A 230,686-nucleotide genomic window follows, 5' to 3' on the forward strand; every position below is an offset into this window, starting at 1 on the left:
CAAGTGCAGATTCTGCCCCGCTCCTGTTGCATTACTACATGGACATTCCTTGGATTCACACGCTCAACGCCCACTATTCTGTTGGCGCCGACGGCTTGAACATGTTCCTCTTGTTCTTGACGGCAGTCATCGTTTGGGCAGGCATTTTGGTAAGCTGGAATATCAAGGGCAATCAAAAGGTATTCTTTGCACTCATCCAGTTGCTTGCCACAAGCGTTTACGGCGTGTTCATGAGCATGGACCTGGTGCTGTTCTTCGTGTTCTACGAAATGGAAGCACTCTGCATGTACTTGATGATTGCAGGCTACGGTTCTGGCCGCAAGGACTACGGCGGTAAAAAGCTGACGTTGACGCTTGCCTTCGGTTCTTCGATGATTTTGGCAACGCTTTTCGGTCTCTATTTCGAAAGCGGAATCAACAGCTGGAGCATCGTAGAACTTTCCAAGATTACGCTCCCGATGGATTACCAGATGTGGGCATTCCCGCTCATGTTCATGGGATTTGCCGTTTCAAGTTCCCTATTCCCGTTCCACTTCTGGAGCCCGGATGGTCACTCGGCCGCTCCGACAGCGGTATCGATGCTTGCCGCCGGCGTGATGATGAAGATGGGCGCCTACGGTTGCTTGCGCGTTGCCATGTTCCTGATGCCGGAAGCCGCCAAGATTTGGCTCCCGTACGTAGTTGCCCTCTTGATCTTTAACGTGGTGCTTGGCCCCTTCATTGCGCTTCGCCACAAAGACCTCAAGTACATTACAGCTTACAGTTCCATTAGCCACTTGGGCCTAATATTCCTCGGTCTTGCGGCCATGACTCCGGTGGGTCTTCGCGGAGCGAGCCTCCAGATGATTTCTCACGGATTCTTGACGGGACTTTTCTTCGCAACTATCGGTATGATTTATGAACGCACGCATACCCGCGACATTACCGAAATGGGCGGCATTATGCGCAAGCTTCCGTTCCTCGGCGTTGGATTTGTAATTGCAGGCTTTGCAGGCCTTGGCCTGCCAGGCTTTAGCGGATTCATTGCCGAAAGCAATATCTTTATCGGAGCTTTCCAGCAAGATTCTACGATAACCCGTATCGTAACCGTACTTGCAATCCTGTCTATTACGACGACCGCCGTTTACATTCTGCAGACGGCAAACCGCATGTTGCACGGCAATATGCCCGCCAAGTACGCCACTCTTACCGACGCATGTTTCCGCGAAAAACTCGTGGTAGTTGTCCTTGTAGCATGTTTACTTTTGATTGGCGTTTTCCCCGGATGGATTGCAGACATGCTTGACCAAAGCATTGCCCCCATCTTTAGCAAGATAGGTTTATAATGTTCAGCATTCCCAATTTTGTCATTCCCGATTTACTGCTTCTGCTTTTCCCGTTTATCGTGATTGGAAGCAGGCTATTCTGTACAGACCGTTCCAAGGCTCCTTGGAGAATCGGAAACATCGGATTCATTCTGATTTTCATTCTGCTGAATCTGATTCCGCTTGCTAGCGGCGCCGGCAGGTTCTTCATTACCAACTGGCACATTGATGACTTTGGCGTTTTAATGCGCGAAGTATTGATGGTTTCGGCCATTCTTGGTATCTGGCTTGCCAAAGACTATTTTGACCACAGCGGTGACGGCAAACCCGCCATGCACCAGATTGCAGAATTCATCGGTACCGTCGCATTCGCCACCTTCGGCGGATTCACGGTGGTTTCGGCCTGCGACATGCTCACGTTCTTCTTGGGCCTCGAAATCGCAACCATTCCGATGTACGCTCTTGCCGCCTGGAACAAGCGCGACCAATACGGCTCTGAAGCCGCGACCAAGTACATTCTGATGGGCTCTGTCGCAACCGCCTTCGAACTGTTCGGATTCAGCTACCTTTATGGTTTTGCCGGTTCCATTCACTTTGAAGCGATTCAGCAAGCCGTTGCCGCAGGCACCTCTCCCCTGCTGTGGATTGCAGTGTTGTTCCTGTTCGCAGGCATTGGCTTTAAGCTCACGCTGTTCCCGTTCTACACTTGGGCCCCCGATGTTTACGAAGGCGCTCCAACTCCGGTAACCGCCATTCTCTCGGTGACCTCGAAGGCAACCGCTATCGCATTCCTCGTGGTTCTCGTTTACGGCCCGCTCGCTCCGATTCAGGAACAGGTCGCCCCGTTCATTGCATTGCTTGCAGGCACCACACTCTTTGTCGGTAACCTGGGCGCTTTAAAGCAGTTCAGACTCCGCCGCTTTATGGCTTACAGCTCGATTGCTCAAGCAGGCTACATCATGGTAGCACTCCTTGGCCCGGCAGCTACAGCAAAGACCGCTATCATTTACTACTTGTTCGTGTATGCGGTTTCGAACTACCTCGCCTTCTTTATCTTCGGCATTATCGGGCATCACCGCGAAGAAACGTTCAATTCTCTGCGCGGGCTTTCCAAGCAAAAGCCGATGCTTGCAATCGCTCTTGCCGTTGCAATGTTCAGCTTGGCTGGTATCCCGCCGCTTGCAGGTTTCTTCGGTAAGTTCCACCTGTTCTTCAGCGGAGCTTCTACCGGACATTACGGCATCGTGGCGTTTGCAGTCCTCAACAACGTGCTCGCACTGTATTACTACTTGCAGCTGATCAAGAGCGCTTGGATTGACGAGACTGACGACCACCTGAATCCGCTCCGCATGACCAAGCGTCAGCGCGGTGTGATTGGGCTCTTGACAGTCGCCGTGATTGTGCTGGGGGCGTTACCATTCTTAAGTGATAATATCTTCGCCGGCTTTACTTTTTAAGACCGCTCGGCTCTATCACATTCATTAAAATGTGACTTCGCCTCGCTCTCGCAACCACGCCTCGTTAATACGAGGCGTTTGTTGCTCACGGTAAGACCGCCCGGCTCCATCACATTCATTAAAATGTGACTTCGCCTCGCTCTCGCAACCACGCCTCGTTAAATAATCCCAAGCCGAGCGCAGCAGAAACAAGTTTACTTGTTTCTATTGTCGAGGCGCCGGATTATGCGATACATCGCAATACGAGGCGTTTGTTGCTTACGGTAAGACCGCCCGACTCATTACATTCATTAAAATGTGACAATAGCTTTCAAAACAGAAACAGGTCCGCTTGGCGGACCTGTTTCTGTTTTGTGAAAGGTTTTAGGTTATTCTTTCATGCAGCGCACGGCGTATGCATAATTCTTACCGTTATCCACAACAGAGAAGGATGATTCGGAATAACGCAAGCCAACGGCAACTGTATCACCGGTTTCCTGAGATTCTTTCGACATATCAAGCCATAGATAAGCTGTATAGCCAATATCAAAGAAAGATTCACTGCCAATGTCGTATCCACCAGAAGGTTTCAAGTTGAATCCCGACAGATTATTTCCGGGTTGCTTAGCCCATCCTTCTGTGGATTTCGTTTCTTCGGCGGTATAGCCCAACAGCGCGCGAGACGACCCCATAGACTTTACCACTTCTGCGAAAGCTTCCGGGTAATCATCTTCATCATCAAGAATTCCATTTTTCATCAGTCGCCAACCTTCAGGGCAAACCTTCGCTGCGGTTTCCTTGTCATACAAGCGGCCATATTTTTTACAGGAATCTGCGCTATTATTGTAGCACCAGCTGTTTCCTGTCTCATAATTCATATTTTCGGCCATATAGGTTTTACCCCATAGTTCAATGGTCTTATATGTTTGGCCCTGATACTTCAATTCACCAAAGTGGAAAGGTATTTCCTCAAGATAGGTGGAATCAAAATCACCTTCAACATGAAGATCGCTATCCTCCATAAATTTCACGCAACGCACCGACATTCCGTGATCTTTGTAGTATTTTCCATAGTTAAAGACATCTGTTTCATAAGTCAGCTGCCAACCATAAGCAAGATCTTTATCCGTAGAAATTTCGGTACTTGACCAGAAATAAGCAAACTTACCCACCGGGAGCCAGCCGCCCTCTACATTTTTTCGACCTGCCGGAAGGCCATAAAAGCCCTGGCGATTTGTACCCTGCAAAACACCTTCGGCATTCTGCCACTGGTCAACCGATTTCAGCTTTGTGCCCACAGGTTCTATTCTGTCGCCAACGACATTATAAAGTTCCTGCCACATATCATGAGTCGGCAGTTGCCAACCCTCAGGACAAGCCTCCCTAGCAGCCTTCCAATTATAAAGTCGACCGTATTTTTTACAGTTGTCCTTATTGTCTTCATAGCACCAAGAATCATCTTCTAACGTAGAATCCACGTAGTCCAAGTTTTCGGCAAACCACAAATAATAACCTTGCAAATCATAAGAAGAATAATACGAGTAATAATTCGAACTTTCCTTCTTAATTTTCATAATCCGGTATTCGTGATTATTTCGCGCATCCTTATAATAGCCATCCTTGATGACAACACCATTCAGCTCATAATCTGAATAGCTCTTAACAACTTTCTCATCTGTTTCGGAGCATGCCGAAAAGAAAAAAGGTGCTAAAACAGCACCTATGAGAAATCTATTTAAAGATTTCATGTATCCTCTCTCTCTAGAATCCGTAGCCAATGCCTACGTTAAAGACAAAACCCTGAACAGCGTGGTCCTTGGAAGTAATCTGCACGCGGCCATCATCCATCTTTTCGTAATCAAAGACATCGTTCTTATAGAAGTTGATCATGTACTTAGCCTGTGCAATGAACATCACGCGGCTAGAACGGTTGAACATCACACCACCGCCAATGAAGCCAGTAAGGCCCGAGCTACCATCTTCAAATTCTTCATCGTTATCGTAGAAGCTGTAGTTGTAGTTGGTGCTACGATATTCCAGCGGAATGTCACTCTGATATTCAGTATGGCTATAGGCAAGACCGCCACCCAAGAACGGGGTAATAGCCTTGGTACCGAACGGATAGTATGCAGAAATTGCAATGTCCATGTAGCCGAGCTTCGAATCGTCACCCAAGCCATAGATATCCCAGTCGATACCGAACAAGATTACCTGAGCATCGTACATCAAGTAGAAATCGAGACCAGCGTAAACATCGAATTCCGGCTGGAAGGCCATCAGACCACCCACAGACATACCGATGTAGGAATTAACACCCTTGCGCTTCGGAGTCTTGGTTTCCTGTTCAGTCACGCTGTAAATATCGGTATCGTCAACAGCCTTGTTCTTAGTACCAATATTGCGGGCAACGCGCTGGATAATCGGGTCGAAGTCATCCGGGTTACGGGCCTTGAGGCGGTCATCCCAAATCGGGGCGTCCTTGTCGACGCTATAAAGCTTGAACGACATGATGACGTTTTCACCAAGGCGGGTAAATTCCGCAATAATATACTTGGAGCAGCCCTTTTCAGTAGCTTTCTGACGAACGGCAGCCTGATTGTCAGCCGTAACGCCATCTTCTGCAGAACCAACCACCAAGATATAGCGGCCATCATCTTCGATATAAGCCTTCATGAGTTTGGACGATGCAACAGCATAGTCCCCATGCATACCAGTAAGACCCACCGGAGCAAGGTAAACCTTTTCGGCGGCAAACAAAGCAACAGCAAGAACGAGTACACTTAACAGAAACTTTTTCATAAGTTCTCCTTTTTTAAATCAATCTAAATATACGTTATTTTAAATACAAATGCAAACATTTTGAAACCCATTTTTTCGCATTTCATCGCTTTTTTTCGCCATTTTCACGAAAATATGCTTTGTATGCAAATTTGTGTGAGGAAAAACACGTTTTAGAAAACGTTCATTTTGTGTACACATTTGGAAAAGCCCCTCCTTTTTACAGCCTTTATAATTTTTAACTTTTAACCCGTAAAAATTTAACCCCAATTCATGGAATTGACTATGAGCATTAAAGATTACCTCGCCGGCGCCAAACAGGCCGGTTCCGTCCAGAAGCTGATGACCCCGGGCCTCGCCGTGGAATTTATCCAGCCCTGGTACACCCCGCTTTCTACGACCCCTTCTACCACGGGTATTGCTGTCGGCGGTATCGGCTCGACATTCACCGCAACGCCTGCTGGCACCACTCCCGTGATGAACGTGATGCCGGGCGTGCAGGTTCGCACCGAAAAGCCCTCTGACCTCCGCTTCAACAACTTCTTCTTCCGTGAATCCGTTGTTGACGCAAAGGCCACTCTCGAAATCGGCGACTTCGCAGGCTTTACGCAGATGCTCGCCAAGTACCCGCTGGTGGACGCCAAGGGCGAAGCACTCTTCAGCGCCGCTGATCTCGCCAACCAGAAGAAGGCCGAAGCCAAGCTCAACAAGGCTATTGCCGAAAAGGATTTCTTCAAGAACAACTCTGCCGACTTTGAACGCTGGCACATTGAATGGAGCGACCGCACCGCAGCTCTCTTGAACAAGGCCGGTGCCGAACTCAACCGCAGCGCCGTCATCGACTTCTTCAACGGCGTCGTGGGCGAAAAGGTTGTGCGTCAGGGCGCCCTCACCGCCGCTTGGGCAAACGACAGCGAATTCTTGGGCCAGGCCGGTTACGATGCCGCCAAGATGCAGTACGCCGCCCTTTATCCGGTGAGCGAAACCAAGTATGAAGGCAAGGGCGTGCAGATTACCAAGACCCAGTCCAGCTATGTGACTCCAGGTGACGAACGCCTTTCTAGCCTCCCGGTGAACGCTACCGTGTTCACGCTCGAAAATACCACCAAGGAAACCCGCGAAATCACCATCGTGCAGGTGCAGGACTGCATCGCCGGTTACATGGCCAAGAAGGACCGCCAGGGCGTTCAGGACTCCAGCTTTGTGCTCGTTCCGTCTGCTCGTTTCCCGAAGGGCGTGAAGTTCAGCAAGCAGGCCAAGGACGGCCGCGAAGTCCGCGGTCTCGAATTCTACAACGAAAAGCCGCTCGCCGAAAGCGATTTCAACGGTTGCATGGGCGTGTCTGTCGCTTGGAACAAGAAGGATAACCTGAACGTTTCCGTGAAGCCGATGTTCTACCAGGATGACGCTGCCAGCGTGCTGAAGGGCGCTCTCCGCAGCGGTCGCGTTTGCGAAGCCTGGGTCAAGAACGTTTACAGCGGCCGCGAAACCATGGCCGGTGCCGTTGCCGTTACCGCCGTTTTGAAGCCGAAGCAGAAAGTCAGTTTCCAGTTCAACCTGGTGCTCGACTTCCCCGAAATCAAACTGAACAAGCTTACTTCCGCCAAAAAGTACACCGCGTTCTTCCCCGAAGCCTATGGCCGCGTGGGCGCGATCCTCGAAGAAGCCCTCGCCGCCGACAAGAACATGGACGCTCGCCTCAAGGCATTCGAAGCCCTCGTGCCGAAGAAGGCCGTAGCCAAGCTCTACAAGACTGCCGCCAAGCAGGACGAATTCAAGAGCCTCGCTATCAACACACTCAGCTTCCTCGCCGAAGCCACCGTGTGGGACAAGGATGACCGCTTCTTGGTCCGTGAATGCGCCGACTATCCGTTCTTCAACTCTCTCGACGTTTACTTCTACGGCAGCTTCAGCCTGATGGCACTGATGCCGCGCCTCGACGGTGTAGTCATGAAGCGCTTCGGTGACGCTATTCTCGCCGTAAACGACAACCGTCGCCGTCACCACGAATATGTGAACCACCCGTTCGCAGACCTTCCGGATCCGAAGCTTGAAGGCCCGCGCGCCGTGCGTGGCGCCGTGATTCACGACCTCGGAAGCCCCTTCGATGCAGAACCCGATGCCTACGACTGGCACAACGTGAAGGAATGGAAGGATCTCGCTCCGAAGTATGTGCTGATGGTTCTCCGTCATTACGTGAAGACGCAGGACAAGCAGAACTTGCAGGATTGCAAGGAAGCCGTCTATGCCGCCATGCAGTACCTTGAAAAGATGGTGAACGAAGGCGAAAACTTCCCGCTCACCCACGGTACCGACGATACGTTCGACAACCTCTCCAGCCACGGCATTTCCGTGTACTGCGGTAGCCTCTGGATTGCAGGCCTCCGCGCTGCAGCAAAGATTGCCGAAATCCTCGGCGACAAGGTTCAGGCCGACACTTGGAACGCCAAGGCCGACGCTGCCAATAAGGAATTCGACGAAGCCCTTTGGGACGAAGCCGAAGGCTACTACCACTTCTTCGTGACTCCGATGGAAGCAAAGGACGTTGTTGCAGACAAGCTCCCGCAACTCGCCGACGCTATCAAGGAAACGCTCGTCATTGACGGCAACGATGTGAAGGCAGCCCTCAAGACCATCAACGAATGGCTGAACTCTGGCGCAATCCCGAGCGACGTGGAACTTTCCAAGAATGAACTCCGCGGTCTCAAGAAGGCATGGCTCACCGCCCAATGCAAGGACGCATTCACCGCCAGCTGGAACGCAAAGATTGCTAACGACTGCGACGATGTCTTTGCCGACACGATGCTCGCCGACACCTACCTCCGCCTGCTCGGTCTCAAGCCGATTAGCGACGAGAAGAAGGCCAAGGCTAACCTGCTCCGCGTTTTCAACACGAACTACAAGGCAAACAGCCCGCTCATCGGTGCCGCAAACCTTGTTCGTAAGGACGGCTCTCCGCTCGACGAATTCAACTTCCAGGCTCACGACGTGTGGATCGGCATTCAGTACAGCATTATGTGCGCCATGATGCACCACGGCCTCGAAAAGCAGGCTGCCGACATGGGCGATTCCATGATTCGCAACCTCTACGAAGAAGCCCGCATCCCGTTCGCCGCACCGGAAGGATTCAACGGTTCCTGCCGCCTGCACCCGGAAGCCCTGGTGAAGGCCTTCGGCCTCAGCGCCACCGCCGCCGACAAGATGCACAAGGAACTCCTGAAGAAGGGCGCCCTCCTTGCCGACAGCCGCATCAGCCCGAAGCTCCCGCGCAACCTGCCCGCCTTCACCAAGGCATTCGGCAGCATCGCGAAGGCCAATAAGGTTGAAGCAAGCGCACTGTTCATGCTGCTCCACAGCACGGCACTCAAATACACCGCCGGCAAGTACTTCCGCCCCGGCATGGTGTTCGCATTGTTGTACTAATGAGACCGCTCGGCTCTATCGCAGATTAAAAATGTGATATTGCCTCGCTCTCGCAACCACGCCCGGTTAATACCGGGCGTTTGTTGCTCACGGACATGCTTCAGCTTCAGAGGTGAGCTCGTCTCGCTCACATGGCCTTGGCCTTCGGCCAACGAATGTTCGCTCAACGACTTACCTCTTTCGCCTACGCTATACTAATAAGCCCCGTTTTTCCGGGAATAAAAGAAATTAAAACAGGCGCTCCAAAAGGGGCGCCTGTTTTTCGTGAGTAGCAAGGAGTAATTATCCTTTCCAATTAGGATCAACCACATACCGGATCTCATTGACCCAGTACAGAACATCCTTGAACTTGACGTATCGGGCAGTTGCATTTTCCGGTTCAATCAGGAATTCGATTTTATCAAAGTTGCAAATGCACTTGGTTACACTGGTTGCATCGTAATAGTCAAGCATCAATGTATCGCCGACCATCTTCTGAGAAACCTTCGCGTCAATTCCGCAATAGTCCGTCACGTTTTCCAAAGTCAAGACAGTTTCGCCGTTCATGTAAGTAATCTGCCTTGCTTCGGGGAGTTCGGTAGCGGCAGACTTTGCAACTGGCTTGGCAGCAAGATCATCATTCATGCATTTACCTCTTTCAAACCCCTTCAATTCCAAATCCGTCGGGGTCGATTTGGGAACACTATCCTGTGCGGCAGGAATAGAATCCCGCGGTTCCTGTTCATCAGGTGGAAACGCCTTAATAATTTCCATTCTGTTGCCATAATCACCGTCTCTAACGGCAACCAAGAGCGAGACATTGATAAATGCGGGGTCAGCCTTCACCTTAAAAATCAGTCGGGAATCACACATGCAATCCGGTTCGACATTGACGGTATCAAGCGCCGCTTGCTGCATATAAAGAGTATCACCGGAAGCCGAAAGGTAAATATTTCCGACAATCGGTTGACGAATTATACTTTTCGTTCCACTGATAGACCTACAATTCATCGAAACATTCTCGACAACGACCGTCGCCGAATCGTCTCCGTCTTCATAACCCAAATAGGCTACAGGAGGCAAAGTCGCATCCAGCATGGGGTCCACCTTTTTATCGAGACACGTTCCAAAGATATCGTTAATCTGCTGTACGGTTTCTTCTTGCGAAGAAGACGACACCGAAGACGAGCTCAGTTCTTCACTAGAAGAAGAACTCGTCACCTTGCAGCAGGTCGTATCAGGAGGAAGTTCGCTAGAGGAAGACTCTTCCACCATGGAACTGTTTCCGCCAGCAACAGGCTCGGGCGCCGTCGAAGACGAATCATCGCCGCAAGCGAGCAACGTAAGCGAAAGTGCTACACCGCAAATGAATAACTTTTTCATGATTTCCTCCTTTAGTTAATATCCTTATTGTGAATCTCTTTCATCTGGAGCGGTTTCTGTTGGTCAAACACCGCATATTCAATTCCAGGATAGTACTGGGGCAACTTGAATCCAGCATCCGCCACGCAGAAACAGCCATAATCCAAGCCCTTGCTCCGGCTAAACGTTGCATACAGCGTACTCCCATCAAGGCCCACAATGGCGCCAGATTCGTTGACACTATTCAAGAATGATGTCCGTTGTTCTTCGTCGCAGGGAACATCGAATTGGACATTTTCAAACTGAATCACTTCTGAACTCCCTTCCATGTAGAAGCGAGCCGAAGGAGGTTCGATTTCGGGGTCGACAACGGGAATATCGTTTTTATTATAGAGTGAATAATCCTTGCACTGCAAACTGAAATCCTCTGTATGGACACGAAGATTATGGTATTCCGACGAAGAGCTACGATCTTCATCCACCGCCGACGAAGACGACTCGGGGAGCGGATCCGGCACAAAGCCTTTATCGTCATTTGAACTGCTACTGCTCACGTTCTTCGGCCCCACCTGTGAGGAACTAGAACTTAACACGACATCTTTTTCAGACGAGCTGGATACAGCAACAGTATCGACAACGATAGAAGAACTCGTTTCTATCGGTTTCACATCCGCATCTTTTCCGCCTTCGGACGAGCTGCTTGTTTCGGCAATGGAATTCGGGTCGATTGTCCCACCGGCCACGTTATCGCTAGAGCAGGCCACCATGAAAATGGAGGATATGAAACTGACGGCTAGTGTGCATTTCTTAAGCATGGTGCACCCCTTTAACTTTGTCCGTTACCGGGAAAAACTGGAAATTGATTCTACAAACCTGGTCCTGGTCGTTGTATTCGTTCGCAATCGCAAGCACTTTTCTGCAACAGGCGTCGAGTTCCTTTGCAATTCGTTCGCTAGCCTCTTGATTCACGCCGAGCGTGACGCCCGTAAAAAAGCGTTCGCTTGCGGAATAGCGGTCTACGGCGCGGGCGGCCATATTCGCCATTTCTTTATGCATGGCCCGAATGGCTATAGGGAGCGCCTCATTCGAACCGATTACGGTCTGTTCGGTCTGCGTATAAACCTTTTCGCCGTCCTTTTTCAGGAACCCGGCCTTCACCAAGAAATTCAATACATCGCGAACTTCTTCGGCAGACACATGTTCCTTGCATGCATCGGCCAAGTCGCGGGGGCATGCGCCAGACATCATCGGGGCCAGTTCCCTGAGCACCGGGTACTTCCAAGATTCATAATACTGGAAAGCATCGCCATCGACCACACGCACCTTGTGTTCCAGCGCTATCTTCTGCATTTCAAGGAGGGCTGCCTTCTTGGCATCATCTTTGTCCGCATTGCAGAACGCAACCATTGCGCGGAAGTAATCCGCCTCGTAGCCGACAAGGCCCATGGCCTTCGCTACATCGTCTACCTTGACCTTGCTGAGCTTGCTTTGGCCCATGCACACCAGTTTCAAGAAGTTCGGTGAAGTAAAGCCAGCACTCTTGCAGAATTCGCGCCACGAAAACGCACCGAGACGCTTGCGTTCGTCGTAGTAATCCTGCATAAAGAAGTGATAGTCTTTGTATTCAAGTACCGATTTCATATTAAAGAATATATCTTTTTTCTAAGTCACAGTCAATACGTTTATTATACAAAAATAAAGATTTTAAGTAAAATTCAGCAATTTTTAATCTTAGTTCATCAATATTTTTTCTTTAATTATACAAAATGTATAATAAAGCCCCCAAACATGTATAATCAGATTTTTTTATTCAATTTGGCAAAACGAATCTTTAAAAAACACTACAAAATTTGTATATTGTTTGTTACAAATTAAAATGCTTTTTGGGAATTAAAAAGGAGAGAACTGAATGAAAAAAGCTTTTCTAAGCGCCTCCATGATATCTGTCGCCATTTTGGGCGGTTGCGGTGATTCCGATTCCGGATCTTCTGCGTCGGCTCCCATGCCCGACGGCGTCGTAAAGACTCTGGCTGAATTAGAAAAATGCGGTTCTTCTAACAAGGGCGATGTCCAACAGGTTCTCGCCGACGGCAGTTTCTACCGCTGCGAAAACAATGAATGGGTCGACCTCGGCTGGGAAAAGGAACTCACACGTTCTTCTAGCAGCGAATCTGACAAAGATGTCAGCTCCAGTTCGAAAAAGCCCGTCTTTAATGAAGAAGACGCCATCGAAACGCGTCCGAGTTCTTCTTCCAAGGTTGTCGAATCTAGCTCTAGCGAAGACATCGAAGAAAGTTCCTCTTCTGAAATCGACGACGAATCCAGTTCTAGCGAAGCACCGGTCGAAAGCAGTTCTTCTTCGAAGATCGTAGAATCCAGCTCTTCTTCCAAGATTGTGGAATCTAGCTCCAGCGATACTCCGGTTTCAAGCTCATCTTCGAAGATCGTGGAATCCAGTTCTTCTGAAGAATCTAGCTCTAGCAGCGCTCCGGCTGAAAGTTCTTCTTCTGAAGAAGAATCCAGTTCCAGCAGCGCTCCGGCCGAAAGTTCCTCTTCTGAAGAAGAATCTAGCTCTAGCAGCACTCCAGCCGAAAGTTCCTCCTCTGAAGAAGAATCTAGCTCCAGCAGCGCTCCGGCTGAAAGTTCCTCTTCTTCGGCAGAAGAATCGAGCTCCAGCGAAGAAGTTGATGACTAACATTTAATTTCACCAAACATTTTAAAGCGATAAGCATCCTGGCTACACCAGGATGTTTTTTTGTATATGAGCACCCCAAAGCATAACCTGAGCATAAAAAAAAGCCACCGGATTTTCACCGGCGGCAATTTCTTATCAAAGATTCTGTTAACGCTTTCAAACTTTAAGCATTACAGATCGTCCTCGTCTTCATCTTCTTCATCGTCAGAATCCATGTTATACTTCACCGTCTTGGCACCTTCGATGTCGGCTTCGACGCCATCGGAGTTGACCGGAAGCACGATGAAGTAGAGCGTCTTGACCTTGGAGCCGTAGCTGTCAAGATCGACTCTGTAGTAGGTCGAGCTCGTGTAAGTCAGGTAGGCGAAGTCGTTGTCGAGGTTCGTCTTGGTGTAGATGTTATAGCGAGTGGCATCATCGGATTCATCCCAAGAGAGACGTGCATAGTAAGTGTAGTCCGGATCCTGAGCGATCATGAGGCCTTCGACATTTTCGGGCTTGCCAGCGCTAGAAGAACCGCCGCCCACCACGAAGGTCGAGCTCACAGTGGTATAAGCACCATCGGTAGAGTAAACCGTACCGCGAACGGTATAGCTTGCATCCTTGGTCCACTTGCCAGAATACGGGGAAACTTCAACCGTACGCTTGTCCTTGCTCAGAGACACAGAAACCAGCACATTGCTGCTACCCTTAGAAACGGTCCACTTGGAGGTATTCACAGAGTCGCGTTCGAGTTCAGCGGCGAAGGTGAACTTCACATCGGACGTGGTATCAATTTCAGTGGTGTTATCCGAAATCTTCACGATCTGAGAAGCGCTCTTCACGAGGCTGATGGAGGAAACGTTGATAACGTCGCCAGAACGGTAAGAGGTGCCGCCAACAAGCTTATTTTCGCTACCCACATAGGTCTTGGAGTTGATCTGTTCCTGACCCACGGAAATGGAAACTTCGACACCTTCCGGAAGCTTGTCGAAAGAGTATTCACCGCTTTCGCTCGTTTTCACGGAGAGTTCGCACGGAACAAACTGCTTGGGGAGGTTTGCATAAACGGTCACGCCAGATGCGCCATTGAGCTTGCCCTTTTCATCGGTAAAGAGGACAATACCCTTAGCCTGAACGCCGACCTTGTACATCGGAACGGTCTGGATAACGTCACCAACGCGAGGAACGTCACCAGCACCCTTTTCTTCGAGCTTCACGAGGGCATGGACCGTAGCGTAGCCTTCCTTGGAAATCTGGTAGCTGTGGTCACCCAGAGCCTGGTCTTTCCAAACAGAAAGGCCGAGAGAGTCAGCAATGACAGCTTCGTCGTCAACCACGGAATAAACGGACACGCCAGAAAGGGCTGCGCCAGAATGGTTGTCTACAACCTTGATGGTAATGGTACCTTCGGCCTTGGCATCGTCGTTGATGTTAGTGACAGTGCTATCGCAAGCCGCAAAGAAAGCCGTAATGGCAGCAAAAGAAAATGCATATTTGAACTGCATTTGTCCTCCTTGTAATTAATGCAAACAAAATATAACAAACACGTTATATAATGTCAACGCTTTTTGTATGACAATTTTAACAAAAGAAACCGCTCTCAAAAGAGAGCGGCTTCCAGTTTTCAATCAAAGAAATTCAGTTTTATGCCATCACCAAGTCCGGCCGAACCTTCATTTCGTCGAGCTGAATTTGGTGCAAAACCACATGACCTTCGACCAGACTCTGCTGCACATCGATAATGCGCTGATTCGTGGAACCCCTGAACTTGATTTCAAGCGATTTTTTCGCCATAATGAAGGGGCCGTCGATCAAAATATCGGCAAAAGTCAACAGTTCGAACATGTCCGGGCGTTCGGGCGCAAGATCCATAAGGCGTTCGTAGGTATAACCGGTGAAAATCACCAAGTTGAGCCCACGTTCCTTGATTTCTCGCGCAAGCGGAATCAAGGCTGCCGCCTGGTCCATCGGGTCTCCACCACTGAAGGTAATACCGTCGAGCAGCGGATTTTCCTCGATCATTTCGAGGATTTCGTCAATATCGATAAAATGACCCCCGTTGAAATCGTGGGTCTGCGGATTCTGACACCCTGGACAATTATGATGACAACCTTGGGTAAAGATTGTCATACGGATTCCGGGACCGTCCACGAAGGATTCGGGTTCGATTCCGGCAATCCGCAAGCGAGGGTATTCGTCCATATTATACGCCGTGCTTCACGCGATCGTTCACTTCGGCACGCTTAGCGTTGTTGAAGCGATCGACGGTACCGACCAGGTAACCCGTGATGCGGCGGATACGTTCGAATCCGATACCTTCACCATACTTGTTCAGTTCTTTTTCAGACATTTGATTCTCCTTACTAGAAATTTTTAACGGATGCCCTTGAAGGCGGGCATACCCGGATAAAGTTTACGCAGTTCCTTGAGTTTTTCTTCGGAAATGGCATGGCCTTCGCTACGTCCGCAACGCGGGCAGCAGTCACCGATAACGCCCACAAATCCGCAAACCGGATCGCGGTCCACCGGGTGGTTGATAGAACCATAACCGATACCCACCTTGGCCATGTGCTGCACAATCTTTTCGAATGCGTCCAGATTCTGCGTCGGGTCGCCATCGAGTTCGACGTAGCTGATGTGACCAGCGTTGGTGAGTGCGTGGTACGGGGCTTCCAGAGAAAGCTTCTTGAAAGCCGAAATCTTGTAGTACACCGGAACGTGGAAAGAGTTGGTGTAGTAATCGCGGTCGGTAACGCCCGGGATAATACCAAACCTTTTCTTGTCCATGCGCACGAAACGGCCGGAAAGGCCTTCGGCAGGTGTTGCAAGCAAGCTGAAGTTGAGGCCCAGACGTTCGGATTCCTTGTCGCAGAATTCGCGCATGTGGCCAATAATCTTGAGGCCGAGTTCCTGAGAAGCTTCGGATTCGCCGTGGTGCTTGCCCGTGAGCATCACCAAGGTTTCGGCAAGGCCGATAAAGCCAATGGAAAGCGTACCGTGCTTAATGACTTCGTCAACGGTATCTTCCCAGCCGAGCTTTTCGGAATCGATCCAAACGCCCTGTCCCATAAGGAACGGGAAGTTCTTGACCTTGCGCTTGCTCTGCACGGCAAAGCGTTCCATGAGCTGGTCGCTCACCAACTGCATCATGCGATCGAGTTCCTTGAAGAACAGGTCGACAGACTTCATCTTGATGGCGATACGCGGAAGGTTGATAGACGTAAAGCTCAAGTTGCCACGTCCAAAGCTGATTTCGCGGCTCGGGTCGTAATGGTTGCCGATCACGCGGGTACGGCAGCCCATGTAGGCAATTTCGGTTTCGGGGTGACCCGGCTTGTAGTACTGCAAGTTGTACGGGGCATCCTGGAAGCTGAAGTTCGGGAACAGGCGCTTGGCGCTCACGCGGCAAGCGAGCTTGAACAGGTCATAGTTCGGATCGCCCGGCTTGAGGCTGATACCGTCCTTGACGCGGAAAATCTGAATCGGGAAGATAGCCGTTTCGCCGCCACCCAAGCCTTCTTCGGTGGTGAGGAGCAAGTTGCGCATCGCCATACGGGCTTCAGGCTCGGTGCACATACCATAGTTGATGCTGGAGAACGGAGTCTGAGCACCGGCGCGGCTGTGCATGGAGTTCAGGTTATGAACGAAAGCTTCCATAGCCTGGAAGGTAGCCTTGTCGGTTTCTTCGTAGGCCATCTTTTCGGCAAACTTCTGGGCGTTCTTTGTCACTTCTTCGCCGTAGGTCTTGGACAGTTCGCGGGCTTCGGCTTCCTGGAACTTTTCGTTCGGAACAAGCGTTGCCACCATGTCCATTTCGGCCATTTCGGTATGAAGCTTCTTTACCACCGGCTGGATTTCTTCTTCGGCCTTGCCGGTGAGAAGAATGAGAGCCTTGACCATGTTAGAAAGGTAGGCCTTGCGGTAAGTGATACGCACACCGTCAGCCATGGCGTAGTCAAAGTTCGGAATAGACTGACCGCCGTGCTGGTCGTTCTGGTTAGACTGAATAGCGATAGCGGCCAAAGCTGCGTAGCTACGGATATCCTTGGGTTCACGCAGATGACCGTGACCAGTGTTGAAGCCATTCTTGAAGAGCTTCTTGAGGTCGATCTGGCAGCAGGTCATGGTAAGGGAATAGAAATCCAAATCGTGGATATGGATATCGCCTTCCATGTGGGCGCGGCTGTGCTCAGGCTTGAGCATCATCATGGTGTAGAAATGCTTTGCAGATTCGGAACCATACTTAAGCATGGTACCCATGGCGGTATCGCCATCGATGTTTGCGTTTTCACGCTTCAGGTCGGATTCCTTGGCAGAGCTGAAGGTAATGTCGCGGAGCGTGTGCATAAGGCGAGTATTGACTTCGCGCACGCGGGTACGTTCGGCACGGTACAAGATATAGCTCTTGGCCGTATCTGCATAACCACCTTCCGTAAGAGCCTTTTCTACAGCATCCTGGATTTCTTCGATGTCAGGGACGTTCTTGCCTTCGGCTTCGAGCTTGCCCACCACATCGGCAGACACCTTAAGAGCCGTGCTCGTGAGCACGTCATCGCTTCCCAACAAATTCAGCTGGCTCTGGGCTGCCTTGATCTGTTCATCGAGTTCACCCGATGCGCGAAAAGCCTTAACAATAGCGTCGGCAATCTTTTCAATGTTGAACGGCATCTCACGGCCGTCGCGCTTCCTTACAGAAACAATCATCTACCAATCCTTGTCCTGTCCGACCGTCTTGCTTCCTAACCCCAGCGAGCAAAACCCACGTCGAACATACTTTTTTCTTTCAATTCCGGTATTTACTATATCTTGTGCCTCTAAAGAACCCCGAAACACAAGATATGGAAAACAATATAACAAAAGTACGTGTCCTTGGAAGGCATTTTTCAAAAAAATAACGCTTTTTCTGTAAATTTAAGCTTACAAAAGCAAACTTATCAACATTCCAGAAAAGGGTCATTCGACCCGATTTTCAACAAAGTAAGCAAAATAAAAGCTAAGGCCTTTATTTATAAGCATTTAGCGATTTTCGCCCTTTCGGACACTTATCAACAGAAAAATAAAAGTTTTTTATAAACTGTGTCTTGACAAAGAAAGAGCTTGTGACTACCCCGGATTATTGGAGCAGTTCTACGACCAAATGAACCGATGCAGAAAGGCTCACCGAGTCCGCAATCGAAGAAAGCAGAGCTTCTTCACTATAATCATTGAACTTGGCAGCCGCCAGAACCGTTCTACCGAACGCAACACCGTCATTGCCACCATTTTCATTGACCGAAATGACCCTGCCGACCTTGCCGCCTACGCTTTCAGCATAGCTTTCGGCTTTGCTCATGGCTTTTTTGCCCACGGCAAGAATGATTTCTTTGCGCAGGGAATCTTCGCCTTGAAGGCGTGCCGAAGTGCGGTTGATTTCGACATCGAGTTCTGCCGAAAGGACTGCGACAGCGGCTGCAGCCACCGAGCGCGAAGAGCAGCGGATTGCAAATGACTGGCTGACCACATAGCCCGTAAGGCTGCGGGTGCCCTTGTCGTAAGACCATTCCTTACGCATGTCGACACTGTTCTGTTCGATATCAGAATTCTGGATATCGAGCTTGTTCATTTGTTCAAAAATCGACTGACGGCGAGTTTCGAGCTGCTTGAAAAGCAGTTCCTTGTCGCGGCCACGCAATTCAAGCATAGCCACCGTCACGAATTCGTTGGCCTCGTACTTACGGGATTCCGAAGCAGACACCTTTACCGTAGACATCTGCGCATCGCTTACCATAGACGGAACCTTCAAGGATTTCGGCATTGCGTTCTGCATGGCGTTATCTTTATTGGTCGTGAGCAGCAAGAAGCCAAGCAGAGCGACCAACAGAACCAAACCCAGCGTTACTTTGTTCATAACTTACCCCTAGTTATTTTATTATTTCCGAGCCTTTAACAAATTGGCAACCGCATTCACAAGCAGGGCAACCACAATCGTTGTCGTCATGCTAATAAAGGGCATCCAAGGCCAGCTAAAGACATCGCCCAAGACCGCAGGCACTCCAAAAGCAGGAATGCCCTGAACAAGAATCAAACTACCCATACCGCAAATTACCGCGGTCACAACCACCCAACTGCGGAGTTTATTTTCGCCCGTTCCAAAGACCTTGTCGGCAAAGAAAGCGAGCAAGAACATACCGAGAAGCGGGCCAGTAAAGAGTCCTGTAAAGAAGAGCGCATTCTTAAGAAGGCTCCCCTGCTGCGTTGCCGCAAACAAGGCAAAGAAAACACCCAGCACGCCCCAGACAACCGTCCAAATCTTGGCACGCTTGAGTCCACCGATTCCGGCGTTTTCGTCCCAATTCAAGAAGTCACGTTCCGACGTATTGCCCAGGGAATTGATGGCACCCGAAAGGCTACTCATGGCAGCCGCACAAATGGCAGCCACAATCAGGCCAGTTACACCTACCGGAAGCCCATTCACAATAAAATACGGGAACACATCGTTCTGGTTCAAGCCTTCAGGGAGCACTGCCACATGAGCCTTCTGATAATAAACATAGAGGGCGGCGCCCACCCAGTAGAACAAGATGGAAACAGCACAGCCAAGCACCATCGAAAGAATGCTCGAACGGTTCGCGGCCTTAACATCTTTACAGCTCAAGTAGCGTTGCACAAACTGCTGGTCGCAACCGCGAATGGCAATTTCAAGGATAGCGTATGCAAAGCCTGCCGACACAAGCGTACGCGCATTCGAAACATCCATCGAAGCATCCCACCACTTGGTCTTGCCCGCTTCGCTTGCAAGGGTCGCCATTTCGCCAAAGCCACCGACCGCATTCGAAATAAGAATCAGCACCAGCACGCCACCGCCAAAGAACACCACGAACTGCATCACGTCGGTCCAAATGACCGCCTTGATACCGCCAAACCAGGTGTAGAAAATGGCAACAGCCGCCGACACGATAATCGCAAGCTTTAGGTCGATATGCAAAATCTGTGCAAGCACAAGCGACGGTGCAAACAAAAGGATACCCGTACGCAACAACAAGTGCAAGCAATAAAATACAGCGGCAAGCCTGCGCACCGGGCGCGAAAAGCGGACTTCGAAAAGTTCGTAAGCGCTGTTAATTCCGGAACTGCGGAACTTAGGAATAAAGACAAGCCCCACCACCACAATACTAATGAAGGCGCCAATCTGGAACATGAGGAACGTCATGTTGTCGCCGTACACATCGGCAGGCGCACCCAAGAACGTTGTGGCACTCACAGACGTTGCAATAAGGCTAATGCCCACGGCCACCCAAGGAATGGAGCCGCCGCCCAGCATATATTCTTTAAGATTCTTGTTACCGCGCGAGACAAATAAGCCGATCGCGATTGAAAGTAACAAGTATGCGACTAAGACAATCCAATCGAGCGCAGTAAACATAAGCTAGACACTCACGGGTTCGGAATCTTGTTTTTCAAACTGTACAACCTGGTTACGGCCGCCTTCTTTAGCGCGGTACAATGCCTGGTCGGCATTGTTGATTGCCTTCTGCAAGTCGCCGTTAAAACTCTGCGTAAGCAGGAATGCACCGATACTCACGGTGACGCGGAGCGGTTCAGAACGATGCACATCGAACACGAGCTTTTCGACCGACTTACGAATGCGTTCAGCCGTTTCGACCATGCCTTCGGCTGTGGTATCGATAAGGGCGACCACGAATTCTTCGCCACCGAAGCGGGCCACGACATCGATATCGCCGCGAATTTCTTTACTGATGGTGTCGGCGATACCCTTGATGACCACGTCACCAATCGGGTGGCCATAAGTATCGTTCACATGCTTGAAGTGGTCAATATCCATCATCAAAAGCCCGATGTGGTACTTGCCGCGGTCGGCGCGAACCTTTTCGCTGCGGAGTTTTTCGAACATCGTCTTCTTGTTAATGAGGCCCGTGTGACCATCGCGCATGGCCTGATCGCAACCCTTTTCGTACTTGCGGGCGCGATTGTAAGCAAAGCCTGCAACGCCGGCAAAGGCCTTGAGCAGTTCCTTTTCGTGATCGTTATACGGCATAGAACTGCTGCTTTCAAGACAGATTGCAATTTCAGCCATGTCAGAATCGTGTTCAGCCGAAATCGGCATCACCAGAATCTGGCGCAGGTTCAAATTCTTGCGTTCGGTATCGTTCAAGCGCGGCAGGTAATCTTTAAAGCCCGGCAAGAAAGAACGTTCCATGGGGCGGTTGCGCATGAGGGCAAGCACGAACACGCCCTTGTCCGAAAGCGTAAAGGTCTTGTTTGCAAACTGCTCGGAATCAACGCCATCGCAGAACACCACGCGGCCCGTCATGTCGTCGCCCTGGTCCATAGCCAAAATGGTAAGGCGGTCGTAAGCCATGTTTGCCTTAACGTAGTTGATAATCTGCTTGTAAATGTCCTTGACCGTCATGGTCTGGAAGAACTTGCGCAGGTAGCTGTAAAGGCCGCTGTACTGCTGCAAGGCAATATGCTTTTGCGCAGAATAGAAGCCCTTGTAGTCGAGCATCGAAATAGAGCTTGCCACAAACGAAAGCGCACGGGCAGTCATATCGTTAAACGCATTCGGGCGAACAGAATCCATAACCAAGGCACCCACGCGAAGGCCCGAGGCATGATCGATCAACGGAACAGCTACCACAGACTTGATCGCCGGATTGTCAACATAGTACATGACGCTCTTGGCACCCGGCAAATCGCCTTCCAGAAGGCGGTTCACGTTACTGCGGAACAGCTGGCCCAAAAGGCCCGAAGTTTCGGAAATGCGCACGCAAGTATTGACAGAAATTTCCTTGTCGTTTGCAAAATTGCGAATACCCCATTCCTTCTGGTTTTCCATTTGCGTAAACACAATCACGGAATTCACGTTCGGCACCACAATCTTTAATGCCAGCAACATGTCGGTCATGGAGCGGTTAATATCGGCGTTAGCACGGGCCCAAACCTGGCTCACCTTGAGGGCGGCTTCGGGTTCGTTTGCAAGGCCCTTGATGCCAATAAATTCAGAACGCAGGTCCGGGGCGATAATCGGGTTACCGGCGGTAGCGCGCTTGGACAACGAAATCACGGGGAGGCCCGCCGTTGCAGACTGGGAATTCGGACCAGCAAGGCGCGGACGGTTCATGCAGGCAAGCACAAACGCAACAACGGCGAAGGGAATGAGAAACAGGAACATTCCCCCCTGGAATGCAAGGCCAAGCAAAAGGCCCGCGACCACGAACAAAATTTCTGCAACAGACATACTTATCCCACTATAAACGGAAGGAACGGTACAGCATTACCACGGAAACGCCGCCATAAACAAAGTGGCTGATCCACGCCGCCCAAAAAGGCGAAAGTGCACCATTTTCTCCCATCTTTAAGCCAATTCTTTCAAGGATATAATAGCTAAAAACAATCAACAGGCCAACCCCGAATTTCTGGGAAAGGCCCCCAGAGCGACTATAACGATGGCAGAGCGCTGCACCAATGAGTAGCACAATCAAATTCATCCAATGAGCGGAACGCTTAAAATGGAGTGCGGTTTCCATGGCTCGCGTGTCTTCGCCCGAACGGCGCAGCACGTTGATTCTTGCCATGACCATCTTGGAATCCATTTCGTCAGCGGTTTGGCGCTCGTTAATCAAATCGCCCGGATGAGTCGTAATCTTGTCGCAGACTTTTTCGCGCTGAATCTGGAACACTTTCACCGTGCCGTCTTTATGGAATTCGCGGCGATGCCCGCGTTCAAACTGCCAGCAACCCGGCGGCGGGTCAATGCTTGAAAGCCTGGCGATAGAATCGAGCGAATCCTTGGCAGGTTCTTCGATCCAGCGGACCACTTTTGCATCGTAGCGTTCGACCAAGCGCCCGTCTTCGCGAAGGAGCAGTACTACGTCGCGGCCAAAGCGGCCCTTGCCCGAATAATGCCTAAAGAACCAGCTCGCGCGTTCGCTGTCGATAAAGGTAAAGTCTCGCTTTTCCTTAATGCGCGGGTTTTTCTTTTTCTGGGCGTTCGTTTCCATGGTTTCCAAGCGCTTGTGGTTAGCGTCAGGGAGCCAGAGTTCGCTCATTTCGTACGAACCGATAGATACCAGCACGCCGAACACAAAAATCGGAATCAAGGTCTTGAACGGAGCCTGGCCGGAACTCTGCATGGCGCTCATTTCGAGATGGCGCGTCATGTTACCGATTGAGGCAAGCACAGCGATAAACAGGGCCACCGGCGAAATCAAGTAAATCATGTAAGGCAGGTAGCTTACATAGTAATCGATAGCATCTTTGGTGTCGCGGGCAAGCCAAGTCTTGATGTTACCCACAAAGTCAATGACCGCAAACATGAGGATTGCGCCCAAGAGCACTAGCAGGAACATCTTCATGAAATTCCACATCATGTACCGGGAGAACTTCATCCGAGCCTCCTGGTAAAGAATCCGAAAATTTTCTTGAAGAAACCGCCCACTGCGCGAACCGCCCTAAAGAACTTGGAATCGCCCGAGAATCGGTCACGTACCATGGCAATCGTAATGAATATGCCAAAAGTTCCAATGATAATGTTCGAGGCCCACATGGCAAGAATCGGGTCAATCAAAAGCCTGTCGGCCATGTTTTCGCCACCAATCAAGCAAATCCAATAAATTACGAAGAACGCAAGGCTATAAAGAATACCTGTACCGATACCGCCCTTGCGAGCCATAATTCCAAGGGGAGCGCCAATCAAGATAAAGATAAAGCAAGCAAAACCGGTGCTATACTTCTTGTGGATTTCGACCGTATACTGCGCTTTGCGCTTGAGTTCGGCTTCCATGCGCCCATACAGCCTTTCAGTCGTTCGTAGAGCAGCAATTTCTTGCACGCGGAGCCGCTGCAAGGACCGCCTGCGCTGGACAGAATCCACCTTCGTGCCACTTTCCAGCGATTCCGGAACAATGGAGTCGCCCAAGACTTGCGAGCGCAAATCGGTTAGCGTGTTCAAGCGTTTTTCAAGAGCCTGATCCTTATATTCCAGATAATGCTTTTCAGCTTCTTCGACCACTTCGGTCATCATTTCAATCGGCATTTCGCGGTCGCTGCGGTAACTGCGGCTACGGCGTTCCAAGCGGTCATCCACGTTCTTCATGGCGAGGTCTTGCGAGAAGTAGCGAATGCGGAAATAGTTTTCGGGGTTGTCGGCATCGGTCATGTGCGTTTCGCCACTGCGCAGGCGAAGCATGAGTGTTGCACCGTTGTCTTCGTATTCCATGGTGGCGCTGTCGGCATACACAATACGGGGTGCACCCTTCTTTTCCATTTCGAAAATCTGAATTCCGTACAAAGTACCCGACACCGGATCAATGCGGTTCACCCACAGTTGCACGTCGGGGAACTGCGTAATAAGCCTGCCCGCATCGATAAACACGTGCGGCTTTTTGCGCGAAACGGCATTCATGAGTTCCACCGAGCGGTGGTTTGCTTCGGGCAGCACCCAGTTGTTAAACACCACCATGAGCACCGAAATAAGCATCGAAACCAAAAGCACCGGGCGCATGAGCGAAAGCGGTGAAATACCAGCCGCCTTGCAGGCCGTGATTTCTTGGTCGCCCGAAAGCCTACCGAAAGCCATAAGGCTTGCCACAAGGACCGCCATCGGAATCGAAAGCGAAAGCATCCAGGCAAGGTTCAACGCAAAGATTTCAAGAACCGTCGAGGCCGGAAGCCCCTTTGAAAGCACATTGTCAAGGATTTTGACTAGAAAGTCTACCACGAACAGGAACGTGATTCCAAAAAGAGCCGCCAAAAAGGGGCCTATGAGCTCTTTCAACACGTAGCGGACTAAAATCATTTTTCTGAACTTACAAAATTTTCTACTTTACGGGGGTAAAATTAGAATTAACCAAAGAAAAAAAATGAACCTGTTCAAAAAGATTCCCTTATTCTTTTGCATTTTAGCCGGAACCGCTTTTTTGGTAGGTTGCGCAACAACCAACCAGCCCAAGATGAAGCACACCGAATGGTGCAAGATTCGTTTTGATAAAGCACAGGAACTTTATAAGAAAGAAAAATACAGCCGCGCTATTGAAAAACTCGAAGACATTCTTTCGACATGCGCCGGTACAGGCTATATGGAACAAGCTCAGTTCTTGATGGCAGAAAGTTTCTTTAACACCGAAGACTGGATCGAAGCCCGTGGCGAATACGGCAGCTTTATTCTGAACTTCCCGGGTTCTCCGTTTATCGAAACCGCCGAATTCCGCAAGGCTATTTCGTCTTTCAACATGGAATTCCGCGTAAGCCGCGACGAAGCGAACACGACGGTCGCCATGAAGGATTTCGAACGCTACCTGTCGAACTACCCGAGTTCTCCGCTGCGCGACTCGGTGAACTACTACTATAACCTGCTCATTGAACGCAGGGCCGAAAAGGAATACCAGACCGCAAGACTTTACCTGCGCATGGACAAGTACCAGGCCGCCGTGATTTATTTCAAGGAATTCCTGGAAACCTACCCCAAGAGCAAGCGCCGCACCGAAGCCCTGTTCCAAATTGCACAGGCTTACAACGAACTCGACCAGTTCGAAACGGCTAAGCTTTACCTGAACATTGCTCGCAACGAGGCCTCGCCCGACGACAAGGACATTCAAAAGCAAATCGAAAAGACCGAAAAGAGCATCGACAAGGCCGAAATTGCTTTTGCCAAGCGCATGAAAAAGGATTCCCAGAAGAAGAGATTCTTCAAGGAAGACCGAGAAATGCAGAACTAATTGTCAGAACTTAGTCGGTAGAGCTTAGAACTTAGAGAGAAGAAAGACGAAAGGTTTGTTGAGCATACTCCTTGTGGCGATTTTTGCCGCATCTGCGATGGCCGCCGAAGAGACTTCGACCCGCGACCGTTCCAGACTTTCAATCTTTCTGCAGCCTGCCGTTTCTTTTTTGGATTTTCCTGAACGCGAATACTTTCAGAACGCCATCGACACGCTCTACCGCAGCTTTAGGGAAGATGCCGTAAACGAAAGCGAATCGCTGAGTGTGGCTAAGCAGGACTTTCAGAAAGTGAACTTCTGTTTCCCGATTACGGCAGGGCTCCAATACCAGCTTTTCAAAGACAACTTTATTAGCGCGGGCGTTAGCTTTATTTACGACAACGAATCGGTGGTGCTAACCGACCGCAAAAACCGCACGCACAACTACAGCTACACCATTCAAGGCGTGCCGCTCTTTTTGGAATACAGACTCGGCATTCCGCGCAACTTTATGAGCCTTTCGGGCGCAAGCCTGTTCAGCATTGCCGTGCGCTGGTACTGGGTACTGCCCGGCACCGAAATTTACACCACCTGGGGCGGGCTCGAAGCAAAGACGCCTCTCCTTGGCGCAGGCTTTGGCGTAAGCCTTGGCTACCTGATTGCCAACTGGAAAAACTTCAACATTTACGGCGACATTGGATTCAGCAGCATTAAGGTTGAATCAGAAAAGAAATTTTCGCACATTGTCCCCGACGGCCCCGATGAAAAAGCCAAGTGGAACATTGGTGGACTCACCATGCAAGTGCGCATTGGTTTTGGGCTCTGGAACGAGCCGGAACCTAAAGAAGATAAAGACGATGATGACGACAAGCCGGAGGAATAATGAGCTTTATTCCGGGCGAAAAGTTGCATTACGCCGAGACGCATTTCAAGTTTAAACTCCCGTGGTCGCTGCTGTACAAGCCGTGGCCCGAAATTTTGGTGGACGCGCCGTTCCAGTTTGTGCCAGGCGTAGAACCTACTTTATGGGTGGTGGTCCGCGACGCGCATCGGTTCCCGACGCTTATTGAGAAGGCGGAAATCAACGGCAAGACCTTTGATTTACAGATACAAGCGAAGGAGCAATTTGGCTTTTACCCGATTAAACTCGGACACTTAGAGCCTGGCGTTCATGAACTGGACTGCAAGATTTACGCACAGCGAATCAGCGAAGACGGTGAACGCACCGCAACTAAAGTTTTCACCCGCTGGAATTACCCAGGATTAAAGCCCAAGCCGCTCAAGATTCACGTGCTTGCCGAAGAACCGCCTAAGGCTCCGGGATTTGTCGCGGGCGAAATGCATTGTCATACACACTACTCGGCAGACCACGTAGAACACGGCGCCTCGCCCGAAGTAATGCAACAGGCGGCCAAAGCCGTCGGGCTCGATTTTGTAAGTTGCACCGACCACGCCTACGACTTTGCCTACACCACAGAAGACTATACCAAAGAAGCCGACACACCGCTCACCCGCTTTGATGCTCTGCGCGAAGAAGTCCGAAAACTGAACGAAGCCGACGACATGCCGCTCATGATTGCGGGCGAAGAAGTTTCGGCTGGCAATTCCAAGGGCGAAAACGTGCACATGACCGCCCTCGGCCCCGAAGGCTATTTGCCCGGGCTCGGCGACTGCGGGCGCAATTGGCTCGACAACAAGCCGACTTTCAAGATTCCCAAGCTCTTGGAAATGACGAAGGCGCATTGCTTTGCCGCACACCCGATGCAGCCCATGGGCTACCTCGAGAAATTTTTTTTCCGCCGCGGCTACTGGAGTCATAAAGACTTGAATCTGGACGCCGCCCACAAGATTCGCGGAATCCAGTTCTGGAACGGCATTCGCGATGAGGGCTTTAAGCTCGGGCGTGAATGGTGGATCGAAGAACTTGGCAAAGGCAATTACTTGCTGCCCATTGGCGGAAACGATGCGCATGGCGACTTGAACGAAACGACCTTCGTGAGCATGCCGCTGATTTCGCTCGGGAATAGCAAAGAGCATGTTTTCGGGAAAGTCCGCACAGTTGTAAAGTTAGACGAGAGAGACGCTCTTTCGCTGAAATCGCTCAACGAGGCGTTCGCGGGCGATAACTGCTACATTACCGATGGCCCGGCTCTCTGGTGGGAACGCGGCGAAAAGACCGTGACATTCCATGCCCGCAATACGCAAGATTTTGGCGGAGCCTTCCGCTACATTCGCATTTTCGGCCGCAAGCGCTCTGCAAATGGCAAGCTCGCCAAAGAAGAATCCTTGTGCATCGAAAGCGTCGTAGCCGCCCGCGCAAATACTGACCTTACCGTCAACAACGACAACTTTGCCTACCTGCGCGCCGAATGCGAAACCGCGACAGGCAAGTTTGCCATGACCTCGGCCGCCGTACTTTAGGAGGAACCATGCCACGCTTTATGTCGCCCATGCGCCCCCGCTACATGCGTTCTCCTTCTGATATACCTAAAGAAGGCTTGCAAGTACAATCCATAACGCCGACGCCAAACGCAAGCGAAGAATCTTCAAACGGACAAGAGCCCGAGAATCAGGAACCGGAGTATCCTGAAATCGTCTGCGTGTCCGAAGGCACGTTCCGCCAGATTCGCGATGACAGCTTGGTGCTTTTGTCGCAGGGAATTTCTCACCGGCTTTTGCGCAGCATTGAAGGCCCCTTTTTGATTTTTGTTCTGCCCGAGCACGAGGCGCGAGCACAAGAACAACTGGCTCTTTACCGCAAAGAGAATCCGCCCAAAGAAGAAAACCCGCCGATTCCCTTGAGCTTTAGCCTGCAGCCGCTCTGGGTTTTGCTTGCGCCCTTGATTGTCACGCTGATTGATTTTACAGACGCCATGAACCTGCATACGCCAGGCATTTCGGACGCGGCAAAAGTTCTTAAGGGCGAATGGTGGCGTTCGCTGACTGCGCAAACATTGCATGGCGATGTAAGGCACTTGGCCTCGAATTTAATATGCGGCTACATCGTGATGAACATGATTACCTTCCGCATACCGCTTTTGCGGCTCGCGCCGTTTATCGCGATTGCGTCAGCAATCGCGAACCTGTGCGTTTCCTTGACCGTACAGACAAGTTTCCGTTCGCTCGGGTTTTCGACCTTTGTATTTGCCGCAATCGGTTGTCTTTCTGTGATTGAATTTAGGCTCATGCCCAAGGAAACGCACGGCCTGCTTCGCAGGTTCGCGCCGCTCTGCGGCGCGACATCGCTCGCCGTGTTCCTTGGACTCGGCGAGAACGCCGACATTCTAGGACATGCCTACGGATTTATTGCCGGACTGTTCTGCGGATTCATCCCCAGCAAAAAAGCGCTCCGTTGGGGAACGCCGCTTGCTACCGCCGACGGAGTCGGCCTGCTCGTTTACTACGCGCTATACCTAATCAGCTGGAAATTAGCCTTATAGGAGATTCCCGATCGAGTCGGGAAAGACAAATGGGTTAAACGCCGCCGTCGCTAAAGCCCAAAGAATCTTCGAGCCAAGTGTCGGTGCGTTGCACCGACAGGCGGCTTTTGTAAGCCTTGCGCCCCGCGCGCTGCTGCGCCCACTTTACCGAAAGCGCAGAAAGCGGGCCCATGTGCTTGAATAAAGTCGCCATGGAATTCGGCAAATTACGACGCAAAACATCGTCTTCGAAAGACGCATAATGGCTAACGCTACCCGGGTCACCCTGGCGAGCCGAACGTCCAAACAGCTGGCGGTCAATTCTAGAAGACGGATTGCATTCGGTTGCAATCACATGCAGGCCACCCAGCTTTTTCACGCTATCCGGAATCTTGATGTCGGTACCGCGCCCCGCCATATTGGTCGCCACCGTAATGGCTCCAAACTTTCCAGCGTCGGCAATAATGGCCGCCTCTTCGTCACTGCGCACGGCATTGATAATGCGACAGTGCAGACCTTCGTTTTCGATACTCTTGCCCAAGATTTCGCTTTCGTCGATATCCTTGGTGCCTATCAGAATCGGCCGCCCTTTTGCATGCAGGCGAACCACCTCTTTCACGATGGCGCGGCGCTTGGATTCTTTAGAAGTAAACGTCTTGAGGTGCGAAATCTTGCGCTTGCTCTTGCGATGATTCGGAATGCACACCACCGCGGCCCCGTAAATCGTCCAGAATTCGGCGGCAGCCTCTTTGCCAGTACCTGTCATGCCCGAGAAATTCTTGTACAATCTAAAGAAGCGCTGGAAACTCATGCGGGCCTGCGTTTCCTTAAGGCCCGAAAGTTCCAGATTTTCCTTGATTTCAATCATCTGGTGGAGCCCACCGTTCCAAGAACGCATAGGCATTTTACGACCCGTCGATTCGTCGACAATCACCACCTTGCCTTCTTCGACAACGTAATGGCGGCCCTGTTCAAAAAGTTCGCGTGCCACAAGAGCCTGGCGCACCAAATCTTTGAGGAACCCGGCGCGAGAAAACACCGTTGCCTCTTGCATATCTTCGAGGCGTTCTTCAAGGTCTACAATAAATCGAACCGTGCGGTTTCTAAAATCTACCGTGTAGTCGACATCGCGCTTCAGCTTTGTCGAAATGGAGTAGGCGATTTTGCACGATTCATTGAAATTCGCGTTTTCTTTTTCGCTCGAAATAATGAGCGGAGTCACCGCCTCGTCAATCAGCACGTTGTCGGCTTCGTCGACAATCGCCGTACAAAGCCCGCGCTGCACCAAGTTCTGCGCCATCTGTTCAAAATTCAGCAAAGACCCATTCGCCAAACGCTTGGCAAAACTCTGGTAGCGCCCCATGGCAATGCGATCGCGCAAAAAGTCGGCCAACACCTCTTTCGCCGTAGAATACGTGACATCGGCTTCGTAGCCTGCGCGGCGTTCCTTGGGTTTCATGGCACCAGTAACAGCACCCACCGTCACACCGCAAAAAGAATAAAGCGGTTCCATGATTTCGGCATCGCGTGCTGCCAGGTAATCGTTTGCCGTAATCACGTGGCAAGGGCGTTCGCTCCAGCCGCGCACTGTGGCGCACATGGCTGCCGTCACCGTCTTGCCCTCGCCCGTCGACATTTCAGCAATGTAGCCCCGGTACAAGGCAAGCGCACCGGCAAGTTGTTCAATATACGGCCTATAGCCTAGCGTACGCTTGACCGATTCCTGAACCAAGGCGAAAGCGGTCAGCAAGGTTTCTTTTTTAAAGCGGCACCGTAACTGCTGACGGATTTCCTTCATGCGACTTTTGAGCTGAGAATCGCTAAGTTTGCTGTATTCCAGACTTTCCTTATCGATTTTGGCAGCATCTTTCAGCTGGCGAACCAGAACACCATGGCGGCCCTTAAAGCGCCCTACCATACGGTAAACCAGCGCATCGAGCCCCGTGGGGATCTTTTTCACTTGCTTACAAGTCGTCAGACGATAGTTGTCCGTCAGGTTCACGATTTACATCCTGTAATACTTTTGCAAAGCCTGACGCACTTTGCGAATTCCTTGTATGGCAAGCGGCGTTTCGCCCAAGTCAAACCTGATTTTACCCGTACGGCCGTGGTATTTGAACCCGGCAGGCAAATTGTTGCTCATCTGTGCGCGCACAATATAGACCGGTTCCACCGTCTGTTCGCCATTTTGCGCATTGCTCATGCGAGTTTCGACTTCGCCACCAGCAAGCCAGCCGAGTGCCGCCGAGGGCAAGTGGTCACTTGCCGCAGGAATTGCCATAATATTTTCAACCTGAATTTCGACAAAGGCATCGCCATTCAAGCGAATCGACACCGTGCGCGGCTTGTCAGCAAAAAGCCTAGAACCTTCTTCTTGGCTAACTACCGCCACAAAATCAAACGCACTTGTATCGAGCAAAAGCCCGATTGAATCGCCCTGGTGCATGAATCTGCCCTTGTAGCTATCCAAGTCCTTGATATCCCAAATTCCATCGATAGAGGCGATTACCGTGAGATTGATGCGATCCTCTTCGAGTTTTTCCAACTCTTGCTTGAGCGCACCTATTCGTTTTTCAAGCGGCATCATGTTTTCGGGAGCATCTTCAAGTGCCTGATAATACGACATGGTTGTCTCGCGCAGCTGGGCCCGCTTTTCTTCGAGCTGGTTTTCCAGTTCTTGATTTTTAAGTTGCATAAGCGTATCACCCTTGTGCACAGCGCCAGCATAATGGTAAATACCTTCGACAACACCACTCTCACCCACGATTACATTCTCGTAAGTGCGCGCCTCTATTACACCCGGAGCCTTAAACGTATCGGGCACAGGCACGTTAAACAAGAACAAAAGTACACTGGCAAAGAACAGGATCGTCAAAATCACTGCGCGAGAACGCACCAAGGCAAGTCCCGGGCTTGCAAAGATATACTTGAGAAAGCGCCCCACCGGCATAATCACCATGGTCAAGCACAGCAGTATACCCATAAAGAACGAAAGCAACAGGTAATGCTGAGAAATCGCCACAATGAATCCCGTAAACAAGAAGATTCTGTAAACGGAACTGCAAATGCCGTAAAAGAAATAGACAACCCTTTCGCTCCAAGTTTCGGCGACAGGTTCGGCATCGCGCTTAAAGAAGATATAGCGTTCCAACAAATACTTTAAATGCTGAACGGATCGTTGCTGCAAATTGGGCATATCCAGCAAGTCCGTGAGCATGTAATAACCGTCAAAGCGCATCAGGGGGTTAATGTTAAAGAGCACCGTCGACACAGACGCCATGATAATGACGTTGTACGCCAGGTTCTTTAAAATGCCACCACCCAGATTCGCCCAAATAATCAAAGCAATAGATGCAATAAAGAATTCCGTGAGCATACCCGCGGCACCCACCAGCATACGTTTCGATTTATCTCGGAACGACCAGCTTGCCGTGGCATCTACATACGGGAGCGGAACAAGCAGCATGAACATAACGCCTAGCGTATGCACCTCGCCGCCGTAACGCTTGACTACACTCGCGTGCCCGAATTCGTGCAAAAGCTTGACGAACACCGTACACACGTAAACCCAGCCAATGTTCGATGGAGACAAAAAGCCTTGCGTACTGTCTTTGAGGGCGTCAAAATTTTCGACACCATACTTGGCAGCCACAATCACCGTCAAAAGCCACACCAAGGCAAACGGCTTGCTGATAAGGCAAGAAATTAGCCAGCGCAACTTGTTCAAAAGGGCATCGGGGTCGACCAAGGGCACCTTCAAAAAGAAGATGTTCAAGAGCGACGCCTTTACCTTTTTGCGGTTTTGCTTTTGGTTACGTTCAAACAGCTTTGCGCCATCTTCGATTCCATCGTACATAAGCATATTCGACTGATACAACTGCGCAAGCATCTCTATGACTTCGCCCTGCCCCGGGATTTCGCCCGTAGCAGAGTTGAGCATACCGTTCCACACCTCGCCTACCGTCTTGTTTACGCTCAGGCGCGAAACAAATTCGTACGCCCCTTGCGGCAAACGGTAAAACTTGTTTGTAAACGGTTCATAAAGAACATACCACACCACCCCCCGGTAAACCTGGCGGTGGACCTGGACACTCGCCCGGAGAGCAATCTTGCTCTCCGCAAGGCGGTACCAAGATTCGTGGAAAATTTTGCGCTGTTGATCGAGAACCATGGGTTAGATTTTGTTATTCGCCGATAGATAGCGTGAAGGCCGTTTCTTTTTCACTGACGATATACAAGACGCAATTGCCATCACCGTAGGCGGAATCGCCATCAATGCGATCTTGCACATCGACGCCGACCCAATAATTGCCACCGACATCGTAGCGGTACAACCTTCCATGAGAGTAAAGCTCAACGGTTACATCGTCGAACATCTTGCCATTCTTACCCGTGAAATACAAGTGCAAATTGGCAATATGGTCATTGAATTGAGGATAAGTCTCAAATACAAGCTTTACTTTTTTGTTTGCATCAAGCTTCAAATCGGCAAATGCAACCGGACTGATAATCGTTTCAGAATAATCGACTTCATTCTGCGGATCTTCGTTGCCAGTTATCGGATCTTCATTGCCCGTTACCGGATCGTCCCCGCCACTGATTGGCTGGTCCGTACCAGTCGGTTCTTCATTGCCACTCACCGGATCAACTTCAGCAGGTGCGGGCGGAGTCGGCAAAGCATGGACATCGTCCTTTTGGACACCAAAGAAGGAATCCGAGGTCATTTCTTTTGCAAGATTACCCCACTCGGTATGGCCATTGATGAATACGAGGTCCTTGTTATTGTTGCCTCCGTAAACAGTGTCATAACCCGTATTCTGGTTATCAAGCTTAATGCCCTCAATCTGACCGCCCTGAACCATCGAACGAATCTGATCCTTGTTGCCACCTTGTCCGTCGAGATACGGTCTGGGTTCAGCCACATTGTAATCATTGTCTTCCAAAACAATATTCACATTCGGGCGGAACACGCCAACCGGGTTATTATGTTCAACGTACACGTTTTTCACCGTGTTACCAATGACAACATCGTCACCAGCGCCTGCATCAATCTGGTCGTTACCTTCACCGCCAATCACAACGTCACGATCCTTGCCCGTCCAAATCTTATCGGAATTAGCAGAACCGCTCACAGATGTAGACTTAGCAGAAACCAAACGGTTCTGGTAGTCACCAATTGATTCGTCGCCCGCAAACGGGATATCCAAATCAAAGTGGAGCGTAGCGTCATCACCCACAACAAAGTCCTTGTCATGGTCGCCACCAACAGCAATGTCGGCCTTACGGTTTGCACCAGCAACAAGCTGCACCGCAGAAATCACAGGCAGGTCATTGCGTCTCTGAGTACCATAAGTCGTTTCGAAGCACTCAAGCGTTACCGTAAATTCCTTCGAATCGACATCACGGAATACCACATAGTTGCCGATCATTTCCACACTGGGCGTAACGCCATCCTTGAACATATCCCTGTTGTATTCGGTGCAAGTCACTTCCTTGAATTCACCGTCGAATCTGTTGCCACTCCAGTCGTTCAAGTAATAGGTCTTTCCTTTAGGCCCAGTAATCTTGAACACATAGCCGTGTGCATCACTATCGTTGTTAATGCCATCGATATAGACATAAACATCGTACTTGTTCGCAGTGAACTTTTCAGGAATGTTATTCAGGCGCACCGTCAGAGAATCCTGATTATGTCCACCGACATAATTCATCATCATCTTATTGTTACCAGTGTCGGCATCCATCGAAGCATTCGTCACTTCAGTCGGAGCACTGGTATTGCCATAACAATCGTACTGGAAGGTAATCTTCTGCAAAGCCTTTTCGGTGTCTTCATCATTGTTACGATCCACTTCATGGACACGGGACTGGCCGTTATAGAGATATGCATTATGCCAATCGTTATCGGCCACAACGCCAGCAGCCTCGCCCTTCGAAATGAGAGTAGATTGATTCGACGAGACATCCGTAAAGTTCAAGGAGAACACTTCGAGTCCATCGAGCTTTTCATCGGCCTGAGCCGTTGCACCCGAATCAATCTTATCGGTGCCGGAACCACCCACGACAACATCGTTACCGTCGCCAGTCATAATCGAGTCATTATAATTGGCAGACAGATTCTTCGATGCAATCGATTCTGCATACGATATAGTAGATGCAGTATCAAGGTTACTATCGCGATCGGTGAACACCATCTTCGCGTTGTCACCATACACCACATCGTTATCATAAATTCCGTAACGATCGTCGCCGAAGGTTCTAATCTTGTCAGCTCCGGTACCGCCAACAACAACGTCATCACCACCCTGCGTGTTAATGTTATCGTTGCCACCATGGACAATATCGGTAGAGGCGGCTACGTCTTGCTTGTGCAAGCGGCCCTTGACCTGGATACCCGCGATACCTGCACGGTCCTTACCGTTGTTGTAGCCATTTTCGCCATCACCATCGGTAATTTCCACATGGAATCGGTCACCTGAAATGTTCTTAAAGATAACGCAATTGGCCTGTTCAACAAGATGACCATTCTTATCTCTCTTCTTGGCATCCTTAGCAGATGTAGCCGTAGCAACAACCCATTTTCCATTGAAGGAATTGTCTTCAGGATCGTTGACATAGTAAGACTCAACCCATTCGCTGCGAGCTACACCATTTTCAACGTAATCCCTATAGAGGGTCACTACGCGAACGCTGTCATGAGCCCAAGAATTTTCTCGAACCATATCCAGATAGACCACTACGTCGTAATCCGTGAAGTACTGGTTCAAGCCATCTACCTGGGTGAGGAGCACATTGCGAGCGTTGTTTCCGCTAGTGTCGAGGCCACTCTTCATCAAGTTGTAGTCACCCGAATTAGAAGCGTAGAATCTACCTTCCTGGGTGTAGCCATGCAAGCGAATCTGATCACCATCAGTCGTATTAACGCGATGATCTTCGCTTGCACCGTAAGTCACGCTTACAGCACTTGCGCGAGAACCATTGTCGAACAGCACGATTTCATCGTCGTTATCACCATAAGTACCTGCTTCATGGCCCTTAATGTTGTTCCAGTTTCCAACATGCAAACCAGCATGTTCGGTAGTCTCTTCTACACGATTAGTTTCTTTATTTAGAGTTCTAATTGCATAATCATCAGTACCGGCCTTTTCGTTAGCACCGATACCATTCTGTGCAGGGCCCTGGAAATTGAAACTGAGAGTTGCTTCGCTGTAGATGGTGGGCATATTTTCCATGCCATTAGCCATCGAAGAATTACCCTTGAATGTTGCGTAAGCATTATCGCCGAATACAACATCCTTACCAGAACCAGACACAATCAGGTCTTCGTTATTCTTGGCAACAGAAGTTGTTTCCCACTTTCCAGATTCCTCATTTTTGACAAAATCAAAATCTCTAGACTGAGAATTTAAGCCACCAAAGATAACGTTGTCGCCACCGCTAGTCTTAATGACATCGGAACCAGCGCTATTACCATCAAGATTACGGCCCTGGTTGCTCACCAAGAGAGCTTCACGATTGCGGTCCACATAAGCTTCGCCACCATCACCGATGATAATATCATTACCATCGCCAGTAGCAATCTTGTCAGAAGCGGTACCGCCAATTACAACATTCTTTCCGTCCTTTGTTGTAATCGTGTCCTTATCACCTTCTGTATCAAATGTCGACTGCACATAGTTCAGGTAAGTCTTGGTCGAATCACCATAAACATGGTTAACCACATCGCCAGAAGCATTCTTGACCACATCACTATTAGCAAACTTGACTTCGCCATTATCGCCAACAGCAACGTTATCAGAACCATTCAGGGTAATAGTATCGGCACCGGCACCGCCAAGAACCACATTCCTATCGCCATTGGCGATAATTACATCAGTTCCGCCAACCTTTTCACTTACAGAATGGATATACTTGGGGTCACGTACCACACCATCCGTCTGGAAGTAGTTGGTAACAGCAACGTCTTGTCCATTGACTTTTTGAGTCTTTGCCGAAGGAGTCGTGTAATCGTACTGGTCCAAGACATCATCTTTGGTAATAGACGAATCCACATCCAGCGAGCCTAGGCGAGTAACAACCTCACCCTTTTCATTCTCGTAAATCACTTGACCACGATCACCAAAGGCAATTACATTCGTATTGACCTTGAGTGTATCGTTACCTGTTCCGCCAATCACAACCATGCCTTCGCGAGTCACCTTGGACTTGCCATCGGCATCATTGTCACCCATAGCGTTAATGGTATCATCACCACTTTGGGCGTTCACGACAAGCAAACCATCCCCCTGATAACCATTAGCCAAATATATCGATACGATAGAAACTCCATCTGCCACAGGCGTCAATCCACGCTTGAGCAAAAGCATCTTCGTAACATCGTACTCATCCAGCACAACTTCACGACGTTGAAGCGTACCATCAGAAAATTCGACATTCAAGAAGACCCTATTTCTATCAATCAGGTCATTGTTTTCAGCCGTAGCATTGGCATTCTTGATACTAGTCAATGTAGCCGCAGACTTGCCTTCACAGAAAGTTAAGCCAGACACATTGTACGCAACAACGTTCTTTATAGAGCCATTATAGTTCGTCGCAGACAGATTTTTCAATGTCGCAATCTTATCGGACTTTTCTTCGGCATAGCTATGCACATTGACTGTATCGCCACCCTTACCGCTATTCACCACAGTAAAGGTCTGGAAGTCATCTTCACGATAAATCGTTTTGTGGACATCAACGTTGTCTATGCCCTGTCCCAGATTAATTTCGGCGTATTCCATGTTGCCGATATTAAACTGATTCGTGACTGAAGCACCCGCATCCTTATGATCCAAGCGCAGAGAATGCTTATCGGAATCAAGCCATTCTGCATTAGCTTCTAAGACAACTTCATCCGTTGTTGCAGAATTTTTAACCTTGATGGACATCGCGTCCAAATCATTTTTTACACCGGCCTTAGTATTATTACGATTGTTTACAAAGATACGATCCTTACTATTGCCTTCATCGAACTTGGCAGCCTCTTCTTCAGCAGCTTTGCGAGCCTTCTGATCAGCATTGTTAATACCATTCTGTTCATCTTCACTACCTTCCGTATAATCAGGTATTTCACCATAATGAATCATCAGAAGATCATGATCGCCGAGGGAAGCCTCCTTTCCAGCACCATCTTCATACATGGGCCCCTTGATATCAGCAATGGTATCATCTGTGAGACGATCCTTGATCTCTTGAATTGAAGATTCCTTATAAGAATCTAATTCATCTTTAATTGTAACAGATGTGGGATTTTCATGTTCTGTCCATGCCAAGTACAAATTACCATTTATCTGTATCGGTTTACCTGTACTCACGCTACAGATAATTATTTGAGTACCAGCGGTTTCATAATAATAGCTATAGTTACCAACATTATTGCGTTGCATTTTTGGAATAATCACGCACGCATTTTCTTCATCATATTGTCCTATGGATTTATCAAACGGAACATATATCAGATGAGCTGTCATGCCATCTGTACTATTTGCCATTTGAACAACACTCGATTCTTCAACATAAACCACATCTGATTTGTAATTGAAATAGAATTTCGTTCCAACAGGCCAACAAGCTGTAGATACCGTAGGATTTCCACTTTCATCAACATCATTGATCGGCATTGTTTCACAATTTACAACCAACCCATTGTTGGCTTTGATTCTCTTCAATTCACTTACGGGAATCGAAACAGGCGAGCCATCATGCATGAGCCATGCCACAATGTCTTTTTCTTCAGGCAGAGCCTTCAAATAACAAGTCAACGACTTATTCGCAACATCAGTGCTCGTCAGCAAATATTCATCTGTTACAGAGAACTGGTTCGTAAAGTCATTTGAATTATCCAACTCATTAAAGAAGATCAAGGCATTTTTACAATCTTTCAAATTAGAAAGCGTATTATCCCCTGCGGCATCTGTTGATGTTGATTCAATCGTCACATTATGCAACAGCGAGAAGTAATCATCACCTTCACGAGCACTGTCGCCAAAAGCAACTAATTTTACATCGGCAAGGGAATTCCATGCTAGCACATTATTAGAGTTATCAGCACTAGCCGCAAATTTATAAGTTATAGACTTGCAATAGCATTCCACACCATCTGCATTGTTATAAGCAAGCCAAATTCCACGATCACCACGTTCTAAGGCTTCAGAGGTCTCACCAGGAGCAAAAATCGTTACAGAAACAATTTCACCAGCCTTCGGCGCCTTATCCAGTTTAATCTTATAAACAGTCTTGCTTACACCATCTTCATCAAGAGTACTCTTGGCAAGTTCTAGTTTATTTTTTCCATCGGCACTGTAAAAATCAACACCAATTGCATTCGGATCAGAATTTTTGCTGTTTGCAGTAATATCAGGAACTTCAGCCGTTCCAGCACCACCATTGTAGAAACTATCATTTCCCTTATTTCCGTACAGCTTGGTCACTTCATTTTCTACAGAATCAAGCACATAGAAAGAATCATCACCATCGCCACCATAAACATTCTTATTCTCAATGCTTACGGACAAGATGTCAATTCCATTACCGAGAACTTTTCCCTGAGAAAGCACGAAAGTATCATCACCATCACTGCCAATAATGCTCATCTTATCAGTATCTGCTCCACCAATCAAAGTAACTGGACCATTTTCAATAATTGATTTGGTTCCATCATCATATACTTCTTGGAACAGCGCCACATTGAACGTATCTTTACCAGCACCACCAGCAAGCGAAATGGCGGCCGTATTATGGAGCAGGTTGAAGGTATCATTACCCTCACCACCAACAATCGACGTGGAATGTTCAACACCATTGCTTAAATATCCCTTAGTGGTTTTCGTGGTTTCAAAAGAATCCTTCGGCAATACATTACTATTCACATCGCCACTTTCACGGACGGAATTGAACATTTGACCAACTGTAATGTAATCATTGCCTGCACCAGCATCAATAGAAATCGTAGACAACGTTCCATCAATAGCAATATTATCGTTACCGGCACCAGCATTCAACGAAATATTTTCAATTCCATAATAAGCATCGTCTTTTTTCCAGAAATTGACTCGTTGAATTTGAGCATCCTTTTGCGATGGTAATTTCGCTACAAAGCCAAGATTTTCCGTTGACGCACGAATCAAGAAATCATCCGCATTGACTGTACCATCAATAATCATGGAATCTTGTTTATCATTTTCACCAGAATCCATCACATTGGTGTAAGCCAAGTTTCCATTATCCATCATCTTGACTTTGTATGTGTCTTCACCACTCTGTCCGTCAACAATATCACTGCCGTTTCCGGCCATAATGATATCGTTTCCACCCTTGTCCACAGCTTTTGTAAACGCAGTATATCCGAACTCTCTGGCAAATTTGCTTATACTTTGCCCAAATGTTTTGTTCTGATTATCATCGGTGGGCCGACCTACGAAAAGATCCGAATTTCCGTTACCATTTTTTCCATTGAAGCCATCATCGCCGAAAACAATATCGTTATCGGCGCCGCCATCAAGAGTATCGTCGCCTTGGCCACCATAAATCACATCTTCGCCAATGCCACCATCAACATAGTCGTTTCCGGCATCACCATCAATCAAATCATTTCCTGAGCCACCGTAAATTCTATCATTTCCACCATTATCACCATTATTTTGTCCATTATCACCAAAGATAACATCTGAGCCGTCGCCGCCATAAATCACATCGTTACCAAACTGCGAAACAGCAGCTTCTGTATAAGAGAAAGAACTTATATTTTGGGGCGCTATAGAAACACTATTAAACGACAAACCCGTCCTCAATGTTTCTGGAATGTATCCTGTCCGGAAGGTCTTTTTGATAAGGTCATTGATGCCCTGCGGAAGCGCGTCGCCAAAGACAACATCTACACCATCCCCAGCATCAATTTCATCATCACCAGCCCCTCCCGAAATCAAATCCTTCCCGAGGCCTCCGAAAATGTAATCTCTATCGTTGCCACCACAAATGGTATCATCTCCGGCACCACCCATGATATAATCTTCACCCGAACGACCATATATTATATCATCGCCGCCATTTTCAAATATATCATATCTATCCGCAATGCCATTGATATACCGGCCACCATCGCCAAAGATAACGTCTGCCCCCAAACCACCAACAATTATATCGCTGCCAGCACCACCGAAAATCACATTTTTCTTGGTTCCATTTGCAACAATCTTGTTGATTTCTGCAGAGCCATCGTCAGGGTAAGACTCAGCGCAAAGAACATCTCCTATTTTCTCCTGATCATCCTTTTTATATTGCAACGGAAGCACCGTTTCTCCAAACAAGAAATTACGTCCACTTGCACCATAAATAATATCAGCACCTAAGCCACCAATTACAACAGCAATACAAGAATCATTTAAAGTAACCTTGCTTAAATCGATTTCATCATCGCCAGTTCCACCATCGATAATGATATTAAACTTAGCAACGGCACTATTTTCCGTTTCAAATTTTATAACATCATTATGTTCACCGGCATAAATATAAAGACTACAGTTTTCCCCAATTGTAACAGATTGTGTTTTGCCATTATAGGTAACATCAAATGACGTTGCCGATTTAACTTTAATCGTTACCGAATCAGCATTATCACTTAAATCACCCTTATTTCTTTTTGCCGCATAATCACCGATATTGATATATATATCACCATTCTGTTCCGTTGTCAAAACCGGTTCATCTGCATCTCCGCGGTCCGTATTGAACAGCTCTATAGCACCACTCTTCCACAAATCAAATTTTTTACTGCCAATAAAGTAATTAATGTAAGCAAAAGCCTCAATTTCCATCGTTACAGAGGCATCAAAAATTGTCAACGGGTTCAGTGAAAGATTGCGAGCCAATTCCTGCAAACGAATCTTGCCATCATTATTGGGATCATCAAAATTCAAATTCAGATCCAAATCAACACCGACATTGATCCCTGCAATACCACCAACACTTGCGCCAGCCGTAATTCCAGAATGGAATATAACTTCAGCAATATCAACGCCATTTTCATCATAATCATTTATATAGAAGCCATCCATCAAGGCCCAGAAATCCTTGAAGTGACTATCTTTCCAATTTTCAAATCCTAAGGTATCATAACCAAAGGCAAGCTGGATATCAGCACCGAAATTAAAGCCAATATCGGCACAGAGCGGTCCGACAATGGGGAAATTCTTACCCCATTGCGTTTCAAAGACAAGCGGTTGCATTCTATAGGTCACAAGGTCTGCATGTTGACCAAGCAGCAACTTAATAACTTGTTCTGCTGGACTCTGAATAATTGGGAACGCCCAGCCATATGTACCATTATTTTTTCCGAAAAACTTTTCAGCTTTTTCTTGCTCTTGTTTCAGCTGATTATCATAACCAGCGTCTTTTGTAAAGATCTTTGAATTATTTAACAATGACGAGACATCAAAACCCGTCACACCACTAATCGCATTAATATCGCCCGAATTGCCCGCTGACGCAAGCATTAATTGTCCAATTTGAATTTTATCCAGTTTCAGACTCGAATAATTAGATATCAAATTACTAATTTGGACGACATCATCTAGGAAGCCCAAATCAACTTTACCCTTGGCAAACGACTTTACAATATCCAGCATTTTTATATGCTTTGCCCCAATAGGCAATTTATTGATAACTGGAATTTCCATCTGTAAAAAATCAATAAGCGGTTGCAAGGGTTCTACAACCTTCTTAATTTTTCCCAGCATCGGTTCAAGAACCCTTTTGGCAAAACTGCCCGTATCTAAGTAAATGTTCTTAAAGCCAAGCGATTCTAACTCACCAGCAATATCACCATATTTAGCGCTCCACTTCATTTCGAAATCAGCACCAAGTTCAGGGAAACCTATCGAGACATTAGCAGCCGTTGTATCTAGTCCCAACGTCAAATGAGCAACAAATTCTACTTTTCCAGTAAGATTCGCTTCAACAGAAAGAGCCTTGCCCAAATCGGAAATCTTAATTTTGGGATCCTTACCTTTGTCGGTAAGTTTATCATTCACCAAACTATCAGAACCATTCTTACCATCATTTAAATCAACACCCAAGCGCAAAGTTTGCGCATTTGACGATACATTAACACCCGCCTTCAAAAAACCAAGCGAGGCATTAGCTATAGCAGTTGGCGTAATTGTCAACGTAAGCTCAATATCGTCACCGGTCATAATGTCAGGATCGCCATCTTTCTCAGCCTTTACCTTAAATCCATCCGCTTTTATCTTTTTTGCAGAATCATCGACATCGGTTCCATTTGAAAGAAGAATATAAGCGCCTTCGGTTTTCGAAATACCAAAGCCAATATTCCATTTCCATTCAAATTTTGTTTCTACACCGCCTTCACCTCTTAAACCCAACCCAGAAAAGCCTATATCAAAATCACCATTTGCATTTAATGTATATTCGCCCCCAATACAAACGCGCCATTCAGCACATTCTTTTTGAGCATCATAATTGTACTGAACAACACCATTATTTTCATCTCGCGTGAAATATTTATCAAATACAGTGCCCGCCCAAGCAATCTTACTAGATTCACTACATTTATCTAAATTCTTCAGCAAACCTGCATTAGACAACATATCGTATAGGTATTCAGCAACTATACCCGCATCTAATTCGTGATCTCCATAAACATACTTTCGGAATGGTTCAATAAACTTCGAATCTAATTCTGTCAAGCAATCCGCACCAGCAACAATTGCATCTCCAACCATCGGAATTTTGCGAATCGAATCAGAAACAAATGTGTTACTCACACCAAGTTGAGCCTTGCGCAAAACAGAACCTAAACCATCTGCGACAAGTCTCAATTTTTGGAAAAACGAGAACTTTTCAAAATCAATATTCGCCGTATCAAGGTTTAAAACAAGATTACCTTTTTTTTCTTTAGATTGGTCACTTGCCAAACCAAGTCTATTACATACAACATTGATATCCGTTAAACGCGAGATTTCAAAAGACCCAGATTGATTTCCCTCATTTCCATCCCAACATTCAATAGTCGACGCATCGTCGCCATACACGCCAAGTTTAACCGAGCCTATATTCAGCCCAGCACATTCAACATGTAATTCGCCACCAACTCTAAAATCAGTCGTATTATCTAAGACAAATTTATCGTCTTTCAAATTAAAATCGAGTTTCATGTGAGCCATCATATTCAAATAACTCGGCTTATCATTTGTGCTCACGACCTTCAACAGCGATGCACTTAGTCCACCACCAGACACCGACAAATCAAACTTAAGCGGGTTTCCCTTCATGTAAACTTTAAAATCAACCGAAGAAGTATCCTTGATTTCAACATCAAAAAGAGATCCACCAACATTTCTTGACGGTTTAACAATCATATCCAATATAACATGAACATTACCATTTAAATATGCTTCAGCATTACCCCCCACATAAACCTTATCGGATCCCAAAGCCAAGCTGCCTATGGCAACTTTATTACCACCAACATCTTTCGTCCAATCAAAAGAGACTTTTATACCCGTTTGTTCTATGGAGAATGCCAGTTTTGCACCAAGCGCATTTTCTAAGCGAGCACTCAATTCTTGTAACGTGGCCGGAGTGTTACGTTGCAATTCACTGATCAGTTCAGAAACCTTTGCATAAATTCCCAAAACGTCCGTCGCAGATTTACCTAACAGCGGGATATTCTTTTTCAGGAATTCATTATCAACAATTTTACTGGAAAGAAATTTAGTCAATTTATCCGATACCGACAAAACGACATCAGACATCTGCATCGTCTGTCCATAACCTTCCAAAACGGAAACTAAGTTGCTCGCAATGAAATTACCATTCCAGCTATTTGTTGCATTCAGAAGTCGAATTTCACCTAAAGAAAGATTTCCACCCCCCATTCCCTGCGACAAAGACACTTTAATCTTATTTAATTGAGACTTGTCCGTAAAATGATTAAATGGATCAACACCATAAGTCCATGTTTCATGTTTTCCATTCAAGAAATCATTCCAATCAGTGGCAACATTTGTATAAAAAGATACATAGTTGATATCACCAGAACAATCTACTCCAAACAAGCCCATATTAGCATGAACATCAACATTACCATGAATCACATGAGCCATACCCAACGAAACTTTTGATAAACTAGTTTCAGGCTTTACATATTTTCGGTTTTCCGTAAGTCCCAGGGCTGTCGCCAGCATAAAACCATTTAAGTCTTCAACCGATTCCAAATCCTTAAATGAATCATTCTCAATTATTACATCGTTCCCATATTTCTTTTTAATATTTGCCTGAATAATTTTGAGCAAATCGTCAACAGTCAAATCTTTATTCGAATTATCTACCAGTTTTTCATTCAAATCATAATACAAATCTACATCATATATTTCTCCTGTCGTAAACTTAAGTCGAATGCAATCAGATGACGAATTAACAATCACATTTTTCTTAAAGCCAACAACATCTTCAGATAGAGCAACATTAATTGACTGATCAGCACATCTAAAAGCCAGTTTTTTTATCAACGTGACTCCATTTACCCCATCAACAATCTCGGCATAAATGGATTGTTCATCACCAGTCTTAGAACCAACACGATATTCAGACAATTTCTTATTGATAACTCGCGCAACATCTTCACTTGAAGAACACGTTGAAAAATCAGAGGTCTTAAACGAAACGGAGATTACATTAACATTTGTTTTTGTATTGACATCATAAACGGCTTTTGTCAAATTTATCTTTAATGTAAAATCTTTTGACAAAAGTGTTTTATCCAAAAGTTCATTCGTTTCGCTACGATACAAAATCATCGTTTTCAGGTTTGCACCACCACCAAACCGAGTCAAGTGACCACTGCAATTCGTAATTACAACATAATTCACTGGAGTTGCAGCATCATCACGCCTAATATACACCGCTTGGCAACCCAATTCTCTCATTTTCATATTAAAATCATTTGAGCCAACCACATAGGATTTGCCATCTATTGTAAACCCAGTCGAAGTATTTAAATTAATGCAATAAGCATTTTCAAAAGATCGCTGTCCAACAACACCAATTTCTCTACTAACACCATGCAAAATGTTCATTTGCACCATATTTGCAGGATCAATCATTATGGCAACATGGTTTTCATCAGAAACGCCACTTGCAACAATCCCCAATGACGTTAGTTTCGCAACAATATCATTATTCAGAATTTCATTTTCGACAAATGATCCTTTTGAATAGGAAATCGTTTTCTCTGTTCCGTCAGGAGCTTTCAACAATATATCAACATTTTCAGAAAAGCACGATGCAACTTCAGATGACAATTCATCTTCAGCAAGAACAGCGAAAGATTTACTTAAGCGATTAATATTTTCTTCTGCATTAAAATACAAAACATCCTTTAACTTTGAACTAGAATCAAAAACTGTTTTCGAAGTATTCGTTAAGGCAACATTCACATCAAATTCTAATACGGTGGTATTATCAAATGCCAACGAATTCTTTTTTACTGCATCCAGCTGAGAAATTCCAGCATAATATCCATTTTTATTAGAATCTATTATTTTATTCAAAAAATCAGTAGACAAACTCACTTCCGAAGATTTTCCCGAAAAAAGCAAGAACGGTATTTTCAAACTCAAGCTACCATCTGCAGCTTTCAAAATAGAGGCTTCTACAGAAACCACCGGTAGATTATTTGCAGTATACCATAAATCCGAGATTGACTTTAAACGGATTAATAATTCCTGTAGCGTGGCAGGAGGATTTTTTATAATGGGGTCAAACATCGCCGATATATCGATTAAAGTCGACGATTTTTGATCCAACAAACCTTTTGCACCACTTAACCCATCAAGCTCTTTTTGTTTTAAGAGATCTTCATTATTAATTGCCTTTTGTATCAAAGTATAAGACATATCATTTAATAAATTAAGCACATTTCCCATTTGAATATGCTTTATCTTCGACATCAAATCATCATTTGCCCCCCATGAAGCATTGGATAACGACGAAATTCCTACGCCGTTCAAGCACAAGTCCGACGGGCTATTGAGTGTCAGATTATTATCCAGCAAGCCATTCGTATTATCTAAAGCGAAATTCAAATCAACATTATAAGCCTTCTCGTATTTCGGTGTTATATTTTGTCCACCAACAAACGAGCCTACAACAGAAAAATCAGGTAAAGTTTCATCTGTATCCGCTTTAGACAACAAGCCCAATGTTCCTAATTTCGCATCATTTTTACCAGAACCTTGATCCTGCTTAAAATGCAACGCTGTTGCAGCGGTAAATTGTTGTTCAATACCATTATTTACATCACCATCAATCTTAAACGACCACTTATAACGATTTTCCTGAACATAGCTATCTTCAAACTTTACATCCAAAAGGGTTTCTTCACTTACTTCTGGAACAATCTTACTATTCAGACTTTGTTCAACAGAGGTTTTGTTTCCTGAAAATTCAACAACAATAGCCCCATTACCATCCTTGGCAAACGAAGTGTTTACCGGTTTGGTTCTTGCATCAGTCAGTTTTGTATACAAATCATCCGTCGTAACCACGGCTGTTTTTAGTTTATTCTGATAAATTTGCCAGGAAGCATCCTTAGCGTCTTTGGCAGCCTTAATTTCTTCTGGCGTTGATTTCGAAGACTTCAAGAGAGCTTCATAAATGATTTCCGCATTTTGATAAGCTAGGCATTCTGTAGCACATGCATCTTTACGACATTCTTCAACACAATTTTCAATATAATTATGTATATTTTTAAAATCATTTCCAAACTTCAAACTAGATGCCATACTTTGGGCACCAATCAAATCCTTAATTTTTACAGATTCAATCTTATCTCCATCAATTTTCTTTACACCTTCGAAAACATCATTTTCTCCTGCCGCAGAACTAGCACAAATATTATCAACAAAAGAATTCATCTGCGTTGATTGAGTTAGGGCATTTTCGGCCAACCAATTATCCGCGGACGCATCCATCATCAAACGCGGCTCAAGAGCTTCGATTTTGTAGTTCTTGCGAGTAGAATTTTTCTTGTTTTTTTTGACGTTCTTCTTGGACATAATAACTCCCAATGGGCTATTTAAACACAGCCCGGTTTTTGTTTAAAATTAACGGATAACACTAAAGGATTAATAATCCTTTACGCAACGAATAGAAAGTGCACCTTTTTTTTCGAATTCTGCATATCTATTAAACGAACTATGCGCAACAAAGGTGCAACTTCCTAAAAATTCAGGTTCATCAGAATATTCTCTTGGAATCCAATAATACCCATATTCCATAATTCTTTCAAACCGGCCATTTGTAAAATCATATGAACCTGCCGGCAAAAGAGAAAAACCTCTCGGATTTTCCATGATTCCATTCCAAACCTCCGAACTAAGATATTGACTACCATTCATCGCCCCATGCCCATTAATAGCAGCCACCCACTCCCCCTGATTCATAATGTGCCAGCCTTCCGGGCAAATTCCCCGGTGGACAACATACTCCGAATTATTTGGTACAAGAGTATTCCTAGACTCATCCGTCGTATTCGGGCATTTTTCACTTCCCAGTTGAGAAGAATCACAAACAGCGGGGAAACCCATAGCGGTAGCCCAGGTATAAAGCCCACCCCACCCATTTTCACAATACCAGGGATCGTCATCGTAACAATATTTGGTCGAATCACCTTGTTGATTTCCACCAGAAATCATCTTACCAAAATTCAGATTTTCCGCAAAAAACGTGAGTGTATCAGTAACATCGTCATATAGACGAATCGTTTTATATACATGATTATCGCGCGGATCAGTAAATTCACCATAGCTGAGTTTGGCATTAAACTGTCTACTCATGTCATAATATTTGCTACTACTGGATTGTTGCACAACAGAGCTAGAAGACATCGGTATCCAAAATCCATTTTGACAGATATATTTCACCTGTTCCTGTGAAATAAACACAGTATACCCTTCTTCATCTTTTTCACATGGTGTTCCTGAAAAAGATTCTTCACTAGAGCTTACAGGATTTGGGACACTCGAGCTACTATTCTTGCCGCTTACGGAACTAGAAGAATTCTTTTCTGCAGCCGAGGAACTAGATTTTTTAGAATCTTTCTGTGAAGACGAAGATGCGTCTTTATCTTTACCCGAAGAACCGTTGTCGTCATTGCTACTCGACGAGATTTCACCGATTGGATCGGGAGCGGAGCTACTAGATTCATCGCCACATGCTGCGAGCAGGGCCAGGAGAATGGACAAAGCCAAAGCGTTAAAAATCTTCACAGAAGACCTCCGGTTATAAAAATCCCACCAAACACTTCTAACCAAACCTAAAAATAGTAAAAAGTTACCAAAAGTGGAAACTTTATATCAAAAAAACGTACTTTGTCTGTACTTTTATATTCCGTTTTAATACAAATTACTTACGTCTCGTTTTTTTGATAAAATTCGGCCACTCAAACTTATTTTTTTGATACCATCGCTAAAGAAAAAAGTTTTTTACCAAAAAAAAGCCAGCCCTGCGGGCTGGACTTTTACTTTTCAAGGGAAAAAATGCTACAAAAAATCGCGGGAATTAGTCTTTCTTCTGGAGACCAATATCAATCTGACCGAACTTGGCTTCGTATGCCTTGAGGGTTGCGGCAAGCATAATGGCAAGGCGCTTTGCGGTGTACGGGGTCATTACCACGCGTTCGGCGATATCGACCTGCACCTTTTCTTGCTTGTTGTTCCAAGCCTGGTTAAGGCCCAAAAGGATCATGAGTTCTTCGCGGCCGCCCAACACGTTGGTCGCATTTACGTAAAGACTCTTCATGTTAGAATCGTTCCAAACCACTTCGGGCTGAGCAACGGATTCAGTCTTTTCGTTCGTATTTTCTGCCATAAGGAAAGCCTCCAAAAAGTTGTAAAAACAGCACTCCCCAAAACACGCCAGTAAATTTAACAAAAAGACATAGAACAAATTATTATAAAAAACTTATACAACGTGTAAAATTAATCATACAAGGTAAGAAATTTTGCATCTTGACATTTTATATAAAGAATTCTAAAATTCGCCTCGTTTTGGGTATGTTGAGTTACCGGAGGTCCAATGATAAAAAAGGATTGGTTTGTTGCTGTTGCCGCTCTCTTGACGGCCTCTTACTTTTCAGCCTGTTCCGTAACAGATTCCGAAAGTTCAGAATACTCCAAATGGACATTTTCTGGCATGGTCATTGACGCCTCTACGGGCCGAGCACTCGAAGGCGCTCAAATCACATACCTCGACACCGATGGTGACATAGACACCACCGAAACCGACGAGAACGGAAACTTTTATATAAACAACCTTCCGTACGGTTCTAGAACATTCACGTTCGATTATTTTAAAGTCAACAAAAAAGACACTCTGTATTACACACCGAAGGTTTTCGACGTTTCTAGCACCAACGAATCGAGCCGCATGGAAGGTGTTGTAGCAAGCGCCTCGGCCATTGTACGCTTGAGCCCGCTCAATGCTGCTGTCACCGGCGAGCTCTACATAAACGACCCTGGTTCCGGCAAAAAGATTCCCGTTTCGGGCCTTTCGCTGAGCCTTTCTCACATTGACACAAGCTACATCAACATTTTCCCGAAGTCGTTCACAACCAAAACAGATTCCCTCGGCAAGTTCACCTTTAAAAATTTGCCTGCCGACACGGGACTTGTATTGAATGTAACCGATTACACGTACAAGAATATTCGCTATCAGTTCTATGGCGTTGCGCTCCCCAGGCTTACCGCAGGCGACACACGCGATATCGGTCGTGCCTACCTTGCACAAGACACGCTGATTCCGCAACAACAAAAGATTGTTGCCTCTAATGTCATGGACAACAACATGATTGGCTACGGCAACGTATCAACCCTTATAAAGCCTTACTACGTATTCGCTCAAAAAGTTCATTCCAGCAATTTGACTGTTGACGTTACCGCCGACACAAGCAAGTTGTATGTAAAGCCTATAATCAAGGACGACACACTGTTCTTGGAACACGATCAAGCATTCCCTTCCGAAACAAAGATTGTGGTCAGCATTACTGCTTACGAAAAGAAATCTAACGAACGAATCCAGATAACGTTTAGCGGCGATTCTGCCTTCACAACAGACCGAGGCCTTTACGCAATCACCAGCAACGCTTGGCCGACAAACAGCAATTTCAAGGCAACTTTCGGAATCGAAGACACTATGTGGGTCAAGTTCTCCGATGAACTCGACAAGAACACCAACCGCATTCAATGGAATTACTGCAGCAATGTAGACAGAACTGTGTACGGCAATGGTTACTATGCCAACGCCAAGGCTTGGGTCCACAAAGATACGATGTTCGTACAGATGGACGAAAAAATTTTACTCGACAGAAATCAAGGCGACAGTGCGGGTTTCAACATTACAATTTATGCCAAAAACGGGCTATACGCCGAAGGTTTTGAACTGAGAACAGAACTCATTGTACCGCCCCAATCTAGCAGTTCTTCGGAATCTAGTTCTTCAAGCAGCTCCGATTCTTCGAGTAGCGCAACCTCTTCTAGCAGCGAACCTACCATTGATTTATCGAGTAGTTCGGCCCTTGAATTGCCGGGCGAAGGTCAAGAATCGTCTTCTAGCAACGCAACAGCAGAATCCTCGAGCAGCACCGCATCCGATTCGAGTAGCGCAACATGAGTCAGTCCAACATGAGCAAGTGCTTTACCGCAACAATCCTTGCGCTTGCCGGCTTTGCATGCGCAACCTTTGACGGCGTAACTGAACCCATCAATCAAGCAAAAATCGGCTTTACCGTTCCGGGTAAAATCGACAGTATTTGGGTTAAAGAAGGCGCATTCGTACACAAGGGCGACACCTTGATGAATCTCGTGAAGACCGAAGAAGAGATTCGCGTACACATGACAAAGATTATTGCCGACGATTATTCGGGACTTGCATCGTCTAAGGCAAAAATGGACACTTACATGAAGGACTATTACGCCATCAAAAAGTTGTTCGAAACCAGTAACTCGGTAAGTCAAGAAGAAGTGTGGGAAAAGCAGATGAATTTCGACATTTCTAGAGCCGACTGGAATGCCGCCAAGATTACAAAGGCCAAGGATTCTTTGGAATACCAAATGGCTCGCGCCCAACTCAGCAAGCAATACTTGATTGCCCCTTTTGACGGTGAAATCGTAAGCATTAGCAAGAATAACAGCGAAAGTGTCGAAGCACTGGAACCAATCCTTGAAATTGCAGACGTGCGTACCTGCCGCATGACCGCCTACATTATTGCCAACAAAGCCCATGCCCTTAAAGTCGGCCAGAAGGTAAAACTTTCTCTCGATGGCGCAAGCAAGAACCGTTCCCGCAACGGCACCGTCGAATTCGTGTCGCCCGTGGTCGACAAGTCAAGTTTGCTCAGAACCATCAAGGTCATTTTCGATAATTCTGACCGTTTTGTGGAACCGGGCGTTACAGGAAGACTTCTCCTCAAATGATTTTGCGTTCTTTTGCGACAGCCCTATTTTGTACGGCAGGCATTGCCTTTGCGCAAGAGCCCGTTGCAGAACCTGTGCTCGCCGAAGATTCGCTGTTTATTGATTTTGAAAAAGCGATTGAAACGGTTGTCAAGAATAACGCAGACATTCAAGAAGCCAAGTTTCTGTGGCGTTCAAATGCAGAACTTGCAATCGGCGCTTACGGCGATTTTGAACCGCATTTGATTGGCCGACTGAACAAGGAACGTGGAGACAGCCCCAGCGCCCTGTTTACCGAGACCAAAGACGAATACAAGCTCGGCGTGCAAGGTAAGCTGCCTACAGGCACCGAATACGATGTCGGTTTTAATCAGGCCACGTACACACATAGCGACTACACCTCGGAACTTTACTTTGGCGCAGAACTCAGACAGCACTTGCTCAAAGACGGCTTGATGTTCTTTACCCCGACCAAGAACATTCGCGAAGCCAAGCTGCAAAAGGAACTCGCCTACCAAAAGTATCGCGAAACCTTGAGCGACATTCTCGAAAAATTCTGCAACGCTTACTGGAATTACCATTTTGCACAGCAGAGCCTGCAATTTGCAACAGAATCGGCCCGCGTGGCAAGCGAAATATCTGGAGACGCGAAAAAGCGTGTGGAATTAGGCCTTGTTTCGATGCTTGATTACCAGAAGACGGTCGCCGAATTTTCGGACCGCGAAAACGCCCGTATCGAAGCGCTTGACCAATTGCGTAACGCAAGGCTCGAACTTTTGCTGATGATTGCATCGCCCGAAGTGTTGCACGACCTGCGCCCGGTTTCCATTAGGCCAGACACCACGCTGGACACCAACATTACGCTAGATTCGGCTTCATTCCTAGATTCTATCAGCTTGATGCACCCGAGTTACCTGGCCCAAAGCACAGAACTCAACTTGCGCGAAGAAGAACTGGATGCCCGTAAGACAAATGCAATGCCGACTCTGGACCTTATCGGAAGTTACGGCATTCGAAGCAGGAATTCAAACGCCAAGCTCGCCGTTTCGAACTTCAAGGAGCCCGAAAGACGCCAAACCGTGATTTCGGGCGGAATCGAGATTGACATACCCTTATTCGCAAACGTTCGCGAGCGTCACCAGATTGCCTCGGAACGCGCCAACGTGCATTCGGCCAAAATCAAGCTTAGTCTGATTCAGAACAGGCTGTATGAAGAATACCGCATTTTGCAGACCCGTTCTCAAGAAATCAGGCGCCAGTGGCAATACGGCGAAGTAGCCGTAGCATACCACAAAAAGGAACTCGAAGAAGAATTTAAAAAGCTCGCTTTGGGCAAGAGTAACTACCACCAGATTTTCGAGATGGAAGAGGACTTGCGCGAAGCAAGACAAAAGCACCTCGAAAACATGAGAATGCTCCGCATTATCGATGTACGACTCGCCCGCGCCAGAGGCAAACTACTGATGCAGACGGGACTTGAAAAGTGGAGTCAGGGAAAACTTTCTCTCCGCGAGGATTTGCTACATGACTAAGTTCGCGCAAAAGATTGAACCCGAACAAATCATTTCAGCCCTGCAGAATTCGCTGCAAGTTGTGAACGCCAAAGCGTACCAGCTCACCCAAGTGATCGAAATTGCGCAGAGCGTAATGAGCTGCGAAAAATTCAAGACCGCAGCACTCGCACTTGTGGGGCAAATTGCCGACAAACACCATGCTGAACGCGTAAGCCTTGGTTGGTTAAAACAAGACTACATTCGGCTCAAGAGCATTAGCCATACCGACCACTTTGAAAAGAAGATGCAGGTGGTCAAGGACCTCGAAGGCCTTATGGAAGAGGCCTACGAACAAGACGCGGCCATTTTGTACCCGCCGGTCAAGGACAACCTGACCGTTCTTGCACACGAAAAGTACAGCAAGGAATACCACTGCGAAAACCTGCTTTCGGTTCCTATTCGCACATCGCCCAAAGACGGCGAAGATGTAATCGGTGTTATTACCTGCGAACGCCAAAGCAAGCCCTTTACCGACCTTGAAACCGAACAGATTTACCTGGCATCGTCTTTGTGCGGCGCAAGGCTTTTGGAACTTTACCAAAAGAGCAATTGGTTTGGAGCAAGGATTGCCCGCAAAACGCGCAGGGCACTCGCCAAACTTTTGGGCTTTGAACATACCTGGGCCAAGTTTTTCGGCATTCTGGGCATTGGGCTTGTGCTGTTTGCAACGCTGTACCCGCTCCCCTACCGAGTGAGTGCGCCAGCAATCCTCAAGACGGACAAGGTTATTTTCGCCACTGCGCCCTACGACGGCTACATCGACAGCGTGTTCGTAAAGCCGGGCGACGTGATTTACAAGGGCCAGACGCTTTTGCGCCTGAACCAAACGGAACTTAAGCTTGAAGAAGCCGACTTGATGGCTCAGGAACAAGACAGCCGCCGCGAAATTCAGAAGGCACAGGCTACCCACCAACTCGCCGACATGCGCATTCACCAGGCAAGGCTCAACCAGACGCTGGCAAAGCTCAAGACTGTGCGTTACAAGCTTTCTATGTCCGAAGTGACGCTCAACGTCGATAGCGCAGTCATTATCGAAGGCGATTTGCAAAAGCGAATCGGCGCTCCGGTGAACCAGGGTAGCGAACTGTTCCAGATTGCCTCTATCGAAAACATTTACGTCGAAATCAATGTACCCGAAGGCGAGCTCAAGAACGTGACTTTAGGCGGCGAAGGCCTTTTGGCAATCAAGAGCCGCCCTGACTACGTTTACCGCTTTAAAACCGAGCGTATAAGCCCTACAGCCGAAGTCAAGGAGCAAGAGAACACCTTCGCTGTTCGCGGCGAATTCGTGCGCAAGACGCCCGCTTGGTTCCGCCCGGGTATGACTGGCATTGCCAAGATTTTCTCTGAGAAGAAAACGCTCTGGTGGATTATTTCTCACGAAGCAATTGATTATTTAAGAATAAAGCTTTGGTGGTAAGACACGACACTTTTTGACAGCGATAGAAAAAAAAGAGGCGGCTTAAAAGCCGCCTTTCTTAATGCCGTAATGACGTTTCCAGAAATTACTTAGCGAGGAACTTCTTGGCCTTGTCAGCGTAAGCCTGGTTGTCACCGTAGACCGTCAGAATGCGTTCAGCAGTCTTCTTAGCCTTGTCAGCAGCACCGAGCTGTTCGTAAACGAGAGTGAGCTTCCACATGGCGTCTGCAACCATCGGGACCTCGTCCACCGGTTCGTCCTTCTGGAAGCGGTCTTCCTGGTCGCCAGTGCGCTTGGCAAATTCAGAGACGTACTTTTCGAGAAGACCGGCAGCGGCAGAGTAGTCACCCTTTTCGATCTTCACAGAGGCAAGACCGTGCATGGCAGCCGAGCGAACCAGAGCAACGGAACCTGCGTTGTCGAGGCTCTTCTGGAAGAACACGGCAGCGGCATCAAAGTCGCCAGCCTGGTACTTGATGTTGCCTGCATAGAGAGCAGCCTTTGCCAGAGACACACCGGAGAGCTTACCGGAGTTGATCTTGGATTCGAATTCCACGAAGGCGGAGTCCTTCTGATCTGCATAAAGGAGAGCCATGCCCGGACCGAGGAGTTCAGCCTGTTCGACTGCAGCTGCCTTGCGGTAGTCACGGAACTGCACCACGCCCACCACAATGACCATGATCACTACGAGGGCTGCAACGACCTTGGAGCCGTGTGCGACAAAAAATTCCTTAATTTCAGAATTGTTGGTATTCGATTCGTTTGCCATATTAAACGTCCATGTTAAATTTCGTGCTCCAATCATAGAAAAATTTTAATGTGTTGTCAGCACACCTTGACAAAAGAAGGCCCTTTTGCTAATTTTGGCCTACCATGCCACTCTAGCTCAGCTGGTAGAGCAGCTGATTCGTAATCAGCAGGTCGGCAGTTCAAATCTGCTGGGTGGCTCGAAAAAATCCCGTTCCGAATGGAATGGGATTTTTCAATTTTAAAGAAATTTGTTCAAAAACCAAAGCCGAAGCTAGAAGCGAGCAGAACAAGGCCGCAGGACCGAAGCCGTATAAGTAATACGGCGAGAGGGTTGAGAACGCCGCTAGACGAAGTTTATAACGAGGCTACTTTCTAGCAGCAAGTTCTTCGGGTGTTCGAGCCAGAATATCCCAATCGCCGCGTTTAATGATCTTGTAAGCATACCCCTGTTCCGTCAAGAACAGCTGGCGGTTCATGGCGAATTCCTGTTCCTTGGAATCCTGCGTCACGATGCTGTAGAAGTGGGCTGCGCCACCGTCGCTCTTGGGGCGAAGCACGCGACCGAGGCGCTGTGCTTCTTCCTGTCGGCTACCGAAGGTACCCGAAATCTGAATCAGCACGTTAGCATCCGGCAAGTCGATAGCAAAGTTACCCACCTTGGAGACCATCAAGTTCTTCTGGCTACCGTTACGGAAGGCGGCATAAAGCTTTTCGCGGTCTTTGTTCGGCGTCTTACCCGTAATCAGCGGAATCTGCAAATCTTCGGAAAGGGCTTCGAGCTGGTCGATGTACTGGCCAATAATTAGCACGCGGTCATCGGGCTTGTCAAAATACTTGAGCAAGCGTTCCACAATGTCCGTTTTTTCGGGGTTGGTGGAAGCAAGCGTAATCTTTTCGCGGACAGGCGCAAGCGCATACTTCATCTTGAGTTCCGGTTCCATCGGAATACGGATTTCGTTACAGTCGGCGGTTGCAATCCAGCCCTGGGCTTCCAGAATACGCCACGGAATGTCGTACTTCTTGGGGCCAATCAAGCTGAACACTTCGGTTTCCTTGTGGTCTTCGCGCACAAGCGTTGCGGTAAGGCCCAGGCGGCGAGTGGCCTGCATTTCGGTACTCAGGCGGAACACCGGAGCCGGCAGCAAGTGCACTTCGTCGTAAATCATCAGGCCCCACTTTTCTTGGCTGAACAGCGGGAAGTTGGCGAGTTCCTTTTTGACTTCTTCTTCGGTCAAATCGTCCAAGTCAGAATCGGTCTTTTCGTTTTCGGCCTTCTTGGCACGCTTGCGCTGAGTCAAAATCTGGTAGGTAGCAACCGTCACGGGGCCGATTTCCTTGACTTCGCCGGAATATTCCTTCACCTGGTCGAGCGTCAAGTCAGTCTTGTCGCAAATTTCGCGAATCCACTGACGGCTAGCCGAAATGTTCGGAGTCAAAATCAAGGTCTTAGTTTGTACCAAAGCCATGGTGGCTAGGCCAATCACGGTCTTACCCGAACCGCAAGGCAGCACGATCACGCCCGAGCCGCCCTTTTCAGAACCACTGGCGTAGAACACCTGGGCAGCTTCTTTCTGGTAGTCACGGAGGGCAAAAGGCTTGCCACCCACCGTCGTTTCGCGCAGGTGAATCGGGAGCGGATCGCCCACGGTATAACCGGCCAAGTCTTCGACCGGGAACCCGGCGTTGGTAAGAGCCATCTTCAAGTGACCGCGGCGTTCCGGGTCTACTTCAGCATGCAAATCATCGATAAAGTGAAGCACGTACGGCTGCACTTCTTTGAGGTTGCAGATTTCGGTGAACATGTACTTGTCATCGGATTCTACAATCAGGCGGTCGTCTTCTTTTTTCAGGCGAAGCAGTCCGTAACGAGACATGTAGTCTTCGATTTCGGTCACAACAGATTCCGGAATCGGGAAACGGCTCTGGCTTTCCAGACGTTCCAAAACTTCCGGTGCACGAAGCCCCGTTGCAGCAGCGTTCCACAAGCTTAGCGGGCTAATCTTGTAGGTGTGCAAATGTTCGGGACTTTTGACCAATTCGGTAAACGGGGCGATAGCATCGCGGGCCGCTTCATAAGTGGGGAGATCAACCTCCACCATGATTTCCATATTACTCTGAACAATAATGGCGCCATTCGGATTCATAGGCGCCAAATTTAGTAAAAGTTACGTAATTAGAGTAGTGTTGTAGGGTTAATTTTATATATCTTTATATTGTAAAAAAAGAGGTTTTTTTGAGCCAGTTAAAATTGAATGGAAAGACCGAGTCTCTTTGCATTTTCGGTCATCCTGTTGGTCATAGCAAGTCGCCTTTGATGCATAATGCCCTTTTTGAAGCATTAGGCATAAATGCGGCCTATTTACCCTACGCCCCGGAGCCCGAAAATTTGGCCGATGCCATCAAGGGTTTTAGGGCCATGAAGTTCCGCGGGGCAAATGTCACTATTCCGTACAAGACCCCGGTCATAGACCTTGTAGACGAACTTTCAGACATTTCGAAGTTTACCGGCAGCGTCAATACGCTATACTGGAAAGACGGCATTGTCGGGGGCACTTTATGTGGTACGACAACCGACCCCTATGGATGCATTCGCAACCTGCAGGAATCGGGAGTAGAGCCATCGAACAAGAAGGTCGCCCTGCTCGGAAACGGCGGTGCTGCCAAGGCCATTGCCTACACGCTCGCCGAAATGCAGAACAGGCTTACCATCGTGTGCCGCAACCGCGAAAAAGGGGCCGCACTCGCCGACAGCCTGAACCAGTTCTTTAACGGCAAGGCTCCCCAGGTCCAAGTCGCCACGTTCGATGAATTCCCGTCCGTATCCAAGAACATCGAAATCATCATCAACGCAACCTCCGTGGGCATGACACCCAACGAAGACCAATCTCCCCTTACCGAAGAATCCTTGCACCAAGGCCAAGCCGTGATGGACATTGTCTATACACCGCCCATGACCAAGCTGTTAAAGACAGCACAGGCAAAAGGCTACAAGGTGGTAACCGGCGAAGGCATGCTGGTGCACCAGGGAATCGAAAGCTTTAGAAAATGGTTCCCCGAAGAAACTAAAAACAAGACGAACGACGAACTCGCAAAGATCATGCGTAAAGGAATGCAGGGCTAACATGAACAAGCACATCTTTTTCACCGGATTCATGGCAAGCGGAAAATCCCGCACCGGACGCGCCCTGGCAGAACGGTTAAACCGCCCCTACGTAGATACCGACGCCGTTATCGTTGAACGCGCAGGCAAGACCATTAGCGAAATTTTTGAACAAGAAGGCGAAGCCAAGTTCCGCGAAATGGAACGCGATGTCGTTGCCGAATTTGCAAAGAAAGAAACGCCGCACATTATTTCATTGGGCGGTGGCGCTCTCACGCAGCCGGATAACCTGAAAGTCATCCGCGAAAACGGCACCATCATTCGCCTGTGGGCAAAGCCCGAAGTGCTTTCGGAACGCATCGGTCGCAAGAACACGCGCCCGTTGCTTGCTAACCTGAGCGACGAAGAACGCCTCGAAAAAATCAAGGTGATGCTCAAGGAACGCGAAAAGAATTACGCAAACGCCGACTTCAGTGTGGAAAGTTCTGACGAATACACCGAAGACCACGTGATTGAACGCATCCTGTACATCCTGAATTTCTGGAACAGCCATGCGCTGGACGTTTGCCCGAGCAGCGGCGGACGCTACCCCATCTTTATCGGCAAGAACATTATTCCCGAAGCAGGCGTATTGCTGGAATGCCTGAAGCTTGCCCCGAGTCACGACTTCTTGGTCTGCACGGACACAAACATTGCCAAAGTGCAGAGCCAGATGCTCGGCGAACTGAGAGGCCAGGCCGGACGTTGCCCGATTTTCAAGTTCCAAGCCGGCGAAAAGAACAAGACCTTGCACAACTTGAACCAGTTGTTCAGCTTTATGCTCCACCGCGGCTACACCCGCAAGAGCTGCTTGTTGCAGTTTAGCGGTGGCGTGGTCGGCGATATGGCAGGCTTTGGTGCAGCCACCTACCAGCGCGGCATTCCGTTTATCCAGTTCCCGACAACGCTTTTGAGCATGGTCGACAGTTCTGTGGGCGGAAAGGTTGCCGTGAACCACCCCGAAGGCAAGAACATGATTGGCGCATTCTACCAGCCCAAGGCTGTGGTCTGCGACCTTGCAGTACTCAGCACCTTGCCCGAAACGGAATACCTGGCAGGCCTTGCCGAAATCGTGAAGTACGGCGTGATTTACGACGAAGAATTCTTCCGTTATATGGAACAGAACGTCGAAAAGATCAAGGCTCACGACCTTGACGTTTTGAAGCACCTGATTTACCGCAGCTGCGCCATTAAGGCCGAAGTCGTCGGCATCGATGAAAAGGAAGCTGGCCTGCGTGCTATTTTGAATTACGGGCATACCTTCGGGCATGCTATCGAAAACTTGACGCATTACAGCATGTTCACGCACGGCATTGCCGTGTCGCTTGGCATGCGCGTGGCCGCCCGCGCGGCAGTTCTCCTCGGCAAAATCAGCGCCGAAGAAGAAGCTCGTCAGAACAAACTCTTGGATGACCTCGGATTCCCGAAGAAATACGATATCGACACGGAAGCCGCATGGGACGCCATGGCTGTAGACAAGAAGGCAGAAAAGGGCAAGCGTGTATACATTTTGCCCACTAAGATTGGAGAAGTGGAGAAAGTAAGCAACATCGATAAAGATATCATTACTCAAAGCTGGGGAGCTATTAAGTAATGCACAATAGGAGTGTATGAATATGAGTATTCTTGTAACCGGCGGAACAGGAGCTCTAGGCTACCACATTTTGTCGAGCCTCGTGGGAACGACGCACGACCTTTACAGCTTTAGCGACGAACAGCCGCAGCCCTGGCAGAAGGTCGATGGCGTTGAATACCTGAACGGCGACTTGCTGAACTTTAAGCACATGCAGGACGTGATTCAGTTTGTGCAGCCCACGCACATTTACCACCTGGCAAGCCAATCGTCGGTGGGACTCAGCTACAAGAAACCATACGAAACGCTGAACATCAACTTGCTCGGCACGCAGAACTTGCTCGAAGCAGTGCGCCAGAATTGCCCCAAGGCAAAGGTGATGCTTTTAAGTTCCAGCGAAATTTACGGCCGCACCGATCATCAGCTTACCTACTTGCACAAAGAATCGGACGCCCCCAATCCGCTCACGCCTTATGCAACCTCTAAAGCTTGCATGGAACTTTTGGGAAACCAGTTCAAGAATGCTTACGGACTGCACGTGGTTTTTGCACGCCCCTTCCACTTTACGGGCCCGCACCACAGCCGTCGTTTCGTCATTCCCTCGATTACCTACCAGCTTGTCAAAATCAAGTATTACGGCGCAGAACCGACCATTTATTCGGGCAGTCTCGACATCAGCCGCGACGTGATTGACGTGCGCGATGTGGCACGCGGCATGATTCAGCTTTTGAACCAGTCTGAACCGGGCGAAGCCTACAACCTTTGCTGCGGCAAGTCTTACACCTTCCGCGAACTCACCGAAATGCTGGTGGACATTGCCGAGGTAAGCGTAGACTTCCGTTTTGATCCGGGTTACGAACGCAGCAACGACATTCCGCTTTTGATTGGCGACCCCACTAAGGCAATGAACATGGGTTGGAAGCCGATGATTAGCGTCGAAGACAGTCTGACCGACTTGTTCAACGAAATGGTATTACGCCGTCGTACAGAACTCAAGCTCGGTATGGGACAGGACTTGAGACTGTAATGTGGGATGTGGAGTGTGAAATGAGACGTGAAAATATGATAGTTCTTTTTGTGGCGTTTTTGTTTAGCACGTCGCTTGCATTTGCAGGCGATGTCGCACAGCCGCAGGGTTCTGTGCGTAGCGTATCGGTCGATGACTTTATGCCGCACAACAACAGCGCCAAAGAATACAATGAAACTTGGAGCTATCAGTTCGTTTTCGATAACGGCACTCGCGCCTTCATCAACTATTCCACGCTTCACATTCCGGGTTCCGGCAGAAAAATCGCTTGCGACATGAGCTTCTGGAATTTCAAGAGCAAAACCTATACCGTAGGCCGACAGTATCCGCCCGAACGCCTTAAGGCCGACAAGGCCTCGGCCACAATCGACATCAAGGGCGAATACAAGATGGAACACAAGCCGGGCAAAGATCACCGCGTGTACTTTACCGCCGACAAGGGTGGCAAATTCCTGCTGGACGTGACCTTTGAATCGGCCGAAGTCGGTAAAGTCCCTGGCAACGGCGTATGGAAAATCGGCAAGGAAAGTTTCGGACAATACGTTCACATTCCTTACGGCCGCGTCGCAGGCAAAATCGCCTACAACGAAGACACCATTGCCGTCAAGGGTTACGCCTACATGGACCAAACCTGGCAAACCGCGCAGGCCATCGATGTAGCAACACGCTCGGTCAACTTTAGCACAAGCGCCCGCAGCCCGCTATTTGCAGGCCGCATTTCGATTTCTAAAGACGGCGAACCGTTCGGATACGCACTCTACAAAGACGAATCTGGAATCAAGGTCGCTCAGCCCAAGGCCATCAAAGATGGCAGCGACAACTACAAAGGCAAGAAATTCGCCAAGAGCGACTTGACCTTTGAATGGCAAGACGCAAGCGTTCCTGCACTCAAGTTCAGCGTAGCTAAAACGCTCCAGAAAGCAAGCCTTTTGGACAAAGTAGACGGTTGGATAGCAAAGAAAGCATTCAAGATTGCCGCCGGTGGCGAAGTTCTATTTTACAGGGGTAGGAGCGACGGAAGCCACGGGAAAAAGATTGATTGGTGTATTACGGGAGTTAAAGACTGATGACTAAGTTTCGCCCATGCATTGACCTGCACGACGGACGTGTTAAGCAGATTGTAGGCAGTTCGCTGAATGACAGCGGCACGGGTCTCAAGACGAATTTTGAAACAGACCGCTCCCCCGCTTGGTTCGCAGAACTGTACAAGAAAGACGGAATCAAGGGCGGTCACGTGATTATGCTCGGCAAGGGCAATACCGAAGCTGCCAAAGCCGCACTCGCCGCCTACCCCGGCGGACTGCAAGTAGGCGGAGGCATTACCGCCGACAACGCCAAGGAATTCCTGGACGCAGGCGCAAGCCATGTGATTGTGACCAGCTGGATTTTCCCCGAAGGCAAACTCGACCGCGAGCGTTTGGAATTGCTCTCGAAAACGGTCGGCAAAGAACACCTGGTTCTCGATTTGAGCTGCAAGCGCGTAAGTGCCCCCGAAGAAGAGCCTCGCTGGAAAATCGCAATTAACCGCTGGCAAACTTTGATTGACATCGAAGTCAGCAAGGAAACGCTCGAAGACCTTTCCCGCTACTGCGACGAATTCTTGATTCACGCCGCCGATGTCGAAGGAAAGCAGCAGGGCATGGACGACGAACTGATTATGTTCCTCGCCGAACACAGCCCAATTCCTTGCACGTATGCGGGTGGCGCCAAGTCGCTTGAAGACCTCAAGCACTGCAAACAAATTTCTAACGGAACGATTGATCTCACCATCGGATCGGCCTTGGACCTGTTCGGTGGCAAAGGAGTGAAATATGCCGACTGCGTCAAATTCAACAAAGCTTAAGGCCACCGACGTTTTAGACTCGCGCCCGGCTATCTTTGGACGCACCGTCACGAGCACCTTCAGAAAGATGTTCTCGTTCAAGCACCAGCCCCCTGGAAACCTGCGCACGGGCATGATTCCGCCCATCGTTTTCGGCTCGCTGATTCTGAACATTCCCAAGCTTTTAAAACTGCGTTCTTACCTGAAAAAGGAACGCAAGCAGCACCCCGCCGACGACGTACGCATTCTTTTTTATTCCGACAACTTGGATGAAACAAACGGAATCGCCAACAACCTGAGAAACGTGATTCCCTACATGCGCGCCCACGGCATGCATGCATTCCTCGCCGGAAACGCCTTCAACACGCGCCCCTGCGGTGTCGTAGAAAACAGCTACTGTCTGCTGCTCCCGCGCTTGTTCAGCATGGAACAGCTCGGATACGCCAACAGTGAACTTGCTATTCCGCGCATTGGCCCGGTACTTCGCTTGCTTAAGCGCTACCCTGTAGACTTGATTGAATTCGAAACACCAAGCCCTGGCGCATGGCTCGTATGCTTCTGCGCAAAGGTCGCAGGCATTAAAGTCTTTAGCCATTACCGCACCGACGTTCCGACTTACACCAAGACGCTTGTGAAAGCCAAGTGGATGTTCCACTTTGTGCTTTGGCTCATGAAAGTCTTCTATGGCATGACCAAGCCTGTCGTCAGCCCCTGCAAGGACTACGCCGACATTCTGACTTCGCAGCTAAAGATTCCTGCAAACCAGGTGCAAATACTCCCCCGCGGGCTCCCGCTTGAAAAATTCTCGCCGGATTTGCGCGGTAAGGGCACTTGGGAAAAGTACAGCGACTCCGCCAACCGTAAAGTGCGATTCTCGTTCATCGGACGCATTTCTAAAGAAAAGAATTTGGAATTCTTGAACGGCGTTTGGAAAAAGTTTGCCGCCAAGCACAACGACGTAGAACTCATGTATGTGGGCTACGGCTGGTATCTCGAAGAAATCAAGAAGTTCTTTGAAGGCGACAACAGCGTGCATTTTGCAGGCGAACAGGGCGGCGAAACGCTCGCAAGCCTTTATGCCGATTCCGACTTCTTCTTGTTCCCGAGCGTTACAGATACCTTCGGAAACGTGGTCGTCGAGGCCATGTCTACAGGCACGCCCGCAATTGTCAGCAATTACGGTGGCCCACACGACATTGTGATGGACGAAGCCGCAGGCAGAATCTTGCCGATTGACGAAGACGCCTGGCTGAACGCTTTGGAAGAATGCCGCCGCATTTACCTTGAAGAACCCGCCACCTACGCCAAGATGCGCGAAACGGCCCACGAACGCAGCCTCAAGTACACCATGGAATCTTCCACCAAGGCTCAGTTCGAATTCTTCAGGAAGCTGAAACGCGACGCGTATGGATTGTAAAAAGCTCCGCGAGTGGTTTAAGAAGAACGCGGCAGAATTGCCGTGGCGATTGTCCGATTTGGACGCCCCGCGCGATCCGTATGCAGTGTGGATTAGCGAAACCATGCTACAGCAAACGCAGGTTTCTACCGTTCGCGACTATTTTACGCGCTGGATGAAGCGTTTTCCCGACGTAGCGACACTTGCCAAAGCCAGCGAAGAAGAAGTCTTTAAATACTGGCAGGGATTGGGCTATTACAGCCGCGCAAGAAACATTCTAAAGACTGCAAAAATCGTTGCAGAATGCAAGGAATTTCCCCGCACCCGTAAGGAGCTTGAAGCCTTGCCGGGCATTGGAGCATACACCGCTGGCGCAATTTTAAGCCTCGCCTACCACGAGCGCGAAGCGATTCTTGACGGCAATCTGGTACGCATTTTTTCGCGACTTTTCACGCTCGACTTTTTGCCAACGGAATCTAAAGACGCCTTAAAAACTTACTGGGATTACGCCCGCGAAATCGCCGACTCGCCTAAGGCCTACATGCATAATGAAGCCTTGATGGAGCTTGGCCGCACCGTTTGCAAAATCAAAAATCCCGATTGCGCAAACTGCCCGCTACAAGGAGCCTGCAAGGCCTTCGCCGAAAACCGCACCGCCGAATTCCCGCCCAGCAAAAAGCACATTCAAAAAGACTGGCACGGCACCGTACTCGTTATCGAAAGTGCCGACCACAAGATTTTAGCAATCCACGGCGGTCAAAAATTCTTCAAGAACCAATTCACGCTCCCGCATTTCGAATCGCCGCGCAACGCAACCGCAGGCCTTCCCGCCCAAGCCGAAGACTACATTAACGCTGACAATGTCTGCGCAGTCAAGAATATCGGCAAATTCAAGCACAACATTACCGTGCATAAAATTGAATGCGACGTTCTACACATCCAGCTAAAAACAAAAGCCCCGCTACATTGCGCGCCGGAGCTTCGGTGGGTCAACATTTCTCAGACCCAAGAATTTTTCGCCAACAGTTTTTGCCTGAAAGCGCTTACCCTGCTACATTAAGCCCTAGAAAGTCTTCTTAGCCTGGCAAATAAAGCGAAGGCGGTCATAGCCACCGTTCACCGTTTCCATGACTTCGTCGGCGAGCACATGCATAAGCGTACCCGTCAGAGTAATGCCGTATTTGGGGAACATCTGCGAGAACGAGGCATCCCAAGTCCAGTCGCCCTTGACGACCATCGGATTCACGCTGCGTAAATTCCACTTGGCATCGCTCCTGTAGCGAATCGAGTGCGAAATCTTGAAAGTCTTATTCAAGAGCCAGTCGCCCATAAAGCCCGTATAAAATTCCGCCGGAGTCACTTCGGCATTGTCAACTGGGCCTGCAATATGTTCATAGCCTGCCATCGCGGTAAACTTGAACATGTCGCGGTACCAAGTGTTCAGCCAGATTTCCGCCGTCACGCCTTTAATCCAATCATCAATACGATCCACATTGCCATAGCGTGTCGTCATGGAATGCTTGTCGCTGTATTTAAATTCATCGACCTCGAAAGTTTCGGCACCATGTTCAGCCCACAAGCTTCCGCGGCCACCAAGAGCCACAACGCCACCCAAGGTATCCACGAACGAGGCGTAGGCCTGAATCAAGTTCATCTGGCCGTTTGCAGTCAAGTCAATTTCATGGCCATCATAAAATTCCTTGGTGTCTGCAAGCGGGTTCAAGCGAGAGCCCGAAATGTTCTTGACACCCACCACGGCACCCATGTTTTCGGGCACCGGAACCGCATACTGAACGCTGTCCTGAACAAGCCAATCGCGTTCGTTCACGCCAAAGGTCACATCGGCCCTCAAGCGTTCCAACGGCTGCACGCGCAATTCCATAAACGGCCATGCCACACGATCTTCTTCGAGTTCCGTATACACCGTACCTTCGTCATCGACCGCGCGGAAAGCGAGTCCTGCCGCCACCTGGAAAATTCCCTTTTCGCAAGCCTTACCGCACTTGTAGTAAACAGAGCCGTTCACTTCTTTGCGAGAACCTTCTTCTTTCTTGTGCTTGTTCTGGTATTCGACATCTTCGTAAGCAACGGTCACCGACAAATCCTTAATGTCGGCACGCGCTTCGATACGCGGCTTATAATGCGATGCAATCCAATTAGATGCCGCCGTATACGTCCAAAGGTATTCTTCGCCCGCCAAGACTGAGGCATTCACAAACGAATTCGTGTAACCGAGGCCACCGTACACCGTACTGAACATAGCCCAGTTTGCGCCCAAATGAGTAAATTCGCCTTCTACCGCATCGCGACGATAAACATAGGAGCCGCTGCAAAAGTGGTCATCTTGGAAAAATCTTGCCGTTGCCCACACACCCTTGAAAGCCGGGCTGCGGAAACCGCCTTCCAAAATCGGCGTTCTGTTTTCAGGTCTGTGTTCTTCGGTAATAAAATCCTGATAAATCAGGTCACCCAGTTCATTGCCCGTTTTGAGCCAAACACCCGGTTCAAGCGGAGTCCAGGTCGGCGTACCCGACATACGGTTAAACAGCAAGCGGTCGCGCAACTTTGCAGGCGTCCAAAGTTCACTTTCCGAATGCACGCCACCGGCGCCCATCACTCTATCAAACGCGAAAGTCGGGCCACCAATCAAAAAGGTTCCGTCGGCACGAGTTTCATATTCCATGCCTTCCATTTCGGCAGGCACTTGCGCCACGGCAACACCCGCAGCCAAAAGAAGCGACAATGCTAAAGATTCGTACTTCATTACCAAAGCTTCCTTTCTACATAAAGTCCTGCATACAACATATTAGAACGCTTCGGCAAGGTCCAGATTTCTTCCCACATCAAGTTAAAACCGACTTGAAAGTCCTTAAAACTCCAAACTTTCAAGTTCAAGCGAGCGTACCAGCCAAATTCCGTTTCGTTATCGCCCAGCGTTCCACCCGGCATGTTATAAATTGCATCTTTGTCCACATCGTCATCCAAATCAGCGCGGGTCCAGTTGCAAGCAAAACCGCCCCCAATCACAATCGGGCTAATAGCAGGCCAGCGCCAATCCATGCCAAGCTTGCCCGAAGCCTGATGTACGCCATCGTAGGGCACCACATCTGGGCGCGGCTTGAAATACGCATAGTGGAACATCACCACGCCATCGACGTTTTCCCAATAAGAATAACGGAAATTGAGACCGCCATACAGCGTATTGTAAGTTGCATCATTCAAGTCGCCAAACGGGTAAACCTCGCCACCTTCAATCGCGAGATACGCTTTCGAAAATGCGATGTCTTCGACTTTGACCGAATCTTCTTGGCCAAAAGCAGCTAGCGCAAAGCCCGCCACCATCAACAAAATATTTTTCAATTTCCCCATAAATACCTTTTACTTTCTACGTAAGGCTTGCGCAAAGAAACCATCATAGCGGGAATCTTCGGCACCCGGGAGCACCGATTCGCCCTTTTCAAATTCCGGATTTTCCTTCACGAACTTGTTCACGACCTTGGTCGTTTCTTCAGGGTCCGGGCTGCAAGTCGCATACACCAGAATTCCGCCCGGCGCAAGCTTTGTCGAAGCAGCCTTCAAAATATTGTACTGCAGTTCTGCCAGTTCCTTAATCGATTCCGGCGTAATGCGGTAAACCGATTCCGGACGGCGAGCAATCACGCCCATGTTGCTGCAAGGCACGTCAAGGAGTATCCTGTCAAAGGGGGAAGCCTCCCCCTCGCTCGCACGATTCCGTTGCTCGCTACCCCTTCTAGCGGGAGAGCCCGCAACGCCCCTAAGCACATCGCGGCATTCCACGCGGACGTTCGTAAGTCCCAAGCGGTCTACAAGATCATGCATCTTGAGCACGCGATTCTCGGATACATCGCTTGCAAGAATATCAAGCGAAGAATCCATCTCGGCCATAAGGGCAGCCTTGCCGCCAGGAGCCGCACATGCGTCCCAAACCTTAAGGCCGGGCTTTAAATCCAGCAGTTTCACGACTTCGTAAGCAGACGGATTCTGCATGCTGAATTCGCCCTTCGCAAAAGATTCCGATTCCAGAATCGGCTTGAGTTTTGCATCGGCAGGCACTTGAATGTAGCGGTCGTAAAGAATGCTTGCGCCCGTGATTCCAAGCTTTTGTGCAAGTACCGGTGCCGATGTCTTTTGCAGATTCACGCGAATCCATTCCACAGGGCGCTCCAGCGTCGCTTTCGCGAGCGCTTCGGCGCGTGTACCGCCATAAATATCAAACCACCTGCGCACCAGCCATTCGGGCACCGAATTCTCGATGGACACGCGCCGCACCTTTTGAGGTGGGAGCGCCGGTAAGCCGGACTTGCGCGCGGCATGCAGCACGGCATTCATAAACCGCGCGGAGCCTTCGCCAAGGCTCGCCGCCTTAACAAGTTCCACCGTAGTCGCAACGGCGGCATGGTCCGGCACCTCGGTAAAGAACATCTGGAACAGTCCCATTTCAAGCACGGTGCAGACTTCAAGCGAAGGCATTTTCTTCACAAGCGTCTTCACAAAGTACTGCAAGAACAAATGCCTGCGGCATACGCCCAAAGCAAGTTCCATCGCAAACGGCGAAAGGCCTGCCTCTTTAATAAAGCTACCGCCTTTCTGCCACTGCAGAAGCACGCGGTACGCTTCCATGCGTTCTTTCAAGGATTCATCAAGCAAAAGCGAGTCCTTCGCGTTTCTGGATTCCGCGCATAAAGTCGGCCACCGGCATCGGCTTCTTACCTTCGGCCTGAATTTCAATCACTTCAAGCACGCCTTCGCCCGTGCCCACGTAGAATCGGTTATCCTTGAATTCCACCGCGCCCGGGGCCAGTTTCGGACCGTTCTCCGGCGTGTCCGTCTTGCGCAAGTAAACCATACGGCCACCCAGCTTTCCATAGCCACCCGGCCACGGATTGAAGGCGCGAATGCGGTTGTGAATCACCTTTGCCGGCAAATTGAAATCAATCAAACCTTCTTCTTTTTTCAGCTTCGGAGCGCCACTGGCCTGGGCATGATCCTGCGTCAAGTCCTTTTCGCGACCTTCGAGTAACTGGTGAATGGCATCGTCTAGCGCTTCGCAGCCAGGAGCCACCATCTTTTCCAAGAGGCTTGCGGTCGTATCCTGATGGTCAATCACCACCGTCTTCTGAGCAAGAATCGGGCCGTGGTCCATCTTTTCGTCCAAGCGGAAAACAGTCACGCCCGTTTCGGGCAGGCCGTCGGCAATCGCACGCTGCACAGGGGCAGCACCGCGGTACTTAGGCAACAAGCTGCCGTGTACATTCACCGCGCCATACTTTGCAACCGCCAAAATATTCTTCGGCAAAATCGAATAGGCAACGACCACGAACAAATCTGCACCGAAAGCGCGCAGGTCGCTCTCGAATTCGGGGGCTTTCAAGTCGGTCGGCTGGAGTACGGGGAGCCCGTATTCGAGCGCCAGTTGCTTGACTGGCGGCGGCGTTAACACGCGCCCGCGCCCTGCAGGCCTGTCGGGCTGAGTCACCACAGCCACCACGTCTGCAAAATCAGAATCCTTGAGATGCTTCAAAAAACAGGCCGCAAATTCCGGCGTTCCCATAAATACGATTTTCATAGCATGAAATATAGAATATACTTTTCTACATTTGCACCCGTCATGAGAATACCGCTCCAACTTGCCGTCATTTTCGCCATTTGTGTGGCCGGGGAATTCCTCCACCGCATCGTAGGCGTGCCCCTCCCGGGGAACATTATCGGCATGGTCCTGCTCCTGATTTTACTTTGTACAAAAGCAATCAAGCCGGAGCAGATTTCGGGCGTTTCCAGTTTTTTCCTGAATCACTTGGCGCTTTTCTTTTTACCGCCGAGCATTGCCATCATGGCTGTCGGCGATGACGTCCTTTCGAAATGGCCTCTGCTCCTGTTTTTGTGCATTGCCTTCACGCTCGTCACCATCGCTGTCGGCGGCCGCGTTACGCAATTGTTCATCCGCAAGCAGGAATACCGCGAAAATTTGGCATTGCGTGCAGAACGCCTCGCCAAGCGAGCACCTCATAATGAAACAAACGGGGGCGAAAAATGAACGCCATCATCAATTCTCCCCTGTTCGGAATTTTGCTTTCGCTTGTCGCCTTCGAAATCGGCGTCACCATCAGCAAAAAATTCAAGTATTCCTTCTTGAACCCGCTCCTGATTGCAAACATCTTGATTGTGGGTTTCTTGCTTACTACAGGAATCAGCCTTGAAAGCTACAACGTGGGCGGAGACTATATCTCGGTCATGCTTTCGCCCGCTACCGTGGTGCTTGCAGTCCCCCTCTATAGGCAAATTTCCAAGCTCAAGCAATTCTGGAAACCGATTCTCGCCGGAATTTTTGCGGGCAGCCTCACCTCGCTTGCCTGTGTCATTGTCGTAAGCAAACTCGTCGGCCTCAGCGATACGCTTATGCTTTCGCTTTTGCCCAAGTCCATCACGATTCCTATGGGTTCTGTGGTGTCGGCACAAATCGGCGGCATTCCGCCTGTCACCATTATCGCCATCACCATCACGGGAATCACGGGCGCCGTGGCCGCTCCTGCCGTATGCAGGTTCTGCAGAATCAAGAATAAAGTGGCTCAAGGTATTGCAATCGGTACCGCAAGCCATGCGCTTGGTACCACTAGGGCTATGGAAATGGGCGAAGTTCAAGGCGCCATGAGCAGCCTTTCTATCGGAGTTGCGGGCTTATTTACCGCCATCGTCGCCCCGATTATCATCAGCCTGATTTAAAAGATTTTAAGCTTTGCCGACCAAGATTTCGGCGATAATGCTTTCGGTTTCAGGAATATCGCACAGCTTTCTCAGTTCGTCGTGATAAAAGAACCGTTCGCTGCGAGTCGTCTTGCGAAGCATTTGTCCCGATATATTCATCGATTCCGCCAAATAGCCCGCGTTCAAATTCATGTAGCGGTAAGCGCGTTCGCCGAGCAAGTTGCAAGATTCATTCAAATCTGCCGTCAACAAGAGTGCAAAAGCCGTATTTTCAGCTTCTTCGGGAACCACGTGGCACTTCGCAAACTTTTTCACATTCAAAATGCCCGACTGCATATAAATGGACTTGCGCACCGGCACATAGCGGTAAACGCCCGGGAACACGAACATAATGTCAAACGAAATCACCCAGATTTTCAAAAGGCCCGCGCCGAACAAATTAATTTGCCCCACTTCAAGCCAGCGAAGCATACTCGAAAAATCATCCAGGTCAATCCCGACTTTTCGATAAGGCGCAAACATTTTAAAAGGCGCCACAAGATCTTCAAGCTTACTCAAATAAGTGGGGGCATCGAACTTAGCAGGCGTCAGCGGAAATTCTTCACCCGGGAGCGCCTGTGCCGCAAGCCGTCTAATGCGAATACACTTCGAAAGGTCGGTAATGTTTTCTACGCGATTCTGGCGCATGAACATGGCCGCATAACGCGAAGCATCGTAGCCTATATCCGGCTCCATTTCGCCGCGGTTCGAATACGCTGTTTCGCCGACACCGCCGTCAACGGAATCAAACGCAAGCTCGCTATATTCCGGGAACACAGCAAGGGCAGCAAGCGGAATCTCTGTCGAAGGCAATCCAAGCGCCACCGCAATTTCGTCGTCCACAAATCCACTCAGCGCAAAAACTTTAGCGCCCTTCGATTTTGAATGCAACATCACACTCGCTACACACGAGCCCGCATCTTGCATCACCTGCGCATACGCCGCTTCTCTATAATGCCAAACGGCGCGTTCCAAAAGGCCCGTAAAAATATAAAGCAGCGGAGCTTCTTCTGCAAAATCCTTATCCGGAAACGCGGCCACAATCTTTTTCATTTCATCGCGGCCACCGATACGCACCAATTGTCCCACGACATCGGGCACCTTGCTACGACCCGCCGCATCGTAGGCATACACGCCATCGGGCACATGCCGCCCACGTACAACGACGTATACTCCAACAGGCTTTAAATTATCGCCCGACACATAACCGAATGCAGGAATTTCGTCTTGGTGCATGTCAATGCGATTGCAACCTTTATAGCGCCTGTCTGGATTTTTCTGCGTTTCCCAACACACTTCCGCAGGCTTTTCCTTGCGAGCAAAACAGATGGATTGGTGGTAATTTTCAGAAAAAAAGCGCATTTATGAGAAAAAATAGCAAAAAAAAGCCAAAACAGGGCACGATACACCCGATACACCTGCACAAAAACAGGCCAATTTATCAAACTCATTACGCCCATTTAATAATAGATTAAGGGTAAAAGGGAATTGGGACAACCCAAGGTTTCAAACAAAATGAGGTTCATATGAATTTCAAGACTAAATCAAGTTTAGCACTCTCTGCAGCGGCACTTCTCTTCTTGAGTGCCTGCGGTGACGATTCCAGCAAGTCGGCAGCACCCGACGAACAACCGGTTATTACTCCGACTGATTCTACAACAACTCCTACCCCGCTTCCGAATGATTCCACAAGGATTCCGGCAGACTCTACCGCAAACCAACCCGACTCTACCGTAACCCCTTCTGACTCAACGATTAAGGATACTCCTACCAATCCCAACGAAGGAACCATCGTCACTCCGCAAGGCAAGGGGCTCCTGGTTGACGACTTCGAAGACGGCGACAACCATTCGGCAACCATCGACGACTATTGGTATACCTACAACGACAACGATAATGACGGTGCTTCTGTCATTACAACTCCCGTAAACGAAGACGGCGATATCGTCGCAGGTTCTGTCGATAACGGATCCAAATACGCCCTGCAAGTCAACTACACGCTCGACAAGGGCGACTACGAATTTGACCCGTATGTGGGCTGGGGAATCCAGGTTGCCCTCGACGACGCCAACGGTCGTTTTGGCGGGCTCACCTACTGGTACAAGGGTGGCGCACACGAAGTCCATATCGAAGTTTCCGACGTCAAGGACTACGACGTTCACCTGGCCAAGGTCAAGGCATCTCGCACCTGGACGCAGGCCGTTATCCGCTTTAAGGACCTGGTCCAAGGCGGTTGGGGCAAAGAAGTTGCCTTCGACGCAATGCACATCAAGGCGATCAGCTTCCAAGCCAAGGGCAGCGGCAGCAAGGTCGTAACCGATTCGCTCTTTATCGATAACGTTTACCTGCAAGACACCAGCGAAGTCGAAGCCGACAAGCCGGATATGGAAATCAAGGACCCGGTGATTCCCACTGTTGAATTCACCGAAGCTGAAATCACGGTCACGAACCCGCTGCAGGCAAAGGCCATGAAGTACCTGAACAAGGGTATCAACTTTACCAACTGGCTTGAAAATGCCGACGGCAAGTTCAAGAAATTCGTCTTCGACGAAACCGACATCAAGCTTTTGGCAGACAACGGAATCAAGAGCTTGCGCCTGCCCATTGACCTCGACTTGTACGCCACCAACCGCGACAAGTTTGTCAAGGACACTACGGGAACCGTCGAGCTCGCCTTTGACGACGACACCTTGTTCATGGTTCTCGATTCCTTCGTGGAATGGACCGGCAAGCATGACATGTCTCTCGTCATCGACTACCACGAATACGACAACAGCTACAATGCAACCAGCGCCAAGGATAACAAGTATATCCAGATGATGGCCGAGACCTGGAAGCATGTGGCCGCCCACTATGCCGAAAACACCCGCGAAGACCTGTTCTTCGAACTTCTGAACGAACCCGACATGAGCGCAGGCAAGGTAACCGCCGCCCAGTGGACGACCGCCGCCCAGGCCATGATTGACTCTATCCGCAGCGTCGACAAGAAACACACAATTCTCTTCGGTGACGCCCAGTGGTACTCTATCAACCTGCTCACCAAGCGTACCCCGTTCACCGACGACAACATCGTCTACGTGATTCACACCTATGAACCGTTCGTATTCACCCACCAGGGTGGTTCCTGGACCGATTACGCCACCATCAAGGGAATCCCGTTCCCCTACGATCCGGCAAAGTGGTCCACAGTCTCGGGCGACTTCGGTGTCACCAAGGGCTCGCAGATTAGCGTAAAGAACGCTGTCAAGAACTACTACAAGAACGGCAGCAAGGAAGCCATCATGGCTGAAATCCTGAAGGCCAAGAAGTGGGCCGCCACCAACAACGTTCCGGTGATTATCAACGAATTCGGCGCCCTGAACCTGCGTTCTTCCGCTGAATCCAGGCTCAACTACTTGACCGCCATGCGCGAAATCTGCGACACGCTCCAGATTCCTTGGACGCACTGGGGTTACACCGGCAACTTCTCGCTGTTCGAAGGTGAACTCAAGGGCACCAAGCTCATCGATGGTATTGCAGAGGCCCTGGACCTCGGCAAATAATTCCTAAAATCATCATCAACTCCTTGGGGTCTCCCTATTCTACTTGAATAGGGAGACTTTTTGCACCCTGGCATTTTTGTATATTGTACTTTACTATGCGCGCGTCTATTTCGAGCTTTTTATCGGTTTTAACGACAACGGTCTTATCGGCAAGTGTTTCAAGCTTCGCCGTAGGTTTTTACGGCAACAACAGCGACATTCGCTGGAAGGCCGCAAGCACCGACCACTTCAACTTTGTTTACCCGGCCGAATACAGCTCGCACGCTGCAAAAGTTTCCGCTTACGCCGAGGCCGTCTACGATTCTGTCGTAAGTCGTTACCATCACGATTTACCCGGTCGCGTCAGCGCAACGCTCAACAACGCCCTTTACAGTAACGGCAACGCCATTCCGAGCGAAAACTCGATTAACCTTTGGCTCACCAACTGGGACTTTAAAATCCGCAGCAGCCATGGTTGGCTTTCCGACGTAGTCACCCACGAATTCAGCCACTTGGTGAGTATCGAAAACGCAAGCAAGTTCTCGCCGAGCATTTACGGTCTGCAAGTCAGCTATACGGACTACTACAACGAACGCACCACGCAAGATTTCGCCTCCCTGATTCCTTTTACCTTGCAGCCGCTCTGGCTTGCCGAAGGTACCGCTCAGTACGAATCGAGCCGCATGGGTTTTGACGCTTGGGACACCCACCGCGATATGTTGCTTCGCGTGGCCGCTCTAAACGACAGCCTACTCACGCTCCCCTACATGCACGACTTTTCGGACAACTCGCTGTTTGCAGAACTCGGCCCCTACACTCAAGGTTTTTCGCTCGTACGCTATATTAGTGCGACCTATGGCGAAGACGCCATGCCCAAAATTTGGCATGAAATGTCCAAGTATCACAAGTTCACGCTCGATGGCGCCATCAAGAATGTACTCGGCATCAGCGAACAGGAACTTTACGACAACTGGAAAAAAGCCATTACCGAACAATACAAAGCCCAGCGCGATTCTTTAGGCACGCTTGTGGAAGGTACCAAGATGACCGAAGGTTCCTTCTGGCAAGACTTCCCGATTGTCGCAGGCAAAAACCTTTACGGCGTTTCGAACTTTGGCGGTCTCTGGTTTGATGGCGGACTTTTCAAGATGCCGCTCGATGCCAAAGACACCGCTAAAAAAGAAGAAGTTGTCGACGGCGTTGAAATCGGTGAAATCACCGTCGAAAACGAAAACGCAGACTCTACCATTGAAATTGGCGACTATGCCAAGCATGGATTCAAACTCAAAAAGGCTTGGCTAGACAAGGGCATTGACGTTTACGAAGACAGCGTTCAAGGTCCTATGCTCGCTTACGTGAACTACCAGAACCGCGACAAAGATGGCCACGCCCACTTTGACATTGCCGTATGCGACACCAACAAGAATTCCGTTTCTGTCACTTACCTTGCCGACGCCGTCTATCCGGCCATCGACAAACAAGGCACCACGATAATCTTTGCCATGCGTGAACCTTACAGCACGCGTTTCAAACTCGCCAAGGTTCCGTTCCCGAAAGACATCAAGGATTACACCTCCGAAGATCCAATCGATATATTCGTTTCTGACGCCAAATTCGACTATTACAACATTTACAGTCCCAAGTTCAGCCCTGACGGCAAGCGCATTGCATTCAGCTATTTTGACGACAAGACTCGCGGCATCGCCATCATCGACAGCGACGGCAAGAATTTCAAGATTGTCTCGACCGAAGGCTTTGACGAACGCGACGTGAACTGGATTGACGACGACAAGATTGTTTTCGCAAGCAACCGAAACGGAATCTTCAACCTTATTGAAAAGACTCTTTCGACAGGTGCCGAACGCCCGCTCACAAATGTGGTCGGCGGCGCATTCACCCCGGCTCTTGCAGGCGACACACTCTACTTTACCGAATACGACAAGGACGGTTTTTCGCTCTATAAAATGGCATACGGCGCGACCCCGATGGTCGACGACACCACCGTCACCGTGACCGAGCGTGACAGCATCATTCAGGTCGCAGACACCACATGGAATTGCGAGGACTCAACCGCCACCGATTCATGCACCAAGGTTCCTGCAGTCGCTCTCCGCGATTCCGTTCTAAAAATCACAGACACCACGCGCACTGTTACGCAAAAGCCTGCAGACGCCCAGATTACTCTTCGCGGCACACTCCCTGCCCGCATCGAAAAACCTCTTGAAATCGCCGACGTCGAATTTGCCGGAGTCGAACGTGATTACAAACCCATCCCGAACATTCCGCTGTTTGTTCCGATGCTTGTATTCAGCGAAAACGCGCCAGACCTCACCGTCTTTGGCGACGGCAAGCTCAAAGTCAAGGCAGGCCTTGCCGCTATCATCAGCGACGCACTCAAGAAGAACACCGTGCAAATCGGATTCCTGCTGGAACTCGGTAACGGCATTGACTACATCAACGGTGACGGCCTCAATCCCAAACAAGAAAAAGAATTCTTCGTTTCTTGGGAAAACAAGAGCACGCCACTTGATCTCTCGCTCAGCTACACCTACGCCAACTATACCAGCAAGGACACGCTCCGCTACGAAGATGTTCGCGCCAACGGTGGCGACAGCATCGGCATTACGCACTACGCCATTCCTATGCAAGCGATTATGGCTGGTGCCGGCTACAGCATCTTCAAGAGCATCGACACCTTGCAAGTCGCAGTCGGTTACGATTGGGCAAACTTCAACCTCTACGAAGACAATTTCGACTGGACTTACCAAAAGCGCTTAAGCCTGCTCGTCGCCCTCGGCCTTTATGGCGACCATGCCGAAGGCTCCGAAATCACAGGCCAAGGCAACGGACTGCGTTTCTACTTGCAGTCTTCCAATTCCGACTTGTACCGCCCGGGCACTTTCGCCGAAAGCTTTACGGTTAACTCTAGCGGCAAAATCACGCCCAAGTACCGCAACTTCCACATCAACGAATTCGGCCTGAATCTTTACGGTAGCATTCAAAGCCCGCTTACCGGCGCCCGCCTTGCGGCCGGCGGTAAAATTGCCGGCGTGTACAAGTGGAGCACCGACGCCAAGCAAGATACTCTCGACTCTTACTACTACGACGCTCTATTCCTTGAAGGCTACCCCTACCTGCGCAACTCCGAAAACTACACCCTCGCCGGTATGCGCACGGCCATCGCCGAACTCCACTACCTATTCCCAGTTTACGACGACTGGCGCAAGAGCGCATGGATTTTCGAAACCCGCAGTTTCTATGTGGACTTGTTCTCACAAATGGGTGCAGCCTGGAACGGCAAATGGTTCGACACAGACAAACTTACCGACCACCGTTTTTGGGACCGCTCTGTGGGCCTCACCTTCCGCATGAGCAACCGAATCTTCTACAGCGTTCCGTTCGACATCTCGCTCACACTCGCCCGCGGCCTAAGCCGCATCGGCGAAGACGAAAACCTGCACGGTGGCGAAAAGCTCACGCCAATCGACCTTCCGGTCATTCCCGAAAGCATCGCCCCCACCCGCATCAAGTTCTCCATCGGAATGGGGTTTGTTAACTCATGGCAGTAAGGCCATGAGTTAACCGCTACATCTGCGGCTCGGTCATGTACAAACCTTCGGTTTGTCCGCGACTCTCGCCTTACGATGTAGTCATAAACAGTTGGCAATAAGTTTAACGCACGTTTAATCTGTGGACTTCGGAACCAATCTTGACTAGATACATTCCCGAGTTAGGAACTTTAACATTCACAATTCCATTTACGGTTCCGCGAGCCATTACTTGCCCCATTGCATTGAATACTGCAAATGGTTGCAATTTAGAACTTGACATTTGAATAGCAGAGCCTATACTTTGAACATGAATCTGCGCAGCCATGCGAACAGGGCGCAATTCCATATTATGATAATATGGTTCAAAATCATCTTTTAAGCAATCATAACGCAACTGACATGCAGAACGGACATCATAAGATTTCCATCTAACTTTTTCATAGGCATTACAATAACACCTTTCATTACCATTTTTACAAAAGCATTCATCATCAGGATTTGCACAATCATATCTTAAATCAGGATAGAAGAAAATATTCAGCGTATTATCAAACTTCAAAGGAACTAAATCCGTTTCTCCATATGCAAATCCTGATTCTCCAACAGGTGCAAGCCTTGTGGAATCAGTCTTTTTATACAAATAAAGTGAATCCGGTGAAATAGAACAATGATTCCATGAATAACTAAACCATCCTTTATTTTGTTCATCCGGTTTCATTTCCCAATATTTCAAGGAATCTTTAGCATCTACAAGAATAGGGATTTCATCAATCCATTCCTTATAATCCGGAACCAATACATACATATTCTTTGAATAATATTCAAAGGAATCATCTTTTGAATAATAACTTTCTTGACGAATATCATTATATGCAAAACCATATTCATCAACACCATCAACGATTCTCCAAGACAAATCCGAAACGAAATAAATCGTGTCAACCAAATCGCTCACCATTTTTAATGGGAACGATTCATTCGTCTTCGAACAAAAACCGTCACTAGTTATAGGATCTTCAAAAGAAGTATCACGAGAAGAATAAATTAACACCGAATCTGGAATAGAATCTTTTTCCCATGTATAATGATACCAGCCATAATATTCCTCGGCATCACGTTCCATAGGTATGACATCACCATTTGCCAAATTTTTAATAATTGGCGGCATTTCAAGCCATTCCCTATATTCGGGCACAAGCAAATAAAACGTAAATGATTCTGCCTGCAGAAAGGCTATTGTACACAATACAAGCAGAATTATTTTTTTCATTATAGCCCTACAGTTCGCCGTATTTTTGTTTGGGCTTGATTTCGCCGGGGAGCAACTGTCCCGGACTTGTGCGCATACCGTCTTTACCGGTAAAGTTCGGGTTATACGGCTTGACTTGTGCCTTCTTCTGTTCGGCCTGCAAGTCCAGCATGTGCCGTTCCCATTCCTGCATGGCCTGATCCAGTTCCGCGCGAGCATTGAGCATCAGTTCTTTCAACTGCATCAGTTCAAGCATCTTGTCGCGCTTCATGATCCAGAGCTCTTCTTCTTCGGGCATGCGCTCGATATTAAAGAGCAAGTTCAGGTAATCTTCTTCGGCTTCACGATAAGCCTTCTCCATATCCTTGTAGACCATATAACGGTCATCGACCATCGTCTGTTGCGGCGACGGATGCGACGCACACCCCACCATGGCGAGAGCCACAAGGAAAAACAATTGTACACAAAAAAAATTACGCATAGGCTTCATTAAAACGAAATACGGATAATGAACAATCACACATTACACATCTCACATTCCACATTACACACTACTCATTCTCTTCCGGTTTCTTGATCGTATACAGTCTTTCGAGCGTAATCTGGCTCTTGAAGGTCGCTGTATCCTTCGTATCGGGATTCACCATGGTGTGCACGCCGACCTTGACTTCACGTTCCTGGCAAGGCACGCCCGTAGTCGGGTCGATCATGACTTCGAACTGGGTCTGGTATTCCGCCTTAAGGCCCTTGTTGTACTTCTTGAAGTGTTCAGGAACAATGTTGCTATTCACGTGCTGTTCCCAAATGTAGTACGGGAAGCTTTCCTTTTCTTGCAGGTACACAATGTAGTCCAGGCAGCGACGATGGTCGCGGTTTTCAAAGCCCTTCACCACCACAGAGTCCACCTGAATCAAGGCAAAGTTCAAGCGGCCCTGGTCCTTGAGCATCTGCGTAATGTTACCCTTGGTCGGTACTTCGCCCAAAAGCATGTGGTCCATTTCCCAGCGGTGCTTTTCAAGGCGCTTCAAGTGCGGTTTGTAATCCGGATTCAAGAGTTGCTTACGCCAAACTTCGGGCATCGGAATACGTGCAAGCAAAGAATCGTAGCCGTCTTCAAGGCCTTCAACAGCCTTCACTTCGCGGTCAACAGCGGCCAAATCCACAGACTTCACGCGCCAGGCAAGTTCAGAGGGCATGTAGTTCTTCAGGTAGCCACGCGACTTGTCCATCACGTAATCACGATGAACCTTCAAGGTATCGCCTGCATTGGAATACGTCAGGTTCGCATAGGCGGCAGTCACCGTTCCCATCTGTTCGTTGCCGTTCAGGTCTATGGTCGAAAAATAACCTTCAGCATAAAGTTCCACCGTAACAGGGGAATCCACCTTATAGCTCACATTCACTTTAGATTCACCGCAACCGCCGAGTACCAGGGCAGCTGTGACTGCGCACAATAATTTTTTCATGAATTACCGATTCTTAATCAATAAAATTTGTTTGGTCATCAAAACCTTGCCGTCACCGCTCACTTCGATTACGACAGGGCCGGGTTCCTTCTTACGGCACAATTCACGCGCCGTCATCAGGCCACCATGGCGAGACTTTCCTTGCAGCGTATAGACACCCTGCTTTTCGGTCACGGCCACTTCGTGGTTCCAAATTTCAGGCCCCCTGTTTGCAAGCGTACCTTCGTAGAAGGCCGTCTTGAGCATTGCAAAGTCAAAATTCGTTCCATAGCGGAACTGCACAATAAGCGGGTCGTTCATTTCGAACTCGCTTGCAGTATCAGCGATGACATCCAGGTTGACATTCCATTCTCTGCCACACAGGATTGCCGTATCTTCTACATTACATCCCACAATCAGGCAGGCCAAGGCCGCCATCATTGCAACGAACCATTTTTTCATACATGCCTCCTTGTATGCACTTTCAAACTAGTAAAATACCCGTTTATCGGCTATCTCGAAAGCACAAACAACATTTCCAAATGGGGCGTTTGGGGGTAAAAAGCGAATCCCTCGGCTTTTTTCAGGGCAAAACCGGCTTCCCGGAACCTGGAAAAGTCCCTTGCAAGCGTCACCGGGTCGCAAGAAACGTAAATTAGGCGGTTCACGGAGCTTTTTGCAATAGCCTCCAGCGCCGTCGGCGGAAGCCCCGTCCGCGGGGGGTCCACAATCAAAGTCGCAGGCACATCAACCACATTCTCGGCAAGCCAATCTTCTGCGGGGGCAGATACATTCTCGATGTTTTTGAGGACGGGGGACACCCCCGTAACGCCCCCGTTTAAATTCACACGGGCATGCGTCAGGCAGCCTTCGTCACGTTCCACGGTCGTAATCTTTTTAAAGCGGTCTTCCAACAAGGCTGCAAAAAATCCAACACCGCTAAACAAATCAATAAGCCAAGCGTCACTCGCCTCGCCGCTTGCAATGCCTTCGTCTACAGCATTCTGCACAGCAGTCACAAGTTCCGGCAAAAGCGAAAGATTGCTCTGGAAAAACACCGAAGCATCCGAGCGGATTTTCTTGCCCGCAATTTCGACGACACTCACGGCATTTTTTTCGAAGTCGGCGGCAGGCATTCCCTTATAAAAGTAACTGACCTTACCCGCTCCGTTATCGAACAAATTCACATCCAGTTCAAAATTTCTAGGCGGGCGCTTAGACGCCTTCATCGATTCTTCAAAAATCTTCGCCGCATTTTCTTTCAGGAATGCATTGAGTGCAGGCGTTAGCACCGGGCAGTTTGCAAACGGAATAATCCCGTTGCTTTTTTGCATGCGAAATCCGTAACTGACCTTGCCGCTCTTGGCGCGGGCAATCACCACGCGGGCACGATTTCTATAACCCCACGCAGGTCCAGTATGAATCTTGAAATCTTCGGGCAGTTCCACGCGGGCAATTCGCCTAAAGTTTTCGCGTTCCACAAACGCCGAGCAAGCGGCCTGTGCAGAACTTTCCAAATGCTGCAAGCTGCACCCGCCGCACTTGCCATAAAGAGGACATCTCGGCTCCGCGCGGTCGGCACTCTTTTCCGTGATTTTAATCACCCGACCCCGCGTAAAATCTTTCTTATTCTGCAAGATTTCGACCTGGCAAAGTTCGCCTGCAAGCGCCCCCTGCACAAAGCACACGCGTCCATCAGGGAGTCTGGCCATGCCTTCGCCCCCCTGCACCATCTTTTCTATGCGGAGTTCATAAATCACGACCCAAATATAGCATTCCACGCCGTTCACATTAGTTTTCAGCCGTAACCACTTTCCACTCTCCGTCCCCTACCTTATCCCTCTTAAAAGGTTTAGATTTATTAAAAAATCAACTAAGGATGTTTTTATGGTGTTCAATAAGATTCTTCCCCCCGTCCTCGCGATTACGGCTCTTAGTGCAAGTAGCCTGTTCGCTGCTACGGCCTACCACAACCAGGTCGGTTTCTTGACTAAGGGTCAAAAGCAAATGGCCGTTGTCGGCGCCGAAGGCAAAGAAATCGTTTTCAAGACCTCTAGCGGTAACGAAGTTCTGAAAGTGACCGCCCCCGAAGCCCAAATCTGGGTTCCCGCTGGCGACACCGCCGCATCCCTGGTCGATTTCTCCGAAATTCAGACCGCCGGCAAATACCAAGCCTATATCGATGACGAACCGATCGGCCACCCCATCACCATTGCTGACAACGCCCTCGAAGAAGCTGGCAAGGCCTCTATCAAGTTCTTCTACTTCCAGCGTGCCTCTACCGCTCTTGAAGAAGAATACGCCGGCATTTATGCCCGTGCCGCAGGCCACCCGGATACAGCAGTAAAGTACCACGCCTCTACGGGCAAGACCGATCTTAACGCCACCTTTAGCAGTCCCAAGGGTTGGTACGATGCTGGCGACTACGGCAAGTACATCGTGAACTCCGGCATTTCTACTTACACCTTGCTGCAGCTTTACCAGCAGAACAAGGCCTACTACGATACTCTGAAGCTGAACATTCCCGAAAGCAAGAACGATGTCCCGGACCTGTTGGATGAAATCCGCTGGAATCTGGACTGGATGCTCACCATGCAAGACGACGACGGTGGCGTGTTCCACAAGCTCACCACCAAGCAATTCGCCGGCACCATCATGCCCGCCAAGGCAAACGCCCAGCGCTACGCCATCGGCAAGGCTGTAGAAGCTACTTGGGACTTCGCTGCAGTCGTTACGCTGGCTTCCGAAATTTACAAGCCCTACGATCCTGAATTTGCCGAAAAGTGCATTATCGCCGCCCAAAAGGCTCACAACTGGGCAATGGCACATCCCTACGAAGTTTACGAACAGCCCAAAGATGTCGGCACCGGTTCTTATACGGGAGCAGCCGACTGGGCATCTAAACTTTGGACTCTCATCGAAATGTACCGCGTCAGCGGTGACACCAATGTTGTAGCCGCCATCAAGAAGCTTCCCATCAACAACAAGAAAGCCAAACTTCAAAGCTGGCAGAACAACTACATGCTGGGAATCTTCTCCATCGCTATGAGCCCCGATGCCTTCGAGCCCGAAATGGTGGATTCTGCAAACGCCATCATCATCAACATGGCCGACAATTTTATGAAGTCTCTCGACAACAACGGCTACGGTATTGCTCTCGATAAAGACGACTTCTACTGGGGTTCCAACGGTGTTGCTGCCAACAAGGGCATGGTCCTGGTTCACGCCTACATTCTGACCAAAGAAGAAAAATACCTGAACGCCGTCCAAGGCATTGTGGACTACATCTTGGGCCGCAACCCCATTGACAAATCTTACCTCACCGGCTACGGTGTCAATCCGGTCATGAATCCGCACCACCGCGTAAGCCAGGCAGACAGCATTGAAGCACCTGTTCCGGGAATGATTGCCGGCGGCGCCAACGCTTCGGCTACGGATTGCGCCAAGCAATACAACAATGCAAATGCGGTTGCCAAATCCTACTACGACAATTCCTGCAGCTACGCAACCAACGAAGTGGCCATCAACTGGAACGCCCCCTTCGCCTACATTATCGGAAGCCTGCAAGCGATCGCAACAACCGGCGTCACTTACGATATCAAGACTCCGGTCAACGCCAAATACGAACTTACTACTATTCCGGCAGCCCGCAACCGCATCAAGTACGCCAAGCCTCAAGAAGGCAAGCGCCTCGTAATCCGCGGTCAAAAGGTCCAGCTCGAATACACCGACAAGAACGGAATCAAGACTTACTTCAGCATTGGCGGCAAGAAGGTCCGCTAACTGAAACAAGAACCTCCCAATCCCACCCAATACAAAACAAAATGCAGCATCGAATGATGCTGCATTTGTTATATCAAGCTCTTGATTGCATTTTGCAATTGCGTTTCATCGCCAGAGTTGTCGATAAAATGAATTTTCTTTCCCGGGAAAAGCCTACGCCATTCATCTTCGCTGTCTTTTGCTGACTGCAATTCAATACGGCGCTCTGCATCCGCTTCGCTAAAGCCACGATTTGCAATCAATCGATTCTTGCGAACTTCGCGAGCGGCGCACACCACCCAGATTTCATCGAGTTTAGCCACCAATTCCGGCACATTCTCGAATAAGGCAGCCTCTACAAACGCCGGATTTGCACGGAGCAGATACTGCGTGAGCACCGGATAAATAAGCGCTTCTAAGCGCACCCTGGCAGAAGCATCTTTAAAAACCAAATCTGCCATGTGGTTCCGGCTAATGCCTTTTTCGGTCAGCATGTCTTCGCCAAATTCCTTGGCAATCGCAGCTCGCAAATTCTTGTCATCACGATACAAGTGATGCACAGCGACATCAGCGTCAATCACGCGAATCTTTTGATCGCGCAAAATGCGGCCGACAAGCGACTTTCCTGCACCAATTGTACCTGTAATACCAATCATTACTTACCGAGAGCGATTAGACAAATACCCAAAATCACGCCAAGCAAGGCGACAAATTTCATCTTGCTCTTGCGTTCCTTGAAAAGTAGTAAACCCGCAAAGAACGAAATCAGCACGCTAGAGCGACGGAACACCGTAATAATCGAAATCAAGGCATCCGGGTCACTTACGGCCACAAAATAGCAACGATCCGCCACAATCAAAAGGATAGCGACCAGCACCATGGACCAACGGAACTGAAACGGAGTCGTCTTGTGGCGCGTTGGGAACCAAGTGATAGCACAAATCACAAACTGCCAAAGCATCATGTAAATGCTGAACCAAACCTGAACGGTTAGCGGGTCAAAGTTCATACGTTGCAAAATGAACTTGTCGTAAACGCCACTGCATGCCGCAAGAATCGTCCCCAGCACCATGCAGATGACCCAACCATTGCTAAAGAAATGTCCCATTTCTTTACGGCCCGCAAGGCTCAAGCCCACATACGAACAAATACAAATGGCAACACCCGCCCACTGGAGCGCAAAAGGACGTTCTCCCATGAACGTGACCGCAATGAAAATCGTAAATACAGGCGCAAGCGCACGAATCGTAGTCGCAATGCTCAACGGCAAATGCGCAAGAGCGTTATAAGTCAGAATCCAGCTACCGCCCACAATGGCCGCCTTACCGAACAAGTAAATATGACTTTGCAAAGGCAGGCTTTCGCAGTGGCCCGTCAAAAGGAGCGGGCTCATGAAAAGGGCGTAAAAAGCACTACAAAAGAACAACGTCACACGGACAGCGTTATCTTGCACTGACTTTTTCTTGGCGAGGTCATAACAGCCTAAAAAGAAGGCCGAAAGTAAAGCTAAAACGAACCATGACATAGCGTGCAAAATTTAGAAAACCCTCTTGCCAAAGCGATATTATAAACATATTTTTATCTTAACTTCAACAAAAGGAACCAATATGGGTATCAAAGGTAAAGCAACATCCCTTCTCGAAGAGTTCAAAGCCTTCGCATTCAAGGGTAACATCGTCGATATGGCTATCGGTGTTATCATCGGTGGCGCATTCGGTAAAATCGTGACTTCCTTCGTGAACGACATCGTGATGCCGTGCGTTACGGCTATTATCGCCATGGCTGGTGGTAAAGATGCTGGCGAAGGCCTCAAGTCTCTTTCCTATACGACTGCCCAGGGTGTAGCAATCCCTTATGGTAGCTTTATCGGTGGCATCGTCGACTTCCTCATTGTCGCCATCGTGGTGTTCATCGTGATGAAGAAGTTCCTCGGCTTCATGCAGAACATGCGCAAGAAAGAAGAAGCCCCGGCTGCTCCTCCGGCACCTCCTGAACCGTCTGCCGAAGAAAAGCTCCTCACCGAAATCCGTGATTTGCTTAAGAAGTAATTTATACGGCAAAGCCGCTTTTACCAGAACTTAGTTGGTAGAGCTTAGAGAGTCGCCTTTGGCGACTCTTTATTTATTTCATTACTAAGCTCTCAGTTCTAAATTCTAAGTTCTATACTAGCTTCTGCGGTAAACGGCAATTCTTCTAGCTGCGGAGTCGCAATAATCACCTGACATGCCTTTTCGCGAATGAGCGATGCCACCGCATCGCGGCGGTTCACGTCGAGTTCTGCAAAAATATCATCCAGCAAAAGAATCGGCTTACTCAAGTAGCGAGTCGCCACATCGACTGCGGCAAAGCGCATGGCGACTGCGGCACAACGACACTGGCCTTGCGAACCCGAAGACCGCATTTCGCTTTCGCCAATACATACGCCCAAATCATCTTTATGCGGGCCCGAAAGCGTGATTCCCTGAATCATTTCGGCATATTCCAAGCCGGCGAGTTTCCGGCGATAAGCTTCACGCAAGGCATTTTCGTCGACAGAACCATCTTCGCATTCGCCCGAATCCGAAGCAATGTATGCGACACTGGAATCGGCCGCCACCTTGTCCAATTCCGAATCATCCAAGAATTCTGCGCCATCAAGCGCATCTAATTCTTTAAGAATCGAGCTCTTGTAAGCGCAAGTGATTTCGTCTACCCCGCCCGAAAGTTTGCGGTAATAACCCGTAATGATTGGCGAGATTTCTTTTGAAAGTTCTATGCGGGCAGCCCAAAGCTTGGCGCCTAAATCCACCAGCTGTTCCGTGAGAACCGCAAACAGGGCATCGCCACCGGTAGCAGCGCCTTCACGCTTGTATTGGCGCAGCCACTGGTTACGCTGTTGCAATACGCGGCGGTAGCGCTTAAGCACCGCAGCATTCGCCTGCGACCTAAAGCAAAGAATTTCATCGAGCCAGCGCCTGCGCACTTCGGGCGCTCCGCGCAAAAGTTCAATGTCCGACGGTTGCATAATCACCGCCGGCAAATTCCCGAACAAAGCTGTCACCGACTTCAAGCTTTCGCCATTTTCGCGAACCTCACAACTGCGCCGACCCACGCGTACCGCGCGCGTCGTTACGCGACCTGCATCTTCAAAAGTTGCCCGGACAATCAGTTCGTCGCCGTTCCAGGCAATCATTTCTTTTAAATCGCGGGCCCTAAACGAAAACCCTTGCGCAAGCAAGTGAATCGATTCTAGTATAGACGTCTTGCCACAACCGTTCGGCCCGTGAACCACGGTGATTCCCGGCCCGAACTCTTGTTCAAAGCCATTCAGGCTGCGCAGTCCGTCTATAAAAATCTTTGAAATCACGGAATATAGCCTCTAAGGCCAAAGCTCAGCGGAGTCCAGAGTCCCGCTTCCGATTCATAAATCAGGGCGTAGTTCACATCGAACGGATACTTTTTCTTGCCAATGCGAATCATGAACTTGTAGCCGGCACCCACCGTCCAATCCAAGTCATCCATACCCACACGGAGCGTGCCGTCAGGAATCACTTCGCATTCAAAGCCCACACGCCCCGTCCACACATGCAAATCGGGGTCAAAGGCCAGGAGCGTGTCGGCCACCTGGTAGTCAATCGCTTCCATCCAAGCATACACCGGTTTGCCAAACACTCTAGAACGGTAACCCAATCCGATCTGCAGCACCTTCGGGCGCACGCCATCGGTACTTTCTACGGAGTTATCGGTACTCGTATTCTTGCTCCACTTGGCCGACAAGTTTTTGCTAAAGCTCAGGTTACGAATCACAACAGAGGTAGACCATTTTTCGTTCCACTGTCTAATCCAACTCAAGTTAACAGTCACCGGACTGCGATAATCGTCAACCACTTCGGCGACCCCTTCATAGTATTCCGCAATATCCATGTTGTCGTAACTCATCGAGAACGACAAGCCGAAAGCATCGCGACGCGTAGCACGGTAAGCCAAGCCCAAATACATCATGGTAAAGTAAGGCGTCGCCGATCCCATGGTTTCATCGTCTTCGTTAATCACATCGAAGTCCAAATCGCCACGATAAAGCATCGCAAAGCCAATACCCATGCGCTTACCCACCGGGCCTTCCAAGCCAAGCGAGCCGCCCATACGGTCCAAATCACGCTTTTCGGCGTTCAGGTTATAACTCAAGTGTTCTCTAAAGCCAAGGATAGCCGGGTTCCAGTAAGCCGCAGGCATCGATGCCGTATCCGCAGAGCCCGTGTTACCACGGCCCAGTTCGCGCGTGCCCGCGCCCATACGTTCCACAAAGCCATCAAAGCTACCCAGCGTTGCTTTTTTACCCGCAAACGCAGAAGACGCAAGCAAAGCAATCACGAGAATGGACAGAATCTTTTTCATTACTTGTGCCCTCCCAAGGTCATCACCTTGCCCCAGCCAATATGGCCGTGGTTATCCTTGACGCGCACATAGTACACGCCCATTGTGCAGGGCCTACCCGCCTTATCCTTGCCATCCCAGAAGTCTTCCTTCGGGTTCGTGCTGCGCGAAGCATCTGCTCCACGCGGAGCGCTCTTTACAATCGTGCGAATCTTACGCATGTCGTAGCTGAACACGTCAATCGTAATCTTGGAATCCTTGCTCACCTTGTACGATACAAGCGACTGGTCGCCAGCCGTAATCACCGACGGCACCATGCGCACAGAACCCAAATCGTTTCCGAGCTTTGCGCGGTTCAAAATCGGAGTCCAAGTCTTGCCCGTATCCGCCGAAACAGAAATACCGTTGCCATAAGTAGCAAGCGCAAGGCCCGTCACATTCTTAGCCAGCGGGAACGAACAAATCGAGGTAATGCGGAAATCGCGGTCAATGGCACCAGTTGCATAACCATAAAGCCACACGCTCTTTCCATCATCATCAGCATCCCAAGCGCGAATTCCAGCAGAATCCAGCTTAAAGTATCCACTCACGTCACCGCCCGAAACAGCAACCGCCACAAAAGCCGTATTGCCGACAAAAGCCACATCGCTTACGGTATAGTCACCTTCATCGTAAATATCCTTCTTCTGTTTCTTGCCAGCCGTATCCAAGAAAACGGCCTTCGCAAAATCTTTGTCCCCTTCGCGGAACACCCACAAGGCGCCCTTCATCGATTCCTTTTCCATGCGCGAAGTTTCAGCAATAATCGTCAGCGGGTCACCACCCATCCAAAGTCCTGTTACACGGGCACTCGTATCCAAAGCCGCAGACGCCTTGGTCACCTTACCGTCAGCGCTACGCTTCCAAAGTCCCTTAGATGTCGCCATCCAAATGTCGCCTGTTTCCGGGTGTTGCTTGACATCAAAGATGCGCGGATTTTTCTTATCTTCCCACTTGTAACTCGACTTAGCCGTATCAAGCGCACTTGTCTTCAAGTTCAGCTGATACAATCCTTTTTTAGGAGAATTCCCCGAGACATCGTAAAGGCCAAGGCCAGCCACACCGCGGGCCATCCAAAGCAGTTTCTTTGAAGAATCGTACGCGAAACCGCTCACGGCATAATACATAGCCGTATCCAAATCCAGAAGCGCGTCGGGTACATCATCAAGCGGCGTTTCATTCATATTGTCGATTCCGCGGACCGAGAAAAAGCCCGTCGGCATAAAGTATTCACCGTCGTCGTTCAAGCCAAACATCGGAAGCACATAACCGAGCTTGCCCGCATAAACCGAAGACGTTCTGCGGTGTTCTGCAAGCACGTCCCTAAAAACGCCATCCTGCGTTGCGGTCATCGAATCCGACATCTGTTCCTGATGTGATTCTACCACCTGCACGCCGTTTGTACCCACCTTAAGATCCAATAGCGTCACGCCGCTATAAAGGTCGCCACGGGAAAACACCCACAGGGTTCCCGTTTTTCCGGTTTCGCTCACGTTCAGCGCACCATTGCTGAACAATGTTTCTGCCGCGAACGTTCCCCCTACGGAGATTCCAAGAACGAGCGTCAAGGCATTCACGTATTTTTCGAACAGTCTATTCATAAATTACCGCATGTCAATTTCGTCAACGCCCTTTATAGGCTTGTACTTAAAGTCTTCTGCCTTCCAGGACTTCACCACCGAAAGGTTCACAATGTTGTACCACGAACCGTTGCCAGCAGGGTCCACCGTATAAAGGCGCTTAGGCGAAAAATCCGTTTTCGAAAGCCAGACTTCCATTTGAGTGAACTGTCCCTTGTACTTGGACGGGTCCAAGGTCAGCACCCACATTTTCTGCTTGTTGAATTCACCTTCCGAAATTGCTTTGGCCTTGCAATTCAAATACTTGAACAAGAGTTCCGAGGGGTGTAGCGAGCTAGACAAGTCTTCGACCGACTTGATCAGCACCTGGTTTTGTTCCACATTGTACTGCCACAGGCTTTCACCGTCGCTATAGAACTTGATTCCTGCCATATCCAAAACAAAACGGTCCCCTTCGGCAACCAAAAGCTTGCCACCCTGAGACGCGATATCCGGAGAATCAGAATAAAAAACCTGTACCCTAAATTCAAGATTCCAAGCTTTGCCCGACTTGAACCAAGCCTTGGATTTTTCCATGGCCTCGTCGGCTGATAAAGCGAAAGCGCAATTAACAGCAAGCGCCATTAAAATTACAAACAGCCTAATAAACCCAATGCGTTTGAACATCTAGGGAACCTCGTTAATAAGAATATGGGCAAATTTACAAAATTCACGCACGCTATATTTGGCTTTTTCACATAGATATTTCTATCTTTGCACAAGAAATTTCAAATCATATTGGAAACAGATATGCGCAAATTGATCATGCCACTGGCAATTTCCTCCGCCGCCACCCTGGCGCTCGCTGCAGACTTCGAAGTCCACGGCGACGTAAATATGGACTATGCCAGCTATTTTGACCGCGATTTTGACCCGACAAATGCAGGTAACCAGGACATTGACCTTGCCTTGCATGTTCACCTCGACGAAAACATCTCTGTCGTCGTCATGGGAACCACCCACAGCACTTTTGTTAACGAAAACGGGGAACTGCAGGAATCCGAAGTCCGTCACGGGCTCGCCCGTTCTACCGCCATGGGTTCGGAAGGCCGCTACAATTCCTTCGACTTTGACGGTGTCCAGTTCCGCTGGAACGTAAGCCACGACGTCACTCTTATCTTCGGCGACATGACTTACAGCGCAGGCGCATTCAACTACTACTTCTGGCGCGATCCTTCCCGCTACGCCGTCATCACCCGCGAAGAAAGCCTCCGCGGTTTCGGTGCTGAAGTCGGTAACGAAAAGTACGGTAAGGGCGCCTTCTACATGGGTGCTTCCGACGACACGGACCACACTCTGTCCATGTTCGCCACCTATGCATTCCCGCTCTTGAACCACCCCGACGAACACTTGATCATCAAGCCGAGCCTCGACTGGGTGTTCGGTCAGGACATCGGTCGTCCCTACACCTATGTGCTCGGTACCGAAATCGACTACTCCAAGAGCTACGACAAGTTCAACTACGGCATCTATGCTGTGTGGGGCCTCCACCCCTACAAGGGCAAGGGTACACACTCCTTCTTGTTCGAACCCAGCATGAACTACGCCATCTTTAACCTGTCCGCTACGTTCTTCTATGCGATTCTCGACAAGGACTATGCAGCAGAAGACCAGCTCATGACCGACGACCAGATGCTCTTCGCTATCGAACCGAGCTTCAACATTCATAAGAAGTACACCATGGGCGTCAGCTACGAATATCACGATCCGGACCGCGAAGTTCACAAAGACGACTTCCACTTCTTGGGCATGAACCACTACATCTACCCCACCATGAACACCGAAATCGTTGCCTGGTATGGTTATAACTTCACCGGCAAGGACAACAACGACACCCCGTTCGGCAAGGGCAGGTTCTCCCTCGGTTTGAGCGGTAAGGCTAGTTTTTAAGTAGATCTTACAACGATTAAGAACCGGGCGACAAGCTCGGTTCTTTTTTTATGAAGGGGAAAGATTTCCCCTCGCTTCAGCCCTAGCATTTAACACGGCCGTCGCGATGTTTTCACTCACTCGCTAGCCGGGCCACTGAACTTTGTTCAGTGAACCGGGGCTCGTTCGCCAAAAACATCCCTTCCTGCCTAAAACATTAGGCACCGGGCTTACGCTACCCTTTCTAACGGGCTTCATACGCCAGCCCGTAACACCCGGCTATCGCAGAGCCCTTCAAACCCACTGCAGGAACACCTAAACCAGTCCTAGACTTAATCTAGGATAACGCCCCGGTTGCTATTCTAGACTTGTATATCCAACACAAAACTAGCCTTCATTTATTTTCCCACAAACAAGAATCTTTGGATGCAAAAAAAAGAAAGGCGAGAGTAATCTCACCTTTCCAATTACGCTATAGAGCCGAGCGGTCTCTTACTGACCGAGGTACTTACGGCCGATACCGAATTCATCCTTGTATTCGATGTAGTCCGGCACGAAGGACTTGGCGTAAGAGAAGCTCACGTTCACAGAGCACTGGAATTCGTTCATCAGCTTGCCCTTGCCCTTGAAGCTCTGCTTCTTCTTTTCGATCTTTTCCTGACCCTTCTTGCCTACGAGCACTTCAGCTTCGCACCAGCCGCTGTTGCCCTTGGCAAAGACTTCTTCGCCAGTGGTAGAAACGAGCTTGATCTTGGAGGGGTCGAGTTCAGTGTTGTTACCCGTAGAAGCCCAGAACTGGAGTTCTGCAGAGAGAGAACCCGGAGCAATCTTGAGGGTCGGCATAGCCATTACGTAGCCCCACTTGTCCACGCGGCGGCTCACCGGTTCGCCAATCTGTTCACCGAAGATCAGGAAGTAACCGCGAGTGCCCTTACGGCTCTTGTTCAAAGCGGCCTTCACGTCAGCATTTTCCGGTGCCATTTCGGCAATCTTCATAATCTGGTATTCGCTCACAACCGGGTCAGATTCGCCCACGGCTTCGGAGAGGTTCTTGGCAACGTAAGCATTTTCAGCTTCGGTACGGATAGCCTTCACGGCAGCTTCGCCAGCACCCTTAGCCTTGGCAGTTGCGAGAGCGGTATCAATCTTTGCGAAAGCGTTCACGATGGTACCGTAGTCCATACCTTCCTGAGCGGCCTGCATCTTACCGATATTGGCAAGCGTCGTCACGTATTCCTGAATGACTTCTGCATTCTGGACTTCAGCCATGTTCACGGAAACCTTGTCGAAATATCCATTGATAAGGTCGCTGTTCAAATCCTTCTTGGCTTCAGTTTCGGCAGCACGGACCAGGGCGAGCGTGAAGTTATCATAGAATTCATCGGACATGCTACCCTTCTTCTTAGCCTCGAGGTAAGAATTGATAGCGTTGCGATAACGGCCTTCCTTGAGGTGTTCGTCACCGCGCTTTTCGTTAGTACCCTTACAGCCCACCATCGTGAATGCGACGGCGGCAGCCAGAGAGGCAATAAAGAGTTTTTTCATTTGATTTTCCTTCAGCTGAATGATTTTGTTTCGTAATAATACCTTTTTTCCAAAGAAAACTCTCTTTGGAATTATACTTCATAAAAATAATTAAATAAATTTATGTTATACTTTATCTATAGGTAAATTTTTATTTGGAGTATTGAGCAGGAATGAACATCCTTGTCGTAAGCCCTGAAGCCGGGAATTGGCGAAAAACCAGTCCTCTGGCGACCGCGGTCAACCGCATGACCGATGCTTTTGCAAGCGCCGGCACGAAGGTCCTTACCTGCTCCCCGTTCTTCAAGAATTTGATGGTCAATGTCGGTTGCTACCGCTGTGTATACACCGGTGTCGAAAAGCTGCAGAACAAGCCCTACGAAATTTGGGTTTCCGACAAAGACCCCCTGCACACCTACATTTACAACGACGAATACTTCGGTAGGCCCTATGTTTATAGCCCGCCGCAGAGCGCCCCGTATTCGGACAACCATATCCGGTTCGCGTTCCTCGCCTCGGCCGCCCTCGCCTACGCCGAAGAAACCAAGTTCGAATGTGACGCCATTCTTGGGCACGAATGGGGTGGAGCCCTTGCAGGGGCTCTCGCCAAGACGACTTACAAGGAATACGCCGGCAAAATCCCGTTCTTCTTTACCGTCCATAACATCACTTACGACTTCCATATTCCGTCAAGTGAAATCGAAAAGATTGGCCTTCCGCGCAAAGACTACAATATGGACGGCTACGAGTTCTGGGGTAAGGTTAGCCTTTTGAAGGTCGGCATTCTGTATGCCACCAAGGTGCTGTTCCCGTCGCCCGGTTACCGCGACGCCATGCTCAACACCAACCTTCCCGGCGGCATCAGCGGATTCTTGAACCGTAACGCCGACAAGCTTATCGGTGTGCAGTTCGGCGTTAGCTACCAGGTTTGGGACTTCAACAAAGACTGCCTTCCTATCAAAGAAGCCAAGGCCAAGGCCCGCGCCCGTTTGCAACAGAATTTGGGCGCAGACTTCGATGGCAAGATGGTTCTCTACGTGCACCTCGACGAAGAAGCCGGAAACACTTCCGAAACTCTGGCCACAATCCTTTCGGACATCGCACGTCTCGACATATTCATTATCGTAGGCATTTCGTCGTTGGACAACGAATGGAATTATTACAGGGACTTCGCCCAGCAGTATCCAGATACCATGTGCGTGCAAGACCTTGAATGCGACGACGACAACACGCAGATTCTCCGCGACACACTCGCCGGTTCCGACGCCCTGTTTGCCGCCAATCTCCGCGAGCCGTCTTCGTCTATCATCCTCAAGGCTATGGCCGCAGGCACACTCCCCGTCACTGGTCGTAACGTAGGCGTTTCGACAATGCTTACCAACTATTCGCTCGAAACCGCCGGCGAAGCAAACGCATTCCTGGTAGACGACGCCAACGCGCCGCACCAAATGTTACGTTGTGCAAAAGACGCCGTGCATGTCTACAAGACCGAAGTACAAGACTGGGACAAGTGCGTGGTAAACGCATACAGCGGATTCCACTACGAGTGGTGCAAGACCATTTCCAAATATCTGCTCATATTTGGCGAACTCGGTCTTTAGTACAACATTTTTCCCGAAAAAAGACTATATTTGGCGCAACATCGGGACTTTAGCTCAATTGGTTAGAGCAGCGGACTCATAACCCGCGGGTTCCGGGTTCAAGTCCCGGAGGTCCCACGAAAGACGGTTTCTCTTTAAGGAACCGTCTTTCTTTTTTCTGCAACCTCAAGTGGTAGTTCGCCTTTTTCTAAATTTTAATCAGTCAACATACTCTACCGGGATCGCCATCCCGATGGATTAACTCTCAACAAATGAGGAACAAACAAAAAATGGCAAGAGCATTGATTATCGGTTGTGGCGCCGTTGCCACAGTTGCTATCAAGAAGTGCTGCACCTGCAGCGAAGTTTTTAGCGAAATCTGTATCGCAAGCCGCCACCGCGAAAACTGCGAAAAGCTGGCCCAGGAACTCCGCCCGAACACAAAGACAGTCATTACGACTGCAGCCGTTGACGCCGACAAGGCCGAAAATGTCTCTGCTCTGATTAAGGAATATAAGCCGGACCTGGTGATGAACATCGCTCTCCCCTACCAGGATCTCGCCATCATGGACGCCTGCCTGGAATGCGGCGTGAACTACATGGATACGGCTAACTACGAACCCGAAAACATCGACGATCCGGAATGGCGCAAGGTCTATGACAAGCGCTGCAAGGAACAGGGTTTCAGCGCCTACTTCGACTATAGCTGGCAGTGGGCATACAAAGAAAAGTTTGAAAAGGCCGGTCTCACGGCTTTGCTCGGTTCGGGCTTTGACCCGGGTGTTTCCCAGGCATACTGCGCCTATGCCCTCAAGCACCAGTTCGACACCATCGAAGAAATCGACATTCTCGACTGCAACGGTGGCGATCATGGTTACAAGTTCGCAACCAACTTCAACCCCGAAATCAACCTCCGCGAAGTGTCTGCCCCGGGTAGCTACTGGGACACCGATGCCAACGGCAAGGGCCACTGGGTTGAAATTCCGGCCATGAGCATCAAGCGTGAATACAACTTTGACGAAGTCGGCATGAAGGACATGTACCTGTTGCACCACGAAGAAATCGAATCGCTCGCCCAGAACATCCCAGGCGTGAAGCGCATCCGCTTCTTCATGACTTTCGGCCAGAGCTACCTCGACCACATGCGTTGCCTCGAAGACGTGGGCATGCTCTCTACTCAGCCCATCAAGTTCCAGGGTCAGGACATCGTGCCGATCCAGTTCTTGAAGGCTCTCCTTCCGGACCCGGCAAGCCTCGGCCCCCGCACCAAGGGTAAGACCAACATCGGTTGCATTTTCAAGGGCAAGAAAGACGGCAAGGACAAGACGTACTATTTGTACAACGTATGCGACCACCAGGAATGCTACAAGGAACTCGGCAGCCAGGCTATCGCCTACACGACTGGCGTTCCGGCCATGTGCGGTGCCATGATGGTGCTTACGGGCAAGTGGAACAAGCCGGGTGTGCATACCGTCGAAGAATTCGACCCGGATCCGTTCATGGATGCCCTCACTAAGTACGGCCTCCCCTGGAAGGAAAACTTCAATCCCGTCCTCGTTGACTAGAGAAACCTGAAATGAAAAAATGGCGCATTGACGATTCCCGCGACTTGTACAACGTCAAGGGTTGGGGCGTAAACTTTTTCGACATCAACGAAAAAGGTCACGCAACCGTTCACCCGCTCAAAGATGGCGGTCCGGATATCGACCTGTACGAACTCGTGCAGGAACTTTCACTTCGTGACGTTTCTACTCCGATGCTGCTTCGTTTCCCAGATATTCTAGACAGCCGTATCGAAAAGATCAACGAATGCTTTAACAAGTCCCGCAAGGAATACGGCTTTAACGGTAGCTACTACAGCATTTTCCCGATTAAGGTGAACCAGCAGCGTGCCGTGCTCGAAGAAGTCGTGAGTCACGGTAAAAAGTTCAACATCGGTCTCGAAGCCGGCTCCAAGCCGGAACTGCATGCAGTACTTGCGAACATGGACAATCCGGATTCGCTGATTATCTGCAACGGCTACAAAGACGAAGACTTTATTGAACTCGCTCTCCTTGCTCAAAAGATGGGCAAGAAGATTTTCATCGTCGTCGAAAAGATGAACGAGCTCCACTTGGTCGTGGAACTTTCCCGTCGTATCGGCGTACGTCCGAATATCGGCATTCGCATCAAGCTTGCAAGCTCCGGTAGCGGCAAGTGGGAAGAATCTGGTGGATACCACAGCAAGTTCGGTCTGAACAGTTCTGAATTGTTGGAAGCCCTTGACTACATCAAGGAAGAGAAGATGGAAGACTGCATGAAGCTCATCCACTTCCATTTGGGTAGCCAGATTACCAACATTCGCCATATCAAGAGCGGCCTGCGCGAAGTTTCGCAGTTCTACGTGCAAATTAAGAAGATGGGCATGGGCCTTGAATTCGTGGACGTAGGTGGCGGTCTCGGCGTCGATTACGACGGCACCCGCAGTTCCAACGCAAGCTCGGTGAACTACTCCATTCAGGAATACGCAAACGACGTGGTTTACGCCATGTTCGAAGCCTGCGAAAACGGCGGCGTCGCTCACCCGAACATCATCGCAGAATCTGGCCGTGCACTCGCTGCGCACCATTCCATCTTGGTGTTCAACGTGCTTGAAACTGCTGGTCAGGCTTTCTTCGACGAAAACATTCACGAAATTGACGAAAACGCTCCTGATGCACTGAAGGATCTTTACGGCATTTACAAGGGACTCACCCCGAAGAACTTGCTGGAAAGTTGGCATGATGCCATTCAGTTAAACGACGACGTGCTCAATGGTTTCAAGGTTGGCGATTACGATTTGCCGACCCGCGCCATGTGCGAACGCCTGTTCTGGAGCATCGTGCGCAAGGTGGACCTGCTCGCAAAAGACCTGCGTCATCCGCCTTACGAACTTAGCGAACTTCCGCGTCTTTTGGCCCAGAAGTATTTCTGCAACTTCAGTTTGTTCCAGAGCCTGCCGGACAGCTGGGGCGTGGACCAAGTTTTCCCGCTCATGCCGATTCAGCGTCTGAACGAAGAACCGACTGTCGAAACCACCATTCAAGATGTCACTTGCGACTCTGACGGTAAAATCGACATGTTCGTGCGCGGAGGCGATGTAAGTCGCACTCTCCCGCTGCATGAACTCAAGAAGGGCGAACCGTATTACATTGCGGTTTATCTCGTGGGTGCTTACCAGGAAATCCTCGGTGACCTGCACAACCTCTTTGGCGATACCAACGCAGTCCATATCGTTTGCAACGACAAGGGCGGCTACGAAATCGACAAGGTGATTGACGGTGAATCCGTGGAAGACGTGCTCGACTACGTGAACTTCAGCGACAAGGCTCTCGTACGCACCATGGAAAACTGGGTATCTCGCTCCGTGAAGGAAGGAAAGATCAGCCTGCAAGAAGGCAAGGAATTCTTGAACATCTACCGTGGCGGCCTGTACGGTTACACGTACTTGGAATAATTACCCCAAACAAAGGCTATAAAAAACGCTGCCAAATTGGCAGCGTTTTTTTTGAGTACACTAAAAATTATAGCCCTTTCGGATTAGCGCCATACGAATTCGATCCAGGCTGACTATCCGTGCACATAAGAACTAAGAACCAAATTGCACCTGCAATAGGAATCATATTAATAAGAATAAACCAGCCGCTCTTCCCTATGTCATGCAATCTACGGACACTTACAGTCCACATAGGAAGCAAGGTTCCTAAAACGTACAAAACAACCAAAGCCGAACCGGCCGTGATCACAGTATCGTTTTGCATAGAAGCGCCAACAAAAATAATACCATATATCAAAAAGTAGAAGATGGTATAAAAGAGATAGAACATCCAGTATTCTGTTCTTGTCGCTCTACCGCTGAAATTTGCGTAATTTTCAAAACCTTTGACAAAGTATTTCATGTCATTTCTCCTTCTTGTAGTTATGATATTATATGTAATCAATTTTTCCGACTGTAGAACCAAAATAATTGTAAATTCAACTTTACTAGCATTTAGAGCATTCTCTTTATAACATCTATATTTACTTCAATTACTATCTTTTCCGCAAAAATTAAAATCCGCACAGACCATGATTCACGAAATCGCACCGCATAAATTCAACAATGAATTCAAGGTCGCAGACCCCAAGGCCACCGACTTTGCCATTCGCTATAACGGTTCCAAGACGCTCCTCAAAAAAGAGGGCGAAAGCTACGTTATCCCGCAAGTCGGAGAACTTCTTGCGCTTGAAGGCAAAACACTTGCCGACTTCGAAGGCCATTACCTTTTTAGCATCGACGACACAGCCTTCTTCTTAGACGACAGCAAGGCAACCGTCGAAGCAGAAACTCCTGCCGGTTACGAATACATGGGCAACCGAACCTTCCGCGGCATGAATCCTGTGGAACGCATGGGAGGCGCCACTGCCGCTCACATCGCTCATTGGGAATCGCTGAACAAGTTCTGCGGGCGTTGCGGGAACGTGACCATTCGTGGTGACCACGAGCGTTCCATCATTTGTCCCAAGTGCGGCAATGTCGTTTACCCGAGAATCTCGCCTGTCGTGATTGTGGCTGTCCGTAACGGAGACAAACTCCTGATGGCACACAACATCGACAATCCGAACCCAAGACTCTTCTTGATTTCTGGCTTTGTCGAAGTCGGTGAAAGTTTGGAACAGGCTGTCAAGCGCGAAGTCTTAGAAGAAGCGGGTCTCCGCGTGAAAAACATCCGCTACTTCAGTTCGCAGCCGTGGGCTTTCAGCGATTCACTCATCGCAGGCTTTACCGCCGAACTCGATGGCGACGACACCATCCACATGCAAAAGGAAGAACTTTCCGAAGCCCTGTGGGTCAAGCGCGAAGACATTCCCGAATACGAAACCGATGTCAGCATCAGCTGCTGCCTCATCGAGAATTTCCGCCGCGGATTTACAATTAACGACTAACAGGAACTACAATTCCTGAGCTACAGGCGCTTCGGCAATCAAGGTCCGAGGCGTTACTTTGCAGTCGTAGACAAACACCTTGACGCCAGCATCCCGCGCCCTGCGCAATGCTTCACCGAATTCAGGCTGAGCCACATCGTAAGGCGAAAAGCAATGACATCCCTTCATCTGAATCAAGAACAGAATGCCGCATTCATAGGGCGTTCCATCGTCATCGCAGCATTTTTGTCGCAAGATTTCCGTCAATTCCGTCAGGTGTTTCACCCCTCGTTCCGTAGGAGCGTCCGGGAAATAGGCATGACCATCGAATTCCAAGGTACAGCCCTTCACCTCGATAAACATCTTGTGTTTCCCAAATTCAATATAAAAGTCGAACCGAGATTTTCCGAAGGTGTACTCCGGTTTCACAAATGACAACTTCGGGAACAATTCCTCATGGGCCTGAATCCATTCCCCCGCCACCTTGTTGGGAGCCTGACTATCCATATTGACCAGCATAGATTTGATCCGGCCCTTGCGCTTCACTTTCTTTTCAACAGTCACCAAATCGTACGGGGTCTTGCGGGCTGGATTCGTGGATTTTTCCAGATACACAGTGCAGCCTGGCACCAACAATTCCTTACAACGGCCAGTGTTCTTAACATGAACAACCGTATCGACGCCATCAATTTCGACATGGGCAATAAAGCGGTTAGGCCGAGAAAGGAACCGTCCCTTGACGATTTTGGCGTAACGCATGATTACTTCTTTTCTTTAGCCGCACTAGAATCCGCTTTCGGAGCAGGTTCCGGCTTCGGAGCAAGCATCACGTAAAGCGTGTCGTGCACAACGACCGTGTCGCGGACATACACCGTATCCGGCTTGCAAGTAGCTACATCAACAGCAGCTTCTGCACTTGAAGAAGATTGTGCCGCAGAAGAAACAGCCTGCGAAGAAGAACTTGCGACGCTACTTGAAGAAACCTTCTTCGAAGAAGAAGACTTTGCGACAGAAGACGAAGACTTGCCCTTGTTCTTTTCTTCAGCCTCGATTTTCTTCACCAGTTTTTCACGATCTTCGCGCAATTGGCTCAGTTCTTTCTTGTAACGTTCCTTGTTCATCGGGCGACGTTCGCGAGCATACTTGCCCTCGACACGATTGATTTTTCGATCCAGCTCACGCAGTTCATCATAAAGAGGGCCATCGCCTTCCACTTCAGAAGTCGGAGTGAAAAATTCCACAAATCTAGTCCACATGGACTTTTCTTCGGCATATCCAACCGAAATAAGCAGCACAAAGCACAATGCAAAAACTTTCATGCCCTAATGATAGAAAAATCAAGCCTATAAACACGCCCGAAGAACCCTACCCCTTTACAAACACCGCATTTTTTCTAAATTAGCAACACTCGCGGGAGTAGCTCAGTTGGTAGAGCGCGACCTTCCCAAGGTCGATGTCGAGGGTTCGAAACCCTTTTCCCGCTCTAAAAAACAAACGGACCAGACTAAAAGTCTGGTCTTTTGTTTTTGGCGGGAAGGGTTTCTAAGAACCCTCGAAGAGGGTTCGACTAAATTCTTTTGTGGGCGCAAGCCCGTGAAAAGAATTTAGGACTTTGAGCGTAGCGATAAGCCCGAAGGGCGGCAAGCCAGCCGCGTAAGCGGGAACTGGCGAAGCCGTCAACCCCTTTTCTTTAGTTATAGTGAGTTAACAAACCCTTTAAAAATCTATAAGTAATAATCCGGCCTTATGCCAAGAGCGCGTTCATCAACCTCAAGTTCATCAGCTGGCACATTGCGGCCAACAACGAGCGCTGAATCAAAGCCCGCAACTTTTGCGCCGAGCACATCCGTGCCCAAGGTATCGCCCACCATCAGCACGCGAGAGCCCTCAGGCAAACTCCGCTTGACCTTCTCCCAAATCGCCGGAAAAGGCTTTCCCAAATAAAATGTCTCGCAGCCAGCGCCACCATTCGTCTCGCACATGGAATCGCGACGCAACCTTTCACTAAGCGCACCCGAAACAGGTTCGCGCACCGTCACGCCATCGTCACCTGGAATTTTCGGTGCCCACGCATCGGAATTCAGAACCAGGAGCATTGCGCCAGGGCGCTTCAAAATTTTTACCGCCTGTTCATAAGTTTCAGGTGTATCCTTCGCCGACGAAATCGCCACAATCGGCTCCACAGGTTCACCAGCCGGGGCCACCGCCTTAATACCGCAACCTTCGAGCACATGCTTGCCCGTTTCGCGACCGATGTAATACACCTCGCGAACTTCACGGCGAACGCCACGACTAGATTCGACACTGCGACCGCGCAATTCAGCGCACAAATCCTTCAGCAAGCTTCCCGAAGAAATCGTCTCGGCCTCGCTAAACGCGAAGCCTCGCTTTCCCGCATCTGCGGCCAACACCGAATCCACATCAGACGCCGCATTCGTAATCAGACGCATCTGCTTTCCTGCGGCGCGCAGCATTGTATACCAATCCAGCGCCCCGTCGTAAACAAAGCTCCCGCGGTTATAAAGCGTACCGTAACCGTCAAAGCAGAACGCATCGTAACGGTCCAGCAAATCTTCCATGTGCGTGTAACGCGGCGCAGGCGACTCGCTCCCCGCGCACACACTCGTTCCCACACCCTGCGATTCAATGATTTGCTTATACCGCAGGTAGATTTCTGTTTCTAATCTTTCCATACATCCATCGGGGTTTTAGGGGTCCAACCCCTAGGGGAAAGGGTAGCGAAAGACTCGGTGAAAGCCTAACCGCTAAGTGAACATTCCGGAACGGCCATGTGAGCGTGCGGTTTAGGCTAAGCCGAGGCTTAAGCGAGGGGACAACAGCCTAAGGCGAGCATCGCGACAGACCGCTAGCGGGCTGGCATGATCGAGCCGAGCTGTTGGGACTTTAGTCCCATACTTTCCCCTTTAACATCTGCTATTAAGAATTCCGTAGTCGCGGCCTTCCACCGGAATCACCAACTGCAACTTCGAAAGCACATCGATATGCTTGTCGAATTCGGCCTTAAAGTCTTCGCCGAGTTCTTCTTCGTCATCGTGATTCAAATTGTAGGCAATGTAGCTGCCGTCCGGGAAAATCGAAATGCAGCAATCCCACGTAATGTCGCCTTCCTGTTCTTCTTCGTCGTCTTCGCGGTCCTTGCTTTCAAGCATCAGCATCGGGCGCGGTGCCGGAATCGCTTCGGCGTGGCCGTTTTCGAAGATAAAGTAGTTGCGGCTTACCAGTTCGTGTTCCAGCGCCATCGTCGAAGGCGTACGTTCGAACTCGTTGCGGAGTCTGCGGATATTTCCCAAGTCGTCTTCATACGGATCCTGGAAATCCTGCGGCAGCACGATCTGGTAGTAGTCAAATTCCTTACCGCTCCTGGCGTAGGTATCCTGCCATTCCTGCGGCGGTTCCGGACGTAACGTCAAGAAGTCCTCGAATGCATCCAAAATATCCGAAAGGCGGGAATCCCACGGTTCGTTTTTCTGGTTCTGCACCAGTTCCATGAAATTCTTCAGGCGTTCTTCGCCCGAGATTTCCTTCATTTCTTCATTTTCGTCTGCCATACTTACCACTCCTCCACTGTTTTCTTGGTGAGGCTCATCGCGATATCCTTTTCGTAGTACGCAGGCTCGCTAATGAAAATCGGATACACCGGGCTTTCGCCATGGTACAAAATATCTTCGCCATCGAATGTGCGGAACAACTTGTCGCCGTCATTGAGTTCGCGATAATCCTTGCCCAGCAATTCCGGGTGAATCATCGCTTGAATTGCTCCACCGCCCTGCGGCTTGGGGTAACCCAGATCCTTAAACTGCGTATAGACATCTACCTTAATCGGCGGGCGTTTTTGCAATTCGCCGCGGTTCCATTCCTCGGCCAATTCCAGGTAGCGTTTCACCAGGCGTTCCGATTCCTCGAAAATCGCGGCATCCAGCGTTCCATGCTGTTGCGGGCCGATCTCAATACACACATCCGCCTTCGCCACCGTTCCAAAATACGGCGAAGCAGAGCGTTCTTCCGGCTGGTAATAAATCCAGGCATTCTTGAATTCCTGAGTCAACACCGCCGAGGCGCGCATCGTAAACGGGTCTCGCGTCGACAGAATCAAGCAATAGCCCATATTCGAACCCGTGTTGTGCACATCCAGAATCAAATCCGTCTTGGTAGCATCTCCCTTCGGGCCGTACAAAGCATTCAGTTCCTTAGCGCGGCGGAATTCATACAGCCGCGAATAAACCGTCACATCCAAACAAGTCTGCGAAAAGGCGCGATTCAAGTCATGATCGCGATAGCGGCGATTCAAACGCACCGCCTCAGGATTCGAAAGCACCAAATCGACCTTGGCGCTACAAAGCGAACTGTAACATTCGGGGTGTTCCATCCATTTCTGGACCAAGCGCACGCCCGTCCGTTCGTTACCATGGGTTCCCCCGGCAACGACAATGGTATTAATCAAACTCATACTGTAAATATAGCAAAAGCCTCTAATTTCGTTAAATATCTATATTTAAAGTCCCCCAAAGGACTTATTATGCACAAATTTATTCTTCTCGTTTTCGCCATCGCATTGGCCATGATTACAACCGGATGCTCTGCATCGTACCATCACACGTTTCTGAACCCATCGCCCAAAACGCTGTATCCGCAATCGCGAATTCTTTTGGTCACCCCAGCCAACGGAACATACGGCAGCATCGTCTACGAGACTTCGGGTACAGATGTCATCCAAGCTCTTTCCAAGGAACTGCAGCGTTACACCAGCGCCATTTCGATTATTCCGGTTCCCGTAACAATCGATCAAATTCTCGACAAGGATCTTGAGCAATTTGACTATGTGATCATTCCGTACATTATGCATTGGGAAGACCGTGCCACAGGTTGGTCCTTCATTCCGGACCGTATCGAGGTCCGCTTCGAGATTTTCAACAACCAGCGTCAGCTTATAGACACCTATCTCATTAACGGTCAAAGCGCACGCATCGTTTGGGTCAGCAGGCAGCCCGACTCGCTACTTCCCAGACCAATTCGTATCATGCTGCAAGAACTTTTCGGCAACGTCCTGCAATAACCCATTTTCAAGTTGGATTTACACCTCATTTACCTTCCTGAACCCGACTTTCGACTCCTTACTTTTCTAAATTTACCCCCGTATTTTATTGTACAGTAAAAACAAGGGATTTATCCCACAGGAAAACACTATGAAAAAGATCAAGTTCCAGGATACCTCGTTCCGCGATGGTTTCCAGTCTATTTTCGGTGCTCGTGTCTTCGCTAAGGACTTTATGCCCGCTGTCGAAGCAGCCGTCAAGGCCGGCATCACCCACTTTGAAGCTGGTGGCGGCGCCCGTTTCCAGGCCCTGTACCAGAACTGCGGCGAAGACGCTTTCGACATGATGGACGAATTCCGCCGCGTTGTAGGCCCGAACATCCGCCTGCAGACCCTCGCCCGCGGTATTAACGTGGTGGCCCTCGCTCCGCAGCCGCGCGATATGATCAAGCTCCATGCCGACATGTTCAAGAAGCACGGCATGACCCGTATTCGTAACTTCGACGCCTTGAACGACGTCAACAACCTCATTTACTCCGGTAAGTGCATCACCGACGCCGGTCTGGAACACGAAGTCGTCGTGACCATGATGGAACTTCCTCCGGGATGCGACCTCAACGCCGCTCACAACCCGGAATTCTACGAACGCATCCTCCGCAACATTTTGGACGCAGGCGTTCCGTTCGCTTCCGTTTGCTTCAAGGACGCTTCTGGTACCACGAACCCGACTAAGGTTTATGAAACCTTCAAGCGCGCCCGTAAGCTCCTCGGCGACAAGGTCGAACTCCGCATTCATAGCCATGATACCTGCGGTACCGGTGTGGCCCAGTACAAGGCTGCTATCGAAGGTGGCGCTGATGGCGTTGACCTCGGCCGCAAGCCGCTTTCCGGCGGTACGGCTCAGCCCGACCTGTTCTCCATGTTCCACGCCCTCAAGGGTACGGACTACAAGCTCGCCCTCGGTGAAGACAGCATCGTCGACGATCACATTCCGGAACTCATGGAAGCCAACAACGTCGCCGTTGAATGCCTCAAGGACTACAACTTCCCGCCTGAAGCCCGTCAGATTACGACCGACGTGATCTTCAGCCCCATGCCGGGTGGCGCTCTTACCGCCAACACCCTCATGATGCGTGAAACCAAGACCTTCCACCTGTTCCCGAAGGTTATCGAGAACATGAGTGAATGCGTCCGCCGCGGTGGCTTTGCTTCTTCCGTGACGCCGGTTTCTCAGTTCTACTTCCAGCAGGCTTACATGAACACCTTGAACCAGGCTGCAGGCCGCGGTACGTGGTTCAAGATGACCGAAGGCTACGGCAAGATGCTCCTCGGTTACCAGGGTAAGACTCCTTGCGAACCGGATCCGGAACTCGTGAAGATCGCTGCCGACCAGTTCAACATGAAGCCGTTCAAGGAAGCCTATCCGGGCGTCCAGTGCGCAGAAGAAATTCTCGAACCGGGCATTCCGAAGGCCAAGGCTCTCCTCGAAGAAAATGGTCTGCCGGTTACCGACGAAACCATCTTCATCACGGGCTGCCTCCAGACGAAGGCTGGCAACAAGGGTATCGAATTCCTCAAGGGCAACCGCCACATTGGCGTGCCGAAGAAGGACCCGAACGCTGCTCCGGCAGTGGACACCAAGAACATGAAGGCCGGCGCCGCAAGCACCTACCGTATCGCTCTTGGCAACCAGAGCTGGGACGTGCAGGTTCAGACCCTCAAGTAATTTGTTGCGGCAATCGCCGTTCTACAAACAAATTAGAAAGAGCCGTGGTTCAATCCACGGCTTTTTTATTTCGCCCCAGTTTAACAACTGGGGCTTGTTGCTCACGGGAGACCGCTCGGCTCTTATGCTAGACGGGGACTCCGTCTTCGCCTCGCTCTCGCAACCACGCCTAGTTAATACTAGGCGCTTGTTGCTCACAAGCAAAAGTTCCCGGCAAAATGCCGGGAACTTCTGTTTTGCTTTTTTACGGGAGTTTATTACTAGAATACGAACTGTTTGCCGACAAACAGGGTCAACTCCATCAAGTTTCCGTAAGCCGCTCCACCGAAGAATCCACTCGGGTGCGTATAAGTCCACTTGATAGAAGATGTCCAATCATCGATATCGCCTTTATAGAAAATATCCATTTCAGCAACCAAGTTACCATATTGACCTTGACGCCCTAAATACGAGCCAAGCCATACAGAAGAAACAACTCCGACACCATTGTTTTTGTCAACGTTATCGACAAGATTGTCTTCACCTAGTTTTTCTCGCATATCATCGTAGTCAGAACCGCCCTGGAACATCTGAACGCCCGCAGCGGCACCGAAAATGGCATAGCCGACATTGAAATCAGCACCCACAAGGACACGTTCCTGCACATTCCAGAAGCTATAGCTATCCGAGCCTTCATCTGATTTTAGCCAATCAGCATACTTTTGATCGAACGAATTGCTTTTATCGCAGTCGCTGTTTTTGTCGCAACCAAACTGGAGCGAACCTCCAAAAGCGCCCACAGCTACATTCGCAAAAAGTGGAGAAAGCTTTCCACCCAAGCGATAGGTAACACCCACATTTCCACCGCCCGCATTCAAGTCTTCTACATTGTAGGCATTACCCGTATGCCCGTAAAAGCCCGATGCAGCCAGCGAAATCTCTTGCGAGGCACTATCAGGATTCGCCCGATGCGTCAAGGGTGCAGGCATAAGCGTTGCGCCCATGGATCGTGCAGTTGGTTGAAGACACCCAGTAAGCGCAATCGCCATAACAGACAACCCCGCCAGCGGAATCATTTTTTTCATCATCATGGTTTCTCCTAAAAACGCGGCATGAACAACCCCATACCGCAAAGAAAAATAAGATTATCGCCTAAAATTCGGCCCTATTTTGCAAAAATTCTGTACACAGAACAAACCTCATCCGTTTTCACGCTGGCAAAGACCAATCTAGATGCAATTTTGCGATGATTGTGCGTAATTTTGGCATCGACGATGTCCGAAAGCGGGATTTCTTTCACCAAGAAATTTCCATCGACATAAGCGTTGTTACGCAGCAATTCTATTCCATGGGAATAGGAATCGAAATAAACTCCTGTTCCCTGACATGTGCCGGGCCAATAATAGACTAGCAACTTATTATAGGAATCTAGACTCTTTTCTCCGTTTAGATTCAAATAAGCGCCTTGATTGTATTTTTGATAATGCAGTGAAACCCCAGAACCCAGCGCATCACTATACGGCTTTACAGAAACCGCCGAAGTCCACGGAACAAATTGATAGGAGCTCGGATAAAGATTTTCGCTAACAGATTCATATTTCTTGTCAGAATTTTCAATTGTTCGAGTCAAAACAGGGTTAGAAACCGTTACATTGCCACCATCTGAATTCAGGACCAAACGAATCCAGCGATAATTCTTGAGGGAACCCTCACCAGCAGGGAGTTTCCAATATATACGATGTTTTTTCCCATCTATAGCAACACTCTTTTCTTGCAATTGCAACTGAGTATTGCTTGCCAAAGATTTAAGCAACAGAACTTCAGCCTTCACCCAAGAGCCCTTCGAGCTGTTAACCGTAAATTCAACTTCAAAAGAAGCTCCTTCCGGCAAATCACTTCCATTATTAAAAGAGGCCACCTTATGCCATCCGGCGGGCACATCAAATGTCACCTTTTTATCTTGTTCTGTCGCATCTGCATTGTAATCATAACGGCTATAGGCAAAAGATTTCTTTTGAACGTAACCGCTAGTCTTCAAGAATGCAGGCATTTTCGACTGGTCGATGCAATCCGTTCCCGGCGCAAAATACCAAGACAAGTTTTGATTGCGGAATTCCTTGCTCGTTGAATCATAGTCAAAATTTGCAAGTTCACAAAGAACTCGCCACATATCGACTTGCAAGCCCGCAATAACAGACGTATCCGCCTTCATATTCTCGCTAGGCAATTCAATATGCCTGCCGCTAATGGCTTCATTATAGCGCGGGTGCGTTGCATCTACCGCATAAACCGCATCACCCGAGCTTTTTGTTCCAGGCAGCATAAACGGAAAACCGGAATGACTTTGAGTAAAAGCGCAATTATCCTTCATGGCAAGCGTCCCATTGCAATTCAAATCCATGGCACTTGCCGTCGGAATAAAGGTGCTATTCTTTTGTATCAGGGTATCTTCATCCCAACTCGTTTCCAATTCAACAGGGAAAATCGCAATATTTTTAGTCATTCCCGTCGGCATTGCATCAAGCATTCCTTCGCGCAAGCCCTTGTACATGGTTTCAGCAAAGGGATACGTGCTGCCCTGAATAAAATCATACGTAGCAGGCTCTACAGGAGTATCTTCTACGATATCCCCCGGGAACTGATATATTCTATTCTTGGCAATTTCCTTTTTGCCATCGGTATAAGAATAAAGCTTACTTTCTGCACGGCCATACGTACCGCCCAACTTATCCGCATGCCTATTCAGCACAAAATAGGTATCGGAATGCACAGGAATATTTCCTTTTAATTGTCCTTGGGCAACAAGTATTGCAGGGAATCCCTTATATTCGGCAGCCTTGCGATATTCACCAAAAAGGAATCGTTTCGTAGACGTGTCTACTTCATACTTGTAATCTGTACATTTATCATCAATACACTTTTTCTGATGCAGTAATAATCCGCTTGCCCCCGGGCCTTCAATCAAATCCTTGAAAGCTTCCGCCTCGGCAGAGCCTCCTTCTTCAGCCCAGAAATTAATGGTATAATAAAGGGACAGCGGCATAACGGCACCCTGATGCGGCGAATCCAAAGACGCATACAAACGAATGGGTGCATCCGTTTTCTTATTTCGCTTGCTATCGTACAAATACGCCGCATAACGCCCTAAAATACCGCCTTGGCTTACACCAAGCACGACAAATCCATCGGTCAGCTTATTTTCAAAGCCAAAAAGAGTATTCGAATTCATAATACGCAAAACACTCGCAAGCGTTTGCGCATTTTCTTCCAAAGACCTTGTCACCGATTCCTGAAGCTTCACAAGAACAGGCGTATAGCCCAATTCTACAAGCGGATCTACAATACCAAAACGCTCCACTTCGTCTTGCATATCACTTAAAGTCCGCCTTTCGTCTGTACCAAGGTAAATTCCATCAATAATTAAAAAGGGGCGGACTAGATTAAAATTGTACTTTTGCGATTCGTCAACCTGAGGGTTCAAAACTCTCGCGCCCGCCACCATCTGCGAAAGCGTACACGATTCCCCCGCCGCATCTAGATGCGACATCACATGCGAATTCAGTTTTACAATGCATAGGTTATCGGCGCTACGATTTTTGTCCTTAGCGAAGAACAAATCCATGTATTCTCGTGCCGCAGAAAACGATGCGCAAACCAACAAAGCTAAAATAAACGACAAAGATTTCATTACTTTACCTCCACGAATAAAGTTTGGTTAATGGTTACGCCGCCTTCGGAAAGTCGAACTTTTATTGACTGCACACCAGCCGAGCTAAATTCAATCAGCATTTCGGATTTCGGTTCTAGCGTTTGCCATTTATTCTTCGTATAGACTTCTACCGTCGGCAACGAATTTCTATTCGTGCATATAAAATAGGGGTCATAGAAAATCTTGAGCATCGACCCGCGCACACTTGCCGAAGGCAGACCCGTCTGCAAAATCCGGGCATTCATCATTTGTGAGCTATTGCATGCACTGTCAGAACACACGCGGTAAACGTAATCCACATTGCCAATCAGCAAGGGCATCTCGCGATTATCCCTTTCTGCGGCACGTTCATTCGCTTCGTAGAACAGTCCCTTCGGATTAGCAATCACGCTATCGCGCAGACGATTCCGATCAACGAAATACATGTTGCGGAACCAGCCGTTGCGAGACTTTTGCGGAGTCAAATCAGTCCGAGTCAGGAATTCTTCAATCAGTCGATGTTCCTGTTCGCTCAGCACAAAATCTGCCCGAGTAGAATCCGCCAATTTTCGGCGTTTTTCATCGGAATACGCCGCCGAAGTCTTAGGTGCAGGCGTACTCAAGAATTTGCCTTCGCGGTATGGAGTTTTCGGGTCCAAATCGCTATACGGATATACATCTTTTTCAGCATCGCCGGCCAATGTTTCCGACACGGCGCAACTAAGCGACACATCATCAATAAAGAGTGTCGTGTATTGGCGCGCAGGCACATCAAAGAGTCCCACGCCAATATGCGCAATTTTTTTGGCAGAATTGCCGACAAGTTCTGCCACTGGGACCTTCAGCGAATGCGTCTTGTCCGCATCAAGATCAAAGAATTTGATACCGCTATTGCCGAAATCGCCTACCAGCCAAATACCGAACTTGCTTTTCTGCGTAGCACGCACCTTCAAGAGCACGTTCCCGGATTGGACGGTTATGGGTAACTTATTCAGCGTCAAAAGCCCCGTCCAATCCCCCGCCTTGCCTTTCATACCAGACAAGCGGATATAAGGCGGGGTAAGCGCCTCCCTTTCGCCCGGGTTCATTTCGCCCCAATTAGCGCGCCATTCCGGCGCTTCCGGGAACGTCATGTTCGTCGTTTCCATTTTACCTGCTTCGCCATTTTTATACAGCGAAACATCATTACAGACTTGTGCAAAACTTGAAAGAGACAATACAGTCCCAATCAAGGCTGCACACCTTGACATCCTATTTTTCATAGGACCTCCATTTTTAAAAGATGTTTGTTGAACTCCCTAGCATTCGCTAGACAGGATATAAAAAGCCATATAAAAACAAAGCATTAAACAGGATAAAAAAATACACCTGTGGCTAACAGATGTATCTAAAAAACTATTTAATTGCTCCGAACCGAATTATAGATAAACAAATTTTTATTGTAAAGACGTCGTTCGGAATTTTTCAAAAAAAGTGTATACAGCGTTTACACAGAATCTCTTTTCAATTCCACTTTCAATTCTGTTCTATATATATCGCCCTCTACGCCTGCCTTATATTGATAGTGTCCGCTATACATGAGTTCCAAGCGTTTCTTGAATGTCGTAAGCCCAAGGCCGCTCGCATTCGGTTTTGCCTTGCGCGGGAAGTTGCTGTTCTCGCTGACAAAGCTAAGTTCATCTCCCTTCTGCACAATCTTAATATGGGCAAAACTTTTCCCGTCCGGATTCACGCAATGTTTCATCGCGTTTTCCATCAAGGGCATCATCAACAAGGGTTCCACTTGGCAATCCGGATTTTCCAGTTCATATTCAAACTTGAAATCAAAGGAATCGTCATGTCTCAACTTTTCAAGTTCCGCATACTTTTCCAGTATACCAACGTCTTCTTTAAGCGAAATATACTTGTCGCCAGTCTGATAAAGCATTACGCGAATCAGCTGTGAAAGTTTCGTCATACTTGTTTCCGCAAGATCCGGGTCTATGCGAATCAAGCTTGTAATGTTGTTCAAAGTGTTAAACAAAAAATGCGGCGAAAGCTGGTTTTTCAAGAACTTGAGTTCGTATTCCAAAGTCGAACGTTTCTTTTCGCGCAAGACAAACGCCCTGATAATCAATCTCGAAAACATCGAAATCAAAATACACACAAAGCAAATGAGCACAAGCGCAATCATGAACACAAAGACTGTCCAGACAGAAAAATGCCCGCGCCCGGCACCCGCACCAAAACAATAGTTGCTAAAGAATTCAACGACACCTTCATCCGCCTTACGCTGGATCAAGAAATAGAACACTTCACGACCTATCAACGAGATAAAAAGCAACAAGGCATTGCCGGCAAAGAACAAGGCATAGCGTTTTCTAAAGAAACACTTTGGAACAAGGTAACGCTGATTCACCAAAAAGGTCAAGAAAGTTGCCAAGAGCGGCAAATAGTAGGTTGCAAGATTGATAAACGACACCGGCGTCAACGGATAAGTCGGATCTAGCAACAAAATCAGCGGGAACAGCAAAATGAACATCCAAATCAGGATAATCAGCGCAAACATCGGAATCGGATACTGGGCATCGGTCTCATCGCCCATAATTTCGATCAATTCTCGCTCGCTTTTTTCGAATTGAGCCTCTTGAAGCTCCGCAAAACGTTCATAATTGCGGCGTAAAAAAGCCCTTAAGGCGGATTTTGCGTATTTTGTCGTCATTTTTTCCTCTTGCAAACACAAAAATAGCCCTTATTTAGGCAAAAAAAAGGGCGTTATGACAAAAACGTGACAAAAGTGCCGTTTTTTTTGACGAAATTCACAAATAACTTTTGCGAACAAAGACATAATCCGTGACACTTCAAAATGCAAAAGGAGGTAGATTTACGAATGTAAACGAAACAACAAGCAACGAGGTTGATATGACAAAGAATACACACGTTCGTGACGACAGGGATGTTTATTTCCAGTATCTGAACGATATTTCTAAATATCCTCTGCTTACTAAGGAACAAGAAAAGGTTGTTCTCGCAAAAGTCCGCGAAGGCAGCCGCGAAGCCATGGACCTGCTCGTCAAAAGCAACCTCCGCTTCGTCGTAAACATCGCAAACCTTTACAAAGGTCAGGGCATCGATGTGAACGAGCTCATTAATGAAGGCAACATGGGCCTCATTGAAGCCGCTCGCCGCTTTGACCACTCCCAGAAAATCAAGTTCATCAGCTATGCCGTTTGGTGGGTTCGCCAGAACATCACTCGCGCCATCGCAGAACGCGGCCGTTTGGTCCGCATCAGCGCCGAAAAGGAACTCGTGCTCCGTCGCTTCGCCAAGAAGGGCGGCCAGATGCACCAGGTCGTTGGCGGCGGTCTCATGCTTGACCCGAAGAGCCTCGAAGGCGTTAGCAAGTACAAAGCCGACGACATCGAAAAGATCTTGATGATGGGTAACAAGTCTACGTCTCTCGACACCCCCGTTGGCGAAGACGGCGATATGACTCTCGGCGACACCATTGCGGCTCAAGAATTCCGCACCGATGAACTCGCTGAAAAGAACAACCGTTCCAAGCTCTTTAACAAGGCGATGAACAACAGCCTTTCCGCCCAGGAAAAGGAAATCATCAAGCTCTATTTCGGTTTCAAGATGGATTCCGACCTGAACTTGAAGGAAATCGCCCCGATGGTCGGCCTTTCCAAGGAACGCACCCGCCAGCTCAAGGATTCCGCACTCGAAAAGCTCCGGAATGAACAGCTTGCCCGCGTTTTGAACGACGCCGCCTAATTTTGACCTTTTTTCTCTCTCTCCTTATATTAAAAACCGGCCTTTTGGCCGGTTTTTTCCGTTTTTATTAGTCAAGCAAACAAATGAAATTGTATTTTTAAAGCATGAATTTCAATATGCTGAACTTTCGAACCCTTTTTGTAGCCGGTCTTTCGGCTCTGTGCCTCACCACAAGCCCGCTTGCAGCAAGCGACAAAAAAGATCCTCCTGGAGATTTCTATAACGAAGTTTCGCGCCTGAACAAGGTGCTTTCCGAAGTGAACCGCAAGTATGTCGAAGATGTGAACCCGACCGAGCTCACCGATGCGGCATTGAACGGCATTCGCAACATTCTGGACCCGCACACCACCGTGTTCTCGCCCAAGGACTACGAAAGCCTCAAGGTTTCGATGGAAGGTAAATTCGGCGGCGTGGGCATTACTATTAGCCTCCGCGACAATATTTTGACCGTCATTTCGCCGCTTTCCGGCACTCCGGCTTTCCGCCTGGGCATTCGCGCCGGCGACCGCATCCGTAAAATCGACGGCAAGGACACCAAGGGTCTTTCCCTCGACGAAGCCGTGAACAAGCTTCGCGGTAAAATCGGCACCGACGTGACCGTTTCCATTGAACGCGAAGGCGTGCCCGACCTGATGGACTTTACCATTACCCGTGCCGAAATCATTGTGCACGCTGTGCCCTACTATGGCATGGTCACCAAGGATATCGGCTATATCAAGCTCGCCACCTTTAGCGACAAGACCACCAGCGACGTGGAAAACGCCCTCAAGGTCCTGCAGAAGAGGGGCATGAAGAAGATCATTCTCGACATGCGCTACAATCCGGGTGGACTTTTGAACCAGGCTATCGAAATCAGCGAATTGTTCCTGAAGCAGGGCAATTTGATTGTGAGCACCCGTGGCCGCACTCAAAAGACCGAAAGCCACGCCCGCAAAAACGGCATTGTGAAGCCTGAAGTGCCGATGGTCGTTCTTTTGAACCAGGGTTCTGCCAGCGCCGCCGAAATTGTATCGGGCGCCCTTCAGGACTGGGACCGCGCTCTGATTATCGGTAAAACATCCTTCGGTAAGGGTTCTGTGCAGACGATTTTCCCGCTGGACAACCAGGGCAACGCCCTCAAGCTTACGACCGCCTTCTACTACCTGCCCTTCGGACGCTGCATCAACAAACCCGAAAACGGCATCAAGGGCCTCAAGCTCTTGGAAGAAGAATACGCCGAAGAAAGCGAAGGCAAAGCCGATTCCACCAAGAAGGACACCGCCAAGGTCGATACATTCTACACCCATAACGGCCGTATGATGTTCGGTAGCGGTGGTATATCCCCCGACGTAGAAGTGGAACTGTCCCCAATGCCCTGGGTCGTGCAGGTTCAGGAACGCATGGCCATGTACTTCAAGTTCGCCGTCAAGATTCGCCCGGATCTCGAAAAGAACAACGTGAAGATTGACCCCAACTGGGAAGTTCCCGACAGCCTGTTCACACAGTTCCGCGACTTCTGCATGAAGGACACGAACTTCACCAAGATTAAGAGCAATGCACTGGTAGGCGTGGACCAGCTCGAAAAGAGCATTATCCGCGAACAGAACTACATGGGCGATAGCGCCAAGGTAGTGAGCGACACCGCTCTCGCCAAGCGCATTGCAGACATGCGCAAGGCTCTTGAAAACAACCGCAACGCCCAGTTCGACGAAAACAAGCAGTACATCAAGGACGGCATCAAGCGTGAACTCTTGACCGCGTTCATCAACGATTCCGTAAGTACCGCCTTCTCCTTGAAGCAAGACAAGCAGTTGAACGAAGCTATCAAGTACCTGAGCGACATGAACCTTTACAAGAAGGCTATCAGCGCTCCGGCCAAGAAGGGTTCCAAGAAGAAGTAGGCTGACTCTTGATTACCATCATGAACAGAATCGCAGAAAGCCTGGGTAAGTTTATCCGGAAGTTTCTGCATACGGTGGTAAGCTACTTACACTTCGTTTGGCAGCTTTTCAAGAGCGTTCCCGGCGCATTTAGCAACTTCCACACAACCGTGGAACAAATGCAGCACGTAGGCCTCACCAGTATTCCCGTGGTGGTGGCAGCATCGCTTGCCACAGGCGCCATTATGGCATGGCAGCTCGCTTACCAATTTGCAGACATCATTCCATTGATGTTTGTGGGTATGGCTGTCGGTAAGTCGGTGATGGTGGAACTCTGCCCGATTTTGACCGCCATGGTGCTTGCAGGCCGAATTGGAGCTTCCATGTGTTCCGAACTTGGAACGATGGCCGTGACCGAACAGCTTGACGCTTACAAAGTGCTTGGCTTAAGCCCCTACAAGTTCTTGCTTGCACCGCGCCTGATTGCAACGATTATCATGCTTCCGACCCTTACGATTATCAGTATCTTTATCGGTATCGTAGGCGGTTACGAAGTGGCCCACCTTTACAAAGACGTTTCCTTTGCCGTATTCTTTTACGGAGTGCGCATGTTCTATCAGAACTGGGACTTGGTCGTGGGCCTTATCAAGGCAACCCTTTACGGCTACTTTATCGCAAGCTACGCCTGCTTCTTTGGCTTTACGACCCATAGCGGTGCCGAAGGCGTAGGTAAGAGCACCAAGGCTACCGTTGTCGCAGGCATGACGAGTATTTTGATTGGCGGCTTTGTCCTTTCGAAACTGCTGTTGCTCTAATGGAAAATCCTTACCGCATCAAGCGCAAGAAACCGGTCTGCGGGAAAGATCCCGAAGACATTAGCGTGCTGTTGCAAATGGTTCTGGACAAGGCCCACATCACCGATGAAATGGCCCTTGAAAAGCTAACAAACGGCCTCGAAATGATCGTGGGTCCACTCATAAAACCACACGTTCAAATCGTCAAATTCGAGCGCAATATTTTGACGCTAAAGTGCGGTAGTTCCGCGTGGAAACAGGAACTTTTTTTGCAAAAAAAAGCTATTATTGACAAGTGTAATTTATTGCTCGGAAAGCCTTCTGTAAAGAACATTCTTTTCGTTTAAAAGCATGTTAAAAAGGCCCACGAGCATCAAGAATTTAGAAGAAGAAAACAAGGTAAAAAATGGCAGAAGAATCTGAAGAAATGAAAAAGGCCGAAGAAGACTACAGCGGCTCTAGCATTACCGTTTTGGAAGGCCTCGAAGCCGTGCGCGTACGCCCGGCCATGTACATCGGCTCGACAGACATCCGCGGTCTCCACCACCTGGTATGGGAAGTGGTCGACAACTCCGTGGACGAAGCCTTGGCCGGATTCTGCAGCCATATTGAAATTTCCATTTTGCCGGGTAACGGCATTCGCGTGACCGACAACGGTCGTGGCATTCCGACCGACATTCACCCCAAGGAAAAGGTCGGCACCATCCAGGTCGTGATGACCAAGTTGCATGCCGGTGGTAAGTTCAACAATAGCTCTTACAAGGTCTCTGCCGGTTTGCACGGCGTGGGCGTGAGCTGCGTGAACGCACTTTCCAACAAGTTGGTTGTGACCGTGCGCCGCAATGGCCGCGTGGTTCAGCAGGAATTTGCCCGTGGCGTTCCGTGCGGTCCGCAGGTAGATTTGGGTGAAAGCGATGGTACGACCGGTACTTCTGTTGAATTCTACCCGGACGATACGATTTTCAGCGAAACCGTTTACGTGTATGACACGCTCGCTACGCGTTTCCGCGAACTCGCCTTCCTTATGAGCGGGCTCCGCTTGACGCTTACCGACGAACGTACCGAAGAAAAGCACAGCGAAACCTTCTGCTACCCCGGTGGCGTTTCTGAATTCGTGCGCTTTGTTGACGAACACCGTACGCCGCTGTTCCAAGAACCGATTCACTTGGTGCTCCCCGATGGTCAGTATCCGCTGGAAGTGGCCATGTGGTACAACGACGGCTATCAGGAAAACTTCTTTAGCTTTGTGAACAACGTGAACACCTATGATGGTGGTACGCACGTGACGGGCTTTAAGACAGCCCTCACCCGCGTTATCGGCAAGTTCGCACAAGAAATGCCCAAGGGCAAGAAAGACATTACCATTACCGCCGACGATATCCGTGAAGGCCTTACCGCCGTCATCGCTATCAAGGTCTCGCAGCCGCAGTTCGAAGGTCAGACCAAGCGCAAACTCGGCAATTCCGAAATCGCAGGCTACGTTGCATCTGCTTTCGGCGCTAAGCTGGAAGAATACTTCCAGGAAAACCCGGCTGCGGTCAAGATTATCTTGGACAAGGTTTACAACGCCGCCGTGGCCCGCGAAGCAGCCCACAAGGCACGCACCCTCGCCCGCCGCAAGAACGTTCTTGAAAGCGGTGGACTTCCGGGTAAACTCGCGGACTGTTCTAGCCGCGACCCCAAGGAATGCGAACTGTTCATCGTGGAAGGTGACTCTGCAGGTGGTTCTGCAAAGATGGGCCGTAACCGCGAGTTCCAGGCCATTCTCCCGCTCCGTGGTAAGATTTTGAACGTGGAAAAGGCTAGCCTTCACCGCGTGCTCGATACCGAAGAAATCCAGAACCTGGTGAACGCCATCGGTTGCGGCCTCGGTACCGAATGCAAACTCGAAAAGCTCCGCTACAACAAGATTGTGATTATGACCGATGCTGATGTGGACGGATCTCACATTCAGACTTTGCTCCTCACCTTCTTCTTCCGCTACATGCGCCCGCTCATTGACGAAGGCCACGTGTTCCTCGCCATGCCGCCCCTGTTCAAGCTCAAGGTTGGCACCAAGGACACTTACCTGTTCGACGAAACCGCCAAGGACGAAGCCATGGCGAAGCTCGAAGACAAGAAGAACGTGACCATCAGCCGATTCAAAGGTCTTGGCGAAATGTCTCCGGAACAGCTTTCTGAAACGACCATGGACCCCACCAAGCGATTCCTCAAGCAGTGCTATGTGGAAGACGCCGTGGCCGCCGACCAGATTTTCAGCATGCTGATGGGCGAAGACGTGGAACCGCGCCGCAAGTTCATTGAATCTAACGCTTACAAGGTCTTGGACGACCTGGATATTTAAAGGTCCCAATGGCTCCGACTAAGGCAGATTTTCAGACCGTGCTGACTCAAGCACGTTCACTTGTTCAAGAACAATTGAAACTTACCGAAAACGTTATTTTCGGTGTCGCTAAAAACGCTCCTGCAGGAATCGGCGAGCGATTGGATTCTTTGTTCCAGCGCAAAGGTAAGCGCATTCGTTCTACGCTTCTTTGCCTGATTGCTCAGAGCGGCACGCAAAAGCCCGACAGCCTTCGCGTGGCACACGCTTGCGCAGGCATTGAGCTTTTGCACCTTGCAAGCCTTGTGCATGACGACATTATCGATGGCACAGACATTCGCCGCGGGCAAAAGACTGCGCACAAGGAATGGGGCACGCAAGTGGCCGTTCTGATTGGCGACTATGTTCTTTCGCAGGCCATGCAGTGCGTGATTGATGAAGAATCGCACGACATTCCGACAGTGCTTTCCAAGGCCGCAGACAAATTAATTGCCGGCGAAATTCTGGAACTGGACCAGTCCGGAAACATGCGTCTTTCGTTCGAAGAATACGATCGCATTATCGACGGAAAGACCGCCGCCTTGATTGCAGCAGCAGCACGCATCGGAGCAATTCTCGCCGGATTCGACAAGGCTCTTATCGACAACTGCGCCCAAATGGGAAGCCACTTCGGCATTGCATTCCAGATTATCGACGACCTTTTGGACTACGGTTTTGGTAGCAAGAATTTGGACAAAGCCAAGTTCACCGATCTCGGCAACGGACTCATTACGCTCCCGCTGTTGTACTACTTTGAAGGCTGCAATGCGCAGGAACGTTCCGACATGGAAGCCCTTATTGCAAAGGCAGACCAGGCCGGAGTTCCCGAAGAAATCATCGAGAAGTTGAATACAAAGGATGCTTTCAAGAAAGCAAAAGCTTGCGCCCAAGACCATTTGGAAAAGGCGCTTGAAATTGCACAAGGTTTGCCGAACTCGACGTTCACAGACGAAATCATCCAGATGTTTTCGTCGATGGACAACCGCGGCAACTAGCTCTTGACAATGGCGGAGGCTAATTCTATATTTCCGCCAAACCTGGGGATATAGCTCAGTTGGTAGAGCGACAGGTTCGCAATCTGTAGGTCATGGGTTCGACTCCCACTATCTCCATAAAAAAGCAGGACTGAGTCCTGCTTTTTTCGTTTTTAAATTTCCCACTTGAAGCCGACTTTCAGTTCTGTCAATATTGTATTTCTTGGATAAATTCCAACATAATATTTCGGCAGGCTATAATGCTTGTAAAACTGCTCGGCACCCAAATAAAGCGTCAACGCATTCGGTTTCCAATAGAGCATGGTTCCCCAGACGCCGCTAAACTTTCCCATCTTTTCGTAATCGCTATCCGGGCCGTCCAATACAAAGCCATAGAACAGATTGAGTCTCGCTTCGACCGTTATATTGCGTTTGAATTTATAGGAGACTTGCGAACGAAGCGTCGGACCAAACCACTTAGCATAGTACTTGGGAATCGAAACATCAGCAGTCGATTCCGAATTTTGCGGAGCATTCCGTTGCGCCCAATACATGGAATCGATTTTCCCGATATTCCAGTTATAGCATTCCGGTCCGTAGGTTTCCAAACACACCTGCATCGGGTTTTGCCAGTTCCCGTACATAGGATTACTTCCACCCCAATACGAGTTCCATTGTTCCACATTGCCCTCATTTTCTGAGTCTTCAACCGTATTCTTGTACGTCTCAACAAATTTTACGAAGTCGACTGCGGAATCGGCTTCGAAGCGTGCGCCCACATAAGCCGAACCGTTCAAGCCATAAGGAACAGTTCTGTGCCAAGAGCCATACAACGCAAACGAAAGCGGACCGTCAGGATCATAGTAACCCCAGACTGCGGCACCGACACGCTGCTTTTCAAACCGATAAAAATCGCGTTCCACCCATGCATAAAAATTGGGGGAAACGTAGGCGCCTTCGACAACCTTGATGTCGGCGCCCACATCAACCATCAGTGATTTTCCAACCAAGGAATATTCAAGCCCGACCGAGATATTCCAGTCGTTCGTATCGAGCACGGGCATATCGTCGTTCGCCACAAACCAGTCGCCCGAAAAGCCAAGTCCAAAAGAATGAATCCAGTCACCCGAAGAATAGTCTACGAACGGCGTTAGCGAAAAGAAGACATCTCCACCGGTTTCACTGACTTTCTCTACGCCCCCGTATTCGTTATAATGCAAGCCGTAAAAACCGATATCGCCTAAAAAACGAAGCGACCACGGATTCTTTTTTTCCTCAACCGTATCAAGGGCTTTATAGTAGTCATCAATAATTTCGCGAATTTCTTCTGTATAGGGGCCAGGAATCTCAACCGCCTCTTCGAAGGCCGCAAGGGCGGCCGTCACATCACCGGCTTCTTCAGCTTTCATTGCACGAAAGTATACAGATTCTTGCGTCTCAGCAAAAAGCAAAGACGTAAGCAACAAGAGCACTACTGCAACGAAGCGCATCTAAGGATGGGGATGATACATCGGCCCCATTGGATACATGGGATTCATTGGAGCCGGCCCCGGACCATGGGGCATTTCTCGCATCGGGTTCATTTGATGAGACTCAGGTTGCTCATAAAAAGGACGACGTTCGCGAGACTGATTTTTTGGGATTTCCCCCTCAAAGCGAGGCTTTTCGTCCCGTTTTTTCGAGACTTCCTGGCGGATATTTTTCTTTTCGGCAGCGGAACTATTGCGCAAGTCCGTAAGAATTCTCTCTCGGGCAGCACGACGTTCTGCGCGCAATTTTTGCCAATCTGCGCTTTCCTTCGCACCAAGATTGGGCATTTCTCGCGAAATTTCCATATTCTCGGCGGGGGTCGGGACAGAAGACTCCGGACGCGCAGAAGATGGAGCAGCGTAGCTAAGCGCTGCAGCCATCATAATTGTCGTTATGAGAGTAGTCTTTTTCATACTCATTCTCTTGCAAATTCCGTGCCAACCGTCCTTTTGGGCCTATGCCAGCAATTTCTTGCTAGTCAGTACCCTAAATATATATAATTATTTCTTAAAGTCCTCTTTTTTCATTCCAAGGCGTTCCATGATTTCGCGGAGAACCTTGCGATCGATGCCCAAAATCGTCGCTGCAAGCGTCAAATTCGCATTGCTGTCAGAAAGCGCCCGACTAATCACTTCACGTTCCACGATTTCGCGAGCTTCTTTAAGCGTACGCGGCGATTCCTTGGCCTGCGCCTGGACATCGCCCAAACCCAAATCAGCCGGCTGGATTACGCCATGCACCGCCTGAACCAAGGCCTTCTGGACCTTATTTTCGAGTTCACGCACGTTACCCGGCCAATGATAGCTGAGCATGGCCTTTTCGGCATTGCGGCTCAAATGGAACTTGCCTCGGCCATATTCTGCGCCATAGCGGGTCAGAAATTCTTCGGCCAGGAGCACAACATCTTGCCCGCGCTCCCTTAAAGGCGGCATTTCAACCGGCATTACCTGAATGCGGAAGTACAAATCTTCTCTAAAGCGCTTGGTTTTGACAGCATCTTCCAGGTCTACGTGAGTCGCACTAATGATGCGCACGTTCACCGGAATTTCGCGATTGTCGCCCACGCGTGTAATATGCTTTTCCTGCAATACACGCAAAAGCTTTACCTGCATGTTCATGGGCAGTTCCCCGATTTCGTCGAGGAAAATCGTTCCGCCATCAGCTTCTTCAAAGAATCCCTTACGGGTTTCAATAGCGCCCGTAAACGAGCCCTTGGCATGCCCAAACAAGAGCGATTCCATCAAGTGTTCCGGAATGGCACCGCAGTTTACCGCCACAAAAGGCTTGTCTGCGCGGGGACTATGTCTATGAATGTAGCGGGCAACGACTTCTTTACCGGTTCCCGTTTCGCCACGAATAATGACCGGCATCGGGAGTACCGCTAATTTGTCTGCAAGCGCAATCAAATCAGCCATTGCCTTGCTCGAATATACGATCCCGTCTTTGCGGATGACGTTTCTTAAAATATTCAGCGATTCCTTATCACGCAGGCGATCGAATGCGGCAAAGGCGAACTTTTCGCACACCATCACGAACGAATCGAACAGGGCGCTATCATCTTCAGTAAAAGGTTCTTCGCGGGCGGCGCGCTGCAAGTACAAATAACCGGCTTCGCTTTCGGGCGTGCGGAAAGGCGACACCATAATGCTTGTCAGCTGGTTTTGTACAATCGACTTCGAAAGGTCAGCGGAATCGTCATCGAGCTGATTCCACACCACCGCTTTCTTTTCAAGCTTGGCCTGCTTTACTGCAGAAATCGAAATGGAAACTTTTTCAGGATTGCTTAGGTGAATTGCGTTTTCGCCACCCGTATCCAAGACCGCGGCATCGGCATGCAACACGTTCTTTGCAACTTCAAGGATTTTCACAAAAAGTGATTCCGGCTGGACTTCGTCCAACAGGATTTTCACGACATCCAGCATTTTTTCTGTAGCTAGCATCGATTCTGACTTCATGCGAAACCTCTTGAAAAATTATTCCGATACTGGCGTAGGCAAATCCTCCAGCATCTTCAGCGGAACCGAATCAGGGGCAGAATCCAATTGATTTTCTATACCCGACTCCACCGATTCCAAACTTCTCGATTTCTGGAGCAATAAATTTCCTGTTTCGTCGATGTCGGGACTTTTGGTTCCAACACAGACCAGAAACACCATTGCAATTAATATAAGTCCGAAAATGGCCAAAACGGCAATTTTTAAGGTATTTTTTTTGTTTTCACCGCCATTTTTGCGATACGGAAATTCATTTTTCGGGGCTATCGGGAATTTTTGTTCCATTTTTATGGCAAGCACTTCATCTGCATATTTCTGCAAGGCCGTCTGGACAGTCACCTCTCCCACCCCGATGGAATCGAGAGCGATTTCTAAAAGTTCATCTAGTTCGTCAAAATCTTCGGCGCGGTCTTCGGCTTTTGCCCGCAAGAGAGCCTTCCATAACGAATCCAGCGCAGAAAGTTCCTGAGCGCTACAGCAATCCAATTCATAAAGCCGAGACGAGACATCGACAGAATCGATAGTCAGAGCTTGAGCCGCTAGTTTGTTGTAATCGCCGGAATCAAGCAAGTCTACCCCAGCTATCCAGCGGAACAGGAGCATCCCCAAGCTGTAAAGGTCACTTTGTTCGCTCGCAGGCTTTCCTTGAAAGCGCTCCGGCGCCGCATAAGCCAAGGCTCCGGGTCCGACAATGCCGCAATCAATCACAAGCGTCTGCAAGCTTTCGCCCGACTTGCAAAGCAAGATATTCGAAGGATTGATATCGCCGTGATGGATGTCTTCTTTATTCAAGGCGTCCAGCGTATGCACCACCTGGCGCAAGAGATTCAACGCTACAGGCACCGGCATTGCAGGAATGTCGGCAGAACTTGCGCCATCGACAAAATCGTAAACCAAGTACGGCGTATTATCGCGAACGCCCGACTCGCGAATTCGATAAAGTCCCGGAATGTTCAAGTGCTTTAGGCGGCCCACGACAGCGTCTTCAAAACTGCAACCCGAATGATACCACTTTAAGGCGTATAAATCTTCGCCACATACAAGTTCATAAACGTCGGCTTCGCCGCCCTGATGCAACAAGGCCGATTCGCATGCCTTGTCCAGAATGCTTGCCGTAGACACTTCGCTTTTTACGCTCATAGTCTACCCGAAAGCACCATCGACTTCAAAGAATCTTCGGCAACCTGCGTCCAGTAAATCAGGGACCTGTTTGTCGGTGCCTTCTGAAGTCCAGCCGACCAAGTATCCCATGCCGCTTCCACATCGCCCTCATCCCAGTAAATATTTCCGAGGTTAATGTATGCAGACACAAATCCAGGCTCTCGCGTTACAATGTGGATGAATATATTCTTTGCGATATTCAAGTCACCGGGAGCGCTGCTTTGGGCAAGAATCAAGCCCTTCAAGTTATAACTAAAATAGTTCAGGCTATCCAATCCGATAGATTTATCCAATAAGGGCAGTACGTTCGCAGAAGCATCGTGGTTCAACGTTGCTCGGGCCAGGTAGAACAGGCACGTAGAATAATTAGCATCGATTTTTCCGCTGCTATCTAGACCGTATAGAATCTTGAATTCACGGGCCGCACGGCTCCAACGGACAAACGAAGAGTCCTTAAACCGGTCAGTCTGCTCCGCCACGGCGTAATAAGAAAGGGCCAACCCGTAACGGGCGTCGCGGTTTGCAGGTTCGACATCCAAGGCTTTCGAGAAATTTGCAATGGCGCGTTCGTAGTCGCCAATACGCAAGGCGTCGTTACCACGCTTGATGTCGTCTTTGACACAAGACATCAAGAAAAAGGTGAGCGAAAGCACCCCTATGTAACACACACGCCATAGCATAGCCTAAATATATAATAAAATAAATAAAAAGAGACCTTGGCAAAAACCAAGGTCCTTGAATTTCAATCAAGTAAGAAATTACTTGTCGAGTTCGCGCTGAGCAACAACGTTACCTTCGGCGTCGAGGGCGCGGATAACGTTTTCATCGCGCTGGAGGGTCATGGTGGCCTTTTCGCCAGCAGCGGTGGTCATTTCAACGGTCATAGAACCGTCAGCATTCTTGACAGCGGCAATTTCGTTGCCCTGAGCGTCCTTTTCATAGTAGGAGTCGCCAGAAGCGAGCGGGTTGGAGCCAGTCCAGAATTCGACAGTGTTGAGGACGAGGAAGTCCACGAACAGAGCGATACCGTAGACCGGGATCACGTTCATGCCGAAGTGCACGATGGAGTTGAGCCACTTGTTACCAAGGGTGCCGTTCCAAGCGAGCAACTTGTTGAAGCATGCGTACTTGCCATAGCAGCCGGAAAGAACAATCATGCCGGCGCAGAGAAGGGTAATGATACCTTTTTTCATTTTTTTAACTCCTTAAGGGTTGATTATCGTTTTCTTACGACAAGAAAAATATAACTAAAAAATGATGGTTTGGTGAGATGCCCCCTTTTTTTTCAATTTTTTAACTTTCAAAAATCGTTAAAATAGTAAATAAAACTTTACAAATAAAACTATAGGTCCCTATTCCAATTTAGAGTAGCAAAACAGGCCCTTAGAGGGGTGATTTTTATCACTTTTATGATTTTTTTGTTATTTTAATGTTCAAATACCAAGAAGAAGAAAAATCAGAGGAGTTGTTCAAATGGGTATCGGAAAGAATCGTATTATACATTCTATTTTGGCTTTGGCTATTGTATCCACAGCGGCAATGGCTGCCCCCAAAAAACAGCCGCTCACAGTTTGGATTATGCCAAACGGAGCATCTCCGCAAGAAATTCTCGAAAAACGACTTGAACTCTATACCAAGAAGACCAATATTCCGACTAAGGTCGAAGTGCTTGACTGGGGTGAAGCCTGGACCCGTATTTCGCAGGCCCTTGCCGGCCAGACACCCGCACCGGACGTGTTGCAGCTTGGTACCACTTGGATTCCGTATTTCGCTTCTCGCAAAGAAATTAAGCCCTTGAACGAATACCTGTCGTCTATTCAGCCCGAAAGATTTGTACCTGTCAGCTGGAACACGACACATATCGACGAAGATTCGATTATCTACTCGATTCCGTGGTTTATCGACATTCGTCCGGTCCTTGCCAACAAGAGAATCCTTGCTGAACACGGTATCACAAGAGATTCCATCAGGACTTACGAAGGTTTCAAGAACGCTATCCGCAAGGTCAACAGCAAAGATGAAGTCCTTGACGATGGCGCTCACGTAAGAGGTTTCGCCTTCCCCGGCAAGAGCGACTGGAACATTCCGCACAACTTCGCCCCTTGGATCTGGAGTAACGGCGGTTCCTTCATCAAAAAAGATGAAAACGGCAAATGGCATGCAAACATTCTTTCCAAAGAAACCCTTCTTGGTATTTCCAGCTACCTCCACTTTATTATGGATACACTGGTCACTCCCGAAGCCTTGCAGACCAACACCGCCCAAATTGCCCAGCAGTTTAATAACGGCGAACTCGCCTTTATCGTAAGCACTTCTGAAATCGTGATGCAGACCCGTTTCCACGGAAGCATGGGCGGTCTTTCGAATGCCCGTATCGGTAGGGACAGCGTCATGGTTTTCCCCATTCCTAAGGGAAAGGTCGGAAGCGTAAGCTTTATCGGCGGCTCTAACCTTGCCATTCCGACAAACAACAACCGTAAAGAAGCAATCGACCTCTTGCTGTTCTTGTCCAACGATGAAAACCTGGATGCCTACACCAAGCAAATCGGTCTCTTGCCGCCTTCTAGAAAGGTTCTGCAGGAATGGGCTAAAGACGAAGACTACAACATTCTCGTTCGCGCTCTTGAAACCGGTCGCGCCTACGTGGCTATTCCGGAATGGGGCGAACTGGAACAGTTACTTGTCGCCATGTTCAGCGCCATTTGGGAACAGATGGAAATCCCGTCGCTCTACTCCGAAGACAAGCTGTACGAGACATTCCATCAGTACTCCATTGAAATCGACAAGAAGTTGAATTATCCCACAACCAACTTGATGACCGCAGCGGAATTCAAAGCCGCTTGGAACAAGATTAACGAAGAACAAAAGCCTCAGACCGAAGTCGCCAAGGATTCCACAGATGGCGCCATTAACAGCAACATGAAGAAGGCTCCGTTTGTATTCGTGTTCATGCTGGTCTTCGGATTCCTGTTCGCCTTCATCCGCAAGCGCAAGAAATAACAAGTTTTCTAAAGTAACGTCTTATGCCGATTCACACTATATCAGGTTTCTCGCGAAGCATCGTCTTCAAGGTGCTTATCGTTTTGATTGTATCCATGTCCCTTGTGGTCACGGGTAGTAATTTCATCTTTACGTCTAAGCAGACAAACCTGATGCTAGAGTGGAGCTTCAACAACAACGAGTCCATGCTCACTCAGATTGGCAACATGGCCTCTAGCGAAATGAAGCAGTTCGGCGACCGACTGACACTTTTGGCAAAGACTTCGGAAATTCAAAGTCTGGATCCGACGACCGCTACAAGCTACCTTAAAAGCTATAGCGTCTCGTCGCTATTCATTTCGGGCGAAACCGTTACCTTATACGACCGAGCCTTTGAATTCATCTGCGACAATTCCATGGTCGGCATTCCGACAGAAAGTCCATACCCCATTGACTTTTCGCGCATTACTCAGCACCGTCCGTACATGACCCCTTGGTTCAGGGAAGCAAAAGACGCTCCTCCCAAGCGCCTGTTCGGCATTAGCATTATGAACCGCTCCAGTTCTTCCGGTTTCTTGCTCGCTAGTTTTTCGCTTCGCCGTCTTTGGACGAACTTCCCGAACTATAAAATCGGTAAGAACGGATTCCTAGTCGCCATCAATGGTCAGGGCGAAATTCTTTACCACCCCGACTTGAAGCGCTGGCTGACAGACACGCACAAGATTACGGAACTCGGTTTTGCTGACATCGACCCCCGAAACTACGTGATCAAGAAAGCTCATTTCCAGGAACTGAGCGACAAGAAGCAATACCTGGTCAACTATTTCTTTGACACCAATACGGACTTTGGCATTTTTGCTTTCCAACCGAAAAATGAAATCGACGATTTGATTTCTTCGGCTATTCAGGCTAGCATCGCAATTCTGTTTGTGGCAATCCTGATTATATTGATTGTCGCCGCATGGATGTTCTATACACTTGGTCTACCGCTGAACCGCATGACAAGACACATTCGCCAGATTAGCGATGGAAACCTCGACGTCGATGAAATTCATGTGGGCAACCGTAAAGACGAACTGGGCCAGTTGAGCAATGCATTCAATTCTATGCACGATACCATTAAGCGCCAGATTAAAGAACTGAACGCCCATAGGGATATCTTGGAACAGGAAGTCAAGGAACGAACCAAGGATTTAGAAGAAGTCAACAAGAAGCTGGAACTGATTTCGAAGACCGACGAACTGACCGGGCTTCCCAACCGCCGCGAAATGAACGAAACCATCGCAAACGAAATGGGACGTTCCGCTCGCACGCACAAGCCGTTCTGCTTTATCTTTATCGACATCGACCACTTCAAGAATATCAACGACACCTACGGCCATGCTTGCGGTGACATCATCTTGAAATCAGTGGCTCAGACGATTCGCGGCCTGCTGCGCAAGTACGATGTCTTTGCCCGCTACGGCGGCGAAGAATTCTTGACACTGTTGCCGGAAACAGACCTCGAAGGCGCAAGAGTGGTTGCCGAACGCTTCCGCAGACAAATCGAACGAATGACTGTACGTTATGCGGACTTCACCATCAAGATTACAATCACTCTTGGTGTCGCAAAATTCGATGACCGCCTCGGCGCAGACCGCAGTATCCAGATGGCAGACAAGGCCCTTTACCAAGGTAAGGAAGGTGGCCGTAACCGCGTGATCGTGTGGAAGCCTGAATGGGTAACCGAAGCCGACTACGAGGCTGCCGCCATTGAACTTGCCGCTCTGAAAAAGAACGCAGAAGTTCCTAAGGGTCAAAATTTTGAACTAAGCATCGACTACCTCGACGACGAGCCGAAAAAAGGCAACGGCACGATCAACGACGTGGTAGTAGACGAAGGGTCCACCGAAAGCGAAGACAAGCAAGGGTAAGAGTCCCTTAGACACTACAGATTTCTGAGAAACAAAAAACACCGCTTTAAAAAGCGGTGTTTTTTATCGGGATGACTGAATTCGAATCAGCGACCTCTTGAACCCCATTCAAGCGCTCTACCAGGCTGAGCTACATCCCGTTGGTTCATTGGTGGGTCAAAATTAGATAAAAATAGGCTTTTTTGCAAGGCTAACGCCCCAAAAAAGCCAAAAATTTACTTCCAATAACCGACAATCAGCACGTCAGGTGTAGCCTTGGGGTACTTTTTGCTCTTGAACGAAACAATCTTTCGAATGCTCTTCTGCTTGAGTTCCCAGCCTTCGCGAGAAAGGCCTTTAGTCGTAAGCGTGACCTTGAGTCCCGGAACCTTGCCGCCTTCCTTGATTTGTTCCAGTTTGTCGACGTTCAACATAACCGGTTTTGTAGAAATGGAAAACTGCTTGGCCGATTCGGCATCCAAAGCAATATCGGGGCGAGCCTTCTTGTCGGTTTCCCAAATGTAGAACGACCATTCGCGCTTTTCGCCCTTAGCGTAATAGCCAGCATCAAAGAGCTTTTCGCTAAAGACAAACGGTACCTTCACAATGCCGTCCATGTTGGCGAGATAAGGTTTGCCCGTAGTATCGACCAGCACCACCACCGGATTGATTTGGCCTTCCATTTCGGCAGAGCTAAAATCAAACTCAATCGTCACCGTTCCCTTTGCAGGAATCTTGTTCGGGAACTTGAAGTTCGACATGCCATTGCCTTGACCGAACACATTTTCAAGCACGATTTCTTTATTCGTGATATTCGCGCCCTTGAGAATAATGTGCTTGGTATCGCCCTGATTCAGCATACCAATCGGGTAATTTTCAGGAACAAAGCGAATCGCTTCATCTGCCATGGCAGCCGATGCGAAAGCAACAGCCGAAACAAATACAATGCTTTTGAAATTCATGGCTACAATATACAAAAAAACGTATATTTCGGGTATGAAGATCAAATTCGCCATTCTGTTTCTCTTAGCCATATTGCTCTCAAGTTGCGCAAGCGGGTTAAAACCTTCTAACAAGACAGAACCATTTATAACCGAAAGTTCAGTCAACGCTCTCGGCGGCTTAGTTAAAAAAGTCAACCGCACCCTATATTCCCCCATTCCCAAACCGCTTGCTTTCGAATTGGATGGCAAATGGAATATTAAAGTGGAATTTTTCTCCCTCGAAAAGAACCTTGCCGCATACGCCTTGCTCAAAAAGCCCGAATACGTCGAGCTTAGAGGAATGAACAAAGCAGACCTCTACCGCGACCCAGGCTTTACAATCGAAAAAGATGCGAGCGAAGAAGCATTCATTCTCTACTATTTAAAGTGGGATCATGATTATTGGCTGAGCAAATCTGCCGCCTTACGAGCAGGCAAAACCATCGGCCCCGTATACAACAAAGAAAAGCACTACGGAACCGTCAAGGTTGTAAAAGGCGACTTCCAGCGTTGCGTTTTTGCAGCGCTCGTCGACGACGCCATCTACATGATGACAGGCAAAGCAGATGCATCCGAAAAAGACATCTGCGAAACGGAAGCAGAAATCTGGGAAAGCCGAGAATCGTACTAGCTACAAGTTTATCTTAGCCGGTTTTTAAGGGCTTCGATTTCCGAACTTTCCAAACCGAGCGAAAGCAGGTAGGATTCTGTTGCTGCGGCAAGGTCTACGTTTTCGAAATCCGAAATATCGACACCTTCCACCTTGTATGCATTTTGCATCAACCTCACGATAACCGCTTGAATCAGTTCCACTTGCGTTGACGTCAAGGCTACTTGATAGTCTTTGATAACGGTGAAGAAATTCTGGTGCGTTTTCACGTAATCGGCCTTGATTTCTTCGGCAGTCGCCCCCATCAACGCCTCAAGCACGGCAATTGTATAGCCAGTACGGTCCATGCCATAAGTGCAATGCACCAAGTACGGGCCTTCGTGCTCAATCATATAGCGCAGCCCCTTGACGAGCCCTATCTTGAACGGCGAATTTGCAAAAGCGGGTTGCACATCTAGGTACACCACGTTCTGCGATGCATAATAAGATTCCGCATAGCCATTGTACAACTCGGCGTTTGCCTCATTGTCTGTAAGATTCAAGAATGTCTTGACGCCCGCGACCCGAGACAAGGAATCGGCATACTTATTACGGCCAATCGAAGGGTCCAGCGGATTCGACGAACGATACAGAGCACCCTCGCCCATTCCCGTGGTTTTCACCATCCTGAAATTGGCAAAGTCTTCGATGGATAAATCTGGATAAGCCTCTACGTAATACGATATCGAAAGCGATCGCAAATTTTTCAGGTGATCGATATAGCCACCTCTTTTCTGTATTCGAATGGTAACGTCAATCGGGAATGTTATATCACGCCCAAAACCAACGATTTCAGCCATCTGACCATAGCGCGCTTCAAGCTTGATGTAATTTAAGCCCGAAGATACATACAAAAAGAATTCGCCCGGGAATACATCGCTAAAACTTGCAACTACAGGGACCTCTATCGTGTCGTAGCCCGGAATCATCACTGTCACGAAATCACCGTAATCGAACTTAGTCAAGAATGAATCTGCCGCAATATTGAAAATGACACTTCCGAAGGTAAATATTTCAAGCGTATCTTCGACAACGGTCGTTGAAAAATACAAAGAATCTTCTGGAAGTAAATATTTTGAAGAATCTACAGAACTTGACAAAACAAGCGAAGAACTGGAAACATTTTCAGAAGACGAACTTTCTGTTTCCGAAGAATTTTCTTTAGCAACAGAGGAACTAGAAGTCTTTTTCGACGATGTTACCGACGACGAACTGGATTCTTCATCAACAACGGCGCTGCTTTCGCCCTCTGCAGAGGTTGAACTGCTGGCATCATCGCCACAAGCGGCCAGAAAGAAAATCACAGCCGCTTGACACAAGAGACTTATTGAGCGAAATAGAATTTTTTTCATAGTCCCTCCACAGTTCATTCAGAAGATAACTTTTTATGTGCATGCGTTCAGGACGGCACACATTTCAGCATAGCTTTCAACCGTATTTTCGGGCTTTAGCGGGAGTAAATTCACAGGTTTTCCAAAGCCACAAAGGAGCGTAATGCAATCGACCCCGGCATTACGGGCTGCAAGAATGTCCGGCTGGTCATCGCCCACCATTACCGCCTCTTCACGAGAAACGCCCGCCATTTCAAGAATCTTGAGCAAGCCAGCGGGGCTCGGCTTACGTTCGGGCGTGGTATCGCCGCAAAGAATAAATTCAAAACGGTCGCGAAGTCCAAAGTGATTCAGGATTTTTTCGCTAGGGCGAAGCGGCTTGTTCGTGAGCATTGCCACGCGGGCTTTGGAATTGTTCAAAAATTCAACGATTCCCGGATTCGGAAGCGTGCGTTCGGTGCAATGTTCCCAATAAAAATCCGAATAGACCTTGTGAACCATTTCGATGGTCACACCGGAGCGAGCCATATTTTCAGGGAGCGCGGCCTCCCCCATACTACGCTCGATAAGCTTCATGGAACCGTTTCCGATAAAGGTTCGCACGCGCTGTTCTTCGTGTTCCGGGAGCCCAAAATGGCGCAGCGCAAAATTCACCGCCACGGCAAGATCACCAAGCGTATTGAACAGAGTCCCGTCCAAGTCAAAAACAATGAGGGATTTCTTTTGGAGCATAGCGCGCCCAAATGTAGAAATTTACCGAATGAATTCCATCTCGACAAGGAATCGGTAAAAGCAAAGCGCCGACACACCCAGAATAAACACGACGACAATAACAAACTGCACCGGATGCTCATGGAAATCATAATCCGCCTTGCCGTAAGAAAACTTCCCACGGACAATGGCGCTAATGAAAAGCGCTAGAAACAAAAGAGCAAGCAGAAGGGACATGAAACTACGCGCGTTATCGGGATTGCAATAGTAGTTTATTATTTTCCTGAAGGCCGTCGTTGTCGAAACGGACGGTCGGATTTTTGCCACTCTTGAAGGCATCTTCGCTTTCGTTGAGGGATAGCGCCACGGAAACGCCCGGCTGCGTCACGATATTCGCCACACCAGTTGCCTTAAAGGAGAAATCCTTTGATGCGCCGTCCTTGAAAGTCGCCTTGGGAATGCGGACCGTCTCGCCAATTTGCGTAAGAGCCTTACCCGTAGAATCCACGAATTCCGCCACCATGTAGACATCGAAGAAGCAGGGTGCTACGCCAGTATTCTTGACGGTAATGTTCAATGTGCTTGTAGTATCTTTGGCGCTTGCGACGGTCAAAAGTTCCGCCTGTGTCACCGTAAAATTGTAGCCGATGACCTTGCTCATGGAATCGGCAAGAGCTTTGTTGTCCTTGTAGAAATAGTAACCACAATCGTTGTCCTGATCAAGAACATAGTAGGTCAGGTGCGCCGTAGTAATCGCATTCACCCAGCGCTGCGGAGTCCACTTCTGGTTACCCCCGGGAATCAGATCGTCGTAAGTAAGCATCGTCTTGTAACCGGCTATATTTTCGGCAATAGTCGGTAGATTCGCATTGTACGCCCGCAACAAAGTATCCGGCCTACCGGGAATGCCAATGAACCCGTCATCTCGCTTGGTAATGCCGAGTTCAAGCGCATGCGTATAAACATCGCCAAAACCGTTAGATGGCAGAACCAGCTGGGTTTTCTTAAACAGGGATGCATAATAGTCCAGCATGTCAATCAACACCGAATCGGCAGGCATTTCGCTCCCTAAAATGTGAGACGTGTGCCATTCGCCCCATTCGCCAAAAGTGCGGACGTCAATGTATTCTATGCGCGGATCGCCATCGTATTTTTCGGCCAGAGCTTTTGCAAACTCCTTTGCCGCCCAAATATAGACGGAATCATCCCAGACCGGAGCGTACGCATGGTATTCCGTCCCGCGCAAGTCAATCTGGATTTTCTTCGCGCCCATCTCATAGACAAAGGGCGGAGTCCAGTCGTATTCTTCTTGCGGCGGAAAATCGCTCTTGATAAACGAAGGCGTGTACGGCAGCACGCGCAAGGCGTAAGTCATGTTGTGCTCGGCAAGTGCGTTCAGCAGTTTTTCCAGTTCCGTCCAGTCGTAAACGCCCTTAGCCGGGTTCAACTTGTTCCACTGCTGGTAACCGGAACCGTACGAGACCAAGTCCCACGCCCTGTTGTTCAAGGAACCGTAAGGGCCGTATTCAAATTCCGGAACAAACGTCCACGCGCCACCCGTCGGCACCGTGAAACCCTTGTGCGGGTTAGAAAGCGGGCCGTCGAAGGGATTGAGCGCGTAGGTGATTTTGGTGGTGTCGGGGAAACAGCTTTCGCCACCCTCGGGGCCGAAGCTACTCCCGTCATCGCCACAGGCGATAAACAGCGCTGCCGCAGTCATCAGAACAATCTTCCCAAAGCATTTGCTAAAAAGCTTCGCCATATTTTAAGTATAGTATAATTTTTTAGACTCAGGAACATCCCTTTTTCAAGAATGTTTTAAGAAACATAACTGTCGAATTTTAACTAAAATCGCCATTTTTCAATAAACTCCCTTGAAAAAGTGTATTCAAGTACACAAAAGTGGGTCGAAAAAGTGCATCCAAACACTCAAAAGTGGGTTGGAAAAGTGCGCTCAGGGTTTTAGGGGCAGAGCCCTTAGGCGAAGGGGTAGCGGAAGACTCGGCTGTGCCGTGGCTGAAGCGAGGGGGACTCTTCCCCCTTCTATATTTTTTCTAAATTATCGCCCATGAAAAAATACCACTTGGCCACATACGGCTGCCAGATGAACGAGTACGACTCGGCGATGATCGCCCAGGAACTCGACATGTGCGGTTGCGTTGAAACGAGCAACCAAGAAGATGCCGACTTCATCATCGTGAACACCTGCAGCGTACGCGAAAAGGCCGAGGAAACCGCCATCGCGAACATCAGCAAGCTCAAGTACCTGAACAAGAAGAATCCCGACGTGAAGGTTGTCGTGTGCGGCTGCATGGCTAAAAATCGCGGGCCGGAACTTTTGAAGCGCCTTCCGAACGTGAGCTACGTCGTGGGCCCGGACCAGTACAAGAAAATCCCGGAATTGCTGCTCGGCGACGCCCATAGCCCGCTGCACCTGACACACCACAAGATGTTCATCGACGAGGACCTGAGCGAAAACTACTTGGGTGAATACGCGAAGCTCCAGAACGATTTCACGACTTTCGTCGCAATTCAGCGCGGATGCAACAAGCGCTGCAGCTACTGCATCGTACCGTACCTGCGAGGCCCCGAAAAGTACCGCAACATGGAAGACGTGCTCGCCGAAGTCCGCAAGGCCGCCGACAAGGGTATTACCGAAGTGACGCTCTTGGGCCAGACGGTGAACGCCTACAAAACGGAAGGCGGCAACTTTGCCGACCTCCTTACGAAGGTTTCTGAAATCGAAGGCATCCGCCGCATTCGCTTTACGAGCCCGCACCCGAGGCACTACACGAACGAACTCATCGACGTGTTGCTGAACAACCCGAAGGTCTGCCACTACGCGCACATTCCTATCCAGAGCGGCTCCGACGTCATGCTCAAGAAGATGCGCCGCCAGCACAACATGGAGCAGTACCTCTCGATTATCGAGCAGTTGCGCAGCAAAGATCCGTTCTATGGCATTTCGACGGACGTGATTTGCGGATTCGTGGGCGAAACCGAAGCAGATTTCGAAGACACGCTCAAGGCATTTGAACAGTGCCAGTTCGACAGCGCCTTCATGTTCATCTACAGCCCGCGCAAGGGTACAGAATCGTACAAGGAAGCCGAGACGCTCACCGAGCAGGAAAAGCAGGAACGCCACACACGCCTGGTGGAACTGCAGAACGCCATTACGCTCAAGCGCAACCAGATGATGCTCGGCCGTACCGAGGAACTTTTGGTGGAAAAGAATTCCGCACGCGACGAAACGGAACTACGCGGCCGCACCGACAACTTCAAGAAGGTAATTTTTAAGCCCGAAGAAGGCCGCATCGTGAAGCCCGGCGACTACGTGAAGGTGAAGCTCGACGACATTCGCGGATGGACGATTAGAGGAAAGTTAGTTTAGACGAGAGAACGGCGCAAGCGCCTACAGACGAGAGACGAAAGATGGATTCCAAAATCAGCGTACTTTCTATTCTACTTGCACTTTGCTGCATAAACTCATTCGCGCAGACGATGGCTGATGCGCAAAAGGCATACGTTGCCGGCAACTGGAAAGAAGCCGCCGCCGCATACGAAGCCGCCTGCCCCAAGGAACCGGATTCCCTGCGTGCAGAATGCTACTTGTGGAACGTACTCGCTCTTTCGCAAATGGGTAGCGCCCAGTCGTTCAAGATTGCAGGCAATCGCCTCGACAGTCTGATTAAGACTACGAACCCGCAAAGAGCGATTTATTCGGACTTGATGATGACGAGCGCCCAGTTCAGGCTCTACCTTGGCAAGTATGACAAGGCCGCCGAAGACTTGATTCAGGCAATCGAAACTTCGCACCCGCACCAAGCCATTGTACTGCAGAAGGTTTGCAAGGCCGTAAAGGCAAAAGTAAAGTCGGAAGACTTGGATGACCGCTGCAACTTGCTGAACAACCCGGATTCAATCAAGGCTATTCGCACTGCATCGCAGGCCAAAGCAGCTCCGGTTGCACAGCCCGTTACCCCTGAACCGGCACCGAAACCCGCCCAACCGGCTCCGGTGGTTGAACAACCTAAACCCGCTGTCCAGGCTACAGCCCCAGCACCCGCGCCGGCCCCCGCTCCTGCCGCCCAAGCCCCCGCTCAGGAATACTGGACCCTGCAGTTAGGCGCATTTGGAACAAAATCTAATGCTGATTTGTTGGTTTCGAGCCTGAAAAAGCAAAAAATCACCTGCACGATTATTGAGCAGCCACGCGGCGAAAGAACCCTCTATTTAGTCCAAACAGGCAAGTTTGAAACCAAGGATAAGGCGGTCGATTTCGCGGCAAGCAAGCTTGCCCCCCTAAAAATTGAATATCAACCCCTTTTGAAAAGGTAAATTTGCACAAAAAAGAGCTTTTTTCGCGGTTTCCCCTGCAAAAAATGCTAAAATTGTTCTATATTTGAGCAAACCCCGAGCCGGGGTGGTGAAATTGGTAGACGCGCCGGACTCAAAATCCGGTACTCGCGAGAGTGTGAGGGTTCGATTCCCTCCCCCGGCATTACTTTTGAAGGAAGAAACTGATGGCGAATTGGTGCAAGATTCTCACAACGGTGCTTTTGTGCGGCTCCATTGCGTTCGCACAGTTTGACGATGAATCTTCCGAAGATTCCTATTCTTACGGGGCTACTGAGGAAACGGACGACGTTTTTGCCGACAACAGCAACGAAGAAGCTCCTAGCGCAAATGTTGGCGAAGCAAAGGCTACTGCCGATGAATGGCAGGGCTTCAACTACGAAGAAATGGGTCTCACTCAGTGGGAATTCCAGCAAGCCAAGCAAGAAGGCATCTCGAGAGACAAACTCACGAACCTCGTAGAAATGGGCATTCGCCCCTCCGAATATCTCCAGAAACCTTGGGAAAAACTCGGTGTTTCCGAACAGGAATGGATCAGCCAGCGTTCTGGCGGCCTTGAAGACGCCGATATCGACCGTTCTTACCGTAACCGCTCTGGCGACCAGGGCTATGCATACCTTTCCTTGCTGATTCCGTCGCTGTATCAGTGGCACAAAGATGAATCGATGAAAGCCATTTGGATGGATGCCCTTTGGGGTGTCAGCGTCGGCGCAACGGTTTACCTTGCAATCGACGGCAATTCCGCTTGGTGGTATGGTCTGATTTTCGTTGCGGGTGCACACATTTGGTCCTTCGCAGACGCATTCTTTAGCACTCAGTGGGACAGCAACCCGGACGCAAACCGTTTCAGCTACGGAATCCTCCCGACCCCGGATAAGGGCGTTGCCGGATTCTTCAACGTAAAATTCTAAGCGCATCATGCAGCTAGAATTACTCAAAAGCAAAATCCATCGCGCTACTGTAACCGACGCAAACCTCAATTATGAGGGTTCGATTACTATTGCTCGCGATTTGATGGATGCCGCAAATATTCTTCCTTTCGAAAAAGTCGGCGTTTTGGACGTTAATAACGGCAACCGCCTTGATACTTATGTGATTGAAGGCCCTGCCGGTTCTGGCGTGATTTGCTTGAACGGCGCAGCCGCAAGACTTGTTCAGCCGGGCGACCTTGTGATTATCGTTGCTTATGCAACCATGAGCGAAGCCGAAGCCAAGTCGTGGAAACCCACCGTTATCCACGTGAACGCCAAGAACGAAATCGTTTAAACACTCGGTCACAATTTTTTTTCATTCTATCGAAAAATTTGAGGTCTGTCATTCCGTGGCAGATCTTTTGTTATATATTTAGAACAAACAAAAGGAGAATTAATTTATGCAAACAAGCATTCTTTTAACAATTATTTTTGCCGTGGTATTTTTCCTCGCCATCATCTTTGTGATGTCGTATATCAAGGCCGCACCAGACGAAGCCATTATCGTTTCAGGCCTTCGGAAGCTTCCGAAAGTCATTATCGGACGTGCGGGCCTTCGAATTCCCTTCTTTGAACGCGCCGACCACCTTTCTTTGCAGTTGATTCAAATTGACGTAAAGACAGGAAGCCCGGTTCCGACAAAGGATTACATCAACGTTTCTGTCGACGCTGTCGTGACTGCCAAGATTTCGGATAATCCCGACCGTCTCAAGTCTTCGGCTCAGAACTTCTTGAACAAGAAGCCCGAAGATATCCGCGCCATGATTGTAGATATCTTGGAAGGTAACATGCGCGAAATCGTAGGTCGCATGCAGCTGGTAGACCTTGTGGGAGACCGCAAGCAAGTTTCTGAACTCGTGCTCGAAAACGCTATTCCCGACTTGGAAAAATTGGGTATTGTGGTTCAGACTTTCAATATCCAGAATTTTGAAGATGCCAACGGCGTGATTGAAAATCTGGGTGTGGACAAGACCTCTGCCATTCGCAAGGCAGCCGCCATTTCTAAGGCCAATGCCGAAAGAGATATCAGCGTTGCTCAGTCCCAGGCCAAGAAAGACGCCAACGACGCTGCCGTGGCCGCCGAACTGGAAATCGCCCAAAAGCAGAACGACCTCGCCGTGAAAAAGGCCAATCTGCAGAAGATTTCGGATACAGAAAAGGCTATTGCCGACGCCGCTTACGAAATCCAGAAGCAGACCCAGCAAAAGGCAATCAACGTGGCCCAGGCCGAAGCAGAAGTCGCCAAGCAGGAAAAGGAAATTGAAATTCGCGAACGCATGGTGATGGTGACCGAAAAGGAACTGAAGGCTCAAATCGAAAAGAAAGCCGAAGCCGAACGCCAGGCCCAGATCCAGCGTTCTGAAGCGGAACTTTTCCAGCAACAGAAAGACGCAGAAGCCGACCGTTACAAGGAAGAACAGCGTGCCAAGGCTATTAAGCAGATAGCCGATGCAGAAAAGGAAAAAGCCTTCGCCGAAGCCGAAGCCACCAAGGCGAAAGCCATGGCCGAGGCAGAAGCCACGAAGGCAAAGGGTCTCGCCGAAGCAGAAGCTATCAAGGCACAAGGCCTTGCCGAGGCTGAAGCGCTGAACAAGAAGGCAGAAGCCATGAAGCTCTATGGTGATGCCGCTCGCCAAGAAATGCAGCTGAAGACTATCGAAAGATATTTCGAACAGATGCCGCAAATCGCAGCCGCTATTGCTAAGCCCATGGAAAAGATTGGAAACATCACCATGTACGGCGAAGGCAACACGGCAAAGCTCACAGGCGACATTACCAAGACTCTCACGCAGGTCACCAACGGCCTCACGGATTCTCTCGGTATCGACTTGCGCACAGTTCTTGGATCCATGTTTGGAGCAAAGCTTGCTGGCGTTACCAAGCCCGATAACACGCAGGAAAACAACAAATAACAGGCAGAATTCCACTTATGGGGCTGAAAGGGAAATCCTTTCAGTCCCTTTTTCTATATTCTAAGCATGCGGTTAATGCTGTTTTTGATGCTGTTTATGGCAATGACAGCCTTTGCGGAAAGTCCTGCGAAGGCCGATTCCGCTGTTGCAAACACCGCGAAAAAAACCGCTGCCGTCAAAGAAGCCCCGAAAGACACAATTGTCGACACCGTGTATGTGGTCCCAGATGACGGAATTCCCTGGAATCGCGAGCATTTTAACCCCGAACGTTTAGTTAGGCACGAAACCTTTGACCCCGCGCTAAAAGTCGCCTACTCGTATACAATCAGTTTTATGGGCGGTTCTTTTGGAACTTACGCCCAGCAAAGCTACATGGCACACCTCGCCTACGAATTTACGCCGGAACTACATTTATATGCAAATGTCGGACTTTGGATGCCGCTTTATTCCAACTTCCGTTTTGGTTCGCCCGTTGCAAAAGAAGATGTACGCCAAGGGCGCGTAGGCATTGTGATTCCTGATATTTCTTTGGAATATAAACCCAACGACAACATGAGTGTCAGGGTCATGTTCATAAACGAAAACGACGCTTTCAAGGCATACGGACCTTACCGCCATTGGGGATTTTACTAAATTTGTGCTGACGAATGTACCAAAGCATTTCTAAAGCATACCGCATTATTTCAGCCATCTTAACGGTGGTTACGCTGTTGTTTATTGCAACGGCATTTTTAGGTTGCGAAGAAAAGCCGAAAAAAGCCCAAGTTGTAAAGGTCAAACGAACCTACAAGGGCGATGTCGAGGTATTAAACAGTTGCGGAATGCAAGGCGCTGCAGCCAAGATGCGTTCTTACCTGCGCGACAACGGTTTCGATATCGTAAGTTCCAGGAACGACCGCTTGCAGAATTACGACGAGACTGTTCTCGTGCTTAGAAACCCCGAATGGGAAGGGGCCAAAGCTTTAGCTCAAGCGCTCAAGACCGACAACGTGCTTATCGTTCATAGTAGCCGCGCTGTTGTCGACGCCGCCGTCTACATAGGAAAAGACTTTAATCAAATCATTGAACCCGAACAGGGAGAAGAATAATGACAACAAAAATCACAGACCTGCCAGAGTCCGTAAATATCGGAGCCAGCATTCTTTTTGAACTGCGCGCCCAGAACGTCCAGTTGATTGACCTTCGCGGCATCAAGGACGTGACCGACTTTTTCCTTGTCGCCACCTGCGAAAGCGAAGCACAGATGCAGGCTATTCTGAACGAACTGCGTAAGGAATTCAAGGCAAACAAGCTCCCGTCCGTGGGCGTGGAATACAAGGAAGGCGTGCGCTGGGCTGTGTTCGACGCAGGCCTCGACCTGATGGTACACCTGTTCGAAGAAGAAAAGCGTAACGAAATTTCGCTGGACCGTCTGTATGCCGACGGCAAGATCGAAAATCTCGACGAAAATGACTTTGTGAAGAAGACCTCTAAGAAGAAGAGCAGTGAAGATGAACTCGTTTGAGCAAGAAATCGCAGAAGCGCTCGCCGCTACCGGTTCCTTCGAAAAGGAAGCCGCCCTCAAGCTTATCTCTGTGCCGCCTGACACCACGCACGGCAACTTTACCATTCCGTGTTTTTCGCTCGCCAAGGTGATGCGCAAGGCCCCGAAAATGATCGCCGAAGACTTGGCCGCCCAGGTGAAGCTTCCGGCAGGTCTTTCGAAGGTCGAAGCCGTGAACGGTTACCTGAACTTCTTTATCGACCGTAGCTTCTTAGCTAAGTCGACGCTCGAAGAAATCGCCGCCAAGGGCTTGGAATACGGCCATGCCGCATCGAACGGCAAAGTGGTCTGCATTGACTTTAGCTCCCCGAACATCGGTAAGGAACTCGCCTTCCATCACCTGCGTTCAACAATGATTGGAAACTCGCTTTCCCGCATTTACAAGGCCGCCGGTTACAAGGTGGAACGCATTAACCACCTGGGTGACTGGGGAACCGCTTTCGGCAAGCTCATCGTGATGTACCTGCGCGAAAAGCGCCCGACAGACGACGCTACGCTCGATAGCCTGACCGTGAAGGAATTGAACATTCTTTACGCCGCCTTCTCCAAGGCCAGCAAAGAAGAACCCGGCCTCGAAGATGAAGCACGCGCCGCATTCACCAAGCTCGAACAGGGTGATGAATTCTACCGCAAGCTTTGGACCGCCTTCCGCGCCGCCACGCTCAAGGAACTCATGCGCATCTACGACATGATGGGCGTGGGCTTTGACCACTACACCGGCGAATCCTTCTTCGAAGACAAGATTCCGGCCATTCTCGACGAACTCCGCGAAAAGAACTTGATGGTCAAGAGCCAGGATTTGGACGTGGTGATGCTCGACGAATTCGACCTGAACCCTTGCCTGATTCGCAAGAGCGATGGTTCTACTTTGTACGCTACCCGCGACTTGGCCGCCGCTTGCTACCGCAAGAAGGAATACAACTTCGACAAGTGCCTTTATGTGGTGGACCTCGGACAGGCTCTCCATTTCAAGCAGGTGTTCCATGTGCTCAAGAAGATGGGCCGCGAATGGTACAAGGACATGTACCACATTCCGTTCGGCGTGATCCTGCAGCTGGTCGACGGCAAGTGGGAAAAGGGCAAGACCCGTACGGGTACCGCAAGCCTGCTTCGCGACGTGATTGAAGCTGCCCAGAAGAAGATTCTCGAATTCATCGACGCGAAGAATCCGGAGCTCGAAAACAAGGAACTTATCGCTCGCCAGATCGGTATTTCCGCCCTCACCTTCAACGACCTCAAGAACAGCCGCTTGAAGGATGTGCGTTTCGATTGGGATGCAGTGATGAGCTTCGAAGGCGATACCGGTCCGTATGTGCAGAACGCCCACGTGCGTCTTTGCAGCATTATGCGCAAGGCCGGTTACACGGTGAACATTGCCGATGTGGACATGGCCCAGCTCGGCGACGATGCTGCCTACAGCCTCATCAACATCCTGTCGAAGAAGGGCAAGAAGATTCTGGACGCCGTCGCCGGTGATGAACCGAGCGTTCTCGCCCAGTATGCTTTGGAAATCGCAGAAGCCGCACACAAGTTCATCCACGAAGACCGCGTGCTCGGTTCTGCCGAAGAAAAGTCCCGCCTGTTCTTGGTTCAGGCAACACAGATCGTGCTCGAAAACGTGCTCGACCTGCTCGGACTCTTCCCGATTCGCCAGATGTAAAATACGCCGCGCCTTCGGCGCGAGCTTCTCGCTATAAATACAGAAAGGGCTCCCGTTCGGGAGCCTTTCTTTGTTGAATGTCAACTAAAGATTAGTTACCGTTGATGCAACGGACGGAGTAGGCGTTGGTCTTGCTCGGCACGAGCTGGCGGACCATCTGGTCACTCATACGGCCCATGGCCCAAATCCAAATGGTTTCGTTACGACCGTTCTGTGCAGACCAGAAACCAGCGTATTCACCCATATCTTCGTAACGGACGATAGACTTACCCACCATCTTGCGGTAGCCCGAAGAGAAGATAGAGAAGCCGTATTCGTCGGTACCGCCACCGCCCTGCCAGCCAGTGGTAGCCTTCATCTTGTTAGCAAACTTTTCGCACTTGTCCACGCCATCGTAGCAGTGAGTCAGGCCAACGAGCAAGTCCATCCATTCGCGGTCACGCGGCAAGTGCCAGCCTTCGGGGCATGCCTTGCGGGCGCCTTCCAAGTCATACAGACGGCCACCACGAGCGCAGTAGTTTTCCTTGTCTTCGTAGCACCAGGAGTGACCTTCCACATTGTAGTTCACGTTCTGAGCGAACCATTCACGGCCTTCAACCTTGATGGTGCGGTACACTTGGCCATCACGCGGGTCCTTAACCATGCCAGACACGTCGCGGAGAGAAGAGCGGTGTTCCTGTTCGGCGCGGCGGTATTCTACCACCTTTTCACGCTTGTACTTTTCGCGGCCTTCCAAAGTGTTTGCCCAAGCTTCCTGAGCCTTGGGGTTCGTGAACTTGATGCGCAAATCGCCCACAGCAAAAAGTTCATCGCCACAAGCGAGGTCCACGCCAGCAATGTTGATAATCAGGTTTTCACCACCGAAATCGCGCGGAGTATTAAAGAACGAAATCCATGCTTCCATGGTTTCGTTACACTTTTCGTAGAAATGTTCCTTTTCGATCTTGTCGGAAGCAACAGTCATGTTACCGGCCACCGAGAAAGCGAACAAACTATCATTCACCTTGAAAGAAACCGGCTGGACTTCTTTATAGTGAGTGTACTTACCGAAACGGATTTTGCCTTCGATCTTGGCGGCAGAATAATCACCTTCGCCTTCGGCATTGTAGATAGCGTCCCAAGACTTCTGAGGAACAGCAAATGCCTGAACAACCGCCATACCGAATACGACAGCAAACATAGACTTGAAAGAGAATTTACGACTCATTTTTCCTTCTCGTATAAAGTTTCCGGTTTAAAGTTAGAATATTTTAGATTTTCGGAAGGGAAGCAAAGACTTAATGCCTGCGTTTTTATAATTTTGGGCTATGGCTATTACACGTTACATTTTGCAGATTCATTGCCCTGACCAAAAGGGACTTATTGCCGGAACTACCCAGGTACTCGCCAAGGCGGGCGCCAACATTGTTGATTTACAGCAACATACGGCAAAAGATATCGAAACTTTCTTTTTACGTGCCGTTTTTGAAGCGGAATCCGAAAATATCGAAGAAGTCCGCAAACATCTGGAAACCTTGGAAGGTCACCTCCACCTGAACTGGAAGTTGTTCGACACCACCAAAATTGAACGCGTAGCCATCTTCGTTTCGAAGACGGACCACTGCCTTTATGACCTTTTGCTCAAACACCGCGATGGAGACCTCCCCTGCGAGTTCAGTTGCATTGTGGGTAACCACCCCGACCTGGGCCCTGTAGGCGGAACCTTCGGCGTGCCGTTCTACTATGTGCCGTCGAACCCGGACAAGAGCATTCCCGAAAATCGTTTCCGCGAAATTATTGCCGAAACCAAGACCGATACTGTGGTACTCGCTCGTTACATGCAGATCTTGAGCGAAGCCTTTACCGAAGAATTCAAGTACCGCATTATCAACATCCACCACGGATTCTTGCCGGCATTCAAGGGAGCAAAGCCCTACCACCAGGCCTGGCACAAGGGTGTGAAGATTATCGGTGCAACCGCTCACTTTGCCACCGAAGACCTGGACCAAGGCCCGATTATTTGTCAGGATATCCAGCGCGTGCCTGAAACCGCCAGCATCGACGAACTCGTGGAACTGGGCAAGGATATCGAAAAGCGCACGCTGTCTGCCGCCCTCAAGCTTTGGCTCGAACACCGCGTATTCGTTTACGCCGGCCGCACCTTTATTCTCTAGAATTTTACAGGAGACAATATGTCCGAAGAACTGAATCAAAACGAAGTCACAACCGAGGCTCCCGCCGAAGTTGCTCCGGTTGTTGAAAACGAAACCGCACCGGAATCTAGCGCCGAGAGCATTCCGCAGGAAGCTCCCGTAGAAGAATCCTACGCATCGCCGACCCAGCCGCAGGTGATTGTCCAGCGCGAACGCGGTTTCTCTCACTATGTCGGATTCGCCCTGTTGAGCGTCCTGTGCATTTGCTTCTACTTTATGCCGGGTATCGCCCTCACGTTTGCCATCAGCCTGATTCCGGGTATTTCGCTCGGTGCCGTTGCCGCATGGACTTTCAGCGCTATCTTTAGTGTGATTGCTTGGGCCATTTTCAAGATGAAGATCAAGGGCTTCAAGAAGTCGTTCTATTTCTACATCGGTCTGTGCGTACTGATTACAATCCTCTTGGTTGTCATCGAAATTCTGACCGAAGAAACGAACGTGTTCGCCCGAATCTTCAGCCTTCTCTGCGGTGCAAGCGCATAACTAGCTACTAAGGTTCCATCATGAATAATAAAGACCAATTTGTTCATTTTCTCGTAGAAGCCGGCGCACTCAAGTTCGGTGATTTCGTGACCAAGAGCGGCCGCAATACGCCGTACTTCATTAACACCGGAGAGTTCCGTACCGGCCGCACGCTTTCCAAGCTTGCCGAATTCTACGCCGCCGCATTCATGAAGCATTTCGACGGCAAGGCCCAAAACCTTTATGGACCGGCCTACAAGGGCATTCCGCTGTGCGCAGCCACGGCCATGAAGCTTTCTGACGTGTACAGCCAAGACCTCACCTTTACCTACAACCGCAAAGAAGCGAAGGACCACGGTGAAGGCGGCATGCTCGTCGGTTACAAGTACGCCGAAAAGACGAACGTCGTGATTATCGAAGACGTGATTACCGCAGGCACCAGCGTGAACGAAACGATGCAGGCTCTTTCGAAGATTGAGAATGCAAACGTTATCGGTCTCTTGATTTCGGTGGACCGCAAGGAAAAGCTCGATAACGGCAAGTCCGCGCTCCAGACCGTGCAAGACGAATACGGCATCGAAGCTCACTCCATCGTGAACATCAACGACATTATCGCCTTCCTCGAAAGCGAAGAAAATCGCAAGAAGATCAACGCTCCCGAAGGAATCCTCGACAAGGTGTACGCTTACCGCGAAAAGTGGGGCGCACCGTAATCAGCAAGGATTAATGGCACGCCTCTTTGGAACATTGTTTGTAATGGCGGCGCTACTCTTCACGGGTTGCGCCGATTCTTACCATTGGTCCAGCAGCCACCCCGCCTACAAGCAAGCGCCCTATGGCGAACTTACGGTAACGGGGCTCCAGAAGTCGTTTGTTATTACCCGAACCAAGTGGTTTGCAAACCGCCTGGACTTTGGCGACAGCACGCAAATTAAGGCGACTGAGTTTTGCTCCAAAGCCATGGAACACGAATTCCGCGGCGGTTACAGCAAGCTGAACGTTCTGCCCGATTCTGTGCTGGCAAGTTTCCCCGAAGAAAGCCAGAAACTCGACGACCGCATTTTCATGAAGGGGAAACTCCCCGAGCAAGGTGTGACAGTTAAAGCACCTGACGGCAGCGTTCCTCCGCAGATTCTCTTGATTCACGAAGTCATTATCGGCACCGACTTGAAGCGAGAAAACTTCTTTGACTACGCCTTGATTCACAACGAATTGGAAGACAAGCGCGAAGTCAAAAATATCAGCGCCATTGTATCGTATACACTGTGGGACAATGTAAAACAACGCTCGTTGTTTAGCGCCGTCGACGAAATCCAGCACCCAGTTATCAAGCTCACTTTGAACGACCTTGAACAACTGATGCGACAAACCGTCCAACAGATTCGCAAGAACATGTACAAGGGGGCCGGCAAATGAGACGACTTTCCCTAATTGCATTTGCAGTCGTGATTTTTGCGCAAGCCTTTTTGGCAGGGAACGCCTACGCCAAGGACATCTTCTTTGATTCCCACTGGACGCTGTGGCAAAACGCCGACATCTTGATTTGGACTCCCGACAAGGAGCCCGCCATTGACCCCAAGGAATTCTGCCTATCGCTACGCCGCAACAATTCTGGCATTGGCGACCCCAAGTGCAGACTTTTCGGTGAATGGGAACGCGACACCGTCGCCATGCGTTACGCATCTTGGCTTTCCAACAACATTGAACCCGGTCTGGACGCGCATCTTTTGAAAGCCCGCCACCCCTCCATGATGGCCAAAATCCAAGCACTCGAAGACAAAATCGTTTTGTTTATTGCCGATAAAGGCAAAGACCTGCAAATCGCTATTTTCGACGAAACAACGCTTGAACCGAGAAGTGCAGGAACCGTTGCAAAGACATCCGACAAGATAGCCTTGGGTGATGATATTGCCAGCGCCTTTTTTGGTCGCCACACCAAGCGCCGTTTAACAAAAGAAGAACGTCTGAAAAAGGAAACGGAACCCGACGAGCTTTACAAGGAAACGCCGACATTCAGATCTTGGGCAGGTATTTCTGCTGGATACGCCCAGGCCCAAATTCCGCTCACTCCGTACAGCTGGTACAAGCGCAAAATCAGAAACCGCGTTTCAAATTACCGCGCAACACGAGACTCCGTTAGCCTCTGGAACTTTATGGACGATTCCACCCCGCTCTTTACTCTGTATGCGGGCGGAATCTGGTTTGGCTTTATCGGTGGCGAAATATTCTACCGCTATTCGGACCACGCCGTAAAAATAGACGACCGCGACGAAGTTTACGAAGAACTGGACCACTGGAATTTCTCTCAGCACGAAATCGGCCTGAACGTGATGTTTGCAAGGACCTACGAACCATTCAAATGGCTAGACTTGCACCTGTTCGCCTTCCTCGGATTCCAATACAGTTTCTACGCCGAAGACATAGAACTCAAAGATTCCAAGAAAAAGCCCTCTAGGGAATACGAGACCCGATTCAAGACCGAAGACCCCTACAAGGGCGCCCTCTTCGGATTTGGCACGCAATGCGTATTCTTGCAGCACTATGGCCTAAGCGTGCGTACAGGCATTTCGAGCCGCGGTAAAGATGTCTATGTAGAACCCTCGCCCGACGCAGCAGCTGAACCCACAACCATTGGCGCAAGCACTGTTGACTGGTTTATCAGCGTTGGGTTGGAATACCACTGGACACCGTTTAAGTAGGATTTTTCTACATTTGCGCTCACTATGAGTGAAGAAGTAAAAGAAGAAAAGAAAGAAGAAAAAGTAAATCCGTTTCTGACTCCCGTTAAGATTATCGAGCCCGAACACAAGCTCCCCGACTATACTTTTGACATGTTGCCCGAAGAACAGAAGGCTGTTCTCGCTCAGCACGGCTGGACCGACCTGATGCCGGTACAACGCAAGACGATTCCTTACATGCTCGCCGCCCGCGATATGCTGGTGCAGTCCAAGACCGGTTCGGGAAAGACCGGCGCCTACGTTCTCCCGCTTTTGCAGGTGATTGTTCGCGACCATATTTTCCCGCAGGCTTTGATTCTCGTGCCGACACGTGAACTCTGCTTGCAGGTTCAAGACGAAATCGAAAAACTTTCTGCCGGCACGGGCATTCGCTCCGTCGCCATTTTCGGCGGTGTGAGTTATGAACCGCAGCTGAAGGCCCTCAAGAACGGCGTGCATATCATTGTGGCAACTCCGGGTCGCCTGATGGACCATGTGCAGCGCGGCAATGTGGACTTCTTGGACATCCGCGACTTGATTCTGGACGAAGCCGACGAAATGCTTTCGATGGGTTTCTATCCCGACATGCAAAAGATTCGCAAGTACCTGCCCAAGCAGATTGCCTGCACCATGTTCAGCGCCACCATTCCGCAGACCGTGAAGAGCCTCGCCCGCGAATTCCAGCGTCCGAGCGCCGAATTTCTGTCGCTCAGCTACGACAAGGTGATCGCAAACAACCTGGAACACCGCTGGTATCCCTGCGACGTAATGGACAAGGATTCCATGACCATCAAGGTGCTGGAATACTACAATCCTGAAAGCTGCATGATTTTCTGCAACAAAAAGAGCGACGTGAGCTACCTGGAACAGGTGCTTTCGGGCTACGGCTTCAACGTAGGCGCTCTGAGTGGCGATGTCGCCCAGAACATGCGCGAAAAGACCTTGAACGCTTTCCGCGACAAGAAACTCCGCATTCTCATTTGTACGGACGTGGCAGCCCGCGGTATTGACGTGGACCACGTGACACACGTGATTGTGTACGACCACCCCGATGACCACGAAGTGTATGTGCACCGTAGCGGACGTACCGCCCGTGCGGGCCGCAGCGGACTTTGCATTTCGCTGATTACGCCGGTCGAAGAAATCGACATGAAGCAGACCGCCGCCGACTTCGGCATCAACTTCATCAAGATGGAAGTTCCGACAAACGAAGAAATTTCAAAGAAGGTGAGCGAACGCGTGCGCGCCAAGCTCGAACAAGAAAAGAACCACTTTGGCGGACAGAAAGCCCGCGAACGCATCAGCCGCGTAATCCCGCTGGTGAAGGAACTCGCAAACGGCACCGAAGAAGACCAGATGCTTCTCGCCTACCTCGTTGACCGCTACGCATGGAAAAAATAGGTTTGAAAGGGAAGAACAATGGCTAAAATCAAAATCAAATCCGCAAAAGAAATCGAACTGATCCGCGACGCAGGCGCCCTCGCCGCAGAAACTCTCATTCGCGCAGGCGAAATGTGCAAACCGGGCGTATCCACTCTGGAAATCGATGAATTCATCGGCGACTATACCCGCAAGAACAAGGGTATTTCGGCCTGCATGGGTTACCACGGTTATCCGCGCTACGCTTGCATCAGCATTAACGAAGTCGTGTGCCACGGCATTCCGAGTGCAAACACCATCCTGAAAGACGGCGATATCGTGAACATCGATATCACCACGATTCTTTCGGGCTATCATGGTGATACCTCGGCCATGTTCTGCGTGGGCCGCGTGAGCAACCTCGCCCAGGAACTCGTGGACACCGCCAAATTCTGCATGGAAGAAGGCATCCGAGCCGCCGGCGAACAAGGTGCTCGCTACTACGACATCGGTAACGCCATCCAAGACATTGCCGACGAACATGGTTTCAGCGTAGTCGAAGATTATTGCGGTCACGGAATCGGTCGCGGTTTCCACGAAGAACCGACCCTGTACCACTTCCGCAACAATGTGCTCAAGCAGTTCATTGAAGTCGGCAACGTGTTCACCATCGAACCCATGATCAACGTGGGTCGTCCGGGCACCAAGACGCTCTCCGACGGTTGGACGGCGGTAACCCGCGATGGTTCGCTTTCTGCCCAGTGGGAACACACTGTGGCCCGCACCAAGAACGGCATCGAAATCCTGACGCTCCCCCGCTAAGACATGTCGTTACTCGGAAACTTACGCAATAAGGCTGTCGAAGCCTTTGTCAAGAACCACGAACTGGTCAAGCGCTTTGGCGATGTCCAGTCCGTGTCTATTGACTCCGACAACGGCACTGCCGACGTAAGTGTGCTCTTGCACGGTGAAATTTTCCCGATTAAGTTTCGCGGCTACTACTTTTTCGACGATTCCGATACAGGTACCGACATCGTAGTACGTAAAATCACCTGCGAGCGCGAATGGATCGACCAGGCGCTTTCGTACTGGCTCGATGGCAAGACTCTCCGCTACAACATCCCCGGGCTCGCCGGCGGCATCGCGAAGATTATATTCTAGAATCCTCGCCCCCCCCCCTTCATCGCACATTTATCATTTCACATTACACATTTAATAATGTATATTAGTCTCGTAAGGAGACTTTTATGAGCGACTGCACCGACGAAAAGATGGAAAAATTCAAGGAAAAACTAGCTTCCCTGCTGTTTGACCTGATTACCGACATTCCGGAATCCCTGCATTCCCCGAGCGAAAACTCTGACGATAAAATCAAGAAACTGATTCGCCAGGCCGCAGTCAAAGCCTCTTTGGTGAGCGCTACACTTTCGGTTCCGGCCGGAGTTACGGGTGTATTGACCTCGATTCCTGACATTGCCGCCATCTGGCGCATTCAAGCCCAACTGGTGTCCGATATTGCCGCCACCTACGGTAAATTTGCCCAACTGAGTCGCGAAGCCATGGTCTGGTGTCTGTTCCGCCATAGCGCCGCCCAACTTTTGCGCGACATCGCTGTGCGCACCGGCAGCCGCATTGTGGTCCAGAAGGTCTCTTTTGCGGTTCTAGAATCTATCCTGAAGAAAATCGGCCTCAAGGTCTCTACCAAATTCTTAGGCAGGGCCGCTCTCCGTGCCATTCCGGCCATCGGAGCGCTTGGAAACGGAGCCTATTCCTTCTATGACACCACCGAAGTCGGCAAGACCGCAGCTTCCTACTTTAAGGCTTTGGCCGACAATCCCGAAGAAGTCGAAGACGCCGAAATAGCAGATTAATGAAATCCGTTTTTTCAATCCTAGTCCCACTTCTTTTCGCGCTGTTTTTCCTTTCCCTGTTCGGAGAAAAGATTCCTTACAACGATGGGGCTGGATTCGACGGGACTTTCTACAGAGAAGTCTTTCGAAATTTTTCGAACGACTTTTTTTCTATCGGTTACGACGGTTTCCGAATACAAAGAATTTTCCCTTTCTGCGCCATGAATCTAGTCTATGGCGCATTAAACATCCCCCTCGACAATTCGCACATGTTATGGGGAATGGGCGTGCTGCACATATTCAATCTGATTCTTCAAGTTGTCTTCTTCTTTAAGCTTGCCATTCTGCGAAATTGGAAAAAATCGACCACAGCCATTCTCTTCTCGATTTTCTTCTTTAACTACTACGTCCTTAAAAACTGCGGCTACGAACTGTTCCAAACAGACGCTTTCGCCATCACAATAGCCTTAGTCTCTTACTACCTATTGTTACGCGACAAGTTTGCGCTTTCCTTCGCCGTATCCCTTCTTGGACTTTTTACCTGGCCAACCATCACCACCATAAACCTGTTGCTCATTCTGTTCAGGCAAAACCTGCAACCCATTCCAGAAGAAAACCGCTTGGGCAAAATTCTCTATCGAATCACCCCGGCTGCATACGCCGTCGCCGCAACAGGTATCATTACATTATTAATAGTATTGCACAAGCAAGACGCCCTTGTCCAATTCCTACAAGTCGATTTAAGCGCTGGCTTATTAATACTATCTCTTGTAACCGCTATTGGCCTGCTTTGGGTTTTATGCAAAAAAGGCTCCTTCCCCTTTTTCTATAGCCCGGCACAGTTCTATTTCATATTTTCACTTAAAACAGCCGTTTTACTGATCCTACCGATTATCGCCATCAAGGTTTTCCTTGGATTCCATACCAACGAAGAGGTTTTCTTTAACGGGAGGGTCTTCCTTTTTCAAACCCTCATTCGCCCGCTCAAGTACCCCGCCATCACCATCGCTGGGCATGTCGCCTACCTAGGAATCCTTCTTCCGCTCATTTTGCTCCAATTTCGCCGTTTTTCGAAGGATTTCGTATCGATATCACCGGGGCATGCACTCGCCTTTCTCGGATTTTTGTTTCTTGCCATCGATAGTGAAGCCCGACACATCGTCACCTTCTTGCCGATCATCCTGATTCCGTTGGGAAGCGTTCTCGATTCCCTTGACCTAGCCCCCCGCAAAGCGGCTATTCTTGTCATTTTACAGCTCATACTGAGCCACTTCTATATTCCTATCAATGTCGAAGGGTTGGCGCAATCGCTTACGGACCTAAATTTCACCTCCGATGCCGCTCAGAGGTTCTTTATGAGTTTCGGTCCATGGATGACTTTTAAAAGCTATCTCCTTTGGATTTTGACCTCTTTTGCCGTTTTTACCGCCATTTGGGCAGTCCTCAGAAAAACAAGCCCTTGAAACAGGGCTTTTTTTTTCTATCTTTGGGCGCAACTCAAACAAACATCAACTCCATTTGTGGAATAAAATATGAAAAACATTGAAAAGCACAGAAATATTGGTATTTCTGCCCACATCGACTCCGGTAAGACCACCCTTACCGAACGTATCCTCTACTTCACAAAGCGTATCCACGCTATCCACGAAGTTCGTGGTAAAGACGGCGTCGGTGCCACGATGGACTCCATGGAACTTGAACGCGAACGCGGCATCACGATTCAGTCCGCTGCTACGTTTGCAAACTGGACCCACACCAAGTCTGGCGAAGCCGACTCCATCAACATCATCGATACCCCGGGGCACGTGGACTTCACGATCGAAGTGGAACGTTCTCTCCGCGTGCTCGACGGTGCTATCCTCGTGCTCACCGGCGTGGAAGGTGTTCAGTCCCAGTCTATTACCGTTGACCGCCAGATGAAGCGCTACCATGTGCCGCGCGTCGTGTTCGTGAACAAGTGCGACCGCTCCGGTGCAAACCCGCTCCGCGTGGCTGTCATGCTCAAGGAAAAGCTCAACCACAAGCCCTGCGTCATGCAGATTCCTATCGGTCTCGAAGACCAACTGAAGGGCGTGGTCGACCTCGTCGAAATGAAGGCCTACTACTTCGAAGGCGCTAACGGCGACGACATGATCGAAAAGGAAATCCCGGCCGAACTCGTTGACCAGGCTAACGAATACCGTGAAAAGCTGATTGACTGCTGCGCAGACTACAGCGACGAAATCATGGAAAAGGCTATGGAAGGCCAGTATGGCGTCGACGAAATCGACAAGAACCTCATCAAGGCCACCATCCGTAAGGCTACCATCAGCCTCGAAGTGACCCCGGTGTTCATGGGTTCCGCTCACAAGAACGTTGGTGTCCAGAAGCTCCTCGACGGCGTTATCGACTACCTCCCGAACCCGACCGAAGTTGAAAACAAGGCTCTCGACCTCGACAACAACGAAGCTGAAGTTGTCCTGAAGTCCGAAGACAACGCTCCGCTCGTTTGCTACGCGTTCAAGCTCGTGAACGACCGCTATGGCCAGTTGACCTACATCCGTATTTACCAGGGTACCCTCAAGAAGGGCGACATGATCACCAACATGGCCACCGGCAAGAAGGTGTCTGTGGGCCGCTTGGTTCGTATGCACGCTGACGAAATGGTGGATATCACCGAAGCCGGTGCAGGCGACATTGTTGCTCTGTTCGGTATCGACTGCGCCTCCGGTACGACCTTTACCGATGGCAAGAACCACTACAACATGACTTCTATGCACGTGCCGAATCCGGTGATCGAACTCGTGATCGAAGCCAAGAACCGTGACGACCTGGACAACATGTCCAAGGCTCTGAACCGCTTCACCAAGGAAGACCCGACGTTCCAGGTGGAAGTCGACAAGGAATCCGGCCAGACCATCATCAAGGGTATGGGCGAACTTCACCTCGACGTTTACATCGAACGTATGCGCCGCGAATACAAGTGCGACGTGACGACCGGTGCTCCGCAGGTGGCTTACCGCGAAACCATTACCCGTCCGGCCAAGTTCGACTACACCCACAAGAAGCAGACTGGTGGTTCTGGTCAGTACGCTAAGGTTGTCGGCGAAATGCGTCCGATGGCTGTCGAAGGCGACCAGGAAAAGGTTTACAACTTCGTGAACTCCGTCGTGGGTGGCCGTATTCCGAAGGAATACATCCCGTCTTGCGACAAGGGTTTCCAGAGCTGCATGGAAGCAGGTTCCTTGATCGGCTTCCCGGTTGTGGGTATCGAAATGGAAGTCCAGGATGGTGCATACCACCCGGTTGACTCTTCTGATATGGCGTTCCAGGTTGCAGCCCGTATGGCCTTCCGCGAAGCTTTCGAAAAGGCTGGCGCTCAGATCCTCGAACCGATCATGAAGGTCGAAATCCAGACTCCGACCGAATTCCAGGGTTCTGTTGTTGGTAACGTTTCTCAGCGTCGTGGTACCATCACCGGTACGAACGAAGAACTCGGCATGACCACCATCACCGCCGAAGTCCCGCTGTCCGAAATGTTCGGCTACGCCACTGACCTGCGTTCTATGACCCAGGGTAAGGCAGAATTCACCATGGAATTCTGCAAGTACCTCCCGGTTCCGAAGAACATCCAGGAAGAACTCATCAAGAAGTACGGCGACAAGGCCAAGGCTCGCGCCTAACAGACCGCACGGCTCTATCGCATTCATAAAAATGTGATATCGCCTTGCTCTCGCCACCACGACTCGTTTATACAAGTCGCTTGTGGCTCACAAAAAAGCTAAAGCCAAACTTCTTAGAAGTTTAAAGAACTCAGTGCATTGCACTGGGTTCTTTTTTTTGTTTATAGCAACGAAAAAATCCCGCAGGGGGACTACCCTGCGGGAAAGTGGAATTAGAAGAAAACAAGCGTGCTTCCGGTCTATTCTACCCCGTGATTTGCTCCAGCATCCCTTCGCTAAACCAGAATGGACTGGAAGCACATTATTTAATATACCATCGGGATATGGAATGCGAAAATATTTTTTCAATTTTCATATTCCAACATGGAATGCTCCAATTTAGAACGACTTGGATGCAGCCTTCGCTTGTTTCCACATTTCTTGCAAGCCTTCGAGGCCAACGTCTTTCATTTCCTTGCCTTGGTCACGAGCCATCTGTTCTACCACGCGGAAGCGGCGTTCGAACTTGGAATTCGCGCGTTCTAGTGCCAAGGCCGCATTAAAGCCGCAGTGGCGCGCCACATTCACCAAGCTGAACATGATGTCGCCGAATTCATCTTCCATGCGTTCTACGTTGCGATTTTCAGGAGATGCCGCTTGCATTTCGGCGCGGAATTCGCTAAATTCTTCCACAGCCTTGTTAAAGACAGGTTCAGCCTCGGTCCAGTCAAAGCTCACTTTGGCGGCACGGCGCTGAAGCTCTTGAGCACGGGCAAGCGTCGGCAAGCTTTTGCTTACTTTGTCCATAGCGGACTTGCCTTGCATTTTTAGATTGTTTTTTTCTTGCGCCTTGATGCGTTCCCACTGGCGGACTACGCCGTTCGAATCATCAACCTTGGCATCGCCAAATACGTGCGGGTGGCGCCGGATCATTTTTTCGCAGATTCCCTGCACTACGTCGTCGATTGAAAAATCGCCGTTTTCTTTCGCGACTTGCGAATGGAACACCACCTGGAACAAGACATCGCCTAATTCTTCGGCCATGTGAGCCTTGTCGTTTGCCTGGGCGGCATCGATGTATTCATGGGATTCTTCGACTAAATACGGGAGCAGCGACTGATGCGTCTGTTGCTTATCCCAAGGGCAACCCTCGGGGGAACGCAGGGTCGCCATAATTTTCACCAAGTCATCAAAGGAATATTTCATGACAGACAAAGATAGAAAGTACGAAACACTCGAACCAAGCCAATACCCGCTTTCGCTCAAGGAATCTAGACTTGCGCCACCACGCTTGTACTACCGCGGAACATTACCTTCAAGCGACGCCATCGGGATTGCCATGGTGGGCACACGCCGCCCAAGCAGTTCCGCCCGCGAACTATGCAGGCGGCTCGTCAAATCACTGCAAGGCACACGCGCCGTTGTCGTATCAGGGCTTGCACAAGGTATCGACAGCTACTGCCACGAAGCGGCCATTGAATACGGGATACCAACCATTGCCGTCGTTGCTCAAGGCATTAACACCCGCATTCACGGAGACCGTGCAACTTTAGCAAAGCGAATCATCGATGCCGGCGGCGGCATTATGACTGAATACGAAGAAGACTTCCCCGCGTTCAAGGGGAATTTTCCCGCACGCAATCGCATTATCAGCGGACTCAGCCGCGCCACAGTCTTAGTACAAAGTAAAGCTAAAGGCGGAGCTCTCATTACTGCCGACTACTGCCTGCAAGAAAACAAGCTCTTGCTCGCCATTCCCGGAGACTTCGACAGCGAAGCTGCCGGAGGGCCAAATCTTTACCTGGATCAAGGGAAAGCCATGCCCATCTTTTTGCCCGAAAGCTTGCGTACCGTCGCCGGGCTCCCCAAAATACAAAACGAAAGAAACGAGCCCGAAGCAATTTCCTTAAAGCAAATCGAGGCCATCGGTTGCAATCTTTCAAGCGATGCATTAACCCTTTTTAAGCAATTCAACGGATTCAAGAAGACTTTTCAGGAGTTGCAAAACGAATGTAACTTTAAGCCTAGCAATATTTTAGCTATATTAACGGAGCTAGAACTTTCGGGGCTAGTCCACACGCCGGACAACTTCCAGTTCTACTTTAACGGAGCAACCTGACGTGAAAAAGCGTTTTTTCTGGATAATCCTGTTTACGATAGTCGCAACATTCGCGATTGTCATTTCGCAGTTGATGTTCGGAAAAAACAGCTTAAAGCAACAGCAACGAATTATGCAAGACATCGAGATGTATCAAGCACAGATTGATTCTCTGCAGCATGCTATCGATTCTTGCAATATCGAAATCGGACGTCTTAAAAAAGATTCCTTGTACAAAGAAGAATTGCTCCGAACGCGCTACGGCATGAGCCGTAAAGGCGAACGCGTTTTCCAGCTCGTTGAATAACCTACGCCATCTTCGAGGCGTCAGTCGTACTCGACGTTTCAACCTTGCCAGCAAAGAAGCTGTAGGCCGCCGGCACAATAAAGAGCGTCATGAAGGTCGCAAACGTAAGACCGCCTGCGATGGCGATACCCATCGCGATACGGCTCGGAGTGCCCGTGAGAATCAAGGGCACGGCGCCCAATACCGTTGAAAGGCTCGTCATGAGGATTGGGCGGAAGCGGCGTTCCGCCGCCATCCGAGCCGCTTCGAGCTTGTTACAGCCGGTGCTCGCCGCAATCTGGTTTGCAAATTCCACAATCAGAATACCATTCTTTGTCACAAGTGCGATCAAAAGAATTAGAGCAATCTCGCTAAAGATATTGAGCGTCTGGCCCGTAATGAACAAGCAAGCGAGCGCTCCTGCCAAGGCAAGCGGCACCGTAAAGAAGATAACGAACGGAGCGCGGAAACTTTCGAACTGGCCCGCAAGCACCAAGAACACCAGCGCAAGCGCCAAGAGGAACACAATGTAGAGGCCGCTGGAACTTTCTTCGAATTCCTTCGAAGAACCGCTCAAAGCTGTACTCACATTCGGGTAATCCTTCAGCAAGTGCTTTGCAATGCGGCGCATTTCTTCAACGCCGTCGCCAATTGTCTTGCCGGGCACAAGTCCCGCCTGAATAGTCGCGGCGCTAAAGCGGTTGAATCTCGGGAGCGACGGCGATGCCGATTGCTCTGTGAAGGTGATAAAGTTATCGAGGCTTACCAATTCACCCTTCGCATTCTTCACCGAAAGCATCGAGATGTTTTCGGGCATGCTACGGTACTGGTAACCGACCGCACCAATAATATCATACTGGCGGCCATCCTTATAGAATTCGCCGTAGCTCTGGTCGCTAATGGCAAGCTGTACCGCCTGCGCAATATCGTTCACCGACACGCCTTCTTCGTTCGCCTTGTCGCGCAAAATTTCAATATGGAGTTCCGGCTTGGTAAAACGAAGGTTCGTATTCACCACGCTAAACACAGGACTATGGCTCGCTTCTTCTTCAAACTTGGGAACAAGCGTACGCAAGATTTCGATATTCGGAGCCTGCAACACAAACTGCACCGGAAGGCCACCGCGCTGTGTACTGATACTTTGCGGTTCAAACACCATCACGCGCAAGTCAGGATACTCGTTACCCAGCAGCTGGATTTCGCGAGCAATCACGCTCTGCGGGCGACGCGCCTTTTTATCATCATTCAACGTCAAGCGCATTCTCGAATTGCCAGCATTCCATGCACCCGCCTGGAATTCAGTATATTCGTTGCTGTCTAAAAGTCCAATCACTTCTTCGGCAAAAGCATCGGCCATGCGCTTGGTTCGCGTAAGCGTCACGCCTTCGGGCATATTCAAGTTCACCATGACGGCATTCGAGTCTTCGGTCGGAGCCATTTCGCTACTCATATTATCGAAGCAGAAATAAGCCGCAATCAAAAGCCCCGCCACAATCGGGAACAAGAGCAAACGCATTCTAAGGAATCCGCCGAGAAGCACCGAATAGATTCGGTTCATTCCATCGAAAAACGGTTCCGTAACTCGGAAGAACCAGCCCTGCTTTTGCTTTTTCAGGAATTTAGAACAAAGCATCGGCGAAAGAGTCAAGGCGCAAAGCGTCGAAAGAAACACAGTACCAATCATCACCGCCACAAATTCACGGAACAAAAGACCCGTCGTACCGCCCAGCGCAAGCACCGGCACAAACACAGCCATCAACACCACAGAGGTTGCAATCACGGCAAAGAAGATTTCATTCGTGCCCGCAACCGCCGCCTGCTTAGGCGTCATACCGCGTTCAATCTTGTGATAAATGTTTTCCACAATCACAATGGCATCGTCAACCACAAGGCCAATGGCCAGCACCATCGCAAGCAAAGTCAGCACGTTGATTGAGAAACCACACAAGTAAAGCACAAAGAAGCTACCAATCACTGACACCGGCACCACCACCATCGGAATCAGCGTCGTGCGACCTTCGCGGAGGAATGCAAAGATAATCGCAATCACCAACAGGAAAGCAATGAAAATCGTCTCCACCACTTCTTTAATAGAAGCACGAATATTGATAGAAGTATCTCGGCCATAAAGAACATCGACACCTTCAGGAATTTCGCGACGGATATCTTCAACGCGCTTGTAGAATTCGTCAGCGATTTCCACATGATTCGAACCGGGTTGCGCCATCAACGCAAGCGTAATGGAATTCTTGCCGTTGCGTCTAAAGCCTGTACGCGTATCCTTCGGTTCGTAGTGAATGTCAGCCACATCGGAAATGCGAATCACGGTGCCATCGGCAGCCGTCTTGATGGCGATGTTTTCAAAAGCCTTCGGGTCAAGAATTCGACCGAGCGTACGAATCGAAAGCGTGGTTTCGCTACCTTCGATAGAGCCAGAAGGCAGTTCCAAGTTTCCCTTCTTGAGAGCAGCCGACATTTCTGCACCAGAAACGCCTAAAGCCTGCAAGCGCACCGGATCAATCCACAAGCGAACCGTTGGGCGCTTTTCGCCCCAAATAGCAATTTCAGAGACGCCGTTGATGGTCTGCAAGCGTTCCTTGACAAAGTTGTTGGCCAGTTCCGAAACTTCCATCGGATCGAGCTTATCGCTCACAAGGCTCACCATCAAAATCGGGTCATTATCGCTGTCAGATTTATAGACCGTCGGTTCATCGACATCATCTGGCAAGCGACGGCGCACGCGGCTCACGCGGTCGCGAATTTCGTTGGCAGCCGCTTCCAAGTCCATGCCGGTTTCAAATTCAATGTTAATGAAGGAGAATCCATCGCGGCTTGTAGAAGTCAGCGCTTTAATACCAGACGCACTGTTGATGGAGGCTTCCAAGATTTCGGTGACTTCGGCTTCGACCACGGCTGCGTTTGCGCCCGGGTACGAAGTACGCACCTGAATGAGCGGGTAGTCTACGTTCGGGTATTCACGCACGCCCAAGTTAGAGGCTCCAAAGGCGCCGAGCAAAATAATCACTAGCGCCATCACGGTCATAAGGACCGGGCGACGTACGGAAAGGTTCGCGACACTCATCGTTTACCTACTCCACTTCGTAATCGGTATTATGACGGATTTCGCGGATACGGACAGAAGCACCTTCGCGAAGGCTAATCAAGCCAGAGGTAATCACCGTATCGCCTTCATCGAGGCCACCGGTGACATCAACAGCAATCGGTGTGCGAAGCCCCGTTTCAACATGCTTGATTTTAGCCTTGCCGCCAGTCGCCACAAACACGTAGGCGCCATCTTTATCGAGCGTGAATGCTTCTGCCGGAATCGGGATGCTTTTTGCCATTCCCGTCTGCATGGAAACATTCACCTTGGCGTAAGAGCCAGCCAAAAGTTCATTGCCGGCGTTTTCGACTTCGACAAGCACCTGGCGCGTGCGGCTGCTTTCAGAAAGTGCAGCCTCCAAAGCCTTCACCTTGCCGGACTTAGCCACATTGCGTTCTTCGTCCTTTACATCTACGGCATCGCCCACTTTAAGTGTCGAGGCATAGCGCTGCGGGAGAGCAAACTTGGCTTTTAGTTTCTTGACTTCGCTCAAAGAAACAATCGATGTACCCGTCGTAAGCCAGGCGCCCACAGACACATTCACAAAGCCGAGCTTGCCTGCAAACGGGGCGCGAACTTCGGTCTTTGCAATTTGCGCCTTGATAAGTTCTACAGAAGCTTCGGCAGATTTGAGCGAAGCATCAGCAGCTTCCATGTCAGCCTTAGTAGCACCGTCTTTTTCGAAAAGCGTCTTGACGCGGTCAAACTTTTGCTGAGCGAGCTGTTGGTTCGATTCCGCCTGCTTGAGTTGCGCACGGAGTTCGGAATCATCAATTTTAGCGAGGAGCGTACCCTTTTGAACTTGGGCGCCGTCTTTTGCATAAAGATTCGTGAGTCTGCCCGAAGCTGCCGCCGTCAGCTGTACATTGTTCTGCGGTTCAAGCGTTGCCATGGCAGTAAAAGTTTTGCCCGATTCGTGGGCCTCGGCAATATAGCCTTCGACTGCGATTTCGCGAGCAGGTCTGCCGCCTGGGCCACCCTTACCAGCAGGGCCTTTACCAGGAGCACCTGCACCAGGAGTAGAATCACCACCGCAAGCCATCAATAGCAACGCAACAGGCAACAATGCAAATTTTTTCATAAATCAGTTTAAAGTAGACGGTGGTCAGTAATTAATTCTTATTTGTTAGATGATTAAACTCTGCAATTCGATGCATAGAAGTGAAAAGAAACAAAGAATTTTTTCTGCAACTCTGTCTACTAATCACTGTCTACTGCCTACTATCTTAGAATTTCACGTTCATTAAGATGCCGCTTCCATCCTCATAGAATTCCGGAACGAATTCCATGCGGTCCGTAAAGCTCTTGGAAGAAGTCGCCCTGTAAACTCTAATGGTATTGAGCATCGAAACCACGCGGTTCAAAAGAAGCGCGCCGACAGACACCTGAAACACAATTCGGCTTACGCGGTAATGACGCATACGGCTCTTAAATTCATCGATATGTTCGGTTGTTTCAGGATTGTCGCTAGAGCCCCAATCCCACTGAATATCAGAAGACAAATCTTCATCGATTTCTTTGCCAGCGCGAATCATCGCCTGGTTGTAGTCTTCATCCATGTCTGGCGAAGAATTCTGACCAGCGACGCCACTGCGGCTACGGTAATCGCCCACCGAATTGAGCATGGACACGCTCTTGCTGTCGGAATTAAGCCCAGCATGACGTACGGCGTAATTATGAGCAGACGAAATATAGCGTTCACCAATTACATAAGAACCGATTGCCGTAAACCAAAGGGCTATGTCAGTCCAAACAAACGGGCGCACAAACTGTTGTTCACCGAGATAGCGTTCGCCCATACCAGGCAACAAGGCCGAAGACCCCATTGCCAAGAGCCAGCTTTTATCAGAATTCTTGCTCACATTTTGGTCAACCGAAATCACCACCTGCGAAAACGCAGATGCGGCGGCGAGCAACAAGACCAAAAGCAGTTTCATTAAAAGCCCCAGCTTGCCTGCACGTTAAAACCAAAGCCGTTTGCAAACGAAACTCCGCTATCGAAATGCAAGTGGTCGTACCAAGAAAGATCTTCTTCGTACAAGGCCTTGTTGTGCGAATTCGCAGTGAATGCTGCATCGACAGCCGAAATGATATGGTTCAAAATCAAGCCGCCAAAGAACCAAGCCTGCATGTCGGCATAGTCATTTGCCTTGTTACGCATGCTACGGTACTTTTTCTGGTAATCCGATTCGGACTTCACCAACGATTCAGTTGCATGGTTCGGATCATCGAGAGCAAGCGATGTTGCCACGGCCACATCTTCGTCACCAATGTCTTCCCAACCAAGCACATAGGCATCGTCAGAAATCAACTGATAAACTTCGGAAGCATTGTCAAAGTCAACCTTTTCCATTTCGTCACCAAGGCTCTTCGGCGACTTAACAAACGTATTGACGTACTCCACATCACCAGAGTAGAGTTTGTCGCGGTCATAGCAACGATCCGTTGTCGCTACACCAAAAATGCCTTCGCAGAATGTTTCTCGAGAGCCTAAATAACGGCGACGGAATTCCGATTCGTAGTTCACGGCATCGGCATTGTACAAGCTACGCATGCGCTGTTCATAGCGACCGATAGAGTAATGTTCCTTAGCGTACTTCTTATACTTGTCCACCTGCTTATTGTACTTGTTCACCGAGAAGTAATACCAGCTACCCCACAAAGCGGCTTCAAGTGCAAGGTAAACACCACCGCGGACATAGGTAAAGTTGGAGCCACCCACGTACATTTGTCCGGAACCCGGAATAACCAACGACATGAACAAAGCCTTGCGCGGGCTCTTGTAGCGGCCCTTCATTTCGTCGATACCGTTCACCTTGGAGACCTTGACAGGGCCCAGCAGTTCACGGCGGCTCATGCTGCTAGAAGACGGAGCATCAGTCGAAGAAGAAGAGACGGCTGCCATGGCAAGAGAATCGCGAATGCGGTTTTCTTCGTTATGCCTTTTCATTTCGGCGGCGTAGGCTTCTTCAGGAGTCATTTCCCTGACAGAATCGCCAGCGAGAGTGTCCACGAAAGCAGAATCAGCATCGGCCGGAACTTCGGCCACAACCGCGGCGGAATCAACCGGAGCAGGAGCCTCGCTGCTAGAAGATACTTCGACAGAGCTAGAAACCGGAGCGACCGAACTAGAGGAAACCTTCACACTGCTGCTTGATGCAGGAGCGGGTTTCGCTGCAGGGGCGGGTTTTGCCGCCACACTGGAACTAGAAGGAACCGAAGCACTACTCGGAGCCACAGCCGCACTGGACTGGGCAGCCTCGGCTTCAGCCTCGAATTCCGCAAAAAGGTCGCGGGGTTGAGCAAAAGACTGGGCAACAAAAATACTGGCCACACAGGCGATAATTGAATAGGCAAACTTGCGCATATAACGCTAAAATAGCAAAATAAGGGCATTTAAGCGCATTAAAAGCCCTTAGTTTTCAGCTATTATTATTTGTTTTTAGCCTAAAAAGAAAAATTCTCCCGCATTTTCGGAGAACAGGTTCAATATTGCATTTTCACATAAACACAAAGAACCACCTAGCGAGGGATTACCCCGTTAGGCGGCGAATCTTGGCAAACCTTAGAGATCTAGATTAGATGCCGAGTTCCTGAGCAACAGCCTGGATACCAAGCTTGTTGATCGTGCGGAGACCAGCAGCGCTAACGCGGAGGGTCACCCAGCGGTCTTCTTCAGGAATGTAGAAACGCTTCTTCTGAAGGTTCGGCAACTGCTTCATCAACTTCTTGCGGTTAGAGTGGGAAACCATGTTGCCCACGAGGCCGGCCTTGCCGGTAACTTCACAAATGCGGCTCATAATAAACTCCGTTGTTTTATAACGGACGCAATTTTAGAAAAAAATCGCCGTTCCGTCAAGGTTAAATTATCAATCTTGCAATGCCTTTGGCAGGTTAAATTTGGTAGATTCGACCAATTTTACGAAATTTTCGATTTCTACGGGGGCAAATTTTTCTTTAATCCAGTCTACGACCCCCTGAACGAGCACTTCGGGAGCACTTGCACCACTCGAAATACCCACCGATTCGATATTTTCGAACCATTCCGGTTCCAAATCTTCGACCGAGGCAATCAAATGGCTCGGAATGCCCTGTTCAAGCCCGAGTTCCATAAGTCGACTAGAATTAGAAGAATTCTTGGCTCCCACGACCAGGAGCATATCCACCTTGGAGCAGAGATCGAGGACTGCCGCCTGACGATTGCCCGTTGCATAGCAAAGGTCGCCCGCATCGGGCCCGATAATATTCGGGAAACGCTGCTTGAGCGCTTCGATAATCTTGCGGGTTTCCGCCACCGAAAGAGTGGTCTGCGTAATATAGGCGAGTTCCTTGTCGGCAGGGACTTCTACCGTTTGCGCATCGGCTTCGTTCCTGATAAGCGTGATTGCCCCCGGCGGGAGCTGTCCCAAAGTGCCTTCCACTTCGGCATGGCCTGCATGACCAATCAAAATGATGTGGCGGCCAGCGGCATAATGACGCTTGGCGCTAAAATGAACCTTGAGCACCAGCGGGCAACTGGCGTCCAGCACCTGCAGTCCACGTTTTTCTGCATCGGCGTAAATTTCTTCGGCAACCCCATGGGCAGAGAAAATCACCACAGAGCCCGACGGCACCTCGTCCAGTTCATCAACAAAAACCACGCCCTTGGACCTAAGCGTATCGACTACGAACTTGTTGTGCACAATTTCGTGACGCACATAAATAGGGGTCCCGAATTTTCCAATTGCCTTTTCCACCACATGAATGGCGCGATCAACACCAGCACAGAAACCACGGGGAGTCGCAAGAATCACTTTTTTCATAAGATTCCCTTTATAAAATTCAACAACAGCTTATAAGAATTCAAGACCTTCATTCTTTCGCACATCAAATAAGTCCGCACCACATCTGGCGACGGATGCCGACGGCGTAAATAGTCCGAAGGAGAATGGATTTGTCCCACCACATGCGCCGCAACCAGTTTGGTCACGACATCGTCATGCCCTTTGGCATAAGGTCCGACACAGGTAGCAACGCCCATTTGAAGCGGTTCCCAGAAATCATGGATTCCGAGCCGGCGATTGAACGAACCGCCCACTACCGCACTTTTGCTTTTCAAAAGGATTTCACGCGATAGTCCAAAGCGCGTCACCAAAGAAACCATTCCACTTTGAACAGAAGGATAATCTACCACAGGCAGTCCTGCCTCGTACAATCGCCTGCGGAAGTAAACCAGTTCAGAAAGCCTGCGCGGCATGAGCACAACCGATTCACCTTTGTCCACAGAATCTTTCGCCATAGAAATAAACGCATCGGCTTCTTCCTGATGGAACGACAGAAACACCACGTCGATCGTAGTTTTTTCGGGGACACAGACAAGGCCACCATCGCGAGCCCAGTTCAGAAGTTTCCAGTCTCCACCCATGGTGCATGGCACAAAGCCCTTGCTTGCGTAAGTAAAGCGACCGAGGTCTGCAGCCGTCTGCATGCAGGCATAACCCATGCCTGAAAAATCAACGAACGGGAACGACTTGCGGTAACGCCCAGACACAAGTGCAATGTTTCTGCGGGTCGAAAGTTTTGCCACCGTCGAAAGGTAACCAGGCCAAAGTTCGTTTTCGGCTAGAATCAAACCAATCGGCTGCACCGAGCTCACAAACGAATGCAACGCCGACAAAATATCGGCCGGCGCAATGGACACCTCCGCAACCCCCGCACAGGAATCCTTCAGAAACGAGACTACCTCAACCTTTTGCGAAGTAATCAAAATCTTCGGGCAATCAGGCAAATCTTCTTTGAGGGCAACAGCAAGTCCTTGCAGCATGCGGCATTCGCCAAGGCTTGCTCCGTGAAGCCAAAGATAGGGGCCATCGCTGGGCCACGGCCCTAACAGACGTTCTTCAATGTGATATTCTCGTTCAAGATGCGGCCATTTGCTAGCAGTCTTCGCCACCGTCCTAACGGCAGTCCCTACAGCAAGGCGTCCTAAGTTCTTTATGTTTAAGCCCATAGGATAAAGTCAATCTTTCTAAACAGCATAATCCCAATCACCAGCGCAAGCCAAATCCACGTATACTTGTCGGCTATAATAGCCTCTTTACCGCTACGAAGCGGACCCGGCACGTGAATTTCGCGAGGAATGAACGCGGGCGTATGCATGGCCCACAACTTCCATTCGTCACCAAAACGTTTTTCTAGATAACGATCATCCAGCTTGGCAAGGTATATACCAAAAGCCAGTGCGAATACAATAAATGGTATAGTTATCCAGTTGATTCCCAAGTGCAAAACGACAATCGCAATAGCGATGGCAATGTTGGACACGTAAAGCGGATGGCGCAGACGTCCGTATGCACCCCAGGTCACAAGAACCGGAGCGTCTTGTGCACTACCGCGAGTGTGGTCGCCAATGGCTCGGCGAGCCTTAACGCGTAGGTACACGGAAATAAGCAAAATATTGATAAAAATCAGAAACGGCACAATGGTAAGGTCTGCCGGCGGAAAAGCCAAGGCAACAAGCGCCACAATACCAAGAATTATCCCTCGATAACGGTACACAAATGGACGCGACGGGCGCAGATCTTCAGCCGGCAATTTCACTTGAACTTCGGGTTTTGCTGTCTGCCCTTGATTTTCAGCACTTACCGTTGCATTTTCTTGCTGTTTAACCTGATCTTCCATAATCGCCTCCGCTAAAGCTTTGCAACATTAAATATACATTCAACTTCGGGAGATAGCACATCATGACTCACAATAATTGTCCATTTGCCAAGCGATTCAGCCGTTTTTAGGTACGCTTTAAGTAGGGGTTCGCGGTCCACCAACGCCACAGAAGCAAAAGGTTCATCTAAAAGCACGGTACGACAGTCCGAGGCTAGCGCCCAAAGGAGCGCCACTCGGGCACGTTCACCGCCCGAAAGGCCCGATTTTTGAAGGAGGGAGGCGGCTCCCGAAGCCTGCATAAAGGATTTGAGAATCGAAGACTTTTCGGAAACGAAGCGTTTTTCGAGAAGGCGGGAAAGCATCCATCTGGGCGGAAGCTCCAGGTCTTGGGCGACAAAGAATACATCTCGAGGGGTATTCGCTTTGGCAGAATTCCAGCGTTCAAGCCCCGAAAGCAGGCGGAGCAATGTAGACTTTCCCACCCCGTTTTTGCCACGGACAAGAACAGGCTTTTCGCGGGACCAATTGAGTGCGAGGTCCGTAAATACAGGAGCTTCGGAGCCTTCGTAAGTGAATTTACCGCCGCGAATCGAAACCGCGCCGGAGGCAGCTTCGGGCGTTGCATTAGGTGCCGCGGCAAAATCCTTGCCAGCAGATTTTCCGGACAACTCAAGCCGTTCAAATTCTTCGAGGACATTGATTGCTGAAACCGCCGAGCGGAACTGCGGCATGACGCGGGCGCATTCCTTGACCGGCTTGTAGCAAAGAAGTACCGCCGAGGTAAACAGCACCAGGCCAGACGCATCCATATAGCCGCGGTTCATGAGGAGCGCACAGAAGGCCAACACCAAAACCATCGCGAGCACCGAAACCGTTTCAGTCAAAAGCGAAAGGCCTGACTTTTTGATGGCGGCATTCAGCCCGTTATCGCGGAGCCCGCGAACATCCTTTAAGAGACCGTCTGAAATATCCTTGCGTTCGTCGCGACCGCTCCACTGCCTAAAAAGCCTACGGGCCAGCGACAGATTCCCGCGGAAATCGGAACGTGCCCGCAACAGGGATTCTTCGGCTGGGCCAAGCTTATGCAGTTTACGCTGAAGGACTGCCACCAGCGGCACAATCACCACAAAAAGGAATGCGGCAAGCGGCCAAGAGATGTAGAAAAGCACTGGCAAGAAAACCAGCAGCTGAAGCACCGCCTGCACAGCCTGAAAGAAAACGCCCCCGTTATTCTGCAACACGACCGTGGCCTCATAAGCTGATTCGACCATGCGTTCGCCCTTGGGCGTGTGGAAGTTCTTTGGAGCCAAATCGCGGAGCCTGTGCAGGAACCATGCCTGCACCCGAGCCGACACCTTATAAAGCCAACCTTCTGAAACCTTGGACTTGCCGTACAGGAATACAAGACGAAGCATGGCGAGCACCACCATTCCCCCGACCCAGGCTGCAAGCGGAATATCTGCCTTGCCCCCGACGATATCGATAAAGGAGCGAATACCCCAGAGCACCGCCGCATCGGCAGCACTTGCCAAAAGCGCCATCGGCAAAAAGCGGATTACGCCGCCTTTCAAGGATTTTTTCAGCCATTTTCGCAGATTCACGCAGAAAAATTAACTTTTTTCGAGTAGCACCCTTGACTAAAATTAAATAGTTACCTATATTTGGCCCTACTAAACGCCCCTATCGTCTAGTGGCCCAGGACTCGGGATTTTCATTCCCGCAACAGCGGTTCGAAACCGCTTGGGGGTATAAAAGGAACCTTTCGAAAGAAAGGTTCCTTTTTTCAACCCTTCCAAGGTATAAAAAGAGCACTCTCAGCGAAGCTGAGTTTTTTATTTTCAAATAAAAAAACACCCTTGACAAATAAAAATACTTACCTATATTTGGTCGCACAAATCGCCCCTATCGTCTAGTGGCCCAGGACTCGGGATTTTCATTCCCGCAACAGCGGTTCGAAACCGCTTGGGGGTATAAAAAGGATTCATCATTAGATGAGTCCTTTTTTTCAACCCATTCAAAGGTATAAAAGGAACCTTTCGAAAGAAAGGTTCCTTTTTTCAACCGCGACAAAGGGTATAAAAAGAGCTGATCGAAAGATTGGCTCTTTTTGTTTTCACAAAAGAAGGGCATTGAGTTCGTAGACAGCCGAAAAATATTTTACTACATTATGCGAACCTCGGAGAGATGCCAGAGTGGTCGAATGGGCCGGTCTCGAAATCCGGAGTCTGTCACAGGACCGAGGGTTCGAATCCCTCTCTCTCCTTGAAACAAAAGGGAACCCCTATATGGGGTTCCTTTTTGTTTTAACGCAAGTTGGGATGAGAACCCTCGGAGAGGGTTCGATTAACTGCGCGAAAGCGAAGCGAAGCGAACTCAGCGCAGTTAAGGATTACGGCCAAAGGTCGTAACCCGAAGGGCAAAGCTTGAAACGAAGTGAAAGCTTTGTTCCATCCCTCTCTCGTATTGAGAGGGGGATGCCTAGCGAAATAAAATGAGCTTGTAGTCCAAACCCGCTCTTGTTTTGAGAGAAAAAGCGTCGGCCAAGGAAAGGGAGGGTGCAGGGAGGGAACCGTGCGGCCTTCGCAACTCCGAGCTGGGTTCCCTCCCGCAACAATACATTTTTACTAAAAAATTTCACGCCCTTTAAAAAGGGCCATCTTATTTCTACATTTGGCCGCAAATCCAACAAAACGGATCCAAAAAACTTCAGGTTTATAAGCGCGAGTGCGCTTCGGGGCTTTTCAAGGTTCAAGACTGAACCAATCGATAGTGCGGCATGGGCCGTAGATGAAGTTTACGGGTCCCTGAAGGTGCATTATGACGAAGAATACTGAAGAACGTATTCCTGAAGAAGCTATTGACCCCAAATCCAAGATTGCTCGCGAAGCAGACGCGTTTTTGAACGCTATTGCAGGCGGTGCCGACGAAGACGAAGCTGACGAAGCAGCGTTCCTGGAACTGAACCCGAACGGTGTGGTCGTCGACGAAGAAGGCGACGTGCTCAAGAAGGGCAGAAAATCCGCCATCGAAGTCGGCACAAAGGTCGAATTTGAAGAAGGCGAAGTCGAACAGCCCGAGGAAGACGAAAGCGCCGAAGATTACGCCGAATCTAAAAAGAGTTGCGCAGAACCGGTAGTCGCTGAAGAAACTCCGGCCCAAGAAGAAGCGGCAGAAGAGATTGCTGAAGATTCCTCCGACGATTCTGACGAAGAACCGGGCGACGAAGCCCTCGTAACTTTCGAAGACCTCGGACTTGCAGACGAAGTTCTTGAAGCCATCAAGGCACTGAACTACGAGACGCCCTCCCCCATTCAGGCAAAGGCCATTCCGGCCCTTTTGCAGGGAGGAAACTTACTCGGTACGGCTCAAACCGGTACTGGAAAGACCGCCGCATTCTCGCTCCCGCTGCTTTCGAGACTCGACTTTAACGGTCACGAGACCTCGATGCTCGTGCTCACACCGACCCGCGAACTCGCCATTCAGGTGGCCGAAGCCATTCAGCAGTATGCCGCCAAGATGCCGAAGGTGCATGTGGTTCCGGTTTACGGCGGACAGGACATCGCCGTACAGCTCCGCGCCCTCAAGCGCCAGGCAAACATCGTGGTTGCCACTCCGGGCCGCCTGATTGACCATATTAAGCGCGGCTCCATCGTGCTTTCGGGCGTAAAGGCCATCGTTCTCGACGAAGCCGATGAAATGCTCGACATGGGATTCATGGAAGATGTGGAAACAATCCTCAAGGAAATCCCGGCAAGCGCCCAGCGCGCCCTCTTTAGCGCAACCATGCCTAAAGAAGTCAAGAAGATTATCGAACAGCACTTGGGCGAATACGAAGAAGCCTGCATCGAAGGCAAGACGACGACTGTCGAAAACATCCGCCAGCGTTATTTGCTCGTAAAGAACGAGCACAAGATCGAAGCCCTCGCCCGCGTGCTCGAAGGCGAAGACTTTGACGGCGTACTGATTTTCGTGCGCACCAAGCAGAACACCACCGAAGTCGCCGAAAAGCTTGAAAGCCGCGGATTCAATGTGGCCCCGCTCAACGGTGACCTTGCCCAGTCCATGCGCGAACGCACCATCAACCGACTCAAGATGGGCAAGCTCGATATCGTTGTCGCCACCGACGTGGCCGCCCGCGGAATCGACGTGGACCGCATTACGCATGTGGTGAACTACGACATTCCTTACGACACCGAATCTTACGTGCACCGCATCGGCCGTACGGGTCGTGCAGGCCGCAGCGGCAACGCAATCCTCTTTATCACCCCGCGTGAAAAGAAGATGCTCAAGATTATCGAAAAGGCAACCCGCCAGCCCATCGAAACGATGGAATTGCCGACCGCCGAAATCATCAGCGCAAAGCGCGTCGCCGCCTTCAAGGATAAAATCAAAAGCGTTATTACCACTGGCGAACTCGACAAGTTCAAGGAACTTGTGGAAAGCATGGTCGCCGAAAGCGCTACAGAAGGTTCTGAACCGCTGACCGCCGCAGACATCGCTGCCGCCGTTATCAAGATTTGGCAGAAAAAACAGCCGCTGTTCCCGGAACTCAAGCCGCTGGACGCTCCGCGTGAACGCCGCGAACGTAACGATAACTTTGGCCTTGACCGCGAAGAAAAGAGCCGACTCCGCAAAGAACGCAACGAAGGCGCGAACGGCGTCGAAGAAGGCTACCTACGCTACTACTTGGGCGTGGGCCGCCGCGACCACGTGACGCCGCGAGACATCGTAGGCGCCATTGCCGGCGAAGGCAACATCAGCAGTTCCAACATCGGGCGCATCAAGCTGTTCGACAAGTTCAGCACCGTAGAACTCCCCGAAACCATGCCGCAAGAAGTCCTCGACATTTTGGCCGACATGACCATTCGCGGAAACGAATCCAGATTCCGTCTGATGACTGATGAGCCGCCTACCGGCCCCGCACCCGGAACCCGCCCGCGCGCGAGCCGCGAAGACCGCCGCAGTTTCCACCGCGGAGAAGGCCACAAGGAATTCGGCGACCGCCACGGCAAAAAGTTCGGTGACAAGAAGTTCGGCAAAAAGGAAGACCGATTCCACAAAGACCACGACGAGCGAAGCTTTGGCGACAAGCCCTTCCGCAAAACTCGCCGTTTCGGAAGAGTGTAATTCTCTAAATCACTTGAACACGTTCAGCCTCGAAAGAGGCTGGCGGCCTTCAAACGAAATTCCGATACTGAACTGATTCATAAAGGCACGACGTTTGCGGTTCTTTATCGGATCGTCAAATTTGAATGTCTTTACTAGCCATTGCAACTTGGGGACGATATACGCCATATCGCCAAGGGGCAGTCTTCGCAAGGCCTGAACGCCACCCATGAAAGCTAGGCTCATGATGGAATCTTCGCCTACATAAATTTCTTCAAAGCCCAAGCCCGCAAGAACATCAACAGCATATTCGTCATTGAACTCAAATGTCGGCCCAATCATGGCATCCAATCCCGCAGCAGAAATACCATTCGCCACAAGGATATCCGCTTGAATTTGAAAGACAAAACGATAGACTTGAACGCGTCCATTAGGAAGAGAGAAAGTAAAAGTTTCATCGATGGGGTCGAGAGATGAGCTTTTTACAGTCTTCCCCACCGAAAGCCCTACACCAAGGGAAAGCACCCCACTCTTTTTATCGGCGTTGTACAACTCCGAAACGATATTTTCGTTAATCAAAGCATTCAATGCGTTACGGTAACGGCTATTGGGATACCGAGCTAGAAAGTTGTCACGGGCAACTAACAACCAGCTGTAATCAAATTCGTAATAGCTGTCACGCTCATAGGGACTTTCTTTCTGAATCCAGAGCATTGCCCATGATGCAGCCGCATCGGCAGCAATTGTAGAGGGTGCTAAAGCAACTTCTCTTGCCACATCAGCAACAGTACCTGGAGAAACCCGATACCTAAGCATATATTCAAGGAAGCCGCCCGTTGTTAGTCTAGAACTTGTCTGTAAAGAAGTCTTTTTCGCTAATGCATAGAATCCGTCGTACTTTGCAATAATGTAATCCAAAACTAGGTTATAGGCGGCATTGTCTTCTACAGTCAGTTTACGGCCATCGACTTCACGGCCTTCAAAACCAAAATATCTTGTGCTCACCTCAGGAACAGCACCAGAGCCTTCACGGTTGGTAGAATAAAGTTTCCCAGCCTTGTAAGTCAGCCCCTTTTGTTTAGACTTGTCTTTGCACAATTCATTCTTAACTTTAGGAGCATTTTCTACCAAGTAGTCCAACACCGCAGGGACCTTAGACAACTCAGGCTGAACAAAATGGTCCAAAAGGAAAAAGTCAAATTCGCAAACATCCTCAGCCCAAAGAGGGGCAACCCCAATGGTCAAGCCAAGCACAGAAAAAAGAATAATTGATTTGATACCCTGCAACACAATAAATAAAATAAAAAAAATTTTCCCATTTAAAATTACTATACTTGCGGCATGACTTTTTCGACTCTTATCGGCATTGTTCTGTTGCTCGCCCTTGTCTTTTTTAAGATTAAGGGCAAAACGCCGAAGAAGAATCCGAAAATGTACCATGGCGATGGTCGCCGAAAGACTTTCCGCGACTTTGAGCAGGAACGCCGCAAGGGTCTGAGCGATGGAATTCGCGGGCTGGACAAGCCTTTTGAATTGGGCGGTTACGGCATCACGCATGCGCCTACCCGCAGCGAAAACTTCTTTAAGCCGGACCCAAAATTCAACGACGAGCGTATTGCAAACGACCCGCGAGGTATTTTTGGCGAAGCGGCCATGATGGCATTGACCGCACGCGTCTGCGACACCGACAAGCGCCGTTATGTGCTAATGCGAAACCTTTACATTCCGGCCCGAGCAGGCTACACCGAAATCGACGCATTGCTTTTGCACCAATCGGGCATTTACGTTCTTGAAAGCAAAAACCTTTCGGGCGAAATTGCAGGCGACCTTGAAAGCGAACGTTGGAACCAGCATTTGAACGCAAGTACCGAGCATACGTTCCATAACCCGATTCGCCAAAATATCGGACATATTTTAGCACTGGAACATTTCCTCAAAATCCGCCATGAGCAGGCACACTTTATCTCGTTCGTGGTATTCAGCGACCGCTGCACCTTACGAAAAGTGCCCAAGGATAACGAATTCTGGAGTATCGTTCACTGCAGCGAACTGCAAGACGCCCTACTCAAGCGCATCACAAGCCGCAAGACCATTTACACTATGCAACAGCTTGAAGACTTTTATTATAAATTGCAAGGTTGCATGAATGTGAGCGAAGAAGTGAAGGCAAAACATAGGGAGTATGCGAACGCAAGAGGAAATAAGACATAGATCCTTCGACTTCGCTCAGGATGACACTTAAATAACAACTAGCTATGAAACAGATTGTAAAGAAAACTACCCTCGATAACGGAATCACTATTTTAACAGACTACATGCCGCATGCTTATTCGGTTGCGGTTGGCGTCTGGGTGCCGCGCGGATCGCGTCACGAATCGAAAGATGAATTTGGCCTGAGTCATTTTTACGAACACCTGGTATTCAAGGGAACCGAAAAACGCAGCGCCCTTGAAATTGCCCGCGCTATCGAAGACAAAGGCGGAAACCTGGAAGCCTACACCACCCGCCAAGAAACGGGATTCTACGCGCAAATTGAACGCAGCCACTTGCCGCTCGCCATCGACGTGATTGCAGACATGCTCATGCACCCACGCATGGACAAGAAGGAAATGGAAAAAGAACGCCGTGTGATTATCGAAGAAATCCACAGCTACGACGACATTCCCGAAGAAATCGTGGGCGACGTCTTTAACGCCATTCACTTCAAGGGATGCGGCATCGCCCATTCCATTACCGGGAACATCAAGCAAGTCAAGGCGCTCACCCACAAGCAAATGCTCAAATACAAAGAGCAAGTCATCAACGAGATTCCGCTCTTGATTTGTGCCTCAGGCAAGGTGAATCACGAAGAACTAGTCGCCCTCTGTGCCGAAAAATTTGCCGAAAAGAAAGTGAACGGCACCACGCCCACCGACATTTACAAGGCAAGCAATAGCGTCAAAGTCGTACAAAAGCAAGACATTGCACAGTCAAACCTTTTCTGGGGTTTAAGCTTTGACCGCAGCCTGATGGATGAACGCGCCCGCTGCGCCCTTTCGCTCTTTAACGTCGCGATGGGTGCGGGCATGGCTAGCCGCCTATTCCAAAAAATTCGCGAAGACAAAGGCCTCGCCTACTCCGTGTATTCAACCGCAGACGTTTACCTCGACTGCACCGACTGGGGCGTATCTCTTGCCACAGAGCCGCACCAGTTGAACACGGCTCTCGAACTTTCTCTCAACGAAATCAGAAGTTTCTTGAAGCGCGGATTCAACAAGGGTGAATACGAACGCACCAAGACCAATATTCTGGGCGCCATGTACTTGGGTGCCGACAGCCCCGAAAAGCGCGTTGTCCGCATGGCCGAACAGGTGCTGCACTTGGGCGAATTCCATACCATGGAACAATCCGAAAAGCTAATCCAGTCTATGCCCGAAGATGAAGTTGTCGACATCACGAACCGCCTGTTTGCAGCGGCAAAGTTCTCGGCAGCAGTAATCGAGCCTGCAAGCAAGAAAAAGACGCAAATCCCGGTGCATTTTTTCTAAGGCCCACAATTAATTCCTATTATTTAGGAAAATAAGGTATCATTATGAGAATTTCTACCAAAGGCCGCTATGCGCTCCGCGTCATGATTGACCTTGCTCAGCACAGCAAGGACGAATACGTGAAGTTACAGGAACTTGCCGAAAGGCAGCAAATTTCTGAAAAATACCTTGAAGGCATTTTAGGTTCGCTCGTTCGCGGGAAACTGCTTACGGGCGCCCGCGGCAAAGCCGGCGGTTACAGGCTCAACTGCGAACCCGCACAATGTAGCGTGTGGCAAATCCTTTCGGTTGTAGAAACATCCGTTTCTCCCGTCGCCTGCCTTGACGAAAAGGAAAACACCTGCGATCGCGCCGACATCTGCATTACGCTCCCGGTGTGGAAAGAGCTCCATTCCATGATCAGAGATTACCTGGACGGAGTCAAGCTAGACCAATTTTTGCGCAATAGCCCCAAGGCCAGAGGCAAAATTCCAGGCGGGAAAAACTGGAATTGCGGATTATAGCGCATTCTAGCCACATTTCCGACCGCCAGTCATAGTTTAAAACTATTAGTAAGAAGATTGTAACAAAATAATTTCACGCAAGCCTTTGTTTCCCTATTGTTTTGATAGGAATATTATACTATTTTATTTCTAACTTTTCAGTGTTAAATTCAAACAGCGTCCGCGACGCAAAAAAAAGGATTTCTACATGTCAAAGATCTACACCTCTGCCGACCAGCTCATCGGTCACACCCCGCTTCTCGAACTCACCCATATTGAAGAAGGCCTTGGAGCCAAGATTCTCGGAAAGCTCGAATACTTTAACCCCGCCGGTTCCGTGAAGGACCGTATTGCAAAGGCGATGATTGACGAAGCCGAAAAGAGCGGCAAGCTCAAGAAGGGTGCCGTGATTATTGAACCGACTTCGGGTAACACCGGTATCGGTCTTGCATCTGTCGCTGCAGCACGTGGCTACCGCATCATCATCGTGATGCCCGAAACCATGAGCGTGGAACGTCGCCAGATTATGAAGGCTTACGGTGCAGAACTCGTGCTGACCGAAGGCGCCAAGGGTATGAAGGGCGCAATCGAAAAGGCCGACGAACTCGCCAAGGAAATTCCGAACAGCTTTATTCCGGGCCAGTTTGTGAACCCGGCTAACCCGGCCGCCCACAAGGCAACCACCGGTCCCGAAATCTGGGAAGACACCGATGGTAAGGTCGATATCTTTGTAGCCGGTGTCGGTACTGGTGGTACGGTGACTGGCGTAGGCGAATACCTCAAGTCCAAGAACCCGAACGTGAAGGTTGTCGCTGTCGAACCGGCAAGCTCTCCGGTGCTCTCCAAGGGGACTGCAGGCGCCCACAAGATCCAGGGCATTGGCGCAGGCTTTGTTCCTGAAACCCTGAACACCAAAGTTTATGACGAAGTGATTGCTGTCGAAAACGAAGCCGCATTCGAAGCCGGCCGCGAAATCGGCAAGACCGAAGGCGTGCTCGTGGGCATTTCTTCTGGCGCCGCTCTCTGGGCCGCCAAGGAACTCGCGAAGCGCCCGGAAAACAAGGGCAAGACGATTGTCGCGCTCCTCCCGGATACCGGCGACCGTTACCTTTCTACCGCCCTCTTCGCAGAATAAGATTCACAAAGTAACACCTCAACTTTGTTTATAGAGAATGGCTTCTAGCAAAATTCTAGAAGCCATTTTTATATTTTTGCGGCGCACGGTAAGCTATGGCATACAAGAACTTCATCTTTGATTTAGGCGGAGTCATTCTCGACATCAACATGCAGAAAGCCCTTGACGGCTTTGCTGCACTCGGACTCCCCGAAAGCGAACTTCGCTTTGATGTAGGCGAAGCCGCCGACTTGATGCACCGTTACCAACTCGGACATTTTACGACCGATGAATTCTGCAGGCGCCTTGCCACCAGGTGCAATCCGGGCACAACCCCCGAACAAGTTGCTCACGCCTGGAACAGCATTTGCCTTGGCATCCCCAAACGAAAGCTGGACGCCATCAAGGCTCTCAAGCAACGTGCAAACGTCTACCTGCTCAGTAACACCAACGACCTGCACTGGCAATATTGCCTAGACCATTGGTTCAACGCAAACGGGAACCGATGCGAAGATTTTTTCGACAAGGTTTTCTTGAGTCAAGAAATGCACCTAGAAAAACCGCACGCCGAAATTTTCGAACAAGTTATTAAAACCATCGATGCAGGTCGCGGCTCAGAGACATCGGACACAATCTTCCTCGACGATAACATCGATAACGTAAATGCCGCAAAAAATTGCTGCATTCAAGCGGTGCAAATCACACCCGATTTCGACTGGGTCGATTACCTTAAAGCGCTAGATTAAAACGCCTGGTAAATCTTGAAAATCGCGAGAATCTTTCCGATAATCGCAGGAATACCCGGGCACAAGAAGCAGAGAATCACGCGCGTCACGCGGTTTTTCCACCAGCGCTTAACCTGCCAAATGTCGTCGGTCAAAGTTTCCATTTCAGACACTCGCGGCGGGCGCATGTATACCTGCGTAAGTGCGGTAAAGAACCCGACACCAATCAGCGGAGTAAGACCTGTAAACGGAGCTGCGATTAGCGCCACCAAAACCGTAAGCGGATGACCACCAGCAACGATCGTGCCAAGCATGGCTCCACCGCCAGTAAGCATCGCCCACTGCAAGCTAAGTTCGCCGGCCTTTTCGGCACCGGTATGAACACCGACAGCGATAATGCTTGCAATAATGGCAACCGGAATTGCCCAGCCGATAATTTTCCAAATCGGAGCGCTCTTCGGAATCACGCTAATGGATTCTTCGCTCGGGAGTTCACGGTCTTCTTCGATAATGTGAGCAATGCCGTTCATGTGGCCTGCACCCACGACCGCCACAATCTTTTTGCCCGGAGCATTCTTGATTTTGCTTGCGAGGAACTGGTCGCGTTCGTCGATAAGCACCTGTTTGACTTCGGGGAACGACTTTCCGAAATCCTGCATCATGGCGCTCAAGGCATCTTGTTGCTTTATCTTGGCCAAGTCTTCTTCGCTGACTTCGGTCTTGTCGAAAATGCTTGCAATGAGTCCGCCCAAGAGGCTCAGCTTGCGGTACCAGGGCGTGCATGCCCAAGTGCGCTTAAGGGTAATCTTGATATCGCGGTCGGCAAGCACCAGTTCGGAATTCTTTTCGGCGGCGACATCGACCGCTTCCTTGAGTTCTGAGCCCGGCTTTACGCCAGTTTGGGCGCCCATGCGCTTTTGATAAGACCCGAGCACCAAGTTTGCAATTAGCGTCGCCAGTTGTTTTTTCTTGATAACTTGTTTTAAATCAGTCTTTTTCCAGCGGTCCGGGTCCTTGATAGAATTCAAGCGTCCTTCGTCCAATTCAACACAAACTGTATCCGGTGATTCCGCTTCAATAGTCGCCCGAACCAGGTCCTTGGAGGCCTGCGAAATATGGGCGGTACCAATTAGAATAATTTCTCTATCGTCTTTTTTAATGCGGTAAATGTCTGATTTTTCGTTCATCGGACTAAATGATAGCAAGAAAATGGCTTGCAAATTGAAAAAAAAACTTCTTTTTTGTTGACTTTATCAAAAAATGTTTATATTTATATAGAATTTTCGTTTTTTCGGAGGTTTGGCCTTATGAAAAAAATTTTGGCATATCTTTCTTTGGCAGCATTGGTTCTGACCGGCTGTGCAGGTTCTAGGTCTGATGACCCGGAAGCCCTGGACAACGCATTGGTCGGATTCACGTCTTGCGTGCAGGGTTCTCGCTGGCAGGAAGCTCTTGAATACGTAACACCGAGCGAAGCCGATGTTATCGCTACCTCTGACGGTTACGAATTCAAGGATGAATACAAGACTGCCGCCCGCAGACTTCCGCTTTCGACACTCCGCAGAGCTGGCCTCCAGGTTGATGGCCGCGGTCGCTTGGTTGGCATCAAGGACGCCATGGACGAAGCTAATGGTCGCTACGTGATGTCCGAAGATCAGGCCAAGGTTGGCACCAACCTCAAGCAGATGGAAGACGAACGCGTGAAACGCCGCATTGAACAGGGTCAGAAGATTCTTCAAGAAGAAGAGGAAGAAGCTCACCAGGAACAAGAAGAAATCGTCTATTCCAACAAGCTGACCGACGAAGAAAAGCGTAAGTACGGCAGCACCCGCGACTTGCAGGCTCCGGAAGCTTACGAAGACGAAAGCACGCAGGAAGCTGAAGAACAGCTCTACGGCGGCGACTACGAAAATCCGTAATGATTAACGTATTCAAAAGTTTTTCGAAAACGGCGCTATTCAAGGCGTCGTTTTTTGCAGTATTATTTTGCCTAGCAGCCTGCGACCTTGGACCAGACCCAGCTGCAGACGGAGCTAGGTTCAACAAGCGTTTTCACTATTACTACACACAGGATTGCGATTTTAACGCATTTGAGGCATACAACTGCGGTCCGATTCATTCCATTAGTCCTTCGATGACCGTCAGCCTGCGAATCGACAGCGACGGATTGGCCACTTTAAGCCTCGATGGCGACTACTATTATTATCTTGCATCGGAATACACCGAAGGCTACGACCCGGAATATGGTAGATATTACAACTTTTATCAAGATGATGATGAACTGACCGTCTATCAAGACGGCTATACCTTGGCATATTGGGACAATAATCACAGTATCGTGACTTATTACTATTACGACCTGTACTAGATTTTTCTATCTTTTGCCCCACTCATGAGCAATTCTGAAAATTTTGTCATCGCCCTTGATGGCGGTTCGGGTACCGGCAAGAGTACCACTGCAAAAATCGTTGCAAAGACTTTAGGTATTACCTATTTGGACACGGGTGCCATGTATCGCGCCGTGACACTTGCCGCCCTCGACGCAGGCCTCGCAGCCGAAGAAGGCCCCGCGATGGACAAATTGCTCGAAAACCTGACCCTCGGGTTCGATTCCGAAAATCACATCCTCATCAACGGTGTCTGCCGCGAAAGTGAAATCCGCGGCATGAAGGTGTCGAGCAACGTGAGCATTTACTGCGCACTCCCGTCGGTCCGCGCCGCCATGACCAAGCAGCAGCGCGAAATCGGCAAGAAGCAGAGTTGCATTCTGGATGGCCGCGACATCGGTACGGTCGTCTTCCCCGATGCCAAGTACAAGTTTTTCATGGTCACAGACGTTAAAGTCCGTGCCGAACGCCGCTACAAGGAACTCCTTGAAAAGGGCGAAAAGGTAACGCTCGAAGAAGTCCTCAACAACCTGGTCGAACGCGACCGTCTGGATTCTTCGCGCGCTACCGCCCCGTTAAAGAAAGCGGACGACGCTATTGAAATTGACACTACACACATCTCAATCCAACAACAGGTTCAAAAGATTCTCGACTACGTAGGTGTAGTGGCGTAGCCTGAATCCTTTGTTCCGCAACCCAATTAAACAATATGTCTCAAAATCTCAAATTCGGTACCGCTGAAGATCTCGCTGAAATCCTCGCCGCTCAGGGCGAATGCAGCCCCGACTTCCGTAAGCAGAACGCTGACGTTTACGCCGGCATGGATTGCCTCGAACAGGGCAAGCTCGTCACTGGTAAGATTAGCCAGGTGAACGACCAGGAAGTCTTGATCGACGTGAACTACAAGTCCGAAGGTGTCATTGACCGTGCTGAATTCAAGGACACGGACTCCCTCGAAATCGGTTCCGAAATCGAAGTGTTTGTCGAAAAGCTCGAAGATGAAGACGGTCGTCTCATCTTGTCGAAGCAGAAGGCCGACTTCGTGCGCGTGTGGGATCGCATCCACGCTGCATTCGAAAACAACGAAGTCGTGCGCGGTACGCTCACGAAGCGTATCAAGGGCGGTGTGGTTGTCGACCTGTTCGGCATCGACGCCTTCCTCCCGGGTTCCCAGATCGACCTCCGTCAGATCCCGGACATCAACGCCCTCATCGGTCAGGATTTCGACCTCAAGGTTATCAAGGTCAACAAGGCTCGCCGCAACATCGTCGTTTCTCGCCGTGTTGTTCTCGAAGAAGAACGCAACAAGCAGCGTGGCGACGTTCTCGAAACTCTCGAGAAGGGTCAGGTCCGCAAGGGTATCGTCAAGAACATCACCGACTTCGGTGCATTCATTGACCTCGGCGGCGTAGACGGCCTCCTCCACATCACCGACATGAGCTACAAGCGCATCAACCACCCGACCGAATTGCTCCAGCTCGGCCAGGAAGTCGAAGTTATGGTTCTCGACTTCAACGACAAGAAGGAACGTATCTCTCTCGGCATGAAGCAGCTTAAGCCGCATCCGTGGAAGGATATCGCCGAACGTTATCCGGAAGGCGCTATCGTTAAGGGTAAGGTTGTTTCCATTACCGATTACGGTGCATTCGTTGAACTGGATAGCGGCGTCGAAGGCCTCATCCACGTTTCCGAAATGTCCTGGACTCAGCATGTCAAGCACCCGTCCAAGATCCTCACCGTTGGTCAGGAAGTTGAAGCTGTCGTGCTCAAGGTTGAAGAAGATGCAGAACGCATCTCTCTCGGCATGAAGCAGCTCGAATCTGATCCGTGGGATTCTATCGAAACCGAACTTCCGCCGGGTGCCCGCGTGGTTGGTGAAATCCGCAACATCGCTTCCTTCGGCGCATTCGTCGAAATCAAGGAAGGTGTTGATGGCCTCATCCACGTTTCCGACATGTCCTGGACCAAGAAGATTACTCACCCGAACGAAATGGTCAAGAAGGGCGACAAGGTTGAATGCGTCGTGCTCGCTGTCGATAAGGAAAAGCGTCGTATTTCCCTCTCCATGAAGCACCTCACCGAAGATCCGTGGGATACCATTGATTCCACCTACCCGGTGAACAGCGAAGTGAAGGGCAAGATCGTTCGCATGCTCGACCGCGGCGTCGTGGTTGAACTCGCTGACGGTATCGAAGGCTTCATCCCGGTTTCCAAGCTCACCGCTGAATACATCAAGGTTCCGGCCGATGCATTCAAGGTTGGCGACGAAGTTCCGGCTGTCGTGACCGAAATCGATCAGAACAATCGTAAGATCTTCCTCTCTGTGGTTGACTACTTCAAGAACCGTGAATCCGCTGAGCTCAAGGCTTGGATGGACTCTCACAAGCCGGGCGAATCTGGCACCACCATCGGTGAAGCTACCGCCCCGAAGAAGAAGAGCTCCAAGAAGAAGGCTGACGCTGAAGCCGAAGCTTAATTAGCTTCTTCAAAAGCACAAAGCTTTAAGGAATCCCGCGGGTAACCGTGGGATTTCTTTTTTCATCAATCTTTCTATCTTGTTTTTTATGAGATGTTTGTTACAGCGTAGTCTGATAGCCCTGTTTTTTGTTTTCTCTACCGTTTCTTTTGGCGCAGACGTTAAAGTTTTACCATTGAACGCTCCGAACTTGCCCAATGAGAAATTGTATGCAACAATAACGACCCAGGTATTGAATGCAGTCCAAGAAACTGGAAACAGATCGGTAGAGAATGCCGACTATGCTTTGCGAGTTACTGTGCTGAACCCCAAAGGATTCCTGATGGTAGGGGCCGAAGTAAGAGGCGTAAACTCCTTTTATAAAAAGGAGAGTGTCAACGTAAGCAATGTATCCATGTTGAACGACGGTCTCAGACAAATTATTGGAGCAGTGTTAAAAGACATTCCAACAGCATCTGATGTTGATGAAGAGAGTGAAGTTCCTAGTATGGAGCCTTTGGTAAAGGTGGACACCGTAACAAAGAGGGATACCATCACCAGAGTAGACACTATCGTAAAGGTTGATACGATTGCGAAAATCGATACTATTATCAAGGTTGAAACCATTACAGTTGTGGACACCATTGAAAGAGATGAAGCCAATCTAGTGAAAAAATCTAAGCATTACATTATGGTTGGTTTTTCATTTGCGAATCTTTTCTTTTTACGTGAATACACAGAGCACTATTTGACAGCTTCACGAAGTTACAACAGCAATTATAATAGAAGATATGACATTTACAACACCGAAAAAATTTATACCACCGAAGAACAGGAACGCAGCAACCAACTCAATTTGGGTTATGCATACGAAACTCCGATAAACACAAGATTGTCTAGAGTGTATTCTGCCGACTTTGGTTTTAACAATACGGATTGGTTCCTTGGTTTTGCGGGCAACTTAAAATTTGATTTGATAAAAAAACATCCCCTAAGAAAATGGAACCTGTTTATTCAAGGTGGGCTTGGCCCCGTCTTTGCTTATATAGGCACCTTTACTGCTGATAGCTGGGATAATGTTGACGCAAGCAATGCGATTAAAAGTTTGGGCCACGAAATAGAAGCATCTTTTCATTTAGGGGCAATCTCTAACATTGCTTTAGGATTTGATTACAACATTAAGGGAAAATCGAAACTGGAATTTGCCGTAAGAATTGAGCAGGCTTGGATGGATTTTTTGGATAAGTTGAGTGGCAACAGAATGTTTGCCATAACCCCTTACGTAGCCTATGGATTCTAGAACATGAAGCTGCTGTTTGGATTGTTGTTTGGATTGTGCCTATATGGTTGTGGTGATATAGAATCACCCCAATCCGTAAGCAAGTATATTGAAACCGTTGATGCTAACGGCGAAGTGTCTACAATTGAATCTTCTTCCAGTTCGCTCCGAATAGAAAGTTCATCTAGTAGTGTTTGGTGGTATTACTCTTCTTCAAGTTATTCTTCGCATTATTCGTCATCTTCTTATTTTTCTTCATCCTCTTATTCCTCCTCATCTTCAGCCAAGTCCGCCTATCTTTCTGAAGAAAAGCAGATGGAACTGACTCTTACCTACTACCTCCAGCTGAAATCCTATGAAGGAACATCAAGCAAAATAGACGGTGACCCCATCATCTATTTTAATGTAATTGCAATCGACTCCACAGGTGACACCCTAACGACTATAAAGACATCGAAGATTTTCAACAGCAAGTCGGACAAGACAAATATTTCTACGTGGAGCGGGGATTCCAGCGTGGTTTTGACCATGCCTTACAACACTTACACCATTTCAGTATGTCCGATTGTTTATGACTACGATCCGCTTTCAAATGACAAAATGTCGTCGGGTTATTGCTATATTCGTCAACGAGTCGGCTTGTTGGAATCAAGAGATAAGGTTTATCAGGAAGACAGCTACGCCACCTATTATGAACTAGAGTGGTACTGGAATTTATATTGAGAGGTAATATGAAAAAATTACTTTTATTGCTTGTTTTGGCAATCCTGTCTGCATGCACGACCCAGAAGGAATCGTTTCACACATACAACGAGTTTCAAACAAACGTAGTTCTATCAGAAGCAAATTTTGTTGTTGTAAGAAATGTTGAAGCCAAGGCATCCCGTTGTTTTAATAGTGGGATTGCTCGAAACCAAGCCATTGAAGAATTATTTAAAGTGGCTGATTTGAAAGGCTCTCAAACAATCGCCAACATTACCGTATCTCAGTCAGAAGGTACTTTCTGCGATAAGGCCAAGGCATTTGGAACGGTGATTGAATTCGTTGAACCCGGCAAAGGGAAAAAGACAAATTCCCAAGCAAACACAAATAATGGGGACTCCGCTTGCGACAAGGCTGTATGGGGCGATGCTTGCGGTGACTAATTTTCTATCTTGCATCCTATGAACCTCGCTGGAAAGAAAATCTTGCTCGGAGTCTCGGGCGGCATTGCCGTATACAAGAGCTGCGAGCTGTTGCGCCTGTTGCAGAAGAAGGGCGCCGAAGTACGCGTATGCATGACCGATGCGGCCACAGAATTCGTAGCGCCGCTGACTTTTGCAAGCCTGAGTAAATGTCCTGTGTACCTGAAGAACGGAGCCGTCGAGGCGCGTCCCTTCCAGCATATTGATTTTCCGCGCTGGGCAGACCTCTATTTGGTGGTGCCCGCGACCGCGAACGTCATCGGGAAATTCGCCTGCGGTATCGCCGACGATCCGGTGAGCCTTTGCTTTATGAGCTGCACGTGTCCGCGCGTAATTGCGCCCGCGATGAATGTGGCAATGTACAACTCCTCCGCCGTAAAACGCAACCTCGAGATTTTGCGCGGCTTTGAAGACACGACCGTGCTTGAATCGCCTGCAGGGGAACTCGCCTGTGGTGAAATCGGACAAGGTCGCCTGATGGAACCGGCTGAAATTGTGAAGTATTTAGAAGGGGCAAGTCTGCCCCTCGCTGCATCCGCATGCGCGTCTTCCGCTACCCCATCTCCTAGGGGCACGGCCCCTAAAACCCCCGCGCCAGCATGTCCTGTTGCACAAGATGTCCCGCCGACACAAGATGCAAGCCTTCCTGGCTACGGCAAGAAGGTTCTCTTGACTGCAGGCCGTACCGAAGAAGCAATCGACCCGGTACGCTATATCAGCAATCGCAGTAGCGGCAAGACCGCTGTGGCACTCGCCTCGGTATTCTACGCCAACGGTTTTGAAGTCGAAGTTGTCGCAGGCCCGATGGAAGCGAAGTTCCCGGGCGGAGTGAAAGTGACTCGAGTGACAAGCGCCCGCGACATGCACGACGCAGTCCTTGAACGAATGAAGAGTGCAAGCGCGCTCGTTCACTGCGCCGCCGTTGCCGACTATCGCCCGAAAGTGGCCGCCACCGAAAAGATTAAGGATAGCCGCAGTCAGCTGATTCTGGAGCTGGAACCGAACCCGAATATTTTGCGAGACAGCGTCGCCCAAAAACGCGACGACCAAGTGATTGTCGGATTCGCACTTGAAACCGATCACTTCGAAGAACACGCCGCCGAAAAGCTTGCAAAGAGCGGCGCCGACGCATTGCTTTTGAACGCCCCTGTAGCCGCCGACTCTGGCTTTGGCCGCGACTGCGTGCGGTTCGCCTTGGTGGAAAAGGGCAAGCCCGTTCCACAGCTCGCCATGGGCGAGAAGGTCGATTTGGCCGAGACGATTTTGAACTTTTGCCTGGAGCGCCTGAATGGCTGACGAATTTGACTTTAGCGAACTGCGCAACTACCTTTCAGGACAAATCGACCTGGGCGAAGCGGAACTCTTGCTAGACGAGCCATGGACTCTCACACGCAAGCCAGCTGTTCCTGGTGCGCCCGCGCCCACCGCGACTCGCCCTATTGCACCGAGTCATGTTCCGCCAACTCCGGCCGCAGCCTCCGCGGCACGCCCGGTGCCGCGCAACCTGCCGCCTCAATTCCCGAACAGCTCGGCTCCCACAGCAGGATCTGCACAGGCCCCGATTCCAGACACTACCGGATTTGCGCCTTCGCTCTTCGGCGCCGTCGATTCCAAGGCAACCACCATTCCGGCAGCCAACATGCCGACAGCACGCACAGTCAAGCGCGCCGCCCACGCCTTCGAATCAGTCGATTCTCTTGATGCATTCTACGAATCCATCAAGAGCGAAGCCATGTACGCCAAGGAAGCCGCACTCGCCCGCTATGTTGGTCCCGCCAAACCGAAATTGCTTTTCCTGCTCCCCGCCATTAAAATGGCCGAAGCAGCCAACATCTCGGCCACAAGCACCGACGTATTCTTCGGAACACCCGTTGGCGAAATGCTTTCGCGCCTGTTCGCAAGCTTAAGCATCGAGCAAAAAGACATCGGCATCACGTACTTTTTCAAGTCCACCGAGCGCCCGCTCGCGCCGCTTCTCGAAGCCGCACTCCGCAAGATGCTTACCAAGGAACTCAGCTTTATCCAGCCCAAAATCATGGTGACCTTCGGGCAGCCGCTATTCTATCAGGTATTCGGCAAGGGCAAGAACTTCGACGAAAACGCCGGCACAGCCATGGACTTCGCTGGCGTCAAGAGTGTCGCTCTCGTAGACCCGTACGCCATGGTAAACGACAAGCAGATGAAATGGCTCACCTGGAAGGTTCACATCCCGCGCAGCGGCATGTTCACCATCGCCGCCAAGTAGAGGTTCCATGACCACACCGAATCCGAACACGGAGCATCCGATCGCGGGCTACGACAAGGAAATCTACGTCAAGCCTACCATCAAAAACCCGAATATTATTGTCGGGGACTTCACCTATATCGCAGATTCGGAGTTCGAAAGCCATGTGACGCACCACTATGACTTTATCGGCGACAAACTGATTATCGGAAAGTTCTGCCAGATTGCCGCCGGCGTAGAATTCGTCATGAACGGCGCCAACCACCAGATGAATGCGGTTTCGACATTCCCGTTCTATACGCTGGAAGGCTGGAAAATGAATCCGCCCGCTAAAAGCGACATGCCATTCAAGGGCGACACCGTCATCGGAAACGATGTGTGGATTGGTCAAAACGCCACCATCTTGCCGGGCGTGCATATCGGTGACGGCGCCATCATCGGCGCGAACAGCGTCGTCGGCAGCGACGTAGAGCCTTATACGATTGTCGTCGGCAATCCCGCCGAAGTAATCCGCTATCGTTTTGATGAAGAACTGACAGAACTCCTGCTCAAATTCAAGTGGTGGGACAAGCCCATCGAAGAAATCAACGAATTGATTCCGATTCTTACGAGCAGCGATCTTGATAAAGTCAAAGCCGAAATCCGTCGGCTAATGAACGCTTAAAGCTTAATTCTTTTTGACAAAAAAACTGTACTTTCCCCCAAAAAAAAGTGAGAAAATTAAAAAACCAGCCCGAGATGAGGCTGGCAATATACATTTGATTGTTTTTTTTACTAATCGAAATCTTCATCAGAAATGTGTTTTACACAACGAACACTAAATCCATAAAATCTACTATCACTTACTTCGTATGCAGCATCACTACTACCGTCCATCCAAACGCCAAAAGGACCACTACCATCATCTGAGAGTCCCCAAAACCTAGTTGTTTTTCCTACACCCCCATAACCACCAATAGCTCCCCTAGAACCAGCCAACAAAGCGCTGAACCCAAATGCATCTACAGCATTTGATTTCAGCATTCTTCCTGCAGACAATCTTCCGCCAACAGCATCAAACAACACATAAAAATCATTTTTCGTTGGCAAGTTCCACCCTTCTGGGCATGCATTTCTTGCAGCATCCCAATTATACAAGCGTCCAAACTTATTACATTTTTCCAATTCATCATCATAACAATAGCTATCATCCATTTCGTAATTTAGGTTTTGAGCCATCCATTCCTGACTTTCGATAACAACAGTCCTATACTCTTTTTGATCTCTTGGATCAATCATCTTCTTAAAAATAGGGCAAAAATTGGGATCATAAGACGAGTTATTATCATAGATATAATTCAAGAGATAATTACAATAAAGTCCCTTTTGTCCAAACCCACAATAACCGACTTCAAAAGACTCCGAATTCGTATGCAACATGAACTGAATTACAACTTTTTGCGGATTTTCGCATTGTTGTTTTCGGTCTTCTAGAGTCACAAAACTTTTTCCCGGCCATCCTTTTGCCTCAACAACTTTCACCCCTTTTTCCGTCTCGAAATAAGTCCATTCTACTTCGCCAAAGACACTTTCAATAGCCTTGCCAACGGTCGTTTGCTCATACCCTTGCAAAGTTCCATTTTTTACCATATCAATCTCCGAATTACAACCACTTATAATGGTTGCAACCCCCAAAGACATTGCGAATTTTAAAATTTTTTTCATTTGATTTTCTCCTTAATGTTCGTGAAATAATCCACGTCATAAATGTAACCACCCCAAAAAACAAAGTCAAGTGTTTTTGTGATTTTCGTCCATTTTGGGGAGGATATGATATTCCAAACTGGAATATCATATCCAATAATCGTAGATTATTTCACCCCATACACAAAAAAAAGCGGTCTTTCGACCGCCAGTAATTTGTTTTTTAAAAGCAACTAGAGTTCGCGAATTTCTTTTTCGGAAAGATTAGTAGTTTCCTTTATAATGGAAACATCGACACCCTTATCGCGCATTTTCTTCGCGATTTCGCGAGCTACATTATATTTCAGCCGCGCTTCGTCAAAATCTTTCATCAATTCGCAACGCATATATCTTGCACTAAAATTACACAATTTTACTTCGTTTTGCAAGACCTTGAATATTGGGTCAGCGGCAAACTCACTAAAATCGGCTTCACGATTGAGTGTATCAATGGCACGGAGCCACTGAGCAATGCGACTATTGTCTCCTTCGAACTTTTCCTTCTGCTTGAGAAACTTATTCACCTCAATGAGCGTCACCGTCTGCCGTTCGAAATACACACGCTGTTCTTGATTGCGCAACTGCACCTTATGACGATAATTCGGAGATTCCTTGAATGCGTCAAAAAACTGAAAACTGACCACATGCAAATTTTCTAAGCGCGTAAACGTTCCTGCTTTTTCCATACCGCTCGTAAGACGAGCCACATAAAGAACCAAACGGTCATTAAACAAGAAATCATTATTTTCATGCTGAACATCAATGGAGATGCGATCACGTGGAATATTTTCTCCACGGTCGTTAGTCAGTAGCAAATCGGGTTCAACACTGCGGTAACCCAATTCGCCAGGAATATAGGGATTTACAAGCTTAGGATTCGCTATACGGTCCGAACCAACAAGATTAAGGGCTGCATTAATAAGATCCGTCGTGAGCATCAGATTTTTCTCGTTTGCAAGAATCTTCTTGATGCATCCGTCGTTATAGAAATAGACATTCCTGTGTTCGTATTCCTTGATAATTGCGTCGAGATCCAATCCTCTTTCGTCGGCAGTTTTAAGTTTCCGCTGAAATTCAGCAAATTCTTCTCTAGTCATTTAAGCCTTTTTAGCGTTTCTTCATGGGACTTTCCACAAAGAGATAGGAATTCCCTATCTTATATATACACGCTTTTTTTGACCGTTTTACACCTTTTCAGAATGTAAAATTTTCGAAATACAGAAAATAAAAAAGAGAGTCTTTACACTTCAATCAGCGTTGCCACGAGGCAGCTATCTTTGGTGTGGCCGGAGCCGACGAAATCAATGTCCTGCGACTTGCTCCAAAGAGTTTTCGCTTTCGGGTGGACGGACGCAACCGATGCGAGCGCATTCCGCGAGAAGGCGGACAAATTAAATTCGCTGTAGTTGGAACTCACCATAAAGAGGCCGCCCTTATTCAGGAGCGTGGCACAGTCGGCCACGAGCGGCATCAAGTGTTCGCGTACGTTAAAGTTCTTGCCCTTGAAGCGGGCAAAGCTGGGCGGATCGAGCACGATGGCATCGAACTTGAGGCCTTTCTTTTGCGCCCAGTGAACATATTCAACGGCGTTGCCTCTGAAGAATTCGCCCTGCTTGGGTTCGAGACCATTGAGGGCATAATTTTCGCGCCCCTTGTCCAAAATCTTTGCGCTAATGTCGGCATTCGTCGAAATCTCGGCGCCACCCAGGCGGCCATGCACCGAGAAAGCGCATGTATAACTGAACAAGTTCAGCATACGGCGCCCTGCTGCCCGAGACCCCATCTCCAAGCGAATCGCACGCATGTCCAGGAATAGGCCCGGATTCACCGTATCAAGCAAATCGATGTGGAACTTTGCAGAACCTTCGCGGACAACACCCGTAGAATCTTCGGGACGGCCCACCAGCACTTCCATCGGCGGATTTTCCAGCGACTTGCCGGAACGGGAAAGGCGTTCCTTTACAACGAGGCAAACGGGAGAAAACTTCTGCGCAATCGCATCGGCAATGGCACGCTTTTCGCGGAGCAGTTCATCACCGAAAAACTGAATCTGGTAACGATCGCCGAACTTGTCGAGCGTCATGCCAGGGAATCCATCTGGCCCCCCGTTCACAATGCGGAAAGCCTCCGTCGTTTCAAACAACGGAGAACGCTTGTTGAAAGCCGCATCTAAAAGTTTCGGGAAATCCTGGTTCATGCAGAACAAATCTTTTTAATTACCACACGGATTCGATTTTACTAACGTAAAATCAATTCTAGCAAAAAGCGCGCTACTTGTCCATGCTCTTGATTTGGTCCACGAATTCGCCGACTTCCTTGAATTCGCGGTAAATCGAGGCAAAGCGCACGTAGGCGACGGCATCGAGTTTCTTGAGTTCCTGCATCACCAGGTTGCCAATCTGTTCGTAGCTGACTTCGAAGTTTTCAGTCACGGTCAGGGCGTTTTCCACGTTGGTCGCGAGCTGTTCAATGTCAGCGACCGAAACGGGGCGTTTTTTGCAGGAATTCATGATACCGCGCAGGAGCTTTTCGCGCTGGAACGGTTCATGTTCGCCGCTGCGCTTGATCACGGTCAGCGGCTGGACTTCGATGTATTCACGAGTGGTAAAGCGTTTGCCGCATTCGCAGCATTCACGACGGCGACGGATAGACGAACCGCTCACACGGCTGTCCACCACCTTGTCGTTATCTTTCTTGCAGAATGGGCAAATCATCTTAAACCTTAGTTGAACTTCTTGAATTCAGCGACGTTTGCCTTGAATTCAGCGAGGTATTCCTTCGCGGCGGCCACGACGGCTTCCGGAGTGTAACCGAATTCCTTTTCGAGCACGGCAGCCGGAGCAGAGGCGCCAAAGCGTTCAAGACCGGAGACCTTGCCGAAGCCACCCACAACCTGGGCGAACAGAAGCGGAAGGCCGCTGGACTTTGCGAACACCGGAGTCCAAGGAACGATGATGGAATCGCGGTAAGCCTTGTCCTGAGCCATGAAGAGGGCCGGGCTGATCATGGAAACCACGCGGACCTTGAGGCCTTCGCCACGGAGGATTTCAGCAGCGTCGTGAGTCAGGAGCACGTCGGAACCGTTAGACACGAAGGTTAGGTCCGGGCGTGCGGAACCGCAATTGTCGCTCACGATGTAGGCACCCTTGCGGCAAGCCTTGGAAGCTTCGTAGCGCTTGTCACCGGGGAGCGTCTTCACATTCTGGCGGGTAAGGATGATCGCTGTCGGGCGATCGTTGTTTTCAAAAGCCATTTCCCAGGCGGTCACGGTTTCGAAGGCGTCGGCCGGGCGGAGCACCAGCATTTCGGACTTGCCGTCTTCGCGCTTGAGACCTTCGAGCAAACGGATCTGGGTTTCGTGTTCGATCGGCTGGTGCGTCGGGCCGTCTTCGCCCACGCGGAAGCTGTCATGCGTGTACATGAACTTGACCGGGAGCTTCATGAGGGCTGCCATACGGATAGCCGGCTTCATGAAGTCGCTGAACACGAAGAATGTAGCACAAATCGGATAGAGGCCGCCGTGCAGTGCGATACCGCAGCAGATGGCGCCCATAGTCAGTTCGGCAACGCCCACCTGAACGAAGGCACCCTTGAAGTCGCCTGCGCGGAAGATGCCGGTCTTGTTGAGGAAGGCCTGGGTGTTGTCGGAGTTAGAAAGGTCAGCAGAGCTGCAGATGCAGTTCTTCACGTTTTCAGCGAGGTAGCCGAGCACGGTACCGGAAGTCACGCGGGTAGCGACACCTTCCTTGAGTTCGAGGCCAGAAAGGTCGATCTTCGGAGCCTTGCCCGAGAGCCATTCCTTGAGGGTGGCAGCCTTTTCCGGGTTCTTGGCGTCCCAAGCAGCCTTGGCTTTCTTCCATTCGGCAACCTGCTTGCGGAGTTCTTCCTTGCGAGCTTCGAAGCCAGCCTTCACGTCGTCAAAAATCTTGAATGCATCGGCCGGATCGCCGCCGAGGTTCTTCACGGTTGCATCGGTAGAAGCACCAGCAGCGTTCAGCGGCTGACCGTGGGTAGAAACAGCACCTTCAAAGGACTTGCCGTCTTCGGCGATGGCGCCCTTGGCCATGGTGGTGTGACCGATGATGATGGTCGGCTTTTCAGTTTCGGCCCAAGCGGCCTTGAAAGCCTTGCGGAGTTCAGCAATGTTGTGACCGTCGGCCACGTCAATCACGCGGAAGCCCCATGCTTCGTACTGACCAGCCAAGTCGTGGCTCATCACGTCTTCAACCTTGCAGGAGAGCTGCACCTGGTTGGCGTCGTAGAAGAAAATGAGGTTAGAAAGCTTGAGGTGACCAGCAATACGGCCCACGCCGTAAGCGATTTCTTCTTCGAGACCGCCGTCAGACACGAGGCATACGACCTTGTGCTGCAGAATGTCGCCAAAGCGTTCGACCATGAAGCGTTCGGCAATAGCGTTACCGAGGGCTACGGCATGACCGATACCGAGCGGGCCCGAGGAGTTTTCGATGCCGAGGGCGACTTCGACTTCGGGGTGACCCGGAGTGCGGGAGCCGAGCTGGCGGAAATTCTTGAGATCTTCCATCGAGAGGTTGCCGAGCATGGCAAGTTCGCCGTACAGGAGCGCGGACATGTGGCCCGGGTCCATAAAGAAGCGGTCGCGGGCTTCCCAGTAGGGGTTTTCGGGGTCAAAACGGAGAAATTCCGAATACAGGAGCGTAATGGCGTCTGCTGCGCCCATGGCTCCACCCGGGTGACCGGACTTTGCCTTCTGCACCATGGCAGCGGAAAGGATTCGAATGTTGTCAGCCGCTTTTGTAACCAACGCGTCTTGCACTTTTTTAACCTCTCTTTAGAATTAAGCGCCCCAAATTTAGTTTTTTTACAATTTTCTCTCAAGGTTATGGGACGCTTTTCACACTAAAACAATCTTATTTCTTTCTTTTTACGCCGGTTTTGACCAATCGATACTCAGTATGGCCATCTTTGAACTTGAAGTCGATACGCCAGATATAGACGCCCGTCCCCACATGACGGCCATCGTCAGATCGGTTATTCCAGTGTAAAAAGCCCGTTTTTGCGTGATTTCGGCCATTTCCGCGTATTTTTTGGCTCATTTCGCCATCATCACCGAATTTACGCTTGAACGTCGTCACCACGTTCGAGTAGCTATCGAAAATAGTCACGATGGCCTTGTAAGGCATAATACTTGCAACCCTGATCACCGATAGCGTATCCGGAACACGGCTCCAGTCTTCGTCGCCAGGAGCAATCCACTTTTCCTTGTTCTTGATACCGCTCACCGCAGGCGCAGGAGCAACCTCGTAAAGGTATACGTTACCATTGCTACCGTCAATAGTTATCCCACCACGGCCCATCGGGTTGTCATACTTGTCGACATAGGTCGCCTTGGGATTGGTACGAATGCAATTGTAGGTCATGAGATTGTGGTCTGCCAGCACAAATGTCCAGACAAGGCCAGCCGAATCCTTTTCGAGCAGTTTCGAAATGTTCAGCGAATAGTCCAAGGTATCCTTACAATCTTCCGAATAGGTGAACAATTTTTTCCAAGCATTTTCGTCGCCGGTATTTTCGACCGGTTCCGACAATGTGATTTCCAGAGTATCCGGAGGAACTTCATTCGTGCATTCCATGAATTCATCAATAGAAATGGTTCCAGGACGCTTGACCGCCTTCACAGGCACAGCGCCAATACGGTCCTTGATTTCCATTTTTTGCGAGAAGCCACCCTTAGGCCTTGTCATCTTAAGATACGGGGCCTCTTCCGCATCGGCTGCGGTGGCGCCATAATCGAACGAATCTTCAAGACGGGCTTCGACCCAAGAGCGACCGCTCTGCAGTTTGAAGCGTTTCTTGGACACGCTTTGCCACGTGCCACCAGCCTTGTTCCAATACAGGGTATCAATAGCAGCAACTCCTTCCTTTTGCTTTGACACATAGTGAATTCGAATGGAATCAGCCTCGCCGTCCTTGTCGGCATCGTAAATTTCGGCGGTATCAGCCGGAATATAGTTCGAGTATACCACCAAGGAATCTCGTTTCCAGCCGAGTTTGTCCTTCTTGATTCCGGCCTTAATCACCACGCGGTTGTAAGAAGCGTTCATATTGAACAAGGCATCAAGTTTCGAGCTTTCCAAATCGTCCTTGTCATACGCAAAGTAGAACGTGCCGCTATATTCGAAGGTCGAGGTGTAGTCGCCCGTTTCCACAGCCTTCACCCACAGCGAGTCATACTTATTAGTAAACAAGAGAACATTCAAAGTATCCTTTTTATGGATAGACTTGCTAACAGATGTCAAGCGAAGTTTGAATTGGACAGAATCACCCGATTCGAGAGAATCAAGATCCTTTTTGCCAGACGCATTCAAGAACCTGTAGCTAAATTCGACGGTATCGCCCACAATGACCGTATCGCGGGCATACGTTCCATAAAGCGGGTCCTTATACTCGGCAACAAGCGTATCACTGCCACTGCAAGAAATCGAACCGTCGTCTCGCTTTGCAGAATATTCGTTCTTCGAAACAGCCTTGGCCGTTTCGTAGTAACCGGAACGTTTTTCGACAAGCTTGATATTGTTTTCGATATCACCCGACACAAGGCAAGAAAGCGAAGCCGTCACTGTATCCTTGCCTTCCGTAAAGTCTTCCGTCACAAGCGACAAGCGTATCTTACTCGTTTCGCGCGAAATCGGATCGCCAGAAACATTGCCGTTTTTGATAGCAATGGAATCTTCGACATCGCGCACAAGAATTCGTCTGTTACAGACCGGCATGTAAGAATTTTGCGTCTTGAGCCAACGCCCCGTGGCACCAAGTTCATCTATCGCGCGGACATAGTATTCAATAATACCGTTTTCAAAGGCCTTCGCCGGAACGTAGGCAGTCCAGTAACCCTGAGATTCAGACATTCTGCGTTCATCAAAGAGGACCGCCACGGAATCCTTGTAATAGAGTATCGCGCTATTGATACCGTTGTCGTCGGTAATCTTAAAGCGGATAGAGCCCTTACCGCCCGTAGTATCGATACAAGCTATAGAATCCAATTTAACGAAAGGCACATCGTTCTTAATCGGAATAGTATGAGGTTCCTTAGCAGGACTCATAACCGCAGGAGTTTTTCCAGTAAGACCAGCGGTATCCGTAGCCGTCACGTAGAAATCAATACCGGGGTATTTCACCATACTATCCGGAAGTACAAAATTCCACAAGGAATCATTTTCTTGAGTCATCGTATATGTGGTATACGAATCATTTCTCAAGCTCACATTTCGCATATAGAGTTTAACGTCTCTAAGACCCTTATCGGATTTAACGTAAACTCCAATAGTAAAGCTCTGGTATTGCGGCTGATTCACGCCCACCATTTTCCATGTAGCCGGAGTCAAATCGACAATAGGCGGCTGAGCACTTTCATCCCAATAGGCCGTATCGGCGGCATCCTTGTTTAAGAACTTTGTCTTGACAACCACCGTATGAGTGTCACCGTTCCAAACGGCATCGGGGCTCTGGTAGCAAAGAACATAACGGGCTTGCACCGCGCTCTGAATGGCGGCATAAATATTTGAAAGTTCCGTCGCCGACGGTGCCACCGCAAAAGTACCGCCCGTACCTTCAGCCATTCCCTTCAAAGGTTCTTTGGTTGCTCCCGAACCGATACCCACAGAATAAATCGTCGTATTCTGCCCAATGGCCTTTTTAACGATAGAATCAGTCGTAAAGGATCCTTGTCCAGAACCATCAGAGAATATAATGACAGTCGTCGAACCTGATTCGTTTACCAACTGTTCCAAAGCCGCATGAGCACCATTGGTAATGGCGGTTCCGCCACCCGAATGAATCTTTTCGGCGGCTGCATACAGAAGACTCTTTTCGGAAGTCATCGGCTGAATGATTCTGGCAGACGTTTCAAAACCAATAAGCGTTGTTCGGTCAGAAGGTCCCATAGCGTCAATGAATGCACGAACCGCAGTCTTAACGTCCGCAATATCAGAACTTGACATGGAGCCACTTTCATCGACAACAAGTGCCACAGATATGCTGCTCACATTTTGAACCGTCGTCACTTGCACCGGCAAGGATTTCTTATCCTGGAACAGCACAAAGTCCGACGCTTCAAGACCGGCAATCGGTTTTCTGCTATTTTCATCTACCACAGACACATGGGCGCAGATGGCCGGATGGTTACTCAAGTCAAGATCTGTAATCGTAAGTCCCGGTTCCGCAGTCATGTCAAATATATAATTCGCCCTCACATGACAATAACTCGATTGCGGTTCGGCCCTAGTCTGATTCTTGGACAGATCTCCGATTTTCACCTTACCTTCGACCTTTACCCAAGAATCAAAGACATACCCACCATAAGGAGTCGCATACAAGGTCGTATCGGTACCCGGCGCCACATAAACATAACCCGACGGAGAAGTTCGTCCACGAGTCGATTCAACATACATGACATACGGGGAAATCATCTGCACCGTAAAATCTTTAGTGCGAGACGACTTCTTGGTCGTATCCTTTATAGCATAATAATAGGTCTTGCCAGGCATTCCTTGAAGGAGTACATAATTGGAACCCGTGAGACCATAAGTCTTTACAGAAGAACCAAAGAGTGAATCTATTCCATAAGAAATGCACATGCCAATAATAGAATCGACTTTCAACAAGTAGTGATTCGTATCCGAAGGTGTCCAGCGGAAGCGAACCGTAGACGTATCGTTATCGGCATAATGATGCAACTGGATATTGTAGTTTTTCTTTGTCGCAGTCAGTTCATATACACTACCACGTCTGAAGGTAGCCTTAAGTGTCGCGGTATCGGCCGGAATCGCCATCGTCATGTTGGCATACGGGTCATCAATGCTTGCCGTACCCGATTCCACAATCCACTTGTCAAAGCGGAATTCATTTTTCGCAATAGCGGTAATGGGGTAAGCGGTCCCTATCCAAGCAGGCGAATAACCCGTCGGAGAAACGCTTCCGTTAGAATCCGCAGCCACCAACGTCAGGCTAGCCTTTGTTTGCGAGTAACTAATCCAGAACGGCAACGGCTGCAGCGTATCGCGACTATTGTAATTCTTAACGGTATAGCACACAGATTGACCCGCCGTAAGCCCTAACTGGTCTAGCTTACCCTTAGTTGAAGTCGTTCTCAATTTATAAGTATTAAATGTACACGTAGTATCATATTCCACCGTCATCAACAAGTCAAGGCTACGTATAGAAATCGCGTATTGGCCTGTGGTCGGGGCAACGAATTTAAACCTCACGCCATAAGACGGGCTTCTAGAATAATAATTCTCAACCAGCGTATACTTAGTTGAAACATCTGTAATCGGATACACGGTGCCCACTACAAAATGAGCCTTAACCGTACAATTGCCTTCAGGTATGATAGAAGTTGCAGCCTTCGTCGAATCGATAATCTTACAAGAGCCCGATGCCACGCTCCATTTGCTAAAGCGATGGTCCACATCGGTCGTATAAGCCCTTATAGGAACGGTATCGCCTGCAATATGAGTCGAATCATACATACGGGAACCTGATGCACCCATATACGCATATCCCGTACCCGAAGTATCTGTGTACAAGTTGGCTGTTTTTACAGCCTTAACCCAAACGCTATCACCCCTATAAGATGCCGTATTCGAAACAAATTGGAAATACCGCCTCTGATTTGCATCAAGCGTCACCAAAATTCTGCAGGATCCACCTACAGAGCATGATGTCGAATTATAACTATAGAATGTTGAATCGGCATTATAATTGTATATTATCGCCGCATTATTCGTATTCATGACTATCGCATACATTCCAGAATCTCTGGTATTCAAAACCGTGCGAACACCATAAATATTTCTTCTAGTATTCGAGCCATTGTCTTTAAACGTATACCCTCTGAAAGAAGAAGTCAGCTGATAAAGCGGCAATGTCGAAGTAACCGGCTTGATAACCACGGACCCCGTTCCCTTAAGAATAAACGAGGTATTAAGTTCAGAGCTATCTACAAATGCACCCTTGCCAGACACAACAGTCCACTTGACAAAATGCGCCCCCGAATCCAAAGACGTCGATAAAGCCAACTGATCGCCAACAGCAAGCGTATCCACTCTTGACTGACTATCAATTTTGACGGTTCCCCCACGAAGGGCCACGACAGAAACAGGATCATCCCAATATTCAGTCGCATAGGGAATCGTACTTTCAAAAACTTCCTCGTTTGCGGCTGCCGCTACAACATTAAAAGAGACCTCGTTACTTGTATTGCTATACGTTCTCTTTGCCGAACTGAATGTAGAATCCGCTCCATAATATCTGTATGTACCTCTAAAGCCCTGCGGTTCAAACTTCAAAACAAAGATTCCCGACGTAGGAGCCTCGTAATGGAACCTTAAACCGCCACTCGGCGAAACTTCGTAAAAGTCATTCTGGGTTACATAGGTCTTACGCTTATCGGTAATTTCAATCAAATTTGCCGCCTTACAGCGCAACTTAATCTTCGTGTCTTCCAAAATCGTGTCTTTAATACTATATGCCGTCGAATCGCTAAACTTATGCGAACCGCTCACAAAAGACCAACCATTGGGGCGATACCCCTTTCTGGCAAACGCCTCGACAAAAGCCACCTGCCCTTTAAGGACAGGCATCGAGCCCACCTTTGTCGAGCAGCGCGAAGATTCGCTTTGAATTGTAAGCCATATTGAAGGAATGGTGTCGTAGCTCATGCTGAACGACATCGTAGAATCCCTAGTATAGTCGTTAGTCACAAGATAGAAGATGGAATCACCGGCATTGAGCAAAACGGTGTCTATAAGAGAAGTCGAGACGCTTTTACTAAAGTCATAACTCGAGAATGCGCCAGTCTGATAACGTTTCAAGTAACTCCATTCGGTACTATCCTTGGTATACTTGATGACAAAACCACCCGCTTTGGGAGCTACAAAAGAAAACCTTACACCATTAGAAGGCGTTCCCGAATAGAAATGATCATACAAGTTGTATTTTTTCGCCGTTTTTGTAATCGGATACACTTCGCCGGCCTTAAATACCGCACGAACCTTACAATTGCTGCTGATGACAACACCCGTTTGGGCCGCAGTCGGATTTACGATGGAACATGTTCCCGAGACCTTTTCCCACTTTTCAAAACGGGAATTATTTCTTGAAAAGGCATGCAGAGGAACCGTATCGTTTATCACATAGGTAGAATCATAATTCCGAGAACCGGTACCCACATAAACATAGCCCGGGCCAAGCGTATCGGAGTTCACCTTTAACGTGGGAGCCATGCGGACAGAAACGGTATCGTCAAAGTAGCTCTGAGAGCTCTGATACATCGCAAAATAATACTTTTCGCCGGCGGTCAACGAAAGCGTAGTACGGCCCTGCGAAGAATGGCTATAAGAAGACTTTCTCGTAGCAAAAGTCGCATCGGTACCGTAATAATAGGCATAACGAGAATATTTTGCATTCGAAATCAAGGTGTACAAGCCTGTCGCGGTGGGTTCATACGACATCTTGATGGCAAAAGTATTTTCTCCAATCAAGCTACTATTGGATTGGTAAGTATAGGGAACAAATGTACTCGAAAGAGGATAAACCGTTTCTGACAAAGCGACTTCTTGCACACTCGCCTTGATATTGTATTTGTAAGAGCTATAAGAAGTGCTGCTTGCACGAACCATGAGATAATACGTTTTGTCTTTCTCACAATTAAACGTATAGCTCACAGTTCCAGAGCTATAGTCATAATCAATAGCGCTCTGAAAGGTTGCGTCGGTACCGTAATAATACAGGTACCTAGTAAAAGAGGAACTTTCGTACGAAGTGGATACCGTGCAGAAGCCACTCTTTGCCGGCGTATAGCTATGACGGACATATGTCGCATACTGTGCGTCGTAATAGTTGTCGTCGGCACTGTATACTTCCGGCGTTTCCGTAATCGGAATAACAGATCCATGCTCAACGGCTGCATGGGCCAGGATTGTAAAAAAAACAACAAGAACACTTGAAATTCGTGTCATTTCGTCCTCTACCTAACAGATGAATAGTACAAATATATTAAAATTCGGTTTATCGTATTTCTTTGCTACAAAAAAATTCTAATTTGAGTACCACTTATTTGATGAGGGAATAAACAAGATGTTCTTATCTACCAAAAATGTACTCAAAATAGCATTGCTGTCTCTCGGCATTCAATATGCCTACTCCATGGAACTTCGCCCCTTGGCTCAATTTGATTTTCCGGCCAAGGTAACAATCAAGAAAGAAGTCGGCGATGTCAAAGAAGAAAAGAAATGGGACACCGACCCCGTATTCATTGGTGGCGCAGAATTGCTATTTGGCGCTGAATTTGCACCGATTCGTTACGGTTTTGGCCTTGGATACAAGAGCGCCCAAAAAGACGGCGGCACCATCGTTGTCCCGGCCGCCCTCCCTATTTGGGGAAACATCTCGTTTGGCGCTTATGGTAAGGATTGGATCGCCGTTCCCTATGCCGTCGTAAGACTCGGTTCCCTCGCCCCGCTTACCGGTAACGGAAACTGGTGGGAACTCCCGCTTAACTTCTTCGCAAACGGCGGTGTGGGCGTCATGTTGCCCTACAACATCGGCCTCGAAGTCAACTATAGCTATTCTTCGATGCTCAAGTCGTTCAAGAGCATGGATACCGAATTCCGCGTTTCCTCGGCTCGAGTCGGCCTGCAGCTCTCTGTCGGTTTCGAACTGACTCATGAAAGAACTTATAAGGAAGACAAGGTTCAAGAAATTAAGGAAGAAAGCCATATTTCGGAACCTGTGGAAGAATCTAGCGAACCGGAATCTACCGGATTTGACTATTCCGGCGGAGCCTACGACACCACCGAGCCGGAATCTTCGTCTAGCGAATCTGATTCTTACTCGCCGTACACCCCCTATAATCCGGAATCGAGCGAATCTTCTACCGAAGACTCTACAAGCGCTCCTGTAGCAGAAGAAGCCCCGGCCGAAGCTAGTGCTGAAGAGCCGGCTGCAGAAGAAGCCGCCGCAGAACCCGAAGCAGAACCTGCTGCAGAACCGGAACCCGAACCGGCCGCAGAACCCGCTCCGGAACCGGAACCCAAGCCCGCTGCAAAGAAGGCTTCGAAGAAGTCCAGCAAGAAGGCATCTAAAAAGTCTTCCAAGAAGTCTTCGAAGAAGTCCTCCAAAAAGAGCAAAAAGAAGAAGTAACGCTCACACGAAAATGAAATCTGAATAAATTCAGAACGAACTAGGCGCCCACGGGCGCCTTCATTATTTATATTTATAAAATGAAAGCTTTCATCAATGGACTTTTAAAGAATCTCGCCCACCCGGGAACCATTATCGGTCTTGTTGTCTCTATCGCGATACCGTTCCTGATTTACCTGGGCCCCAATATCGGACATAAAGATACCATCAAGAATTTGGATCTTTACCTGCCGCTCCCGCTTTTTGTAATACAATTAATTGCAGGCATCGTCATTTTCGCCCTTTTGCACAAGGATTTTCGCGAATGGCTCAAGGGTATTCTGCCCGAAAAGAAGATTTCGATTTTGATGCTTGCCTTTACCGCCGCGATTACGATTTTCGCCGGTACCCAGATTGAAGCCCGCCACCGCGTTCAAAGCGACGAAAGCGTGTTCATGTCGGTCGCCCAGAACATGTATTACAACCAGGAATCGGGCACCTGCAACCAGGGATTCTTCGAAGACGGCAAGCTGACTTGCGTCGGCAAGTCGAACAGCTTCAAGACCAAGGGCCTCGCCTTCCTTTACTTGCTCGGCATGCCGCTCTTGGGTAACGACCTGCACTGGATTTTCCACATGGAGCTCCTGATGCTCCCGCTCGCGGTGCTCCTGATGTTCCTTGCGATTGTCGCCTGGACAAGAATGCCCTTGCTCGCCTTCTTTGCCGCCCTTTTGACAGCGCTCCAGCCCACGGTGCTTTTCCAGTTCCGCGCCATGTCGGTGGAACCGCTCTACATTTTTCTTTCAGCCCTTTCGCTGTTGATTTTCAAGTGGGCTTACGACCGCAACACCCTTAAGCATTGGGCATTGTTGGCACTCGTTCTTGCCTTCTTTGCGCAGACCCGCCAAGAAACAGTCTTCTGCCTGCTTGCCTTCATTATTTTCGCCCTCCCCAAGCTTTTGGACAGCAAGGGCCCCAAGGCTCCGACATTCTTTGTTACCCTTTCGCTATTCTCGGTTCCGGCACTGCTCACCATCAGTTACTTCCAGGGTTTTGGATTCCAGGGTGGCGAATTCGAAGCCCACGGGCATTTCTTTGAAGACCTCGCCCGCAACTGGACCGAAATGACCAAGCCGCTGACCCAAAACGGCGAACTTGAAAATCCATTCCTCACCTATTTCAACTACCTGTTCGCCATTGGCGCCATTTACCTGGTAGCACGCGCCATCTGGGGCGCCAAGAAAAAGGAATACTTCTACCTCGAAATTCTCGCTTTCTTGCTCTTGTACCACATTCAGACTTATGTGATTCTCGAAAACGTCTCGGGCGATTTCAGCATTCAGATTAACCAGCGTTACAGCCTGGTCATGCTGCCGTCGATGGCATTTGTCGGCGCCCTGCCGGTCGCACACCTGATTCAACTGCTGATTGGTTCAATGAGCGGTAAAAACGACAAGCAGAATGCAATGACCGCAGCTCTGGTTACGCTTGTCGCAGGCCTTATCTTTACCGGTTGGACCTTCCACTACAAGGAAGACTTCAACAAGAACATCATGTACAACCGCAACCACCTGACCATCGAAGAACACGAGATTTTGGGTTGGCTTGCAGAGCAACCGAAAAAAGAACGCATGTTCATTTACGGTCGCCCCTGGCATTTTATCGGTTACGGTGTATCGTCTATTCATTACGACCGCGCACGCCAAATGAGCGCTCTTGACCTCAAGAAACTCATCGACAAGTATCAAGGCGAAGTCTACTACATTCGCGGGCTCGACTGCTGGGACAGCCAGACCTACCACAAGAAGGCGGTGGAACACCGTATTGCCACCACCTGCGACGTATTCGAACGCGATATGGACCTGGAAGGCGTCAAGAACATCTTGATTACCAACAACTACTGGGTACAAATCGCCAAGTTCAACGGTCGCAAAGAATTCAACCCGCAAAACATTATTGCCGTACGCGACTTGGAATTTGTTGAAGCCGCCCAAGGCGACACTCTTGAAGCAAAGCCAGCCCTTCGCTACGGCATCAGCCTGAATGAACAATCGGGCATCACAAGAGACTGGGACTATATCGTGATTGCAAACGGCGACACGATTGCCCACGCCACGTACATTCCCGGAAGCATTGGCGGACGAATCAGCGAAGACAAATTGCTGCCCGGCTACAACCAAATGGAATTCGTGGTACAGAACCGCGAAAACGGGAAAATCATGGCAGACGTTCCCAGGTTCTATTTCAACAAGGCAAACGGAGCTGTGCAACTGACGGAAATGCCCTTCGTAAGTCACAAGCAGGCTTGGGGCAAGCTCCGCAAGAACGCCTCGCTCGACGGCAACACATTCAAGGTCGGCGGCAAGCTCTACAGCGAAGGCTTTGGCACGCACGCCTCTTCCGAAACCGTATTTAATATCGAAGGCAAGTTCAAGACGTTCAAGATGGGCTACGGCCTCGACGAAGAATCGCTCTGCAGCGACGGCGTGCAATTGCAAATCATCGCCGACGGCAACGTGATTCACGACAGCGGTCGATTCGCACTCGGCAATTTAAAGACCGCCGAAGTGAACGTCGAAAACGTTCAGACGCTCATCATCAGGACAAACTCTTTCGAAGACATGGACTGCGACCACGTCGATATCATCAACCCCGCGCTTATCCCTTAGGTAAATCATGCTGTTATCTGTCATTATTCCAGTCTTTAACGAAGAAGAAATCGTTGCAGAAACCTACCGCGTTCTCGAAGAAGAACTCAAGAATATTGAACACGAGCTCATCTTCGTAAACGATGGTTCCAAGGACCGTACCCGCGAAATCGTAGAATCGCTTTTGCCGGGCAACCCGAACAACAAGATTATCAACTTCAGCCGCAATTTCGGCCACCAGGCCGCATTCAGCGCAGGCCTCGATCATTCTACAGGCGATGCCGTGGTAATTATTGACGGCGACTTGCAAGACCCGCCGAGCCTGATTCACGAAATGCTCGAAAAGTGGCGCGAAGGTTATCAGGTCGTTTACGCCCAGCGTAACAAGCGCAAAGGCGAAACCATTTTCAAGCGCTTTACCGCCTTCTGCTTCTACCGCCTGATTGGCAAGCTCACCAGCATCGACATCCCGCCTGACACCGGCGACTTCCGCCTGATGGACCGTTGCGTGGTGAATCAGCTCACGAACCTGCCCGAACGTAGCCGTTTCTTGCGCGGGCTCGTATGCTGGGTCGGCTTCAAGAAGATTGGCGTCAAGTACGACCGCGCTGAACGTACCGCAGGCACTTCCAAGTACCCGCTCAAGAAGATGGTGCGCCTCGCCCTCGACGGCATTACCGGATTCAGTTCCGCACCGCTCAAGATTAGTTTCTACGCTGGATTGTTCGCGACTGTCGTCGGTCTCGGCGTGTTGATTTGGTCGATTCTCGAAAAATTCCTCAGCCCCGCAACAACCGTTCCCGGCTGGGCATCGCTCATGACAGCCATCGTATTCTTCGGCGGCATCCAGCTGATGTCTATTGGCATTATGGGTGAATACATCGGCCGTATTTACGACGAAGTCAAACAGCGTCCGCTTTATATTGAAGACAAGAAGTAAACAGTGATTAGTGATGAGGAATGTGAAATGAGAAATGCATGACGAAACATTACACATTACACATTTCACATTGAAATTGATTGCAAGAAGTTAAAAGGTTTTTATGCGCAATAAATTATTCGTTATGAGCGCCGCTAGCGGCGCAGGCAAGACCACCCTCAAGGATTTGGTCATCAAAGATTTCCCGGATATCAAGTATTCCATTTCGGCCACCACGCGCAAGCCGCGCGAAGGCGAAGTTGACGGCGTTCATTATTTCTTCAAGACTAAGGAAGAATTCGAAAAGCTCATCAAGGAAGATGGCCTGATCGAATGGAACGAAGTCCACGGGAATTACTACGGCACTCCCAAGAGTTTTGTCGAAAAGACGCTTGCCGAAGGGAACCGCGTGATTTTTGACCTCGACGTTTTTGGCAAGGTAAACTTCGACAAAGTTTACCCCGACGCTACCGGCATTCTGATTTTACCGCCCAGCGAAGAAGAACTTGAAAAGCGCCTGCGCGGTCGTGGCACCGATTCCGAAGAAGTGATTCAGCTCCGCCTGAAGAACGCCAAGAAAGAAATGGAATTCGCCAAGACGCAGGGCAAGTACGAATACGTCATCATCAACGACGACTTGCAGCGCGCCGCCAACGAACTCCGCGAAATTTTAAAGAAAAAATAATCCCGATTTAAATCAGGATTATCAAGTACTTTTTGATCGCCACACGGATTTGATTTTGCTAACGCAAAATTTTTATACTTGCGCGTTTTAAGCGGTCATTTAAGGCCATACCGACTCCGACATTCGGAATCGGGTCTACCAGAATCAAGTCGTACTTGGGGTCATCCAAGTCATGCATGTAGGCGTACAGCTTGGCTGTCGCCTCTAGCATATTGCCCGATTCCGACAGATTCAGCGTTGCAGGAATCACGCCGGGGGTATTGCCGAAGGCAATCCGCACGCAGTGTTCCGGCAACGTAAAGCCGGCAGGTATTTCGCCATAGAGCAGCGGAACCTGCGGGCGGTAGTGCGTATCGCACTGCCCCGGCGCGGCCATCGCTTGCCCAGGCTTAGAAGTCGATTCCTTAATTTTCACATCACCGATGACTTTTGCAATCATCTCGGGCGTAATCGCACCCGGTCGAAGCACCGTCGGCTCGCCCACTAAAGAGACAATCGTACTTTCTACGCCCACGTTGCAGGGGCCGCCATCCACGATTCCAGCAAGGCCACGGTCGGCCAGCTGTGCCGCCACATGTTCTGCCGTCGTCGGGCTCACGTGTTTGAACAAATTCGCACTAGGAGCAGCGAGCGGCACGCCCGCCTTCCAGATAATTTCTTGCGCCACCGGATGCGACGGGAATCTCACCGCTACAGACGGGAGTCCGCTCGTACACAAATCCGGAATGCATTCTTTCTTGGGCAGAATCATGGTCATCGGGCCCGGCCAATAAGCCTTCGCCAACGCATACGCCGCCTCGGGAATATTTTCGGCAATGTCAGCCAACTGCGAAATCTCGCAAATGTGAACAATCAGCGGGTCAAAAGTCGGGCGTTCCTTAATCGCAAAAATCTGCGCCAGGGCCGACGGCAAATAAGCATTACCCGCAAGGCCGTAAACAGTCTCGGTCGGAATCGCGACCACCTGTCCATCGTGGAGCAGGCGCGCGGCATCGTCAATACTTGTCCAAGGAGGAAATTGCATGATAGACCAAAAATAAAAAAATCGCGAGACATGCTCGCGATCAAAAATTGATAAAAGGAGATCCCGGCTCTACGGCCGGGAAGACATCGAAGGCCTAAGCTTCTGCCGGAGCAGCTGCTACAGCCGGAGCTTCTTCCTTGTCCTTGCGGCCAAAGGCAAACACCTTGTCGCAAGCGGTATTGAAGCGCTGCCAGGTCTTTTCGGAATGTTCGCGAGGCACGGCGCCCACTTCCTTCCACAAACGACGCAGGTGCTTCACCTTGTTCATCGAGGCACCGACAGTCTGTTCGCTCAAGTCAGTCAGCAAGTCTTCGGCCTGTTCGCAGAGCAACAGCTTCTTCTGCAAGTTGTTCTGGCGAGCCTGTTCCTGAATGTCGAGCTGGTCGCGACGGCGAGTAAAGAAGTCATCGCAAGCTTCGCGGAACTTCTTGTACAGGTCCATATCTTCCAAGCCGCAGAATCCAAGTTCGCGCCATTCCTTCTGGAGTTCGCGAACGGCGTCTGCAAGCTGGTTAGAGCCAGCGCTTTCGGCAAACTGGCGAACCTTATCGATCATCGCGTTCTTCTTTTCCTTAATCACGTCGAGGCCCTGAGCCAAGGTCGAATCAGCGTGAGCGAGGCGTTCAAGAATCTTGTTGTAAACCGTGTTGTAGCGATTGCTGATGGTTTCGATGGCTTCCTTCGGAACCATGCCGATAGCCTTCCATTCAGCTTCCATTGCCTTGAGTTCGTCAAGCGTACCCTGGGCAGCGGCTTCCATAGCTTCGAGCTTTTCGCACAGAGCGTTCTTGGCATCCAGATTCTTCTGCTTCGAAGCATCCATTTCTTCAAAATGAGCACGCTTCTTTTCGAAGAAGCTGTCGCATGCCGTGCGGAAACGAGTCCAAATTTCGTCGGACTTGCTCTTGGGCACGGGACCCACGGCCTTCCAAGATTCCTGGAGCTGTTTTAATTTGTTCGAAGTAGCATTCCAGTCGCTGGATTCCTTGAGAGCTTCGGCTTCCATGCAGAGAGCCACCTTCTTTTCATAGTTGGCTTCGCGGTTTTCGTCTTCGGCCTTCAAGTTTTCCTTATGCTGTGCATAGTAAGCAGTCGTTGCAGCCTTAAAGCGTTCGGTAAGGGCAGCCACATTTTCCTTGGGCACCATACCGATAGCCTTCCACTGTTCCTGGATTTCCTGCATAGCCTTGTACTTGTCCTTCCAGAACATTTCCGTGTTCTTGACAAGTTCTTCAATCTTGGCGCAAAGGGCTTCCTTGTCGGCCAAGTTCTTCTGGCGTTCCGCATTCATCTCTTCGATAAAGCCGGCGCAGTTTTCCTTAATCTTTTCGTAGTTCGCCTGGAAGTGGTCGCGATATTCCTGCAGCTTGGCAGCAGAGATAGGTCCGATTTCTTTCCAGCGGTTCGTAATATCCTTGAGCTTAGCAAGAACGGCCTGGCTGCCCGCTTCCTTGGTCAGCGCATCCATTTCAAGGAGCAAGTCGTCGCGGTCCTTTTCGTTGTGCCAGTTTTCCCACTGCTGCATTTCCTGGAAACGAGCGGTTGCAGCCTTGTATTCCTGCCACAAGTCGTGATACTTGAACTTGTTTTCGCCCACGATTTCTTTCCACTGCTGGTAGAAGTCGCGAACCTTCTTGTTCAAGTCGCGGAAGTCTTCGTTTTCGTCGAGAGCCTTTACCTTATCGATAATGGCCTTGAGCTTTGTCGAATTTTCTTCGAAACGCTTCTGGGCGTCATCATCGTAAGCGGTAATCTTGCCCGAAAGCGTGTTACGCAATGCATTGTAGCTCTGCAACATCGGGTCTTCGCCTTCCAAAAGCGGAAGCTTTTCCCATTCACGCACAATGGCATGCAAATGTTTCTTGGTCATGTCGTTCACATCGGTATCTGCCAAGGCCTTAAGGCGTTCCAGCAGTTCCGGTCGAACCGATTCGTCAGTTCCTTCAGGAACATCGACCACAACTTCTTTAACCTTGCGCAAATCCTGAGCCTTGAAAGAAGCATTATTATAACGCTTGACCCAAGCGGCTTTCATCAGAGACTTGCCTGCGGCACATTCAGCAAGAATAGCGTCCACGCGTTCGGCGTTGTCAGCCACCTTGTTTTCAGAAATCAAGGTTTCAAGTTCATCGAGAGCTGCAGTGAGAGATGCAATCTTCGCCTGCTTTTCAGCTTCGGCCTTTTCAGCAGCAATGCGAGCAGCATCCGCTTCGTCGCAGAACTTCTTGAAGCTTGCATAAACTTCGTCAATAGTCGCCTGCTTGTCGCCCATGCCAAGCTTTGCGGCTTCATCCATCAAAGATTCAAACTGAGACTTGACAGCCAGAGGATCCTTCTGTGCTGCAAAGAAATGAGCTTGCTGTACAAGAGCTTCGCGCTTGCTTGCCAAGAGTTCGGCCGCCTTTTTACCGTTGTCTTCTGCATCTTTTCTTGCGCGGATTCTTTCGTTTGCAGCCTTACGAACTTCGGGCTGTCTGGAGTTCTTTGCAATATCCTGGAGCAAGGAGTCGGAGGTCACCTTGCGTGCAGCCGTCATTGCAATATCTTCGTCCAAGTCGCGATTAGCGGCAAGGGCCAAAATGGACTGTTTGGTACAAATCTTTACGAGTTCTGCACGAACGAGACCTGCAGTGTTCACACCCTTGAGCAGATCTTCGGCAAAATGCGTATCCTTGATATCTTGCAGATAAGCTAGATCCTCGGCACTCGGTTGGGCCTCGGTTTTAAGCTTTTTGACCACTTCTTCCAAATAACGAGTCTTAGCGGTACGCTTCACTTCTTCGTCGGAATCATTTTCCGAAATCTTTTTCAGAGTAGAAATGATTGTCAACTTCTTTACGGCAGCAATCCTTACAGAAGCATCGGTATCGGACTCGGCAATACGTTCCAGAACATCCTGGTTGTCCGCACCCAATTCAGCGATAGCTTCCAGTCGCTTGTCGGGGTTGGAATTTTGCCACTTCGGTTTAAAGGCGTCAAATAAGCTCATAGAGATCTCCAATAGTAAGCAGCTCCCAAAGGGGAATTGCATACTATAATCTAACAAAAAAAGTTTTTTGAAACAAAAAAGATTGAAAAATAGGCGCTTTTTGCGGTATTAACTATCTTTTAGCCCGTGACAAAACGAATCCCAAAACTTAGCGCCCCGGAAGAGGTACACCAGAAAATCAAGTCCGAATTGTTAACGGATTTTTGCGAAGTGTACATTCCCATGGCTCCCGATGTATACACCTACGGAGTGCCCGCAGGCTATCGTCTTACGCGCGGAGACGTTGTATGGGTTCAGTTTGCCACCCGTAAAAAGCCGGCCCTCGCCGTAGTTTCCAAAGTCCACCAGGACCGCCCCAAGTTTGACGTGCGCCCCGCTTACCCGCACCAGTCCGGCTACCGTTTTAGCGAACGTTATATGGAAATGCTCGAATGGACGGCGCGGTATTACATTAGCACACCAATGAAGGCGCTGTTCGTCTTCTGGCCGAGCGACTTCGAAAAGTACCTGGATGCATTGGCCTTTACAAAGGGGGAAGCCTCCCCCTCGCATGAGCCCCAAGGGTCTCCCGCTACCCCCTCTGCGGGGAGCCACCCCGCAACGCCCCCGAACGCTCAGGCACTGACGTTAGAACAAACTAACGCATTCAACACACTCTGCGAAGAACTGAACAAGACCGGTTTCCGCGGCGTATTGCTTCACGGCGTCACAGGCTCGGGCAAGACACGCGTTTACCAAGAGCTCGCCCTTGAGGCGCTCAAGCAGAACAAAAAAGTTTTAATACTCGTGCCCGAAATCGGGCTCACGCCGCAAACGCGCAAGCGCTTCGAAGATTTTCTGCAAGTCCCGATTGTGGTTTTGCATTCGGCACTTTCGGCGCCCAAGAAGCGCGAAGGTTACGTCTCGATTTTGAAGGGCGACGCGCAAGTGGTTCTCGGCACCCGCAGCGCCATTCTTGCGCCGTTCGATTTTGACCTCGTGATTCTCGACGAAGAGCACGACACCTCTTTCAAACAGCAGGATCCGGCACCGCGCTATCACACTCGCGAAATGGCTTTCCATTTGGCGTACAAGTACGGCGCCCTCGTGGTTCTCGGGAGTGCAACGCCTTGCCTCGAGACATTCTATAACGCGCAAGCGAAAAACTTAAAGATTGTCACACTCAAGGAACGCGCCACACAGGCGCCGCTTCCGAAGGTGCAAATCGTAGACATGGGCAAGATGCGCCAGCAAAAGGGAATTCTCCTATCACCCACCCTGCGCGAGGCGTTGACCGATTGCATCGAGAAGGGCGACCAAGCGATTATCCTCATGAACCGCCGCGGTTTTTCAAAGATGCGCGTGTGTACCGAATGCGGCGAAACGCTTTACTGCAAGCATTGCCACATTCCGCTCGTATACCACAAACAATACCGCTCGCTCATGTGTCACTACTGCGCCGCCCTTTACCCGGTGAACACACCGTGTAGCGCCTGCGGCGCCGAAACTTACGAGTTCGTGGGCGGCGCGATCGAGATGCTCGAAGACGAAATCAAGGAATGGATTCCGAATGCGAAAGTGATTCGCATGGACCGCGACACCACCCAGAACGTGGGCGCCAGCGAAAAGATTCTCGACGCGTTCCGCAACCGCGAATACAATATCCTAATCGGAACGCAGATGGTCGCCAAGGGCCACGACTTTCCGGGTGTGCAACTCGTCGGGGTCGTTGGCGCCGATAGCGGGCTTGGCATTCCCGATTTCCGCTCTACCGAAAGGCTATTCCAACTGCTCAGCCAGACCGCAGGGCGCGCGGGTCGTGCCGGCGGCGAAGGCCAAGTACTCATTCAGACGCTCAAGCCCAGCGAACCCATTATGCAGTTCGCTGTGAATCACGACTACAACGGATTCGCGAATAAAGAAATGGAAGACCGGCGCGCCGCCTTCTACCCGCCCTTCTGCAAGCTCGTCGAAATCAGCTGCGGAAGCCGCGACGAAGATTTGTTGCGCCATACCGTCGAACGGCTCGAAGCCCTTCTCCGTGCAAACAAGAATCTCATGGTGCTCGGCCCTGTGGACGCCTTCGTGCCCGTCGTACAAAACGTACATTGGGCAAAGCTCTACATCAAGACACAAGACCTCGCCCCCGTCCGCAAAGTTCTGTACCCCATCATAAATGCACCCAAGCCCTGGGTGCAAAACATAGAGATTAAGGTGGAAATCGAATAATTTCTGTATTGTACAGACCAAATTCCCCCTAACAAACTCTTTAGCCCGTACCGAAATTGCGATTTTTCAAAAAATTTAGGGCTCGTACAGGCCTTTTCCACCATCGCACCTCATCTAGCCTGTACACCCCCTAAAAATTCATTTACAACAAACTAAAATCAGCGCTAAAAAGGGAACTTCGGATAGTTTTCGCGCACGTACTTGCTCGGATAGGCATTAAAATGCCACCATTCACTGCCGAGCGGGACCCAGCCCGCCCCGCGCATAATCTTGCGAAGTTTGTTACGGTTGTCCACTTGCTCCTGCGTCAAGCGCCCGCTCTTTAAAGCTTCCGCTTCGCCGACTTCGCCCGCGCAGCGTTCAAAAGAATCAAAGTCCGTGCCCATGTCAAGCAAGTTGCCATCGGCACCGATAATTCCCAAATCTAGCGCCAGGCCAAAGTTATGGAGCCCGCCTGTGGCCGGCGAAGACACGTAGGCTGAATAAGGCGTTCCGCGAACGGTCTTTCGCAAAGCCTCTTGCGCATACAACGGCCGCGAGGCATCAAAAATCACGAGCACAGAACCTGGCATTTCACGCTCCATAATCTTCACGGCCTTGCGGAGCTTGGCTGCCGCATCCTTATGCACAAAGGCGCGCTGCACGCCACAGTACAAATCATGCCCCGTCACGTTTTCAAAGGTGGCGTAGCGCAAGTCCATGCGCACGCCCTTCAAATGGGTGATTTCGACCATGTTGGAATCTGCCGTCGCAAAAGCAATCCACTTCTTGACGGAACTGCAATAACGCAAAGGCTTTTCGGGCTTCGGCGGAACAAACAGAGAATCAGTCTCATGAGCAAAAGCCATGGCACCCAGAAAAAATACTGTCAGAAGTATCCGAAACATGAGCCCAACCAAAATATCAATGAGAAATGAGGAATGTGAGATGTATTATTTCCCATCACACATTTCACATTACACATCATTCATCTTCTAGCAACTAGATTCCCAATTGCACTTCGACGCCGAATTGCACGTACAGGCCCATGCCCTTGGCAATGAACGGCACCAAGTCGTAGCCATCGGCAATGTCATCGTTATTGTCGCGGGTCACCCAAGAACGTTCGCGGGCATTTTCACTACCCAAGAACTTGAGGGCACTCACATCCAAGTTTGCAAAGATGTTGTCCACTTCTACGTAGAATCTTGCAGTCCTGAAGAAGCTGTTGTTCTTGCCAAACAAGTCCAAGTTCACGCGAGCATCGGTACGGAACATATCCGTAAAGTCATGGAAGTCTTTCAGGCGGCGAGTTCCGTTAGAGCGATTCTTGGAATCGGAAGGCATAATCTCGTAGTAGTACAGCGGACGGTGCAATGCCGCATGGTGCGTGAGAATGAAAGAAAGAATCGAGTCTTTACGCGGATAATAGCGGAAGTGCGAAAGAATATCCAAACGGGAATTAGCTTCCCACGGGAGCGACTTGCCGCCTTCAAGTTCGTATTCGCCATACACGGAGCTCACGTTCGTCGCCATCGAGAAATGGTGAGAAGTCTTGAGTTCCATCGTAGCAGAAGCACCTGCCACCCAGGCAAAGTCAATCGGGGTCACATCGTCGTACTGCGCAAAGGCCTTAGGCATCGGGAGCAGCGGATCCGGGTAGTAACGGCCAAAGCCAGAACCCTGCGCCACGAAGTACTTGGAATTGTAACCCAAGCCAATCTTGCCGGACACGCCCGATTCCAAGCGACCGGTCAGTTCGCCATCATCGTAGCAAGGTTTCCAGTCGCTACGGTAGGCGGCATTTGCAATCAAACGCCAATAGGCAGAATCAACGCGGGAAAGATTCTGGTCAAAGTCGAACGAGGCTGTAGGCGCAGCTTCACGTTCATGCAAGTCGGTCACCGCACCCACAGAAAGGATCTTTTGCGAAAAGTCGCTCTGCCAGTTCATGCGGCCAGCACCCGACCAAACGCCAGCATTAAAGTCATCTGTCAACGAGCCACCATAATCCTGATAGCTACGTTCTACAAAATGGTGTTCATAAAGCAGGGCCCAGCTCAACTTGGAACCCAAGATAGAGCCCTTGAAGTTCTTGTCGACGCCAGCGGTCAAAGTCATGTGCGTCTGTTCATAGCCATCGATATAGGTTGCGGCTTCCTTGGAATCAGCCGTATTGCGGAAACCCTTGGTATCGCGGAGCGTATCGCCCAGCACTTCACGAACCAAACCGGCATGCATCGAAGTTCCGAAACGGGAATTGTATTCGGCACCCACCACCAAATACTGTTGCTTACCTTCGATAATGTCAATCGAGTTCACTTCGTTATAAGAGGTCGCGGTATCCTGGTGCACGCTATATTCGTCAGAGCTATACAAGGTGCGCAAAGCCCAAGTATTGCCGTTGGTGTCAGAGCCATTAAACTGGGCGTACACGTCAAAGGCGGTCAGGTCGTACGGGTCAGACGTTTTCACGTTGCAGTCGCTGCCCGAGCATTCTGCGCTACGATCCTTGCGGAATTCGCTAAAGAACTTTTCGCCCATGTTCTTGAGCATTTCATCGTCAAGTCTGCGGAAAGAGAACCTGAAGCTATCCCAGAAAAGCCACGGGGAATCAAACACCACTTCTTGCAGGGCAATGCCAGCCGTTCCACGCAAGCCCCATTCGCCCTTGGTCTGTTCAGGGATGTACTGCACAGATGTTGCAAGGCCCTGGCCAATCGGGCCTTCGCCATAGTGGTCATGAATTTCAATGGCACTCAAGATATGCGGGTTAATCACCGAAAGGTTGCCTGGGAAGCCCACATCCAAGTGGCGCATGTTCGGAATGCGGAGTCTTCCCAAGTGGTAAGCCACGTCGCCTGCGCGAGAACCTTCATAATAAAGAGCGCTACTAAAATCCTTCTGGCCCGAAATACCCGGCATCTGGCTCAAGTGTTCCGTCACATCAAAACGCATACCGGCGGCGTCTTCGAGCTTGTCGAGATTCACCTTGCGTTCAAAACTCCACTGCACCTTGTCGCCACCGCCACCAATCACGGTGCTTGTACCCAAGTTGCGCACATCGGCGGTCGTCTGCATGGTCACCACCATGTCAAACAAGTCGGCAAAGTCCTGCAGTTCCACCTGCACGCTATCGAAGCCATCTTTCTTAAAGATAAGCACCGCGTTCTTGGAATCGGCAGTCAATTCAAAACGACCGTCCGCATCCGTTTCACCGAGCTTCTTACCCGAGATATAGGTAATCGTCGCATTCTTGACAGGCAAATCGGTTTCAGATTCCAGAACCACACCCACAATCAAAGTCGGGGTCGCGGCAAACACGGCTACTGCAAAAAGCAGCACGAAAACAAACAGGGAACGAATTCTCATACTTCTTAAATTAGAAAAAACGCCGTCCTAAATTCAATCAACTAAGTTCTATATTTACCGTATGCTTGATATTTACTTGGTACAAATGGAAGTCGCCCCGAACGACAAGGCTAAAAACTTCGCCAAAGTGCGCGAATTGACCGCAAAAATCCATAAAGAGCCTAACGATCCCGTGCCAGGTTTAGTCATTTTACCCGAAATGTTTGCCACGGGCTACCTGCCCCTGCACCCCGAATCGGCCGCCGAAGATTTTTCGGCCAGCGACTCCGGCGAAACCGCCCAGCTTTTATACGAGCTTGCGAACCAAACCGGTTGCTATATCATGGGTGCTGGCATCGCACTTTCGAACAGCAAGTTATTGAATCACAGCAGCGTCTACGCCCCCGGCAACGCAAAAGAATTCGCCTCCTACGACAAGCGCCGTCCCTTCTTCATGGAACAGCCCAAATTCAGCGCAGGCGAAAAAGTTAATTTATTCAAAATTCAAAATTGGAACGTTGCTGCAACCATCTGTTTTGACTTGCGATTCCCGGAACTCTACCGCGACGCCACCAAGGCTGGTGCTAGGCTCATCACGGTTCAGGCCGCATGGCCCGTAGAACGAATCGCACACTGGAGAACTCTGTTGCAGGCCCGCGCCATCGAAGACCAAGTGTACATCGCCGCCGTGAATACCGCTGTCTACGGCGGAAACTCAATGATTGTAAGCCCCAAAGGCGAAATCATGGCAGAGACAGACGACAAAAGCGAAGGCATCGTGCATGCACGCATCGAATCGGCTCCGCAAGAAGAATACCGTAAAAAATTCCCTGTTTTAAGGGACATTTTATAATATAAAGTAAACAAATCTATACAAAACAATTTAGAGTAATTTTCATCACATTTTCCCTAATTGTAAAGATTTGATTTAATTCACGGACTATCAACAAGTTAGCTTCAACATACCCAAAAAGCCGAAAAAAAAGGCATTATTTTTGACATTGAAATGTCAGAAATATATTGTATCTTTATCGTAAGAAACTAAAACGTCTAAACGTGTGAGGTAAATTATGTCGAACACAAACAGACTCCAGTATGCGAAGGCGCTAATCAAGGCCGGAATCACGCGTGAACTGATTCTCAAGATCACAGCGATTTCGAGCTATCAGTATTCGCAGATTCAAAGAGAACTTGCGGCCTAAGGTTTCGTACTTTGAAAATGGTGTTGGTTATTCAAGCGCAGCCTGCCACCTCGAACGAGGAAAGGCAGGCTGTGCTTTTTAGTTGCTTTCGCGACGGTTCCCTTTTAATGGAAGCCAAAGACGGCAAAAAGCCCGCTCGTTTTTACCTCAAGCCCGGTGACATTTTTCCGTGGGACCAATTTTTACCCAAGCTCCTTGTCAACTGGCAACTTTCTGACTATAAAGACATTCCTAGGGAATTCAAGCCCGAAAAGCGCATTCCCGATTTCGTACTCGAAGGCATTCTCAAAGAACCTCTCGAAATCCAGCTCAAGATTCTCGCCACCCTCAGGGCACAAGGGTATTTTCCTCCGCTTAAGGCCAGAGGCTAATGTGAAATGCGTGATGTGAGATGTGCAATGATTGAGGACATTTCAGTAAAACGTTGGTTCATGGGCAAAGGCCGCCCTATCCATTCTATCGAAGAACTCGACAGCATACCCCTCGGCGGCACAAAAGTTTCGATTCTCCAAGTCCGCTTTGAAAGCGACAAAAACGATGAATGCGATTATTACTGCGTCATCGAAGACGAATCCAAAATAGGTGCGGTACTCGCCGAATACTTCGGCCCAAAATTTCCAAAAGAAAAATTGCTGCATGCACAGCCCCTGAATGCCGAGCAAAGCAATTCCGCGTTCTACTCCAAGGGTGAATTCTTTTTCAAACTGTACCGCCGTTTGCAAGTCGGCGAACACCCCGAAGCCGAAATCATGAAGCACCTGAGCCAAAAAGCGGCGCAAGGGCTCCCAAAAATCGCCCCGGATTTCTACGGCGATTTTAGCTTCACAAAAGATGGCGAAACACGTACCCTCGGGATTCTCGAAGAACACATTCCCGACGCCCAGAATGCTTGGGATTTAATGGTCCGCACACCAAATGAGAAAACGCAATCCGGCAGCCAGAATTTTTTTGCCGACGCAGCATTCGAACTCGGGCGCACGACCGCCCAAATGCACAAGGCACTCAAAGATCTAGAAGGCACGCCCGCACAGGCCGAAGAAGTTCCCTTTGACAAGCTCATCGGGCTATTGAAAGTGAACGGGAAAGATGACCTCGTGCCGATTATTCAGGAAAAGCAATTCCTTTTCCAACGAAAAAAAGAGATCCCGGAACGAGTCCGGGATGACAAGCATGATACAAGCGCACTCAAACCGCAGCGCATTCACGGAGATTATCACTTAGGGCAGTTGCTTTATAAAGACGGCAAGTTTATCGTGCTGGACTTTGAAGGCGAACCCACCCGCACTCTGGAATACAGGCGCAGGCTTCGCTCCCCCGCCGCCGACATAGCCGGCATGCTCCGCAGCTTCGCCTATGCCAGCGCCGTCCGCGGCGACAAAGAATTCGAGCAAGTCACGGCCGAAGCCTTTTTACAAGGCTACAGCCGTGAATCTGGCATTTCTGTACAGCAGTTAAAAGAAGAGGCCTCGCCCTATGTACTGGGCAAGGCCATCTACGAAGCTTGTTACGAGCTGGAATTCCGACCCGACTGGTTCTGGATTCCAGAAGCCGCCTTAAAAAGCGGACTCTAAAGAATCAACATTCCGTCGCCATAGCTGAAAAGCTTCATCTTGTTTTCGACCGCCATCTTGTAGGCTTCGAGGGTGTTTTCGCGGCCATAGAAAGCGGACACCAGCAAAATCAGAGAGCTTTTCGGCCAGTGGAAATTGGTCAGCAAGCCATCCACAATCTTGTAGCGGTAACCCGGATAGAAGAACGCATGGGTCACGCCCTTCTGCGCCTTCACGATACCGTTGGCGTCAGCAATCGTTTCAACAACGCGTGTACTCGTGGTACCTACGGTCACCACTCGACCGCCTTCGCGTTTGGCCTTGTTAATGATGTCGGCGTTTTCCTTGGTGAGCTCGTAATGTTCGCCATGCATCTTGTGCTGGGTAAAGTCTTCCACCGAGATATTCTGGAAGGTTCCCGGGCCCACATGCAGCGTGACTTCGGCAACATAAACGCCCTTCGCCTTCAAGGCATCGAGCATTTCTTCGCTAAAGTGCAGGCTTGCCGTCGGAGCGGCCACGGCACCGGAATACTTCGCAAAAATCGTCTGGTAAGCCTTCTTGTCATCCTCGTCATCGGGGCGATCAATGTAAGGCGGCAGCGGCACATGGCCTTCGCGGTTCATCACGGCTTCCAGTTCCACAGGCGTTACCGCAAAGCGCAGCACGCGAGCGCCGTCTTCCTTGATGTCTTCGACAACCGTCTTGACGCCAGCAATATCGAGTTCGCGCCCAATCTTGAAAGCCTTACCCGGGCGAACTTGCGCCTCGTAGCGGGCAGAGCCATCTTCAGCAGGAATCAACGCCTGCACCAAGAGCGTTTCGACTTCGCCACCATGCAATGTATGGCCGTAAAGTCGGGCCGGAATCACCTTCGTGTTATTCACCACCAGGCAATCACCCGGCTTAAAAAGATCGACAATTTCAGGAGCCTTCATAATATGGCGTTCACCGCCATCTTTGGGGCAATGCAGAATACGAGTTTTCCCTTTGCCCGCCGTGCGGCTGGCAATCAGTTCCTTCGGGAATTCAAAATTATAGTCAGAAAGATTATGCGATTCCATTTTAGGCATCCATCTCAGCGAGAGCCTTTTTCAACAACTGTTTTACTTCTTCTTTAAGCGAAGCCGGTTTTAAAATGCGAACATCGCCCGCAACACCCATCAGCCAGGTCTTGAAATCTGGCGTAATGCGGAGTTTCATGTCCACAATCATATTCTTGTTCTTATCGTAGCGTTTCGAAATTTCAGGATTGAAATGCGAACGTTCGAACTGCGTCTGCAACCACTTATTACGGATTTCAAGCGTAATGTCTTCTGGCTTGCCCGAGCCCGTATACTTGCCAAAGGCATACTTATAATGCATTGCCGCATCAAAAATAAACTTAGGCATAGCATGGTTCGTTTCTTGCACGCTCTTGATTTGTTCAAAAAGGTAATTCTTGAAAGTCTGATTTCCCTTTTCGTCTTCTTCACCAGCAATCAAGTACAACGTATCCACGCGCATAATCACCTTGACCGGATTCACTTCCTTGACTTCTTCAGAAACTCCGGAATGATCTGTGGCGTGGCTATACTGAATTTTGATTGCAAAGCCTTCGTGAATGGCCCTAAGCACGCGATTCACCATGGTATCTTGCAGTTTGTCATCGCTGAACGGGCCGTAATCAAGCACATAGTCCGGATCCGTTGAAATCGCCTCGGGCTTAAAGTCTTCGGGATTCGTGGTCTGCATGGTCTTGATGACTTTATCCAAAAGTTTGACCGTCTTGATTTCAGGAGCGGCATTTGCAGGCAAATTCTTCTTGATTTTTTCAAGCTGCTTTACGACTTCCTGATTGAAATTCGCTTCTTTGTCGGTCTGGATAATATAGAAGGTTTCCCCATTTTCCTTGAACTTTCGGAGGCCACAATTTTCTTCACTAATCACTTCCAAATGGCGAAAAATGGTGCGCGGACCGCAACCCATCAACTTTGCCAAGCCATTTACCGTCTGCTTAACCTTCAGTTTATTCTTAATTGCATTAATCTTTTCGTAACCGGTAGCCATAGGCTCCTCCTATACAATTCTTAAACGGTTTTCGATGGACGTCGTCTTGACATTTTTAAGGAGCGTTGCCAAAGCAAGTTCTTTTTGCAGCAACGATTGCACACGACCTTCCAACAAAAATTTCCGATTATTGCAAGATACTCTAATGTTCGTGCCTTGTAAAAAGGCACTCGCCGCGATTTCCGATTCTACCTTTTGACAAACTTCTACATTTATCGGATCATAGACTTCTGTCACCAGGCAAATCAAGTCGCGCACGCCAGGGATTTCGGCCAAGCGATTTTCCAAATCTTTCGGGCGTTCATTTTCATAGCAGTACGCTTCAATTTGGACCTTGCCTTCTGACACATTCACCTTGTAATCGAACAAGCGCGTCGCAGAGGATTCAATCTGTTCGTACACCGTTTTTTCAATTACGGCATCCGTCGTGAGCGAAGACGTTTCCACACGCGTAAAATCAACGCAACCGCGCACTTTGGGAATCGCATTCACGCATTTTACAATCGCGCGCTGAATCGACAGATTTTTCACCAGGCCATTCAGATAAACAATACCCTGCCCCGCTTCGACAGACACCCTTGTACAATGTTCCGGGAACACTTGTGCCAATTTATTCTGCACAATCGCACACAACTTGTCATTCGGCAAGTTCTGCGCCAAAGGCGGAAGCGTAATAAAGACAAGCGTATTGTCTTTTAACATCACAGCAAGTTTATCTTTTTCGCCATCGTTCACCAAGCCAACAGCCACGCCAAACTGGTCTCGAATCGCATGGTAAATAAAATCGCCCAAAAGCGTCTGCGCACTTTGGATTGGCAACAGACGATACCCTTCGGGAGATTCTTCGTTCACAATAGCCGTTCTCGGCTTTTCAATTTTTTGATCAGGACCACCATCGTAATTGACAATGATAATCATCTTATCAGGCGACTGGAAAATACTTTTGACAAGGCCCGGTTTGGGCGATCCTTTAAAGTAAATCCAGTTTCCCGCCTTAATGCGATTGTAGCCGAAAATTTTGGTGTAATCCTGATTTACAAATTCTCGACTGCAAAAAATGAATTCGTTCGAGAACGCGACAAACATGGTGTTGCATGCATCGCAGCAACACAAAAGCGGAATATGCGGTTCCATTCCCCCAAAGGTCGAATACGCCTCGCGGGCAAATATGCCGTGTTCCACTACCTTCTGGCAGCGACGGCAAAAAAGCCTTTGAGTATAAAGACGATGAGGGAATTGCGAACGCATTACTTCATGAGCGGGAGTGCCACATCCATGCGGCGGAGCACTTCTTCCTTACCGATAAGTTCGAACATTTCCCAGAGGCCCGGGCCTGCGGTAACGCCAGACACAGCAAGGCGCGGAGCACCGACGAGTTCACCGACCTTGTGGCCGCAACGTTCGGCGAGGTCGTAGAAACCCTTTTCGATAACCGGAGTCTTGAAGTCTTCGATGGAAGCGAGCATGTCGCGCACGAGCGTCGCCACTTCCTTGGAGCCTTCGCCAAAGTGCTTTTTAGCACCCTTTTCATCGTAGGTCGTCGGAGCAACAAAGAAGTACACAGCCATGTCGGCGAGGTCCTGCACAAAATGAGCACGCGGCTTGAGCTGCTTCACGATTTCATCGAGGCGAGTTTCCGGTTCCTTGGAGAGGTCGATACCCTTCGCGGCAAGGCCTTCCTTCATGATACCCTTGAGCATGCCGTCGTCGCACAGGTGAATGTGCTGGCCGTTCATCCATTGCAACTTCTTTTCGTCGAAGCTGGCAGACTTCGGGTTAATGCGTTCCAGCGTAAAGCTGTCGACCATTTCCTTAATGGTCATGACTTCGCGGTCATCGCCCGGGTTCCAACCGAGCAGGGCGAGGTAGTTCACGAGCGTTTCAGGCAGGTAGCCGAGGTCGCGGAAGTCACCCACAGAGGCAGCACCCTTGCGCTTAGAAAGCTTACCGCCGTTCTTGTCGAGAATCACCGGCAGGTGGCACCATACAGGCGGCTGCCAGCCAAAGGCCTTATACAAGAGTTCATGCTTCGGCGTAGAGCTAATCCATTCGTCGCCACGGAGCACGTGAGTCGTACCCATCAGGTGGTCATCGACAACGCTTGCAAAGTGGTAAGTCGGGTAACCGTCGCGCTTGATGAGCACGAGGTCATCCAGAAGTTCGTTCTGGTAACTGATGTGACCGCGAATCATGTCGTCGAATTCGGTGACACCCGTTTCAGGCACCTTAAAGCGAATCACAGCCTTTTCGCCGGCGGCAATGCGGGCTTCGGCTTCTTCGCGGCTAATGTTACGGCAATGACGGTCGTAACCGGTCACCGGCACATGAGACTTTTCCTGTTCGGCGCGGACTTCCTGCAGGCGTTCTTCGGAGCAGAAGCAGTAGTAAGCATAGCCAGCATCCAAGAGCTTCTTGATTTCGCGGTGGTAAATGTCCAAGCGTTCGCTCTGGAAATACGGACCGCAGTCACCTTCGCAGCCCGGACCTTCGTCCCACTGCAGGCCAAGCCACTTAAGGTCGCGCATCAAGTCGTGCAAGGCAGTTTCGTTATAGCGCTTGCGGTCAGTATCTTCAATACGCAGATAAAACGTACCGCCCATGTGTTTGGCAAAAAAGTAGTTGTAGATAGCGGTACGAGCACCGCCCACATGCAGGTAGCCCGTCGGGCTCGGGGCAAAACGGACGCGGACAGGACGGTTAGAATTGCAATTTTCGCACATAGAATCCTCTTTTTGTTTATTCCGTGTCAAAAAATAGCAATTTAGGACGAAGCCGTTCCCTACTTTTCTATCTTTGGTGCCGTTAATTAAAACAGCCACCCTTTTCATGGGAAAAATATGGAAACCTTAAATTCCATCTTAGATACTATTGACGGCTACGTGTGGGGAATCCCGCTCATTGCGGTCATCTTGTTTGTCGGAATCCTGCTCACAAGCCGCCTCGGCGTGCTTCAGGTGACAAACCTCGGCAACGCTCTGCGTTACATGCTCCACAACGAAAAGCACGGCGAAGGCGAAGTTTCAAGCTTTGCCGCCCTCTGCACCGCTCTTGCCGCAACCGTCGGCACGGGTAACATTGTAGGTGTTGCCACCGCTATCGGTACCGGTGGCCCGGGCGCACTCTTCTGGATGGAAGTCGCAGCCTTCTTTGGCATGGCCACCAAATACGCTGAAGGTCTTTTGGCAGTCAAGTACCGCAAGGTCGACACCGACGGCAAAGTGTTGGGCGGTCCGTTCTACTACATCGAAAGCGGTATCAAGGAACGTTTCGGACTCAACTTTAAGTGGCTCGCCGTTCTGTTCGCCGTCTTTGGCGTGCTCGCCGGTCTTCTTGGTATCGGAACCATTACGCAGGTCAACGGCATCACGTCGGCAGTCGCAACCGTGTTTCCCTCTGGCGAATTCGTCAACATCGGCGGCAACTCCGTTTCCGTGTCTACCGCAATTGCAGGCCTTTTCTGCGCAGGCTTTACTGCCCTGGTGATTATCGGCGGTCTCAAGCGCATTGCCAAGGTTTCGCTCTACATTGTGCCGATCATGGCTATCTTCTACATTCTGTTCTGCTTGCTGATTCTCGGTTTCAACTTCTCCAAGATTTCGGGAGCCGTTGAACTGATTATCCGCGCCGCCTTCAACCCGAGCGCTGTAACCGGCGGTGTGGTTGGTACGATTTTCATTGCCATGCAGAAGGGTATTGCCCGCGGCATTTTCAGTAACGAAGCTGGCCTCGGTTCTGCTCCGATTGCCGCCGCTGCCGCAAAGACTAAGGAACCTGTTCGCCAGGGTCTCGTTTGCATGACCGGAACCTTCATCGACACCATCATTATTTGCTCCATGACGGGCCTTGCCATTGTGGTAACGGGCGCATGGACTCCGGAACTCGGCCTCCAGGGCGTAAACATCACCATGGAAGCCTTTACCCGCGGTCTCGAAAACCTGCCCGCAGGCGCAAGCGTAGCCCCCTTCATTCTGACAACGGCTTTGGTGTTCTTTGCCTTCACGACGATTCTTGGCTGGGCTTACTATTCTGAACGCTGCTTAGAATACCTTGTGGGTCGCGGCAAGAAAGGTCCCATTCTCACCTTCCGCTGGCTGTATGTGGCCGCAGTCTTTATTGGCCCGTACCTCACGGTGAGCGCCGTGTGGACCAGCGCCGACATCTTTAACGGTCTGATGGCTTTCCCGAACTTGGTCGCCCTGGTTCTGCTTTCTGGCATTGTCGCCCGCGAAACCAAGATTTTCTTGGACAAGCTCCACAACGGAAAAGTAGGTGACTAAAATGAAAGGACGTTTCGCGGCAGTGCTCCCCGCCGGGGGACTCGGCAAGCGCATGGGCGGAAACATTCCCAAGCAGCTTATGGTTTTAGGCGGCAAGCCCGTTTACCGTTACAGCCTCGAAACATTCCTTTCGATGGATGAAATCGCCGAAGTCGTGATGGCCGTGCCAGCCGACTGGAAAGATCATTTCGAAAAAGAAATTTTCAGCGACAACGCAAGCGACGAAATCCGCGCCAAAATGAAAATTGTCGTGGGCGGTGCAGAACGTTGGCAGTCTGTCGAAAACGGTGTGAATGCGCTTACGAGCGATGCCGAATTCGTGCTAGTGCACGATGTAGCACGCCCATTCATCAGTAAAGAAATCATCCGCGACGTGTGCGAAACGCTTGTCACCAAGGGCAGCTGTCTTGTGGCAAAGCCCGCTGTCGACACCATCAAGATTGCAAAAGACGGCAGCGTGCAGCAGACTATCGACCGCAATACCGTATGGATGGCACAGACTCCGCAAGCAGCCTCGGTCGCATTACTGAAAAAGCTCTACGGGCGCATTGCCGCAGAGCCTTTAAACTTCACGCCCACCGACGAAGCCAGCATTCTCGAATACTTCGGCGAAAGCGTCTATATCGTCAAGGGCAACAACCTGAACGACAAGCTTACGACTCCCGAAGACTTCGAGATTTTCGCAAGCCGCGCCAAATAATTCTACACTTCCCCGCCGAATTCAAATCCGGCTTCATCAACCGCCTTCTTGAGGGCGGTTTCGTTTATATCGTCTTCGTCATGCCACTCCACACGGAGTTCCTTTTTCGCGACATCGGCTTCAGCTGAAATCACGCCGTCTAGAGCCATTACGGCCTTCTCGACGCAAGCCTTGCAATGACTGCAGTTCATGCCGTTTACGCGATAAGTTTCCACAACATGCTCGTCATGATGGTGATGCTCATGAGTATGTTCATGGCAAAGGCATTCGCCTTCACCGTGTTCATGATGATGTTCATGGTGATGATGTTCATCGCATTCGCAATGATCTTCACCTTCGCAGCAGCAATCATGATCGCCGCAACCGCAACCACAATGTCCACAGCCCTTATGCGCAAACTTCGCATAAATAATCAACGCAGCAAACACAATCGCGCAAACGTAATCAAACACGCCGAGCGCTCCGTGACCATGACATTCTGCAGAACCATGCGGGAGCATCGAGGCAAGGAACGTATCCATCAGGAACGTGTCGACAATAAAGCCAAAGAACATCGCACCTAATGCAATCGAAACAAGGTATGCCGCGAGAGTACGCTTGCCAAAAGCCTTGCCCACCACCAACATGCTCGCGATACTCGTTGCAGGGCCTGCCATCAACAGCACCAAAGCAGCACCCGGCGTAACACCTTTTTCAACAAGAGCCAAAGCCAGCGGAATAGAACCCGTCGCACAAGTGTACATGGGCATGGCAAGCACCAGCACCACCAACATGCAAAGCAGCGGATATTCATGTAAGAACAAGAAGAAATCATCCGGCACAAAAGCCGCAATCAGGGCGCCCAGCAAAAGTCCGATAATCAGCCACTTGCTCACATCGCCAATCATGTTCACAAAGCCATATTCAAAAGTTTCTTTCACCTTCTGCGCAAAAGACTTTTTCTCGTGTTCATCGTAATCATCATGGTCGCAAGAACAATGATCGCCTTCGCAATCGCAGTGTTCGTGATGCTCATGCTCGTGAGAATTTTCAAGTACGGCAACACCCGTTTCAGGCTCGTTCTTTGTGACCAGATTAGTAAACACGCCGCCAAGCATTGCCGTCACAAAAGCGGCCACCGGGCGCAAAATTGCAAACGGTCCGCCCAACAGCGAATACGTCGCCAAAATAGAATCCACACCCGTCGCAGGCGTCGAAATCAAGAAACTCACGCTCGCGCCCTTGCTCGCCCCCTCTTTCCGGAGCGCAATCGAAGTCGGAATCACGCCGCAGCTACAAATCGGAAGCGGAACCCCGAACAAGGCCGCCCACAATACCGACTTAAAGTTCGGCTTCGCAATCTTTGGCACATACAAGTGATTCGGCACCCACACATGCAAAATGCCCGCAAGCAAAAAGCCGAGCAAAAGGAACGGCGCCATCTCCGAAAACAGCGTAATGAATTGCCAAACAAACTTTTCCAGAATTTCTAAAACAGCAGGCATTTACTTACCCTTCTTGTGCAGAATATGTGTGAGACCCGTATTGAAAATCAATCCAATATGTTCATCGTCGAGCGAATAGAACATCTTGCGACCATCGCGACGCGGCTTGACCAAGTTCGCCGTACGCAGAATGCGCAACTGGTGACTTACCACGGACTGTTCCAGGTTCAACTTTTCGGCAATATCGTTCACCGAAATTTCGCCCGAAAGCATTAAATGGATAATGCGGATACGCGTGGTATCGCCAAAGAACTTGAAGAACTCCGACAGTTCGAAAAGAACATCCATTGAGACTTCGTTTTTCGCATTTTTGATATATGAACAGTTATTCATATTTTCATATATACATTTTTAGCGACACTTCGTCAAGGTCAAAACCCGAAATTCGCACCCTTTTTCTCGAAAAATTCACCCAAACTCCCCCATTTTTGTATTTTTAGCCTAAAAATTGAGGATTTGTAATGAAAATTGCAGTTATTGGTGGCGCAGGTTATATCGGTAGCCACACGATTATTGAATTGTATAAGGCAGGTCATTCTGTTGTCGCCGTCGACAACCTCGTGAACTCTTGCGACGAATCACTC

Annotated in this window: 179 protein-coding genes and 9 tRNA genes (2 of these 188 cut by a window edge); 99 read left to right on the plus strand and 89 right to left on the minus strand. The window is 49.5% G+C overall.

What is annotated here, in order from left to right; genetic code table 11:
- Both QOL41_RS00505 and QOL41_RS00510 read left to right on the plus strand, forming a co-directional pair.
- Positions 1-1,325 carry the 3' portion of a complex I subunit 4 family protein gene (locus QOL41_RS00505; RefSeq protein WP_283428217.1) on the plus strand. Its footprint begins 181 nt before the window's first position, so 1,325 of the gene's 1,506 nt are visible here — the last part of the coding sequence; its start codon lies beyond the left edge, outside the window; the stop codon is at positions 1,323-1,325.
- A complete protein-coding gene (locus QOL41_RS00510) occupies positions 1,325-2,761 on the plus strand; it encodes an NADH-quinone oxidoreductase subunit N (protein ID WP_283428218.1) in 1,437 nt (478 codons plus the stop codon). The genes QOL41_RS00505 and QOL41_RS00510 overlap by 1 nt, the downstream gene beginning before the upstream one ends.
- Positions 2,762-3,129: 368 nt before the next feature.
- Here the strand turns inward: QOL41_RS00510 and QOL41_RS00515 are convergent, their stop codons facing one another.
- Both QOL41_RS00515 and QOL41_RS00520 read right to left on the minus strand, forming a co-directional pair.
- Positions 3,130-4,488 (minus strand): FISUMP domain-containing protein, encoded by a 1,359-nt coding sequence (locus QOL41_RS00515; RefSeq protein WP_283428219.1) that lies wholly within the window; start codon positions 4,486-4,488, stop codon positions 3,130-3,132.
- 13 nt (positions 4,489-4,501) lie between these two features.
- The gene (locus QOL41_RS00520) at positions 4,502-5,539 is read right to left on the minus strand and encodes a hypothetical protein (protein WP_283428220.1); all 1,038 of its coding nucleotides are present in this window, start codon (positions 5,537-5,539) and stop codon (positions 4,502-4,504) included.
- 264 nt (positions 5,540-5,803) lie between these two features.
- Here QOL41_RS00520 and QOL41_RS00525 point away from each other — a divergent pair, with 264 nt between their 5' ends.
- On the plus strand, positions 5,804-8,941 hold the full coding sequence (locus QOL41_RS00525) for a GH116 family glycosyl hydrolase (RefSeq protein ID WP_283428221.1): 3,138 nt from the start codon (positions 5,804-5,806) through the stop codon (positions 8,939-8,941).
- 282 nt (positions 8,942-9,223) lie between these two features.
- Here QOL41_RS00525 and QOL41_RS00530 read toward each other — a convergent pair whose 3' ends face one another.
- From QOL41_RS00530 to QOL41_RS00540, 3 genes are read right to left on the minus strand one after another with little or no spacing between them, the layout of a single operon-like run.
- On the minus strand, positions 9,224-10,303 hold the full coding sequence (locus QOL41_RS00530) for a hypothetical protein (protein WP_283428222.1): 1,080 nt from the start codon (positions 10,301-10,303) through the stop codon (positions 9,224-9,226).
- Positions 10,304-10,314: 11 nt separating this feature from the next.
- Complete coding sequence (locus tag QOL41_RS00535) at positions 10,315-11,097, minus strand: hypothetical protein (RefSeq protein WP_283428223.1); 783 nt, start codon at positions 11,095-11,097, stop codon at positions 10,315-10,317.
- Entirely contained in the window at positions 11,090-11,923 is an 834-nt protein-coding gene (locus QOL41_RS00540; RefSeq protein WP_283428224.1) for a TIGR02147 family protein, read from the minus strand. The genes QOL41_RS00535 and QOL41_RS00540 overlap by 8 nt, the downstream gene beginning before the upstream one ends.
- A gap of 268 nt (positions 11,924-12,191) precedes the next feature.
- On the opposite strand from QOL41_RS00540, the gene QOL41_RS00545 reads away from it, so the two are divergent.
- Positions 12,192-12,977 (plus strand): hypothetical protein, encoded by a 786-nt coding sequence (locus QOL41_RS00545; protein WP_283428225.1) that lies wholly within the window; start codon positions 12,192-12,194, stop codon positions 12,975-12,977.
- Positions 12,978-13,147: 170 nt separating this feature from the next.
- On the opposite strand, the gene QOL41_RS00550 is transcribed toward QOL41_RS00545, so the two are convergent.
- From QOL41_RS00550 to QOL41_RS00590, 9 genes are all read right to left on the minus strand, one after another.
- Entirely contained in the window at positions 13,148-14,464 is a 1,317-nt protein-coding gene (locus tag QOL41_RS00550; RefSeq protein ID WP_173653258.1) for a fibronectin type III domain-containing protein, read from the minus strand.
- A gap of 139 nt (positions 14,465-14,603) precedes the next feature.
- Positions 14,604-15,161 carry an anaerobic ribonucleoside-triphosphate reductase activating protein gene (gene nrdG, locus QOL41_RS00555; RefSeq protein ID WP_163436885.1) on the minus strand — a complete coding sequence of 186 codons (558 nt, stop codon included), beginning with the start codon at positions 15,159-15,161 and terminating at the stop codon, positions 14,604-14,606.
- Between the two features lies 1 nt (position 15,162).
- The gene (gene nrdD / locus QOL41_RS00560; protein ID WP_072798566.1) at positions 15,163-15,309 is read right to left on the minus strand and encodes an anaerobic ribonucleoside-triphosphate reductase; all 147 of its coding nucleotides are present in this window, start codon (positions 15,307-15,309) and stop codon (positions 15,163-15,165) included.
- A 23-nt stretch (positions 15,310-15,332) separates the two neighbouring features.
- On the minus strand, positions 15,333-17,663 hold the full coding sequence (locus QOL41_RS00565) for an anaerobic ribonucleoside triphosphate reductase (RefSeq protein ID WP_283428226.1): 2,331 nt from the start codon (positions 17,661-17,663) through the stop codon (positions 15,333-15,335).
- 409 nt (positions 17,664-18,072) lie between these two features.
- Positions 18,073-18,846, minus strand: coding sequence for an SIMPL domain-containing protein (locus tag QOL41_RS00570; protein ID WP_283428227.1), 774 nt, complete (start codon positions 18,844-18,846; stop codon positions 18,073-18,075).
- A 21-nt stretch (positions 18,847-18,867) separates the two neighbouring features.
- Complete coding sequence (locus QOL41_RS00575) at positions 18,868-20,361, minus strand: sodium:solute symporter (RefSeq protein WP_173653255.1); 1,494 nt, start codon at positions 20,359-20,361, stop codon at positions 18,868-18,870.
- A gap of 3 nt (positions 20,362-20,364) precedes the next feature.
- Positions 20,365-22,197, minus strand: coding sequence for a sensor domain-containing diguanylate cyclase (locus QOL41_RS00580; RefSeq protein ID WP_173653254.1), 1,833 nt, complete (start codon positions 22,195-22,197; stop codon positions 20,365-20,367).
- Positions 22,198-22,207: 10 nt separating this feature from the next.
- Positions 22,208-23,347 (minus strand): LptF/LptG family permease, encoded by a 1,140-nt coding sequence (locus QOL41_RS00585; RefSeq protein WP_283428228.1) that lies wholly within the window; start codon positions 23,345-23,347, stop codon positions 22,208-22,210.
- Positions 23,344-24,756 carry an LptF/LptG family permease gene (locus tag QOL41_RS00590; protein WP_173653252.1) on the minus strand — a complete coding sequence of 471 codons (1,413 nt, stop codon included), beginning with the start codon at positions 24,754-24,756 and terminating at the stop codon, positions 23,344-23,346. Before QOL41_RS00590 ends, QOL41_RS00585 begins: the two co-directional genes overlap by 4 nt.
- 64 nt (positions 24,757-24,820) lie before the next feature.
- Here QOL41_RS00590 and QOL41_RS00595 point away from each other — a divergent pair, with 64 nt between their 5' ends.
- From QOL41_RS00595 to QOL41_RS00610, 4 genes are read left to right on the plus strand one after another with little or no spacing between them, the layout of a single operon-like run.
- Positions 24,821-25,675 carry an outer membrane protein assembly factor BamD gene (locus QOL41_RS00595; protein WP_283428229.1) on the plus strand — a complete coding sequence of 285 codons (855 nt, stop codon included), beginning with the start codon at positions 24,821-24,823 and terminating at the stop codon, positions 25,673-25,675.
- 58 nt (positions 25,676-25,733) lie between these two features.
- Entirely contained in the window at positions 25,734-26,537 is an 804-nt protein-coding gene (locus tag QOL41_RS00600) for a hypothetical protein (protein ID WP_283428230.1), read from the plus strand.
- The gene (locus tag QOL41_RS00605; protein ID WP_283428231.1) at positions 26,537-28,075 is read left to right on the plus strand and encodes a CehA/McbA family metallohydrolase domain-containing protein; all 1,539 of its coding nucleotides are present in this window, start codon (positions 26,537-26,539) and stop codon (positions 28,073-28,075) included. Before QOL41_RS00600 ends, QOL41_RS00605 begins: the two co-directional genes overlap by 1 nt.
- Positions 28,076-28,083: 8 nt before the next feature.
- Entirely contained in the window at positions 28,084-29,094 is a 1,011-nt protein-coding gene (locus tag QOL41_RS00610; protein ID WP_283428232.1) for a rhomboid family intramembrane serine protease, read from the plus strand.
- A gap of 34 nt (positions 29,095-29,128) precedes the next feature.
- Here QOL41_RS00610 and QOL41_RS00615 read toward each other — a convergent pair whose 3' ends face one another.
- From QOL41_RS00615 to QOL41_RS00635, 5 genes are all read right to left on the minus strand, one after another.
- On the minus strand, positions 29,129-31,075 hold the full coding sequence (locus QOL41_RS00615) for a preprotein translocase subunit SecA (protein ID WP_283428233.1): 1,947 nt from the start codon (positions 31,073-31,075) through the stop codon (positions 29,129-29,131).
- Between the two features lie 3 nt (positions 31,076-31,078).
- Positions 31,079-33,244: a hypothetical protein gene (locus QOL41_RS00620; RefSeq protein ID WP_283428234.1), complete on the minus strand. Its 2,166-nt coding sequence runs from the start codon at positions 33,242-33,244 to the stop codon at positions 31,079-31,081.
- 13 nt (positions 33,245-33,257) lie between these two features.
- Positions 33,258-48,185 (minus strand): calcium-binding protein, encoded by a 14,928-nt coding sequence (locus QOL41_RS00625; protein ID WP_283428235.1) that lies wholly within the window; start codon positions 48,183-48,185, stop codon positions 33,258-33,260.
- Between the two features lie 69 nt (positions 48,186-48,254).
- A complete protein-coding gene (locus QOL41_RS00630) occupies positions 48,255-49,397 on the minus strand; it encodes an FISUMP domain-containing protein (RefSeq protein ID WP_283428236.1) in 1,143 nt (380 codons plus the stop codon).
- A 292-nt stretch (positions 49,398-49,689) separates the two neighbouring features.
- Positions 49,690-49,998, minus strand: coding sequence for a DUF3467 domain-containing protein (locus tag QOL41_RS00635; RefSeq protein WP_283428237.1), 309 nt, complete (start codon positions 49,996-49,998; stop codon positions 49,690-49,692).
- Between the two features lie 207 nt (positions 49,999-50,205).
- On the opposite strand from QOL41_RS00635, the gene QOL41_RS00640 reads away from it, so the two are divergent.
- The 4 genes from QOL41_RS00640 to QOL41_RS00655 are packed head-to-tail and all read left to right on the plus strand — an operon-like array spanning position 50,206 to position 55,553.
- Positions 50,206-51,798: a carboxypeptidase-like regulatory domain-containing protein gene (locus QOL41_RS00640; RefSeq protein WP_283428238.1), complete on the plus strand. Its 1,593-nt coding sequence runs from the start codon at positions 50,206-50,208 to the stop codon at positions 51,796-51,798.
- Positions 51,795-52,601 (plus strand): efflux RND transporter periplasmic adaptor subunit, encoded by an 807-nt coding sequence (locus tag QOL41_RS00645; RefSeq protein WP_283428239.1) that lies wholly within the window; start codon positions 51,795-51,797, stop codon positions 52,599-52,601. Before QOL41_RS00640 ends, QOL41_RS00645 begins: the two co-directional genes overlap by 4 nt.
- Positions 52,598-54,112, plus strand: coding sequence for a TolC family protein (locus QOL41_RS00650; protein ID WP_283428240.1), 1,515 nt, complete (start codon positions 52,598-52,600; stop codon positions 54,110-54,112). The genes QOL41_RS00645 and QOL41_RS00650 overlap by 4 nt, the downstream gene beginning before the upstream one ends.
- Positions 54,105-55,553 (plus strand): GAF domain-containing protein, encoded by a 1,449-nt coding sequence (locus tag QOL41_RS00655; protein WP_283428241.1) that lies wholly within the window; start codon positions 54,105-54,107, stop codon positions 55,551-55,553. Before QOL41_RS00650 ends, QOL41_RS00655 begins: the two co-directional genes overlap by 8 nt.
- 85 nt (positions 55,554-55,638) lie before the next feature.
- On the opposite strand, the gene QOL41_RS00660 is transcribed toward QOL41_RS00655, so the two are convergent.
- Entirely contained in the window at positions 55,639-56,322 is a 684-nt protein-coding gene (locus tag QOL41_RS00660) for a tetratricopeptide repeat protein (protein ID WP_283428242.1), read from the minus strand.
- 106 nt (positions 56,323-56,428) lie between these two features.
- On the opposite strand from QOL41_RS00660, the gene QOL41_RS00665 reads away from it, so the two are divergent.
- A tRNA-Thr gene (locus QOL41_RS00665) sits at positions 56,429-56,501 on the plus strand.
- Positions 56,502-56,668: 167 nt separating this feature from the next.
- On the opposite strand, the gene QOL41_RS00670 is transcribed toward QOL41_RS00665, so the two are convergent.
- Positions 56,669-58,447, minus strand: a complete 1,779-nt coding sequence (locus tag QOL41_RS00670) for a DNA repair helicase XPB (RefSeq protein ID WP_173653237.1) — start codon at positions 58,445-58,447, stop codon at positions 56,669-56,671.
- An 89-nt stretch (positions 58,448-58,536) separates the two neighbouring features.
- Here QOL41_RS00670 and aroE point away from each other — a divergent pair, with 89 nt between their 5' ends.
- The 7 genes from aroE to QOL41_RS00705 are packed head-to-tail and all read left to right on the plus strand — an operon-like array spanning position 58,537 to position 66,320.
- Complete coding sequence (aroE, locus tag QOL41_RS00675) at positions 58,537-59,424, plus strand: shikimate dehydrogenase (protein ID WP_283428243.1); 888 nt, start codon at positions 58,537-58,539, stop codon at positions 59,422-59,424.
- 1 nt (position 59,425) lies between these two features.
- Positions 59,426-61,036: a 3-dehydroquinate synthase gene (gene aroB, locus QOL41_RS00680; RefSeq protein WP_173653236.1), complete on the plus strand. Its 1,611-nt coding sequence runs from the start codon at positions 59,426-59,428 to the stop codon at positions 61,034-61,036.
- Between the two features lie 22 nt (positions 61,037-61,058).
- Positions 61,059-62,042 (plus strand): GDP-mannose 4,6-dehydratase, encoded by a 984-nt coding sequence (locus QOL41_RS00685; protein ID WP_173653235.1) that lies wholly within the window; start codon positions 61,059-61,061, stop codon positions 62,040-62,042.
- Positions 62,043-62,062: 20 nt separating this feature from the next.
- Positions 62,063-63,109: a hypothetical protein gene (locus tag QOL41_RS00690; RefSeq protein ID WP_283428244.1), complete on the plus strand. Its 1,047-nt coding sequence runs from the start codon at positions 62,063-62,065 to the stop codon at positions 63,107-63,109.
- The gene (hisA, locus tag QOL41_RS00695) at positions 63,109-63,885 is read left to right on the plus strand and encodes a phosphoribosylformimino-5-aminoimidazole carboxamide ribotide isomerase (RefSeq protein WP_283428245.1); all 777 of its coding nucleotides are present in this window, start codon (positions 63,109-63,111) and stop codon (positions 63,883-63,885) included. Before QOL41_RS00690 ends, hisA begins: the two co-directional genes overlap by 1 nt.
- Positions 63,854-65,281, plus strand: coding sequence for a glycosyltransferase (locus QOL41_RS00700; RefSeq protein WP_283428246.1), 1,428 nt, complete (start codon positions 63,854-63,856; stop codon positions 65,279-65,281). The genes hisA and QOL41_RS00700 overlap by 32 nt, the downstream gene beginning before the upstream one ends.
- Positions 65,271-66,320, plus strand: coding sequence for an A/G-specific adenine glycosylase (locus QOL41_RS00705; RefSeq protein WP_283428247.1), 1,050 nt, complete (start codon positions 65,271-65,273; stop codon positions 66,318-66,320). Before QOL41_RS00700 ends, QOL41_RS00705 begins: the two co-directional genes overlap by 11 nt.
- Before the next feature lie 3 nt (positions 66,321-66,323).
- Here QOL41_RS00705 and QOL41_RS00710 read toward each other — a convergent pair whose 3' ends face one another.
- From QOL41_RS00710 to fmt, 4 genes are read right to left on the minus strand one after another with little or no spacing between them, the layout of a single operon-like run.
- Complete coding sequence (locus QOL41_RS00710) at positions 66,324-68,024, minus strand: hypothetical protein (RefSeq protein WP_283428248.1); 1,701 nt, start codon at positions 68,022-68,024, stop codon at positions 66,324-66,326.
- Positions 68,024-68,629 carry a hypothetical protein gene (locus tag QOL41_RS00715; RefSeq protein ID WP_173653229.1) on the minus strand — a complete coding sequence of 202 codons (606 nt, stop codon included), beginning with the start codon at positions 68,627-68,629 and terminating at the stop codon, positions 68,024-68,026. Before QOL41_RS00715 ends, QOL41_RS00710 begins: the two co-directional genes overlap by 1 nt.
- A gap of 9 nt (positions 68,630-68,638) precedes the next feature.
- A complete protein-coding gene (locus QOL41_RS00720) occupies positions 68,639-69,928 on the minus strand; it encodes a transcription antitermination factor NusB (RefSeq protein ID WP_283428249.1) in 1,290 nt (429 codons plus the stop codon).
- Positions 69,921-70,847, minus strand: a complete 927-nt coding sequence (gene fmt / locus QOL41_RS00725) for a methionyl-tRNA formyltransferase (protein ID WP_283428250.1) — start codon at positions 70,845-70,847, stop codon at positions 69,921-69,923. Before fmt ends, QOL41_RS00720 begins: the two co-directional genes overlap by 8 nt.
- Positions 70,848-70,850: 3 nt before the next feature.
- Here fmt and QOL41_RS00730 point away from each other — a divergent pair, with 3 nt between their 5' ends.
- Entirely contained in the window at positions 70,851-71,315 is a 465-nt protein-coding gene (locus QOL41_RS00730) for a CidA/LrgA family protein (RefSeq protein ID WP_283428251.1), read from the plus strand.
- Positions 71,312-72,001, plus strand: a complete 690-nt coding sequence (locus tag QOL41_RS00735; RefSeq protein WP_173653227.1) for an LrgB family protein — start codon at positions 71,312-71,314, stop codon at positions 71,999-72,001. The genes QOL41_RS00730 and QOL41_RS00735 overlap by 4 nt, the downstream gene beginning before the upstream one ends.
- Positions 72,002-72,007: 6 nt before the next feature.
- Here QOL41_RS00735 and QOL41_RS00740 read toward each other — a convergent pair whose 3' ends face one another.
- Positions 72,008-73,384 carry a nitroreductase family protein gene (locus QOL41_RS00740; protein ID WP_173653226.1) on the minus strand — a complete coding sequence of 459 codons (1,377 nt, stop codon included), beginning with the start codon at positions 73,382-73,384 and terminating at the stop codon, positions 72,008-72,010.
- A gap of 164 nt (positions 73,385-73,548) precedes the next feature.
- On the opposite strand from QOL41_RS00740, the gene QOL41_RS00745 reads away from it, so the two are divergent.
- Together QOL41_RS00745 and QOL41_RS00750 are read left to right on the plus strand one after the other, a co-directional pair.
- A complete protein-coding gene (locus tag QOL41_RS00745) occupies positions 73,549-75,564 on the plus strand; it encodes a cellulase family glycosylhydrolase (protein ID WP_283428252.1) in 2,016 nt (671 codons plus the stop codon).
- Between the two features lie 95 nt (positions 75,565-75,659).
- Complete coding sequence (locus tag QOL41_RS00750; RefSeq protein WP_283428253.1) at positions 75,660-79,112, plus strand: hypothetical protein; 3,453 nt, start codon at positions 75,660-75,662, stop codon at positions 79,110-79,112.
- A gap of 103 nt (positions 79,113-79,215) precedes the next feature.
- Here QOL41_RS00750 and QOL41_RS00755 read toward each other — a convergent pair whose 3' ends face one another.
- The 5 genes from QOL41_RS00755 to QOL41_RS00775 form a co-directional block, all read right to left on the minus strand.
- A complete protein-coding gene (locus tag QOL41_RS00755) occupies positions 79,216-80,364 on the minus strand; it encodes a hypothetical protein (protein WP_283428254.1) in 1,149 nt (382 codons plus the stop codon).
- A 7-nt stretch (positions 80,365-80,371) separates the two neighbouring features.
- Positions 80,372-80,824 (minus strand): hypothetical protein, encoded by a 453-nt coding sequence (locus QOL41_RS00760; RefSeq protein WP_283428255.1) that lies wholly within the window; start codon positions 80,822-80,824, stop codon positions 80,372-80,374.
- Positions 80,825-80,894: 70 nt separating this feature from the next.
- A complete protein-coding gene (locus tag QOL41_RS00765) occupies positions 80,895-81,809 on the minus strand; it encodes a hypothetical protein (protein ID WP_283428256.1) in 915 nt (304 codons plus the stop codon).
- Between the two features lie 3 nt (positions 81,810-81,812).
- Positions 81,813-82,250, minus strand: coding sequence for a hypothetical protein (locus QOL41_RS00770; RefSeq protein WP_173653220.1), 438 nt, complete (start codon positions 82,248-82,250; stop codon positions 81,813-81,815).
- Between the two features lie 50 nt (positions 82,251-82,300).
- A complete protein-coding gene (locus QOL41_RS00775; RefSeq protein WP_283428257.1) occupies positions 82,301-83,569 on the minus strand; it encodes a class I SAM-dependent RNA methyltransferase in 1,269 nt (422 codons plus the stop codon).
- A 106-nt stretch (positions 83,570-83,675) separates the two neighbouring features.
- Here QOL41_RS00775 and QOL41_RS00780 point away from each other — a divergent pair, with 106 nt between their 5' ends.
- Entirely contained in the window at positions 83,676-85,571 is a 1,896-nt protein-coding gene (locus tag QOL41_RS00780; protein WP_283428258.1) for a glycoside hydrolase family 9 protein, read from the plus strand.
- 68 nt (positions 85,572-85,639) lie between these two features.
- Here QOL41_RS00780 and coaE read toward each other — a convergent pair whose 3' ends face one another.
- Both coaE and QOL41_RS00790 read right to left on the minus strand, forming a co-directional pair.
- Positions 85,640-86,206, minus strand: a complete 567-nt coding sequence (gene coaE / locus QOL41_RS00785) for a dephospho-CoA kinase (RefSeq protein ID WP_283428259.1) — start codon at positions 86,204-86,206, stop codon at positions 85,640-85,642.
- Positions 86,206-87,075 (minus strand): DMT family transporter, encoded by an 870-nt coding sequence (locus QOL41_RS00790; protein WP_173653217.1) that lies wholly within the window; start codon positions 87,073-87,075, stop codon positions 86,206-86,208. The genes coaE and QOL41_RS00790 overlap by 1 nt, the downstream gene beginning before the upstream one ends.
- Positions 87,076-87,157: 82 nt before the next feature.
- On the opposite strand from QOL41_RS00790, the gene mscL reads away from it, so the two are divergent.
- Entirely contained in the window at positions 87,158-87,598 is a 441-nt protein-coding gene (gene mscL, locus QOL41_RS00795; RefSeq protein WP_283428260.1) for a large-conductance mechanosensitive channel protein MscL, read from the plus strand.
- Between the two features lie 98 nt (positions 87,599-87,696).
- On the opposite strand, the gene recF is transcribed toward mscL, so the two are convergent.
- From recF to QOL41_RS00815, 4 genes are read right to left on the minus strand one after another with little or no spacing between them, the layout of a single operon-like run.
- Complete coding sequence (gene recF, locus QOL41_RS00800; protein ID WP_283428261.1) at positions 87,697-88,896, minus strand: DNA replication/repair protein RecF; 1,200 nt, start codon at positions 88,894-88,896, stop codon at positions 87,697-87,699.
- Positions 88,893-89,924 (minus strand): PorV/PorQ family protein, encoded by a 1,032-nt coding sequence (locus tag QOL41_RS00805; RefSeq protein WP_283428262.1) that lies wholly within the window; start codon positions 89,922-89,924, stop codon positions 88,893-88,895. Before QOL41_RS00805 ends, recF begins: the two co-directional genes overlap by 4 nt.
- A complete protein-coding gene (locus QOL41_RS00810) occupies positions 89,924-91,543 on the minus strand; it encodes a hypothetical protein (protein WP_283428263.1) in 1,620 nt (539 codons plus the stop codon). Before QOL41_RS00810 ends, QOL41_RS00805 begins: the two co-directional genes overlap by 1 nt.
- A gap of 3 nt (positions 91,544-91,546) precedes the next feature.
- Positions 91,547-92,188, minus strand: a complete 642-nt coding sequence (locus QOL41_RS00815; protein ID WP_283428264.1) for a LolA family protein — start codon at positions 92,186-92,188, stop codon at positions 91,547-91,549.
- Between the two features lie 123 nt (positions 92,189-92,311).
- On the opposite strand from QOL41_RS00815, the gene QOL41_RS00820 reads away from it, so the two are divergent.
- Entirely contained in the window at positions 92,312-93,451 is a 1,140-nt protein-coding gene (locus QOL41_RS00820) for a hypothetical protein (RefSeq protein ID WP_283428265.1), read from the plus strand.
- A gap of 471 nt (positions 93,452-93,922) precedes the next feature.
- On the opposite strand, the gene QOL41_RS00825 is transcribed toward QOL41_RS00820, so the two are convergent.
- Positions 93,923-94,975, minus strand: coding sequence for a hypothetical protein (locus tag QOL41_RS00825; protein ID WP_283428266.1), 1,053 nt, complete (start codon positions 94,973-94,975; stop codon positions 93,923-93,925).
- Positions 94,976-95,127: 152 nt separating this feature from the next.
- On the opposite strand from QOL41_RS00825, the gene QOL41_RS00830 reads away from it, so the two are divergent.
- The 4 genes from QOL41_RS00830 to speA all read left to right on the plus strand — a co-directional run bounded on the left by QOL41_RS00830 (position 95,128) and on the right by speA (position 100,009).
- Positions 95,128-96,555 (plus strand): glycogen synthase, encoded by a 1,428-nt coding sequence (locus QOL41_RS00830; protein ID WP_283428267.1) that lies wholly within the window; start codon positions 95,128-95,130, stop codon positions 96,553-96,555.
- A 43-nt stretch (positions 96,556-96,598) separates the two neighbouring features.
- A tRNA-Ile gene (locus QOL41_RS00835) sits at positions 96,599-96,672 on the plus strand.
- Positions 96,673-96,824: 152 nt separating this feature from the next.
- Entirely contained in the window at positions 96,825-98,099 is a 1,275-nt protein-coding gene (locus tag QOL41_RS00840) for a saccharopine dehydrogenase family protein (RefSeq protein WP_283428268.1), read from the plus strand.
- A gap of 11 nt (positions 98,100-98,110) precedes the next feature.
- A complete protein-coding gene (gene speA, locus QOL41_RS00845) occupies positions 98,111-100,009 on the plus strand; it encodes a biosynthetic arginine decarboxylase (protein ID WP_173653209.1) in 1,899 nt (632 codons plus the stop codon).
- 67 nt (positions 100,010-100,076) lie between these two features.
- Here the strand turns inward: speA and QOL41_RS00850 are convergent, their stop codons facing one another.
- The gene (locus tag QOL41_RS00850) at positions 100,077-100,451 is read right to left on the minus strand and encodes a DUF805 domain-containing protein (protein WP_283428269.1); all 375 of its coding nucleotides are present in this window, start codon (positions 100,449-100,451) and stop codon (positions 100,077-100,079) included.
- A gap of 169 nt (positions 100,452-100,620) precedes the next feature.
- On the opposite strand from QOL41_RS00850, the gene nudC reads away from it, so the two are divergent.
- The gene (nudC, locus tag QOL41_RS00855) at positions 100,621-101,478 is read left to right on the plus strand and encodes an NAD(+) diphosphatase (RefSeq protein WP_283428270.1); all 858 of its coding nucleotides are present in this window, start codon (positions 100,621-100,623) and stop codon (positions 101,476-101,478) included.
- Between the two features lie 6 nt (positions 101,479-101,484).
- On the opposite strand, the gene sfsA is transcribed toward nudC, so the two are convergent.
- Both sfsA and QOL41_RS00865 read right to left on the minus strand, forming a co-directional pair.
- Complete coding sequence (gene sfsA / locus QOL41_RS00860; protein WP_283428271.1) at positions 101,485-102,216, minus strand: DNA/RNA nuclease SfsA; 732 nt, start codon at positions 102,214-102,216, stop codon at positions 101,485-101,487.
- A 2-nt stretch (positions 102,217-102,218) separates the two neighbouring features.
- Positions 102,219-102,776, minus strand: a complete 558-nt coding sequence (locus tag QOL41_RS00865; protein ID WP_283428272.1) for a hypothetical protein — start codon at positions 102,774-102,776, stop codon at positions 102,219-102,221.
- Positions 102,777-102,867: 91 nt separating this feature from the next.
- Between QOL41_RS00865 and QOL41_RS00870 the strand changes: the two genes are divergently transcribed.
- Positions 102,868-102,940, plus strand: a tRNA-Gly gene (locus QOL41_RS00870).
- Between the two features lie 241 nt (positions 102,941-103,181).
- Here QOL41_RS00870 and QOL41_RS00875 read toward each other — a convergent pair.
- The 3 genes from QOL41_RS00875 to QOL41_RS00885 all read right to left on the minus strand — a co-directional run bounded on the left by QOL41_RS00875 (position 103,182) and on the right by QOL41_RS00885 (position 105,925).
- Complete coding sequence (locus QOL41_RS00875) at positions 103,182-104,150, minus strand: HAD-IIA family hydrolase (protein ID WP_283428273.1); 969 nt, start codon at positions 104,148-104,150, stop codon at positions 103,182-103,184.
- A gap of 231 nt (positions 104,151-104,381) precedes the next feature.
- On the minus strand, positions 104,382-105,026 hold the full coding sequence (locus QOL41_RS00880) for a hypothetical protein (protein WP_283428274.1): 645 nt from the start codon (positions 105,024-105,026) through the stop codon (positions 104,382-104,384).
- A 2-nt stretch (positions 105,027-105,028) separates the two neighbouring features.
- Positions 105,029-105,925, minus strand: coding sequence for an aspartoacylase (locus QOL41_RS00885; RefSeq protein ID WP_283428275.1), 897 nt, complete (start codon positions 105,923-105,925; stop codon positions 105,029-105,031).
- 111 nt (positions 105,926-106,036) lie between these two features.
- Here QOL41_RS00885 and QOL41_RS00890 point away from each other — a divergent pair, with 111 nt between their 5' ends.
- Both QOL41_RS00890 and QOL41_RS00895 read left to right on the plus strand, forming a co-directional pair.
- On the plus strand, positions 106,037-106,531 hold the full coding sequence (locus QOL41_RS00890) for a DUF4823 domain-containing protein (protein WP_283428816.1): 495 nt from the start codon (positions 106,037-106,039) through the stop codon (positions 106,529-106,531).
- Between the two features lie 130 nt (positions 106,532-106,661).
- Positions 106,662-108,236 (plus strand): hydroxymethylglutaryl-CoA lyase-like TIM-barrel protein, encoded by a 1,575-nt coding sequence (locus tag QOL41_RS00895; RefSeq protein ID WP_088627462.1) that lies wholly within the window; start codon positions 106,662-106,664, stop codon positions 108,234-108,236.
- Positions 108,237-108,496: 260 nt separating this feature from the next.
- On the opposite strand, the gene QOL41_RS00900 is transcribed toward QOL41_RS00895, so the two are convergent.
- From QOL41_RS00900 to QOL41_RS00915, 4 genes are all read right to left on the minus strand, one after another.
- A complete protein-coding gene (locus QOL41_RS00900; protein WP_283428276.1) occupies positions 108,497-109,306 on the minus strand; it encodes a hypothetical protein in 810 nt (269 codons plus the stop codon).
- A 74-nt stretch (positions 109,307-109,380) separates the two neighbouring features.
- Positions 109,381-111,903 carry a hypothetical protein gene (locus QOL41_RS00905; RefSeq protein ID WP_283428277.1) on the minus strand — a complete coding sequence of 841 codons (2,523 nt, stop codon included), beginning with the start codon at positions 111,901-111,903 and terminating at the stop codon, positions 109,381-109,383.
- Positions 111,903-113,165 (minus strand): hypothetical protein, encoded by a 1,263-nt coding sequence (locus QOL41_RS00910; RefSeq protein ID WP_283428278.1) that lies wholly within the window; start codon positions 113,163-113,165, stop codon positions 111,903-111,905. Before QOL41_RS00910 ends, QOL41_RS00905 begins: the two co-directional genes overlap by 1 nt.
- A gap of 224 nt (positions 113,166-113,389) precedes the next feature.
- Positions 113,390-114,604 carry a sensor histidine kinase gene (locus QOL41_RS00915; protein ID WP_283428279.1) on the minus strand — a complete coding sequence of 405 codons (1,215 nt, stop codon included), beginning with the start codon at positions 114,602-114,604 and terminating at the stop codon, positions 113,390-113,392.
- 200 nt (positions 114,605-114,804) lie between these two features.
- On the opposite strand from QOL41_RS00915, the gene QOL41_RS00920 reads away from it, so the two are divergent.
- The 7 genes from QOL41_RS00920 (at position 114,805) to QOL41_RS00950 (ending at position 121,786) form a co-directional block, all read left to right on the plus strand.
- On the plus strand, positions 114,805-115,659 hold the full coding sequence (locus QOL41_RS00920; protein WP_173653197.1) for a sigma-70 family RNA polymerase sigma factor: 855 nt from the start codon (positions 114,805-114,807) through the stop codon (positions 115,657-115,659).
- Positions 115,660-115,763: 104 nt separating this feature from the next.
- Positions 115,764-117,539 (plus strand): S41 family peptidase, encoded by a 1,776-nt coding sequence (locus QOL41_RS00925; protein WP_173653196.1) that lies wholly within the window; start codon positions 115,764-115,766, stop codon positions 117,537-117,539.
- Between the two features lie 20 nt (positions 117,540-117,559).
- Positions 117,560-118,333 carry an MlaE family ABC transporter permease gene (locus QOL41_RS00930; protein WP_283428280.1) on the plus strand — a complete coding sequence of 258 codons (774 nt, stop codon included), beginning with the start codon at positions 117,560-117,562 and terminating at the stop codon, positions 118,331-118,333.
- A complete protein-coding gene (locus tag QOL41_RS00935; protein WP_283428281.1) occupies positions 118,333-118,659 on the plus strand; it encodes a DciA family protein in 327 nt (108 codons plus the stop codon). The genes QOL41_RS00930 and QOL41_RS00935 overlap by 1 nt, the downstream gene beginning before the upstream one ends.
- A gap of 59 nt (positions 118,660-118,718) precedes the next feature.
- A complete protein-coding gene (gene gyrB, locus QOL41_RS00940; protein ID WP_173653193.1) occupies positions 118,719-120,656 on the plus strand; it encodes a DNA topoisomerase (ATP-hydrolyzing) subunit B in 1,938 nt (645 codons plus the stop codon).
- Positions 120,657-120,664: 8 nt separating this feature from the next.
- Positions 120,665-121,669: a polyprenyl synthetase family protein gene (locus QOL41_RS00945; protein ID WP_283428282.1), complete on the plus strand. Its 1,005-nt coding sequence runs from the start codon at positions 120,665-120,667 to the stop codon at positions 121,667-121,669.
- Between the two features lie 44 nt (positions 121,670-121,713).
- Positions 121,714-121,786 (plus strand) — tRNA-Ala (locus QOL41_RS00950).
- Positions 121,787-121,821: 35 nt separating this feature from the next.
- On the opposite strand, the gene QOL41_RS00955 is transcribed toward QOL41_RS00950, so the two are convergent.
- The 6 genes from QOL41_RS00955 to QOL41_RS00980 all read right to left on the minus strand — a co-directional run bounded on the left by QOL41_RS00955 (position 121,822) and on the right by QOL41_RS00980 (position 127,526).
- Positions 121,822-123,057 (minus strand): hypothetical protein, encoded by a 1,236-nt coding sequence (locus tag QOL41_RS00955; protein WP_283428283.1) that lies wholly within the window; start codon positions 123,055-123,057, stop codon positions 121,822-121,824.
- A gap of 81 nt (positions 123,058-123,138) precedes the next feature.
- Entirely contained in the window at positions 123,139-123,591 is a 453-nt protein-coding gene (locus tag QOL41_RS00960) for a hypothetical protein (RefSeq protein ID WP_283428284.1), read from the minus strand.
- Between the two features lie 87 nt (positions 123,592-123,678).
- A complete protein-coding gene (locus tag QOL41_RS00965) occupies positions 123,679-125,133 on the minus strand; it encodes a sigma-54 interaction domain-containing protein (RefSeq protein ID WP_283428285.1) in 1,455 nt (484 codons plus the stop codon).
- Between the two features lie 18 nt (positions 125,134-125,151).
- A complete protein-coding gene (locus QOL41_RS00970; protein WP_283428286.1) occupies positions 125,152-126,312 on the minus strand; it encodes a serine/threonine protein kinase in 1,161 nt (386 codons plus the stop codon).
- Positions 126,309-127,013, minus strand: coding sequence for a tetratricopeptide repeat protein (locus QOL41_RS00975; RefSeq protein WP_173653187.1), 705 nt, complete (start codon positions 127,011-127,013; stop codon positions 126,309-126,311). The genes QOL41_RS00970 and QOL41_RS00975 overlap by 4 nt, the downstream gene beginning before the upstream one ends.
- 78 nt (positions 127,014-127,091) lie before the next feature.
- The gene (locus QOL41_RS00980) at positions 127,092-127,526 is read right to left on the minus strand and encodes a DUF3332 family protein (RefSeq protein ID WP_173653186.1); all 435 of its coding nucleotides are present in this window, start codon (positions 127,524-127,526) and stop codon (positions 127,092-127,094) included.
- Positions 127,527-127,806: 280 nt separating this feature from the next.
- On the opposite strand from QOL41_RS00980, the gene QOL41_RS00985 reads away from it, so the two are divergent.
- Entirely contained in the window at positions 127,807-129,333 is a 1,527-nt protein-coding gene (locus tag QOL41_RS00985; protein WP_283428287.1) for an extracellular solute-binding protein, read from the plus strand.
- A 23-nt stretch (positions 129,334-129,356) separates the two neighbouring features.
- Positions 129,357-131,225 carry a diguanylate cyclase gene (locus tag QOL41_RS00990; protein ID WP_283428288.1) on the plus strand — a complete coding sequence of 623 codons (1,869 nt, stop codon included), beginning with the start codon at positions 129,357-129,359 and terminating at the stop codon, positions 131,223-131,225.
- Positions 131,226-131,291: 66 nt separating this feature from the next.
- Here QOL41_RS00990 and QOL41_RS00995 read toward each other — a convergent pair.
- Both QOL41_RS00995 and QOL41_RS01000 read right to left on the minus strand, forming a co-directional pair.
- Positions 131,292-131,365: transfer RNA gene (locus QOL41_RS00995), tRNA-Pro, on the minus strand.
- 75 nt (positions 131,366-131,440) lie between these two features.
- A complete protein-coding gene (locus QOL41_RS01000; RefSeq protein ID WP_173653183.1) occupies positions 131,441-132,166 on the minus strand; it encodes a hypothetical protein in 726 nt (241 codons plus the stop codon).
- 34 nt (positions 132,167-132,200) lie between these two features.
- Between QOL41_RS01000 and QOL41_RS01005 the strand changes: the two genes are divergently transcribed.
- Positions 132,201-132,818 carry a hypothetical protein gene (locus QOL41_RS01005; RefSeq protein ID WP_173653182.1) on the plus strand — a complete coding sequence of 206 codons (618 nt, stop codon included), beginning with the start codon at positions 132,201-132,203 and terminating at the stop codon, positions 132,816-132,818.
- Between the two features lie 8 nt (positions 132,819-132,826).
- On the opposite strand, the gene QOL41_RS01010 is transcribed toward QOL41_RS01005, so the two are convergent.
- From QOL41_RS01010 to QOL41_RS01025, 4 genes are all read right to left on the minus strand, one after another.
- On the minus strand, positions 132,827-134,140 hold the full coding sequence (locus QOL41_RS01010) for a tyrosine-protein phosphatase (protein WP_283428289.1): 1,314 nt from the start codon (positions 134,138-134,140) through the stop codon (positions 132,827-132,829).
- An 81-nt stretch (positions 134,141-134,221) separates the two neighbouring features.
- Positions 134,222-134,899, minus strand: a complete 678-nt coding sequence (locus QOL41_RS01015) for an HAD family hydrolase (RefSeq protein WP_283428290.1) — start codon at positions 134,897-134,899, stop codon at positions 134,222-134,224.
- Positions 134,900-134,920: 21 nt separating this feature from the next.
- Positions 134,921-135,115, minus strand: a complete 195-nt coding sequence (locus tag QOL41_RS01020) for a hypothetical protein (RefSeq protein WP_163438793.1) — start codon at positions 135,113-135,115, stop codon at positions 134,921-134,923.
- A gap of 13 nt (positions 135,116-135,128) precedes the next feature.
- The gene (locus tag QOL41_RS01025; RefSeq protein WP_283428291.1) at positions 135,129-136,640 is read right to left on the minus strand and encodes a DUF4832 domain-containing protein; all 1,512 of its coding nucleotides are present in this window, start codon (positions 136,638-136,640) and stop codon (positions 135,129-135,131) included.
- A gap of 306 nt (positions 136,641-136,946) precedes the next feature.
- Here QOL41_RS01025 and miaB point away from each other — a divergent pair, with 306 nt between their 5' ends.
- From miaB to argS, 10 genes are all read left to right on the plus strand, one after another.
- Positions 136,947-138,269, plus strand: coding sequence for a tRNA (N6-isopentenyl adenosine(37)-C2)-methylthiotransferase MiaB (gene miaB / locus QOL41_RS01030; RefSeq protein ID WP_283428292.1), 1,323 nt, complete (start codon positions 136,947-136,949; stop codon positions 138,267-138,269).
- Positions 138,270-138,310: 41 nt separating this feature from the next.
- Complete coding sequence (locus QOL41_RS01035) at positions 138,311-139,216, plus strand: SPOR domain-containing protein (RefSeq protein WP_283428293.1); 906 nt, start codon at positions 138,311-138,313, stop codon at positions 139,214-139,216.
- A 79-nt stretch (positions 139,217-139,295) separates the two neighbouring features.
- Positions 139,296-139,379, plus strand: a tRNA-Leu gene (locus QOL41_RS01040).
- Positions 139,380-139,401: 22 nt separating this feature from the next.
- Positions 139,402-140,145: a hypothetical protein gene (locus QOL41_RS01045; RefSeq protein ID WP_283428294.1), complete on the plus strand. Its 744-nt coding sequence runs from the start codon at positions 139,402-139,404 to the stop codon at positions 140,143-140,145.
- A gap of 7 nt (positions 140,146-140,152) precedes the next feature.
- Positions 140,153-140,500, plus strand: coding sequence for an aspartate 1-decarboxylase (panD, locus tag QOL41_RS01050; protein WP_173653173.1), 348 nt, complete (start codon positions 140,153-140,155; stop codon positions 140,498-140,500).
- Positions 140,501-140,606: 106 nt separating this feature from the next.
- Positions 140,607-142,118 carry a flotillin family protein gene (locus QOL41_RS01055; protein WP_173653172.1) on the plus strand — a complete coding sequence of 504 codons (1,512 nt, stop codon included), beginning with the start codon at positions 140,607-140,609 and terminating at the stop codon, positions 142,116-142,118.
- Between the two features lie 66 nt (positions 142,119-142,184).
- Positions 142,185-142,751, plus strand: a complete 567-nt coding sequence (locus tag QOL41_RS01060; RefSeq protein ID WP_283428295.1) for a hypothetical protein — start codon at positions 142,185-142,187, stop codon at positions 142,749-142,751.
- Between the two features lie 14 nt (positions 142,752-142,765).
- Complete coding sequence (locus QOL41_RS01065) at positions 142,766-143,206, plus strand: LytR C-terminal domain-containing protein (protein WP_283428296.1); 441 nt, start codon at positions 142,766-142,768, stop codon at positions 143,204-143,206.
- Positions 143,206-143,622 carry a ribosome silencing factor gene (gene rsfS / locus QOL41_RS01070; protein WP_173653169.1) on the plus strand — a complete coding sequence of 139 codons (417 nt, stop codon included), beginning with the start codon at positions 143,206-143,208 and terminating at the stop codon, positions 143,620-143,622. The genes QOL41_RS01065 and rsfS overlap by 1 nt, the downstream gene beginning before the upstream one ends.
- Positions 143,609-145,321 (plus strand): arginine--tRNA ligase, encoded by a 1,713-nt coding sequence (argS, locus tag QOL41_RS01075; RefSeq protein ID WP_173352225.1) that lies wholly within the window; start codon positions 143,609-143,611, stop codon positions 145,319-145,321. Before rsfS ends, argS begins: the two co-directional genes overlap by 14 nt.
- 91 nt (positions 145,322-145,412) lie before the next feature.
- Here the strand turns inward: argS and QOL41_RS01080 are convergent, their stop codons facing one another.
- On the minus strand, positions 145,413-146,528 hold the full coding sequence (locus tag QOL41_RS01080; protein ID WP_283428297.1) for a fibrobacter succinogenes major paralogous domain-containing protein: 1,116 nt from the start codon (positions 146,526-146,528) through the stop codon (positions 145,413-145,415).
- A gap of 100 nt (positions 146,529-146,628) precedes the next feature.
- On the opposite strand from QOL41_RS01080, the gene purU reads away from it, so the two are divergent.
- The 11 genes from purU (at position 146,629) to fusA (ending at position 157,563) form a co-directional block, all read left to right on the plus strand.
- On the plus strand, positions 146,629-147,474 hold the full coding sequence (purU, locus tag QOL41_RS01085) for a formyltetrahydrofolate deformylase (RefSeq protein ID WP_072800463.1): 846 nt from the start codon (positions 146,629-146,631) through the stop codon (positions 147,472-147,474).
- 18 nt (positions 147,475-147,492) lie between these two features.
- Positions 147,493-147,996 (plus strand): hypothetical protein, encoded by a 504-nt coding sequence (locus QOL41_RS01090; RefSeq protein WP_173653168.1) that lies wholly within the window; start codon positions 147,493-147,495, stop codon positions 147,994-147,996.
- Between the two features lie 20 nt (positions 147,997-148,016).
- Positions 148,017-148,688: an orotate phosphoribosyltransferase gene (gene pyrE / locus QOL41_RS01095; protein WP_173653167.1), complete on the plus strand. Its 672-nt coding sequence runs from the start codon at positions 148,017-148,019 to the stop codon at positions 148,686-148,688.
- A gap of 13 nt (positions 148,689-148,701) precedes the next feature.
- Entirely contained in the window at positions 148,702-149,391 is a 690-nt protein-coding gene (locus tag QOL41_RS01100; RefSeq protein WP_173653166.1) for a hypothetical protein, read from the plus strand.
- Positions 149,388-150,674, plus strand: a complete 1,287-nt coding sequence (locus QOL41_RS01105) for a hypothetical protein (protein ID WP_283428298.1) — start codon at positions 149,388-149,390, stop codon at positions 150,672-150,674. Before QOL41_RS01100 ends, QOL41_RS01105 begins: the two co-directional genes overlap by 4 nt.
- 24 nt (positions 150,675-150,698) lie before the next feature.
- Positions 150,699-152,093: a DEAD/DEAH box helicase gene (locus tag QOL41_RS01110; protein WP_283428299.1), complete on the plus strand. Its 1,395-nt coding sequence runs from the start codon at positions 150,699-150,701 to the stop codon at positions 152,091-152,093.
- 18 nt (positions 152,094-152,111) lie between these two features.
- A complete protein-coding gene (gene map, locus QOL41_RS01115; RefSeq protein WP_173654875.1) occupies positions 152,112-152,873 on the plus strand; it encodes a type I methionyl aminopeptidase in 762 nt (253 codons plus the stop codon).
- A 3-nt stretch (positions 152,874-152,876) separates the two neighbouring features.
- Positions 152,877-153,212, plus strand: a complete 336-nt coding sequence (locus tag QOL41_RS01120) for a hypothetical protein (protein ID WP_173654876.1) — start codon at positions 152,877-152,879, stop codon at positions 153,210-153,212.
- An 86-nt stretch (positions 153,213-153,298) separates the two neighbouring features.
- The gene (locus tag QOL41_RS01125; protein WP_173654877.1) at positions 153,299-153,922 is read left to right on the plus strand and encodes an EcsC family protein; all 624 of its coding nucleotides are present in this window, start codon (positions 153,299-153,301) and stop codon (positions 153,920-153,922) included.
- The gene (locus QOL41_RS01130; RefSeq protein WP_283428300.1) at positions 153,922-155,364 is read left to right on the plus strand and encodes a hypothetical protein; all 1,443 of its coding nucleotides are present in this window, start codon (positions 153,922-153,924) and stop codon (positions 155,362-155,364) included. The genes QOL41_RS01125 and QOL41_RS01130 overlap by 1 nt, the downstream gene beginning before the upstream one ends.
- 69 nt (positions 155,365-155,433) lie before the next feature.
- Positions 155,434-157,563 (plus strand): elongation factor G, encoded by a 2,130-nt coding sequence (gene fusA, locus QOL41_RS01135; RefSeq protein WP_088627423.1) that lies wholly within the window; start codon positions 155,434-155,436, stop codon positions 157,561-157,563.
- Positions 157,564-157,941: 378 nt separating this feature from the next.
- Here the strand turns inward: fusA and mazG are convergent, their stop codons facing one another.
- Entirely contained in the window at positions 157,942-158,748 is an 807-nt protein-coding gene (mazG, locus tag QOL41_RS01140; protein ID WP_173653502.1) for a nucleoside triphosphate pyrophosphohydrolase, read from the minus strand.
- On the opposite strand from mazG, the gene QOL41_RS01145 reads away from it, so the two are divergent.
- Positions 158,747-159,661, plus strand: a complete 915-nt coding sequence (locus QOL41_RS01145) for a DNA-processing protein DprA (protein ID WP_283428301.1) — start codon at positions 158,747-158,749, stop codon at positions 159,659-159,661. The genes mazG and QOL41_RS01145 overlap by 2 nt on opposite strands.
- Before the next feature lies 1 nt (position 159,662).
- Positions 159,663-159,947 carry an FtsB family cell division protein gene (locus QOL41_RS01150; RefSeq protein ID WP_173653504.1) on the plus strand — a complete coding sequence of 95 codons (285 nt, stop codon included), beginning with the start codon at positions 159,663-159,665 and terminating at the stop codon, positions 159,945-159,947.
- Position 159,948: 1 nt separating this feature from the next.
- On the opposite strand, the gene QOL41_RS01155 is transcribed toward QOL41_RS01150, so the two are convergent.
- The 9 genes from QOL41_RS01155 to QOL41_RS01195 form a co-directional block, all read right to left on the minus strand.
- Positions 159,949-163,008: an efflux RND transporter permease subunit gene (locus QOL41_RS01155; protein ID WP_173653505.1), complete on the minus strand. Its 3,060-nt coding sequence runs from the start codon at positions 163,006-163,008 to the stop codon at positions 159,949-159,951.
- Positions 163,009-163,015: 7 nt separating this feature from the next.
- The gene (locus tag QOL41_RS01160; protein WP_283428302.1) at positions 163,016-164,110 is read right to left on the minus strand and encodes an efflux RND transporter periplasmic adaptor subunit; all 1,095 of its coding nucleotides are present in this window, start codon (positions 164,108-164,110) and stop codon (positions 163,016-163,018) included.
- Positions 164,111-164,255: 145 nt separating this feature from the next.
- Positions 164,256-164,966 (minus strand): hypothetical protein, encoded by a 711-nt coding sequence (locus QOL41_RS01165; RefSeq protein ID WP_173653507.1) that lies wholly within the window; start codon positions 164,964-164,966, stop codon positions 164,256-164,258.
- A complete protein-coding gene (locus QOL41_RS01170; protein WP_283428303.1) occupies positions 164,966-166,396 on the minus strand; it encodes a DUF5683 domain-containing protein in 1,431 nt (476 codons plus the stop codon). The genes QOL41_RS01165 and QOL41_RS01170 overlap by 1 nt, the downstream gene beginning before the upstream one ends.
- 211 nt (positions 166,397-166,607) lie before the next feature.
- Entirely contained in the window at positions 166,608-166,829 is a 222-nt protein-coding gene (rpmB, locus tag QOL41_RS01175; RefSeq protein ID WP_014546602.1) for a 50S ribosomal protein L28, read from the minus strand.
- A 69-nt stretch (positions 166,830-166,898) separates the two neighbouring features.
- Entirely contained in the window at positions 166,899-167,831 is a 933-nt protein-coding gene (ispH, locus tag QOL41_RS01180) for a 4-hydroxy-3-methylbut-2-enyl diphosphate reductase (protein ID WP_283428304.1), read from the minus strand.
- Entirely contained in the window at positions 167,828-169,018 is a 1,191-nt protein-coding gene (locus QOL41_RS01185; protein WP_283428305.1) for a glycosyltransferase N-terminal domain-containing protein, read from the minus strand. Before QOL41_RS01185 ends, ispH begins: the two co-directional genes overlap by 4 nt.
- Positions 169,009-169,689 carry a methyltransferase family protein gene (locus QOL41_RS01190; RefSeq protein ID WP_283428306.1) on the minus strand — a complete coding sequence of 227 codons (681 nt, stop codon included), beginning with the start codon at positions 169,687-169,689 and terminating at the stop codon, positions 169,009-169,011. The genes QOL41_RS01185 and QOL41_RS01190 overlap by 10 nt, the downstream gene beginning before the upstream one ends.
- An 11-nt stretch (positions 169,690-169,700) precedes the next feature.
- Positions 169,701-171,272 carry an ATP-binding cassette domain-containing protein gene (locus QOL41_RS01195; RefSeq protein ID WP_283428307.1) on the minus strand — a complete coding sequence of 524 codons (1,572 nt, stop codon included), beginning with the start codon at positions 171,270-171,272 and terminating at the stop codon, positions 169,701-169,703.
- A 75-nt stretch (positions 171,273-171,347) separates the two neighbouring features.
- Between QOL41_RS01195 and QOL41_RS01200 the strand changes: the two genes are divergently transcribed.
- From QOL41_RS01200 to QOL41_RS01215, 4 genes are all read left to right on the plus strand, one after another.
- A tRNA-Glu gene (locus QOL41_RS01200) sits at positions 171,348-171,420 on the plus strand.
- A 149-nt stretch (positions 171,421-171,569) separates the two neighbouring features.
- Positions 171,570-171,642 (plus strand) — tRNA-Glu (locus QOL41_RS01205).
- A 207-nt stretch (positions 171,643-171,849) separates the two neighbouring features.
- Positions 171,850-171,934 (plus strand) — tRNA-Ser (locus QOL41_RS01210).
- A 554-nt stretch (positions 171,935-172,488) separates the two neighbouring features.
- Entirely contained in the window at positions 172,489-174,798 is a 2,310-nt protein-coding gene (locus tag QOL41_RS01215; protein ID WP_283428308.1) for a DEAD/DEAH box helicase, read from the plus strand.
- Positions 174,799-174,807: 9 nt separating this feature from the next.
- On the opposite strand, the gene QOL41_RS01220 is transcribed toward QOL41_RS01215, so the two are convergent.
- Positions 174,808-176,067 carry an NOT2/NOT3/NOT5 family protein gene (locus QOL41_RS01220; RefSeq protein ID WP_283428309.1) on the minus strand — a complete coding sequence of 420 codons (1,260 nt, stop codon included), beginning with the start codon at positions 176,065-176,067 and terminating at the stop codon, positions 174,808-174,810.
- A 51-nt stretch (positions 176,068-176,118) separates the two neighbouring features.
- Here QOL41_RS01220 and QOL41_RS01225 point away from each other — a divergent pair, with 51 nt between their 5' ends.
- The 5 genes from QOL41_RS01225 to QOL41_RS01245 all read left to right on the plus strand — a co-directional run bounded on the left by QOL41_RS01225 (position 176,119) and on the right by QOL41_RS01245 (position 180,646).
- Positions 176,119-176,988, plus strand: coding sequence for a nuclease-related domain-containing protein (locus QOL41_RS01225; protein ID WP_283428310.1), 870 nt, complete (start codon positions 176,119-176,121; stop codon positions 176,986-176,988).
- Positions 176,989-177,032: 44 nt separating this feature from the next.
- A complete protein-coding gene (locus QOL41_RS01230) occupies positions 177,033-178,304 on the plus strand; it encodes a M16 family metallopeptidase (RefSeq protein ID WP_283428311.1) in 1,272 nt (423 codons plus the stop codon).
- 44 nt (positions 178,305-178,348) lie between these two features.
- Complete coding sequence (locus QOL41_RS01235; protein ID WP_283428312.1) at positions 178,349-178,807, plus strand: RrF2 family transcriptional regulator; 459 nt, start codon at positions 178,349-178,351, stop codon at positions 178,805-178,807.
- Between the two features lie 187 nt (positions 178,808-178,994).
- The gene (gene cysK / locus QOL41_RS01240; RefSeq protein WP_283428313.1) at positions 178,995-179,921 is read left to right on the plus strand and encodes a cysteine synthase A; all 927 of its coding nucleotides are present in this window, start codon (positions 178,995-178,997) and stop codon (positions 179,919-179,921) included.
- A gap of 95 nt (positions 179,922-180,016) precedes the next feature.
- Entirely contained in the window at positions 180,017-180,646 is a 630-nt protein-coding gene (locus QOL41_RS01245) for an HAD family hydrolase (protein ID WP_283428314.1), read from the plus strand.
- Here the strand turns inward: QOL41_RS01245 and QOL41_RS01250 are convergent.
- Positions 180,643-181,812 carry a TraB/GumN family protein gene (locus tag QOL41_RS01250; RefSeq protein ID WP_173653517.1) on the minus strand — a complete coding sequence of 390 codons (1,170 nt, stop codon included), beginning with the start codon at positions 181,810-181,812 and terminating at the stop codon, positions 180,643-180,645. The two genes, QOL41_RS01245 and QOL41_RS01250, sit on opposite strands and share 4 nt — an antisense overlap.
- Positions 181,813-181,932: 120 nt before the next feature.
- Here QOL41_RS01250 and QOL41_RS01255 point away from each other — a divergent pair, with 120 nt between their 5' ends.
- The 10 genes from QOL41_RS01255 to QOL41_RS01300 all read left to right on the plus strand — a co-directional run bounded on the left by QOL41_RS01255 (position 181,933) and on the right by QOL41_RS01300 (position 190,818).
- The gene (locus tag QOL41_RS01255) at positions 181,933-182,544 is read left to right on the plus strand and encodes a hypothetical protein (RefSeq protein WP_283428315.1); all 612 of its coding nucleotides are present in this window, start codon (positions 181,933-181,935) and stop codon (positions 182,542-182,544) included.
- Complete coding sequence (locus tag QOL41_RS01260; protein ID WP_283428316.1) at positions 182,544-182,993, plus strand: hypothetical protein; 450 nt, start codon at positions 182,544-182,546, stop codon at positions 182,991-182,993. Before QOL41_RS01255 ends, QOL41_RS01260 begins: the two co-directional genes overlap by 1 nt.
- A gap of 24 nt (positions 182,994-183,017) precedes the next feature.
- Positions 183,018-183,686 carry a (d)CMP kinase gene (cmk, locus tag QOL41_RS01265; protein ID WP_283428317.1) on the plus strand — a complete coding sequence of 223 codons (669 nt, stop codon included), beginning with the start codon at positions 183,018-183,020 and terminating at the stop codon, positions 183,684-183,686.
- Between the two features lie 35 nt (positions 183,687-183,721).
- On the plus strand, positions 183,722-185,488 hold the full coding sequence (rpsA, locus tag QOL41_RS01270) for a 30S ribosomal protein S1 (protein ID WP_283428318.1): 1,767 nt from the start codon (positions 183,722-183,724) through the stop codon (positions 185,486-185,488).
- 88 nt (positions 185,489-185,576) lie between these two features.
- Positions 185,577-186,767 carry a hypothetical protein gene (locus QOL41_RS01275; RefSeq protein ID WP_283428319.1) on the plus strand — a complete coding sequence of 397 codons (1,191 nt, stop codon included), beginning with the start codon at positions 185,577-185,579 and terminating at the stop codon, positions 186,765-186,767.
- Positions 186,768-186,770: 3 nt separating this feature from the next.
- Positions 186,771-187,469, plus strand: coding sequence for a hypothetical protein (locus tag QOL41_RS01280; RefSeq protein ID WP_283428320.1), 699 nt, complete (start codon positions 186,771-186,773; stop codon positions 187,467-187,469).
- Positions 187,470-187,477: 8 nt separating this feature from the next.
- On the plus strand, positions 187,478-187,891 hold the full coding sequence (locus QOL41_RS01285; RefSeq protein WP_283428321.1) for a DUF6567 family protein: 414 nt from the start codon (positions 187,478-187,480) through the stop codon (positions 187,889-187,891).
- A gap of 18 nt (positions 187,892-187,909) precedes the next feature.
- The gene (locus QOL41_RS01290) at positions 187,910-189,226 is read left to right on the plus strand and encodes a bifunctional phosphopantothenoylcysteine decarboxylase/phosphopantothenate synthase (RefSeq protein WP_283428322.1); all 1,317 of its coding nucleotides are present in this window, start codon (positions 187,910-187,912) and stop codon (positions 189,224-189,226) included.
- Positions 189,219-190,175, plus strand: a complete 957-nt coding sequence (locus tag QOL41_RS01295; protein ID WP_283428323.1) for a hypothetical protein — start codon at positions 189,219-189,221, stop codon at positions 190,173-190,175. The genes QOL41_RS01290 and QOL41_RS01295 overlap by 8 nt, the downstream gene beginning before the upstream one ends.
- 7 nt (positions 190,176-190,182) lie before the next feature.
- Positions 190,183-190,818 carry a CatB-related O-acetyltransferase gene (locus QOL41_RS01300; RefSeq protein WP_283428324.1) on the plus strand — a complete coding sequence of 212 codons (636 nt, stop codon included), beginning with the start codon at positions 190,183-190,185 and terminating at the stop codon, positions 190,816-190,818.
- Positions 190,819-190,928: 110 nt separating this feature from the next.
- Here the strand turns inward: QOL41_RS01300 and QOL41_RS01305 are convergent, their stop codons facing one another.
- The 6 genes from QOL41_RS01305 to QOL41_RS01330 form a co-directional block, all read right to left on the minus strand.
- A complete protein-coding gene (locus tag QOL41_RS01305) occupies positions 190,929-191,858 on the minus strand; it encodes a fibrobacter succinogenes major paralogous domain-containing protein (RefSeq protein ID WP_283428325.1) in 930 nt (309 codons plus the stop codon).
- Positions 191,859-192,070: 212 nt separating this feature from the next.
- Entirely contained in the window at positions 192,071-192,973 is a 903-nt protein-coding gene (locus tag QOL41_RS01310) for a PD-(D/E)XK nuclease family transposase (RefSeq protein WP_283428326.1), read from the minus strand.
- A gap of 143 nt (positions 192,974-193,116) precedes the next feature.
- Positions 193,117-194,073, minus strand: a complete 957-nt coding sequence (locus QOL41_RS01315) for a class I SAM-dependent rRNA methyltransferase (RefSeq protein ID WP_283428327.1) — start codon at positions 194,071-194,073, stop codon at positions 193,117-193,119.
- A 73-nt stretch (positions 194,074-194,146) separates the two neighbouring features.
- Positions 194,147-194,590, minus strand: a complete 444-nt coding sequence (nrdR, locus tag QOL41_RS01320; protein ID WP_072977912.1) for a transcriptional regulator NrdR — start codon at positions 194,588-194,590, stop codon at positions 194,147-194,149.
- A gap of 8 nt (positions 194,591-194,598) precedes the next feature.
- Complete coding sequence (locus tag QOL41_RS01325; RefSeq protein ID WP_283428328.1) at positions 194,599-196,671, minus strand: transketolase family protein; 2,073 nt, start codon at positions 196,669-196,671, stop codon at positions 194,599-194,601.
- A gap of 94 nt (positions 196,672-196,765) precedes the next feature.
- Entirely contained in the window at positions 196,766-203,875 is a 7,110-nt protein-coding gene (locus QOL41_RS01330) for a vWA domain-containing protein (RefSeq protein WP_283428329.1), read from the minus strand.
- A 118-nt stretch (positions 203,876-203,993) separates the two neighbouring features.
- Between QOL41_RS01330 and QOL41_RS01335 the strand changes: the two genes are divergently transcribed.
- The 4 genes from QOL41_RS01335 to gmk all read left to right on the plus strand — a co-directional run bounded on the left by QOL41_RS01335 (position 203,994) and on the right by gmk (position 209,289).
- Positions 203,994-205,058 carry a hypothetical protein gene (locus tag QOL41_RS01335; protein ID WP_283428330.1) on the plus strand — a complete coding sequence of 355 codons (1,065 nt, stop codon included), beginning with the start codon at positions 203,994-203,996 and terminating at the stop codon, positions 205,056-205,058.
- Between the two features lie 80 nt (positions 205,059-205,138).
- A complete protein-coding gene (locus QOL41_RS01340) occupies positions 205,139-207,706 on the plus strand; it encodes an NPCBM/NEW2 domain-containing protein (RefSeq protein WP_283428331.1) in 2,568 nt (855 codons plus the stop codon).
- Positions 207,707-207,713: 7 nt separating this feature from the next.
- The gene (locus QOL41_RS01345; protein WP_173653527.1) at positions 207,714-208,625 is read left to right on the plus strand and encodes a glycosyltransferase family 2 protein; all 912 of its coding nucleotides are present in this window, start codon (positions 207,714-207,716) and stop codon (positions 208,623-208,625) included.
- A gap of 103 nt (positions 208,626-208,728) precedes the next feature.
- Positions 208,729-209,289 carry a guanylate kinase gene (gene gmk, locus QOL41_RS01350; protein WP_173653528.1) on the plus strand — a complete coding sequence of 187 codons (561 nt, stop codon included), beginning with the start codon at positions 208,729-208,731 and terminating at the stop codon, positions 209,287-209,289.
- Between the two features lie 58 nt (positions 209,290-209,347).
- On the opposite strand, the gene QOL41_RS01355 is transcribed toward gmk, so the two are convergent.
- Together QOL41_RS01355 and QOL41_RS01360 are read right to left on the minus strand one after the other, a co-directional pair.
- Positions 209,348-210,313: an L-threonylcarbamoyladenylate synthase gene (locus tag QOL41_RS01355; protein WP_283428332.1), complete on the minus strand. Its 966-nt coding sequence runs from the start codon at positions 210,311-210,313 to the stop codon at positions 209,348-209,350.
- 94 nt (positions 210,314-210,407) lie between these two features.
- Positions 210,408-213,302: a DUF349 domain-containing protein gene (locus QOL41_RS01360; protein ID WP_283428333.1), complete on the minus strand. Its 2,895-nt coding sequence runs from the start codon at positions 213,300-213,302 to the stop codon at positions 210,408-210,410.
- Between the two features lie 126 nt (positions 213,303-213,428).
- Here QOL41_RS01360 and priA point away from each other — a divergent pair, with 126 nt between their 5' ends.
- Positions 213,429-215,510, plus strand: a complete 2,082-nt coding sequence (priA, locus tag QOL41_RS01365) for a replication restart helicase PriA (protein WP_283428334.1) — start codon at positions 213,429-213,431, stop codon at positions 215,508-215,510.
- Between the two features lie 164 nt (positions 215,511-215,674).
- Here the strand turns inward: priA and QOL41_RS01370 are convergent, their stop codons facing one another.
- Both QOL41_RS01370 and QOL41_RS01375 read right to left on the minus strand, forming a co-directional pair.
- Positions 215,675-216,358 (minus strand): M15 family metallopeptidase, encoded by a 684-nt coding sequence (locus QOL41_RS01370; protein ID WP_283428335.1) that lies wholly within the window; start codon positions 216,356-216,358, stop codon positions 215,675-215,677.
- Positions 216,359-216,491: 133 nt separating this feature from the next.
- Positions 216,492-218,861 (minus strand): peptidase associated/transthyretin-like domain-containing protein, encoded by a 2,370-nt coding sequence (locus QOL41_RS01375; protein WP_283428336.1) that lies wholly within the window; start codon positions 218,859-218,861, stop codon positions 216,492-216,494.
- Between the two features lie 61 nt (positions 218,862-218,922).
- Between QOL41_RS01375 and QOL41_RS01380 the strand changes: the two genes are divergently transcribed.
- The 4 genes from QOL41_RS01380 (at position 218,923) to QOL41_RS01395 (ending at position 221,613) form a co-directional block, all read left to right on the plus strand.
- Positions 218,923-219,693, plus strand: coding sequence for a nitrilase-related carbon-nitrogen hydrolase (locus QOL41_RS01380; protein ID WP_283428337.1), 771 nt, complete (start codon positions 218,923-218,925; stop codon positions 219,691-219,693).
- A gap of 217 nt (positions 219,694-219,910) precedes the next feature.
- Positions 219,911-220,042, plus strand: a complete 132-nt coding sequence (locus tag QOL41_RS01385; RefSeq protein WP_283428338.1) for a hypothetical protein — start codon at positions 219,911-219,913, stop codon at positions 220,040-220,042.
- A gap of 17 nt (positions 220,043-220,059) precedes the next feature.
- Positions 220,060-220,413, plus strand: a complete 354-nt coding sequence (locus tag QOL41_RS01390) for a hypothetical protein (protein WP_173653536.1) — start codon at positions 220,060-220,062, stop codon at positions 220,411-220,413.
- 27 nt (positions 220,414-220,440) lie between these two features.
- Complete coding sequence (locus QOL41_RS01395; RefSeq protein ID WP_283428339.1) at positions 220,441-221,613, plus strand: phosphotransferase; 1,173 nt, start codon at positions 220,441-220,443, stop codon at positions 221,611-221,613.
- On the opposite strand, the gene queA is transcribed toward QOL41_RS01395, so the two are convergent.
- The 4 genes from queA to gltX form a co-directional block, all read right to left on the minus strand.
- Complete coding sequence (gene queA, locus QOL41_RS01400; RefSeq protein ID WP_283428340.1) at positions 221,610-222,656, minus strand: tRNA preQ1(34) S-adenosylmethionine ribosyltransferase-isomerase QueA; 1,047 nt, start codon at positions 222,654-222,656, stop codon at positions 221,610-221,612. The genes QOL41_RS01395 and queA overlap by 4 nt on opposite strands.
- A 1-nt stretch (position 222,657) precedes the next feature.
- Entirely contained in the window at positions 222,658-223,641 is a 984-nt protein-coding gene (locus QOL41_RS01405; RefSeq protein ID WP_173653541.1) for a WYL domain-containing protein, read from the minus strand.
- A gap of 9 nt (positions 223,642-223,650) precedes the next feature.
- Positions 223,651-224,823 (minus strand): BON domain-containing protein, encoded by a 1,173-nt coding sequence (locus QOL41_RS01410; RefSeq protein ID WP_283428341.1) that lies wholly within the window; start codon positions 224,821-224,823, stop codon positions 223,651-223,653.
- A 65-nt stretch (positions 224,824-224,888) separates the two neighbouring features.
- Complete coding sequence (gene gltX, locus QOL41_RS01415) at positions 224,889-226,361, minus strand: glutamate--tRNA ligase (RefSeq protein WP_173653543.1); 1,473 nt, start codon at positions 226,359-226,361, stop codon at positions 224,889-224,891.
- Positions 226,362-226,478: 117 nt separating this feature from the next.
- Between gltX and QOL41_RS01420 the strand changes: the two genes are divergently transcribed.
- Positions 226,479-227,918, plus strand: a complete 1,440-nt coding sequence (locus QOL41_RS01420) for an alanine/glycine:cation symporter family protein (protein ID WP_283428342.1) — start codon at positions 226,479-226,481, stop codon at positions 227,916-227,918.
- A gap of 1 nt (position 227,919) precedes the next feature.
- On the plus strand, positions 227,920-228,618 hold the full coding sequence (gene ispD / locus QOL41_RS01425; protein ID WP_283428343.1) for a 2-C-methyl-D-erythritol 4-phosphate cytidylyltransferase: 699 nt from the start codon (positions 227,920-227,922) through the stop codon (positions 228,616-228,618).
- Positions 228,619-228,620: 2 nt separating this feature from the next.
- Here the strand turns inward: ispD and QOL41_RS01430 are convergent, their stop codons facing one another.
- Both QOL41_RS01430 and QOL41_RS01435 read right to left on the minus strand, forming a co-directional pair.
- Complete coding sequence (locus QOL41_RS01430) at positions 228,621-230,102, minus strand: SO_0444 family Cu/Zn efflux transporter (RefSeq protein WP_283428344.1); 1,482 nt, start codon at positions 230,100-230,102, stop codon at positions 228,621-228,623.
- The gene (locus QOL41_RS01435; RefSeq protein ID WP_173653549.1) at positions 230,103-230,435 is read right to left on the minus strand and encodes an ArsR/SmtB family transcription factor; all 333 of its coding nucleotides are present in this window, start codon (positions 230,433-230,435) and stop codon (positions 230,103-230,105) included. It lies immediately after the preceding gene.
- Between the two features lie 128 nt (positions 230,436-230,563).
- On the opposite strand from QOL41_RS01435, the gene galE reads away from it, so the two are divergent.
- A protein-coding gene (gene galE, locus QOL41_RS01440) for a UDP-glucose 4-epimerase GalE (RefSeq protein ID WP_283428345.1) crosses the window boundary here: on the plus strand, positions 230,564-230,686 show its 5' portion. Its footprint extends 897 nt past the window's final position; the window shows 123 of its 1,020 coding nt (coding positions 1-123); it begins with the start codon at positions 230,564-230,566; its stop codon lies beyond the right edge, outside the window.

Origin of the sequence: Fibrobacter sp. UWB10, from assembly GCF_900182935.1 — a bacterium.
Lineage (GTDB): Bacteria > Fibrobacterota > Fibrobacteria > Fibrobacterales > Fibrobacteraceae > Fibrobacter > Fibrobacter succinogenes_O.

What these genes read in the sequence shown, in the direction of transcription:
- QOL41_RS00510 (WP_283428218.1), top strand. Translation starts at nt 1,325, where the DNA reads ATGTTCAGCATTCCCAATTTTGTCATTCCCGATTTACTGCTTCTGCTT.
- QOL41_RS00515 (WP_283428219.1), bottom strand. Translation starts at nt 4,488, where the DNA reads ATGAAATCTTTAAATAGATTTCTCATAGGTGCTGTTTTAGCACCTTTT.
- QOL41_RS00520 (WP_283428220.1), bottom strand. Translation starts at nt 5,539, where the DNA reads ATGAAAAAGTTTCTGTTAAGTGTACTCGTTCTTGCTGTTGCTTTGTTT.
- QOL41_RS00525 (WP_283428221.1), top strand. Translation starts at nt 5,804, where the DNA reads ATGAGCATTAAAGATTACCTCGCCGGCGCCAAACAGGCCGGTTCCGTC.
- QOL41_RS00530 (WP_283428222.1), bottom strand. Translation starts at nt 10,303, where the DNA reads ATGAAAAAGTTATTCATTTGCGGTGTAGCACTTTCGCTTACGTTGCTC.
- QOL41_RS00535 (WP_283428223.1), bottom strand. Translation starts at nt 11,097, where the DNA reads ATGCTTAAGAAATGCACACTAGCCGTCAGTTTCATATCCTCCATTTTC.
- QOL41_RS00540 (WP_283428224.1), bottom strand. Translation starts at nt 11,923, where the DNA reads ATGAAATCGGTACTTGAATACAAAGACTATCACTTCTTTATGCAGGAT.
- QOL41_RS00545 (WP_283428225.1), top strand. Translation starts at nt 12,192, where the DNA reads ATGAAAAAAGCTTTTCTAAGCGCCTCCATGATATCTGTCGCCATTTTG.
- QOL41_RS00550 (WP_173653258.1), bottom strand. Translation starts at nt 14,464, where the DNA reads ATGCAGTTCAAATATGCATTTTCTTTTGCTGCCATTACGGCTTTCTTT.
- nrdG (WP_163436885.1), bottom strand. Translation starts at nt 15,161, where the DNA reads ATGGACGAATACCCTCGCTTGCGGATTGCCGGAATCGAACCCGAATCC.
- nrdD (WP_072798566.1), bottom strand. Translation starts at nt 15,309, where the DNA reads ATGTCTGAAAAAGAACTGAACAAGTATGGTGAAGGTATCGGATTCGAA.
- QOL41_RS00565 (WP_283428226.1), bottom strand. Translation starts at nt 17,663, where the DNA reads ATGATTGTTTCTGTAAGGAAGCGCGACGGCCGTGAGATGCCGTTCAAC.
- QOL41_RS00570 (WP_283428227.1), bottom strand. Translation starts at nt 18,846, where the DNA reads ATGAACAAAGTAACGCTGGGTTTGGTTCTGTTGGTCGCTCTGCTTGGC.
- QOL41_RS00575 (WP_173653255.1), bottom strand. Translation starts at nt 20,361, where the DNA reads ATGTTTACTGCGCTCGATTGGATTGTCTTAGTCGCATACTTGTTACTT.
- QOL41_RS00580 (WP_173653254.1), bottom strand. Translation starts at nt 22,197, where the DNA reads ATGTCTGTTGCAGAAATTTTGTTCGTGGTCGCGGGCCTTTTGCTTGGC.
- QOL41_RS00585 (WP_283428228.1), bottom strand. Translation starts at nt 23,347, where the DNA reads ATGAAGTTCTCCCGGTACATGATGTGGAATTTCATGAAGATGTTCCTG.
- QOL41_RS00590 (WP_173653252.1), bottom strand. Translation starts at nt 24,756, where the DNA reads ATGATTTTAGTCCGCTACGTGTTGAAAGAGCTCATAGGCCCCTTTTTG.
- QOL41_RS00595 (WP_283428229.1), top strand. Translation starts at nt 24,821, where the DNA reads ATGAACCTGTTCAAAAAGATTCCCTTATTCTTTTGCATTTTAGCCGGA.
- QOL41_RS00605 (WP_283428231.1), top strand. Translation starts at nt 26,537, where the DNA reads ATGAGCTTTATTCCGGGCGAAAAGTTGCATTACGCCGAGACGCATTTC.
- QOL41_RS00610 (WP_283428232.1), top strand. Translation starts at nt 28,084, where the DNA reads ATGCCACGCTTTATGTCGCCCATGCGCCCCCGCTACATGCGTTCTCCT.
- QOL41_RS00620 (WP_283428234.1), bottom strand. Translation starts at nt 33,244, where the DNA reads ATGGTTCTCGATCAACAGCGCAAAATTTTCCACGAATCTTGGTACCGC.
- QOL41_RS00625 (WP_283428235.1), bottom strand. Translation starts at nt 48,185, where the DNA reads ATGTCCAAGAAGAACGTCAAAAAAAACAAGAAAAATTCTACTCGCAAG.
- QOL41_RS00635 (WP_283428237.1), bottom strand. Translation starts at nt 49,998, where the DNA reads ATGGCAGAAAATACGAACGAAAAGACTGAATCCGTTGCTCAGCCCGAA.
- QOL41_RS00640 (WP_283428238.1), top strand. Translation starts at nt 50,206, where the DNA reads ATGATAAAAAAGGATTGGTTTGTTGCTGTTGCCGCTCTCTTGACGGCC.
- QOL41_RS00645 (WP_283428239.1), top strand. Translation starts at nt 51,795, where the DNA reads ATGAGTCAGTCCAACATGAGCAAGTGCTTTACCGCAACAATCCTTGCG.
- QOL41_RS00650 (WP_283428240.1), top strand. Translation starts at nt 52,598, where the DNA reads ATGATTTTGCGTTCTTTTGCGACAGCCCTATTTTGTACGGCAGGCATT.
- QOL41_RS00655 (WP_283428241.1), top strand. Translation starts at nt 54,105, where the DNA reads ATGACTAAGTTCGCGCAAAAGATTGAACCCGAACAAATCATTTCAGCC.
- QOL41_RS00660 (WP_283428242.1), bottom strand. Translation starts at nt 56,322, where the DNA reads ATGGCAAACGAATCGAATACCAACAATTCTGAAATTAAGGAATTTTTT.
- QOL41_RS00670 (WP_173653237.1), bottom strand. Translation starts at nt 58,447, where the DNA reads ATGAATCCGAATGGCGCCATTATTGTTCAGAGTAATATGGAAATCATG.
- aroB (WP_173653236.1), top strand. Translation starts at nt 59,426, where the DNA reads ATGAACAAGCACATCTTTTTCACCGGATTCATGGCAAGCGGAAAATCC.
- QOL41_RS00685 (WP_173653235.1), top strand. Translation starts at nt 61,059, where the DNA reads ATGAGTATTCTTGTAACCGGCGGAACAGGAGCTCTAGGCTACCACATT.
- QOL41_RS00690 (WP_283428244.1), top strand. Translation starts at nt 62,063, where the DNA reads ATGAGACGTGAAAATATGATAGTTCTTTTTGTGGCGTTTTTGTTTAGC.
- hisA (WP_283428245.1), top strand. Translation starts at nt 63,109, where the DNA reads ATGACTAAGTTTCGCCCATGCATTGACCTGCACGACGGACGTGTTAAG.
- QOL41_RS00700 (WP_283428246.1), top strand. Translation starts at nt 63,854, where the DNA reads ATGCCGACTGCGTCAAATTCAACAAAGCTTAAGGCCACCGACGTTTTA.
- QOL41_RS00705 (WP_283428247.1), top strand. Translation starts at nt 65,271, where the DNA reads ATGGATTGTAAAAAGCTCCGCGAGTGGTTTAAGAAGAACGCGGCAGAA.
- QOL41_RS00710 (WP_283428248.1), bottom strand. Translation starts at nt 68,024, where the DNA reads ATGAAGTACGAATCTTTAGCATTGTCGCTTCTTTTGGCTGCGGGTGTT.
- QOL41_RS00715 (WP_173653229.1), bottom strand. Translation starts at nt 68,629, where the DNA reads ATGGGGAAATTGAAAAATATTTTGTTGATGGTGGCGGGCTTTGCGCTA.
- fmt (WP_283428250.1), bottom strand. Translation starts at nt 70,847, where the DNA reads ATGAAAATCGTATTTATGGGAACGCCGGAATTTGCGGCCTGTTTTTTG.
- QOL41_RS00730 (WP_283428251.1), top strand. Translation starts at nt 70,851, where the DNA reads ATGAAATATAGAATATACTTTTCTACATTTGCACCCGTCATGAGAATA.
- QOL41_RS00735 (WP_173653227.1), top strand. Translation starts at nt 71,312, where the DNA reads ATGAACGCCATCATCAATTCTCCCCTGTTCGGAATTTTGCTTTCGCTT.
- QOL41_RS00740 (WP_173653226.1), bottom strand. Translation starts at nt 73,384, where the DNA reads ATGCGCTTTTTTTCTGAAAATTACCACCAATCCATCTGTTTTGCTCGC.
- QOL41_RS00745 (WP_283428252.1), top strand. Translation starts at nt 73,549, where the DNA reads ATGAATTTCAAGACTAAATCAAGTTTAGCACTCTCTGCAGCGGCACTT.
- QOL41_RS00750 (WP_283428253.1), top strand. Translation starts at nt 75,660, where the DNA reads ATGCGCGCGTCTATTTCGAGCTTTTTATCGGTTTTAACGACAACGGTC.
- QOL41_RS00755 (WP_283428254.1), bottom strand. Translation starts at nt 80,364, where the DNA reads ATGAAAAAAATAATTCTGCTTGTATTGTGTACAATAGCCTTTCTGCAG.
- QOL41_RS00760 (WP_283428255.1), bottom strand. Translation starts at nt 80,824, where the DNA reads ATGCGTAATTTTTTTTGTGTACAATTGTTTTTCCTTGTGGCTCTCGCC.
- QOL41_RS00765 (WP_283428256.1), bottom strand. Translation starts at nt 81,809, where the DNA reads ATGAAAAAATTATTGTGCGCAGTCACAGCTGCCCTGGTACTCGGCGGT.
- QOL41_RS00770 (WP_173653220.1), bottom strand. Translation starts at nt 82,250, where the DNA reads ATGAAAAAATGGTTCGTTGCAATGATGGCGGCCTTGGCCTGCCTGATT.
- QOL41_RS00780 (WP_283428258.1), top strand. Translation starts at nt 83,676, where the DNA reads ATGGTGTTCAATAAGATTCTTCCCCCCGTCCTCGCGATTACGGCTCTT.
- coaE (WP_283428259.1), bottom strand. Translation starts at nt 86,206, where the DNA reads ATGATTGGTATTACAGGTACAATTGGTGCAGGAAAGTCGCTTGTCGGC.
- QOL41_RS00790 (WP_173653217.1), bottom strand. Translation starts at nt 87,075, where the DNA reads ATGTCATGGTTCGTTTTAGCTTTACTTTCGGCCTTCTTTTTAGGCTGT.
- mscL (WP_283428260.1), top strand. Translation starts at nt 87,158, where the DNA reads ATGGGTATCAAAGGTAAAGCAACATCCCTTCTCGAAGAGTTCAAAGCC.
- QOL41_RS00805 (WP_283428262.1), bottom strand. Translation starts at nt 89,924, where the DNA reads ATGAAAAAGATTCTGTCCATTCTCGTGATTGCTTTGCTTGCGTCTTCT.
- QOL41_RS00810 (WP_283428263.1), bottom strand. Translation starts at nt 91,543, where the DNA reads ATGAATAGACTGTTCGAAAAATACGTGAATGCCTTGACGCTCGTTCTT.
- QOL41_RS00815 (WP_283428264.1), bottom strand. Translation starts at nt 92,188, where the DNA reads ATGTTCAAACGCATTGGGTTTATTAGGCTGTTTGTAATTTTAATGGCG.
- QOL41_RS00820 (WP_283428265.1), top strand. Translation starts at nt 92,312, where the DNA reads ATGCGCAAATTGATCATGCCACTGGCAATTTCCTCCGCCGCCACCCTG.
- QOL41_RS00825 (WP_283428266.1), bottom strand. Translation starts at nt 94,975, where the DNA reads ATGAAAAAACTCTTTATTGCCTCTCTGGCTGCCGCCGTCGCATTCACG.
- QOL41_RS00830 (WP_283428267.1), top strand. Translation starts at nt 95,128, where the DNA reads ATGAACATCCTTGTCGTAAGCCCTGAAGCCGGGAATTGGCGAAAAACC.
- QOL41_RS00840 (WP_283428268.1), top strand. Translation starts at nt 96,825, where the DNA reads ATGGCAAGAGCATTGATTATCGGTTGTGGCGCCGTTGCCACAGTTGCT.
- speA (WP_173653209.1), top strand. Translation starts at nt 98,111, where the DNA reads ATGAAAAAATGGCGCATTGACGATTCCCGCGACTTGTACAACGTCAAG.
- QOL41_RS00850 (WP_283428269.1), bottom strand. Translation starts at nt 100,451, where the DNA reads ATGAAATACTTTGTCAAAGGTTTTGAAAATTACGCAAATTTCAGCGGT.
- nudC (WP_283428270.1), top strand. Translation starts at nt 100,621, where the DNA reads ATGATTCACGAAATCGCACCGCATAAATTCAACAATGAATTCAAGGTC.
- sfsA (WP_283428271.1), bottom strand. Translation starts at nt 102,216, where the DNA reads ATGCGTTACGCCAAAATCGTCAAGGGACGGTTCCTTTCTCGGCCTAAC.
- QOL41_RS00865 (WP_283428272.1), bottom strand. Translation starts at nt 102,776, where the DNA reads ATGAAAGTTTTTGCATTGTGCTTTGTGCTGCTTATTTCGGTTGGATAT.
- QOL41_RS00875 (WP_283428273.1), bottom strand. Translation starts at nt 104,150, where the DNA reads ATGGAAAGATTAGAAACAGAAATCTACCTGCGGTATAAGCAAATCATT.
- QOL41_RS00880 (WP_283428274.1), bottom strand. Translation starts at nt 105,026, where the DNA reads ATGGCAGACGAAAATGAAGAAATGAAGGAAATCTCGGGCGAAGAACGC.
- QOL41_RS00885 (WP_283428275.1), bottom strand. Translation starts at nt 105,925, where the DNA reads ATGAGTTTGATTAATACCATTGTCGTTGCCGGGGGAACCCATGGTAAC.
- QOL41_RS00890 (WP_283428816.1), top strand. Translation starts at nt 106,037, where the DNA reads ATGATTACAACCGGATGCTCTGCATCGTACCATCACACGTTTCTGAAC.
- QOL41_RS00895 (WP_088627462.1), top strand. Translation starts at nt 106,662, where the DNA reads ATGAAAAAGATCAAGTTCCAGGATACCTCGTTCCGCGATGGTTTCCAG.
- QOL41_RS00900 (WP_283428276.1), bottom strand. Translation starts at nt 109,306, where the DNA reads ATGATGATGAAAAAAATGATTCCGCTGGCGGGGTTGTCTGTTATGGCG.
- QOL41_RS00905 (WP_283428277.1), bottom strand. Translation starts at nt 111,903, where the DNA reads ATGAAATCTTTGTCGTTTATTTTAGCTTTGTTGGTTTGCGCATCGTTT.
- QOL41_RS00910 (WP_283428278.1), bottom strand. Translation starts at nt 113,165, where the DNA reads ATGAAAAATAGGATGTCAAGGTGTGCAGCCTTGATTGGGACTGTATTG.
- QOL41_RS00915 (WP_283428279.1), bottom strand. Translation starts at nt 114,604, where the DNA reads ATGACGACAAAATACGCAAAATCCGCCTTAAGGGCTTTTTTACGCCGC.
- QOL41_RS00920 (WP_173653197.1), top strand. Translation starts at nt 114,805, where the DNA reads ATGACAAAGAATACACACGTTCGTGACGACAGGGATGTTTATTTCCAG.
- QOL41_RS00925 (WP_173653196.1), top strand. Translation starts at nt 115,764, where the DNA reads ATGAATTTCAATATGCTGAACTTTCGAACCCTTTTTGTAGCCGGTCTT.
- QOL41_RS00930 (WP_283428280.1), top strand. Translation starts at nt 117,560, where the DNA reads ATGAACAGAATCGCAGAAAGCCTGGGTAAGTTTATCCGGAAGTTTCTG.
- QOL41_RS00935 (WP_283428281.1), top strand. Translation starts at nt 118,333, where the DNA reads ATGGAAAATCCTTACCGCATCAAGCGCAAGAAACCGGTCTGCGGGAAA.
- gyrB (WP_173653193.1), top strand. Translation starts at nt 118,719, where the DNA reads ATGGCAGAAGAATCTGAAGAAATGAAAAAGGCCGAAGAAGACTACAGC.
- QOL41_RS00945 (WP_283428282.1), top strand. Translation starts at nt 120,665, where the DNA reads ATGGCTCCGACTAAGGCAGATTTTCAGACCGTGCTGACTCAAGCACGT.
- QOL41_RS00955 (WP_283428283.1), bottom strand. Translation starts at nt 123,057, where the DNA reads ATGAAAGCTGAAGAAGCCGGTGATGTGACGGCCGCCCTTGCGGCCTTC.
- QOL41_RS00960 (WP_283428284.1), bottom strand. Translation starts at nt 123,591, where the DNA reads ATGAAAAAGACTACTCTCATAACGACAATTATGATGGCTGCAGCGCTT.
- QOL41_RS00965 (WP_283428285.1), bottom strand. Translation starts at nt 125,133, where the DNA reads ATGAAGTCAGAATCGATGCTAGCTACAGAAAAAATGCTGGATGTCGTG.
- QOL41_RS00970 (WP_283428286.1), bottom strand. Translation starts at nt 126,312, where the DNA reads ATGAGCGTAAAAAGCGAAGTGTCTACGGCAAGCATTCTGGACAAGGCA.
- QOL41_RS00975 (WP_173653187.1), bottom strand. Translation starts at nt 127,013, where the DNA reads ATGCTATGGCGTGTGTGTTACATAGGGGTGCTTTCGCTCACCTTTTTC.
- QOL41_RS00980 (WP_173653186.1), bottom strand. Translation starts at nt 127,526, where the DNA reads ATGAAAAAAGGTATCATTACCCTTCTCTGCGCCGGCATGATTGTTCTT.
- QOL41_RS00985 (WP_283428287.1), top strand. Translation starts at nt 127,807, where the DNA reads ATGGGTATCGGAAAGAATCGTATTATACATTCTATTTTGGCTTTGGCT.
- QOL41_RS00990 (WP_283428288.1), top strand. Translation starts at nt 129,357, where the DNA reads ATGCCGATTCACACTATATCAGGTTTCTCGCGAAGCATCGTCTTCAAG.
- QOL41_RS01000 (WP_173653183.1), bottom strand. Translation starts at nt 132,166, where the DNA reads ATGAATTTCAAAAGCATTGTATTTGTTTCGGCTGTTGCTTTCGCATCG.
- QOL41_RS01005 (WP_173653182.1), top strand. Translation starts at nt 132,201, where the DNA reads ATGAAGATCAAATTCGCCATTCTGTTTCTCTTAGCCATATTGCTCTCA.
- QOL41_RS01015 (WP_283428290.1), bottom strand. Translation starts at nt 134,899, where the DNA reads ATGCTCCAAAAGAAATCCCTCATTGTTTTTGACTTGGACGGGACTCTG.
- QOL41_RS01020 (WP_163438793.1), bottom strand. Translation starts at nt 135,115, where the DNA reads ATGTCCCTTCTGCTTGCTCTTTTGTTTCTAGCGCTTTTCATTAGCGCC.
- QOL41_RS01025 (WP_283428291.1), bottom strand. Translation starts at nt 136,640, where the DNA reads ATGGCGAAGCTTTTTAGCAAATGCTTTGGGAAGATTGTTCTGATGACT.
- miaB (WP_283428292.1), top strand. Translation starts at nt 136,947, where the DNA reads ATGAAAAAATACCACTTGGCCACATACGGCTGCCAGATGAACGAGTAC.
- QOL41_RS01035 (WP_283428293.1), top strand. Translation starts at nt 138,311, where the DNA reads ATGGATTCCAAAATCAGCGTACTTTCTATTCTACTTGCACTTTGCTGC.
- QOL41_RS01045 (WP_283428294.1), top strand. Translation starts at nt 139,402, where the DNA reads ATGGCGAATTGGTGCAAGATTCTCACAACGGTGCTTTTGTGCGGCTCC.
- panD (WP_173653173.1), top strand. Translation starts at nt 140,153, where the DNA reads ATGCAGCTAGAATTACTCAAAAGCAAAATCCATCGCGCTACTGTAACC.
- QOL41_RS01055 (WP_173653172.1), top strand. Translation starts at nt 140,607, where the DNA reads ATGCAAACAAGCATTCTTTTAACAATTATTTTTGCCGTGGTATTTTTC.
- QOL41_RS01060 (WP_283428295.1), top strand. Translation starts at nt 142,185, where the DNA reads ATGCGGTTAATGCTGTTTTTGATGCTGTTTATGGCAATGACAGCCTTT.
- QOL41_RS01065 (WP_283428296.1), top strand. Translation starts at nt 142,766, where the DNA reads ATGTACCAAAGCATTTCTAAAGCATACCGCATTATTTCAGCCATCTTA.
- rsfS (WP_173653169.1), top strand. Translation starts at nt 143,206, where the DNA reads ATGACAACAAAAATCACAGACCTGCCAGAGTCCGTAAATATCGGAGCC.
- argS (WP_173352225.1), top strand. Translation starts at nt 143,609, where the DNA reads ATGAACTCGTTTGAGCAAGAAATCGCAGAAGCGCTCGCCGCTACCGGT.
- QOL41_RS01080 (WP_283428297.1), bottom strand. Translation starts at nt 146,528, where the DNA reads ATGAGTCGTAAATTCTCTTTCAAGTCTATGTTTGCTGTCGTATTCGGT.
- purU (WP_072800463.1), top strand. Translation starts at nt 146,629, where the DNA reads ATGGCTATTACACGTTACATTTTGCAGATTCATTGCCCTGACCAAAAG.
- QOL41_RS01090 (WP_173653168.1), top strand. Translation starts at nt 147,493, where the DNA reads ATGTCCGAAGAACTGAATCAAAACGAAGTCACAACCGAGGCTCCCGCC.
- pyrE (WP_173653167.1), top strand. Translation starts at nt 148,017, where the DNA reads ATGAATAATAAAGACCAATTTGTTCATTTTCTCGTAGAAGCCGGCGCA.
- QOL41_RS01100 (WP_173653166.1), top strand. Translation starts at nt 148,702, where the DNA reads ATGGCACGCCTCTTTGGAACATTGTTTGTAATGGCGGCGCTACTCTTC.
- QOL41_RS01105 (WP_283428298.1), top strand. Translation starts at nt 149,388, where the DNA reads ATGAGACGACTTTCCCTAATTGCATTTGCAGTCGTGATTTTTGCGCAA.
- QOL41_RS01110 (WP_283428299.1), top strand. Translation starts at nt 150,699, where the DNA reads ATGAGTGAAGAAGTAAAAGAAGAAAAGAAAGAAGAAAAAGTAAATCCG.
- map (WP_173654875.1), top strand. Translation starts at nt 152,112, where the DNA reads ATGGCTAAAATCAAAATCAAATCCGCAAAAGAAATCGAACTGATCCGC.
- QOL41_RS01120 (WP_173654876.1), top strand. Translation starts at nt 152,877, where the DNA reads ATGTCGTTACTCGGAAACTTACGCAATAAGGCTGTCGAAGCCTTTGTC.
- QOL41_RS01125 (WP_173654877.1), top strand. Translation starts at nt 153,299, where the DNA reads ATGAGCGACTGCACCGACGAAAAGATGGAAAAATTCAAGGAAAAACTA.
- QOL41_RS01130 (WP_283428300.1), top strand. Translation starts at nt 153,922, where the DNA reads ATGAAATCCGTTTTTTCAATCCTAGTCCCACTTCTTTTCGCGCTGTTT.
- fusA (WP_088627423.1), top strand. Translation starts at nt 155,434, where the DNA reads ATGAAAAACATTGAAAAGCACAGAAATATTGGTATTTCTGCCCACATC.
- QOL41_RS01145 (WP_283428301.1), top strand. Translation starts at nt 158,747, where the DNA reads ATGACAGACAAAGATAGAAAGTACGAAACACTCGAACCAAGCCAATAC.
- mazG (WP_173653502.1), bottom strand. Translation starts at nt 158,748, where the DNA reads ATGAAATATTCCTTTGATGACTTGGTGAAAATTATGGCGACCCTGCGT.
- QOL41_RS01155 (WP_173653505.1), bottom strand. Translation starts at nt 163,008, where the DNA reads ATGAGTGTCGCGAACCTTTCCGTACGTCGCCCGGTCCTTATGACCGTG.
- QOL41_RS01160 (WP_283428302.1), bottom strand. Translation starts at nt 164,110, where the DNA reads ATGAAAAAATTTGCATTGTTGCCTGTTGCGTTGCTATTGATGGCTTGC.
- QOL41_RS01165 (WP_173653507.1), bottom strand. Translation starts at nt 164,966, where the DNA reads ATGAAACTGCTTTTGGTCTTGTTGCTCGCCGCCGCATCTGCGTTTTCG.
- QOL41_RS01170 (WP_283428303.1), bottom strand. Translation starts at nt 166,396, where the DNA reads ATGCGCAAGTTTGCCTATTCAATTATCGCCTGTGTGGCCAGTATTTTT.
- rpmB (WP_014546602.1), bottom strand. Translation starts at nt 166,829, where the DNA reads ATGAGCCGCATTTGTGAAGTTACCGGCAAGGCCGGCCTCGTGGGCAAC.
- ispH (WP_283428304.1), bottom strand. Translation starts at nt 167,831, where the DNA reads ATGAAAAAAGTGATTCTTGCGACTCCCCGTGGTTTCTGTGCTGGTGTT.
- QOL41_RS01185 (WP_283428305.1), bottom strand. Translation starts at nt 169,018, where the DNA reads ATGGGCTTAAACATAAAGAACTTAGGACGCCTTGCTGTAGGGACTGCC.
- QOL41_RS01190 (WP_283428306.1), bottom strand. Translation starts at nt 169,689, where the DNA reads ATGGAAGATCAGGTTAAACAGCAAGAAAATGCAACGGTAAGTGCTGAA.
- QOL41_RS01215 (WP_283428308.1), top strand. Translation starts at nt 172,489, where the DNA reads ATGACGAAGAATACTGAAGAACGTATTCCTGAAGAAGCTATTGACCCC.
- QOL41_RS01225 (WP_283428310.1), top strand. Translation starts at nt 176,119, where the DNA reads ATGACTTTTTCGACTCTTATCGGCATTGTTCTGTTGCTCGCCCTTGTC.
- QOL41_RS01230 (WP_283428311.1), top strand. Translation starts at nt 177,033, where the DNA reads ATGAAACAGATTGTAAAGAAAACTACCCTCGATAACGGAATCACTATT.
- QOL41_RS01235 (WP_283428312.1), top strand. Translation starts at nt 178,349, where the DNA reads ATGAGAATTTCTACCAAAGGCCGCTATGCGCTCCGCGTCATGATTGAC.
- cysK (WP_283428313.1), top strand. Translation starts at nt 178,995, where the DNA reads ATGTCAAAGATCTACACCTCTGCCGACCAGCTCATCGGTCACACCCCG.
- QOL41_RS01245 (WP_283428314.1), top strand. Translation starts at nt 180,017, where the DNA reads ATGGCATACAAGAACTTCATCTTTGATTTAGGCGGAGTCATTCTCGAC.
- QOL41_RS01250 (WP_173653517.1), bottom strand. Translation starts at nt 181,812, where the DNA reads ATGAACGAAAAATCAGACATTTACCGCATTAAAAAAGACGATAGAGAA.
- QOL41_RS01255 (WP_283428315.1), top strand. Translation starts at nt 181,933, where the DNA reads ATGAAAAAAATTTTGGCATATCTTTCTTTGGCAGCATTGGTTCTGACC.
- QOL41_RS01260 (WP_283428316.1), top strand. Translation starts at nt 182,544, where the DNA reads ATGATTAACGTATTCAAAAGTTTTTCGAAAACGGCGCTATTCAAGGCG.
- cmk (WP_283428317.1), top strand. Translation starts at nt 183,018, where the DNA reads ATGAGCAATTCTGAAAATTTTGTCATCGCCCTTGATGGCGGTTCGGGT.
- rpsA (WP_283428318.1), top strand. Translation starts at nt 183,722, where the DNA reads ATGTCTCAAAATCTCAAATTCGGTACCGCTGAAGATCTCGCTGAAATC.
- QOL41_RS01275 (WP_283428319.1), top strand. Translation starts at nt 185,577, where the DNA reads ATGAGATGTTTGTTACAGCGTAGTCTGATAGCCCTGTTTTTTGTTTTC.
- QOL41_RS01280 (WP_283428320.1), top strand. Translation starts at nt 186,771, where the DNA reads ATGAAGCTGCTGTTTGGATTGTTGTTTGGATTGTGCCTATATGGTTGT.
- QOL41_RS01285 (WP_283428321.1), top strand. Translation starts at nt 187,478, where the DNA reads ATGAAAAAATTACTTTTATTGCTTGTTTTGGCAATCCTGTCTGCATGC.
- QOL41_RS01290 (WP_283428322.1), top strand. Translation starts at nt 187,910, where the DNA reads ATGAACCTCGCTGGAAAGAAAATCTTGCTCGGAGTCTCGGGCGGCATT.
- QOL41_RS01295 (WP_283428323.1), top strand. Translation starts at nt 189,219, where the DNA reads ATGGCTGACGAATTTGACTTTAGCGAACTGCGCAACTACCTTTCAGGA.
- QOL41_RS01300 (WP_283428324.1), top strand. Translation starts at nt 190,183, where the DNA reads ATGACCACACCGAATCCGAACACGGAGCATCCGATCGCGGGCTACGAC.
- QOL41_RS01305 (WP_283428325.1), bottom strand. Translation starts at nt 191,858, where the DNA reads ATGAAAAAAATTTTAAAATTCGCAATGTCTTTGGGGGTTGCAACCATT.
- QOL41_RS01310 (WP_283428326.1), bottom strand. Translation starts at nt 192,973, where the DNA reads ATGACTAGAGAAGAATTTGCTGAATTTCAGCGGAAACTTAAAACTGCC.
- QOL41_RS01315 (WP_283428327.1), bottom strand. Translation starts at nt 194,073, where the DNA reads ATGAACCAGGATTTCCCGAAACTTTTAGATGCGGCTTTCAACAAGCGT.
- nrdR (WP_072977912.1), bottom strand. Translation starts at nt 194,590, where the DNA reads ATGATTTGCCCATTCTGCAAGAAAGATAACGACAAGGTGGTGGACAGC.
- QOL41_RS01330 (WP_283428329.1), bottom strand. Translation starts at nt 203,875, where the DNA reads ATGACACGAATTTCAAGTGTTCTTGTTGTTTTTTTTACAATCCTGGCC.
- QOL41_RS01335 (WP_283428330.1), top strand. Translation starts at nt 203,994, where the DNA reads ATGTTCTTATCTACCAAAAATGTACTCAAAATAGCATTGCTGTCTCTC.
- QOL41_RS01340 (WP_283428331.1), top strand. Translation starts at nt 205,139, where the DNA reads ATGAAAGCTTTCATCAATGGACTTTTAAAGAATCTCGCCCACCCGGGA.
- QOL41_RS01345 (WP_173653527.1), top strand. Translation starts at nt 207,714, where the DNA reads ATGCTGTTATCTGTCATTATTCCAGTCTTTAACGAAGAAGAAATCGTT.
- gmk (WP_173653528.1), top strand. Translation starts at nt 208,729, where the DNA reads ATGCGCAATAAATTATTCGTTATGAGCGCCGCTAGCGGCGCAGGCAAG.
- QOL41_RS01355 (WP_283428332.1), bottom strand. Translation starts at nt 210,313, where the DNA reads ATGCAATTTCCTCCTTGGACAAGTATTGACGATGCCGCGCGCCTGCTC.
- QOL41_RS01360 (WP_283428333.1), bottom strand. Translation starts at nt 213,302, where the DNA reads ATGAGCTTATTTGACGCCTTTAAACCGAAGTGGCAAAATTCCAACCCC.
- QOL41_RS01370 (WP_283428335.1), bottom strand. Translation starts at nt 216,358, where the DNA reads ATGGCTTTTGCTCATGAGACTGATTCTCTGTTTGTTCCGCCGAAGCCC.
- QOL41_RS01375 (WP_283428336.1), bottom strand. Translation starts at nt 218,861, where the DNA reads ATGAGAATTCGTTCCCTGTTTGTTTTCGTGCTGCTTTTTGCAGTAGCC.
- QOL41_RS01380 (WP_283428337.1), top strand. Translation starts at nt 218,923, where the DNA reads ATGCTTGATATTTACTTGGTACAAATGGAAGTCGCCCCGAACGACAAG.
- QOL41_RS01385 (WP_283428338.1), top strand. Translation starts at nt 219,911, where the DNA reads ATGTCGAACACAAACAGACTCCAGTATGCGAAGGCGCTAATCAAGGCC.
- QOL41_RS01390 (WP_173653536.1), top strand. Translation starts at nt 220,060, where the DNA reads ATGGTGTTGGTTATTCAAGCGCAGCCTGCCACCTCGAACGAGGAAAGG.
- QOL41_RS01395 (WP_283428339.1), top strand. Translation starts at nt 220,441, where the DNA reads ATGATTGAGGACATTTCAGTAAAACGTTGGTTCATGGGCAAAGGCCGC.
- queA (WP_283428340.1), bottom strand. Translation starts at nt 222,656, where the DNA reads ATGGAATCGCATAATCTTTCTGACTATAATTTTGAATTCCCGAAGGAA.
- QOL41_RS01405 (WP_173653541.1), bottom strand. Translation starts at nt 223,641, where the DNA reads ATGGCTACCGGTTACGAAAAGATTAATGCAATTAAGAATAAACTGAAG.
- gltX (WP_173653543.1), bottom strand. Translation starts at nt 226,361, where the DNA reads ATGTGCGAAAATTGCAATTCTAACCGTCCTGTCCGCGTCCGTTTTGCC.
- QOL41_RS01420 (WP_283428342.1), top strand. Translation starts at nt 226,479, where the DNA reads ATGGAAACCTTAAATTCCATCTTAGATACTATTGACGGCTACGTGTGG.
- ispD (WP_283428343.1), top strand. Translation starts at nt 227,920, where the DNA reads ATGAAAGGACGTTTCGCGGCAGTGCTCCCCGCCGGGGGACTCGGCAAG.
- QOL41_RS01430 (WP_283428344.1), bottom strand. Translation starts at nt 230,102, where the DNA reads ATGCCTGCTGTTTTAGAAATTCTGGAAAAGTTTGTTTGGCAATTCATT.
- QOL41_RS01435 (WP_173653549.1), bottom strand. Translation starts at nt 230,435, where the DNA reads ATGAATAACTGTTCATATATCAAAAATGCGAAAAACGAAGTCTCAATG.